This window comes from Kribbella sp. NPDC051586, from assembly GCF_044453965.1.
GTDB lineage: Bacteria > Actinomycetota > Actinomycetes > Propionibacteriales > Kribbellaceae > Kribbella.
Map to the genome: position 1 here is coordinate 110,990 of NZ_JBITDF010000002.1, position 224,904 is coordinate 335,893.

The window sequence follows — 224,904 nt, forward strand, 5'->3', positions numbered from 1 at the left end:
TCTGGGAGAGGTCGCGGGTGCCCCGGCGGACCTTGGCGTGGACGATGTCCAGCTGGTCCACCGGCGTCGCCACGCCGACGTCCACCACCCGTACATCGACTCCGTTGTTGGCTGCGAAGGCGTTCACGGCGGCGCCACCGGCGGCGAAGTTCGCGAGCATGGCGGCGGTGACTTCCTGCGGCCACGGCGAGACGTTCTGCGCGTGTACGCCGTGATCGGCCGCGAAGACCGTCACCACGGCCGGCTGCGGCACCTGCGGCGGGCAGGTCCCGGTCATCCCGGCCACCCGCACCGACAGCTCCTCGAGCACACCGAGCGACCCGGCCGGCTTGGTCAGCTGCGCGTGCCGCTCCCCGGCCGCCCGCATCGCTCCCGAATCCGCCGGCGCAATCCGCCCGAGGTACCCCTCCAGCGCGCCGTCCATCCCGCCGTCCATCCCAGCCTCCATCAGTTCCCGTCCACCGGTCCGGCCGACGGTCCCGTCGTACCGCTCCGATCTTCGCATCCCCGATCGGGTGCCCTGGGGTGGCCCGGCGGGATCTGGACAGTAATGTCGGAATCACCACACGTCGCGAGATCCCGGAGGATCACAGATGTCGCTCGATCGTCCCGTCGCACCGGACCCGTACGAACTGCTCCCGAAGGCTGGTTCGTTCACCGTCACCAGCACCGACGTCGCCGACGGCGAGCCGCTGTCCGACGACCATGCGTTCGCCGGCGGGAACACCTCGCCGCAGCTCAGCTGGTCCGGGTTCCCCGCGGAGACCAAGGCCTTCGTCGTCACCTGCTACGACCCCGACGCGCCGATCGTCTCCGGCTTCTGGCACTGGGTCCTGGTCAACCTCCCGGCGACCGTCACCGAGCTCCCGAGCGGCGCCGGCACGACCGAGCGCCTCGACAACGGCGCCTTCCACGTCCGCAACGACTTCGGCGCCAAGAGCTTCGGCGGCGCTGCCCCGCCGGCCGGCGACCAGGTCCACCGCTACTACTTCGTCGTCCACGCCATCGACGTGGAGGCCCTCGACGTCGACTCCGACGCGTCCCCGGCCGTGGTCGGCTTCAACCTGGCCTTCCACACGCTGGCGCGGGCGATCCTCACCCCGACGTACAAGATCGCGGAGTGAGGTTGTGGGAGCCGCCTCGTCGGAGGCGGCTCCCCACGGTCAGCTGAGCGGAGGCCTACGGCGCTCGGCGGCTGCGAGGTCGGCTGCCTCCTGTCCGCTCCACTGTGTTCTGCCCGCGCCGGAGAGTTCTTCGCGTACGTCGGTCCACCGGGCGGTGAGCGCGAACAGTACGACGGTGTCGAGCGCGATCATCAGCAACGACCAGACGGGGTAGGCGCCGAGCCAGGCGATCTGCGTGACCGCATGCAGGCAGACCAGCACGATGGCCGCGATCCTGGCCCACGTCTGCGCCGTGAGCAGTGCGGCGCCGACACCCATCAAGAGCAGTCCGAACACCACCAGCGTCCATCCCCAGGCGGTCACGTCGACGATGACGAGTTGTTCCCGGGCGATCGCCACGCGCTCGTCGGAGACCAGCGCGATGAATCCTTCGAAGACGTTGACCAAACCGGTCATCATGAGCAGCGCGCCGGCGAACACGACGATCCCGGTCATGGCCGCCCGGCCCCTTTCGCAGCCATCCTGCATCTCCTCTCGTGCGGCGCCGCCTGCTGAACCAGCGGCACCTGGCACCTGGATGCTGACCCAGCAGCCGCCGGTGCGCCTCCCCCGACGCGGATGAGGACGGTTCTGTCCCGTCAGAGGGCCGCGACGTAGACCCAGCGGCCGCCTTCACGCGTGAAGGTGCTGTTCTCCTGCTGGACGCCCGGCTTGCCGGCGGTGGTGTAGTGGGCGCGGAACTCGACGGTGCCCTCCGTGTGGAACGGGCTGCCGCCGGTCGTGCCGAGGATCTCCAGGCCGGTCCACTCCCGACCAGGTGGGAATTCGATACTCGCCGGTCGGGTCGTCAGGGACCACGTCTGCTGGAGGTACGGCGCGTCGTGCATGACGAATGCGGCGTACCGGGAACGCATCAGCTGCTCAGCGGTCGAGGCGGTTGCCTCGCCACGGTGGAGCGGACCGCAGCAGGCGGCGTACGGCGCATCCTGACCGCACGGACAGGTCGAGAGGGCTGGCATGGAGCGATTGTCGCCGATCGGTCGGCCGCTGGCGTGATCTACTCCGACGATGACGCTGACGGAGGCTGCGCGGTGGCGGCGGGTGATGGTGCGGCCGGTGCTCGAGTCGTTCGCTCGCGCCGACGGCGTGGACGCGGTGATGATGAGCGGATCGTCCGCCCGCGGTGACGCCGACCAATGGTCGGATGTCGAGGTCGGCGTGTTCTGGCAGCGGCCGCCTTCTGAGCGGGAGCGCCTAGCTGCTGCCGAGCTCGCAGGGGCGGTCGACGTTCGCCTGGTGTCGGACGTCGAGGCGCCGCCGCCCTGGTACGACCACCTCTACCTGCGTGAAGCCCGTCCGAATGGCCTGATGATCGAGGTCGCGCACATGCTGACCACCGACGTCGAGAGCGCGCTGGACGGCGTACTCGTGTCCGGCCGCCCCGACGATGCCGGGATGGTCCTGATCAAAGGCATCCTCGACGGGCGTGATCCGATCGGCCCGCGGGCCGAGCTCGTCGCCGAGTGGAAGGAGCGCGCAGCGGCGTACCCGCGGGACCTCGCGATCGCCGTCGTGCAGCACAACGGGAACATCGAGAAGTTCTGGCGCTTGCGGATGCTCGTCGACCGCGACAACCCGTTCCTCCTGGCCCGCGAGTTCGTCCGCATCGCCGGCCAGCTGCTCATCGTCCTGCACGCCCTCAACGGCCAGTACTGCGGAGCGCACCCCCTCTCCTTCAAACGCCTCGACACGATCGAACGCGATCTGAGCCTGGCGCCACCGTCCCTCGCGTCCCGCCTCCGCGCAGTCTTCACCGAGCCCGCCACCGAAGGCGCCCAAGTCCTGCGGGACCTCGTCGAGGAAACCTTCGACCTGGTCGAATGCCATCTGCCCGAGGTCGACGTCAACCTCCTGCGCACCACGTTCCGCAGCAGCCGCAAGCCCCTCGACTCACCGGACTGAGACCTGCGGGTCCTTCACCGGCATGCTCGCGACCTCCGCCTCCAGAGCGTCGTACTGCGTCGCGCTCAGCGACTCGGCCAGCACCACGCTGACGCGACCGCCCTTCCGTCCCCACGCGCCCGCGATCCTGCCGTCGACCAGCAAACCGTTCGGGTGGAAGGTGTCGGCGGCTGGGGTCAGCTCGCGGAGGCCGGGGGCGATGAAGCGGGCGTCGCGATCACGACCGAACAGCCGGAGGTCCGATGCAACCAGCAACCTGACCCCACGCGGCGACGGCGCCGACCGCAGGCCCTCCTCATCCGCCGCGAGGATCCACCCGGCGGCACCGTCGAAATCGACCTCGACCAGCTCGCCGGCCAGCAAGCCCCAGACCACGCGAGCGTCAGCGGGCGACAACCCCGACCACCACGAGAACGCCTTCGGCGTGGTGGGTCCGAAACAATGCACATGCCGTCGGCACAGCTCCACCCGCGCCTCGGCCAGGTCGATCGTCGGCCGCGGCACCTCCCGCGCCCACAGCGACGACGTGTCCCATCGCACCGCGATCCGCCCACTCGCACACGCCTCGCGCAGTTCGCGCCCCCATCCACCGCGCCGTTCACGACCGTCCAACATCGCGCACACCCGCTCCGCGACCACGTCGATCCGGCGTACTGCGTCCGCGTCGAGCGGCAAACGTCCCAGTGTGAACACCCCGAAATCCGTTGCCGGAAGCACGTAGACCGCGGCCCGCGGACTGTAGGTCTGGATCAGCGCGGGATGTTCCCAGTCCGACGGCACGCACTCCGACATCCGGGCGTGCAGCCCGAGCAGCGCGTCGCGGGGCGCGGTGTCCTGCAGACCGACGTACGCCGCCTCCGCGTGCGAGCCCGCCGGCAGCCGATCGACGAGGTGATTCACCTGCAGGCGGTAGGCGACGGCTTGCTCCCGCGTGATCATGACTGCGACCGTACGCGGAAAAGACGACACTTCGTGGCTTAGTTACGCCGGACCGTCGCGAGCCAGCCCGGAGCTCCGTTCGCATGCATCCGTGTCCCGATCCTGGTCGCTTCGACGTTGCCCAGCGTCCAACCGGAGTCCGCGTCGAAGGCGGTGTGCAAATCGACTTGGCTGATCGGATGCGGAACGTCGTCGGGGTCTGCGTCGCTGAAGCACAGCACGTAGAGCGTTGCGCCTGGTTTGGCGGCCGACGCCAGACTCACGACGTACTGCGCACGCTCTCCCGCATCGAAGGTGTGGAAGAGACCGCTGTCGAGAATCGTGTCGAAGGTCCGGCCCAAGTCTCCGAGTCGCAGCGCGTCCGCGGCAACGAACTCGGCCTCGACGCCACGCTCGGCCGCCTTCTCCCGGGCCCGCGCCAACGCTGTCTCGGCGACGTCGAACCCCAGCACCGGAACACCGCTCGAAGCGATGAGCACGGCGTTGTCGCCACTCCCGCAGCCCGCGTCGAGGACCGATCCCGTGAAGGCGCCGTCGGACACCAGTCGCACGACCGCCGGCTGCGGCCTGCCGAGCTCCCACGGGGCAGGACCGTTGGAGTACGACTCGTTCCACGGACGGCCCGCCATCCGCTCGTGACTGGTCGGTTGCCGCGTGCCGTACGGATCGTCGGACATCGTCGTACCCTTCGTGGCCTAGAGGTGTCCTCCCATGCTTACCGCACCTGAAGGGTTGATGCAGATGCTCCGGACCGCGCGGCTCGATCTGGTGGCGTTCGAGATGGAGCGGGATCTGGCCCCGTTGCATGCGATGTTCTCGGATCCGGAGTGGGCACGGGGCGGGTACATGACTCCGACGGCGACCGAGAGTGAGTCCCGGGAGCGCCTCGAGCGGGAGTTCGGCGGCAACGGCGGACGGACCTGGGTACTGCGGGTTCGGCCGGACGAGACCGCTGTCGGGGTGATCGGGGTGTTCTCGGACCAGGGCAGCTCGATCCGCGGGATGAGCTGGTACCTGCGGCGCGACAGGTGGGGCGCCGGGCTGATGAGCGAGGCGGCGCGTACGGTCGTCGGTCACCTGCTCGAGCAGCCGTCCATCACCGGCGTGGAGGCGTGGATCGACTCGCGGAACGTACGCTCGATCGCCGTCGCACGGCACGCGGAGCTCGACCTCGTCGGGCGGTTGCCTCGGACGCACGACGGCGAGATCGCCCAGTCGGTCGTGATGGGCCGCGCGGCGGAACCAGCGGATCCGATCACGTTCGGGATCATGCCGGTGCTGGAGGTCCGCGACCTCGCCGCCACAGTGCGCGTGCTGACCGGGTTGCTCGGCCTGCAGGTCCGCTTCGAACTCGACAACCTCGTGCATCTGGGGTTCACCGAGTGGAACGGTCAGAGCGGGTTGGAGGTACGGCGTACGGCCGGGGATGTCTCGCCCGCGACGATCGCGTTCGAGGTCGGCGTACTCGTGGATCCTTTGTACGACGCGGCGATCGCGGCCGGCCTGGCTGATTCGACGGCGCCCGCTGATATGCCGTGGTACCGGCGTACGTTCACGCTGGCGCTGCCGGAGGGGCACCGGCTGACGATCTCGGGGCCGGTCAGCGGTATGTGAACACCATGAACGCGCCGATCGCGAGAGCCAGCGCGCACAGCACCGCGCCCACCGCGGCCAACGGCTTCCCACCTCGGCTGCCGATCATGCCCGCGATGGCGAGACCCAGGCCCGGCAGCGCGAGAGGGAAGGCGGCGTACTGGCGATAGCCCGTCATGTCGACCGGCAGGAACGGCGCCACCAAGGCCATGAGGCCGAGGACGAAGGCGAGCACACCCAGCAACGCGGAGCCCTTCGGCTGGGCGGCGGCCCGAGCCTGCGCTTGTGCCTGCGCCCGCCAGGCGGGATCGTTGGGTGCCTGCGCGTAGTCCGGCCAGAGGTGCTGCGGATACCCGGGGTTTGCCTGCTGGGGGTTGGCGTTGCGGTCCGGCTGGCCGTAGTTCATGGGAACTCCGTCTTCCACAGGATGGGGTCTCCTGCGCTGACGCGGCGACCCCGCGGCCGGTTCCCTCGGCTATTCCTGTTCGCGGAGCGGGAATGCCCGGATGATCACCGCGGTCGGCGTCCCGGTATCGGCTCTGGGCTCCGAGCCGACGAAGTCGTGGAGGACGCGGTGGAGGCGGGCGCGCAACTCGGCGAGCTCCCCGTCGGCCAGCGTCACCACCTCGCTGAAGGCGAAGTCCTCGTCCTCGGACGTCTTCGCGGCCAGCCAGCTCGCGTACGCGGAGTCCTCGAGCTCGCGGTTGAGCGTCGCCTGCTCGACCCGCATCCGCCGCCAGGGCTTCACCCGTCCCGCCCCACCCGGCACCGCCTCGATCAGTCCGAGCGCCTCCAGCCGCCGCAGGTGGAACGAGCACGACCCCGTGCTCTCCCCCAACTCCCGCGCCGCGACTGTCGACGTCGTCGTACCGTCCCGGTCGATCAGCTCCAGCAACGCCTCCCGCAGCGGGTGCGCGCGGACGACGTCGCGCCGGTTCGGCGTACTGCGCTGGTCGGCCATACCTGGCATCCTAAACCGTTCGCTTTGCAAAGCAGGAACTTTGCAGACTACTATCTTTGCATGCCGACGTTCATCCAGGGTCGCCTTGCGCGCCGCCTGCCCGAGCTGACCGACGAGGTACGGCGCGGCACGGCCCGGCGGATCACGGAGTACGGCGAGGAGATCCTGCACCGCCCGTGCCGGCCGGTCACCGAGTTCGGCGCGGCGCGATGGGGTGCGCTGATCGACGACATGTTCACCACGATGTGGATCGCCGAGGGCTGCGGCCTCGCCGCGAACCAGGTCGACGTCGACGCGCAACTGTTCGTCTACGACCTCACCGACGAGTACGGCGACCGCCACCTCGGCCACGCGTTCAACCCTCGGATCGAAGCCCCGACCGCCCTCTTCGGCACCCAGCCCGGCACCGAAGGCTGCCTCTCCATCCCCGGCGCCAACGCTCCACTCCCCCGCCCCACCCGAGCCACCCTCCACGCTCAAGACGTCGAAGGCCGCCCCTTCACAGTCGACGCGTCCGGCTACCTGGCCCGCTGCCTGATCCACGAAACCCAGCACCTGTCCGGCACGCTCTACGTCGACCACCTGCCGCCACCAGCCCACACCCAAGCCCTCAACCACTCAGCCACAAACCGCCCCGAAGTCCTCACCCAACGCCAAAACCGCCAGCAACAACTCACCAACCTCGACTAACCTCCACAGCCATGGACAATCACATTGAGGGTTTTGTCCCTGAAGGCTCTGGTGGCCACGCGCTCTTCTGGGCTTGCCGTTGAGCGATCAGTGGGGTGTTGGGATGGTGACGTCCTGGCGGAGGGCTTGGAGGACTTCTAGTTCTCGGTCGACTTCGCGGCGTTTGGATTCGAGGCGTTCGACTCCTTCGGCGAGGAGCTGCTCGAGTACGCCGGTGCGCTCGGCGGGTGGTGCTTCCAGGCAAGGGAGGAGCTCGCCGATGGTCGTGCTGCCCAGGCCGGCGGCCAACAGGTGCTGGATCATCACGACACGCTCGACCATCGACGCGTCGAACTCGCGCCAGCCGCCCGCCGTACGGCTCGAGCGGATCAGCCCCTGCTCTTCGTAGTACCGCAGGGAGCGCGTGCTCACGCCGGTGGCGTCCGCGAGTTCTCCGATGCGCATGGGCCAAGTCTTGCACTTCACACCAGTGTGAAGTCTGACCCTGATGAGGCAACCGCACTGAAGGGAACCTCATGCACTGGCTCTACCTGGCCGTCGCCGTCGTCTTCGAGATCGCCGTGGCGCTCTCCGCCGGCAAGGCCCAAGGCTTCACCCACCGCGGCTGGACCGCCACGACGCTGGTCACCGGCGGCCTCGGCACGTACTTCCTCAGCCGCGCCCTGCTGACCTTCGACGTCGGCGTCGGGTACGCCCTCTGGACGTCACTCGCCGGCGTCGGCATCACACTGCTCGGCGCTCTGCTCTTCGGCCAACGCCTCACCTGGAACAAGGCGATCGGCATCGCTCTGGTCATCGCCGGCGTCGTCGGCCTCCAACTCACCGTCTGATCCCGAGGAGCACCCCGATGTCCACGCGCACCGCTTGGCTCACCTTGCTGCTCGCCGGCGCCTTCGAAATCGGCTACGCCCTCTCCGTCGCCGGCAGCCACGGCTTCACGGTCCGGACCTGGTCCGCCGTAGCCGTCGTCTTCTTCCTGCTCACCCTCTGGGCTCTCAGCCGCGCGCTCCGCACGATCGACGTCAGCACGGGGTACGCCGTCTGGGCCGGCCTCGGCGCAGTCGGAGCCGCCGTACTCGGACCGATCTTCTTCGATGAGACCCTCACCGCGGCGAAGACCGCCTGGCTCGCCGTCATCATCACCGGCGTCGTCTGGCTGAAGCTCGCCGACCGCCCTAGCACGACTCAGTAGCCCCGACGGCGTACGCCGCGCCTCGGAGGAGCCGGCAAGCGAATTCTGCCGCGTTGTTGGTAAGACGCCCGGACTGGCTGACGCTGATCAGATGGCCGAGGAACCACTTCATCGGACCTTCTTGCGTACTTCGTGGTATCCGGGACTGGAGAGAGGCACGGCTTGATGCAAAACGTGGCACCGGTGATCAACCTGGGCCGCCAGGACAGGACGCTCCGGCGCGCGTTCGTTGCTGCGGTGGTCTCCCTGGTGGCAACGTTCGCCGCGGTCGGCTCGACAATCCCCCTGTTCAACATCTACCGGGCCGAGGAGGGGTTCACCAACGCCGACATCTCGCTGACCGTCGTCGCCTACTCCGCCGCAACTCTGAGCACGCTGTTGGTGCTGGGACGACTGTCGAATCACGTAGGCCGACGATCCAGCGCGGTCGCCAGCCTAGGACTGCTCGTACTGGGTTGTCTGCTGCTCTTGAACGTCCACCACATCGGCGTCCTGATCGCAGGTCGGCTTCTCATGGGTCTTGGCGCCGGACTGGCCAGCAGCAGCCTCACCGCCTACATCGTTGATACCGCGCCGGCCAGGCCGACCTGGCTGGCCTCGGTTGCGTCCAGCCAGACAGTCATGCTCGGTCTCGCCGTGGGTGCGATCGCCTCCGGCGCCTTGGTTCAGTTCGGGCCGTGGCCGCGCGACCTTATCTACCTGGTTGCCATCGGCCTGCTCTTACTGTCTGCTGCACTCGTCGCGATAAGCCCGGAGACCGTGACGCGGACACCAGGCGGTTGGCGATCACTACGTCCTAGCGTTCGCGTACCGGTCCAAGTCAGGCATCTGCTCCCTGTCGCGGCCGGCGTGTTCCTGGCCACCTGGGCGACCGGAGCCTTCTACCAAGCCTTTGTGCCCGCACTGGTCGCAGATCAGCTTCACACCAGGAGCTCGCTGGTCATCGGACTGGTGTTCGCCGCCTACATGGGCCCCAGCGCCATCGGGGCTCCCCTTGGCGGCCGGTTCTCACCCGCGGCGGCCCAGCGCATCGGCATGACCGCCTTCCTGGCCGGATGGATCGGCCTGATCACAGCCATCTCCACCGGTGCATTGCCGTTGTTCATCGCCGCCACCATCACCGCGGGAGCCTCTCAGGGCATCGCCATCAGCGCCGCCATCCGTGGACTGCTCAGCGGCAGTACCCTGCGCGGCCGGGCACCGACATTCGCCGTGGTCTATCTCCTCAGCTACAGCGGCGCGACGATTCCCAGCCTCATCTCCGCGCAACTCACCAACACCTTCGCCTTGCCACAGATTGCCCTCGGCTACGGCGGGCTTGCTCTCATCACTACCGTGTTCACCGTCCTCGCCGCGCGCAACCCGCACACGCCTGTCTACAGTACGAAGGGATGAGCCGATGACCAGTCCGGAACAGGTGCCGCATACCGAAGTCGAGCCGAGTCGCCGCAGGCAAAGGCCCGACGGGACAGGCTTCTACCTTGCCAGCGGCGAGCTGACGGTGGCCGGCGTGTCCGACCCAACGCTCGCCGACGCTGGGCGAGTCGACTTCAGTGTCACCGCAGGACTGTTCGGCGGCGTCGACACGGATCTGGTGCTGGCGAGCTGGAACACCGCGCAGACCGCTGAGCCGGGCACTGTACGGTCCGAAGGCGGGCGCACCGTCCTGCCGTTGCAGACAGAGCCGCTGATGCTCAACTCCCTTCCGACCACCATGCGAGTGCAGCTGCGAACGGAGGCGAGCCCCCACGACGCCGAGGGCGACTGGGAGCTCGTCCTCCATTTCCGCAATCACACCGGATCGAGTCTCACCTGGCACGCCCGTCTTCCCGCCGAAGCATTCGGTGCAGGCTGGCCGGCTCCCTTGGCCGACCTACTGACCATCGACGGCATCGACGGCGTCGACGGCATCGACGGCATCGACGGCACCGACGCCGCAGACGACGAACCCGCGCCCAGCGCCGAATCCGCGTCGGCTTCTCCGGCAGTGACCGTGATCCACCACTCGGACGACGAGTACTACGAACTCCTCGTCGACGGCCGGCAAGCCGGCCTGCTCGTCTACCACGTCATCGGCTCGAACCTGTCGATCACGCACACCGTGATCGAACCGTCCTTCCGCGGCCGAGGGCTTTCGTGGGCGCTGGTCGGCCGTGCGCTCGACGACATCCGCACGAAGTCGGTGACGGTATCGAACTACTGCCCGGTCGTCAGCCGATTCGTCGAGCAGAACCCCGAGTACCGCGATCTCGTCAGCTCGTAGGGCCCCGGCGCACGGCGTGTGCTCGGACCGAGTCCATTGCCAGGTCGAGGGCGATACGCATCGGTCCGGGGTCGCGCGCCGCCTGGGCGAGCACATATCCACCCTGGACTGCGGCCATGATGCCGGTTGCCAGCGCCGCGGGATCGGCGTCCTCGGACAGCGTGTCGTTGTCCTTCATCCGCTCGAGCGCGGCGGTCAGCAGCGAGATCCAGGACGTCAGGTGTGCATCGAGATCGAGGCGTGCGGCCTCGTCCTGATCGGAGAGTTCGGTCGACAGTGAGCCCAGTTCGCAGCCCAGGGCTCCACGACGTGCTGTGACGCGCTGGAGGATGGCGCGGCACCAGCGATCGAGGCCGCTGAACGAGTCGACCCTGCGCAGGTACTGCTCCTCGCGCTCGAGCACCCGGCTGCCCCGCAGTGCGATCACCGCCTGGACCAAGGCGCTCTTGTCGCCGAAATGCCGGTAGAACTGTGACTTGCTCGTCCCACTGGCGGCTGTCACTTCGTCCAGCGTGGTGGCTGCGGCGCCCTTGAGTGACATCAGTTCGTCGGCGGAGGCGACGATCCGGGCTCTCGTGGCCGCGCCGCGGGAGGTCAGGCGGCGATCGAGCTCGTTCACTGTCTCGGGCACGCAGAGAGCTTATCGGGCCGGGCAACGATTGGAAGCAGGCTGCAGCTGAGGGTGCGGGCAGGCGTGATCTCACCCCGCGGGTAAGCACGCGTGCCGGGGCCGACACCAATTCCCGTGAGGAGCCGGCGCACCGCCGGCCCGTCGTCGGGAGGACGTATGAGCGAGGTCAGCCGAGAGTATTACGGCAGTTACAGCGTGGACGACGAGGACCAGCTCCAGTCCTCCGACACGCTCGACGGGCGAGGAGTCTCCGACCTTCTCGACGAAGGCTACTCGCCACCGGAGAAGTGGTCGGCCGGTGAGGGCTTCGGTACGACGGCGACAGAGGCGTTGCTGGGCGAGACCTTCGAGCAGCGGCTTGCCCAGGAGGAGCCGGACATCGACCCGTACGCCGTCTCGTCGGAGGAGGTCGACGGCCCGGAGATCGGCCGGGACCGCGCCGGTCGTCTGGTAGCTCCGGACGAGGGGTCGCACTTCGATCTCGACGAAGAGCTCGTCGCGACCGACGTGGGGATCGACGCAGGCGCAGCGAGCGCCGAGGAAGCTGCGATCCACGTTGTGGACGACGATCCGCTGGAGCTCGACGATGTCAACTGAACAAGGCTTTCAGAAGGAGCGCACAGCGATGAGAACCCTGATGGAGGACGCCCAGCGCAATCTGACCGTGGTCGAGAACGGCGAGTCGCGAAGGTACGAGCTGCTCGTGGCGGGGACGACGGTAGGGACCCTCGACTTCCGCCTGCTCGGCCGACGGCGGGTCCTGGGGCATACCGAGATCACCGCCGATCATCGTGGCCGCGGTCTCGCGACGGCCCTGATCAAGGCGGTCCTCGACGACCTCATTGCCGAGGAAGTCCTGATCACGAACTACTGCCCCGCGGTTGAGCGGTTCCTCCAGGGGCATCCGGAGTACTTGGTGGTTCTCGATCCGACGCACCCACCGATCCAGCCCCGCTCCAAGTCCGGTCCAGGTGACCACCCTGCCCCACTGCAGCATTTGGTTCACGCCCAGCACTCCCGGCTCAGAGAGCTCGCCGCGCGTTCTGAAGAGCCGGGCATCGACAGGTTCGACCGACGTCGCATGGCGGACCAGTTCGCGGCCGTTGCCGCTCAGCACACCGCGGCTGTCGCCGATGTCCTGCTCACGGCTTCCAGGACGTCGTCGGGTGAAGACGCCGCTGGCCTGCTCGCCAATCTCAAGGAGTTCGAGCAGGCGCTGCGGGTCCTCAAGGGCCGGGCCTACGGTGACGCACGCTTTCTCGACCTCAGCGCGGCCGAGACTTGGCGGGAGGCCGAACGGCTGCTGGCTGAGCACGAGTCGTGTGAGACGAGGATCGTGTCCGACCTCGAGCGACTCCACGGTACCGACGGCGCCACGGAGCTGGCCCGGGCATTGGCGAAACGGCAGTGGAGCTCACCCACCAGACCGCACCCCAACTCGCCGCATGCCGGCGTCGCCGGACGGATAGCGCACCAGCTGTGGCGCATCGCCGACTCGACCTGGGACGAGCTGGAAGGGCGCGGGCTTCTCACGGAGCCGGTCGAGCACGCGAATCGTCATTCCGCCTTGTCCCATTACCTGTTCGGCACCCCCGACGAGGCCGGCTCCACGGCCGAACCCGACACACACCACACCCACCAGGATCCCGGGAACCAGTAAGGCCGAGCCCCGATCTGCACACACATAAGGGAATCCGGGCCAATCGGCCCGGCCGGGATCGAGGAGAACCTTATGAGTGGATACTTCGACGGCCGCAAGCTCATCGTCGTCGGTGGGAGCAGCGGCATGGGGCGACAGACCGCGGTGGACATCGTCGGGCAAGGAGGCAAGGCGGTCATCGTCGGGCGCCAGCAGGCGAAGGTCGACGAGACGGTCGCCGAGCTCGGCGAGAAGGGCGAGGCCTGGGGAATCACCGCCGACCTGGCAGATCGCAAGCAGGTGGAGGACGTCCAGGAGCAGCTCGCAGCCGACCATGCCGATGCGACGCTGCTGGTCAACGCGGCCGGATTCTTCATCCCCAGGGGGTTTCTCGACTACAGCCAGGAGAACTACGACGCGTACCTGGAGTTGAGCCGGGCGATGTTCTTCCTGACCCAGACCGTGGTGCGGGGCATGAAGGCAGGCAGCTCTGGTGGTGCGATCGTCAACATCGGCAGCATGTGGGCACATCAGGCGGTGGCGGCTACACCGGCGACCGGTTACTCGATGGCGAAGGCCGGCTTGCATGCCCTGACCCACAACCTGGCCATGGAACTGGCGGCCGACGGCATCCGCGTCAACGCTGTGGCTCCCGCAGTGGTCGCGACGCCGCTGTACGAGGGGTTCATCCCCGCCGACCAGCTCGAGGCTGCCGTGAAGGAGTTCGACGGCTTCCACCCGTTGGGGCGGGTCGGAACGGCCCAGGACATCGCCTCCTCGATCGTCTTCCTCCTGTCGCCGGAGGCCAGCTGGATCACCGGGGCGATTCTCAACGTCGACGGAGGCGTGATGGCCGGCCGCAACTGATGATGCCGAGCGCTGCGATGACGAGATTTCGGACCGTGTCTGCCGGCGGATTGGAGGTCTTCTACCGAGAAGCCGGTCAGCCTGGCGCACCGAAACTCCTGTTGCTGGGCGGATTCCCGTCCTCGTCCCACCAGTTCCGGAACCTGATGCCGGCGCTTGCCGACAGATTCCATCTCGTCTCGATCGACTACCCGGGCTTCGGGAACACCGAGATGCCGGACCCGGCCGAGTGGGACTACACCTTCGACCACCTCGCGGAGATCGTCGACGAGGCGTTGCTCGCCATCGACTTCACCGGACCGATGGGCCTGTACATGCAGGCGTACGGAGGTTCCATCGGGAACCGGTTGATCTCGCTTCATCCGGACTGGCTCAAGTGGCAGATCATCCAGAACGCCAACGTCTACGACGAGGGGTACACCGAGACCTGGGACAAGATCCGTCACGTCCTCTGGGCCGGCCGCAACACCGAGACCGAAGCACCGCTCCAGGCATTCCTCGAGCCGGAAGCAGTGAAGGCGATGTACCTGACCGGCCACGTCGATCCGGCGAAGATCAGCCCGGACAACTGGACCATGGATCTTCACTACCTGGCCCGGCCGAACGCGCATCGGGTGCAACTGGATCTCTTCTACGACGACCGGACGAACGCGGCCCGGGGCACCGCCTGGCAGGCTCGACTGCGCCGCGACCAGCCCAAAACGCTGATCCTCTGGGGCCAGGGAGACATCTTCTTCACTCCCGCCGGCGGAGAGGCCTATCTGCGCGATCTCCCGGACGCAAAGCTGGTGCGCCTCGATTCCGGGCACTTCGCGATAGAGGACTGCCTGCAGGAGATCGTTGCCGAGATCAACAGTTTCTACGACGAGACGGTCAAGTAGCTCGACCCGTATGTCTGCCCTTGGAAGGGGCAAGCCCGGCCCAGCTGCCTGTACCGGTCAGTCGAACTCGTGGCGTTGCTCGCGTCAGGGGTCACCGTGATTGTGGTATCCCGCTTGTTCCCAGAAGCCAGGCTCGTGGTTGCAGACATCCGCTGTGCATCTGGACCTCCTCGCGGCAGATCGGACATCGGTCCGCTGCCGTCACTACGCTGCTCATGCGACCTGCTGCTCCGCGAGGTAGCCGGCGTCGATCAGAGCGGTCCGCAGCTTACGGCGGGCGTCGAACATCATCTTGTAGATCGCGTTGTGGGTTGCGCCGAGCTGATCCGCGAGTACTTCGGTGGACATCCCGTTCAGCACCAGCGCGACGAAGACCATCCGTTGCTTCGCCGTCAGCTTCTCATCGACGGCGCGGTGTACGGCGTTCATCAGATCCCAGCTTTCGGCATGGGCCTCCGGCTCGACCCCCAGCCGTGCGGGCAGGCGCTCCCAGTCCTCGTCGTCGAACGCAACACCGGCCCGCTGCCAGAAGTGCCGGTTGATCTTGGCCGCCACGTCGAAGATCACGAACTTGTACGCCCAGGTGGTGAACTTACAATCCCCGCGGAACGTCTCGACCTTGCCACTGATTGCCAGTAAAGCGTCAGCCGCGGCCTGGTGGGCGACGTCGTCCAGCTCGGGGCCGACGAGGCGCATCCTGGCCGCCCGCCGCCCGACCTCCGCTCTCGCTGCTCGCAGCAGAATCTCGTACAAGCGTCTGCTGGCAAACTCGCGCCGATCCCCACCGCTGCTGAGGTCGCGAACCCAGGCGCGGTTTTCCTGAGCCACCTCCGGAGAGACGACCCGTACCTGCGACGACAACTCGGAACCTTCGCTCTTCATGGATCTCCGGCGATCACGCAACGCGGTGATCGATCTCGGGTCCGGCACGTGTGTGTCGAACGGCGAACAACAAGATGGACGATACCGTCCATTTGCTGCTGAGTCCACTCAGCGCCGGTGGCAGCACGCGACACCAAGAGCTTGTCGCGTCCTTCGCGACGATGCACGCGTCGATCCCTGACCAGAAAGTGATTCGGAATACATCGCCCTTGCGAAACTCATGACCTGTCAGCGCCGTCCGAGCCTGCTCGCGACGGGCGTGGCTGCTCTGAGAACTGGTCTACATAGTCCCGTTTCTGAGTACAGATTCATCCCGTGGACCGCACGGCGACAGCACGGGGCGCTCTGGCGTCGGCATCGTTCCCGGACAGGAACATCACCCGCCGCCCAGCGGCGGTCACAGGTCCCGAACCGACGCGGGCACGGCGCCGAAGGCCTCCGCGACAGCTACTCGTAGCGGCCTTCGAACGTCACGCCGTCATTACGACCGGTGAACCTGAGCCCGACGATCCGCGTGTCCTCGACCATCCAGCGAAGCGCGTAGCAGGCTCGATAGGACGGCGGCCAGAACGAGCAGAACAGCCCGTTGTCGTCGACGGACCACTCGCCCGCGCTGTCACCGCCTCGTTCGGAGTACGTCGTTCGCCCGTCGATCGTGAACACCTGGGTCGCGCCGTCGGCATAGACCAGCCGGCCGGCAGTCACCGCCTTCGGGATGTCGGCAGCAGCAACCGCGCTGCCGTCCGCGGCTCGGATTCCCTGCAATCTGTCATTCATCGCGTCCAGGCCTCTCATCCCTCGACTGGTGTCCGATTCATTGGTGGCCTCCGATCCAGCGCGACTTACGGCACGCCGTACCAAGGCAGTTGCACCAAGACAATTCTCGACCTGCGTGGTAAGACGGCGAGGTGGACGGCGGCTAACCCTTGTGAACCGTGCATGCCGTGCAGGCGAAGGCTGATACAGGGAGGTGCCCGATGAGGGCGATCGTGGTGGCGGATGAGGCTGCGGGAACGGCCGGGATGACGCTGGTGGAGCGTCCTGACCCGCCGGCGGCGATCAACGACGTGGTCGTTGAGGTTCATGCGTCCGGGTGGGTCCCGACCGAGCTGGAGTGGCCCTCGACCTGGGCCGATCGTGCCAACCGTGACCGGTCGCCGTCGGTTCCTGGACACGAGCTCGCCGGGGTCGTTGCCTCACTGGGTTATGGGACGACGGGATTGTCGGTGGGTCAGCGGGTCTTCGGCCTGGCCGATTGGCATCGTGACGGGTCGCTGGCGGAGTACGTGGCGATCGAGGCGCGCAACCTTGCGCCGCTGCCGGGTGACGTCGACTTCACTGTAGGTGCGAGCCTGCCGATCTCGGGCCTGACCGCCTGGCAGGGACTGTTCGATCACGGCCGCCTGCAGGCCGGGCAGAGCGTCCTCGCGCATGGCGCGGCGGGTGCGGTCGGGACGATGGTGACCCAGCTCGCGCGCGAGGCCGGGGCCTATGTGATCGGTACCGGGCGGGCCGCGGACCGCGACAAGGCGCTCGAGTTCGGTGCGCACGAGTTCGTCGACCTCGCGAACGATTCACTGAAGGACGTCGGCGGGATCGACCTGGTGTTCGACGTCATCGGCGGCGACGTCCAGGCGACCTCCGCAGCCCTGGTCAAGACCGGCGGAACGCTGGTGTCGGTCGTGGGTCCGGTCGAGGCGCGGCCCGCCGACGGCCTGGCGATCGACTTCGTCGTCGAGGCCGACCGCGCCCAACTGACCGAGATCGTCCAACGCGTACGCGACGGCCGGCTCCGGACAAACATCGGCACCACCGCATCCCTCGACGACGCCATCACCACCCTCAACCCAACCGAACGCATCAAGGGAAAGACCATCATCCGCGTTCGTCCGTAGCCTCCCGACGCCACCTGGCAATCACCCTCCAGGTGGCTGGTCACGTCCTGCGTCGTCAATCCAGGTTGGTCTATGCAGTACATCCCATGACGTTCGCTGACCATCAGAAGGATCGTGATGGTCTTCACCCGCGGAGTCTCGAACGTCGACCCGGTCACCCTCGCGGCCTGCCACGTCAGTCGCCGTTGTAGCGCTGCTCTTTCCACGGGTCTCCGTAGTTGTGATAGCCGAACATCTCCCAGAAGCCAGGCTGATCCGTGGGCCGCAGCTCCAATCCACGGATCCACTTCGCGCTCTTCCAGAAGTACAGATGCGGTACCAGGAGTCGCGCCGGCCCACCATGCTCCGGATCAAGCGGCCGCCCGTCGTACTCGTCGACGACCCAGGCCTTTCCGCCTCGCAGGTCCGCCAGCGGAATGTTGGTGGTGTAGCCGCCGTCGGAGAACGCCAGGGCGTACGCCGCCTGGGTCCCCGCCACCTCGAGCAGGGTGTCGAGCGACACGCCGGACCAGGTCATGTCCAGCTTGGTCCACTTCGTCACGCAGTGGATGTCGACGGTGAACTTCTCCCGGGGCAACGCCTGGAACTCCGCCCACGACCACGAGACCGGCTGGTCCACAGCTCCGCGGATCGTGAAGTCCCACGCGTCCGTCCGCGTGTACGGCGTCGGGCCGGCCGACAACACCGGAAAGTCTTGCGTGACGTACTGGCCGGGCGGCACCCGCGAAGAGTCGGCGACGCGCCTGCCATGGAACCCTCGGGTGACAGGCATCAGGCCTTCTCACCAAGCTGCACACGCAACAGCCATTGCTGCTTCTCCAACATCCCAACCACCCTGATCAGCACGTCCTGCGTCACCAGATCGGCAGCACCGATCGAGCCCAGCCGCGCACGGATCCGCTCAGCCACCGCCGCAACCCGCCGACCCAGCTCCCAGACGACCGCATGATCCGCCAGCGACCGCACCACGACAGGCTCAACACCCGACCCGCTCGCCACCGCCGGACTCTGTCCATCCGGGACGAACCCCAACGTCACCGCACGCTCAGCGACGACATCCGCAAGCTCACGCCACTCCCCGACCAACTCGTCGAGAAACAGATGCACACCACGCGCGGCCGCCCCAACCACACTCCAGTGCAGCTGCTTCCCGACCAGCGACAGCCCAATCAGCTCCTGCAACACCACCTGCAACTCCGCCCCAACCGCCACCCGCTCATTCGGATTGTCCAACGGCGGCAACTGCACCGAGTTAGCAACAGATTCCATACCCATACATCCCCGGTGTCACAACCACCTCCGGATCTTTCCTCCCCACCCGCACCAATCACGGTCCAACAACCCCGCGAACGCCCCGGCAGTCGGATGCGGCCAACAAAACTGCCGCCGCGAAGCGGTGTCCTTTGGACGGTGTCCGGCGTGGCGCGGCGGGGAGCCTGGTGGACTCCCCGCCGGTTCATGGGACCCGCCGCTGCGATCGACGGGGCGCGACATGCGCGCCGCCGGAGGCGGCCGGTAGGACAGCCGCCGCGGAGCGGTGTCCCTTTTAGTCTTTGATGCCTGACTGGGTTACGCCTTGGATCAGGTAGCGCTGGAGGAAGGCGAAGATGAGGACGAGCGGGAGGATGGAGACCGCGACCGCCATGAAGAGCTCGTGGATGTTGATCGTCTGGGCCGTGATGAACGTCGACATCGCGACCTGGATAGTCCACGAGGACGAGTCCTGGCCGATGACCAGGGGCCACAGGAACGAGTTCCAGTTGCCGATGAAGGTGATCGCCGCCAGTGCCGCGAAGAACGGCAACGAGTTCGGTACGACGATGCGCCAGAACACCCCGAAGTACCCGGCCCCGTCGACCCGCGCCGCCTCCTCCAACTCCCGTGGGAAGCCGAGGAAGTACTGCCGGAACAGGAACGCCGCGAATCCGCTGAACAGCGTCGGGATGATCAGCCCTCGCAGCGACGACACCCATCCGAGCGACGACACCACGATGAACGACGGAATGAACGTCACGGCACCGGGGATCATCAACGTCGCGACGATCGCATAGAAGATCTTGTCCGCGTGCCGATAGGGAATGCGGGCCAGCCCGTACCCCGCCATAGATGCCAACAGCAACTGCCCGGCCGTACCCAGGATCCCGACGACCGCGGAGTTGTACAGCGCCCGCGCCATCGGCACCTGGGTGTCGTCGAACAGTTCCTTGATGTTGCCCCACTGCAGATGCGACGGGAACAACGTCCACGAAGGCGCCGTGATGTCGGCCTCCGTGGACAGTGCGTTGCGCAGGATCAGGTAGAACGGCAGCAGGAACAGCACGACCGCGATGAACAGCGCGATCCACCGCAGGACCGTCCCGACCCGGCCCAGCGGACTCTGGGTGAAGCCGATCGGTTGCGGCGTTCCCGTCGTACGCTCGGAGACTGCCATCAGTCGCCCGCCTTTCCGAAGCCGAAGAGCCGGCTCTGCAGCAGCGTCACGATCATGATGATGACCGCCAGGATGAGCGCGCCGGCCGAGCCGTGCCCGAGGTCCTGGATCGAGCCGAGCGAGATGCCGTACAGGTAGACCAGCGGCGGCCGGGCGTAGTTCACGTTGCCGATCAGGTTGTAGAACTCGTCGAAGGCCTGGTACGCGGCGATCAGGTTCAGGATCAGTACGGCGACCGACGTCGACCGCAGCTGCGGCAACGTGATGTACCGGAACACCTGCCAGCCGGGCTTGGCCCCGTCGACGTACGCCGCCTCGTACAACGTCGGCGAGATCCGCTGGAGACCAGCGATGAACAGGATCATGTAGAACCCGAGCTGCAACCACAACCGCACGGTGACCAGCGGGAGCCAGTACCACGGCGGCGAGACCGTCGAGAGCCACGCGATGTTGTCGACCCCGAACCAGCCGAGCACGGTGTTCGCGAGGCCGAACCGGACACCGTTGAAGATCGACAGCCGCCAGATCAGCGACGCGACGACGTACGAGCACGCGGTCGGCAGGAAGAACACCGACCGGAAGAACGCCCGCGCGATCTTGACCTGGTTGACCAGCAACGCCAGCGCGAGCGAGAGCACGAACGTCAGCGGCACGATGAACACCGCGAAGATCGTGAACGTGCCCAGGCTGGACAAGAAGTTGTGGTCGGTGAGCATGTCGATGTAGTTGCGGAGCCCGACGAACTTGGACGGCGTCGCGGTGTTGTAGGCCTCGAAGAAGCTGAGGACCAGGCTCCAGATGATCGGCAGGTACGAGAAGATCAGCAGGCCGAGCACGAACGGCCCGACGAACACCCAGAACCACAGGGTGTTGCCCGCGATCCCCTTCCGCCGACGCCGTCCACCCCGCTGCTCACCAGTGACAGCGGGGTCCGCCCGGGTTTCGGCCGGTGCGCTCATCCGAACAACCGCGACAGTTCGGCGTTGACGGTCTTCTCGGCCTTGGCAATCTCGGCGGCTGGGTCGGCTCCCTTCTTGATGACGTTGGTCAGGACATCGGTGAGCGCCGTGCCCATCTTCGGCGTCCAGGCCGGGTTGTCGGTGAACCCGTAGTCCTGGGTCAGCTTCACGGTGTCGGCCGCGACGCCGCTCTGCAGTTTCGCGGCCTTGGCGGCGAGGCTCTTGCGCGGCGGGATGTGGAAGCCGTAGTTCAGCGACCAGTCCTCCTGGTCGTCCTCCTGGTCGATCCACAGCCACTTCACGAACTTCTTGGCCGCGTCGACGTTCGGGCTCTTCGCGGAGACGAACTGCGTCCAGCCGCCGGAGTACACAGCCGGCTTGTGCTGCGCGTCGAGCGCCGGGAACGGGATCACGCCGAGGTCGTCGCCGAATGCCTTCTTCATCCCGGGCACGGCCCACATGCCGATCCACTGCATCGCCACCAGGCCCTGGTTGATCGCGCTGGGGTCCGTCCAGTCCGTCGGCGACCCCAGCAGCACCGCCTTGCTCGCGTACAGCTCGTGCAGCTTGCCGAGCGCCTTGGCCTGGTCCGCGCCGGTGAAGCCGATCTTGTTGTCCTCGGTCAGCAGGGAGCCGCCGCCGGCGTGGATCGCCGGCCCGCCGAGCGCGTTGCCGCCGTCGTTGCCGACGAAGATGCCCTTGACCTTGTTGGTGGTGAGCTCCTTGGCCGCGGAGATCAGGTCGTCGATCGTCTCCGGCGGCTTGATGCCGGCCTTGTCCAGCAGGGACTTGCGGTAGTAGATGACCTGCGGGTCGACGATCATCCGGATGCCGTAGATCTTGCCGTCCACGGTGTTCGTGGCCAGGTCACCCGGCTGGAAGTCGTCCTTGACGTCGGCCATGATGTCGTCGAGCGCAACCACCTGGTTGCTCTTCACCATGCCGATGTTGAGCTGGCTCTCGAACACGTCCGGGCCCTTGTTGGACAACAGACCTGAGGACAGCTTGCTGGCGTAGTCACCCGGAGTCCACTGCACGCTGACGTTCGCGTCGGTGTACGCCTTGGCGTACTTCGTCGCCGCCTGCTGCGTGCCGGTTTCGCCGTACTGGTGGTACCACTGCGACAGGTTGACCTTCGCCCCGCCGCCACCGTCTCCTGAGGACGGCCGGCCGGTATTCCCGCCGCAGGCCGCGGTGAACGCGGCGAATGCGGCCAATCCACCGGTCCGCTTGAGTAGATCCCGCCGGGTCAGACCGGCGTTCGGAACATGAGCAGGCATGAATTCCACCTTCCCGAGAGGGAACGTCGCAGGGGTACGACGCACGGTTCCGAGTTACTTAACGTCGTTAAGCATCTCCGAGTTTGCGCACACGCTACTACAGGTCAATCGTTGTAGAAGTGCCAGCACAATGTCTCAAAAGCGCGCCCGGCGCAAGACCGGACGCGCTGTTCTTTGTTCGAATGTGTGGAGTTTGCTTGAGTTGGTATCGGCTCGTGATCAGCTGAAGATCTTGCCGGCCGCTGCGGTCCGCAGGAGCAGGGGCGGCGGGTCGAAGCGGTCGCCGTACGCCGTCGCGAGCTCGCGGGACCGCGCTGCGAAAGCGCTTGGCCCGTAGGCGTTGACGTACTGCAGCGCACCGCCGTACAGCGGCGGGAACCCGATGCCGAAGATCGAGCCGATGTTGGCATCCGGCACCGATCGTAGTACGCCCTCGTCCAGGCACTTCACAGTTTCGAGCGCCATCGCGAACAGCATCCGCTCCTGCAGATCGATCAGCGGTACGTCGATGTCACGCGCGAAATGCTCCCACAGTCCTGGCCACAAGCGCTTCGGCCCGTCCGCCGGGTAGTCGTAGAAGCCCGCGCCGGCCGCCTTGCCGCGCCGGTCGAACTCGTTCACGAGACGATCGGCAACCGCCATCCCGGGATGTTCGTCGAAAGCACCCGCGCTGTCGCCGGCCGCGCGAGCAGCGTCGCGGATCTTCTGCGGAAGCGTCAGCGTCACCTCGTCCAGCATCGCCAGCGGCGGCGCCGGGAAGCCGGCCTGGGTCGCGGCGCGCTCGATCAGCACCGGATCGACACCCTCCGCGACCATCGCGGCGCCTTCCATCACCAGCGTGCCGAACACCCGCGACGTGAAGAACCCGCGGCTGTCGTTGACCACGATCGGCGTCTTCCTGATCTGCCGTACGACGTCGTAGGCGCGGGCAATCGCCGCATCGGACGTCTTCTCCCCCACGATCAGCTCGACCAGCGGCATCCGGTCGACCGGCGAGAAGAAGTGCATGCCGATGAAGTCGTCCGGCCGGTCGATCCCGTCGGCGAGCGAGGTGATCGGCAGCGTCGACGTGTTCGAGCAGAGCAACGCGTCCGGCTCGACCACGCCGGCGATCTCCGCGAACACCTTCTGCTTCAACGACGTGTCCTCGAACACGGCCTCGATCACCAGATCGCAGCCGGCCAGGTCGTTCGGGTCCCCGGTCGGCGTGATCCGCCCCAGGAACTCCTCGACCTCGCCGGCCGACAGACGCCCCTTCGAGACCTGCTTCGCCAGCAGCTTCTCGGAGTACGCCTTGCCCTTCGCGGCGGCGTCCGAGGACACGTCCTTCAGCACGACCTCGATCCCCGCCTTCGCGCACACGTACGCGATCCCGGCGCCCATCATCCCCGCGCCGAGCACCCCGACCTTCCGGGCGCGGTACGACGGCACGTCGGCCGGCCGCGACCCGCCGGCGTTGATCGACTGCAGGTCGAAGAAGAACGCCTGGATCATGTTCTTCGCGATCTGGCCGGTGGCGACCGAGACGAAGTACCGGGACTCGATCCGGGACGCGGTCTCGAAATCGACCTGGCTGCCCTCGACCGCGGCGCTCATGATCGCCCGTGGCGCCGGGTACGGCGCACCCTTCAGCTGCTTGCGCAGGTTCGCCGGGAAGGCCGGCAGGAACGCGGCCAGCTTCGGCGAGGACGGCGTGCCGCCCGGGATCTTGTAGCCGTCCCGGTCCCACGGTTGCTTGGCGTCACCGTCGTACGCCGCGATCCACCGGCGCGCCGCGTCCAGCAGATCGTCGGCGGGGACGACCTCGTCGACGATCCCGACCGACAAGGCGTGCGCGGGCTTCATCCGCTGACCCTGCAGCAGCACCTTCATCAGCGCGTCCTGCAGACCGAGCATCCGGACCGTGCGGGTCACTCCCCCGCCGCCCGGCAGCAGCCCGAGTGTCACCTCGGGCACGCCGAGCTCGATCCGGTTGTTGTCGGCAACGATCCGGTGGTGGCAGGCGAGCGCGATCTCCAGTCCGCCGCCGAGCGCCGAACCGTTGATCGCCGCAACGACCGGAACACCCAACGTTTCCAGGGTCCTGAGCTGCCGCTTGACCTCCTCGATCGTGTCGAACACCTCGGCGGCGTCCGACGGCTGGATCTGGGACAGCATCTGCAGGTTGCCGCCGGCAAAGAACGTCGACTTCGCGCTCGTCACGACGACGCCCTTGATCAGCGCCTTCTCGGCGGTCAGGCGCTCGACGGCGCGACCCATCGCGACGACGTACGCGTCCTTCATGGTGTTGGCGGAGGCGGAAGGGTCGTTCAGCGTCAGCGTGACAACGCCCGCATCGTTGCTCCAGTCGATCATGCCGCAAGCCTCTCGATGATCGTCGCGACGCCCATACCGCCCCCGACGCACAGGGTCGCCAGTCCGTAGCGGAGCTCGCGCCGCTCCAGCTCGTCCAGCAGGGTTCCGATCAGCATCGCGCCGGTGGCACCCAGCGGGTGACCGAGGGCGATCGCGCCACCGTTCACGTTCACCTTCTCGTGCGGTACGCCGAGATCCTTCATGAAATGCATGACCGCGGCCGCGAACGCCTCGTTCATCTCGAACAGGTCGATGTCGCTCACGTCCAGCCCGGCGCGGGCCAGGGCCTTCCGGGCGGCCGGCGCCGGGCCGGTCAGCATGATGGTCGGATCCGCGCCACTGACGCCGACGGCGACCACCCGGCCGCGGGGCGCCTGACCGAGCGCCTCGCCGGCCTTCTCGTTGCCGATGGCAACCAGCGCGGCGCCGTCGACGATCCCGGACGAGTTGCCGGCGTGGTGCACGTGCTCGATCCGCTCGACGGTCAGGTACTTCTCCAGCGCGACGGAGTCGAACCCGCCGTGCTCCCCGATCGCCGCGAAGGACAGCGGCAGCCCGGCGAGCGTCTCGACCGAAGTACCCGGCCGGACCAGCTGGTCGTGGTCGAGGATCTGCAGGCCGTTGCGATCTGTCACCGGTACGACGGAGCGGCCGAAGTACCCGTTGGCCCAGGCCTTCGCGGCGCGCGCGTGCGACTCGGCGGCGTACGCGTCGACGTCGGTCCGTGAGAAGCCGTCGAGGGTCGCGATCAGGTCCGCGCTGATGCCCTGCGGGATGAAGCCGGTCTCGAGCGCGGTCTCGGGGTCCATCGCCCACGCGCCGCCGTCGGAGCCCATCTTCACCCGCGACATCGACTCGACCCCGCCGGCGAGGATGAAGTCCTCCCAGCCGGAACGCACCCGTTGCGCCGCCTGGTTGACCGCCTCGAGCCCGGACGCACAGAAGCGGTTCAGCTGCACGCCGCCGGTCGTCTCCGGGTAGCCGGCCATCAGTACGGCGGTGCGCGCGATGTCCATGCCCTGGTCGCCGATCGGCGTCACCACCCCGAGCACGACGTCGTCGATCGCGCTCGGATCCAGGTCGGGATGCCGTGTCCGCAGCTCCTGCAGCAAGCCGGTGATCAGCTGGATCGGCTTGACCTCGTGCAGCGCGCCGGTCGGTTTGCCCTTGCCGCGAGGCGTCCGGATCGCGTCGTACAGAAAGGCTTCACTGGTCATGGTCCCGATTGTGACAGCAACGCTGTCACGATGGTCAAGTGCGGGTCGTTATGATCTCCGCCATGCCGGAAGTTGCGGGGGACGCGACCCTGACCGTCGACGAACTGTCGGCGCGGGTCGGGATGACGGTGCGTACGTTGCGGTTCTATGCGGGGCGAGGGCTGATCCCGCCGCCGATCCGGCGCGGCCGGGTCGGGTACTACGGCCCCGAGCACATCGCCCGGCTCGATCTCGTCCGCGAGTTGCAGGCGCACGGCTTCACCCTGCAGGCGATCGAGGGGTACCTGGATCGCATCCCGGCCGACGCGACCCCGGAGGACATCGCGCTGCACCGCACCCTGCTGACGCCGTGGATGCGCGACCTCCCGGAAACGCTCGACCGGGCCGCGCTGGTACGGCGTACCGGCCGGGAGCTCACCGACGACGACATCGAGATGCTGGTCGCGCTCGGCGTGGTCGAGCCGACGCCGGACGAGGACGTGTTCCAGGTCGCGACGGCGCACCTCAGCCTCGGCGTCGAGCTGCTCGACCTGGACCTCCCCGTCGAGGCGGTCCTGGACGCGGGCCGGATCTTCACCGAGCACGGCCGCGCGCTCGCCGAGGAACTCACCGAGGTCTTCCGCACCAAGGTCTGGCCGCACTACCGCGACTCCGGTGGCCCGCCCGAGCACATCCAGCACTTGGTCGAACGCTTCAAGCCGGTCACGATCCAGGGCCTCGTCCTCGCCTACGAGCGAGCCGTCGGTGAGACCCAGCGCGACACCATCCGCCGCACCCAGAACAAACCTCGTTAGGAGTTCGGGACGCGCAGGTAGGTGAGTCCGCGGAGGTCGAGGTAAGTGTCGTTGGGGGTCGTGACGACGCGGAGCAGTACGGACTCGCAGCCCGGGCAGCGGGCGACCATGCCCGGTGCGTCGACGTACAGGTGGGCCTCCGCGAAGACGGTCGTGTGACCGCAGCCGTTGCACCGCGCGATGGCCGCGGTCAGGTCGACCGCGAACAACTCGCTCAGGGAACCCGCCGCCGCATTCCCGTCCAAGTAGTTGGTCTCACTCATCCGCGTCCTCCTGTCGGTCCGAATCGTTCTGTCCGCACCCGCGCCGGATCATGGCCCGCCGCGACCAGCAGGTCCGCCACCGTCTCCACGAACGGCGTCGGCCCGCACACGTACGTCGTCGCGCCGTCCTCCGGCTTGAACGCGTACTGCGAGATCACGTCGGCATCGATCCGCCCGACCCGCGGCTCCCCCGCCGGCGCGTCCCGCGTGTACACCAGCCGTACGTCGACGTCGTCCGACGCGGCCAACTCCTTCAGGTCGCTCACGTAGATCACCGACTCCGGACGGCGAACGGAGTACAGCAACCGGACCGGCGTCGTACTCGAGGCGCCCGCGTGCGCGCGCAGCATCGCCCGCAGCGGGACGACACCCGAGCCGCCGCCGATCAGCTGCACCGGCCCGTCCTGCTCCGGCTTCCACACGAACCATCCGCCGACCGGCCCGCGGATCTCCAGCGGATCACCGACCTTCAACACCTCGACCAGGTACGGCGACACCTCGCCGTCGGGCACCTGCTCGACGGTCAGCTCGATCGTCGAGCTGTGCGACTCGGCCCACGCCGACGCGATCGAGTACGACCGCGACGCCCGGTACCCGTCATCGGCGGTCAGCCGCACGTCGAGGTGCTGCCCGGCGACATGCCCCGGCCAGTCCGGTACGTCGAGCACCAGCGTCCGCGCCGTCTCGGTCTCACGCCGCACCTCGGTGACGGTGGCGACCTGCCACGTCAGTCGCCGGCGTATCGCTGTTCTTTCCATGGGTCTCCGTACTCGTGGTAGCCGGCCGTCTCCCAGAAGCCGAGGTCCTCGGTGTCGGACAGCACCAGGCCGCGGACCCACTTGGCGCTCTTCCAGAAGTACAGATGCGGGACGAGGAGCCGGGCCGGTCCGCCGTGCTCGGGGTCCAGCGGCTCGCCGTCGTACTCGTAGGCGATCCAGGACTGCCCGTCGAGCAGGTCGTCCAGCGGCACGTTCGTCGTGTAGCCGCCGTAGCTGTGCGCCATCGCGTAGTCCGCGCCGGTCTCGACGTCCGCCAGCAGTGTGTCGAGCGAAACGCCCTTCCAGGTCGTCTCCAGCTTCGACCACCGGGTCACGCAGTGGATGTCCTTGGTGATCTCCTCGGCGGGCAACGCCAGCAGCGCGGCCCAGTCCCACTTGTACTGCTCACCTGTCTCACTGGTGACGGTGAACTCCCAGTGCTCCGGCAGCACGCGCGGCGTCGGCCCGGCCGACAGCACCGGGAAGTCCCGCGTCAGATACTGCCCCGGTGGCAACTCGGTCCCACCCCTGCGCCGACCCGTGAAACCTGGCGACACGATGTCCATGCCGACCTCCCTCGACTCGTGAAGGCAGTCAATCACGCCGTTCCCCGTTACGGCAGCGCCATCGGCCCGACATCGGACTAGACTTCTAGGATTCACGACGCTGCCCCCGGACCCTGGCTCGCGTATCGCGCTGCGCCCGGGAGGAGCACTGGTGAGCGAGTGGCACGGCGTACCGTCGGTGATCGCCGACAGGACGACCCCGAGGACCCGGCCCGAGGAAGCCACGGCGCCCGAGTCCGAGGTACTGGCGCCGCCGGACGAAGACCCCGTCGAGGAGTGAGGATCGCGAGATCGGGCACTGGCAAAGCACGGGTGGTTGCCGGGGCGACAGCTCGACCGACCTCGCTCGAGGTGACGGCAGAAAGATGCTTGGTGGCGCGCGGCGCGATGAAACAACTCATCCACGATCGTGCCGCTAGGGTGGACCATCCGCCCGGCGGCGGTTCAAGTCTGGACGGACAGGTGGATCACGACCGCAGCGCGAGGGTGTGGGGGGCGATCCGGGCCGTTGCCGACGGCGAAGGTGCTCCCCCGTCGCTGCTGCACGCCGTCTCGGCGTGCGCACAGGCGCTGTCGGCGGCCGGTGCCGGGCTCGCGATGACGGGCGCCGACGGGTTGCTGGAGCCGCTGCTCGCCACCGATCGGCAGATCGGCGAGCTGGACGAACTCCAGTCCGAGCTGGGCGAAGGACCGAGCGGCGAGGCGATCACCACCAGCACGCCGGTGCTCGAAGCGGACCTGGCCGGAGTCGCGGCCGGGCGCCGGTGGCCCGCGTTCGCCACTGCCGGCGCCGATCGAGGATTCCGCGGCGTCTTTGCCTTCCCGGTGGCTGCCGGAGCCGCCAAGGTCGGCGTCCTGACCGTGTACCGGCAGCAGCCCGGACCGCTGGACGGCGACCACGTGGCCGACGCACTGGTCTTCGCCGATGCGGTCTTCGTGCTCGCACTCGACCAGCGCCACGGCATCAGCGCGGACCTCGACGAGGTCATCGACGCGGCCTTCACCGCTCGGCGCGCCGAGGTACATCAGGCCGCGGGCCGGCTCGCGTCCCAGGAGCGGATCGGTGTCACCGACGCGCTGGCCCGCCTGCGCGCCCACGCCTACAGCAGCGGGCTGTCGTTGCAGACTGTAGCGATCGATGTGATGGCCGGCCGCCTTCAGCTCGACGGTGACGCCGACCCGCCGGACCCCACAACCGCCAAGCCGAACGCGAACGATCCCAACAACGTCGAGAAGGAACAGGAGGAGGACTGATGACCGCATCCGACCGTAGAGTACGGGAGGTGTTCATCGAACTGTCGGACACGCTCGTCGACGACTTCGACATCATCGAGTTCCTGGACCGACTCGCCGCACGTTGCAGCGAACTGCTGGGCGTCTCGGCCTGCGGCATCCTGCTCGCCGATCATCACGGCGCACTGAACCTGGTCGCGGCGTCCACCGAGCAGGCACGCCTGGTCGAACTGTCGCAGGTACAGAACCTCGAAGGACCCTGCATGGAGGCCTTCACGACCGGACAGCCGGTGCAGCATCCCGACCTGCGCAACGCCCGTGCCCGCTGGCCCCGGTTCACCGCGGCCGCGATCGACGGCGGCTACCTGTCGGTGCAGGCCTTGCCGATGCGGCTGCGCGACACAGTCCTCGGAGCGGTCAATCTGTTCAGCAAGCGCACCGGGCAACTGGACGCCGACACGATCACCCTCGGGCAGGCGCTGGCCGATGCGGCCACGATCGGCATCGTGCACCAGCGCGCTCTGGCCCGCCAGGAGATCGTCACCGAGCAACTCCAGAACGCGCTGAACAGCCGGATCCTGATCGAGCAGGCGAAGGGATTCCTCAGCCACAGCCTCAACATCGCCGTCGACGAGGCGTTCGACGTACTGCGGTCGTACGCCCGGGGCAACAACCGGCGTCTGACCGAGGTCGCCAACGAGGTGGTCGAGGGCCGGCTGACCCTCACCGCGTCACCAGGCTGAGGGTAACGAGCTGTGGTGCCCCGTCACCCGACCGGATAACGTGAGCACACCTGTTCAGGCATGCCCAAGACCTCGGCGCCGGGTGTGTCGCGCCTCCGGGAGGGGTTGGGCACGGCACACGATCGATCAGCACGGGACGCTCGCACCGCCTGGCTGATGATCAGGCGCAGGCCCCGCCGCCACGACGCCACCTGCATGCGCACCGGGCGACGGGTCACCCTGCGGCTACACACCCATCGTGCGGCCGATGATCTCCTTCATGATCTCTGTGGTGCCGCCGTAGATGGTCTGGATGCGGGTGTCCAGGTACGCCTTGGCGATCGGGTACTCGGTCATGAAGCCGTAGCCGCCGTGGAGCTGCAGGCAACGATCGACGACCTTCTTCTGCAGCTCGGTGGTCCACCATTTCGCCATCGCGGCCTCGGCCACGGTCAGCGTGCCGGCGTTGAGCTCCTGGATGCAGCGGTCGACGAAGACGCGGGCGATCTGCGTCTCGGTGGCGAGCTCGGCGAGGACGAAGCGGCTGTTCTGGAAGGAGCCGATCGGGCGGCCGAAGGCCTTGCGGTCCTTCACGTAGCGCAGCGTGTCGTCGAGCATGTTCTCGCAGGCCGCGGCCGCGACCACGGCGATGGTCAGCCGCTCCTGCGGCAACTTCTCCATCAGGTAGATGAAGCCCTTCCCCTCCTCGCCGAGCAGGTTCCCGACCGGCACGCGTACGTCGTCGAAGAACAGCTCCGCGGTGTCCTGCGCCTTGAGGCCGATCTTGTCCAGGTTCCGCCCGCGTTCGAAGCCGGGCATGCCGCGCTCGACGACGATCAGCGAGATCCCCTGCGCAGCGGCCGCCGGATCGGTCTTGGCGACCACGATCACCAGGTCGGCGAGGATGCCGTTCGAGATGAACGTCTTCTGCCCGTTCAGCACGTAGTGGTCGCCGTCGCGGCGCGCGGTGGTCTGGATGCCCTGCAGATCGCTACCGGCGCCGGGCTCGGTCATCGCGATCGCGCTGATCGTCTCCCCCGTGCAGAACGCGGGCAGCCAGCGCGCCTTCTGCTCGGGCGTCGCATAGTCGAGCAGGTACGCCGAATTGATGTCGGTGTGGATCGTGAAGCCCACCCCACTCGCCCGGACCCGGGTCAGCTCCTCGATCAGCACGGTGTTGAACCGGAAGTCCCGCGCCCCGCCGCCGCCGTACTCCTCCGGCATCATGAAGCCGAGCAGGCCCGCGTCGCCGGCGGCGGTCCACAGCTCGCGGGGAACGATGCCGGCCTCCTCCCAGCTGTCGTGGTGCGGGACGATCTCCTTCTCGCAGAACGCGCGAACGCTCTCCCGGAAGGCATCGTGATCGGCGTCGAAGAGCTGACGTTCCACGGGCGGGTTCCTCTCAGTTCTGTACGGCGGCGCCGGACTCGAGCAGGTTGTCGAGTTCGGTGATGCCCCAGTCGGTCAACGCTTCCCGGGTGTGTTGTCCCGGTCGCGCGGGCGGTCGGTCCAGGCTGGTCGGCGTACGGTCGAAGCGTGGCGCGGGCGCGGGCTGCCGGACGCCGTGGTGGTCCACAAAGGTGCCTCGGGCAACGAGATGCGGATGGTCGGCGGCGAGTGGCAGCACCGGCGCGACACACGCGTCGGAGCCGTCGAACACCTCGGTCCACTCCGCCTGTGTCCGCTGCCTGAACGCCTCGGTCAGCGCCTTGCGCAGGTCCGGCCACTGCGCGGGGTCGTTGCGATCGGGTACGTCGACGCCGAGCTTCTCGATCAGCTCCGCGTAGAACTGCGGCTCGAGCGCACCGACCGAGACGTACTTCCCGTCAGCCGTCTCGTACACGTCGTAGAACGGCGCACCGGTGTCGAGCAGGTTCGTCCCGCGGTCCTGCCGCCACGACCCGGCCGCGAGCGCTCCGAGCAGCATCGTGGTCAGGTGCGCCGACCCATCCACGATCGCCGCGTCCACAACCTGTCCCTGTCCGCTGTGCAGCGCCGCGAGGACGCCGATCACGAGATAGAGCGAACCGCCCGCGAAGTCGCCGAGCAGGTTGGCCGGCACCTGCGGCGGCCCGCCGGCCCGGCCGATCAGGTGCAGGGCGCCCGACACCGCGAGGTAGTCGATGTCGTGCCCGGCGGTCTGCGCGAGCGGACCGTCCTGCCCCCAGCCGGTCATCCGCCCGTACACCAGCCGCGGATTGATCGCGTGGCACTCCTCCGGCCCAAGCCCGAGCCGCTCGGCGACCCCGGGCCGGAACCCCTCGACGAGTACGTCGGCCTGAGCGACAAGCCGCTGGACGACGCCGACCGCGGCCGGCTGTTTCAGATCGAGGGCGGCGCTCCGGCGGCCGCGGTTCAGCAGGTCGAGCTCCGGCGGGCCGAGCGACAGGCTGCCGCCGGGGCGATCGATCCGCAGTACCTCGGCGCCGAGCTCGGCCAGCATCATGCACGCGAACGGCGCCGGGCCGATGCCGGCCAGCTCGACCACCTTCACGCCGTCGAGTGGACCCATGGGCGCTATTGTGACAGTTCTACTGTCACAGTCGTCAAGTCACCTTGCGTGTCCCAGCCAGCGCGGTGAGCGGGAGCACGACCATGAGCGCGAGAATCACCGCCAGCCCGATCGACAGTCCGCGCTCGCCGCCCTCCAGGTGGCCGAGGTGAAAGACCAGGTGCGGCCCGGCGTACGCGAGGTAGGCGACCAGCGCGATGACGGTCCAGAAGCGCTCGAACCGGATCGCGGCCGCGGTCAGCACGATGCCGAGGCCGAGACTCGCGCCGCCGAAGTCGTGGAACAGGTGATCGCTGTACGGCGGCGTCCAGTTCACCGTCGGCACGTGGTCGTAGAACGTCTTCGGGACGATGGTCAGCCAGAGCCCGAGCACCAGCTCCATCACGGCGAGGATCCACAGGACAGTACGGACGTACGTCCTCATAGGAGGTACTCCCCGAACGTGAGGTGCCCGTACGGCGGTCCGTCGACCATCGCCGCGCCGTCCGCGAACGCACGGAACGTCCGGCCGCCCAGTCGCACTGGCACAACCGGACGGCTCGACGCCCGGACCTGTTTCCACTGCCTGGCCAGCTCCGGCACGGATCGCCGTTCGGGACCACCGATGTCGGGAGCCCGACCGTTGAGTGGAGCCTGGTCGACCAGCTCGGTGAGACGTACGGCCACATCCTCGACGGCGATCGGCTGCAAGGGGATGCTCGGGGCGATCACCGCCGGGAAGAACCGCTGGGCGCTCAGGACGCGGTCGATCAGGTTGTGGAACTGGGTCGCCCGCAGGATCGTGTACGGCACGCCGGACTCGGCGACCAGGCGTTCGGCCGCCAGCTTGGAGCGGTAGTACGGCAGCGGGATGCGGTCGATCCCGGCGATCGACATCACGACGACATGCTTCATGCCGGCGGCCGCGGTGAGCAGATTGCTTGCCTGCTGGACGTCCCGGCGGCCCTGGCTGGTGGCCAGGTGCACGATCACGTCCGTCCCCTCGACGGCAGCCTGCAGGCCCGCACCGGATGTGAGGTCGGCGACGACGTGGTCGGGGCCGGGCTTGCGGCTGAGCACGCGTACCTGATGATCCGCGGCCCGGAGCCGGGTCACGGTCGGCCGTCCGAGCGTGCCGGTGCCGCCGGTGACGAGGATTGAGCTCATGTGGTGTCCCTTCGGTTCACCAGCTCAGATCCGGCAGCCCTCCGATCTGTGACAACTGCTTCGCCGCGAACGCGAGCTTGTCCGGATTCATCACGAACCGCAGGTCGCTCACGCCGTCCGCCCCGACCTCGACGAAGCACACCGCCATCAGCCCGTCGGCACCCTCGGCGACCAGCACCGGCTCGCCGTTCGCCTCCCCGACGCGCATGACGATGCCCGCGCCGAACTTCTGCAGCGTCCCGATCAGGTAGCGCGCCACCTGGGTCCTGCCGGCGACCGGCCTGCGGGCCGCGACCACCTTGCCGCCGCCATCCGCGGTGGAGACGACGTCCTCGGCCAGCAGACGCTCCAACTGCTCGATCTCGCCGGCCTGGGCCGCCGCCAGGAACCGGTCGACGAGCTCCCGCCAGCCGCCCCGGTCGACCGGCTGCCTGCGTGGGGCGTCGGTCGCGACCCGCTTGCGGGCTCGCGACAGCAGTTGCCTGGCGTTGGCGTCCGTCGTCCCGATCAGCTCCGCCACCTCGCGATGGCTGTACCCGAACGCTTCGTGCAGGACGTACGCCGCGCGCTCGGCCGGAGTCAGCCGCTCCAGCAACAGCAGCAGTGCGAAGGACACCGATTCCCGCTCGGCGACCACCTCGAGCGCGTCGAACTCGGCCCGTCCCGTCAGAACCGGCTCCGGCAGCCACTCGCCGACGTACATCTCCCGCCGCGCCCGCGCCGACGTCAGCTGCTTGATGGACAAGTTGGTGACGACCTTCGCCAGGTACGCGTCAGCGTCCCGCACCGCCGTACGATCCACGTCCTGCCACCGAAGCCACGCATCCTGCAGAATCTCCTCGGCATCGGCCGCCGTCCCCGTCATCCGATACGCAATCCCGAACAGCCGTCCCCGCAGCCGCTCGAACTCGGTCTTCACGGGGCTCCTGGTGGGATGAACGGGGCGGGCGGGGCGCCGTTCTCGATCTGGTGCATCAGCGCGGCGGTGTCGGCGTACTCCTCGATCATGTCGGCCAGGCGATCGAGCCGATCCGCGCGGAGGCCGGCGAACGAGACCGAACCGTCCGGCGCGGGCTTGCCGGTCAGCTCCGCGACCTCCGTCAGGAAGGCATGCCGCGCGGCGTCGTCGTCGAGCAGACCGTGCCAGATCGTGCCCCACGTGTTGCCGCTGCGGCAGCCGCCCGGGAACGGCGACGCGTCACCCGTCACGGTCACCACCCCGTGATGGATCTCGTACGCCGTCGCGGTCGGCCTCGCCAGGACCTTCTCCCGCGCAAACACAGTTGCAACCGGCAACAAATTCAGTCCGGAGTGATCACCGGCGGATTCGACTGCGTCCGGATCGGAGACGACCGATCCGAGAGCCTGGTACCCGCCACAAATCCCGAGGACCGGCCGGCGGTCGGCCACGCGGGCAGCGATGGCGTCGGCCAGGCCCTGGTCGCGCAGCCAAGCCAGGTCGGCGACTGTCGCCCGGGAGCCGGGTAGGACGACCAGGTCGGCGTCGCGGACCTCGGCGGGACTGGTCGTGAAGAAGACGCTGTTGGTCGGCTCGACCGCCAGCGCGTCGAGGTCGGTGAAGTTGCTGATCCGCGGGAAGCGCACCACCGCGATGGTCAGCAGGTCGCCCGGCGAGGTACGCCGTAGCGGGATGTCGAGCGCGTCCTCGGAGTCCAGCCACAGCTCGGGCAGCCACGGCAGCACGCCGTACGTCGGCCGGCCGGTGACCGAGGCCAGCATGTCGATGCCCGGCTGCAGGAGCGAGACGTCGCCGCGGAACTTGTTCACCAGGAATCCGCTGATCAGCGCCTGATCGGCGGCGTCGAGCAACGCGACCGTGCCGAACATCGACGCGAACACTCCCCCGCGATCGATGTCGCCGACGACAACGACCGGCGCTCTGGTGTGCTGCGCGAGACCCAGGTTCACGTAGTCGGACTGCCGCAGGTTGATCTCGGTCGGGCTGCCCGCGCCCTCGCTGATCACCACGTCGTACCTCGACGCGAGGTCGTCGTACGCCGCGAACGCCGCCTTCGCCAGCTCGGCCCGCTCGGTCAGGAAGCCACGCGAGGTCAGCTCCCCCCACGGCTGCCCCATCAGCACCACGTGGCTGCGCCGGTCGCTGCCGGGCTTGAGTAGCACCGGGTTCATCGCCGCCTCAGGTTCGGCGCCCGCGGCAACGGCCTGGATCCACTGGGCCCGGCCGATCTCGGTGCCGTCGGCGCAGACCATCGAGTTGTTCGACATGTTCTGCGCCTTGTACGGCGCGACCCGCACGCCCTGACGCGCCAGCCAGCGACAGATGCCGGTGACTACGGTCGTCTTGCCGGCATCCGACGTCGTACCAGCGATCAGCAGCGAACCCACGCCGCCATCTTAGGGTTCGGGGCGTTCCGTCCGTGGCAGCCGCGGGGTCGCCCCCTGGAACCGGGTCGCGCCGCCCGTCGCCGACAGCGGCTTGGCGATGTTCTCCAGCGACTTGCCTTCCGCGTCCACGCCGAACACCCACGCGATGATCCCGCCGGCCAGCATCACTGCCGCGCCGACGATGTAACCGACCGTCAGCGGCCCGCGCGCCGGGTTGTCGCCCGAGCCGATCAGCGACGCGAACAGGTACGGCGCGATCACACCACCGGTCAGCTGCGAGATCGCGAAGAAGAACGAGATCGCCTGGCCGCGCAGCTCGATCGGGAAGATCTCGCTCACCGTCAGGTACGCCGACGAGGCGCCGGCCGATGCGAAGAAGAACACCACGCACCACAGCCCGGTCAGCGAGGCCGCGTTCAGGCTGCCTGCGTTGAACAGCAGCGCGGTGACGAACAGCACGATCGCGGCCAGCGTGTAGGTCCCGAAGATCATCTTGCGCCGGCCGATGGTGTCGAACAGACGGCCGAGCAGCAGCGGACCGGCCAGGTTGCCGATCGCGAACGGGAAGAAGTACAGCGCCACGCTGGAGTCGTTCAGGCCGAAGTACGACTTGAGCACCAGCGCGTAGGTGAAGAAGATCGCGTTGTAGAGGAACGCCTGGGTGACCATCATCGAGAACCCGAGGAACGAGCGGCTGCGGTAGTCGCGCAGCATCACCCGGGCGATCTCGCGGTACGTCACCGGCGGATAGTCGACCAGCTCGATCGCCTCGTCGTCGCTGACCTCGCGCAGCTCGCCGCCCTGCCGCCGTACCGTCTCCTCGATGTCGTCGACGGTGCGTTCAGCCTCCTCGACCCGCCCGTGCGTCATCAGCCAGCGCGGGCTCTCCGGGATGTGCCGGCGCAGGTAGATGATGATCAGACCCATCACCGGGCCGACCAGGAAGCACAGCCGCCAGCCCCACTCGATCGGCACGATGTCCTCGTTCAGGAACACCAGGCCGACCGCGGAGCCGATCAGCGCGCCGGCCCAGTAGGTGCCGTTCACGCCGATGTCGACGCGGCCGCGGAACCGCGACGGGATCAGCTCGTCGATCGCGGAGTTGATCGCGGCGTACTCACCGCCGATGCCCATCCCGGCGACGAACCGGAAGATCAGCAGCGAGGTGAGGTCCCAGGACAGACCGGCGAGGCCGGACGCGAGCAGGTAGACGAGCAGCGTGACGATGAACAGACTTCGCCGGCCGAGCCGGTCGGTCAACCGGCCGAAGACCAATGCTCCGACCACCTCACCGCCCAGATAGACCGACGCCATCAGGCCGACCTGAGATGTGCTCAGGTGCAGCGTCTCCGGCTCCTTCAGCACGTTCCCGACCAGGGACACCAGCTGGATCTCGAGACCGTCCAAGATCCAGGAGACGCCCAGACCGACGACGATCATCCAGTGGAACCGGGTCCAGGGCAGCCGGTCCATCCTGGCCGGCACGAGACTCGGTATCGCTTGTCCGTGCTCCAATGCGTGCTCGCTCATCCCTGCTCCTCCCGGGCCCGTGGTTCGAACACCACTTGCGCCGGTACCCCAGTAGTGACAGAACCCAAACGGTCAGTCACTGCGCGATGGGGATGGCTAGAGTTGCGGGCATGGAGAAAGAGATCAACATCGTGGACGCCAAGGACCACAGTCGGTACGAGGCGCACGACGCGGACGGCACCCTGATGGGCTTCGTCGACTACAAGCTGCACCCGGGCGTGATCGCCTTCCTGCACGCCGAGACGCTGCCGGAGTTTCGCGGCCGCGGGGTGGCCGGACGGATCGCGACGAAGTCGCTCGACGACGCACGCGCGCTCGGCCTGCGGGTGAAGCCGGCCTGCCCGTTCTACCAGGACTTCCTCTCCGAGCACCCGGAGTACGCCGACCTCGCGAAGCTGCCGGAGGCGAAGTGACAGAGCCGGTGATGGGCAAACTCGACTGGCGTCCCGCGGGCGAGGTGCCCGAGCTGCTGGCCGCGCCGGTCCGCCATGCGCTCAAGGACGTCACCGCCTACGCGGCCGCGATCGACGCGGAGCTCGCCGACACCGCCGCCTTCTGCGCGGAGTACGACGTGCCGATGGCCGCCTCGGCGAACTGCGTGATCGTGCTCGGCAAGCGCGCCGGCGAGGAGACGTACGCCGCCGTCCTCGTGCTGGCGACCGACCGCGCCGACGTGAACGGCGTGATCCGCAAGCACCTCGGCGTGCGGAAGATCTCCTTCGCGTCGCAGCACGACGCGGTCAGCACGACGGGCATGGAGTACGGCGGGATCACGCCGATCGGGCTGCCGGCGGACTGGCCGGTCCTGGTCGACGAGGCGGTCGTGCACGCCGGGCAGGTCGTCATCGGCAGCGGGATCCGGGGGTCGAAGCTGCTGCTCGACGGCGCCGGCCTGGCGAAGTTGCCGACAGCAACAGTGCTCGACCTGGCGCAGCACTAGCAGGACGCCGGATGGAGCAGCGCGACTGGCCCGCGGAGTACGCCGAACTGACGGCGGCGGACCGGCGCGCTCCCCTGCCGCCCGCCCAGCTCGATCGGCTCGCGGTCGCCGCGTTCGTGCTCGGCCATGACGCCGAGGTCGCGGCGTACCGCGAGCGGGCGGTCGAGGCGCATCTCGCCGCCGGCGACACCGACGCGGCGATCCGGAGCGGGTTCTGGCTCGGGTTTCATCTGCAGCAGCACGGAGACCTGTCCCAGGCGGCTGGGTGGCAGGCGCGGATCACGCGCCTGGTGCCCGAAGGGAATGCCGAGCTCGCCGGTCGGCTCGTGATGGCCGACGCCGCGCTGAAGATGAACTCCGGGGACCCGGCCGCCGCCTTGCCGCTGTTCGAGCAGAACCTGCAGTGGGCGACAGAGCCCGACACGATGGTGCTCGCCGCGCTCGGTCGTGGGAACTGCCTGGCCATGCTCGGCCGCGGCGCCGAGGCGCTCCTCGCCCTCGATGAGGCGATGGTGCACGTGACCGGCGGCCAAGTCGGTCCCGAGGTCACCGGCATGGCGTACTGCTCGGTGATCGCGCTCTGCCTGAACATGTACGACATCTGCCGCGCACAGGAGTGGACACGCGCTCTCACCGGTTGGTGCGACTCGCAGCCCGGCCTGGTCCCGTACCGCGGTGCCTGCCTGGTGCACCGCGCCCAGATCCTGCAGTTCCGCGGCGCGTGGAGCGAGGCCGCCGACGCAGCCGAGGACGCCTGCCGCCGATTGTCCGCGGGCACCGTCGGGTCGGCCTGGTACCGGCTCGCGGAGGTCGAGCGCCAGCGCGGGCGGTTCGACGCAGCGGAACGCGCGTACCTCACGGCGGCCGCGGACGGAATGGACGTGCAGCCCGGTCTCGCCCGGCTGCGCTCTGCTCAGGGCCGCGTCGACGTGGCGATCGCCGGTCTCGAACGAGCGCTGGCCGAGGACCCGTTCTCACCGCACCGTCCGATGCTGCTCGCCGCCCGGGTCGAGCTGGCCATCGAGTGCGGCGACCGCGAGACGGCTCGCAAGTCGGCCGCGGAGTTGAACGAGCTCGCCCGCGCGGACTCGCCGTACCTGCAGGCGTTCGCGGCGTACTCCGAAGGGGCGGTGCGGATCGCCTGCGGTGATCCGCAGGGTGCGATCCCGGCGTTGCGACGGGCCTGGTCGTTGTGGCAGCGGTTGGAGATGCCGTACGAGGGCGCCCGTACGCGGCTACTGGTTGGGCAGGCGTGCCGAGCGCTGGGTGATGTCGACGCGGAGCAGATGGAGATCGACAGTGCGCGCGCCGTCTTCGAGCGGCTGGGCGCGGTGGTCGAGCTCGCGGCGTTGGACTCCGACCGTGCCGTCGGGCTCAGTCCGCGAGAGCTCGAAGTACTTCGCCTGCTCGCAACGGGAGCGACGAACCGGGCAATTGCCGAGCAGCTGTTCTTGAGCGAGCGGACCGTTGCGCGGCATGTCAGCAACATCTTCGGGAAGCTCGGGGTGAACAGCCGGTCGGCTGCGACGGCGTACGCGTACGAACACGGCCTGACTGGGTAGAAATGACCACTCGCCACCGGGCCGAGTTGGCGTGATTGGTGGATGTGCGTGGTGGCTGGGCCGACCTACCGTGAGTTCATGGACAGGGTCGGGGTTGTGGTGATCGGGGCAGGGCAGGCGGGGCTGGCGCTGGGCTACTACCTGCGACGGCGGGGTGAGGACTTCGTCATGCTCGAGGGGAACGAGCGCGTGGGCGACTGCTGGCGCAAGCGGTACGACTCGTTGCGGCTGTTCAGTCTGCCGCGGTACGCGAGTCTTCCGGGCTTGCGGATCCGCACCAGCGACTGCCCGACCCGGGACGAGATGGCCGACTACCTCGAGCGGTACGCCGTGCACCACGAGCTGCCGGTGCGGACCGGCGTACGCGTGACGCGGTTGTCGCGGGACGGCGACGGGTTCTTGGTGGAGACGAACGCCGGGGACTGGCGGGCCGACCAGGTAGTAGTTGCGGCCGGCATGCACAGCACGCCGCGGTGGCCGTCGTTCGCCGGTGAACTCGATCCGTCGATCCGGCAGCTGCACTCGATGGAGTACCGCAACCCGGCACAGCTCGCCGACGGGACCGTGCTGATCGTTGGCGCGGCCAACTCTGGCACCGACGTCGCCCTGGAGGCCGTCAAGACGCATCGGACGCTCCTGGCGGGACGCCATCCGGGACAGGTGCCGGTCGACATCGACTCGACCATCGGACACGTCTTCACCCCGGTGGTGATGTTCCTGTTCAAGTACGTGCTCACCCGCCGTACGCCGATGGGCCGCAAGGCGATCGCCAACGCGATCAAGAACGGGCTGCCGCTCACCCGGAACAAGCTCGACCACCTCGACGCGGCCGGCATCCAGCGGCTCCCGCGGATCGAGAGCATCCGCGACGGCCGGCCGGTAACCGCCGACGGCGACGTACTCGACGACGTCGCGACCGTGGTGTGGTGCACCGGCTCCGATCCCGACCACAGCTGGATCGACCTGCCCGCGTTCGGCGACGACGGACGGCCGCGGCACGAGCGGGGCGTCGCGGCCGACGTACCCGGGCTGTCCTTCCTCGGGCTCGATTTCCAGTACGCGATCGCCTCGGCCAGCATCCAGGGTGTGGACCGGGATGCTCGCTTCCTTGTCAAGCATCTGGCCCAACACGCCGCGCGTCTCGGTCGGCGGAGCGCCGATCGGACGATACCCGTGGACAGGCGGTAGCATCACGGGCTGAAATGGGTGCGTGGCTGGGCGTGGGTCAGGGTGAGTGATCAGGTGTCGGTGAGCGGCGGCGACGGTGGGCCGACCGCCCTTCGCATCATGCTGGGTGGGCAGCTGCGGCGGATGCGTGAAGCCGCCGGGATCAGTCGCGCCGACGCGGGCTGGCAGATCCGGGCCTCGGAGTCCAAGGTCAGCCGGATGGAGCTCGGCCGGGTCGGGTTCAAGGAACGCGACGTCAGCGACCTGCTCGAGCTGTACGGGCTGGCCGACGAGGACGAGCGGTTCCGGCTGATGGAGCTGGCCCGGGCCGCGAACAACCCGGGCTGGTGGTCGCGGTACGGCGATGTGATGCCGAGCTGGTTCACCAACTACGTCGGCCTCGAGGTCGCCGCGGCGCTGATCCGGACCTACGAGGTGATGTTCGTCCCCGGCCTGCTGCAGACCGAGGAGTACGCGCGGGCGATGGTCCAGCTCGGCAAGTCGTCGTTCCTGCCGCACCAGGAGGTCGACCAGCGGGTGGAGCTCCGGGTAACCCGGCAGCAGATCCTCACCCGGGCGAACCCGGCCCGCCTCTGGGTGGTCATCGACGAGTCGGTGCTGCACCGGCCGGTCGGTGGCGAGAAGGTCCTACGGGCGCAGATCGAGCACCTGATGATGTGGTCCCAGCAGCCGAACATCACCTTGCAGGTGATGCCGTTCAGCAGTGTCGGGTACGCCGGTGCGGGTGGCGCGTTCAGCCTGCTGCGGTTCCCGGAGGGCGATCTGCCGGACATCGTCTACATCGAGCACGCGGCCAGCGCGCTGTACCTCGACAAGCTCGAAGAGGTCGACGAGTACGTCGCGATCATGGAGGGCCTGACCATCTCGGCAGCCCCGGTCTCCGCAACCGAGGGCCTCCTCAAAGAGGCCCTCACGCGGCTCTAGCCCGCACCCCCGTCTCAGGGGCCAACCCCTCGGCTTATGGGTTGCGGGGTTGCATGCGTGGTGCCAACCCACCAGCTGCGGGGCCGGCCCCTGAGACGGGGCAGCGGATCAGGCGACCTGGAGGTCGACCTTGATGTTGCCGCGGGTGGCGTTGGAGTACGGGCAGACCTCGTGCGCCTTGGCGACCAGGTCCTCGGCGACCGCGCGCCCGACACCCGGCAGGCTCACCACGAGCTCGACCTGCAGGCCGTAGCCGGCGCCGCCGTTGATCGGGCCGATGCCCACCTCGGCGGTGACGGTGGAGCCGTCTGTGTCGATATGGTCCTGGCGGGCCTTGCGCGCGACCAGCTTCAGCGCGCTGTGGAAGCAGGCTGCGTACCCGGCTGCGAACAGCTGCTCCGGGTTCGTGCCGTTGCCGTTGCCACCCATCTCGACCGGCGGCGCGACCGTGACGGCGAGCTTGCCGTCGTCGGTCGACACCTTGCCGTCGCGGCCGCCGTCCGCGGTGGCGCGGGCCGTGTACAGAACCTTCTCAACAGCGATCGTCATATCTGGCTTCTCCTATGAAGTGAGGTCTAGCGGGTGGGGTCGAGCAGGAGCTTGCCCACGGTCTTGCGCGCACGCATGTCTTCGTGAGCGGTGGCGGCATCGGAGAGCGCGTACTCCCCGCCGACGATCGGGCGGAGCTTGCCGCTCGCGGTCAACTCGAACAGCTCGGTCAGCGCGGCGCCGAAGCGCTGCGGGTCGCGGAGGCAGTCGACCAGCCAGAAGCCGGCGATCGTCTTCGAGCCCTTCATCAGCCGGACGGCCTCGATCGGCTTGGCGGCCTCGCGGCCGGCCGACCCGAAGGTGACCAGGCGGCCGAACGGCGCCAGCGCGGCGAACGACTCGTCGAACGTCGGGCCGCCGACCATTTCCAGCACGATGTCGACCGGCTTGCCGCCGTTCGCCTCGAGAATGCGGTCCTTGAGGCCTTCCGGCGTACCGTCGATGGCGACGTCGGCGCCGAGCTCGAGGGTCTGCTGCCGCTTCTCCGCCGACGACGCGGTCGCGATCACCCGGCCGGCGCCCCACAGCTTGGCGAGCTGGATCGACAGGTGGCCGACGCCGCCGGCACCCGCGTGGACCAGGACCGACTCACCGGCCTGCAGGTGCGACGAGTGCTTCAGCATGTACCACGCGGTGGTGCCCTGCACGATGAGCGCGAGCGCCTGACCGTCGGTGACGCCTTCCGGCACGTCCCAGGCCCGCATCGGGTGGATCAGCGCCTTCTCCGCGTACCCACCGGACCCGGTGAGCGCCACCACGCGACGGCCGTCCGGAGTACGGCCGACCACCTCGCCGCCGGGGATCATCGGGAGCTCCGCCTTGGAGAGGTAACTGTTCTCGACCTGGTGCGTGTCGGCGTAGTTGATACCCGCGCGGTCGACCGTGATCAGGACCTGCCCGTCGCCGGCGACCGGCTCCGCGACATCGCTGATCTTCAGGACCTCGGGTCCACCGAACTCGGTGATCTGAATGGCTCGCATACACCGTACTATACACTGTACGTTAGGAGGATCGAAGGGAGTTGGGTCACATGGCCAGGACGCCGCGGAACACCCTCAGTGCCGACCTGATCGTGCGGACGGCGCTGGAGCTGATGGAGGCCAAGGGCGCCGACGCGTTCAGCCTGCGCGGGGTCGCCGCCGAGCTCGGCGTCGGGCCGATGGCGCTCTACACCTACTTCCGCAACAAGGACGATCTGTACGACGCCGTTCGCGATCACCTGATGGGTCTGCTCCCCGCCGTACCGGTCGATGCGGAATGGCCGGACCAGGTGCGGGCCGTGTGCCGTTCGTTGCGGCTGCTGATGCTGCAGCATCCTTGCCTCGCGCAACTACTCGCCGGGCGGCCGCTGAGCGGGCACGAGACGGCGCGGGTGGCCGAGGGGTTGCTCGGCGTACTGCGGGCGGCCGGGTTCGAACCGGAGACGGCGGCGCGGACGCACACGACCTTGTTCACCTACGTGCTCGGATCGACCTCGTGGGAGATCCAGATGGCGGCCGAGCGCCGCGATCCCGAGGCATGGCGACGGCTGCGAGCGTCGATGGAGTCGCTGTCGGCGCGGGACTTCCCGTCGGTGGTCGAGCTGGCGCCGGAGCTCGCCCGGACGACGGGCGGCGACGAGCAGTTCGACTACGGCCTCGATCTACTGCTGGCCGGTCTGCAGCTCAGAACACCAGCGTGACGACCACATCCTCCCCTTCTCTTTCTCTTTCCTTCAGAACACCAACGTCACGATGGCCAGGACGCCTATGCAGACGATCAGGGCGCGGAGTGCGATCGGCGGCAGCTTGCGGCCGTAGCGCGCGCCGACGAATCCGCCGATCGTCGAGCCGACCGCGATCAGGCCGGCCGCGAGCCAGTCGATGTCGTGCACGATGATGAACAGGATCGCCGCGACGCTGTTCACGACCGTGGCCAGAACGTTCTTGAGGCCGTTCATCCGCTGCAGGTTCGAGTCCAGGCCGAGACCGAGGATCGCCATCAGCAGGACGCCTTGCGCGGCGCCGAAGTACCCGCCGTACACACCGGTGGCGAAGACGGCCGGGATCACCCACCAGGCGCCGCGGTGCAGGTGCGACGGAGCACTGATCCACTTCGACAGCCAGGGCTGGAACGCGACCAGCAGACAGCCGAGCAGGATCAGCACCGGCACGACGGCGTGGAACGCGGAATCGGGCAGGGTGAGCAACAGCACTCCCCCGACGATGCCGCCGGCCAGCGACGCCGGGATCAGACGCAGCATGCGGCCGCGCTGCCCCTCGAGCTCGCGGCGGTAGCCGATCGCGCCGGCCGCGGTACCGGGCGCCAGACCGACGGTGTTGCTGACGTTCGCCAGCACCGGAGGGATGCCGACGGCAAGCAACGCGGGGAAGGTGAGCAATGTGCCCGACCCCACCACCGCGTTGATCGTTCCCGCGCCCATCCCCGCCAGCAGGACGAACACCGCCTCGTACCAAGTCATCGATGACAGACTTTACGCACCTGACTGCCCCCGCGCAGATCTGTCCGACGACTGAACAGTAAGAGGGCCTTTCCGGATTGCTCCGGAAAGGCCCTCTTCCACTGTCTTTCAGCGCTGCGGCGGCTCCGCGGCCGGCGGCTCCTGGGAAGGAGCAGGCGGCGGGATCGACGGGGTGCTGGGCGCGGCCTGGCTGCGGGTGCTGACCGCCGCGGACTCAGCAGCCGCGATGGCCTCGCGGACCGCATTGTCGGCCTCGGCAACCGCTGCCGGCGCGGCCGCGGACGAGTCGAGCTCCGGCACCTCGCCGTTGGAGAGCTCCGGCGCGTGCCACTCGCCCTCGGCCTTCTGCGTGATGCCGGCCACCTGGCCGACCGCACTGCCGAGACCCTTGAGCGCGTCCCCGATCTCGCTCGGGACGATCCACAGCTTGTTCGCGTCGCCCTGGGCGATCGACGGCAGCATCTGCAGGTACTGGTACGCGAGCAGACCCTGGTCGGGCTTACCGGCGTGGATCGCATTGAAGACCGTGGTGATGGCCTGCGCCTCACCCTGTGCCTTCAGGATCCGGGCCTGCCGCTCGGCCTCGGCGCGCAGGATGCGGGACTGCTTGTCACCTTCGGCGGTGAGGATCGCGGACTGCTTCTGACCCTCGGCGGACAGGACGGCCGACTGCCGCATACCTTCCGCGGTGAGGATCGCGGCGCGCTTGTCGCGGTCGGCGCGCATCTGCTTCTCCATCGAGTCCTGGATCGAGGGCGGCGGGTCGATCGAGCGCAGCTCGACCCGGTTGACCCGGATCCCCCACTTGCCGGTGGCCTCGTCCAGCACGTACCGGAGCTTCTCGTTGATCTCCTCACGCGAGGTCAGCGTCTGCTCCAGGTCCATGCCACCGATGATGTTTCGCAGCGTGGTCATGGTCAGCTGCTCGATGGCCTGGATGTAGTTCGAGATCTCGTACGTCGCCCGGACCGGGTCGTTCACCTGGAAGTAGATGACGGAGTCGATCGACACCATCAGGTTGTCCTCGGTGATGACACCCTGCGGCGGGAACGCGACCACCTGCTCGCGCATGTCGATGGTGTAGCGGACCTTGTCGACGAACGGGGTCAACAGGTTCAGGCCCGGCTGCAGGCCGGTCTTGAACTTCCCGAACCGCTCGACGATCCCGACAGTCTGCTGCTGCACCACCCGGACGGATTTGACCAAGGTCACGATCACCACTAAGGCGACCAGTGCCAGGACTATGAGGAACGCGGTCACTTGACCCTCCACTCGGCAGAACGCTAAACGCACGGACAGTCTTTCGTATCGACGGGCCATCCGGCCTGCCGGTTCCCCGGCGCGTCGGCTGCCTGATCGAACAGCTACTTCAACCGTCCTGCACTTTCGACACTACTGCGCGGAGGGGCCCACTCAACCGTTCAGCTCTGGGGCGGGTCCGACGGCTTGGGATCCTGGGTCGGTTCGGGCAGGTCCAGCTGGTGGTGCAACGGTTCGCCGACCGGGTACACGACCGCGGTCGCGCCGTCGATGTGCATCACCTCGACCCGCGTTCCCGGGGCGATCGTCGAGATCTCGTCGTACGGCTTGGCGGTCCAGAGCTCGCCGTTCAGCCGGATCGAGCCGCCGCCGTCGGGGTGGATCTCCTTCACCACGGTCCCGGACCGGCCGATGATGTGCGCCGAGCCGGTCTTCAGCTCGGTACCGTGATGGATCTTGCGGACGATCATCGGCCGGATCGCACCGAGCATCGCGGCCGCGGTGATCAACCCGACGACGATCTGCAGCCACAGCAGTCCCGGGAAGAACGCCGCGACGCCCGCGGCGGTGAGCGCGCCGGCGGCCAGCATCAGCAGGGTGAAGTCGAGCGAGGCCAGCTCAGCCAGGCCGAGGACGGCGGCGATCGTCAGCCATGCCGCCCACATGTTGTCCCGCAGCCAATCCATCATTTCCCAAGCCTATCCACGTTGGGGCCCGCAAGCAGATGTTTGGACGCACATCCCGGTCCCCCCGCTCCCGTCCGCCCCCTCTAGCTCCCCGCCCCCTCCCCCTCGCCCGCCCCGGCCCTTCCCCGTCGCGCGCCCCCACCCTCGCCAACGCCCGCCCCGACCCTTCCCCGTCTTAGGGGCCGACCCCGGAGTTGGTGGGTTGCGGACCCAGATTCTCCCTCCGCATCCCATCAACTAAGGGGTTGGCCCCTGAGACGGGGATCCGCCGCGGCGGCGGCGGGCGGCGGCGGGCGGCAGGCGGGCGGCAGGCGGGCCGCAGGTAGGCGGCAGGTGGGCCGCGGGTGGATGGGCGGCAGGTGGGCGCGGGTGGGTAGGCGGCAGGTGGGCCGCGGGTGGGCGGGCGGCAGGTGGGCCGCGGGTGGGTGGGCGGCAGGTGGGTGGCGGTGGGTGGGTTAGAGGGCGCGGGCGGTGTAGCGGCCGTCTTCCTGTTTGAGGGTCAGGGCCAGGTCGAAGGTGTCGCTGAGGGTTTCGGCGGTGAGGGCCTCGTCCATCGGGCCGGCGGCGACGACGCGGCCCTGTTTGAGGAGCAGGGCGTGGGTGAAGCCGGGCGGGATCTCCTCGACGTGGTGGGTGACCAGGACCATCGCGGGGGCGCCGACGGCGGTCGCGATCGCGCTGAGCGAGCGGACCAGCTGTTCGCGACCCGTAAGGTCCAGGCCGGCCGCGGGCTCGTCCATCAGCATCAGTTCGGGGTCGGTCATCAGCGCGCGGGCGATCTGCACCCGCTTCCGCTCCCCCTCGGACAGCGTCCCGAACGTGCGGTCCGCGAGGTGCCCGATCCCGAGCTCGGCCAGCAGTGCGCCGGCGCGTTGGTGGTCCAGGTCGTCGTACTGCTCGATCCATCGGCCGAGGACGGCGTACGACGCGGAGACGACCACGTCGGAGACCCGCTCGCTCTTGGGCAGCCGGTCGGCCAACGCGGCACTGGTGAGTCCGATCCGCGGCCGGAGCTCGAAGACGTCGACGGCGCCCAGTACTTCGCCGAGCAGGCCGGCGACACCGGACGTCGGGTGCAGCTGCGCGGCGAGGATCTGCAGCAGGGTCGTCTTGCCCGCGCCGTTCGGCCCGATCACCACCCAGCGGTCGGCCTCGTCGATCGTCCAGTCGATCCCGTCGAGCAGCCGCGCTCCACCACGGACGATCGTCACCCCGGCCAGCTCCACCACTGCAGTCATGCTCAAAACCTAAGGGGTCGTCGTTGGGGGCGTGTGGTCGGGTGGTGAGAGACTTGCGGGCGTGCTGACGACCTCCGCCTCGGTACGGTTCACGGTCTGGACGAACGCGATGCTGACCGGCGCCTGCGATCCCGACACCGCTGCCCAGAAGATCCTCGGCGATGACGTCGGTCATCACGTCGCGGGCTTCGCCAACCATCCGGAGCCGGCCACTCTCCCGGTCGCGTTGAATCTGTTGCGCGCGGCGGGTACGACGCAGGCGCACCTGGCGCTGCCCGTGCCGGGCGACCCGATCGGACTGGCCGGACCGCCCTCGTTCAACGAGGCCGCCCTGGAGACCGGCGAGGCCGTCGTACTCACGGGGCCCGAGCTCGGACTGGTTCCGTCGTACGTCGGACCGGCCGTGCAGTGGTCCGTGCTGCCGGCGGCGAGCCCGGCGCCCGCGGACTTCGGCGAGGCGGACCGTGGTCTGCGGCTGGCGCTGATCGACGCGGCCGAGTCGCTGGCCGCGCTGGATGTCGCGCGCTGGAAGCCCGAGGTCGCGGATGCGCTGATCGACATCCGCAAGATCGGTCGTGGCCGCGGTGACGATCTCGCTCCGGGCTACGAGCCACGCGCGGTGAAGGCCGCCGCGACCGCCCGGCGCTGTCTGGCGATCGCCGACGCCGCGCTGGAGGACGACGGATCCGCGGTCACCGGAGCCGAGGCCGACGCGCGCCGGCGCGCTCTCCTCGACCTCGCCGCCGCGGCCCGCCGCGCCTTGGTCGCGGCCTGCGCGCCGCCGGTTCATGCTTGAGATCTGGACCGGCCATCGGACGGTCATCTCATATCGGTAGCGTTCGGGGTGCGATGACTGATCCCAGTGAGGTTGAGGCTGACACCGCGGCGGCCGAGCGGCCGACGCTTCTGGTGACGTTGACAGGGTCGGACCGGCCGGGGCTGACGTCGGCCGTCCTGTCCACGCTGGCGACGCGCGGGCTCGAGGTGATCGACGCCGAGCAGGTCGTGCTGCGAGGGCGCCTGGTGCTCGGCGTACTGCTGTCGGCGCCGCGTGACCACAAGGACGTGAAGGAAGAGCTGAAGGCGCTCGCCACCCTGCTCGACGTCGACATCTCGGTGAAGAAAGGTATCGGCGACAACGAGCCGCGGCGCAAGGGCCGCAGTCAGGTGACCGTGATCGGGCACCCGCTGTCTGCCGCCGGACTCGCCGCCGTCGCCGGCCGGATCGCCGACACCGGCGCGAACATCGACCGGATCAGCCGCATGGCGCGGTACCCGGTCACCGCGATGGAGATCGCCGTATCCGGCGTCCACCCGGAGACGCTGCGCACGGTTCTCGCGCTGGAGGGCGTCCGGCAAGGGCTGGATATCGCGGTCCAGGACGGCGGGCTGTACCGGCGGGCCAAGCGGCTGATCGTGATGGACGTCGACTCGACCCTCATCCAGGGTGAGGTGATCGAGATGCTCGCCGCGCACGCCGGCCGGCTGGAGGAAGTTGCCGCCGTCACCGAGAAGGCGATGCGCGGCGAACTCGACTTCGCCGAGTCCCTGCGGCACCGGGTCGCGGCGCTCCAGGGCCTGCCGATGTCCGCGCTCGACGAGGTGTACGCCGCGATCGAGCTCGCGCCGGGCGCCCGCACCCTGGTCCGCACGTTGAAGCGACTCGGCTACCAGTTCGCGATCGTCAGCGGCGGCTTCAGCCAGATCACCGGGAAGCTCGCGGCCGAGCTGGGCATCGACTACGCCAAGGCGAACGAGCTCGAGATCGTGGACGGCGTACTCACCGGCCGCGTCGTCGGCGAGATCGTCGACCGGCCGGGCAAAGCGACCGCGCTGCGCGAGTTCGCCAAACGCTCGGGTACGCCGCTCACGCAGACCGTTGCCATCGGCGACGGCGCCAACGACCTCGACATGCTCGCCGTCGCCGGCCTGGGCGTCGCGTTCAACGCCAAGCCGGTCGTCCGTGCGGCCGCCGACACCCACCTCAGCGTCCCCTACCTGGACACGATCCTGTATCTGCTCGGCATCACCCGCGAGGAAGTAGAGGCCGCGGACGCCGAGACCCCGGCCTGATCGCAACAAGCTGCAACAGGTCGCAGCCGGTCGGCCGGGATGCGGCAGGATCGGGTCATGGAGTTCCAGACCCGACCCGCGACCTTCGACGACGCACCGGCGATCCACGCGATCATCGCCGCCAACGAACAAGCCTGGCACGGCCAGGTCCACTCGCTTCAGGACGCGATCGCCGCGGACCTGCGCCGCCCGATGATCACGCTCGACCTCGACACCCGGGTCGTCGAGGCGCCCGACGGAATCGCCGCCTGGGCATGGGTCCACGGCGGGCGTCGCTCGCAGGTCGACGTCCATCCGTCGTACGTCGACCGCGGCCTCGGGAGCGAGCTGGTCGACTGGGCCGAAGGACGTGCCCGCGAACACGAGAGCCCCTGGCTCGCGCAGACGGTCGACGACGCGGACCTGGGCGGCGCGAAGCTGCTTCGCGGTCGTGGGTACGAGGTACTCGCGACGAACTGGTTGCTTGAGCGCCCGGTCGACGGGGCTGAGCCGCTGGTGCCCGAAGGCGTGACGCTGCGGCCGTTCGCGCCGGACGACGCGCGGGTGGTGCACCAGGTGGTGCAGGACGCGTTCGACGACTGGCAGCCGCGGCGGCACGAGTACGACGAATGGGCCGGCACGAGCATCGAGCGCGACAGCTTCGACGCCGAGCTGTCCCCGGTCGCGGTCGCCGGTGACGAGATCGTCGGCGCGGTGATCAGCCTGGAGCTCCCCGATTCCCCCGACGGGTACGTCGACCAGCTCGCCGTCCGGCGCGACTTCCGCGGCCGCGGCATGGCCCGCGCGCTGCTGACCGAGGCGGCGCTGGGAGCCGGCCGCCGCGGCAAGGAGACGCTGACGCTCTGGACGCATTCCGGGACGGGCGCGCTGGCGATGTACGAACGCCTCGGCATGCGGGTGCGACGCAGTACGACGGTCTACCGGAAGCAGCTGTGACGAGCTGTTGACACTGCTCCATGAGAGCGCTCTCATAGGTTCATGCGTACCCGCCCCTTAGTACTTGCGCTGCTGGCGCCTCTGCTGGCCGTCGTCCCGCTCGCGCATGCGAGTGTCCCGCCGCCTACCGACGGCTGGACGACGGTGTGGAGTGACGACTTCGACGGGTCGAGCGGCAGTCTGCCGTCCGGCTCCAACTGGATCATCGACACCGGGCACGGTTACCCGGGCGGCCCCGGGAACTGGGGTACCGGCGAGATCCAGAACTACACCAACAGTCCGGACAACCTCTCCCTCGACGGCACCGGGAACCTGAAGATCACCCCGCGCCGCGACGCCGCCGGGAACTGGACCTCGGCGCGGATCGAGAGCCAGCGGAGCAACTTCAAGCCACCGTCGGGTGGTGTGCTGGCGATCGAGAGCCGGATCCAGATGCCCAACGTCACCGGCGACGCGGCGCTCGGCTACTGGCCGGCGTTCTGGGCGCTCGGCTCGCCGTACCGCGGGAATTACTGGAACTGGCCGGGGATCGGCGAGTTCGACATCATGGAGAACGTCAACGGGATCAACTCGGTCTGGGGCGTGCTGCACTGCGGCGTGAGCCCGGGCGGCCCGTGCAACGAGACCACCGGGATCGGCGCGAACCGCGCGTGCCCGGGCTCGACCTGCCAGTCCGGGTTCCACACGTACCGGTTCGAGTGGGACACGTCGGTGTCGCCGAACCAGTTGCGGTGGTACGTCGACGGGCAGCAGTTCCACTCGGTCAGCCAAGAGCAGTTGCCGGCTGACACCTGGGCGAACATGACGTCGCATGCCGGGTACTTCGTGCTGCTCAACCTCGCGATCGGCGGCGCGTTCCCGGACGCGCTCAACGGTCCCACCCCGCGCGCTTCGACTGTGCCGGACCACCCGATGGTCGTCGACTACGTGGCCGTGTCGACCAAGGGCGGCGGCACCACTCCGCCACCGACGACTCCCCCGCCGGGCGGCTCGTCGGCGTACAACACGCTGCAGGCCGAGTCGTACACGCAGCAGTCCGGGATGGGGTCGGAGACCACGACGGACAGCGGCGGCGGCCAGAACCTGATGCAGATCGGCAACGGCGACTGGGCACAGTACAACGGCATCGACTTCGGCAGCACCCCTGCAACGCAATTCGTGGCCCGAGTCGCGTCAGGCGCCGCGGGCGGGGTCAGCGGCCTCGTCGAAGTACGCCTGGACAGCCGCACCAGCACCCCGATCGGCAGCTTCGCCGTAGGCAACACCGGCGGCTGGCAATCGTGGCGCACAATCCCCGCCAACATGTCCGCAGTCACCGGCACCCACACCGTCTACATAACCTTCACCAGCGGCCAACCCTCCGACTACGTCAACCTCAACTGGTTCACCTTCGGCCACTGACCGCCGTACGGTCGAAGAGTGCTGGCTCTTACCAGGAAGGGAACCTCCGTCGCGCTGACGGAGGTTCCCAACCCTGTGCCGCTGTCGCACGAGGCGATCGTCCGGGTGAAGAGGTTCTGCCTGAACCGGCGCGAACTGCTGGACCTCGCGCAGCCTCCCCATCGCTTGGACCCCGACCCGCTCCGCGACGGCTCCGTGCTGGGCTGGGACTTCGCCGGCGAGCTCGAGCAGTCGCCGGCCGTCATCAATCCGACGGCCAAGGCCACTCCCGTTCCAGGTGCGCGGGTGTTCGGCACGGTACGACGGGGCGCGTGGGCCCAATGGGTGGCCGTCCCGTTCACGAGGCTTGCTCTGACGCCCGACAACGTCGCCGACGTACAAGCATCCGCACTTCCAACGCCTGGGCTCGCGGCGCTGCGCGCGCTGGAGCTCGGCGGGTTCCTGGTCGGCAAACGGGTGATGGTGATCGGAGCACGGGGTGCAGTCGGGCGGCTCACGTGTCAACTGGCGAACCTGTCGGGTGCTGACGTGAGAGCTGTCGTGCGACCTGGCCAGACAGCGCCCGGTAGCCACCGCCCACTCGACGGGATTCCCGGTGCGCACCATGTGACCGACAGTGTCCGGTACCTGCCTGACCTGACCATCGACACCGTCGGCGGCGCAGTTCTCGGCGAGGCCATCGAGTCGCTGGAGCCGGAGGGCCTACTGGTAGTGGTGGCAACCCCTGACCGGGACGAACAGGTGAATTTCCGCATCCGGAGGCGGCATCGCTCCGCGGGTGGTCGGATCCAGTTCCTCGGCGACCTCGACGAGGTGACTGCGCAGGACACCATCCATACCGATCTGAAGCGGTTGATCGACCTGGTCGCGGCTTTCAAGCTCGATGTCGGTGTCGAGGTCGAAGAGTCCTGGCGGAACGCGGTCGACGTGGTCGAGGCCGTGCTGGACCGGCGGATCAAGGGGCGGGCTGTGCTGCAGGCTCGGTGACCGGATTGCGGCCGAATCGGGGGTGAGCACCTATCCTTCGCCTATGTCTGAACTGCAGGGTGGGCCTGGTGCCCTGTTTGCGATCGGTGGGGCCGAGGACAAGCTGAAGAAGCGGACGGTGCTGCAGGAGTTCGTGGAGGCGGCTGGTGGGGCCAAGGCGCGGATCGTGGTGGTGCCTACCGCGTCGGCGCTCGGGCCCGATGTCATCGACGTGTACCGGGCGCTGTTCGCGGCGCTCGGGGCCGAGAGCGTGGTCGGTGTTCGCCCGGAGAATCGGGAGGACGCCGACGACCCGGCCTTCATCGCCCCGCTGAACGACGCGACCGGCGTCTTCATGACCGGCGGCAACCAGCTCAAGCTCGCCGGCGTCGTCACCGGTACGGCGTTCGGCCGGGCGGTCACGGCCGCCCACGCGCGTGGCGCCGCCGTCGGTGGTACTTCGGCCGGCGCGAGCATCCTGGCCGAGCACATGATCGCGTTCGGCCGGTCCGGCGCCACCCCGCGGCAGCGGATGAGCCAGCTGTCGGGCGGCCTCGGCCTGGTCCAGGGCGCGATCGTCGACCAGCACTTCGCCCAGCGGAACCGGTACGGCCGCCTCCTGTCGCTGGTCGCCCAGTCCCCCGGCCTGCTCGGAATCGGCGTCGACGAAGACACCGCCGCCGTTTTCCGCGGCTCGCACCTGGAGGTCGTCGGCCGCGGCGCGGTGACGATCTTCGACGGCAGCCGGATCAAGTCCAACGGACACTACGCCGGCCGGTCCGAGCCGCTGCTCGCGTCCGGCGTCGTGCTGCACGTGCTGCCGGCGACCGCGACGTTCGACCTGCAGAACCGCGTCCTGCTGTCCTTCGGCAAGCAGCCGCCGGCGACCGAGCTCGCCGAGATGCAGGCGGCCGAGGCGGATCTGCGCAAGCTGGCCCAGGAGATCGCGGCCGAGGGCGTCTCACCCAAGTACTACGCGGACCGCAAGAAACGGGCGGGACGCCGTACGTCGAAGAAGTCAGCCACTGCGATAGGGGCCGGGGAGTCCAGACCGGAGGCGACCGAGCCGATCACGGCCGGCGCCGACTCCGAACTCCCCGACCGCACGCAACCAGAACAGTGATGCCCGCATGACCGAGACCAGCAGTACAGTCGCCCCCTCCCCAGCCCCTTCCCCCGACCTGAAGATCATCGAGACCCGCGTCTACCGCGGCCCGAACGTCTGGAGCTACGACCCCGCGATCCAACTGGTCGTCGACCTCGGCTCGCTGGAGAACTTCCCGTCGAACACCATTCCCGGGTTCACCGAGCGACTCCTGGCCGACCTCCCCCGGCTCGACCAGCACCACTGCTCCCGCGGCCGCCGGGGCGGATTCATCGAGCGGCTGCACGAAGGCACGTGGCTCGGGCACATCGCCGAGCACGTCGCGCTCCAGCTCCAGCAGGAGGCCGGCCACGACATGCGCCGCGGCAAGACCCGGCAGGTGAAGGGTTCACCCGGCATCTACAACATCACCTACGCGTACGCCGACGAGGCGGTCGGCCTCGCGGCGGGCGAACTCGCCGTACGGTTCGTGAACAACCTGGTCCAGCCCCAAATGAAGAATGGACAGCCGGCGTTCGACTTCACCACCGAGCTGGAGAAGTTCATCAAGCAGGCCGAGCGGACCGCGTTCGGCCCGTCGACGCAGGCGATCGTGGACGAGGCCGTGTCCCGGGACATCCCGTGGATCCGGCTGAACAAGGCCAGCCTGGTGCAGCTCGGCCAGGGCGTGCACGCGAAGCGGATCCGGGCCACGATGACGTCCGAGACCGGCTCGATCGCGGTCGACGTCGCCAGCGACAAGGACCTCACCACCCGGCTGCTCGCGTCCGCCGGCCTGCCGGTACCGCGGTCGGAATCGATCCGCACGGTCGACGAGGCCGTCACGGTCGCGAACAAGATCGGCTACCCGGTCGTGTGCAAGCCGCTCGACGGCAACCACGGACGCGGCGTCTGCCTGAACCTGCAGGACGCCGACGCGGTCCGGGACGCGTTCCCGATCGCGGCCGAGCAGTCCCGGCGCGGGTCGGTGATCGTGGAGAACTTCGTCACCGGCAAGGACTACCGCTGCCTGATCATCAACGGCCGGATGGAGGCGATCGCCGAACGCGTGCCCGCGCACGTCGTCGGCGACGGCGTCCACACCGTCGCCGAGCTGGTCGACATCACCAACGCCGACCCGCGCCGCGGCGTCGGCCACGAGAAGATCCTCACCCGGATCACGATCAACGCCGCCGCCCGGCAGCTCGTCCGCGACCAGGGCTTCGAGCTGGACGACGTACCGCCGGAGGACGTGATGGTGAAGCTGACGCTCACCGGCAACATGTCCACCGGCGGCATCTCGATCGACCGGACCTGGGAGGCGCACCCGGAGAACGTCGAGATCGCCGAGGAGGCGGCCCGGATGATCGGGCTCGACATCGCCGGCATCGACTTCATCTGCCCCGACATCACCCAGCCGGTGCGCGAGACCGGCGGCGCGATCTGCGAGGTGAACGCGGCACCCGGGTTCCGGATGCACACCAACCCGACGATCGGCGAGCCGCAGTACATCGCGAAGCCGGTGGTGGACATGCTGTTCCCGCCGGGCGCGACCAGCCGGATCCCGATCGTCGCGGTGACCGGGACGAACGGCAAGACCACCACCGCGCGGATGATCAGCCACGTCTTCAAGGGACTCGGCCGCAAGGTGGGGATGACCTCGACCGACGGCATCGTGATCGACGAGCGACTGGTGATCCGCCAGGACGCGTCCGGGCCGAAGTCGGCGCGGATGGTGCTGCAGAACCCGCGGGTCGACTTCGCCGTGTTCGAGGTGGCGCGCGGCGGGATCCTGCGGGAGGGCCTCGGGTACGAGCGCAACGACGTCGCCGTGGTGCTGAACATCCAGCCCGATCACCTCGGCATGCGGGGCATCGAGACGCTCGAGCAGCTCGCCGACGTGAAGGCCGTCCTGGTCGAGGCGGTGCCGCGGACGGGGTACGCCGTACTCAACGCCGACGACCCGCTGGTGCGGAAGATGCGCCGGAAGTGCTCGGGCCAGGTGGTGTGGTTCAGCATGGCCGAGCCGGGCAGCGAGGTCCGCGACTACATCGAGGGGCACTGCCGGCGCGGTGGTCGCGCGGTGGTGCTGGAGCGGTCCGATCTGGGCGACATGATCGTGGTGAAGCACGGTCGCCGCTCGATGCAGCTCGCGTGGACTCACTTGCTCCCGGCAACGTTCGGCGGGCGCGCGATGATGAACGTGCAGAACGCGATGGCGGCGGCCGCGGCGGCGTTCGCGGCGGGTGCGTCGCTGCACGACATCCGGCAGGGCCTGCGGACGTTCAGTACGTCGTACTACCTGTCGCCCGGGCGGTTGAACGAGATCGACGTCGACGGGCGGACCGTGATCGTCGACTACTGCCACAACGCGCCGGCGATGCGGATGCTCGGCGACTTCGTGGATCGTCTCGGCGAGAGCCTGACCGCGTCGTCGGAGCTGGGGCGGCCGTCGCGGATCGGCGTGATCGCGACCGCGGGCGACCGCCGCGACGACGACATCCGCGAACTGGGCGAGGTCGCGGCACAGCACTTCGACGTGGTCGTCGTCCGCGAGGATGCGCGGCTGCGCGGACGCAAGCGCGGTGAGTCGGCGGCGCTGGTCGAGGTCGGCGTGCGGGCCGCGATGGAGCAGGGCGCACGCTGCCGGCAGCTCGACACCGTCCTGGAGGAGCTGGACGCGGTCAAGCACGCCCTCAGCCGGTCCAACCCGGGCGACCTCGTCGTGCTCTGCGTCGACCAGCACCAGTCGGTCCTCGCCGAGCTCGAGTCCGTCTCCCACCTCGCCCAGGCCGGCGCCCACTCGGGCGACGAGGCCGGCGACCCGGACTTCGTCCGGCCGGACGACGAACCCGCGGAATCTGAACGAGAACTGGCGTGACCTGTCACCCTGCGACGCTGTTCATCGCGTTGTAGGGGTGTGCGGATGACAGCCGAGGATGACTTCGACGAGTTCGTGCGGGCGCGGTGGACCGCGACCGCGCGGTTCGCGTACGCCCTGACCCTGGACCACCAGAAGGCCGAGGATCTGGCGCAGGAGGCGTTCACCAAGCTCTGGTTCCACTGGCGGAAGGTGCACGACGGGAACCCGGAGGCGTACCTGCGCAAGATCGTCGCCAGCGCCTTCCTGTCTGCCCGTCGCCGTCGCTGGCGGGGTGAACGCCCCACGGAGACACCACCGGAGACCGTCGTCGATCCGGCCACGGTCCAGGTGGACGAACGCCTCGCGATCCACCAGGCGATGGCTCGCCTCAGCCCACGGCAGCGCGCCGCCGTCTACCTCCGGTACGCCGAGGACCTGTCCGAGCGCACCGTCGCGGACCTCCTCGGCTGCTCGGTCGGCGCCGTGAAACAGCACACCCGCCGTGGTCTGGAGGCGCTCCGCACCGACGTCACGTTCGCCACCCCGGACGAACTGGCCGACCTCACCGAAAGGGGGATCTGATGACTGACGATCTGGGAGCCAAGCTCGCGCTGCTCACCGACGAGCGGCCCGAACCAGCCGATCCCGCGGCGCCGATCCGGTCGCGGATCAAGAGTCGCCAGCTGCGTCGGCGGACGGCAGCCGCGGTGTGCGCGGCGGCCGCAGCGATCGCCGTCGTTGTGGCGGGCTCGGTCATCGGCTCGATCAAGTCGGCGGAGCCCGGCGTCGCGAGGCCCTCGCCGAGTCCGTCGCAGGGGTCGCAGAACCTCGACTTCAGGTACACGCCGCTTCCTCAGCCGTGGTCCGACGAGCCGGCGTTCACGACACAGCAGTCTGACGCGCTCAAATACGCGCCGGCCTTCTACGTCACCGACGGCAGCATCCCCAATGAGCACTGGGCGGTCGCGTCGTACTACAGCGACGGCTGTCTCGTCATCACCGACGAGGGTCCGGCGAAGAGCTTCGGCGGCGCCCAAGGCTGCTTCTACGAGAACTGGCAGCCCGACCAGCGTTCGCAGTACAAGACCGTCCCGGCCGTGATCCCGAACCTGGGCTCCCCCCTGAACCTCACGATGGTCATGGGTGCGGTGTCGGCGGAGGCGCGCAAGGTGCGCATCACCGCAGGCGGCAAGACCTACGACACCGATGCGATCGGTACGCCGAACAGCAGCCGCTTCAGGTTCTTCGCGGTGGTGGTCAACGCGGCCGAGTCCCAGGTCACCGCAGTCACGCCGCTGGATGCGGCCGGGAAGGTAGCCCCGAGCCCGCGGTGAGGAGCTAGTTCACCGGCTGGCGGCGGGGCAGGAGACGGCGTGGGGCTTCCTGCTCGTCGATCCAGTCGAGGTCGTCGGACAGTACTGCGTCGTTCGACCGGTCGGCGTACGGGTCCGGAGGCGGCGGTGGCGGTGGAAGGGCGCGGAGCTTCAGGGCGACCATCGGGACCGCGAGCAGTACGCCGACCACCATCCACGGCCAGTACTCGCGCAGCAGCGGCTCGAACGACTGGAAGAACGCCTCGGTCGACGCATCCCCGACCGCGTCCATCGGCTTCCCGTTGGAGCGGGCAACCACCTGCACGGCCTCGACGGCGCCGTTGCAGACGAGATAGAACCCTGCCAGTGGAATCCAGGAGCCGACCGATCGCCAGCCCCGCTTCCAGCAGGCGAAGTACAGCAGCAGTGCGAGACCGGCCCCGACCAGCAGACCGTTGAGCTGCCACAGCCAGCGCCAGTCGGCCAGCTGCTCGGCCGGCCGCTGCGCGTACCACGCCACCGGGAGTGCGAGCGCGAACGCCGCGACCACCGAGCTTCTGGTGCCCACGGCACCGAAGAACGCACCGACAGCGCTTGCCGCCAGCAACGTGATCAGCATGTCGCGGTCGGAGAACGAGTTCCCGGTCAGCCACCACATGCCGGCGGCAACGACCAGCACCACCGGTACGGCGGCACGCACCCGGCCGATCAGCAAGCCGGCCAGCACGCCGCCCGCGAACCCACCCAGCACCACGAGATCGATCCGCGGCGGCACGAAGTACGTCGCACCGTCCGGAAGCCCCTTCAGGTACGTCGCGGAGAAGCCGCCCACGAACCAGGCGACCACCGCGGCCGGAATCGACCACAGGTAGCGCATACAAACCCCGTTCCACCCCGACCTCGGGCGGCTGGGGCTCTCAGTGCTGAGCTCTCTCGACCTTGGTCTTCAAGGTCTCCGGTGTGTCGACAGTAGCTCCCTCGGACCGCAACCAGCTGTCAAGACTCGCCCGATCCTGCAGAGACATCACCGCGACCACGTCGCCGGCCCGCGCCTCGGCGACCAGCGCCTGCGCCGCCTCCAGCTCGGTCGGGTACGCCGGTACGTCGTCGACGCCGACCGACGCGGCTCCCTCGCGGAACACCGCCTCGAGCTCCGCCGGCGGCCGTCCGCGCAGGTAGTCGCTCTTGTGGCCGATCGCCACCCGATCGGTCGCGCGCGCTCCCATCGCGCCGAGCGCCGCGACCATGTCGTCGGCCCGGTCACCCGGTGAGCCCAGCGCGAGCATCAGCCGGCCGTCCTCGGGCTTCACGCCGTTCATGATCTCGATCAGCGCCTCCAGCCCGGCCTCGTTGTGGGCGAGGTCGATGACGACGGTGAAGTCGCGCAGCGAGTACATGTTCATCCGGCCGGGGTTGTTCTCGTTCGGCGCGAACGTGCTCAGCCCTTCGATCACGGCCGCCCGCGGCATCCCGAGCCCCAGCGCCGCCGAGGCGGCGGCCAGCGTGTTCTCCACGTTGTAGTGGGACAGCCCCGACAGCGTCATCGGTACGTCGACGACCTTCAGCAGCGGCTCCGGATCGCGGGACTGGTCCAGGACCGTGACGAATCCGTCCAGCACGGTCGTCGCGCGGCCGCCCTCGTCGAGCACGGTCCGGATCGACGGCGAGTCGGGATCGCGCGAGAACACCCAGCACTTAGCCGGCGAACCGAGCCGCATCGCGAACGTCCGCGGGTCGTCGCCGTTCACCACACACCAGCCGCGCGGACGGGTGATCTGGGTGATGACCGCCTTCACCTCGGCGAGCTGGTCGACGGTGTCGATCCCGCCCAGGCCGAGGTGGTCGGCGCTGACATTGGTGACGACGGACACGTCGTTGTACGCGATGCCGACCCCGCGGCGCAGGATCCCGCCGCGCGCGGTCTCCACCACCGCGAGCTGGATCCCGGGCTGGGACAGCACCTGCGCGGCGCCGCTCGGCCCGGAGAAGTCGCCGTACTTGATCAGTTCGCCGTCGAAGTACACGCCGTCGGTGCTCGACCAGCCGACGTGCAACCCGGCGGCGCGACCGATGTGCGCGATCATCCGCGAGGTCGTGGTCTTGCCGTTCGTCCCGGTCACCGCGACCACCGGGACCTTGGGCCGCAGCGTCGGCGGCGGGTTACCCGGCGGCTCGTCCCGCACCCGTTCCCCCACGGCCGCGATCAGCTCGCTCAAATCCTCGGCCCCGAACGCGTCCAGCACCTCGACGATCGCGGCCCCGAGCGCCCGCGCCCGGGCCTCGTGCGCCCACGGGAACGCCACCACCAACCGCCGTACGTCGGTCTCCGGGCGGACCCGTACGCCGATCCGCCCGATCCCGGCCTCCCGCGCGATCCGGCGGACGACGTGACCCGCGACCCGGATCGCGAACCGCTGCCGGAACCCCGACCCGATCCGGCCCGGCCGGGTGGCGCCGATGCCGATGGCCTGCGCGTAGGTCTTGGCCGCCGGAGCCGGCGCGTCCACGAGCGCCGACACGTCGAGCGTCAGCTTGACCGCGGCACGACTGAAGTAGAGGTTGGCTCCGTCCAGCACCCGGAGCTCAACCAGCGATGTGGCCACCTATCACGCACCCATCGCGTGGTAACCGCCGTCGACGTGGACGATCTCGCCGGTGGTCGCGGGGAAGAAGTCGCTGAGCAGGCCGACGATGGTGCGGCCGGTCGGCTCCAGGTCGGACGGGTCCCAGCCCAGCGGGGCGCGGTCCAGCCACGGCTCCTCGAACTTCTCGAAGCCCGGGATCGCCTTCGCGGCCAGCGTCTTCAGCGGACCGGCCGAGACCAGGTTGCAGCGGATGCCCTGGGCGCCCAGATCGCGGGCCAGGTACCGGTTCGTGGACTCGAGGGCGGCCTTCGCCACCCCCATCCAGTCGTACCCGGGCCAGGCGACCGTCGCGTCGAAGGTCAGCCCGACAACGCTGCCGCCGCGGCTCATCAACGGCGCACAGGTCACCGCGAGCGCCTTGAGGCTGTACGCCGAGACGTGCACCGCCCGGGCGACGTCGTCCCACGGCCCGTCGAGGAACTTCCCGCCGAGGATCGTCTCCGGGTTGCCGTACGCGATCGAATGCACGACGCCGTCCAGCCCGTCGACGTGCTCGCGCACGGCGTCCGGCAGCGCGGCGAGGTGCTCGGCGTCGGTGACGTCGAGCTCGAGCACGGGCGGCTCGGTCGGTAGGCGCTTCGCGATCCGCTTGGTGATGCTCAGCGCGCGGCCGAAGTTCGAGATCAGCACGGTGGCGCCCTGTTCCTGCGCCACCTTGGCCGTGGCGAAGCCGATCGACGAGTCGAGGGTGACTCCGGCGACCAGGATCCGCTTGCCGTCGAGGATGCCCACCGGCATGCCCTTTCTAGAATGAATGAGGTGGAAGTTAGTTGCCCATGCCGATGCCGCCGTCGACCGGGATCACCGCGCCCGTGATGTAGCCGGCCTCCGCGGAGGCGAGCCAGCGGACCGCGTTCGCGATCTCCTCGGTCAGACCGAACCGGCCCAGCGGGATCTGGCTCAGGTACTGCTTCTGGGTCTCCTCCGGCAGGACCGCGGTCATGTCGGTCTCGACGAAGCCCGGGGCGACCACGTTCGCGGTGATGCCGCGGCTGCCGAGCTCGCGGGCGATCGAGCGGGCCATGCCGATCAGGCCGGACTTGCTGGCCGCGTAGTTCACCTGGCCGGGCGAGCCGAGCAGGCCGACCACGGAGGAGATGAACACGATGCGGCCCTTCCGCAGCCGCAGCATGCCCTTGGCGGCCCGGCGGGCGACCCGGAACGAGCCGGTGAGGTTGGTGTCGAGAACGGAGTCCCAGTCGTCGTCGGACATCCGCAGCAGCAGCGTGTCGCGGGTGATGCCGGCGTTGGCCACCAGCACCTCGACCGGACCGTGCTGCTCCGCGATCGTGTCGAACGCGGCGTCGACCTGCTCCTGGTCGGTGATGTCGCACTTCACCCCGAGGAAGCCCTCCGGCGGCGGACTCGTGTTGTACGTCACGGCGACCTGGTCGCCGGCCTCCTTGAAGGCAGTCGCGATCGCCAGCCCGATCCCCCGGCTACCACCGGTCACCAACACAGACCTGCTCACAAGCCCTCCTCACGTCACCGAACTCAGCCGCACGAACGCTATCGCGACCCGGCCCACCCCCGTACGACGGGTTATCCCCTCCAGTTGCCCCTTCTCCGCCCGTGTGAAGGGGGGAGAAGGGGCGACACGCGGGGATGACCCAACCGGTGTGCGGCGCCGGGCGGAGGTCAGGAGTCTTCGAGGCGGAAGCCGACCTTCATACCGACCTGGTAGTGGTCGATCTGGTTGTCGACGACATGGCCGCGGATCTCGGTGACCTCGAACCAGTCGAGGTGGCGCAGGGTCTCGCCGGCCCGGGCGATGCCGTTGGTGATCGCCTGGTTGATGCCTTCCTTGGAGGTGCCAACGATCTCCGTGACGCGGTAGGTGCGATCGGTCATGCGACATTCCTCTCCATCCTGGCTGCGCGGGGGCGGGCGGCGCGGCGTACCGTTGTTCTTGCTGAGGAGGATAGATGTCGCGACACCGTGAACGGACCGGCGAAACCGTCATTTCGGTGACGAGTGCGCAGCCGGGCCGATCCGAGGACCTGGACAGCCGCATCGTGCGCTACGCGTGGATGATGTCGATCCGGATCGTCTGCTTCGTGCTGGCGGTGGTGACGCCGTCGCCGTGGCGCTGGTTGTTCGTCGTCGGCGCGATCGCGCTGCCGTACTTCGCGGTGGTACTGGCGAACGCTCACCGGTCCTCGACGCAGCCCCCGGCGGAGGCCTACATCGCCCCTTCGCGACCCTCGATCGGGCCGCGTCCGACGGTCGTCGTACCCCAGGACGAGGACCCGCATCAGGACCCCCGGACCGACACCGAAAAGTGATCTCGGCCGGGACTGGAAAACTTGTACTGATCCGTGTCAGAATCTCCCGCGTGCTCTGAAGTTCATGAGTGAAATTCAGGGACTTGATGCGGCGTCGGACGGCTCCCCCCGTGGCTGTCCGACGTCGCTTCATTTTGTCCAGCTATTGATTATTGAGGCATCAGGAATGCAGAGGAATGGCGCCCGCACATGAGTGAAGAAGGCGCACCGGCGGTCTGCTCCGCCAAGGGATGCGGCCGGCCCGCGACCTGGGCGCTGCTGTGGAACAACCCGAAGATCCACACGCCCGACCGGCGCAAGACCTGGCTCGCCTGTGACGAACACAAGGAGAGCTTGTCCGACTTCCTCGCCCGGAGGTCATTCCTGCGCGAGGTCGAGCCATTCACCGGGTGAATGTCGCCTAGCGAAAAACTACATTTCCGGATTGGGCCGGTATGGCGTCATCCGCCGATCGCGGACATCGGCCGCGACGGCTGCAGGAAGCTCGGGTCGTTGATGCCGTGGCCGGGGAGTTTGTTGCGCATCGCGCGCCGCCAGCGGTCGGCCAGCTCGGCGTCGTCCGCACCGTCGCGCAGCGCGGTCCGCAGGTCGGACTCGGTGCGGGCGAAAAGACAGTCCCGGATCTGCCCGTCGGCGGTCAGCCGGACCCGGTCGCAGTCCCCGCAGAACGGCCGGGTGACGGACGCGATGATGCCGACCGTCTGCGGCCCGCCCTCGACGAGGAACGACTCGGCCGGCGCACTCCCCCGCTTCGAGGTGTCGTCAGGCGTCAGGTCGAAGCGGCCGGAAAGCAGCTCGAGAATCTCGTCCGCGGTGATCATGGTCGCCCGGTCCCAGCCGTGCTGCGCGTCGAGCGGCATCTGCTCGATGAACCGCAGTTCGTAACCGTGCTCGAGGCAGAACTCCAGCAATTCCGGCGCTTGCCGGTCATTTGCGCCGCGCATGAGGACCGCGTTCACCTTGACGGGCCTGAGTCCGGCCTCGTGGGCCGCCGCGAGACCCGCGACGACGTCCTTCAGCCGGTCGCGGCGGGTGATCTGCTGGAAGGTGTCGGGCCGAACAGTGTCGAGGCTCACATTCACCCGGTCCAGGCCGGCGTCCTTCAATGCCTGCGCCTGCCGGGCGAGGCCGATCCCATTGGTGGTCAGCGACACCTCGGGACGTGGTGTGAGTTGCGTCGTACGGGCGACGATGCCGACCAGTCCGCGACGCAGCAGTGGTTCGCCGCCGGTGAAGCGGATCTCGTTGACGCCCAGGTGGGTCACGGCGACCGAAACCAGGCGGACAACCTCGTCGTCGGTGAGCAGTTCGGGCTTGGCGAGCCAGTCCAGACCCTCTTCCGGCATGCAGTACGTGCAGCGCAGATTGCAGCGGTCCGTGAGCGACACGCGCAGGTCGGTGGCAAGCCGGCCGTACCGGTCCGCCAGGCCTGTCTGAGTCGCCTCCTGGATCGCCGTCATTACACCAGCGTACGTGCCGCGCGTCGGCGATTTCAGGGCATGGCTTAAGTTCGAGACGTGGGTCGCTTGATGAACGTCCGCTGGATCGCCGCCGCGCTGGGCGTCCTCGTGCTCGCCTTCGTGTGCGTGCAGCTCGGTCGGTGGCAGTTCCATCGCCTCGACGAACGCAAGGCGCGCAACGAGGTGACCCGGAGCAACCTGGCCGCGGCGCCGGCGCCGATCGACCAGATCCTCGGGCCGCCGGGCGTCGTCGGCGACCAGCACGCCTGGCGCACCGCCGTCGTCACCGGGCGGTACGACGCCGCCAAGCAGATCGTTCTCAAGTACCGCAACGTCGACGACCGGCCGGGCTTCGAGATCGTCACCCCGCTGATCCTCGCCGACGGGAAGTCGGTCCTGGTCGACCGCGGGTTCCTGCCGAGGCAGAGCTCGGAGCTGATGCCGCTGAAGGTTCCCCCGGCGCCCGCGGGCGAGGTGACGGTCACCGGCCGCCTGCAGCGCAGCGAACGCGGCGGCCACACGAGCGGCGGCATCCCCGACGACGGCACGGCGCGGCTCATCAACGGGCCCGACTTCGCGAAGGTGCTCGGCCTGAACCTGTACGACGGCTACCTCATGGTGACCAAGCAGGAGCCGGCCAACGATCCGGCGTTCAACGGGTTCCCGGGTCCGGAGATCGACGACGGGCCACACTTCTTCTACGGCCTCCAGTGGTGGTTCTTCGCCCTGCTGGCCGTCGGCGGACTCGTCTACTTCTCCCGACAGGAGGTCCGCGGTGCCAAGAAGCCCGCGCCGAAGCAGCCCGAGGTCGTCGAGCGGCCCGAAGCCCATGCCGGAGCGCCGGATTGAGGACTATGCGCTGATCGGTGACCTGCAGACCGCCGCACTGGTGTCGAAGCAGGGGTCGATCGACTGGTTGTGCTTCCCGCGGTTCGACTCGCCGGCCTGTTTCGCGGCGATGCTCGGGACCGAGGACAACGGGCACTGGCGGATCGCGCCGCAGGACGCGGAGGCGATCAGCAGCCGGCACTACCGCGGCGACACGCTCGTCCTGGAGACCGAGTGGTCGACCTCCAGCGGCACGGTCCGGGTGATCGACTTCATGCCGCCACGGGACCAGGCCCCCGACGTCGTACGCATCGTCGAAGGCGTCAGCGGATCCGTGGAGATGCAGTCCGAGCTGAAGCTGCGGTTCGACTACGGCCACGTCATTCCCTGGGTGCGACGGTCCGACGGGCAGATCGACGCGATCGCCGGACCGGATGCGGTGTCGCTGCGGTCCGATGTCCATCAGTACGGGCGCGACCTCACGACGTACGCGGATTTCCGGATCTCGGAGAACGACCGGGCCTGGTTCGTGCTGACCTGGCATCCGTCGCACCACCCGGTCCCGAAGCCGACCGACGCGCTCGGATCGCTGGAGCCGACCGAGACGTTCTGGACCGAATGGATCGGCCGGAGCCAGAGCTCGACCGACTTCGGCGAGGAGGTCACCCGGTCGGTGCTGACGCTGAAGGCGCTGACCTACGCGCCGTCCGGCGGCATCGTCGCGGCGCCGACCACGTCGCTGCCGGAGACGCTCGGCGGCCGGCGCAACTGGGACTACCGGTACTGCTGGTTGCGCGATGCAACGATGACGCTGGCCGCGATGCTGCGGGCGGGCTACACCGACGAGGCGGAGTCCTGGCGGAACTGGCTGCTGCGCGCGATCGCGGGATCGCCGTCGGACCTGCAGATCATGTACGGCGTGACCGGCGAACGGCGACTGACCGAGTTCGAGGCCGGCTGGCTGCCGGGGTTCGCGGAGTCGGCGCCGGTGCGGATCGGGAACGCGGCCGCCGAGCAGCTGCAGATCGACGTGTTCGGCGAGGTGATGGACGTTCTGGCGCTGGCCCGCGAGCACCAGATCGGGGCGACGGACGAGGCGTGGCAGGTGCAGCGCGGGCTGATGGCTCATCTGGACACCGTGTGGGACCAGCCGGACGAGGGGATCTGGGAGGTCCGCGGCGGCCGGCAGCACTTCACGTACTCGAAGGTGATGGCGTGGGTCGCGTTCGACCGGGCCGCCCGGGCGGTGCAGCGGTTCGGGCTGAAGGGGCCGGCGAAGGAGTGGCGGGCGCGGGCGGACGAGATCCACCGGGCCGTCTGCGAGCAGGCCTTCGATGCGGACCGGAACACGTTCACCCAGGCGTACGGGAGCAAGGCGCTGGATGCCGCCGTACTGCTGATCCCGCAGGTCGGGTTCCTGCCGGCCGACGACCCGCGGGTGGTCGGGACGGTGGAGGCCGTGCAGCGGGAGCTGGCGTCGGAGGGGTTCGTCCGGCGGTACCTGACCGAGCACACCGACGACGGGCTGAACGACGACGAGGGCACGTTCCTGATCTGCTCGTTCTGGCTCGCGGACGCGCTGGCGATGATCGGCCGGGTCGGCGAGGCCAGGGACCTGTACGAACGACTTGTTGCCCTGCGCAACGACGTCGGCCTGCTGGCGGAGGAGTACGACGTCAGCTCGGGCCGGATGCTCGGGAACTTCCCGCAGGCGTTCTCCCATCTCGGCCTGGTCAACACCGCCTGGCATCTGACCACGGCGGAATCGCCGGTGCGGAAGTCGGCGTACTAGTTCCGGCCGAAGTTCTTGCCGGGGGCCACGAACTGTCGAGGTGCGCGACGGAGTGCGGTGGGGCAGGATGGTGATGTGGACCTCGGACTGCGCGATCGCACCTACATCGTCACCGGCGCCAGCGCCGGACTCGGCTTCGCCACGGCGAAAGCCCTTGCTGCCGACGGCGCGCGGCTGGTCATCTCCAGCCGCAACGAGGAGTCGATCTCTCGGGCCGCGGCCGAACTCGGCGAGAACGTCGTCGGGATCCCGGTCGACAACGCCGATCCGGAGAGCGCCGAGCGGCTCGCCGCGACCGCGGTCGCCAAGTGGGGTGCGCTGCACGGCGCCCTGATCAGCGTCGGCGGGCCGAGGCCCGGGACGGCGCTCGACAGCGAAGAGGACGACTGGCGGTCCGCGTTCGAGAGCGTCTTCCTCGGTGGGCTGCGGATCGCTCGCGCCGTCGCCCGGGCCGGTGCGGAGGACACCTCGATCGCCTTCGTGCTGTCGTCGTCGGTGAAGTCCCCGATCAACGGGCTCGCGATCTCGAACGGTCTCCGCCCCGGCCTGGCGATGGTCGCCAAGACCCTGGCCGACGAGCTCGGCCCGAACGGCACCCGGGTCAACGGCCTGATGCCCGGCCGCATCTCCACCGACCGCCTGAAGGAGCTCGACGCCAAGGGCGGCGACCCCGAGGCAACCCGCCGGGCGTCGGAGAAGACGATCCCCCTGCGCCGCTACGGCACGCCCGAGGAGTTCGGCCGGGTCGCCGCCTTCGTCCTCTCCCCCGCCGCCTCCTACCTGACCGGCACCATCATCCCGATCGACGGCGGCGCCCTGCGGACCATCTAGACCATGTAACGACTTCTCCCGTGCCTGCGATGTGGCAGGCACGGGAAAAGCACCGTGCAGGGGGATGAGATGCAGGCAGAGACCAGTTCCGTCGAGGTGGACTTCCACAGCTTCGCCAAGCCAGGCACAGACGTCGCACAACTCGCGTACGAAGTGATCCACCACACCGGGTGGCGGATCCAGATCTTCGGCGACCAACAGGCGGGGCCTCAGGCTCGGCTCAGCCTCCCGCAGGATGATCTGTTGGCGAATGTCAGTCATCTGGTTGCACTGCTGGCGCTCGCAGGTGACGTATCTCCCCAAACAGTGCTCGGCGAGATCCGGACGAAGGTCAGTGCGCTCGGATACGACGTGAAACGCCAACCCAGCAAATGGCGCTGAGGCTGCCGACCTACACTCCTGCGATCAGCCCCACTGGCCCGGGACGTAGTCGCCGGCGGGCTGTTGGGTCATGACGTTCAGGCGGTTCCAGGTGTTGATGCCGGCGATGGCGCCGACGAGTGCGGCCAGCTGGTTCTCGTCGTAGTACTTGGTCGCGTTCAGCCAGACGTCGTCGGGGACGCCGCCGGCGGCGTCGGCGATCCGGGTGCCGGCCTCGGTCAGCGCCAGCGCGGCACGCTCCGCATCGGTGTAGACGGTGGCCTCGCGCCACGTCGCGACCAGATTGATCCGGACCGCGGTCTCGCCGTGGTGTGCGGCGTCCTTCGAGTGCATGTCGACGCAGACGGCGCAGCCGTTGATCTGGCTGGCGCGCAACTCGACCAGCTCGAGTGTCGTCAGCGGCACACCGGCGTCCAGCGCGACCCGGGCGGCCGCATTGAGGTGCTTGATGAACTTGCCGAGCACCGGGTTGGTGAACAGGTTCAGACGGGCGTCCATAGTGGTGTTTCTCCTTACGGATGAACTCTTTGACACCACCACGACGAGACAGCCCCACCAAGTGTCAGTCCGGGGCGATCCGGTTGCCCTGCTCGTCCCAGTGCTCGGCGACCTTCTTGCTCGGCTGGACGCGCGGCGGCTCCCCCGGCATCTTCGGGTAGTCGGGCGGGAAGTTCAGCTCTCCGCCGGGCAGCTCCTCCCACAGGCGCAGCAGCGGATCCAGCGCGTACGCCGTGTCGTCCATGTCCGCCCACGGATCACCGTCGGTCAGGTACTCCGGAACCGTGTGCAGGTTGAACGCCCGCGGATCGTCGACCTCGGCCAGCCGCTCCCAGGTCATCGGCGTGCTGACCGGGGCACCGGGCCGCGGCCGCAGCGACCAGGCGCCCGCGACCGTGCGGTCCCGGAGGTTCTGGTTGAAGTCCAGGAAGATCGCGTCCTCGCGGCGCTGCTCCTTCCACCAGGCCGTGGTCACACCGTCGTCGCGGCGCTCGAGCTCGCGGCCGAGGCCGATGGCGGCGTGCCGGACCTCGTCGAAGGTCCACTCCGGCCGGATCCGCACGTAGATGTGGATCCCCCGGTTGCCGCTGGTCTTCGGATACCCGCGAAGGCCCAGCTCCTCGAGGAGTTCACGGGCGACGCCGGCCACGCGCCGGGCATCGGTGAAGGTCGCGCCGGGCTGCGGATCGAGGTCGATGCGCAGCTCGTCGGGGTGGTCCAGGTCGGTCTTGCGGACCGCCCACGGATGGAAGACCAGCGTGCCCATCTGGGCGGCCCACACCGCGGCGGCCGGCTCGGTCAGGCACAGCTCGTCGATCGGGCGGTCGTTCGGCGTCAGCACCCGGCAGGTCTCGAGCCAGTCGGGGGCGCCCTTCGGGAGGCGCTTCGAGTAGAAGCCGTCGCCCGTCTGCCGACCGACCGCGTCCACCGACAGCGTCATACCTTCGCGCCACCCACCCGGCCAGCGCTCCAGCGCGACCGGACGGTCGCCCGAGGCTCGCATGAACGCCGGAGCCACCTCGATGAAGTATTCGCAGACCTGGAGCTTGGTGACCTCCGCAGCCCACTCGGTCGCCTCGTAGACCACCCGCTCGGGGCTGGAAACCCGGACCTCACGGTCTCCCACGGTGACCATCACCGGTGTGCTCTTCGCCATGCGGTGACGCTATCGCCCCACACCGACCAAAACCCGGAATTCCCCATCAGCTTGCGGGAAAGCCAACTTTTCCCGACCTCTGGCCACGGTAGGTGACCGAGCGGTAACGTTCCTGCACCTCGTTCCTGGGGCGTGAGGCCCCCGGGACACCTGACAAGGAGCGCGAGGATGAACAGATCCGCCCTGTTCGCCGCTGCCACCGCAGTGGTGACCACGACCGCCCTCGGACTGACCAGCGCCACCGCGGCAACGGGTATGGCAGCCGGCGCACCGAAGGCTCCCCCTGTCCCCACCCCCGCCGCGGCCGTCGCCGACGCCAAGGCAGCGATCGCCGGCAACCTGACCGCGCTGCGGGCCACCACGGCCGACGCGTTCGTGGTCAAGGACGTCATCGTCGACCCCGACGGCTCCAGCCACGTCCGGATGGACCGCACGATCGGCGGCCTCCCGGTGCTCGGCGGCGACGTCGTCGTACACCAGACCAAGGACGGCGCCTTCAAGGGCGCCAGCCTGACGCTGAGCAGGAGCGCGAACGTCGGCCGTACGCCGAAGGTCAGCATCGCCGCCGCGACGGCGAAGGCACTCACCAAGGGCCTGAAGGCCGAGGGCAGACCCAGCCTGGTGATCGAGGCCCGCAAGGGCGCGCCGCGGCTGGCCTACCTCGTCATCACCGGCGGCACCCAGGCTGACGGTACGCCGAGCCGCATCACCACGACGGTCGACGCCCTGACCGGCGCGAAGCTGATCAGCGAGCAGCACATCGAGACGGCGACCGGTGACGGCAAGAGCCTGTACTCCGGGACCGTGCCGTTGCAGACCACCGCGGTCACCGGCGGCTTCACACTGACCGACGCGACCCGTGGCAACGGATTCACCGCCGACGCGAACAACAAGACCGACTCGATCCTCTGCCAGATCCTCCAGCTCGGTTGCCCGACGCCGACGAAGTTCACCGACGCCGACAACCACTGGGGCACCGGCACCAACGCCGACCGGGCGTCGGCCGCCGTCGACGCGCACTACGGCGCCGCGACCACGTTCGACTACTACAAGAACGTGCACGGCCGGAACGGCATCTTCGGCGACGGCAAGGGCGTCCCGAGCCGCGTGCACTACGGCACCAGCTACGTCAACGCGTTCTGGGACGGCAAGCAGATGACGTACGGCGACGGCGACAACGTGGCCGCGGGGCCGCTGGTCTCGATCGACGTGGCCGGCCACGAGATGTCCCACGGTGTCACCGAGCACACCGCGGCGCTGACGTACTCCGGTGAGTCCGGCGGCCTGAACGAGGCGACCAGCGACATCTTCGGCACCCTGGTCGAGTTCTACTCCAACAACACCTCCGACCCCGGTGACTACTACATCGGCGAGGAGATCATGAAGGACCGCCCGGCCCTGCGGTACATGGACAAGCCGAGCCGGGACGGCACGTCGCCGGACTGCTACACCTCCGACGTCGGCAACCTGGACGTGCACTACTCGTCGGCGATCGCGAACCACTTCGCCTACCTGCTCGCCGAGGGCACGGGCGCCAAGACGATCGGCGGTCTGCCGCACAACTCGCCGACCTGCAACGGTTCGACGATCACGGGTCTCGGCCACGACAAGCTCGGCAAGATCTGGTACCGCGCGCTGACGACGTACATGACCAGCGGAACGACGTACGCCCAGGCCCGGACCGCAACGCTGAACGCGGCCACCGACCTGTACGGCGCCAGCAGCAACGAACGCGCCACCGTCGCCGCGGCCTGGTCCGCGGTCGCCGTCAACTGATCGCCTGAGTTTCGCCGGTCCCTGTCCCACTGGGGCGGACAGGGACCGGCGAACAAACGCTTTACGCATTGCCACCCGGTTTGGGCGGACCTACCGTCACAGCATGGGTGGGGAACCCGGGGGAGAGTACGGACGGCGTGAGGCCAAACTACGTGCGGCCAGGCCGTTACTGCTCGTCGTCGACGCTGACCCGGAGCGTCTGGAGCGATGTGAAGCCGAGCTGCAGCGAGGCTTCGGATCCGACTACCGAGTGCGCGGCGAGCTCACCACGGCGGCCGCGCTGAACTGTCTGCAGATCGCGCACGACCTGCAGCACCGCGTCGCCGTCGTGATGGTCGACCGCGCCCTGCCCGACGACGAGCGCAGCCAGATCCTGGCCGCGGCGCGGACACAGCATCCGGACGCGCGGCGCGCGCTGCTGATCGAGTGGGGTGCCTGGCGGGACCGGAGTACGGCGTCGGCGATCCTGTCCGCGATGTCGGTCGGCGACATCAACTACTACGTACTCAAGCCGTGGACCACCCAGGACGAGCTGTTCCACCGCACGATCGCCGAGTTCATCCAGGAGTGGTCGCGGTTCGAGGTGACGAACCTGCGCGAGGTGGTCGTACTCGCGTCCGAGCGCTCGGTCCGCGCCCAGGAGATCCGCAGCATGCTGACGCGGAACGGGATCCCGAACGCGTTCCGGGCGACCGCCTCGGTGCAGGCCGACGCCGTACTCGAATGGCTCGGTGAACCGGATCCGGGCGACGGCGTACTCGTGTGGATGTCGGCCGTCGGTGGTGCTCTGCTGCGCGATCCGACCGATGTGGAGATCGCCGAGGCATGGGGCGTGTCCACGTCGCTGGCCGACGAGGACACGGCGTTCGACCTGCTCGTGATCGGCGCCGGACCGGGCGGTCTGGCGGCCGCGGTGTACGCGTCCTCCGAGGGACTCCGCACGCTTGTCGTGGAGCGGGAGGCGATCGGCGGCCAGGCGGGCACGAGCTCGCTGATCCGCAACTATCTGGGCTTCTCGCGCGGGGTCCGGGGCTCGGAGCTGGCTCAGCGCGGGTACCAGCAGGCGTGGGTCTTCGGTGCGCACTTCACGCTGATGCGATCGGTCGTCCGGCTGGAGAAGCAGGATGGTCACTTCGTCGCCGAGATCGGTGACGTGGGCGAGGTGACAGCGCGTGCTGTGGTGCTCGCGAGCGGCGTGGCCTACCGCCGGCTCGGCGTACCGGCGCTGGAAGAGCTGATGGGGCGAGGGGTGTACTACGGCGCGAGCGTGTCCGAGGCGCACGGCTTGATGGACCGCGACGCGGTAGTGGTCGGCGGCGGGAACTCGGCCGGGCAGGCTGTGCTGCACCTGGCTCGGTACTGCCGGCTCGTCACGCTGGTGATCCGGGGCAAGGACCTGTCCGCAACCATGTCGCAGTACTTGATCGACGCCATCGATGCCGCCCCCAACGTGACGCTGCAGACGTCCCGGGAGGTCGTCGACGGCGGCGGCGACGGGCAGCTGCAATGGATCACGTTGCGCGAGCGCACAACGGACGCCGAGGAGCGGCTGAACGCAGACGGGCTGTTCGTGATGATCGGCGCCGTACCGGGGACGGAGTGGCTGCCGGACATCGTCGCCCGGGAGCAGCATGGCTTCGTACTGACCGGGTCGGACGCGGCGGCTGACCCGGCGTGGACGGAGGACCGGCCGCCGCAACCGTACGAGACGACCCTGCCGGGGCTCTTCGCGATCGGGGACGTTCGCAGCGGTTCGGTGAAGCGGGTGGCCTCCGCGGTGGGCGAAGGGTCGGTGGTGGTTTCGCAGATCCACGCCCATCTCAAGGTTTCATCGGATGCTTGAACGCAAGTTCGTCTACACGCCTGCGATGGTCGGCCTGACCTCGCTGGTGCTGCTGGTACCGCTTGTGGGCTTGGTCCTGCTGCTGCGCGAACCGCAACTCGACGTGCACTGGGAGCACCATCCCACCCACTTCTGGCTCGTACTGCTCACGGCCACGCTGAGCGCCGTACTCGCGTACTCGACCGGCGCGGCGGCCATACGGCGAGGTGACGCGCGCGTCCTGTTCGTCTCACTGGCGTTTCTCTCCGCGGCGGGCTTCCTCGGATTGCACGCCTTGGCGACGCCCAAGGTCATGCTGGACACGCCGAACGCCGGATTCACCCTCGCGACACCGGTCGGGGTCGCATTGGCATCGGTGTTCGCGTTCCTGTCCAGCCTGACGGTTTCCGGCATCGCGTGGGGACGGAGGTTGCGGGTCGCTCTGCTCGCGCTGATGGCCCTGTGGGCTCTAGCCTCCGTGCTCAAGCTGCCGCCGTTGCACATGACGTCCGTACCGGAGTCCGCCGACGGCATCCTGACCCTGCTCGCCGTACCGGCCGTGCTGCTGTACGGCGTCGCGGCGGGCCGCTACCTGCGGACGTGGTGGGCCCGGCCGTCGTTGATGCTGCTGTCGATCATCTGCGCGTTCGTGCTGCTCGGCGAGGCGATGATCGCGCTGGTGTTCGCGCGGAACTGGGCGCTGTCGTGGTGGGAGTGGCACGCGCTGATGCTGGCCGCGTTCGTGCTCGTCGTGGCCGGCGTGCGGATCCAGTGGTACGAGGAGCGGTTCGCCGACCTCTACCAGGCCGACACCGTCTCGGGGCGGCGCGAACTGAGCGTGCTCTTCGCGGATCTCGAAGGGTTCACGACGTTCTCCGAGAAGCACGATCCGGCCGAGGTCACGACGATGCTCAACACGTACTTCGAGGTCGTCGTACCGCAGGTGGTACGACGGCACGGTGGCGTCGTCGACCGGATCATCGGGGACGCGCTGATGGTCACGTTCAACAAGCGCGGTGACCAGCCGGACCACGCCCGCCTGGCCGCCGCGGCGGGGCTGGCGCTGCAGGCGGCCGCGACCGCTGTCCAGGCCTCCCACCCGAACTGGCCGAAGTTCCGGGTCGGGATCAACACCGGCATCGCATCGGTGAGCCTGCTGGGCACCGAGGGCGGCCGGACGCACACGGTGATCGGCGACACGGTGAACGTCGCGTCGAGGATCGAGGGCAAGGCGCCGAGCGGGACCGTCGCGATCGGGCCGGCGACGAAGGCGCTGCTGCCGCGGGCGCGTACCGAGTCGCTCGGGCTGCTGAGCCTGAAGGGCAAGGACGAGCCGGTGGAGGTCTACCGGCTGGTCGCACTGGGCGAATGATCACCCGTGTGTTCGGGGTACGCACCGGGAGTTCACGTGTTGGACCTTGGAACGCACACGTGCCGGTGTGAGAATCCGGGCCATGTCTGCCCTGAAACCCCGATCGCGACGCCGCCTGGGCGCCCTCGCGGTCACGACCAGTCTTCTCGCCTCCGGGCTGGCGGTGGCGATCGTCGCCGCGCCCGCGCAGGCCGCTTCGACCGATGTGGTCGTCACCGAGGTCTACGGCGGCGGCGGCAACAGCGGCGCGCCGTACACGAACGACTTCGTCGAGCTGACCAACAACGGCGCGGCCGCGATCGACGTCAGCGGCTGGTCGGTCCAGTACGCCTCGGCGACCGGTAGCTCGTGGCAGGTCACCAAGCTGACGGGCAGCATCACCCCGGGAGCGGCGTACCTGGTCCAGGAGGGCGGCGGAGCGAACGGTCAGCCGATGCCGACTCCGAACGTGACCGGCACGATTCCGATGTCCGCGACGGCCGGCAAGGTCGCACTGGTCACCAACCAGACCGCGCTGGCCTGCGGGGCGACCTGCCACGCGGACGCGAGCGTGAAGGACTACGTCGGCTACGGCACCGCGGGCGACTCCGAGACGGCGCCCGCGCCAGGCTTGTCGAACACCACCTCCGCGTCGCGGGTCGACCCGAAGCAGGACACCGACAACAATAGCGCCGACTTCACCGCGGGCAACCCGTCGCCGGGCACACTGACCGGTGGGCCGGCCGAGCCGCCGGTGGACGCCAAGATCCACGACATCCAGGGCGCCGCGCACCGCTCGCCGCTGGAGGGCAAGCGGGTCAGCAACGTCACCGGCGTGGTCACCGCCAAGGGCACCAACGGGTTCTGGTTCCAGGACCCGCAGCCGGACGACAACCCGGCCACCAGCGAAGGTGTGTTCGTCTTCACCAGCTCCGCGCCGACCGTTTCCGTCGGTGACGCCTTGACGGTCGAGGCCTCGGTCGCCGAGTTCCGCCCGGGCGGCTCCGGCGGTACGACCAACCTGACCACGACCGAGCTGACCAACGCGAAGATCACCGTCACCGGGACGGCCGCCGTGCCGGCGCCGACGATCGTCGGTCCGGGCGGGCGCGTGCCGCCGTCGACCGTGATCGACGACGACTCGGCCGGCGACGTGGAGACGACGAGTACGGCGTTCGACCCGGCCAACGACGGCCTGGACTTCTGGGAGTCCATGGAGGGCATGTGGCTGGGCATCAACCAGCCGCAGGTCACCGGTCCGACCAGCTCGTTCCGCGAGCTGTCCGTCGTACCGGCCGGATCCGGCGTGCGGACCGTCCGCGGCGGGATCCTGCTGCAGAAGACGGACAGCAACCCGGAGCGGGTGCTGCTGGACGACGTACTGGCACCGATCCCGGACGCGAAGACCGGTGACAAGCTGGCCGGGGTCGTGACGGGTGTTCTGGACTACTCGTTCGGCAACTTCAAGTTCCAGCCGACCGTCACGCCGACCGTGATCGACGGTGGCGTCAAGCGTGAGGTCACGCAGAAGTCCTCGCCGCTGCAGGTGTCGGTGGCGACGTTCAACGTGGAGAACCTGGACCCGTCCGACGGCCCGGCCAAGTTCGACGGGCTGGCGCAGGCGGTCGTGCACAACCTCGCCTCGCCGGACATCCTCGGGCTCGAGGAGGTCCAGGACAACGACGGCGCGGTCAACTCGGGTACGACGGCGGCCGATGTCACCCTGAACACCCTGGCCGCGGCGATCGTGAACGCGGGCGGACCGAAGTACACCTGGCGCGAGATCGACCCGGTCAACAACGCCGAGGGCGGCGAGCCGGGCGGCAACATCCGGGTCGCCTTCATGTACCGGGCGGACAAGCCGGTCAAGTTCGTCGACCGCGCGGGCGGCGGCTCGACGGTGGCGACGACGATCACCACCGACCGGTTCGGCCGCCCGCACCTGAGTTCGTCGCCGGGCCGCGTCGACCCGGCCAACCCGGCCTGGGCCGACACCCGGGTCCCGCTGGCCGGCGAGTTCACCTGGCACGGGCAGTCGCTGTTCGTGGTGGTCAACCACTTCAGCTCCAAGGGCGGCGACGACCCGCTCTGGGGCCGGTTCCAGCCGCCGGTGCAGTCCAGCGCGCCGAAGCGTCACCAGCAGGCCGAGGCGGTGCGCGGGTTCGTCGACCAGATCCTGGCCAAGGACAAGGGCGCGAACGTGGTCGTGCTCGGTGACCTGAACGACTTCGACTGGTCGCAGACCGCGGACATCCTGGTCGGCGCGGGCAAGACCGCGCTGGTCGACCTGCCGCGGACGCTGCCGCTGAAGGAGCGGTACAGCTACGTGTTCGAGGGCAACAGCCAGATCCTGGACCAGATCCTGATCTCGCAGAACCTGCGCCCGGCCTCGTCGTACGACGTGATCCACATGAACGCGGAGTTCCCGGACCAGATCTCCGACCACGATCCGCAGGTCGTGAAGCTGATCCCGCTGCCGTCCTGGGTGCGGTAACCCTGGGTTTCGGCAGTCTTACGCCGGTCGCCCGGGCGGGGTTTTCTGGCCCGGGCGACCGATACTGGTGTCGTGACAGATTCAACCAAGCAGTACGCCGTCCAGAAGTCCGACGCGGAGTGGAAGGCGCAGCTCTCCCCCGCCGAGTTCCAGGTGCTGCGCAAGGCCGGCACCGAGCGGCCGTTCGTCGGTGAGTACACCGACACCAAGACCGTGGGCGTGTACAAGTGCCGCGCCTGCGACGCCGAACTGTTCCGCAGCGAGACGAAGTTCGACTCGCACTGCGGCTGGCCCTCGTTCTTCGCGCCGCTGGCCGAGGACCGGGTCGAGTACATCGAGGACCACGACCTCGGCATGAAGCGCGTCGAGGTCCGCTGCGCCAACTGCGGCTCCCACCTGGGCCACGTCTTCGAGGGCGAGGGCTACGGCACCCCGACCGATCTCCGCTACTGCATCAACAGCATCAGCCTCACCCTCACCCCGGCCTGAGCCTGCGATCCGGTCACCCGGTCTAGCTCTAGACTGGGTCGGCTGGTGGCTCCTGGGGAAGGAAATTGGTGGCAGACGAGATCCGCAGACCGCGAGTTCTGGATGTGCTGGCGGCGGAGGAGCCGTGGGAGGTGCCGGCCGAGTGGACGGCCCGGGTTCGGGCTCAACTGCGGGCCTGGGCCGACGACCCCGAGGCACTGCGGCCGCTGCGGGCGGAGGCGTTCCCCGACTTCATCAAGGGCACTCCGGCAGCCGTCTGGTTCACCCACGAGGTGGCGCCCCTGCTGACCGGGTGGATCCCGGTCCTGCACGGTGAGTACGCCGATCTCGGCACCGAGCTCACGCACGACTTCTACCGGCCGTCGTCCCGGCTCGGCGGTGCCGGGCACGTCGTCTACGTGGGACCGACCGACTGGCACCTGCAGGCGATCGCCGGGGCCCGCGGCTTCCGCGAGCACGGCCGCCGGCAGGCGCTGCGGCTGTCCCGGGACGTCGTCAGCCTGTTCCTCGACGCACCCCCGATGGCGGCCCGCGCCCAGGCGCTGACGGCCGCCTTCGACCGCGTGCTGGCCGACCGCGAAGCCACCCACCTGCACGTCACGGGCGAGTACGACGACATCGCGCAGTACTGGCGCAACGACGCGCTCAAGGACAGCGAGCGCGCCGTACTCCCCGAGCTCGGCGGCCCGACCGCGGCCCTGCGTTACTCGCTCAACTCGATCCGCGACACCCACGCCCGGCTGCTGATGACCAGCCCGGACGAGTACGCCGGCGACTACGCCCAGCTGATGGCCGAGCTGATCCTGGCCACCGGTCTGCGCGGCATCCCGCAGGCCGTCGCCAGGGCCGTCGGCAGCGCCACCCAGGACCTGGAGAAGGCGCTCACCGAGATCCACCAGACGTTCAACCGGCAGACCTGGCTGGCGCACGTCAACCAGTGGCTCGCCCGCGCGATCCGCAACGACCAGGCGCCGATCGCAAGGGCCTGGGCCGCCGCGGCGACCCGTGCCGCGATCCATCTGTCCGGCGTGCTCACCAAGGCACCGTGGCCGGAGCCCGAGATCCCGGATCTGACCTCGCTGTTCCACGTCCTCGACCGGGAGCGCTGGAGCGCGCTCGAGGCCACCGCGGCCGCAGAGAACGAGGCGAACTCGCTCTCGTCCGCCTGGAACACGGTGCGCGAGGACGCCGACGCTTCCGCCGGCGACGGCAACCTCGACGAGCCGCTGCCGAAGCCGCTGGACTTCAGCGACGACCCGCTCGCCGAGCTGGACGCGCTGATCGGCCTGGAGTCGGTCAAGGACGCGGTCCGCAAGATGGTCGCCGAGGTGAAGACCAACCTGCGCCGGACCGAGCTCGGCCTGCCGAGCCACGAGCGGGCCCGGCACATGGTCTTCGTCGGCAAGCCCGGTACGGCGAAGACGACGATCGCGCGACTGCTCAGCCGGATCTACCACCAGCTCGGCGTCCTCGAGAAGGGCCACGTGGTCGAGGTCGACCGCTCCGACCTGGTCGGCCCCAGTGTCGGCTCGACGGCGCCGATGACCGCGGGCAAGTTCCGCGAGGCGCTCGGCGGCGTGCTGTTCATCGACGAGGCGTACAGCCTGACCCCGGAGAGCACGCCGGGCGACTACGGCCTCGAAGCGGTCGCCACCATCCTGAAGCTGATGGAGGACCACCGGAACGACTGCATCGTGATCGTGGCCGGGTACCACCGCGAGATGCAGCGGTTCATGGAGTCGAACACCGGTCTGGCGTCACGCTTCCCGAAGCTGCTGTCGTTCAGCGAGTACGACACCGACCAGCTGGTCGCGATCTTCGAGCTGCAGGCGCGGCAGAAGGGGATGATCTACGGCGAGGACGTGCTGGACAAGGTCCGCACCGTCATCCCGCCCGCGCCCCGTGGTCACAGCTTCGGCAACGGCCGGTTCATCCGGAACGTGCTCGAGGAGGCCATCTCCAACCAGGCCACCCGGCTGTCCGCCCGCGACCCGGACAGCCTGACCGAGCGCGACCTGCGCGAGCTCATCCCGGCCGACGTCCGGCCGCCGACGTCGATGCGCGCCGAGGACTACCTGCTGCAGAAGCCCGGCACCTAGATCGGGGTTGCCAGCGCCACCGGATTGCCCTCGGGGTCGGCGAGGTACGCCTGCCGCTCGCCCCAGGGCATGGTCGCGGGCTCCTGCAGCACCCGGTGGCCCGCGGCACGGAAGACTTCCACCTCGGCCTCGACGTCGTCGACGTACACGAACAGCTCGAAGCGCGGAGCGGTGCCGACAGTGATGCCCAGCTGCGCCTCGGGCCAGCTGACGTCGGACAGGCCGAGCGACGAGTCGCCGCGCTCGAGACCGACGTAGTGCGGATCGCCCTCCAGCGGGAACTGGTACGTCTGTTCGTAGCCGAGCAGCGCGTAGAACTCCACCGACCGGCTCACGTTCGTGACGTACAGAACTGGGAAGGCCTTGCGATGCAGCTGCGCCATCTCGAAACCCGCCCCTCCGCCCCAGTCAGGCCAGGTTAGCGATCAGGTCCGCCACGCCGGTGCGCTTGCCGGTGTAGAACGGGATCTCCTCGCGCACGTGCCGGCGGGCCGTCGACGCACGCAGGTCGCGCATCAGGTCGACCATCCGGTGCAGCTCGTCGGCCTCGAAGGCGAGGATCCACTCGTAGTCGCCGAGCGCGAACGACGCGACCGTGTTGGCCCGCACGTCCGGGTAGGTGCGCGCCATCTTGCCGTGTTCGGCGAGCATGAAGCGGCGCTCCTCGTCCGGCAGCAGGTACCACTCGTAGGACCGGACGAACGGGTACACGCAGATGTAGCCCCGCGGCTCCTCGTCGGCCAGGAACGCCGGGATGTGGCTCTTGTTGAACTCGGCCGGCCGGTGCAGCGCGAACTGCGACCAGACCGGGACCAGGTGCCGGCCCAGCCGCGAGCGGCGCAGCGCGTGGAAGGCCTGCTGCAGCGCGTCGGACGTCGGCGCGTGCCACCAGATCATGAAGTCGGCGTCGGCCCGGAATCCCTCGAGGTCGTAGATCCCGCGGATCACCACGTCATCGGCCGCGAGCTTGCCGACCAACTCCTCCAGCTCGGCGGTCAGCTCGTCCCGGTCCGCGTCGCCGAGCGGCGTCTCGACCTTGAAGACCGACCACAAGGTGTAGCGGATGACATCGTTGAGCTCACGGGCTTTCGGCTTACCAGTCACTTCGCCATTGTCTCCAATGCGTTGAGATGCTCCTGCACCCGGGTGGCTGCCTTGCCGCCGGACGCGATGCACGCCGGGATCCCGACACCCCGGTACGTCGCTCCGCACACCGCCAGCCCCGGTACGCCGGCCACCGCGGCCTCGACCCGGTCGACGCGGTCCAGGTGCCCCACGGCGTACTGCGGAAGGCCGCCGCCCCACCGCGTCACCAGCGACCCGACGACCTCGGCGTGCAGGCCGATCGCCTTCCGCAGGTCTGCGGCCGCCAGGGCGACCAGCTCCTCGTCGGACCGCTGCAGCACGTACTCCTCACCGAGCCGGCCGACCGAGGCCCGCAGTACCGCCAGCTCTCCCCCGGCCTCCGCGGACCAGGCCCACTTGGCGTGCGAGTACGTCGACGCTTTGATCGTGCGCTCCTCCACGGACGGCACGAGGAACCCGGACCCGGTGGCGTCGGACGGCCAGTCACGCTTGCGGACGGCCAGCGTCACGATCGCCATGCTGGCGTACTCGATCGTTGCCAGCTCGGTCGATGCCGCCGGCACCAGCTCGGTCAGCATCCGCGCCGCCGGAGCCGCGGGTACGGCGATGACGACCGCGTCGGCGGTCAGCAGCGTCGGTGCGGGCACCGGCCCGGCCTCCAGAGCGAAGCCGTCCGGCGTGCGCGAGATCCGCCGTACCGTCAGCTTGCGGCGGATCTCCACGCCACGAGCCGTCAGGTCCTGCTCCAGTGCGGTGATGATGCGGTTGACGCCCCCGACGATGCCTGCGAACACCGGTTGGCCGGCGCGCTTCTGGCCCAGCTCGCGCAGCTCAGCCGTCGCGGCGAGCAGGCTCGGCGCGGTCCGCAGCTTGGCGTACAGGTCCGGCACGGCGGCCGCGAAGGAGATCTCCTCGGCCTTCCCGGCGTACACGCCGCCGAGCAGTGGGTCGACCAGCTTGTCGGTCACCGCGGCACCCATACGCTCGGCCACGAACCGTCCGATCGCCACGTCCTCGGTGAGCGCGGGCGCCGCGAGATCGGCCTCGTGCGCGACCTGCTCGGCGGCCGCCGGCCCGAGCACGTCGGCCGTCGCGGACGGATCGACCGGGACGCCCATCACGGTCGGCGGGATCGCGCGGATCCGGTCGCCGACCCACAGACCGGCGGAGGTCGTCGCCGGGTGGACCACGTCGTCACCGAGCCCGACGGCCCGAATCAGCTCCACACCTTCGGGCCGGCGCGCCAGCACCGACTCGGCGCCCAGATCGACCGGCACCCCTTCGACCTCGGCGCCGGCCAGCTTCCCACCGAGCCGCGGCGACCCTTCGAGCACGGTGATCTGCGGCGGATTCGGCCCGGTTGCCAGCGCATGCGCGGCGGCCAGCCCACTGATCCCGCCTCCGACGACAACGACCCGGCTCACACGCCCTCCAGGACCAGCTCGTACTTCTTTCCCGGCCCGAGGTCGGTGCTCGAGGTGCCGACCTGCCGGAATCCGGCCCGCGTCAGCACCGCCTGCGACGCACCGTTGTGGTCCGAGGCCCCGGCCGACAGGGTCGACAGGCCGTACGCCGTGGCGGCGAGACCGATGATCGCCCGCACCGCGGCCGTCGCGAGACCCTGTCCGGCCCACTTCTCCGCGATCCGGTAGCCGAGCTCGGCCGACCCGTTCTCGAGGTCGACCAGGTTCACCCGGCCGGCGACCGCACCGGACTCGTCCACCAGCACGTGGAAGCGGCAGATCCCGGCCGCCTGCTCGGCGAGCAGCGAGGCGTGTTTGGCCGCGAAGTTCGCGAAGTAGTCGTCGCCGCGGTCCCAGATCCAGGAGGCGAAGTACGCCCGGTTCTCCAGCTCGAAGGCGAGGACGGCGTCGGCGTGCTCGGCGGTCAGGAGCTCCAGCGTCACCGGGTGGTCCGGCAGACGGATCACCGCGCGCTCCGGTCCTGGACATACTTCGCGACGCGCTCCAGCACCTCAGGATCCGCGTTCGGCGGGACGCCGTGGCCGAGGTTGAAGATGTGGCCCGGAGCCGCCTTGCCCTCTTCGAGGATGCGGTCGATCTCGGGCTCGATCGCCTCCCAGCCCGCGAACAGCAGCGCCGGGTCGAGGTTGCCCTGGACCGGCTTCGGAGTGCCGATCCGCCGTACGGCCTCGTCCAGCGGGACGCGCCAGTCGACGCCGACCACGTCTGCCCCGGCCGCGCTCATCAGGCCGAGCAGCTCGCCGGTGTTCACGCCGAAGTGCACCCGCGGTACGCCGTACGGCTCGAGCGCCTCGAAGACCTTCGCCGAGTGCGGCATCACGAACCGCTCGTAGTCCCGGGGTGACAGCCCGCCGGCCCACGAGTCGAACAGCTGGATCGCCGACGCGCCCGCCTCGACCTGGACGGTCAGGTACGCGATCGCGACGTCGGCGAGCCGGTCCGCGAGCGCGTGCCAGAGGTCCGGGTCGCCGTGCATCATCGCCTTCGTCTTCGCGAAGTCCTTGCTCGGCCCACCCTCGACCAGGTACGACGCGACGGTGAACGGGGCGCCCGCGAAACCGATCAGCGGCGTACCGCCGAGCTCGGAGACGAGCTGCTGCACGGCCTCGGTCGTGTACGGCACGTCCGCCGGAGTGACCGGCCGGACCCTTCGGACCCCCTCCGCGTCCCGGATCGGCTCCGCCACCACCGGGCCGACGCCGGGCTTGATGTCGACGTCGAAACCGGCGGACTTCAGCGGGGCCACGATGTCGGAGTAGAAGACCGCCGCGTCGACGCCGTAACGGCGGACCGGCTGCAGCGTTATCTCGACGACGAGGTCGGGCCGCGTGAGGGACTCCAGCATCGAGATTCCCTCCCGGACCTTGCGGTACTCGGGCAGCGCGCGTCCGGCCTGGCGCTGGAACCACACCGGAGTGTGCGGGACCGGCTCGCCCCGGGCGGCCAGCAGGTACGGGGAACGATCCAGCGACGTCGAAGACACACAGCGATGATCCCACGCGGTCCGCGGCGACTTGTCAGCACCGTCGCGGCCAGTTACCGGCGCGTCTAAACAAGCGTCGGTGAGTAATCGGTCGTAGGCTGCCAAGCATGGGTGCCCGCAAGCAGGTCGACGCGCCACCCGCGGAGTTCGCCGAGGCAGTCTCGCAGTTACGAGGTGCCCGGTTCCGGCCCGAGGTTTTCGTCGAGGAGATGCCCGCGCCGCAGCGGATCGCACCGCACGCGGCCGCGGTCAGCGCCGACGTGACGGTTGACGGCGACGATGTCGCCACCGGCCGGCTCGTCATCCTCTACGACCCGGCCGGGAACGACGCCTGGCAGTCGACCTTCCGCTGTGTCGCGTACGTGCGTGCCGCCGTCGAACCGGAGATGGTGACCGACGCGCTGCTCGGCGGCGTGGGCTGGACCTGGCTGATGGAGGCGCTGGCCGACCGGGGGGCCGACTTCCTGGCCCCGAGCGGTACCGTCACCAGAGTGGTATCGGAAAGCTTCGGCGGCATGGCCGACGACGACGCGACGGCGGAGATCGAGATCCGCGCGTCCTGGAGTCCCGTGCCCGGACCAGGCGGACTGGTGGACGTGACCAAGCATGCCGAGGCGTGGGGCGAGGTGCTCTGCACGGCTGCCGGCCTGCCGCCGGTTCCGCCGGGGGTGGTCGCGATGCCGACCCGGCGCGGACAGCGGGGCCGATGAGCCCAGCCGAGACGCAGCAGCCGTCCACTCCGGACGACCCCATCGTGAGCCTGCCCCTGCTGGAACTGCGGGACGGGCTCTCGGACGTGGTCGAAGACGAAGCCGCGCTGACCGAGACGGTCGAGGCGTTCCGGGCCGGCACCGGCCCGGTGGCCGTCGACGCCGAGCGCGCCTCCGGCTACCGCTACTCCCACCGCGCGTACCTGGTCCAGCTGCGCCGTGAAGGCTCCGGCTCCGCGCTCGTCGACCCGATCCCGTTCGGCGACCTGTCCGCGCTCGGCGACGCGATCGTCGACACCGAGTGGATCATCCACGCCGCCAACCAGGACCTGGCCTGCCTGGCCGAGGTCGGGATGGTGCCGCGCCAGGTGTTCGACACCGAGCTGGCCGGCCGTCTGCTCGGCTACCCGAAGGTCGGCCTTGCCTCGCTCGTGAGCGAAGTGCTCGGCTATCGGATGCGCAAGGAGCACTCCGCCGCCGACTGGTCCACCCGTCCGCTCCCGGCGCCCTGGCTCGTGTACGCCGCCTTGGACGTCGAGATGCTGATCGAACTGCGGAACGCGATCGAGCAGGAGCTGCGCCGCGAAGGCAAATGGGAGTGGGCCGAACAGGAGTTCGCCGCCATCCTCGACGCTCCCCCGCGCGAACCGAAGCCGGACCCGTGGCGCCGTACGTCGGGCATGCACCGGGTGCGCAACCGCCGCAGCCTGGCCGTCGTCCGCGCGCTGTGGGAGGCGCGGGACCAGATCGCCGAGTCCGCCGACATCTCCCCCGGCCGCGTGCTGCCGGACGCCGCGATCGTCGAGGCAGCGTCAGCGATGCCGGCCGATCGGGAGACGCTGCAGAAGCTCACCGCGTTCAAGGGCCGTGGCGCGCACCGGCACATGCGGACCTGGTGGGAGGCGGTCGACCACGCCCGCCGGCTCCCCGACTCCGAGCTCCCCAAGCAAGGACCGCGGTACGACGGTCCGCCGCCGGCCCGCGCCTGGGCCGATCGCGACCCCGACGCCGCCGCGCGCCTCTCGGCCGCCCGTACGGCGGTGGCCGAGATCGCGGAGGCCCACCGCCTTCCGACGGAGAACCTGCTGGCGCCGGACACGATCCGCCGCCTTGCCTGGTCGCCGCCCCGCGACGTCAGCCTCGAGGTCGTCACGACGTTCCTCCGCGAGCACCACGCCCGCCCGTGGCAGATCGGCCTGACCGCCGACGTACTCACCGACGCGATGACGTCGGAGGCACCGGCCAAACCGCTCGACTAGAGCAGGTCGGGCTCGGATGCCGGTTCTGTTGCGACCGGCTGCGGGCGGAGTTGATCGCGCAGGGTGAGGGCGATCTGGAGTGCGCCGAGCACGATCACCGTCGCGATGATCGCGAAGATCTGGCGGTAGCTCAGCAGGCTGACGAGCAGGCTGCCGAGGGCGAGAGAGATCGCTTGCGGGGTGGACAGCAGGACCTCGACCGCGGTCGACACCCGGCCGATCAGATACCCCGGCGAGCGGCGCTGCATCAAGGTCGTGAAGGAAACGAACGTCCACGGCAGACCCAGACCGCAGATGGCCGCGCCGACCAGCACGACGGCGATGGTGGGCGCGACGATGCAGACGACGGTGGAGATCGCCAGGACGATCAGACCGAGGGTACAGACGGCGACCTCACCCAGCCGGCGGACGGCCCGGGCCGCGGTGAGGCCGCCGATGATCGCGCCCACGCCCTGGCACGTCACGAAGGCGCCGGCGAAGGTCGCCTGCTTGCCGAAGGCGTCGAGCAGCGCGTAGATCGACGATTCGAAGAAGCCGATGACGAGGATCGAGATCCCGAGCCCGGCCAGGACGTGGCGGAGCACACGGTCGCCGACCAGGAAATGGATCCCACCCAGCACCTCCTCCCGGAAGGCGTGCTCCACCGGGGCCGGAGTCTCGGTGACCTTGATCGTCGCGATCAACAGGCCGGCCACCAGGAAGGTGGCCGCGTCGACGACCGCCACCAGCCAGCCGCCGACGCTCGCGAAGATCGCCGCCCCGACCAGCGGCCCGAACAGCCGGAAGCCCTCCTTGATCGTGGCCAGGCTGGAGTTCGCGTCGACGAGCAACTCGTCCGGCAACAGCTCCTTGAGCAGGCCGTTGAGCGCGGCGGGCAGCACGACGAACGAGACGCCGTACAGGAAGGCGACTACCCAGATCAGCCAGACGTCGCTCTCGTCCCGGACGAGGACCAGCGGGAGCACGGCGGCGGCGCTGGCGAAGTTGCCCCAGACCAGGATCGCTTTGCGGGGCAGGCGGTCCACCCAGACACCGAGCAGCGGGGCGCCGAGCGCCGGCAGCACCATGAAGAAGAACGTCAGACCGGCCATCGCATTGGAGCCGGTGAGCGTCTTCACCCACATGCTCAGCACCAGCAACATCACCGAGTCGCCGAGCATCGACGTACTCAACCCGCCGAACAGGCGCGGGAACCCGGGCTGGGCGAACAGCTTCCTCATGCCGGCTCAACTCCCGGGAAGTACGTCGGGACGCCCCACGCCACGAACTCGCACAACCGTGAGCCGGCCGGCCGCTGGGTGGGATCGGTCAGCCGCTCGACGTGGCGATCGAGCACCGCGTTGATCGCGTCGTTCATCTCCTTGAGCTCGTCCGCCGTCAGCCAGGCGACCATCTCGGAGTTGTAGTGCGCCGCACGCCATTCGTCGGATTCCTCCGGCAAGCGCTGCTGCGCCTCCCGCAACCGGTCCATCGCGCGGCCCATCACCACCTCGGACAGCGCCTGCGCGCCTCGCCGCTCGTCGACCGAGCCCGACGCGTGCTCGTCGTCCCAGCGGAACCCGAGCCCGGGCACCTGCCACGGCCGCTGCCGGCCCTTCCCGCCCTCGGCCTCCTCGACGAACCCGTGCTGCGCGAGCTTGCGCAGATGCCACGAGCAGTTCGCGGGCGTCTCGTCGAGCCGGTCGGCCAACTCCGTCGCGGTGAGCGGCCCGCTGATCGACAGCAGCTCGACGATCGCCATCCGCACCGGATGGGCCAGCGCGTTCAGCTCACGGGGGTCGCTCAGGCGGCGATGCGGGTTCGGCATGCATCGAAAGTACTCTTTCGAAAGAGGTGTTGCAATACCTCGCAAAGGAATCGCCCGCCGCGGTTGCGACGGGCGATCCGGCCTGCGGCTACTACTTCAGGAGCTGGGCCTCGATTGCCGCGATGACCTCGTCGGACTCCGGCTCGGTGCGCGGGCGGAAGCGGGCCGCGACGGTGCCCTCGGGGCTGAGCAGGAACTTCTCGAAGTTCCACTGGATGTCACCGGCCTCGCCGTCGGCGTCCGGAGTCAGCGTCAGCTCGGCGTACAGCGGGTGCCGGCCGTCGCCGTTCACGTCGAGCTTGTCGAGCATCGGAAACGTGACGCCGTACGTCGTCGAGCAGAAGGTCTCGATGTCCTCGGCCGTCCCCGGCTCCTGGCCGCCGAACTGGTTGCACGGAGCGCCGAGCACGGTGAACCCGCGGGACTCGTACTTCTTCTGCAGGTTCTCCAGGCCTTCGTACTGCGGCGTCAGACCGCACTTCGACGCGACGTTGACGACGAGGACGGCCTTGCCCTTGTAGTCGCCGAGCGACGTCGATGCGCCGGAGAGGGTGGTCAGCGGGATGTCGTACAGGCTCATGCTCATCCTTGGGAGGTTGGGAGGTGACGGGCGAGGAAGGCTTCGGTACGGCGCCACGCCAGCGCGGAGGCGTCGGCGTTGTGGAACATCGGCAGCGGGTTGTCGAACGCGTGGCCGGCGCCGTCGTACCGGTGGATCTCGGCATCGCCCAGCGCGGGGACGATTGTGTCCACGTCCAGGTACATGTCGGTGTTGCCGAAGTGGTGCAGGCTCGGCGCGGTCACCTGTGGGCTCAGCTCCAGAAGGTCCTTGAGTGCGGAGCCGTAGTAGCTCACGAGCACATCCGGGCGCGACACGGCGGCGACGTTGAAGGCCAGTCCGCCGCCGAAGCAGAAGCCGACCAGGCCTGCGCCCTTGCCGCGCACCTGCAGGTAGTGCAGCGCCACAAGGGCGTCCTTCACCGCGAGATCCCAGTCCAGGCGCCCGACGATGCCCATCGCGCGTTGCAGCAGCTCCGGCGAGGACTCGTCCAGCTCGGTGTCGTCAAGGCGCCAGTAGATCTCCGGCGCGATCACGTAGTACCCGAGGGCGTGCAGGTCCGCCGCACGCTGCTTGATGTAGTCGGAGACTCCGAAGATCTCCTGCAGGAGCAGGATTCCCGGCGCGTCGGCGTCGGCCGATCCCCACTCGTGGACTGGTAATCCGTCGTCGAGCTCCAAGGTCACACGGTGAAGCGTACGACCTCCGGCGTAACCGGCGCGGGCGCGGGTGCGGGCATCCACAGCTTCGTCTCGGCGATCGCGTCGACCAGCAGCTTGTACAGCCGGTCGTCAGGATCGGGCACGCATGCCTGCGAAATGCCTTCGACCGCACACGACACCGCGCGCGGGGCCGTCCGCCGGGCGAAGTCCGGCGTACCCCGGCGGGAGCGCGCGGTGAACGAGCGGGCCCACTTCGTCGCCGACGGGACCGCCTGCAGCACGGCCAGCGAGTCCGGCTCGATGTCGTCGAGCGGCCGCCCGTCGAGCGCGGCCAGCTGCTTCTCCCCCACCAGCAACGCGACGGCCAGGATGTACTGCCGCTCCTGCGAGACGACCGGCAACGCGTGCTGGATGCAGCGTGCCGTCACCCGCGGTACGACGTGCGGGTCGTCAGGCGTCAGCCCGATCACCGACGGGATCATCGGCGCGAGACGGGACCGCCCGGCGTCCGTCGTACAGTCGTTGACGTCCCTCGCGACTCCGGCCAGCAACGCATGCGTGCAGGCGGGATGGTCGGACCACGGCTCGCCGGCCAAGTAGGAGGCGAACTCCATGAAGCAGGCGCCCTTGCGTGGGTTGCGGTGCTTGCCCCGGCTCAGGACCGGTACGGCGAGATCAAGGTTGTTCATAGAACGGCTCCCCATAGCTACCTGCCCCCAGCATGCGCCGATTCCAGGCGGTTTGCCACGGGTAACGTCCGAGTGAGCACACCGTTGTGGCCCGTGTGTGTTGTGTGAGCAGCCGCACAGCGGGGGGTGGTTGGGCACTTCTGTTACCGACGGGTAGCATCGTGGTAGCGTTCCCGACCCCCAGAGGAGGGCCCTCGTGCCCCGTGAGATCCGCGATGTCGTGTTCGTCGACGGCGTTCGCACCCCGTTCGGCAAGGCCAAGGGCCAGTACGCCGAAACCCGCGCCGACGACCTGGTGATCAAGTGCATCCGGGAGCTGCTGCGGCGGAACCCGGGTCTGCCGCCGGAACGCGTGGACGAGGTCGCGATCGCGGCCACCACCCAGATCGGCGACCAGGGCCTGACCATCGGCCGGACCGCGGCCCTGCTGGCCGGCCTGCCGAACACCACGCCCGGGTACGCCATCGACCGGATGTGCGCCGGCGCGATGACCGCCGTCACCACCACCGCGGCCGGCGTCGCGTTCGGTGCGTACGACGTGGTCATCGCCGGCGGTGTCGAGCACATGGGCCGGCACCCGATGGGCGAGGGCGTGGACCCGAACCCGCGGATCATCGCCGAGAAGCTGGTCGACACCTCCGCCCTGGTGATGGGCTCCACCGCCGAGAACCTGCACGACCGATTCCCGGGCATCACCAAGGAGCGCGCCGACGCGTACGCCGCGGCGTCGCAGGAGAAGGCCGCGAAGGCCTACGCCAACGACCTGATCCAGCCGGACCTCGTGCCGGTCGCGACCCGGTCGGCCGAGCAGGGCTGGGGCTACGCGTCCACCGACGAGCCGATGCGGCCGGGCACCACGGTCGAGGACCTGGCGGCGTTGAAGACGCCGTTCCGTCCGCACGGCCGGGTCACCGCGGGCAACTCGGCGGGCATCAACGACGGCGCGACCGCTTGTGTGCTGACGTCTGCTTCCGCGGCCGAGGAGCTGGGTCTGAAGCCGAAGATGAAGCTGGTCTCGTACGCCTTCGCCGGTGTCGAGCCCGAGGTGATGGGTGTCGGGCCGATCCCGGCGACCGAGAAGGCGCTGAGGCTGGCCGGGCTGACGATCGACGACATCGAGGCCTTCGAGGTGAACGAGGCGTTCGCCGTCCAGGTGATCGCGTTCCTGGAGCACTACGGCATCGCCGACGACGACCCGCGGGTCAACCCGTACGGCGGTGCGATCGCGTACGGCCACCCGCTGGCGTCGTCCGGGGTCCGGCTGATGAACCAGCTGGCCAAGCAGTTCGAGCAGCGCCCCGAGGTCCGCTACGGCCTCACCACCATGTGCGTCGGCCTCGGCATGGGCGGCACTGTCATCTGGGAGAACCCGAACTGGGAAGGTGCGGCCGCATGAGCCTGCAGGAACTGATCGAGTCGGCGTCTGCCTTGTCGACCGACGAGGTCGTCACCCTCGCGCACTCGCGGGACGTCGTGCTGCCGGGCAAGGCCGGCACGATGGCGCTGATCACGCTGGACAACGGGCACGACCACACCAAGCCGAACACGTTCGGGCCGAAGGGTCTCGGGTCGCTCAACGAGGCTCTGGATGCGGCGCTGGCCCGCGACGAGATCGTCGCGATCGGTGTCACCGGCAAGCCGTTCATCCTGGCCGCCGGCGCCGACCTGACCGGCGTACCGAAGCTGGCCGACCGGGAGCAGGCACTGGCGCTCGGCAAGATCGGGCACGGCGTGATGCGGAAGCTGGTCGACGGCGGCAAGCCGTCGTTCGCGTTCGTGAACGGTGTGGCGCTCGGCGGCGGCCTCGAGGTCGCGCTGCACGCTTCCTACCGCACCGTCTCGGTGGCGGCCGGGATGCTCGCGACGCCGGAGGTCTTCCTCGGGCTGATCCCGGGCTGGGGCGGCAACTTCCTGCTGCCGAACCTGATCGGCGCCGACAACGCGGTCAAGGTGGTCGTCGAGAACGCCCTGAACCAGAACAGGATGCTCAGCGGGCCGGAGGCGGTGAAGTTCGGCATCGGCGACGTACTGCTCGAGTCGGTCGACTTCCTCGAGCAGTCGCTGCTCTGGGCTTCGAAGGTGCTGACGGGCGCCGTCGTGGTCGAGCGGCCTTCGGTTGACCGGGGCGAGGCGTGGGACGCGGCCGTTGCCCGGGGCAAGGCTTTCGCCGACCTGAAGGTCAGCGGGGCGGCGCCGGCGCCGTACCGGGCTTTGGATCTGATCGCGGCGGCTCGCGACAACGATCGGGATCGTGGGTTCGCGGCTGAGGACGAGGCGCTTGCCGATCTGATCATGAGCGAGGAGCTGCGGAGCGGGCTCTACGCGTTCGACCTCGTGAACAAGCGGGCCAAGCGGCCGGCCGGTGCGCCGGACAAGTCGCTGGCGCGGCCGGTGACGAAGGTCGGTGTGGTCGGCGCGGGTCTGATGGCCGGGCAGCTGGCGCTGCTGTTCGCGCGGCGGCTCGAGGTTCCCGTCGTGCTGACGGACCTCGACCAGGAGCGGGTGGACCGTGGCGTCGGGTACGTACACGGAGAGATCGACAAGCTGCTCGCGAAGGGCCGGGTGCGTCCCGACAAGGCGAACCAGTTGAAGGCGCTCGTCACCGGGTCGGTCGACAAGGGTGTGTTCGCGGACGCCGACTTCGTGATCGAGGCCGTGTTCGAGGAACTGCAGCTGAAGAAGGCGATCTTCGCCGACCTGGAGAAGATCATCCGGCCGGACGCCGTGCTCGCGACGAACACCTCGTCGTTGTCGGTGACCGAGATGGCGGCCGACCTGGAGCACCCGGAGCGGGTCGTCGGGTTCCACTTCTTCAACCCGGTCGCGGTGCTGCCGCTGCTGGAGATCATCCGCGCGGACCGGACCGACGACGCGTCGCTGGCGACTGCGTTCGCGGTCGGCAAGACGCTGAAGAAGTCGTGTGTGCTGGTGAAGGACGCGCCGGCGTTCGTGGTGAACCGGCTGCTGACGCGGTTCCTCGGCGAGGTCAGCGCGGCGGTCGACGAAGGTACGCCGATCCCCGACGCCGATCGCGCCCTCTCCGCGCTGGGCCTTCCGATGCCGCCGTTCGTGCTGCTGCAGCTGGTCGGGCTGCCGGTCGCGCTGCACGTCGCGGAGACGATGAACCGGGCGTACCCGGAGCGGTTCGCGGTATCGGAGAACCTCGCGAAGGTTGTTGCCGCAGGCAAGGGCTCGTTCTACCTGTGGCCGGAGGGCAAGCCGGTCGTGGACCCGGAGGTCGAGGCGCTGGTGACGGTCGGCGACAAGCCGTCCACCCCCGACGAACTCCGCAACCGCGTGCTGACCGCCCTCGCCGAGGAAATCAAGATCATGCTCGACGAAGGCGTGGTCGCCGAGGCCCAGGACATCGACCTCTGCCTCCTCCTCGGCGCCGGCTGGCCCTTCCACCTGGGCGGCATCACGCCGTACCTCGACCGCACCGGCATCGCCGAGAAGGTCAACGGCACCCGCTTCCTCCCCCGCGGCGTCGCCGGCCTCACCTGATACCGCTGGGGGTCGGTCCGGAGCCGGAAGCCCGGTCCGGCCCCCAGCAACCAGCTTGCCGGAACATAATCGCCACTGAGCGCAAACTTCTTTCCGGAAAGCGGGCCGGCCTGCCGCTCTTAGCCCTTGAATTTCTTGGCGCCGGCTACTACCTGGGCGGGGGTCAGGCCGGTGTCCTTCTTCAGAAAGGTTTCGCCGTGTTGGGACATGTCGGTGTACAACGCGGCCAGCTTTTTCTCGCCTAGTTTGTCGGCCAGGTATTCGACGATCCACCAGCTGCTGCCATAGGCGCGGTCCGCGTCGGCGTCGAAGACGTCGGTGCCGGGGAGCTTGGTCAGCTTCGGGAGGTACGCCGATTTGACGCGCTTGCGGTACGGGTCGACCGACCAGTGCGGGTCGTCCTCGATCGAGCGGCACCGCACGTACTCCGCCATGCCCTCGACCATCCAGATCGGTGCGGCCATGCCGAGCGTCGACGTCGCCACATGCGTCATCTCGTGCACGAGCAGGTCCTTGTCGAGCCGTTTGCGCAGCGCCGGGTTCACCACGATCCGGCTGCCGATCGGACGCCCGATCGGCTTGCCCAACTGCTCCCCCTCGAACAACGTCACCGCCTTGGCCGCGATCGTCCAGCCGTCCCCGGTCCCGGCCGTCCAGATCGTCGACATGACCCGGTCCTGCGGCATCGCGACGACCAGTACCGCGCCGTTCCACGGCCGGGCCCAGTGCTTGCGGACCGACGTCACCGCCTTCTGGGCGACCTGCGCGACCTTCGTACCGAGGCTGGCTTCCCGTTTGTCCACGACCACGACGACCTTGCCGCGCCGTACCACCTGGACCTCGTTGAAGTCCCACGGCTGCCGATGCCCGTCGCCGCTGAGGTTCTCGTCGGTCCCCGTGTCGTCGACCAGAACCCACGCACCGCGCCGCTGGACGAACGTGTACCCGAGGTCGGTCTGCACCGGCTGCGGATCCAGCCCCACCAACTGGTACCGCATCATCACCCGCGTGGAGAACGTCGTCGCCCCGAACTTCGCGACCAACCCAGGCACCGGACGAAACGCGTCGGCGGTGAAGTACTTCAACGAGCTGAATCCGAACTTCCGAAGGTTCACGAACAGCAGCCGCTGCCGTGCGACCAGGTCAGCCTGCTTGACGTCGACCGGGGCCAGGAACCCCTTCAGATCGCCTTTCAGTACGGCGGCCGCCCGTCGGGCCAGCACCGCATCGATCGCCTGCTTGCGCGCCAACTCGCCGGCGGCGCTGAGCTCCCCCGGCGTCGGCGACGTACTCGTGGGGGCCGCTGCGGCGACCGCGCTGGCCCCAGGTGCTGATTCGCCGCTTCGGACCCGTACGGCGACAACCGCGCCGGACGCGGCCAGCGCCAGCACGGCAACGCCTGCGAACAGGCGTTTGGGGTGGTTCATCGGTGATCCCCCTCGGATGGTCGGCTGATCCTAGCCGACCATCCGAGGGTCCGATCACGCCTTCTGCGCCTCGCCGGTGCGCTCCTCCACGCCGACCCGGCTGCGCCGGTAGCCGTACAGGGCGTAGATGGCGAAGCCGATCACCATCCAGATCAGGAACCGGATCCAGGTCTCCAGCGACAGGTTCAGCATCAGGTAGATGCAGATGACTGCGGCCGCGATCGGGATCACCGGGCTCCACGGCACCCGGAACGACCGCTCGATGTCCGGCCGGCTCTTGCGCAGCAGCGGTACGGCGATCGACACCAGGGTGAACGCGGCCAGCGTGCCGATGTTCACCATCTCCTCCAGCTTCCCGATCGGGGTGACACCGGCGATGATCGCGACGACCACGCCGATCCCGATGGTCAGGCGGTACGGCGTACCCCACTTCGGGTGCGTCTTCCCGAGCTGACGGGGCATCAGGTGGTCGCGGCTCATCGCGAACACGACCCGCGCCGCACCGATCATCAGCGTCAGGACGACGGTGGTCAGACCGGCCACCGCACCCGCGGAGATCAGCGTCGCGAAACCGCCACGGCCGACCGACCGGAACGCCTCCGCCAGCGCGGCCTCGCCGTTGATGTCGGTGTACTTCACCATGCCGGTGATGACGATGCAGACCAGCACGTACAGCACGGTGCAGATCGCCAGCGAGCCGATGATGCCGCGGGGCAGGTCGCGCTGCGGATTCTTCGCCTCCTCGGCGGTGGTCGCGACCACGTCGAACCCGATGAACGCGAAGAACACCAGCGACGCACCGGACACCAGACCCATCACCCCGAACGTCGACGGGGCGCCGAAGACCGCCTGGATCAGCGGAGTGGTGAGGTCGACGTGCGCGTTCGGAGACGGGACGCCCGGCGGGATGAACGGCGACAGGTTCGAGCCCTTGATGTAGAACAGGCCGGCGATGATCACGAACAGCACCACGAACAGCTTGATGCCGACCAGCACCAGGTTGACCCGCAGCGACTCCTTGATCCCGATCGTCGCCAGCGTGGCCAGGACGAGCACGAGCAGCATCGCCAGCACGTTCACATGGCTGTCCGGCCCGATCGAGGACGGCCAGCCCAAACCGATCTGATCGAGGAACAACGCGGCGTACGTCGACCAGCCCTGCGACACGACGCTTGCCCCGAGCATCAACTCGAGCAGCAGGTCCCAGCCGATGATCCAGGCGAAGATCTCGCCGAGGGAGAAGTACGAGAACGTGTACGCCGATCCCGACACCGGCACGGTGGACGAGAACTCGGCGTAGCACAACGCGGCCAGCGCACAGCAGAACGCGGCCAGGACGAAGGACAGTGCGATGCCGGGGCCGGCGTACAGCTTGGCGGCACGGCCGGTCAGGGTGAAGATACCGGCACCGATGATGACACCGATGCCGAAGACGGTCAGGTCTATCGCGGTGAGGCGTTTCTTGAGCTGATAGTCCGGCTCGTCCGTGTCGGCGATCGACTGCTCGATCGTCTTCTTCCGCACAAGACTCATCTGCGCCTCCTCGACGGCGTCTTCCAAAAGACAGGACGGAACCCTTCGAGGTTGCCTCTCTGACAGCGCGAGGTCAAACCGCCACTCAGCGTTGTGGCGTGTATGTTGCCAGCGACGTCCACAGGGTGGCTTCGGTGAGACCGCTCCGCTCCATCAGGATCCGGTCCCGGGCGGCCTGGTCGGTCCCGTTCATTGCCATGTCCTCGTACAGGTCCTCGACCTTGCCGAGTCCGATCCGCTGTACGAGGTACCGCACCGCGAGCCAGCTCACGCCGTACACGTCGGCGGAGTTCTGGTAGAAGCCGGCGTCGCTCGGCAGCGAGGACAGTTGCGGCATCGCGTCGTCGATGACCTCCTGCTCCCACTTGCCGACCTCGGCGGGTCCGCTGATCGCCTCGATGCCACGCCAGGACACGTACTCCGCGGAGCCTTCGGCCAGCCAGAGCGGTTCGTACCCGCCGAGGTCAGCGGTGGCGACGTGGGTGATCTCGTGCGACAGCAGGATCTCGTCGACGCGGTCGCGCTCGTTCGGGTTGATCACGATGTACCCGCCGGCGACCGTACCGTCAGCGGTGTCCTGACCCGGTAGCGAGGAGAACGTCGAGCCGGTGCTCGCCGCCGACTCGATGTCCTCGTCGGCGAACCGCGCATCGCGTACGTCGGTCTCGTCGAGCGCGATGACGAACACCGAGCCGTTCCACTTGCGCGGCCAGTACGCCGTCACCTCGTCGAGGCCCTCGGTCGCCGCGGCGACGATCGCCCGCCCGCGTTTGGTGTCGCCCTTCTCGACCACCACCAGCACGCGCGGCCCGCGCTGCACTTCGATCCGGCCCAGGTCCCAGGCCTCGCGATGCGCGCCCGGGCCGAGGTCGGCATCCAGGTCGTTGTCGTCGGTCAGCAGCCAGTGGCCGGCCCGGGAGATGAACGTGTAGCCGAGCTCGGTCGTCACCGGCGTGAGATCGACCTTCGGGATCTGGTATCGCATCAGCACCCGGACGAGGTACGTCGTACTCCCGTGGGCACGCACCACCGCCGGATTGAACCGCTCCTCGGCCTGGCTGTACCCGACCTCTTCGAAGCCGATCTCCTCCAGGTTCGCGAACAGGATCTTCTGCTCGGCACGCAGCGTCTTGTTGGCCGGGTCGACGTCGGCCAGGAACAACGCCTCGTTACCGGTCTGCACCGCCTGCGCGCGCCGGAGCAGGATCGTGTCGATGGCGACCCGGCGCGCGGTGATCTGGGCAGCGATCCGCGACGGCTTGGTCGCCTTCGGCGGGGTCGGTGTGGCGGTCCGGACGGCCGTCGGGTGGTTGCGGACGTCCTGCTCACGCTGTTCAACGGTGTAGACGACGCCGCCCGCCACCAGGGCCACGGCCAGAACCAGCCCCAGCCAGCGGCGGGGGCCGGTGGGCGGCGGCCCGGAAACAGGCGTCGTTGCACTCACTTCGGGTGGTTCCCCTCCGAGTACCCGATGGTCGCAGACGGGCTACCCTAACCGACACTCCGCGCTTTACGCTGCCGCGGCAGCCTTCAGGGCGGCGAAAAGTCCCGTCTCGGTCATGCCGAGGTGCTCGAGCATGATCCGGTCGCGTTCCTTCTGGGTCGACCCCATCGACGCCATCTCGCGGTACAGCGTGCCGACCTCGGTCCCGCCGTACCGCGTGAACAGGTAGTCGAGCGCGAGCCAGGACAGCGGGTACGAGCTGTCGGCCTGCTCGAAGAACGTCGCGTCGACGGGCAGGCTCTTCGCCTTCGCGAGGTGCTTCGTGCGCACGTCCTGCCGGTACTGCGAGATCGCCAGCTTGGTCTGCCCGGCCATCGGCAGGAACTCGACGTACGTCGCGGCGCCCTCCACCAGCCAGCGCGGGGCGTACGGACCGTACGGCGCGGTCGCGACGTGGGTGAACTCGTGGGCGAGCGTGCGCGCGTCGACCTTGGTGCGGTTGTTCGGGTTGATGACGACGTAGGAGTCGGCCCGCTCCCCCGCGCCGGTGACCTCGCCGGGCAGCGTGCGGTACACCCAGGTCGCCATCGCGATCGCGTCCTCGGCGTTCATCGGCTGGGTGTAGTCGGCGCCGCGAACGATCTTGTCGTCGAGCGCGATCACCACGCCGGAGCCCTTCCAGCCGCCGGGCCAGCTCTTGGTCACGGCCTGCACGGCGCTGGCCGACATCGTGACCAGCTTGGCCGCGAGCGCGTCCTGGCCCTTCTCGACGACCACGAGCACACGTGGCGCCCGCTTGACCAGGACCGGGCCGGTGTCCCACGCCTCCTGGTGCGAACCACGCGGGAGGCGCTTGTCGAGGTCGGAGTCGGACACGAGCATCCAGGCGCCGTTCGAACGCTGGGTGAATGTGTAGCCGAGCATCGCGCGGACCGGGACCAGGTCGATGCCGCGGATCTGGTACGTCATCGCGACGGCGACCAGGTACGTCGACGGGCCGTCCTTCCGCACGATGCGGTCGTCGTACTGCTGCGCCAGCTGCTGGTACGCGAGCTTGGCGAAGCCGAACTGGCGGAGGTTCGTGAACAGGGTCTTCTGGCTCGCGACCAGCCGGGTGTTGGCGGGGTCGACGTCGGCGACGAAGTCCTTCTCGCTGCCGGCCAGAACGGCCTGTGCGCGCCGCTTCAGCACCACGTCGACGGCTGCGCTCCGGGCAGCGAGGTCGACGTTCGCCGTGCTGGCCACGCCGTCCGCGGCGCCGTCGGCGCGCTGGCTCGAGCGGTGCAGTGCAAGACCGCCCGCAACCGCGGCGGCGATCAGAGCCAATGACAGCAGGATCGGCCAGACCCGTGTGGACCGTCGCGCTTTCGCGCGGCGGCTGTGCCGCCCTGCCTCAACCACGGTCCGGCGTCCTGGTCCTGGTCGGTGAGGTGCCTAGGCGTTGCCCGGGCGGTCGGCCGCCGGGTCCGGCTCGGTGAGGGCATCGCCGTGGTGCTCCGACAGCAGCTCGGTGATCTCGCGCGCCAGCTCCTGCCCGGTCAGCCCGATCTCTTGCAGTACCGCGGGACGTTTGGCGTGCGGCAGGAACTCCTGCGGGATGCCGAAATCACGGACCGGCGTCTCGATGCCGGCGTCTCGGACGGCCTGCGCGATCATCGCACCGCAGCCACCGGCGCGGCCGTTGTCCTCGATCGTGGCGACCAGCCTGAAGCTCTCGGCCAGCTCGACGAGCTCGGGCGCGACCGGCTTCACCCAGCGCGGGTCGACGACGGTGACACCGAAGCCGTGCGCTTCCAGACGCTGCGCGACGTCCATCGCGGTCGCCGCCATCGCGCCGATGCCGACCAGCAACACGTCATGGCCGGATCGCTTCAGCACGTCGACCTGACCGACCCGGTCGATCGCCTCGATGTCCGGGCACACCTCGCCCTTCGAGTACCGCAGTACGGTCGGGGCGTCGTCCACCTCGACGGCCTCGTTGAGGAGCTCCTGCACGCGCTTGCCGTCGCGCGGCGCGGCCAGCCGGAGGCCAGGGACGACCTGCAGGATCGACATGTCCCACATGCCGTTGTGGCTCGGGCCGTCGTCACCGGTCACGCCCGCGCGGTCGAGCGCGAAGGTGACGCCGCACTTGTGCAGCGCGACGTCCATCAGGACCTGGTCGAAGGCGCGGTTGAGGAACGTCGCGTAGATGGCGACGACCGGGTGCAGGCCGCCCATCGCGAGACCGGCCGCGCTCGTCACCGCGTGCTGCTCCGCGATCCCGACGTCGAACGTGCGGTCCGGGAACTCGTCGGCGAAGTTGGCCAGACCGGTCGGGTGCAACATCGCCGCCGTGACCGCGACCACGTCCGGGCGGCGGTGGCCGATCTTGACCAGCTCGTCGGAGAAGACATCCGTCCAGCCGCGCGGCTTGTTGGCCGGGCGGATCTGGTGGAAGTTGTCCTCCTCGTCCTGCTCGGCGGCCGCGTAGCCGAAGCCCTTCTTGGTGACGGCGTGCACGATCACCGGTCCGCCGAACGCCTTCGCGCTGCGGAGCGCGTCCTCCATGGCCTCGCGGTCGTGGCCGGCCACCGGTCCGACGTACTTGAGGCCGAGGTCCTCGAACATGCCCTGCGGGGCGAGCATGTCCTTCAGGCCCTTCTTGATCCCGTGCAGCACCTCGTACATCGGCGGGCCGACGTACGGCGTCCGGCCGAGGTTCTTCTTGATCAGGTCGAGGACCTTCTCGTAGCGCGGGTTGGTGCGCAGGGTGGTCAGGTGGGTAGCCAGGCCGCCGACCGTGTCGCTGTACGACCGGCCGTTGTCGTTGACGATGATGACCAGCTTGAGGTCCTTGGCGGCGGCGATGTTGTTCAGCGCCTCCCAGGCCATGCCGCCGGTCAGGCCGCCGTCGCCGATCAGCGCGACGACGTGGCGGTCCTCGTCGCGCAGGCGGTACGCCTTGGCGAGGCCGTCGGCGTACGACAGGGCGGTCGAGGCGTGGCTGTTCTCGATGATGTCGTGCTCGGACTCGGCGTGGCTCGGGTACCCGGACAGGCCGTCCTGCTGACGGAGCGTGTCGAACCTCGGAGCGCGGCCGGTGATCAGTTTGTGCACGTAGGCCTGGTGGCCGACGTCGAAGAGCAGGCGGTCGCGGGGCGAGTCGAAGACGCGGTGCATCGCCAGGGTGATCTCGACCATCCCCAGGTTCGGACCGAGGTGGCCCCCGGTCCGGGACACGGTCTCGACCAGCACGTCGCGGATCTCCGCCGCGAGATCGGTGAGCTGCTGACCAGTCAGCTTCTTGAGGTCCGCCGGACCTCCTACCGTCTCCAGCACGCGCATCGAGCTCCTCCCGCAGGTCTTCCTCGAATGCTTGAGTCTATGCTCGCGTCCCCCGGAATCCGAACTCGGTAACGGGCCGCTGGGCGGGGTCCGGGCAGATGTTGGGCAATCTCACACTCCAAGACGCTTCCCGGGAGTCGCTGGTTCGGCGTGGTGTGCGTCTCACTTAGAGTCATCGCTATGGACCTGGTGAGGACCCTGTTCCAGAAGTACGACGGACAGCCGCATCGCCTGGTCGAGGCGATCCGCCTCGGCGAGGACGAGTACGGCCTGTGGGTCGGCTCCCTCCCCGGCACCCAGGGCCAGCGCGCCGACGGCAGCTGGAAGACCATCGACCATCACCGGGTCCGGCTGTTTCCTCGCGGGCAGTGGTGGAGTGCCTTGTTCAACGACGAGCCGCACCAGACCGCCATCTACTGCGACATCACCATGCCGGCCGAGTTCGGCGTCGACTCCGTCACCCTGGTCGACCTGGACCTCGACATCCGGTTGCTGCGGGACGGCACCGTCCACGTCATGGACGAAGACGAATTCCACGCCCACCAGGTCCGCTACAACTACCCACCCCAGGTAATAGCGACCGCCCAGGCCACCTGCAACCACCTGGCCGCCACCATCACCACCACAGAACCCTTCACCGCCGCCTACAAGCCCTACCTGGAACTCATCCGCAGCATGTAGTTCTGCGCGGTGCTGTGCGCCTTCCCCGCCCGCCTCGAACGGCCCCGAGGCAGCAACCGGCCCCCGTCGGCTAGGAGCCCCCCTGAGCCGACAAGGGCCGATCACGCGCGCCGGGCTTCGGCCGGCACCACACCATGCTCGGTCGCATTACGCGACCGGTCCACTCCCCACCGCAAAGTTGCATAAACCTGCAAGCGCCATCCGACGAGCCACGCGACGAGGAAGACTGACCCGACGCCGACGTGCGAGTCCGGCGGCGGTGGCTCTTGGTGCGGCGGGGTGGCGCACCTCTCGGCCGATAGGTTGGGGTTATGCGTGATGTCCGGGTGGTGTACCGCAAGTACGACGAGAAGCTGCACTGGCATCAGTGGATGCGGTATTTGGGCGAGGACGAGTACGGCGTGTGGCTGGGGGCGCCGGCCGGGTCGGTGTCGCAGCGGGGGGATGAGCCGGTGGTGACGCAGGAGCAGGCTCATGTGCAGCTGTTTCCGCGAGACAAGTGGTTCACGGCGATCTTCAACGACGAGCCGCGGTACACCGAGATCTATGCGGACATCACCACGCCGGTGGAGTTCTCCGATGACGTGCTGACGATGATCGATCTCGATCTGGACGTGATCAAGCGCCGGGACGGGACCGTGTTCATCGACGACGAGGACGAGTTCGCCGAGCACCAGGTGCAGTACGGGTATCCGGCCGACGTGATTGCCACCGCGCGCGAGACCTGCGACTGGCTGGCGCAAGCGGTGTCCACCGACGAGCCGTTCCTGACCGTCTACAAGACGTACCTCGACAAGATTCGCTAGCCGAAGGCCCAGGCCGCCATCAGCGGGAGTTCCCGGCGCCAGAAGTCATCGCCGTGCGATCCGGCCCGCTCGGTCAGTACGACGTCCGCCTTGGCGTCACGGAGCGCGTCCGCCCAGCGGGCCGCGTTCTCGAGGAACCACTCCTCCTCGGTGCCGCCCACGAAGTACGCGCGTGGCAGCAAGCTCCCCATGTCGCCGGGCGGCTGGTAGCCCCCGCCGGGCGACGCGCAGAAGATCGCGCCGTAGACATCCGGGTGGCGGAGCCCGACAGCGAGCGCAAGCTCCGCACTCGCCGAGACGCCGAAGACCGCCGTACGTTCCGAGGGCAGCGCGACCTCGAAGCGCTCCCGCACCCACGACCGGACATCCTCCACGAAGAATTCCTCGTGCGCGGCGAACCGCTCCGGCTCGAACCCAGGCGAATACTCGTGGAGGCGCTCCATCTCGTCGTCCACGCGATGCGTCGCGACGAGCAGTGTCGGCGGTACATCGGGAGCCGCGTTGAGGAACTCGCCCCACTGCGAGATCAGTTGGCCGTCGCCCGCGTACACGACCGCCTGGGGTGGATCGGCCGGGACGTACGCCGTGACTTGCCGACCGCCGCCGTACTCGAACGTCTCGGTGACTGTTGACATCCCCTCACCGTATCGAGTGCAGGGTCAGCGTGCCGTCCTTGAGCATCATCACCCCCGGCAGCGGCCCGCGCTGCCCGGCGTACATGTCGGCGACCGGCGCGACGGTGAGGTACAGGTTCTGACCGGCCGGTACGTCGACCGCGATCGCCGGCAGCTCGATCGTGCGCGACACTCCCCGCGCCGGGTGCTTCTCACGCAGCGGCATCGTGTTGTTCTGCACGATCTTCGCGGTCAACGGGCTCTTGCCGACACTCAGCGCGAAGTACGCCGCGGACTGCGGGATCACCGTGTAGACACGAGCGGTCAACGCCGGCGTACCCGCCACGGTCAGCGGCCCCTTCGCGATCGGCAGGTTCACCGGCAGGCCGACGCCGGTGGGGACGACGATCTTGCCGAGCCGGTAGCTCTTGTTCGGCGTCAGGCTCCGTTGCGTGAGGCAACGACCGTCGGCGGTCGACAGGTGGTACGTACCGAAGCCGGTCAGACCGGTCGACTTGTGCAACAGCTGCAGCTGCATGAAGCGGATCGAGAGCGCGGCGAAGTTCGGTGATCCCAGGGCGATCGAGCAGGCGTCGCCGGCGGTCGCATACCCGGGCGGTACGACGCTCGGCAGCGTATGACCGCCGTTGTAGCCGACGAAGATCGAGCGCGCCCGTGCTCGAGCCGTGAGCGCGTGGTCGAAGTTCGCGAGCCCCTGGTTCAGGTTGAAGAGGTTGTCGGAGATGCCCTGACCGAACAGGACCGGGAGGTCGAGCTCGCGGCCTTGCTGGACGTGCCAGGCGGGTCCGTTGTGCGCGAAGAACGCGTCGAGGTCGCGGCCGGCCTTCCCCGCCGGCCAGGCGCCGGTCGCGATCAGCGCTACGAAGGCGGCCGACACCGCCGGCGGCAGATGGCTGCCGCCACCTACGAACAGGATCGACAGCCACATGGTCCGAGCCGCCTCCTGCGGCGCGAGGCTCTGCTTGAGGTCCCACCAGGTGATCTCCGGAGCGAGCGCGTCGAACCGGGTCCGGCCGCTGTCGCGGAGCTCGGTGAACGCACCGGCGAACTGGTACCCGCCGCCGTACGACCCGCCGATCGCCCCGATCAGCGGATCGCCCGGTCGTTGCTTCGTCACCCAGTCGAGGCCGGCGACCAGGTCGACGAGCTTCACGACGTCGCGGCCCTCGTAGTCCGGGTTCATCACGTGCGCGACGCCCGTACTCTCGCCGAAGCTGCGCTGGTCGAAGCTCAGTACGCCGAAGCCCGCGTCGAGCCAGTCCTTGAACGCTGCGGGATCCGTCGTCCGGCTCCCGCCCCACCCGTGACTGTGGAAGATCAACGGCACGGTGTGCTGCGCGGAGGCAGTCGCGGGTCTGAAGAGCGAGTAGCAGATCCGCACCGGCGTCGTCGTACCCGGCTCTGGCACCGAGGCGACGCACCCGTTGGTCACAGTGGTGGATGCCGCGGCCGGGACCACGGGCGACAACAGCAGAGCAATCACACCCGCCAAAGCAAGAACACGACGACGCATCAGTGACTCCTGGTGATCGGCTGCTCACACGCTAGAGGACCGTCTCCCAACAGACCAGACCCCGCGCTCAGCCGTGCGCGAACCGATGGGCGGAAACGCTCGTCCGCTGCGACACTGTGCGCGTGCATATCGCGATCGAGGTCGTAGCCCTCGTCGCCGTCGTCGCGGCCGGTGCCGCGCTGGCGCGGCGGATAGGGATCTCGGCTCCCCTGCTGTTGGTGGTCATCGGGATCGCCGTCTCGTACCTGCCGTTCATCCCCCGGATCGAACTCTCGCCCGAGGTCGTCCTGGTCGGCTTCCTGCCGCCGCTGCTCTACTCGGCCGCGATCAAGACCAGCCTGGTCGACTTCACCAAGCACCGGCGGTCCATCGGTCTGCTGTCGGTCGGTCTGGTCGCGTTCACCACACTCGGCGTCGGTCTGGTCGCGTGGTGCCTGCTCGGTCAGGTCGCGGAGTCGATCGGTCAGAAGCCGCTGCCGTTGTGGGCCGCGTTCGCGATCGGCGCGGTCGTGGCGCCACCCGACGCGGTCGCCGCGACCGCGATCGCCAAACGGGTCGGCCTCCCCCGCCGCGTCGTCACGATCCTCGAGGGCGAGAGCCTGATGAACGACGCGACCGCGCTGGTCTGCCTGCGTACGGCGGTCGGCGCGGCGATCGTGGCGCCGACCGTCCTGCCCGTCAGCCTGGACTTCCTCCGCGCGGCCGGCGGTGGTGTGGTCATCGGCCTCGCGGTGGCGTTCGTCCTGGCGAAGATCCGCCGCCGGTTCACCGATCCGGTCCTCGACACCACCCTCAGCCTGACCGCGCCGTTCATCGCCTACATCGCGGCCGAGAACCACACCGTGCAAGCGTCGGGAGTCCTCTCGGTCGTCGTCACCGGGCTGCTGCTCGGCCACAAGGCGCCGATCATCCAGTCGGCCAAGTCGCGGATGTCGGAGCGGACCAACTGGCGCACGTTCCAGTTCCTGCTCGAGAACACGGTGTTCCTGCTGATCGGTCTGCAGACGCGGTGGATCCTCGACGACCTGAGCGCGAGCCCGCTGCCGGCGTGGTTGATCGCGACATCGACGATCGCGGTGTTCCTCGCCGTGGTGCTGCTGCGGCCGATCTGGATCATCCCGACGACCGTGCTGTCCCGGCGCTTCCTCGGTCCGTCGCGCCCCGGCCCTGTTTCGCGGGGCGCGCTGATCGTGGTGTCGTGGGCCGGGATGCGGGGTGTGGTCACGCTGGCGGCCGTCTTCACGCTGCCCGAGAACACCCGGCATCGCGAAGTCCTCGTCTTCATCGCCCTGACCGTCACCGCCGGCACGCTGCTCGTCCAAGGGTCGACCCTGCCCTGGCTGGTACGGCGGTTGCGGTTGCCCGGACCGGATCCGGCGGAGGACGCGCTGCAGGAGGCCGCCGTACTGCAGGGGGCGCACCGGGCCGCGATCGAGAAGCTCGAGGAGGTCTCGACGCCGTCCGACCCGCCGGCCGTGCTCGACGTACTGCGGCAGCGGGGCGAGGCCCGAGCCCAGGCCGCGTGGGAGCGGCTCGGGCGGCCGGAGACGGAGTACGAGACGCCGAGCGAGGCCTACCGGCGGTTGCGGATCGCGATGCTCGAGGCCGAACGCACCCACATCCTGAAGGTCCGCGACGCGGGTCTGGTCGCCGACGAGGTGCTGCAGCGGGCTCAGAACGCGCTAGACATCGAGGAGTCGATCCTGGACCGCGACGAGGACGACGATGTCGGCGGTCGCTCGGAGGACCTCCGGCCGAAGGTGATGCCGGGTGGAGCGTGCGAGCACCTCGACGAGGCGCCGCTGGTCGTCACGCCGAACACCCCGGACGGCTGCGAGGAGTGCCTGGCCGACGGCGGGACGTGGGTCCACCTGCGGCTGTGTCTCGGCTGCGGTCATGTCGGGTGCTGCGACTCGTCGGTGATGAAGCACGCCAGCAAGCACAACGCCGACACGAAGCACCCGGTGATGCGCAGCTTCGAGCCGGGCGAGACGTGGCGCTGGTGCTTCGTCGACGAGAAGCTAGGTTGACGGTATGGCGGACTGTCTCTTCTGTTCCATCATTGCCGGTACGACGCCTGCGCAGCTCGTCCTGGACACGCCGGAGGTCGTCGGGTTCCTGGACATCCGGCCGGTGTTCAAGGGCCACACGCTGATCGTGCCGCGCGCCCATGTCCCGACGATGGTCGAGATGTCGGACGAGGTGATGATGCCGCTGTTCGGTGCGGCCCGATCGGTAGCCGACGCCGTCCGTACGGCATTCGACGCGCAGGGCTCGTTCGTTGCCGTCAACAACGTCGTGTCCCAGTCGGTGCCGCACCTGCACGTCCACGTCGTACCTCGAACGAAGGGTGACGGACTGCGTGGCTTCTTCTGGCCGCGGACGAAGTACGCCGACGATGCCGAGGCCGAGGAGTACGCCGGGAAGCTACGCGCTGCCCTCGCCGGTTAGCTCGTACTCCACCTGTGGCAGTGGGTTGCCGTCGCCGAAGTCGCGGGTCTGGGTGGCGCCGGTCTCCGTGAAGCCGCACTTGGTGTAGAAGCGACGTGACTGTGGGGTGTCTCGCAGCGTCCAGAGGTGGACTCGGTCAAAGCCGTCGGCGCGTAGTTGGCGCAAGGTGGCCTGCATGAGAGCGATCGAGACGCCGCTCCCCCAGCCGTCGGGGTGGGTGTAGAAGCTGTGGATCTCCGCCAGGCCGGCGCGGGTCTCCGACGGCTCCGACCAGGAAAAAGCCAGCGGGCGGTCGCCGACGAGCCCGAGCATGATCAGCCCATTGCCCTCCGCGATCCGCGCATGCCAACGGGTCAGCCGGCTCTCGATCCCCTCCCGGGCGACCTCCGCCGGAAACAGCGGCGCGTACGCGGCACCCCACGAGGCGGCGTGAACCTCGCCAACCGACGCGCCGTCGTCCGGCGTCGCGCGCCGCGCAGAGATCCGGCCAACAGCATGAGCCGCGCGATCGGCATCGTTGGCATCGTCGGCATGGTCGGCGTGATCGGCTCGGTCGGTGCGCTCAGCGGACGGGTCGGTCAAGGCGGGCCTCCAGCTTTTCGAGCGCACGCTCGACGGCGGCGCGCACGGTGTGGTCAGGGTCGTCGGCCAACGGCCGGATGGCGTCCGCGTGCTCGAACTCCCCCGCCGCCCCGACCGCTCGGACGGCGGCCGCCCGCACGCGCGGCAACTCGTGCTCGAGCATCGGGAGCAGCGCGTCGACGAGCTGGCCGAGCTCACGCTGCGCCGTGATCCGGGCGACGTGCTCGCGGACCCGCCACGCGGGATCGACCGCAGCGACCCGCAACGCGTCGACCACGTCGTCGCGCCACACGTACAGAAACACCCGGGCCGCCCAGACCCGGATCCAGTAGTAGTTCACCGGATCAACAGGCTGCTTCCACCCACCCGGATTGTCCGACCCGGTGATCGCGACCAACTTCGGCAACTCAGCCCCGTACGCCGCCTCGCCCGAGACCTCCCCCGTCAGAAACGCGACGCACCAGTCGATCACGGCGTCCTCGCCGTACTCCGCACAAGCGGCCCGCACAACCTCTCGCGGCGCATCCCTAGTCATAACCCCATACAACCCCGCAGCTCCGACAATTCCGGAGCCTGCTCGTCGAGTCGTGGAATCCGGCTCTGAAAAATCGCCTCGATCCACGACTCGCGCTTCCAAGCCCCAGCCCTTCGCCACGACTCGGCGACCAGGACAAACGGGTCCAGCAGCCGCCGGGGGGTGCTGGGGCAGTCGACGACGCCCCAGCCCCCGTCGACGGCCGTCAGCTCGCGATCAGGGAACGCAGCACGTACTGCAGGATGCCGCCGTTGCGGTAGTAGTCGGCCTCACCTGGCGTGTCGATCCGGACGACCGCGTCGAACTCCTTCTTCGACCCGTCCGCACCCGTCACCGTCACCTGCACGGTCTGCGGGATGTCGCCGTCGTTCAGCGCGGTCACGCCCGTGATGTCGAACGTCTCCTCGCCGGTCAGGCCGAGCGACTCCGCGGTCTCGCCCTCCGGGTACTGCAGCGGCAGCACGCCCATGCCGATCAGGTTCGACCGGTGGATGCGCTCGAAGGACTCCGTGATGACGGCCTTCGCACCGAGCAGCGCTGTACCCTTGGCGGCCCAGTCACGCGACGAGCCAGAGCCGTACTCCTTGCCGGCCAGGATCACCAGCGGGGTCCCGGCCTCGGCGTACGCCTGGGCGGCGTCGTAGATCGTGGTGACCGGCGCGTCGTCCTTGGTGAAGTCGCGGGTGAAGCCGCCCTCGGTGCCCGGTGCGATCTGGTTGCGCAGCCGGATGTTCGCGAACGTGCCGCGGATCATCACCTCGTGGTTGCCGCGACGCGAACCGTAGGAGTTGAAGTCCTTGCGGTCGACCCCGTGGTCGGCCAGGTACGAACCCGCGGGGCTGTCGGCCTTGATCGAGCCGGCCGGGGAGATGTGGTCGGTGGTGACCGAGTCGCCCAGCTTGGCCAGCACGCGGGCGCCCGCGATGTCGGCGACCGGCGACGGGTCCTTCGCCATGCCCTCGAAGTACGGAGGCTTCCGCACGTACGTCGACTCGGCGTCCCACGCGAACGTCTTGCCCTCCGGCGTCGGCAGCGACTGCCAGCGCTCGTCGCCGGCGAACACGTCGGCGTAGTCCTTGGCGAACATCTCCTTGTTGATCGAGCTCGCGATCGTCCGCTCGACCTCGTCCGCGGCCGGCCAGATGTCGCGCAGGAACACGTCGTTCCCGTCCTGGTCCTTGCCCAGGGCATCGGTCTCGAAGTCGAAGTCCATCGTGCCGGCCAGCGCGTACGCGATCACCAGCGGCGGGCTCGCCAGGTAGTTCATCTTCACGTCCGGGTTGATCCGGCCCTCGAAGTTCCGGTTGCCGGACAGCACCGAGACGACGGCCAGGTCGGCCTCCTGCACGCCGGCCGAGATCGGCTCGGGCAGCGGGCCCGAGTTGCCGATGCACGTCGTGCAGCCGTAGCCGACCAGGTGGAAGCCGAGCTTCTCCAGGTACGGCGTGACGCCGGCCTTGTCGTAGTAGTCGGTCACGACCTTCGACCCGGGCGCCAGCGAGGTCTTCACCCACGGCTTCGACGCGAGGCCCTTGTCGACCGCGTTCTTCGCCAGCAGCGCGGCGGCCAGCATGACCGACGGGTTCGACGTGTTGGTGCAGGAGGTGATGCTCGCGATCACGACGTGGCCGTGGTCGAGCTCGATCTCCTGGCCTTCGAGCGAGACCTTGGTCTTCTTCGAGGGGCGGTCCGTGCCGGCGTGGACCTCGTGCGGGTTGTCGTCGACGTCGCCGTGTCCGTTCGGCGCGTCGCTGGCCGGGAAGCTCCCGGTCTCCGACGGGTCGACGTCCTTCTCCTCGGTCGCGTAGTCGGGCAGCACGCCGCGGAACGACTCCTTGGCCTTGCTCAGCTCGATCCGGTCCTGCGGCCGCTTCGGGCCGGCGATCGACGGCACGACCGTCGACAGGTCCAGCTCGAGGTACTCCGAGAAGCGCGGCTCGACCGACTGGTCGTGCCACAGGCCCTGCTCCTTGGCATACGCCTCGACCAGCGCGACGTCCTGGTCGCTGCGGCCGGTCAGCCGCAGGTACTCCAGGGTGACGTCGTCGATCGGGAAGATCGCGCAGGTGGAGCCGAACTCCGGGCTCATGTTGCCGATCGTGGCGCGGTTCGCCAGCGGCACGGCCGCGACGCCCTCGCCGTAGAACTCGACGAACTTGCCGACCACGCCGTGCTTGCGCAGCTGCTGGGTGATGGTGAGCACCACGTCGGTCGCGGTGGCGCCGGCCGGGACCGAGCCGGTCAGCTTGAAGCCGACGACCTTCGGGATCAGCATCGAGACGGGCTGGCCGAGCATGGCCGCCTCGGCCTCGATCCCGCCGACGCCCCAGCCGAGCACGCCGAGCCCGTTCACCATCGTGGTGTGGCTGTCGGTGCCGACACAGGTGTCGGGGTAGGCGACGCCGTCACGCACCATGACGGTGCGGGCGAGGTGCTCGATGTTCACCTGGTGCACAATGCCGGTGCCCGGTGGGACGACCTTGAAGTCGTCGAACGCGGTCTGGCCCCAGCGGAGGAACTGGTACCGCTCGCCGTTGCGCTGGTACTCGAACTCGACGTTGCGCTCGAACGCGTCCGCGCGGCCGAAGACATCGGTGATGACCGAGTGGTCGATGACCAGCTCGGCCGGCGCCAGCGGGTTGATCTTGCTCGGGTCGCCGCCGAGCTCGCCGACCGCCTCGCGCATCGTGGCCAGGTCGACGATGCACGGGACTCCGGTGAAGTCCTGCATGATCACCCGGGCCGGGGTGAACTGGATCTCGGTGTCCGGGGCCGCGTTCTGGTCCCAGTTGCCGAGCTTGCCGATGTGCTCGGCGGTGATGTTCGCGCCGTCCTCGGTGCGCAGCAGGTTCTCCAGCAGGACCTTCAAGGAGTACGGCAGCGTGTCCGCACCCTCGATACCCGCCAACCTGAAGATCTCGTACGACTGCCCGTTGACCTCGAGTGCCCCCTTGGCACCGAAGCTGTCGACGCTCGCCATCAACCCGCTCCTCTGTCAGTCCTTGTTCGCTCAGGCCCATCCTGCCCAGCGCGCCGCCCGGACGCGAGGTCAGGTCGCCCTAACCTCGGTCCAGAAACTCTCTCGACATCAAGATACACGACATCGAGCCAATTCCGTGAGGCCCTACGAAACCTGTGGAAGAACCTCGGCTGCGATCAGATCCAGGTGATCCAGGTCGTGCAGATCCATGATCTGCACGTACTGGCGTTGCGAGCCGACAGCCGCGAACTGGCCCAGCCGGTCGACCACCTCGGCCGGCGTACCGGCGATGCTGTTCGCCTTCAGGTCGTCGACGTCGCGGCCGATGGCGTCGGCGCGCTTCTTCACCTCGGCGTCGTCCTTGCCGACCACAACGGTGTGCGCCGTGGACAGGGCAAGCGTCTTCGCGTCGCGGCCGACCTCGTCGCACGCAGCCTGGACGCGCTTGTACAGCTCGCCAGCGGCTTCGACCGAGCAGAAGTTGGCGTTGAACTCGGCGGCGTACTTCGCGGCGAGGGCCGGCGTGCGCTTCTTGCCGCTGCCGCCGATGATGATCGGCGGGTGCTGCTGGACCGGCTTCGGCAGGGCCGGCGAGTCGGTGATCTGGTAGTGCTTGCCGGCGAACTCGTACTTGTCCCCCACCGGCGTGTCCCACAGGCCGGTGATCAGCTCGAGCTGCTCGGACAGGATGTCGAAGCGGTCCTTCATCGCCGGGAAGGTCAGGCCGTACGCCTTGTGCTCTGCCTCGAACCAGCCGGCGCCGAGGCCCAGCTCGGCACGGCCGCCGCTCATCTGGTCGACCTGCGCGACCGAGATCGCCAACACGCCGGGGTTGCGGAACGTCGCGGAGCTGACGAGCGTGCCGAGCTTGATGGTGCTGGTCTCGCGGGCGAGGCCGGCGAGAGTGATCCAGGAGTCGGTCGGCCCGGGGAGGCCGTCGCGGTCGCCCATGGCGAGGTAGTGGTCGGAGCGGAAGAACGCGTCGAACCCGTTCTCCTCGGTCTTGCGGGCGACCGCCAGGAGGTCGTCGTACGAGGCGCCTTGCTGCGGTTCGGTGAAGATCCTGAGAAGCATGGCGCCAACGCTATCTCGCGCTGGTGTACAGCTTTTCCAGGTACGACGGCTGCCATTCGGGGCCGCGGCTGTACAGGCGGCGTACCAGCCCGTTGACGTCGAGCCGGGGCTCGATCGGGTTGTCCCACCAGTCGGGCACCTGGTCGTACCAACGGTCGATCCGCAGCGTCCGCCCGGCGGCGTCGATCCGCGCGAACAGCCAGCCGCCCTGCTCGCTCTGCTGCTCGGTCAGCCACAGGTCGCCGAGCAGACCGCTCAGCTTGTCCGCGGCGTACTCCGGGTCGTCGACGTCCGGCGGCTCGAGATCGAACCGGTACGACGGGGCGGCCGGGTCGAGCACCTGCACCTGGATCGTGAACCCCGACGGCACGATCGCCGTCCGCGCCCGGCACCAGGCCCGCAACGCCGATACCGCCTCCGACTCCTCCGGCCGAGGCCGAGGCCGCTCCGCCTCAGCCCGCATAGCCTCCTCGATAGACCCCGCCGCCGGCACAACCCGAGGACCACCGCCACCGACCAACCCCAGCCCCGGAATAGACATCCGAGCCACAACAGAAGCCGCGTCCGCCCCATCACTCCCCGCGGCACCGAACCGCTCCCCGCCCCCAGCCCGTGCGGCAGCCTCCCCATGAGCCACGCCATTCGCGCCGTTGACAGCCGCCACGCCGTCCGCGCCAGCTGCGCGTGTCGCGGCATCGACACCACCCGCGTATGCCCCACCATCCGCACGTGCCGCAGCGCTCACACCATCCGCGCGTGCCCCGCCATCCGCACCGGCCGCGCCATCGGCGCGTGCCTCGCCATCGGCGCGTGCCTCGGCATCGGCGCGTGCCTCGGCATCGAGGCCGTTGACGCGCCGCATGCCATTCGCGCCGTTCAGCCCGCCTGACCACGCCGCGGCAGCTCCGGCGGCCACGCCCCAATCGCCATAGTCAGCCTCGTCGGACTCGTCGGACCTAGCCGCATGTGCCGCGCCGTCCGCGCTGCCCGACCAGCCCGCCGCAGCCGCCTCGCCTCGGCTGCCAGGGTTTGTCTGCTCCGGATCGTGACCGTTCGGCCAAGCACCGCGCGCCCGGTCCGCCTCGTCCAGCCGACCAGCCGCATCGGCGCCGTACGCCTCGTCCGAGTCCGGAGGCAGGTCGGCAAAGCCAACCGCCTGCATCTCCCCGGTCGGCTCGTCGTCCTCGACAACCGGCACGACCCCGGTAGGCCAGTCATCCTCCGGGTCAACGAAGTCAGCTCGACCCTCAGGCCCTGCGGCGGTGTCCTCCGGCGTATGCGCGGAGCGGTCGCCGTACATATCCCAGCCACCCTCGAGCCGAGCCACCTGCGTCTGCTCGGCAGGCGAATCCGCCCAGGCATCCGAGCCAGACTGGGATGCCTGGTGAGAGTCGGCGTCCGGGTACGCCCCAGTCCTCGCCATGGGCTCCGGGTCGGAGTGTTGCGCAGCCCACGGCTGACGCGTTGTCGCCGGCGCCGGATAGTTCTCTGGATCCGGGAACGGCTCTGAGTCGGGTTGCGGCTCAGGTTGGGGTTGCGCCTCAGGTTCGGGCTGAGGCTCCGGTTGGGGTTGCGGGTCTGATTCGGGCTGCGGCTCAGGTTCGGGCTGCGGCTGAGGCTCCGGTTCTGGGAGCGGCTCGGGCGCGGGCTCAGGCTCGGGGTTCGGGAACGGCTCAGGCCGCGGTTCCGGCGCAGGCTGAGGCTCGGGATCGGGGAACGGCTCCGGCAACGGCTCAGGCCCCGGGAACGGATCCGGCGTAGGCGTCGGCTCCGGACCAGGGAACGGCTCAGGGCGGGGGCCGGGACCCGGCACGGGCTCAGGGTGCGGCTCCGGACCCGGGACGGGCTCGGGGCGGGGCCCTGGACCTGGGAACGGGCCAGGCTCCGGCGCGGGGCCGGGGATCGGTCCCGGGAAAGGCTCCGGATGCGGCGTGGGCTCCGGACCGGGCCGCGGCTCAGGTCCACGGCCGGGGTCAGGCTCGGGTCCAGGGCCCGGGCGCGGAGCGGGCTCCGGGTTCGGCGGGGTGGGCTCGGGCCAGGGGGCCGGGTGAGGCTCTGGCTGGGGCCACGGTTCCGGTCGGGGCCCGGGCTGAGGCCAGGTCTGAGCGTGAGGGTCTACTTGAGCTTGACGCTCACCGGCCCGCGCCTCGACGTCGCGTACCGGCGCAGGTCCGCCATAGATCTCGTCCTCATCCTCGTCCACGCCCCGGGCGTCGAACCGTGCCGCGGGCCGCCCGTACTCGGCTCCAGCTTCTACCGAGCCGTGTTCGGCACCTTCACCAGATCCCGTCAGTACCTCGTGCGCCTGCTCGGGGGCCTCGTCGACCACCGCAGGGATCTCAGCAGTCTGGTCATCCGCATCCAAGCCACCGGACAAGTCGTCATGCTCACTCGCGTGCAGTCGCCCCGACTGCCCGAGGTCAGACTCCCCCAAGCCAGCCTGCAGGTCGGCCCGCCTCGCGCCACCAGAAGGCGCGTCGTACGTCCCGCTCGTCCCGTGCGAATCCTCATGCGCCGCGCCGCGCTCGCCGTCGGACTCCTCGCGGAGCGCGGATCGGTCACCGTACGCCGCCCACTGCTCAGCGTGGAGCTCCTCGCGCGCCGCAGGCCGGTCGGCGTAGGACGCGTGCCGCTCGTCGCCAGGGCCGGGCCGGTCGGGGTGCAGCGCATGCTGCTCTCCGGACGGTGCAGGCCAGTCGGCGTACGGCGCCTGGCGCTCGGCGCCGGACTTCCCGTACGGCGCGGGCCGGTCGGGGTACGGCGCGTGCTGCTCGGCGAGGGACTCCTCGCGCGGTTCAGGCTGGTCGGAGTACGGCGCCTGCCGCTCGCCGTGGGGCTCCCCGGACGACACAGGCCCGACCGCGTACGGCGCCTGCGGCTCGGTGACGGACTCCTCGGACGACACAGGCCTGCCGGCGTACGGCGCCTGCGGCTCGGTGACCGACTCCTCGGACGACACAGGCCTGCCGGCGTACGGCGCCTGCGGCTCGGTGACCGACTCCCCGGACGACACAGACCGGCCGGCATCCGGCGCCTGCGGCTCGGTGACCGACTCCCCGGACGACACAGACCGGCCGGCATCCGGCGCCTGCGGCTCGGTGACGGACTCCTCGTAGGGCGCGGGGCGGTCGGTGTGGGGTGGGGTGTTGGGCGGCTGGTTGTAGTCGCTTGCCGGGTGGTGGGCCGCGGGGGTGTCAGGTGACGAGGGGTGGAGTGATGGGTGGTTGCCTACCGGGTGCTGCCTGACTTCCTGCGCGGTGGGGTGCTGGTGTTCGCGTGGTGAGCCGTGGGGGTGATCGGTGTGTGGGTGCTGGGGGCTCGCGACCTGGGAGGCGGCCTTGGGTTGCGCCGACGGCTCGGGTTGTGGGGCGAATGGGGAGGGGCCGGTGAAGGAGGCCGGCTCGTCCTCTTCGTCGGCTGCTGCGGGGGGCGGATCCAGGACTGCGTCGATCTCTGCGGTTGGCGCGTCGTCGTCCTCGGGAGACGGTGCGTACGACGGGCCTGCCGCGCCGACGTCGGTGGCCTGAGATGGCGCGAACGGCGAGTCGGGTGGCGCGATGTCTGGCGCGAACGGGGAGTTTGCGGGGGCAGCGTCTGCTGGACGGATGGATGGCTGTCCGGCGGTGGGCTGGGTGGGGCGGCCGAGGGTTGCACCTGGATGGGCAGATGCGGCGGGGTGATGGGCCGCAGACTGGCCGCCGGTGGGTTGGTCAGCGGTGGGTTGACCGGCAGGGCGGTCGGGGTCGGGCTGGCCGGCGGCAGGCTGACCAGCGGTGTGACCGACTGCAGGCTGACCCGCGGGCTCGCCGGGGCCGCGCTGAGCGGTGCCCGCCTGACCCGCAGGCTGAGCGGTGCCCGCCTGACCCGTGGGCTGACCAGAGGTGGGCTGACCGGGGGTCGGGTGGGTGGTGGGGTCTTCTACCCATTGGCCGTTGATCCAGGCGGGGCCGGTCCAGGCGGGGGTGCCGGTGGTGTCGTCGGTGAAGGGGGTGTACTCGCTGGTGGGCTCCTGGGTGGACCAGGAGGGTTGCTCGGCCGTTTCCCAGTCCTGCTCGTCTGCGAGTGGGGCTGTGGCGGCGGGGGCGTCGGCGAAGAGGCTGTTGTAGAAGTCGTCGCCTTCGTACTGGCCGCCGCCTACGCGTGGCGGTTCGGCGGACGGGAGGGCCGGGTCGTACGTCGGGGTGGGGAGGCCAGCGCTCTGGATGTCGGTGGGCAGGTACGTGCCTGGGACGGGGCCCGACTGAGCCTGGTGTTGCTCCGGCTGCGGCTCGGTGACGGGGACGGACCCGGTGTCGTGCTTGCGCCGGCGTAGCCAGCCCTGCTTTTTGCCTGTGACCCCGTAGTCGTCGTGCGCAGGGGCCTCGCCGGCGGCAGCACCTTGCCCGGCGGCACCGCGCTCCGGCTCATGAGGAGCGGCGGGGGCGTCGTCGTACGGCGGGGCGTCGTGGGGCGGGGAGTCGATTGGTTGGCCGGTGAAGGGGCTGATGCCGGGTGGGACGACGAACGACTCCTCGTCCTCGACCGCAGAAGAGGGCGTGGGCCGGCTGTCGGGTGCTCCAATCACGACATCCTCAACGACCGACACCTCGGCTGTGTCAGGGTCGTCGCCGAAACTTGCCGGTACTGCAAAGTTTCGGGTGAAGTCCTCCGCCGCGACGAGCCCCGCGGCGAGGTCGGGCTGCAGCGGTGAGCGCGGGTCGATCCGGAAGTGCGAGAAGAACGTCTCCAGCGCCTCGGCGGTGATCCCCGGGCCGAGGGCGGTGCGGATCAGCTCGACGCCGTACGGACGCAGTTCGTCGAGGCCGCCGAGGTAGTCGGCCCACTCCGCGACCCACTCGATCATCTCGTCGGCCGTGGCCTCGTCGGAGGTGATCCAGCCGCCGATCTGCGTGAACCCGTCGTCGACCGGCTGCCACGGGTCTCCGGGGTACGACGCGCGCGCCCATGTCCCGTTGAAGGCGCCGTACACGAACCCGAGCTCGCCCGCCGACTGCCGCTGCCGCACCTCGGGCTGCCCGATCCAGTCCGGCGACCCGGCCAGCAGATCGTGGCCGGCAGTCGCGCTGTGCTGCGTGTGGAACCCCCACAGCACCACCCGCCCGTCACTGAGCCGGGCCAGCCGCAGCACCGACGCGGTCTCGTCCTGGTGGTGGTACCCGTCAGCGTCTGCGTACCACCGCCGGTCGAAGCCCGTGGCATGGGCGACCGCCGCGAGTGCGGTCCAGCGGGACCGCAACTCCTCAGGGTCGTCCAGGTCAACGAGCGGCATCAGGTCTCCAGCGCATTGGAATCCAGCCCCAGACGCTACCCGAGGGTTCCCCCACTCACCAGTTCCGTGTCAGGGGGCCTCCCGGCCTGGACTGAGGAGCGCAGGGAGCGAAGCGACCGGAGCGACGAGGGAAGGCCGGGAGTCACAGCCCCATGACCCGCCGCGACGGAGTCGCGGCATCAGTAGAGTCCACACGCTCCAGGATGGCTACGCACTCGATGTGGTGGGTCATGCCGAAGAGGTCGAAGGCCCGGAGCGACGCGATTCCGTATCCGAGTCGCCCGAAGGTCTTCAGGTCCCGCGCCAGCGCCGCCGGGTCGCACGCGACGTACGCGATCCGTCGCGGACCGAGCGCCGCGACCCGCCGTACGACGTCCTTGCCGGCGCCCGTCCGCGGTGGATCGAGTACGACGAGGTCCACGTGCTCCAGACCCTGCCCGGCCGCTGCGTTCAGCACCCGGTCGACGTCGCCGTTCTCCAGCGTCACGTCCTTCAGGTCGTGCAGGTTCCGCCGGGCGTTCCGGACTGCTTCCTTGTCCCCCTCGATGGCCAGCACGGCACAACCGGCCTCGGCTAGGAACGCCGCGAACAGCCCCACACCGGAGTACAGGTCCAGCGCGGTCTCCCCCGTCGCAGGCTCCAGTCCGCTCAGTACGGCGTCCAGGAGCGTCTCCGGCGCCGCCGGGTGGACCTGCCAGAACCCACCTGCCTCCACCAGGAACCGCCGCTCCCGCACCACCTCGACCAGCCGCTCCCCTGCCTCGGCGTCGGTCTGTACGGCGGTCTTCCCCTCCGACGACACCACGGCCTGCACAGACGACACACCGGGCCAGCGCGACGACAGCACGTCCGGAGTCCCCGGATGAGCGATCAGGCACCGGTCGATCGGCACAAGGTCGTGCGAGCGGTGCGCGTACATGCCGGGCCGGCCGTCCACGACGGCGTACCGCATCCGCGTCCGCCAGCCGAGCCCGTCGTCGCCCGGCGACTCCATCACGACGGTCCGCTCGATCCCGCCGATCCGCCGGAGCGTGTCCGACACCACGGTCGCCTTCAGCCGGCGCTGCTCGACGATGTTCGCGTGCTGGAAGTCACACCCGCCGCAGAGCCCCGGACCGGCGTACGGGCAGGGCGGCTCGATCCGCTGCGGGGACGGCGTCAGCACGGACACGGCGTCCGCGCGCAGGTACTTCGCGGTCTGCTCGGTGATCCGGGCGTGGACCAACTCCCCCGGCAACGCGTGCCGGACGAACACCACCTGTCCCTCGTGCCGGGCGACACAGTGTCCCCCGTGCGCGACCGGCCCCACCTCCAGCTCGACTACCGCCCCAACCAGACTGTTGTCGCCCTCGTCTGTCACCGATCTCCTGACGCCTTGCGGGCCCCGCGCCGTACCTGGCCGGCGACCCGTTCCACCCGGTCCTGCCGCTCCTCGGCCCCCTGCGACGAGAGCAACTGGTAAGGAACGGACGTAACCATCACACCAGGTGTGAACAAGAGCCGCCCCTTGAGCCGGAGTGCGCTCTGGTTGTGCAGGATGTGTTCCCACCAGTGCCCGACGACGTACTCCGGGATGTAGACCATCACGACATCCCGCGGCGACTGCCGCCGGATGTCCCGGACATACTGCAGGATCGGCCGGGTGATCTCGCGGTACGGCGAGGCGAGGCGCTTCAGCGGCATCGGGATGCCCCGCGCCTCCCAATCGGCCTGCAGCGCGTCCGCCTCCTCCCGGTCGACGTCCACGGTGACGGCCTCGAGCGTGTACGGCCGGGCCGCCTTCGCGAAGGCCAGCGCCCGCAGGGTCGGCCGGTGCAGCTTCGAGACCAGCACGATCGAATGCACCCGCGACGGCAGCATCAGCGGCTCGTCGCCTTCGGCCGTCATCTGCTTGCGGACCGTCTCGTAGTGCCGGTGGATGCCCTTCATCAGCAGGAACAGGAAGCCCATCGCGATGATCGCGATGTACGCGCCATGGGTGAACTTGGTCAGCAGGACGATGATCAGCACGACCCCGGTCATCGTCAGGCCGATCGCGTTGATCACCCGGGACCGGTACATCTGCCGCCGTTTGGCTGCGTCCGTCTCGGTCTTCAGGTGCCGCGTCCAGTGCCGGATCATCCCGAACTGGCTGAGCGTGAAGCTGACGAACACGCCGACGATGTACAACTGGATCAGCTTGGTGACCTGGGCGTCGAACGCGATGATCAGGCCCATCGCGCACAGTGCCAGCAGGACGATGCCGTTGCTGTAGGCCAGCCGGTCGCCGCGGGTGTGCAGCTGACGGGGCAGGTACCCGTCCCGGGCCAGGATCGAGCCGAGCACCGGGAACCCGTTGAACGCGGTGTTCGCGGCCAGCACCAGGATCAGCATGGTCGCGCCGATGACCAGGTAGAAGGCGGGCTGGAAGTTCGAGAACACCGAGTCGCCGATCTGGCCGATGACGGTCTTCTGGGTGTAGCTGTCCCCCACCGGCCGGCCGTCGCGGTACAGCTGCGTGGCGGGATCCTCGGCGTACCGGAGCTTGATCTTGCTGGCCAGGAACAAGATGCTCATCAGCATCGTCACGGCGATCGTGCCGAGCAGCAGCAGCGTGGTCGCCGCGTTCTTGCTCTTCGGCTTGCGGAACGCCGGCACGCCGTTGCTGATGGCCTCGACACCGGTCAGCGCCGCACACCCGGACGAGAACGCCCGAGCCAGCAGGAAGACCGCGGCCAGTCCGGTGAAGACCTCGTGGCCGGATTCGGCGTGTACTTCGAAGTTCGCGCTCTCCGCGAGCGGCAGGTTGCCGGAGACGAGCCGGATCAGGCCCCAGATCGCCATGCCGATGATCGAGAACATGAAGATGTACGTCGGGACCGCGAACACCGCCCCGGACTCACGCACCCCGCGCAGGTTCATCGCGGTCAGCAGCAGCACCAGGCCGACCGCCAGCGGTACCTCGTGGCCCTCCAGGAACGGCAGCGCCGACTTCGCGTTCTGCACGCCGGACGAGATCGACACCGCGACGGTCAGCACGTAGTCGACCATCAGCGCGCTGGCCACGGTCAGCCCGGCCGTCGGGCCGATGTTCACCGTCGCGACCTCGTAGTCACCTCCGCCGGACGGGTACGCGTGCACGTTCTGCCGGTACGACGCGACCACGACGAGCATCACGAACGCGACCAGCAGGCCGATCTTCCACGAATAGCTGTACGCCGCCAGCCCGGCGATCGACAGCGTCAGGAAGACCTCGTCGGGGGCGTACGCGACCGACGACAGCGCGTCGCTGGCGAACACCGGGAGGGCGATGCGCTTGGGCAGCAGCGTCTCACCCAACTGGGTGCTGCGCAGTTTGCGACCGAGCAGCAGCCGTTTGCCGATGTCACCTAGAGCGGGAGTCACACCGGTGATGTTAGAGGGCACAAGGTCGGGTCTGGCACTCCCCCGTCGTAGCGAGCAGGTGCTCGGTGCGGTGCATCGGCGCGCGGGGGCGAAGGGGTCGATGCGGAGCATCGTTCCCATTGCACCCGTGCGGCGAGGTGCCGTGCCGAGTGCCGCGCAGTAGACGGGGGAGTGCCAGACCCGACCTCGGGTCCGGTGTAGCGTCTATCCCTGCCGAACCGAGACAGCGGCCCCTGATGGGGCAAGGAGTGATCACTCAGTGCACGTCGTCATCATGGGCTGCGGCCGTGTCGGGTCGATGCTCGCGCGGGGTCTGGAGCGGCGCGGCCACACGGTCGCGATCATCGACCAGTCGGCCGACGCGTTCCGCCGGCTCAGTCCCAACTTCACCGGCCGGACCATCGTCGGGATGGGCTTCGACCGGGAGGTGCTGATCGAGGCCGGGACCGAGGACGCCGAGGCGTTCGCGGCGGTCTCCAACGGCGACAACTCGAACATCCTGGCGGCGCGGGTCGCCCGCGAGACCTTCGGCATCTCCAACGTGGTCGCGCGGATCTACGACCCCGGACGCGCCGAGGTGTACCAGCGGCTCGGCATCCCCACCGTCGGCACGGTCCGCTGGACGGTCGACCAGATGATGCGCCGGCTGCTGCCCGAAGGCTCCGAGCCGGAGTGGCGGGACCCGTCCGGCACGATCCGGCTGGCCGAGGTGCATGTCCACGCCCAGTGGATCGGCCGGCTCGCGTTCGACATCGAGAAGGCCACCGGCGCGCGGGTCGCGTTCCTGACCCGGCTCGGCGAGGGAATGCTGCCCCGGGCCGACACGGTCATCCAGGAGGGTGACCTGGTCCACGTCGTGATGCCGGAGCGGGACGCCTCGTCGATCGAGTCCCAGCTCGGCGAGAAGCCTGAGGAGCTGTGATGCGGGTAGCCATCGCCGGTGCCGGGAACGTCGGACGTTCGATCGCGGGCGAGCTGCTGGAGAACGGCCACGAGGTGCTGCTGATCGACAAGGACCCGCGGGCGATCAAGGCCGAGTCGGTGCCGCGCGCCGAATGGTTGCTGGCCGACGCGTGCGAGCTGTCCTCGCTGGAGGAGGCGGCACTGCAGCGTTGCCAGGTGGCGATCGCGAGCACCGGCGACGACAAGGTCAACCTGGTCGTCTCGCTGCTGGCCAAGACCGAGTTCGGCGTACCCCGGACCGTTGCCCGGGTCAACCATCCGCGCAACGAGTGGATGTTCAACGAGGCCTGGGGTGTGGACGTCTCGGTGTCGACGCCGCGGATCATGTCCGCGCTGGTCGAGGAGGCGGTGTCGGTCGGCGACCTGGTCCGGCTGTTCACCTTCCGCCAGGGCGACGCGAACCTGGTCGAGCTGACGCTGCCCGAGGACTCGCCGATGATCGGTCAGCGGGTCGGCGACATCGACTGGCCGCTGGACACCGCGCTGGTCGTCATCCTCCGCGAGGGCCGGGTACTGCGCCCCGACCCCGAAGGCACCCTCGAACTCAACGACGAACTCCTCTTCGTCGCCGCCGACGAGACCGAGGAACAACTCGAGGACATGCTCTCCCCCCACCACCGCAAGGCGGAGTAACAGCAGAGACAAAGGACACCGCTCCGCGGCGACTACGTTCAGCCGCCGCGGAGCGGTGTCCCTTTACTTCTTGTTGCCGCGGAGGAGGTGGGTGATGTGGTCGCGGGCCTCGTCCCACTTCTCCGGGGGAAGTGAGCCGCGCAGTACGGCGTACGCGAGCCAGATGGCCAGCGCGTAGAACGGCAGGCCCAGACCGATCTTGGCGATGCCGAGGGCATTCAGGCTGCCGGTGAAGTACAGCGGGACCTGGACGATCAGGCGGATCGCGAACAGGCCGACGAACACCAGCGTCGCGCGCGAGAAACCCTTCAGCATCGCGGGATCGCGGCGCCAGGCGGTGCCGGTCTGGGTGATCACGCCGTACAGGACGCCGAACAGCGGCCAGCGGATCAGCACAGTAATGAGGTACAGAGCGCCGTACCCGAGGTTGGTGAGCAGGCCGGGGACGTAGAAGTCCTTGGCGTTGCCGGTGCGGTTCGCGACCCAGGCCGAGATCAGCACGCCGACGAAGCCGCCGACCACGTTGCGCAGTTGCTGGCGGCGGATCAGACGCACCACGGCGATCACGGCTGCGATGCCGACCGCGATGATCAGCGACAGCTGCAGCTTGTGGTCGGTGACGGCGTACGCGACCAGGAACGCGATCCAGGGCAGGCCGATGTCGAGCAGCGCGCCCCAACCACCGAGCGCCTGGAAGAAGTCCTTGTCGGTCGACCTCGCGGGCTTTTCGGGCTCCTCGTCGGCCGGTGGCATGGTCGCCGCCGCTTCGACCTCGGGCTTGAGGATCTCGACGAGCTTCTCCTCGAGGTTGTCCTCGACCTGGTCGCGGCGTGACGTCGGCTCAGCCATGCGCGGCCGTCGGTCGCAGCTCGTAGCGCGGGTTGAACATCACCCGGTCGCCGTCGACGACGCCGATCCGGCCGGAGGCGATGAGCTCCGAGCCGGCGTGGATGCCGCCGATCTTGCGTCGGCCGAGCCAGATCAGCTTGACCGTGCCGGTGCCGTCGTACAACTCACCCTCCAGTGCTGGTACGCCGCCGCGCGGGCTGAACGTGATCGTGCGCAACGTGCCGTACAGCGTGACGAGTTCCCGGTCGTGACAGCCGGTGATGGAACGCGCGCCGCAGTCCTGCGCGAAGTCCTGAAGGACCTCCGCGTCCTGCTGATCGCGGTCCCCGGCCAGGCCGCGGAAGGCACGCTTCCACAACCCCGCGGGTTTGCTGCTACCCATGACGTCGAGTGTAGTCCGCTATGCCTCTTCGGTCGGCGTCGGCTGGGCGCCCGGCGGGAGCCGCAACGGCAGCGACTCGCGGACGGCCATCGGCTCGTCACCGCGGACCACGACGACGTTGCGAATCGTCTCCTCCATCGGCAGCGCCGCGTCCGGCTCGACCGCCGCGCGGCCCAGGACGGTGGCGCGGAGCAGCCAGCGCGGACCGTCCACTCCGATGACGCGGGAGGTCTGGCTGAAGATCTGCCCCTCCGGGTCCTCGACCGGCACGACCAGCACCAGCTCTGTGCCGAACTGGCCGTCGTTCTCGGTCGCCGTACCGCCCATCCGGCTGGCCTCGGCGGCGATCTCCCGCCGGACCTCGTCCCAGATGCCGCTCGACCGCGGCGCCGCGAAGGCGCGCAGCTCGAGCGCGGAGTCCTCGAGCATCAGCAGAACCGCCTGGACCACACCGCTCTGCTCGTCGACCTGAAGGCCCAGCTCCATCCCGGGCATGCCGTTGACCACCAGCGCGCCCAGGTCGATCCGGTCCTCCGCTTCCAGCACGTCGGCGTCGACCTCGGTCGAGTCGAACGGACCCTCCGCACGAACGTCGGCCGGACCGGACTCCTCGGTCGCAGCGTCGTTCGTCGCGGGATCGTCGTTCTTGCCCTTGCGGCGGAAGATCACAGCTCTCTTGCCTACTTCCTTGGTATTTGTACAACCTCTGTACGGCCGCCGTAGTCTCGCGCATCCGTCAGGTCAACGGACGCACCTGCTCAGCGTGTCACATCGCCGAAGCCGCCGGTGGACCCGTGCCCCTGGTCTCCGCGCGCGGAGCCCGGCAGCGAGGTCACCTCGACGAACCGGGCCTTCTCCACCTGCTGGATGACGAGTTGCGCGATCCGGTCGCCGCGGCGCACCGTCACCTCGGCATGCGGGTCGAGGTTGATCAGGCAGACCTTGATCTCGCCGCGGTAGCCGGCGTCGACGGTGCCGGGCGCGTTCACGATCGAGACGCCGTGCTTCGCGGCCAGCCCGGAGCGTGGATGCACGAACGCGGCGTACCCGTCCTGCAGGGCGATGGCGATGCCGGTGCCGACCAGGCCGCGCTCCCCCGGCTTGAGGGTCAGGTCGGCGGCCGCCACCAGGTCCGCGCCGGCGTCGCCGGGATGCGCGTACGAAGGGAGCGGGAGTTCGGGGTCGATGCGCTGGATCAGTACCTCGGTCACGAGAGGCGACCCTATCGACCACGCCGGCACGCGCACATGCCAGGCTGGGTCCGTGGGTAGCTATCGTGAGAGTCTACGCGTGCCGGTGTCGTGGTGGATCATCGCCGCCGCCGCTGTGATCACGCTGTTCGTCATCACCGCGGTGCCGGCCGGGCTGATCGCCGGCGTGGTCGTCGGCGGGCTCGCGGCGGTGGTGCTGGTGTCGTTGTTCGTCCGGTACGGCGGTGCGCGGGTCGAGGTCGACGACCAGCGGCTGCGGGCCGGGCGGGCCGAGATCGACCGGACGTACCTGGGCACGGTCGAGGCGTTGACGGGCGAGGACGCGCGGCGGGCGTTCGGGCGCGACTGCGACCCGAAGGCCTATCTGGTACTGCGCAGCTACCTGCCGGGCGCCGTACGGGTGCAGATCACCGACCCGGGCGACCCTGCGCCGTACTGGCTGATCGCCACGCGGCACCCGGACCGATTGGCTGCCGCCCTGAGCGGGCACAGCGTGGGAAGATCCTGACTGTCAGCTGTCGCGTTAGGGAGAGTGCAGTGGTCGGAGCGAAGATCGGCTGGAAGCTGGTGCAGGCCGCGTTCACGATCGTGGTCGGCCTGGCCGCGAGCAAGGCGGTCACCACGGCCTGGAAGCTGGGATCCGGCGGGAAGCCGCCGAAGGACGGCCAGGGTGAGTACCTCGAGGTCATGACCTGGGCTGCCGCCAGCGCGGCTGCCGCTGCGGCCGCGAAGCTGTTCGCGGAGCGGCGGGCGGCCGCTTACTACCTGAGGTCGACGGGGCACGCCCCGCCCGGCTACGTCCAGGACGCCAAGGCCCGGATCATCCGCGGCACCGACACCGGCCTGGTCAAGAAGGACGACTGAGAGCCCTCACATACTCCACCTAGCAACAGCGGGACCGTTTCCAGGCGTCTGGAAACGGTCCCGCTGGTTGTTACGGCGAAGAAGGGCGCTGGCGTCAGGCTGCGCAGTCGCGGCAGATCAGCTGCCCGTTCTTCGTTTCGGCGAGCTGGCTGCGGTGGTGAACCAGGAAGCAGCTCGAACAGGTGAACTCGTCGGCCTGACGCGGAAGGACCCGGACCGCGAGCTCCTCGTGACTCAGGTCCGCGCCGGGCAGCTCGAAGCTCTCCGCGGCCTCGGCCTCGTCCTCGTCGACCTTGCCGGAGTTCTTGTCGTGGCGGCGAGTCTTGAGCTCCTCGATCGACTCTTCGGAAGCGTCCTCGTCCGTCTTGCGCGGGGCGTCGTAATCAGTCGCCATGGTGTTTCCCTGCCCTCTTCGTACCCGTGGTGTTGCCTGCTGAGCCCTTGAACGGGTAGAGCGGCCGAGAAATTCCGCGTCGGCGCACCGCGCTGAATCTTCGTCCCCCGAAACCCTTGACAGCCAGGCCGGGATCGGCAATCACCTCTCCCGAGGACGGGATTGTGCCCTATAAACCGCCCGGATGCACGACTGGGTCCATGCTGTGACCCGCGTGTCGCAACAAATGTCAGGACCGAACATCATAATGCTCGTTAGTGCGCGATACTGCGCAGAAACGAGCACTCCCTGACGTTCAGGCGCGCAACGGGTCCGCAGCGGCCAACAAGTCGTGGAACGGCGAGAACAGCGCCGGACTCGCCGCGATCGACATCTCCGGGGACACCGGGGCCCCGTTCAGCCCGCCGACGGCCGCCCCGGCCTCGGCCGCGATCAGCGCGCCGGCGCCGTAGTCCCACGGGTTCAGGCCGCGTTCGTAGACCACGTCGAGCCGGCCGCAGGCGACGTAGCAGAGGTCGATCGCGCCGACCCCGATCCGGCGGATGTCGCGGACCTTGGTGATCAGGTGCTGGATCACCTCGGCCTGCACCTGCCGCCGTGCCGGGTCGTACCCGAAGCCGGTCCCGACCAGGGCCCGGCTCAGGTCGGTCGCGCCCGACACCTGGATCGGCTTGCCGTCCGCGAACGCGCCGCCGCCCTTGGTCGCGGTGAACACCTCGCCCTTCGGCGCGTCGACGACCACGCCGGCGACCGTCTGCCCGGCGTACTCGACCGCGATCGAGACGGCGTACGTCGGGAGGTCGTAGAGGTAGTTGACGGTGCCGTCGATCGGATCGACCACCCAGCGCACCCCGCTGGTGCCGTCCACGTCGTCACCCTCCTCACCGAGGAACGAGTCGTCCGGGCGGGCCTGCAGCACCCGCGCCCGGATCAGCTCCTCGGACTCGCGGTCGACGGCGGTCACCACGTCGGTGATGGTGCTCTTGGTGTCGGCGACCGTGATCGTGCCGCGGCGGCGTTCGACGATCAGCCCGGCCGCCTCCTCCGCCACCTCCACCGCGAGCTTGAGGAGGTCTTGCGGGCTTTCCGAGGACGACGTCATACGGCTTCCTTCTGGGGGGTAGGTCGGCGAAGCGGCGGGCAGCAGTCGTGGCGGCAGTCGTCCCAGGCCGGGCCGAGCTTGCCGACGCAGGGCCGGGCCGGCTGCTCGCCGCGCTCGGCCGCGGCCCGCTCGACGACCAGGTCGCGGAGCATCGTGACGAACTTCTCGTCCGTCCCCGGGGTCGCGGCCCGCGCCATCGGCAGTCCGAGCTTCTCGGCCGTCTTCGCGGCCTCGGTGTCGAGGTCGTAGATGACCTCCATGTGGTCACTCACGAACCCGATCGGCACGACGGCCACCCCCGGCACGCCCTCGGCGGCCAGAGCCTCCAGGTGGTCGTTGACGTCGGGCTCGAGCCACGGCACCTGTGGCGGCCCGGACCGCGAGCAGTAGACGAGGTCGGTACGCCGGGTCCGCCCGGTGCGCCGCTCCAGCTCGGCCGTGATCTCCGCGGCGACGTCCAGGTGCCAGTCGAGGTACCCGTTGCCGTCCGGTCCGCTGGTCGCGTTCATCGCGGTGGGGATCGAGTGCGTCACGTAGGCGATCGCACTGCCCTCGGGCAGCCGGTCCAGCGCCTCGGCGGTCGACCCGACGAACGAGCCGACGAAGCCGGGGTGGTTCGCGTAGTGGCGGAGCTTGTCGATCTGCGGCGCGTCCGGGACCTCACGGGCGGCGTCCTCGAGGTTCTCGCGGTACTGCCGGCAGCCGGAGTACGACGGGTAGGCGGACGTCACGATCACCACCGCACGGCGTACGCCGTCGGCGGCCATCTCGCGCATCGTGTCGGTCAGGTACGGGGCCCAGTTGCGGTTGCCCCAGTAGATCGGCAGGTCCAGGCCGATCTCGTCGAACGACGCCCGCAGCGCCGTCAGCAGCTCGCGGTTCTGGTCGTTGATCGGGCTCTTGCCGCCGAACGCGTAGTAGTGCTCCCCGACCTCCTTCAGCCGCTCGTCCGGGATCCCCCGGCCGCGGGTCACGTTCTGGAGGAAGGGCAGCACGTCTTCCGGCTTCTCGGGGCCCCCGAAGGAGAGCAGCAGGACGGCGTCGTACGGGGGTGCAGCTGGCGACATATCCCAAGCTTCTCAGACGGCTGAAGGTTAAGGTGTTCCCGGTCTCTCATGCTCAAGCCTTACGCACACCTCATGCGCCGTCCCGGTGCCGGCGCTTTCTTCGCCGCCGGGATCCTCGGGCGTATGCCGATCTCGATGATCGGCCTCGGCATCGTCATCCTGATCGCCCGCGAGAGCGGCTCGTACGGCCTGGCCGGCGCGGTCTCCGGGGTCGCGGTCATCGCGGGTGCGTTGACCGGGCCGGTACAGGGCCGGCTGGTCGACCGCTTCGGTCAGCGGTTGCTGTTGCTGATCGGCTCGGTCCTCTGCACGGTCGCACTCGGCGGTCTGCTCGTCGCGGTGCGTGCCAACGCCGCCACCTGGATCCTGTACGCGCTGTCGTTCGTTGCCGGTGGCACCCGTCCGCAGGTCGGTTCGTTCGTCCGTGCCCGGTGGACCCACTTACTAGGGCGTGGTCGTGCGCTGCAGACCGCCTTCGCGCTGGAGGCGGTCGGCGACGAGGTCGTCTTCATCGTCGGCCCCGTCCTGGTCACCGCGCTGGCGACGCAGTGGAGTCCGTACGCCGCTCTGACGGCCGCCGGCGTACTGGGACTGGCCGGCGGCATCTGGCTGGCCACACTGCGCGCCTCCGACCCACCCGGCCGCGGCAAGGCGGACGGATCGGAGCAGGCACGGATGCCCTGGCTGTCGATCACGCTGCTCAGCCTCATCGGCCTCGGCCTCGGCGCGACTCTCGGTGCCGCAGAGGTGGTCACGGTCGCGTTCACCACCGAGAAGGGCCAGGCGGGCCTGGCGGGTGTCGTCCTGGCGATCTGGGCGTTCGGCAGCCTGCTGGCCGGGCTCTGGTACGGATCGGTCCACTGGCGTGCTGCCGTCGAGCGCCGGCTGCTCATCGGCACGATCGCCCTCGCCGTCACCCTCGCACCGCTCCCCTGGGTCAACAGCGTGCTGCTGCTCGGTGTGGTGCTGTTCTGCTGCGGTATGACGATCGCTCCGACGATGGTCGCGGTCACCGCCTGCGTCGAGGAGTGGGTGCCGCCGGAGCGGCTGACCGAGGCGATCACCTGGACCGTCACCGGCATCCTGCTCGGCGTTGCACCAGGCAACGCGGCCGCCGGGCACGCTGTCGACGTCTGGGGGCCGTCGAACGCCTATTGGGTCCCGTTCGGTGTCGGCATCGCGTGTGCGATCGTCGCCGCCGTGTCCATCGCCTTCGCCCGCCCGAAGGAACGCTTCGCCCACAACTAGGCTTGTATCTCCTCCTAGGGGAGATGTGAGGGTGTTGGGCATGGACCACTCGATCGGTGCGGTCGCGCGGCTCGCCGGCGTCTCGGTGAAGACCGTGCGGCACTACTCCGACCTCGGGCTGCTCACGTCACGTCGTACGACGGCCGGCCATCGGCGGTACGACGCGACCGCGGTCGCGCGGGTGGAGCTGATCCGCACGCTGCGTGCACTGGGCCTCGATCTGGAGACGGTGCGGGCTGTGCTGGAGCGGGAACGGACGCTGGCCGACGTACTCGCGGCGCATGCCGACGCACTCGCCGTACAGATCCGGACGCTGCAAGCGCAGCACGCCGTCGTATCGGTGGCCAATCATTCGACTCCCGAGGAGCTCATCCACATGACTGCACATTTCGAGGAAGCGCGCCGGATGCTGATCGCCGACTTCCTGACCGACACACTCGGCAACGACCCGGCGCTCGCCGCTGCTCGCCAGAACCTCACACCCGTCCTAGCTCCAGACGCGGAGCCCCGGCAGGTCGAGGCCTGGCTCGAGCTGGCCGAACTGGCCTCAGCAGAAGACTTCCGTGCCTCGGTACGACGACTCGCGGCCGGCTGGCGAGTTCTCGCCGGGGACGATCCGCTGCGGGTGGCTCCGGAATTGCGCGCGCAGCTGATCGAGCTGCGCCGTACTGCGGATCCGCGCTGGCACAGATACGTCGAGTTGGTTGCCGTGGTCAACGGCTGGGCGCCGCCGTCACGGGTTGCGGGGTAGCGGCGCGTTCCAGCCGCGGCGGATCGCGACCAGCCGGATCGTGAAGCAGGTCAGCGCGGCGGCGATCGGGACCCAGAGCGCGTGGTACTCCAGCGCTGCCGCGACGACCACGATGCCGGCGCCGAGCAGGGCCGGCGTGGCGTAGATCTCCGAGCGCAGCACGACCGGGACGCGCCCGCTGAGGACGTCGCGGATCACGCCGCCACCGATGCCGGACAGCGTGCCGAGCAACGCGGCCGAGAACGGGGACAGGCCGAACTCGATCGCCTTCAGCGCGCCCGTCACGCAGAACAGCGCGAGCCCGGCCGCGTCGAAGATGTTCACCAGCCGTTCGAGCCGGCCGATGCCCGGGTGCAAGAAGAACGTCAGCAGCCCGGCGACGATCGGTACCACCAGATAACGCCAGTCGCGCAGCGCGGCCGGCGGTGTCTGGCCGATCAGCACGTCCCGGATGAACCCGCCGCCGAGCCCGGTCACGAGCGCCAGCACCTGGATCCCGAACATGTCCAGCTTCTTCCGTACGCCAACCAGCGCGCCGGTGATCCCGAACACGAAGATCCCGACCAGATCGAGCACCTGCAGCACCATGCGCCGACGGTAAACCACGAGCGCCGAGGTTCCGTCCCTTCTATCGTTGGTCGGCATGAGCCGTGTCCCGGACGTCGACTACTCCGCCACCTCGCTGCGTCCGGACTGGAGCTCGGTGCCGGCGGACCTTCAGGAGGCACTGGCCGTTGCCCTAGGCACCCAGATCGACTCGGTGGACCGTCCGGTCAGCTCGGGGTTCACCGGAGGCTTTGCCGCCCGGGCCCAGTTGGCCGACGGCCGTGAGGTGTTCATCAAGGCCGCTCACGGCACTACCCACGCCTACGAGGCTTACCAGCGCGAGGCGGAGGTCGTTCCTCGACTGCCTGCGACGGTGCGGGTGCCGGCGATCGTCGCCACCGCGCGTACGAGCGACTGGTTCGCGGTCGTGTCCGAGTGGGTTTCGGGGCGGATGCCAGGCACGCCGTGGACGGAGGTCGACTTCGAGCTGGTGACTGCCACGTGTGAGGGGATGGCGGAGGCGCTGCGGCCCAGCCCGTTGAGGGAGCTTGAGTCCTTCGGCGAGTTGGTCGGGACCGACGTCGCTGTGCCCGCGCAGATTCTGGCGGGTGAGCGACAGATGCCGGTGGGGTTGCAGCCGTGGTTGCCGCAGGTCCTGCAGGAGTTGGCTGAGCTGGCGGCCGCGGGACCGGAGGTGCTGGTCGGCGACACCGCGATGCACTCCGATCTGCGTCCCGACAACCTGCTGATCGACGAGAGCGGCACCTGCTGGACGGTGGACTGGAACTGGCTGACGCTCGGACCGCGGTGGGTCGATTGGGCCGGGCTGCTGCCGATCGCGCAGCATCAGGGCATCGACACGCTCGCCGCGATCAAGCGCAGTCCGCTGACGGCCGACGTACCGCCTGAGCACCTCGACGCCTTCGTGGCTGTGATCGCGGCCTACATGCTGAAGAACACCGACGCGCCTCCGCCGCCGGGGTGTACGCCGGCTCTGCGACAGCACCAAAGGTTCTACGCGTGGACATACCTCGACTGGCTCGCCGTACGCCGCGGCTGGTGAGCGCCTACTGTTGAAGTATGAACAAAGGGCCGGCGACGCGATTCAAGGTCGAGGTGCTCGACGGTGAGCGGACGTCGCGGCGGGAGGACGTCGTCACCACCGAGGAGCCGCTGGAGCTGCGGCTGGAGTGGCCGGGACGACCGCCCGAGCCGCTCGTCGTCACCATGCGCACGCCCGGCTCCGACTTCGAGCTCGCCGCCGGCTTCTGCCTCGGTGAGGGGTTCGCCGTTCGGCCGGACGCGATCCGGACCGTTGCCTACTGCACCGACGTCGCGCTGACCCGCGAGCAGCAGTTCAACACCGTCACGGTCACCTTCGACGGTCCCCCTGACCGCGAACCACCCCAGCGGTACGGCGTCACCTCGGCCGCGTGTGGCGTATGCGGCCAGCAGAGCCTCGACGAGCTCGCCGACCGCCAGTACGACCCGGTGGACCCGGTGGAGGTCCCGGTCGACGTCGTACGCCGCCTGCCCGATCTCCTCCGCGAGGCGCAAACGACCTTCAATCGCACCGGCGGCCTGCACGCGGCGGGCCTCTTCACCGCCGACGGCCGCAAGATCGTCGTCAAGGAAGACGTCGGCCGCCACAACGCCGTCGACAAGGTCGTCGGCTGGACCGTCCTCAACCACCACAGCCGCAAGGGTCTCGTCCTAGCAGTCAGCGGCCGAGCCGGCTACGAGATCGTCCAAAAAGCCGCAGCCGCCGGCATCGGCATGATCGTCGCCGTCAGCGCCCCCTCGAGCCTCGCCGTAGACCTCGCCCGCCAGTCCAACATCACCCTGACCGGCTTCACCCGAGGCGACCGCTGCGTCGTCTACTCAGCCCCGGAGCGCATCACACGTCCAGCTTGATGACTGCCGCTCACGCGGCAACGTTGACGAGGTCGTGCACTGCCGCGGCGAAGGCGAGGACGCGGGCAGTCGCACCGTCCGCACGCCACATCAGGCGCCAGTGCACCGGCGGTGCATCGCGGAAGGGGACGTAGGCGACATCGGGGCGCATGTAGTAGCGCCGGATGTGGGCGCTGATCGGGAAGACTCCGCGGCCGGCGCCGACGAGGGTCAGTACCTCCTGGAAGGACGCGGCCACCGAACCGGGATCGACCGGCCGTTCGGTCGGCATCTGTCGCGGCCGCTCAAAGCCGGGCAGGTCATCGGGCGTCCGCAGCAGGGTGAGCCCGGCGAGATCCTCGACCGAGACGGACTGCCTGTCCGCGAAAGGGTGTCCGGACGGCACTGCGAGCATGCGCGCCTCGGTCACCAGCGCGGGTCCGGTGATGAGTTCGTCGCGGTCGCTGGGGAAGCAGGTCAGCAGCACCTCCACCTCACCGCCGAGCAGCCACGGCACAGCGTCCACGAGCTGCACCTCACGAACCGTGACTTCGCAGCCGGGCCGGCGGGCCTGCAGCAGCTCGGCGCCGTCCAGGAGCAGTTGTCCCCCGGCCGCACTGACGAAGCCGACCTGCAGGGTGCCGGTGATGCCGCGACCCGACCTGACCGCCTGCTCGAGCCCCGCCACGATCAGCTGCCACGCGGGCCGCAGGTCGTCGTACAGCCTCTGTCCGATCGGAGTCAGCTCCACGTGGCGACTGGTGCGATTGAACAACGGCGCACCGACACGACGCTCCAGCTTCTTGATCGTCTGGCTGACGCGGGCCGTGGAAACATGCGTCCGTTCTGCGGTTCGACCGAAGTGCAGCTCCTCGGCGAGCGTCAGGAACGTCTCCAGTTCGTAGCGCTCCAGCATTTGCCGATCCCCCTTCGTTAAGTCACACTTCACGAGCGTTGCACAGGTTCACGTTGATCGACAGGGCCGCTCGCCAGAGGGTGAAGGGAGTCCGAGCTTCGTACGACGTGGCAGGAGAACTCATGCCGAACACCCGTGATCAGCTCTCGCCGCTGCCGCTGATGCAGCTCTCCATCGGCTTCTGGTCGTTCAAAGCGCTCGCGACTGCCTACGAGCTGGACCTCTTCGCCCGGCTGTCCAACACCGACGGTCACACCGTCGACGAACTTGCCGAACTGCTGGGCGTCGCCCGGCGGCCCGCCGAGCTGCTGGTCACCGCCTGCGCGTCCATCGGGTTGCTCGAGCGCAAGGACGGGCGCTACATCAACAGCGCGCTGGCCGAGGAGTTCCTCGTCCCCGGCAAGGCTCACCACTTCGGCGGCTGGGTGCAGATGCTCGACCGCAGGCTCTACCCGGCCTGGGGCCGGCTGACCGAGGCGGTGCGAACCAACCGGCCGACGAGCTGGAATCCGGACGAGCAGGCGCACTTGTTCGCGAGCGAGGACCCTGAACTACTGGCCCTGTTCTGGGAGGCGATGCACTCGCTGTCGACGCTGACCGCCCGCGACCTCGGCGCACACGTCGACCTGTCCGCCTGCACTGCGCTGCTCGACATCGGCGGGGGCTCCGGTGCCTACGACATCGAGCTGTGCCGACGCTACTCGAACCTGCGGGCAACGGTGTTCGATCTACCGCCGGTCTGCGAGATCGCCTCGAAGAAGCTCGCCGCAGCAGGCTACGAGGACCGCATCGCGGTCATCCCGGGCGACTTCCTGACCGACCCCGAACTACCGGCGGGCCACGACGTCGTCCTGCTGTCGATGATCTTGCACGACTGGACACCGGAGCAGGATCTGGCGATCCTGCGCAAGTGCTTCGCGGCCTTGCCTCCCGGCGGCCGGATCGTGATCAGCGAGTTGCTGGTCAACGACGAGAAGACGGGACCACCCGCCGCCGCCTTGATGAGCTTGAACATGCTGGTGGAGACGGTCGGGCGCAACTACACCGCGGCGGAGTACGAGCAGTGGTTGCACGCCACCGGGTTCGTGGACGTCCACACCGTCGCGTTCGAGGCTCCCGGCGCGAACGGTGCGGTCCTCGCGCGCAAACCGTGAGGCTCAGGCGTCCAGTTTGATGAAGGTTGCTTTGGGGACGTATTCGTAGCGGTCGGGCATGCAGGTGAGGATGATGATCTGGCCGTGGTCGCCGGCTCGGCCCAGCAGGGCGCCCATGTCGCGGAGGCGGGCCTTGTCGGACCAGCCGAGGGCATCGTCGAAGATGACCGGGACGCTGCCTTCGCCGGTGCTGACCAGGTGGCTGATCGCCAGCCGCGTGATGATCGCCAGCTGTTCCTGAGCGCCGGTGGACAACGCGTCGACGCGCAGTCGTACGCCGTCCAGCTCCCGCTCCGCGACCGCGAGATCGTCGTCGAGCCAGACCCGGAAGGACGGCCCGTACACGCTGCGTCCCAGCGACTCGATCCGGGTCTGCAGCGGCTCGGAGTACTTCGTCTGCGCCTCGGCGCGATGCCGGCTCAGGGTCTCGTACACGCGCCGCGCCGCCTCAGCCCGCCGCGCCAGGCTGTCATGCTCGGCGCGTACTGCGGCGAGCTCCAGGTCGGCCAGATCGCGTCGCGTCGCGAGCCCGTCCCGCCCGGACTGCTCCAGCCGGCCCTCCGTCGTACGCAACGCGTCGCGAAGCGTGTCCCGTTCCCCCTGCAGCCGCGTCGCCACCGCCAACGCATGCGTCAGCTCGCCCGCGACCTGATCGGCTCCAGCCTCGTCGGCCTGCCCCTGTACGACGGTCAGCTCATCGAGCACGGTCTCGACCTCAGCCATCGCCTCGGTCTCCGCCGCGGACACGCCGTCGTCATCGAGCACCGCCCGCGCAGTCTCCAGCGCCTCGGCCGCCGCAGCCAACCGCTCCCCCGCCAGCTCGGAACGGGCCCGCGCGTTCTGCGCTTCGGATCGATCCTCATCAGCAGCCTTCCGGGCCTGCGCGACCGCGAACTCCGCGTCCGACAGCAACCGCTCGGCCTCAGCGAGCGCCTCCCGGGCTGAGTCCAACGTTCGTTGGGCACCAGCGAGATCGTCCGCCTCCGGCTCCGGCATTTCGAAGTCGTCGAACAGCGTGTCGTGCGGTGAGGCGAACTCCTCGAACAGCGACATCTGCCCTGGCACGCCCTCGACCGCCGCCTGCTTGCCGCCCGCGTCGTCCGTCTCCTCGTCAGCACCGAGCCGGGCCGTCAGTACAGCGATCCGCTCCCCCGGATCGCCGCCGGCCGTCAGCGACTTCTCGGTCCGGCGGGCCTCGTTCAGCTCGGCGGTCGCGGTGTCCGCCTTCCGCAGCAGCTCCCGCGCCGCGGCGACGTCCTTCACGCCGGCCTTCTTCAGCAGGTCCTTCTCGCGCCGTACGGCGTCGTCGACCCGCGAGCGCAGCGTCGCCGCTTCACCGCCCGCCCGCACGGTCACCTCGAGCTGACCCGGCACGCCGATCACCAGCTCGCCCGACACGAGCACCTCGGCCGCCTCGTCGAAGCCGAGCTCCGACGGCACCTCGCCATCCAGACCGGTCCCCGACAGCTCCACGGGCTCGGCGCCAAGACGCCGTACCGACACCTCGGGTACGCCGGCCGCGAGCGCCGCGCGGGCCTCGACCACCGCCGCCCGCGCGTCCTCCAACGCCGCGACGATCGCGTCGTCGACCTTGATCCGGTCCAGGATCGTCCCGGCCGCGGCGATCCGCGCGCGGACGTCGACCAGCTCGGTCTGCTGTACGAGCAACCGGTCCAGCTCGGCGCGGTCCATCAGGTCGGAGACCCGCCGCTCGGCCGCCTGCACATCGGTACGCCGCAGGTCCTTGAGCTCGACGACCTCGGCCAGCGCCGCCTCCGCCGCCTGCACCATCTCGGCAGCGGTCTTGGCGACCAGGTCCGCGTCGGCGCGACGGGCCGCCAGCTCGGCCTCGAACTTGGTGAACCGCTCGACCTCGTCCAGCAGCCGCTCGCGGTCGAGCCTCGTCCGGGTGTGGTTCTCCAGCCGGGCCCGCGCGGTCTCCGCCCGCGAGCGGACCGAGTCGCGGCGGAGCAGAATCTCGTCGGTCGCCTTCTTGCGCTCGCGCAGCTCCTCGACCGACTTCAGGTGATCGGACAGCCGGGTGTCGACATCGGAGAGGTCGAGGTTGAGCCGCTCCGCCCGCCGGATGTCGGACTGGACCTCCTCCATCGCCTGCAACGCCTGCGCCGCGGCCAGCTCGGCCGCCGATACCGCCTTCGCGGACCTCGCGTAGTCGCCGGTCGGCTTGCCGCGCGGCGTCCAGTACCGCAGGTACTCGTGCTCGACCGCCGTCACCAACGGCATCGAGGCGCCGTCGACCGGCGTACCCGACTCGGCCGTCACCGCGGTGATCAACGGCTCCGCGTCGGCCGGCGTTGGCAGCACCAACGACTGGCCCTGGCTCACCATCAGCGTCTGCCACAGCACCGGGTCCACGTTCTCGTGGAACAGCCGCTCGGCCTCGTTGTGCGCCTCGCGACCGGTCCAGGACTGCCGCCGGCCGTCGGGCTCGACGATGGTCAGCTCGGTCGACCGGTTCTTCAGCCAGCGCTTGGAGTACGTCAGCTCGCGACCGCCGAGGCTCAGCTCGGCCGTGACCTCCGGGCCGACGTCCTGGCCGACCGGCTGGATGTCGCGGATCCGCGTCGATTTCGAGTCGTCCGGCAGCTCGAAGACCAGCCCGAACGCCTCGACCAGGCTGGACTTCCCGACCTCGTTGTCGCCGACCACCACGGTCGTACCGAGCGCGCGGAACCGGACAATGCGGTCTTTGACGCCACGGAAGTCCCGTAGCGCCAAGCTGTGCAATCTCATCCCGCGTCCCGCGCCAATCGGTGCATCAGGGACAACGCCGCACCCGCGCCCTCGTCGCCGCCGGCCAATGCCTGCCGTAGCTCCTCCATCGCGGCGCGGGCCGGACCGCTCAGCTGCAACGACTCGAGGTCGGCCGCGTCCGGGGCGGGCCGGACGGTCCAGAACTTGGCCCATCGCTCCACGCTGGCGAACACTTCACCCTGCGCGTCGATCATCGCGTCCAGCCGGCTCAGCAACGGCAGCGGCAACGAGCCGTCGCCGGCCAGCCGCACGTACGTACGCTCCTTGTCGGGAAGCTCCGCGAACCAGTCCTCGAGCGCCTTGATCGACTCCTCGTCGAACAGCTCGACCCGGTGGTCGACCATGTGCCACGCGCCGACGCGCACGGGCTCGACCTCGATGTCAGGTGTGCCTTGGCCGATGGTCACCTTGAGTACGTTGCCCGGAGCGTCCTCCTCCGGCGAGGTGACCTCCTGCGTCCCGGAGAACCAGATCCGCTCTGTCACCTTCGTCGTCGAGTGCCGGTCGCCGAGTCCGACGTACTGCAGCCGGCCGTCCGCGACCGCGGCCTCGAGCGCCGTCTGGTCGATGGTCGGTACGTCGGACATGCCGCCGGACAGACTCGTCAGCTGACCGTGCGCGAGCAGGATGCGGATCGTCCCGGGCGCGGGCGTGAGGTCGGCGTGCCCGGGTGCGGCGGGATCCGAGAGCGGGCGGCGCGAACGCCACGGCGCGCCGACGATCTCGACCCCGGGCAGGATCCGGAAAGGCGTCGTTTCGGTCAGGACCGTGACGTGCTCCGGCGCGTGCGCCTGCCACTGGCCCGACGTCCACAGCGAGCCGGGCTCGAGCGCGTCGTGGTTGCCCGGCAGGAGCACGACGGGCACGGGGATCCGCTTGAGCGCTTCACAAGCGCGCAGGATCGTCTGCCGCTCGACCTGGTTGTGCTCGAACACGTCCCCGGTGACGACGACGAACGCCGCCCCGGTCCGCTCCGCGACCTCGCCGATCCGTGCGACAGCATCCAGCCGCGCCTGACCCCACCGGGCCTGGCCGTCCGGCCCCAGGAACCGGCGCATCATCCCCAGCTGCCAGTCCGAGCTGTGCAGAAACGTGATCGACTCGTCCATCGCGTTGAGAACGCTAACCCGCCCCACCGACAACCGCCCAACCCAACACACCCCCGACCCCCACCCGCCCACACTCCGGACACCCGGTCCTTGGGCACGGGTCAACCGTTTCGCTGATGCGAAAACGGTTGGTGGGTGCCCAAGGAACCCGGGTTACGAGGGGAAGTCGGCGCTGCGGGAGAGGTCCGACCAGGTGACGAGCTCGGTTTGCGCGCCGGCGTACACGCCAGCGAGCGCCTCGACCGCGTCCGACCCCAGAGGCAGGCGCAGCGGCGGCTCGGGGCTGGCGACGGCGGTGAGGATGGCCTGCGCGGCGCGGGTCGGGTCGCCTGGCTGGGCGCCGTTCCCGTCCGAGAGCGCGTCACGTACGGCGCCTACCGGGCCCTCGTAGACCTCGCTGATCTCGGTCACGTGCAGCGCGCTCGGCTCGTTGAACGACGTACGGAACGCGCCCGGCTCCACGATCACCACGCGGATACCGAACTGCTTGGTCTCGGCCGCGAGTGCCTCCGACCAGCCCTCCAGCGCGAACTTCGACCCGCTGTACGCACTGATCCCGGCGAACGCGAACCGTCCACCCTGACTCGTCAGCTGTACGACGGTCCCGCTCTTCCGCTCCCGCATCCCCGGCAGCACGGCCTTCGTCAACCCGACCGGCCCGAAGAAGTGCAGCTCCATCAACCCACGCAGCTCCTCGTCGGTCGTGTCCTCCGCAGCCCCGACCATCCCGCGCCCGGCGTTGTTGACCAGTACGTCGATCTGCCCGTGCTTCGCTAGCACGTCCGCGACGACCACCGGGATCGCGGCGGCGTCCGTCACGTCGAGCTTCACCACCGACAACCGCTCGTGCTCCAACCCCATGGCCTCCGGCCGCCGCACCGCCGCGACCACCGTGTGGCCGGCCGCCAGCGCCTCCTCCGTCATCGCCCGTCCGAATCCCGCGCTAGCACCTGTAATCAACCAGACCTGAGACATGCGAACAGCCTACGATCCGGTGGTGCCCACCTACCTGGAAACCGAGCGGCTGACGCTGAGCCGGTTCACCCCGGCGGACGCCGGCCTGCTGGTCGAGTTGGACTCCGACCCCGAGGTGATGCGGTTCCTGACCGGTCAGCCGACACCGCGTGACGAGATCGAGAACGTCGTACTGCCCGAGATCCTGAAGGTGTACGCCGAGCATCCGCAGCTCGGGACGTTCAAGGCCGAGGCCGCAGAAGGTTTCGTCGGATGGTTCGGTCTGCAACCGACCTCCGACGCCACAGTGGCCGGCGTCGGCTACCGGCTGAACCGGGCCGCGTGGGGCAACGGGTACGCGACCGAGGGCACGAAGGCGCTGATCGCGCACGCGTTCAGCCTCGGCATGGAGCAGGTGGTGGCGGACACGATGGCGGTCAACCATCGCTCGCGAGCGGTGATGCGGCGCTCGGGGCTGCGATTCCTGAAGATCTACCACGAGCACTTCGACGATCCCCTGCCCGGAACCGAGTTCGGCGAGGTGCTGTACGGGCTCGACCGCGCGACCTGGGAAGCTGGTCGGCATGGATGAGCGACCGTACGCCGTACTCGACATCGACGCGACGCTGTCCGACACCAGCAAGCGGATCCATTTCATCGAGCGGAGGCCGAAGGACTGGGACTCGTTCTTCGCGCACGCCAAGGAAGACGCGGTCCTGGACGAGGGCCTCGCGGTCGCGACGACGCTGGCGGCCGAGCACGAGATCGTCTACCTGACCGGGCGCCCGGAGCGGCTGCGGCGGGACACGGTGAAGTGGCTCAAGGACAACGGCTTCCCCGAGGGCAAGCTGTACATGCGCGGCAACACCGACCGCCGCCCGTCGATGCTGATGAAGCTCGGCCGGCTGCAACGCCTCGCCGAGCAGCGCCCGGTCGCCGTACTGGTCGACGACGACGCCAAGGTGATCGCAGCCGCGGAGAAGGCCGGCTACACGGTGATGAGGGCCGACTGGGGACTCGATGCCGAGACCCAGCCGACCCTCTTCGAAGCCCAGGAGAACGAGGGCCGGACCTAGTTACTTGCTCAGGCCGACGATCAGCTGGTTCGGGTACGGCGGGTAGGCCGACAGGTAGAAGTTCTGCACCTTCGACCCGTGCAGGAACGCGTTCCGGGCGTAGACCAGCGGCACGACCGGCGCGTCGGCCAGGATCTGCTTGTCCAGCGCGCCCCACATGCCCGCCGCCTTGGCCCGGTCGGTCTCGGCCGTCGCCGCGGCGATCGCCGAGTCCACCGCGGGGTTGGAGTAGCGGGAGATGTTGTACCCGCCGTTGCCGATCTCCGAGCTCGCGAACAGCGGCTGGATGTTGCCGATCGCGGACGGGAAGTCCGGCAGCCAGCTCGACACGGTCAGATCGAAGTCCGGCTTGTTCCCGGTGATCAGGTCGGTGAGGGGCTCGGAGTCGAGCGGCTTGATGGTGACCGTGATGCCGGCCCGCTTGAGGCCCTGCTGGATCGCCTGCGCCACCCCGAGACCGGTCGTGTTGTCGGCGGCCAGCACCAGGTTGAGCTTGCTGACACCCGCGGCCGCCAGCATCTGCTTGGCCTTGTCCGGGTCGCCGGCCGGCGGCGCCTGGTACGTGTCGAACTTGTTGTAGCCGTCGATGCCCGGCGTGATCAGCGTCGACGCGATGTCACCGCCGTACTCCGGACCGCCCTCGGCGACCTGGACGGCCTGCTTGTCGACGGCGTACTCGATCGCCTTGCGTACCTCGACGTTCTTGAGCGCCGGGCGCTCGGTGTTCATCGCCAGGTACTCCAGCGCGCCGGACGGCGACGTCGCCACCCGGGCCTTGACCGCCGGGTTGCCGTTGACCGTCGGGATCAGCGCGGCCGGCACCGACGTACCGGTGGTCGCGGCGAACTTGTCGTCGCCGGCGTCCGCGATCAGCCGCTGGTTCACCACGTCGGGCTGCAGCCCCATCTCGAGCACGATCGCGTCCGGCAGACCGGTCCGGGCCTGGTCGGTCGACTTGTCCCAGTTCGGGTTGCGCTCCAGCTCGAGCTTGGAGCCCGGGGCGTACGACTTCACCTGGTACGGGCCGCTGGCGACCGGCTTCTCACCGTAGTGCGCCGGGTCGGTGTCGGCCTTCTTCGGGACCGGCGAGAAGGCCGGCATGCTGACGATCCAGGGCCAGTCGCCGTACGGCTTGTTCAGCTTGAAGACGATCGTGGTGTCGTCCGGCGTCTCGACCGAGGCCAGCTCGCCGCCCTTGTACGGGCCCTGGTACTTGTCGCCGCCGACGAGCAGCGACTTGTGGTACCCGAGTCCGCCGGACAGCTCCGGGGCGAACGACCGCTCCACGCCGTACTTGATGTCGGCGGCAACGATCGGCGAACCGTCGCCGTACTTCAGGCCGGACTTGAGCTTGTACGTCCAGGTCTTGCCGCCGTCGCTGACCTGGCCGGTGTCGGTGGCCAGGTCCGGCACCAGCTCGGCCGCCTTGCCCTCCGTGGTCTTCCAGGACGTCAGGCCGCGCAGCACCAGGTGGATCGTGCTGATCCCCAGGTTCTGGCTCTTGGCCGGGTCGAGGCTGATCTCCTTGCTCGTGGTGAGCACGTGCCAGGTGCCACCCTGCTCGGCGGCCGCGGTGCTGCCGCCGGTGGCGGTCTTGTCATTGGCGTTGCAGGCGGCCGCCGCCAACACCAGTGCGGCCGCTACCGCGACGGCTCGGGTTAGGTGTTTCATCATGTCCTCTCAGGAGGGTGGGGGCTCAGGGAAGTAGCAGGCGGCCCGGTGCTCTGTATTCCCTGCCACGGGTTCGAGCACTGGTCGTTGTGTCGCGCACACGTCCTGTGCTTTGTAACAGCGGGTCCGGAACGGGCATCCGGACGGCGGGTCGATGGGCGTGGGCACGTCGCCGGTCAGCACGATCCGATCGCGGACCACGCCCGGCTCGGGCACCGGCACGGCGGACAGCAGCGCCTTGGTGTAGGGATGCGCCGGCGACTCGTAGACCTCTCCGGCGGGCCCTTCCTCGACGATCGTGCCGAGGTACATCACGGCGATCCGGTCGGCGACCTGCCGGACGACGGCCAGGTCGTGGGCGACCAGCACGTACGACAGGCCGAGGTCGTCGCGCAGGTCGGCGAGCAGGTTCAGCACCTGGGCCTGGACGGACACGTCGAGCGCGGACACGGGCTCGTCGCAGACCAGGAGATCCGGCTTGACCGACAGCGCCCGCGCGATCCCGATGCGCTGTCGTTGACCGCCGGAGAACTCGTGCGGGTACCGGTCCAGGTACTGCTCGGCGAGCCCGACCTGTTCGAGCAGCTCGACGAGCTGGGCGCGGCTGGGACGGATCCCCTGCGCGCGATACGGCGTACTGAGGATCGTGCCGACCGACTGCCGCGGATTCAGTGAGGCCTGCGGATCCTGGAAGACCATCTGGATCTTGCGGCGGATCGGCCGGAGCCGGCGGCCTCTGATGGTGGTGACGTCCTTGCCACCGATCTCCACCCGGCCCTGGGTCGGGTCGAGCAGCCTGGTGGCGACCCGGGCCAGCGTCGACTTGCCGGAGCCGGACTCGCCGACCAGGCCGACCGTTTCGCCCGTGCGGACAACGAGGTTCACACCGTCCACCGCCCGGACGGCCTGTGCCTTACGCCAGGGGGCGCCGCGCAGACCGAAGTACTTCTTGACGTCTTTGAGGTTCAGCAGCTCTTCGCTCACAGGAGCACCTCCGGCCGTCGGCCGAGGTGGCAGGCCGCCTCGTGGTCGCCCTGGCCGGGGCGCGGCGTGAGCTCCGGGCGCTCGGTGACGCAGCGCTCACCGACCAGATGGGCGTACGCGCACCGCGGCTGGAACGGGCAGCCGGTCGTGATCGACCCTGGCGTAGGCGGAGTCCCGGGAATCGTGGTCAGCCGCTGCTTCGGCGGTACGTCGACCCGCGGCATCGCGCCGAGGAGACCGAGCGCATACGGGTGGGCCGCCCGGAAGAAGATGTCCCGGACCGTACCGCGCTCCGCCGCGCGCCCGGCGTACATGACCAGGACGTCGTCCGCGACCTCGGCGACGACACCGAGATCGTGCGAGATCAGGACCAGCGCCGTTCCGAACTCCGCCTGGACGTCGTCCAGCAGGCGCATGATCTGCGCCTGCACGGTGACATCGAGTGCGGTCGTCGGCTCGTCCGCGATCAGCACTCTCGGGTCATTCACCAAAGCCATAGCGATCACGACCCGCTGCCGCATTCCCCCGGAGAACTCGTGCGGGTAACTGTCGGCCCGGCGGGCCGCGTCCGGGATGCCGACCTTGTCGAGCATCTCGATCGCCCGCTGGTGCGCCTTCTTCTTCGAGACGTCGTGGTGCAGCCGGTACGCCTCGGCGACCTGCCAGCCGACGCTGTAGTACGGGTTCAGGGCGGAGAGCGCGTCCTGGAAGACCATCGCGATGTCGTTGCCGCGGATCTTGCGGAGGTCGTCGTTCGGCAGGCCGATCAGCTCCCGGCCGTCGAGCAGCACCTCACCGGTGACCTCGGCGTTCGAAGGCAGCAGGCCCATCACGGCGGCCGAGCTGACGCTCTTGCCGGACCCGGACTCGCCGACGATCGCGAGCGTCTCGCCCGGCGTGACGGCGAAGTCGATGCCGTCGACCGCGGGTACCAGGCCGCCCTCGGTGGTGAACGTCACCCGCAGGTCGTGAACTTCCAGCACTGGTTCAGCCATGGCTCACCCTCGGGTCGAGCACACCGTGCACTATGTCCACCACCAGGTTCGCGAGGATGATCAGGAACGCCGAGAACAACGTCACGCCGACGACGACGGCCACGTCGAGCGAGCCGACCGCGCTGATCAGCAGGTCGCCGAGGCCCTGCATGCTGAAGACCTTCTCGGTCAGGATCGCACCACCGAGCAGACCGCCGAGATCCAGGCCGAACAACGTCACGACCGGCACGAGTACGCCGCGGAGGCCGTGCGTCAGGACCACCCGCAGCTCGCCGGCGCCCTTCGCCCGGGCGGTGGTGATGTAGTCGAGGTTCAGCTCCTCGAGCATCTGCGAACGGGTCAGCCGGATGTACGACGCCGCCTGCAGGATCGCGAGCACGATCCACGGCGTGATCAGGTGCCAGGCCCAGTCGACCGGGCTCTCGGTGAGCGGGACGTAGCCGCTGACCGGGACCATGTTCAGCCAGAACCCGAACACCAGGATCGCCAGCAGACCGAGCAGGAACGACGGCGTCGACACCCCCACCAAGGCGACGCCGATCGCCAGCCGGTCCAGGATGCGGCCGCGGTTGAGGGCGGCGATCACGCCGAGCGAGACTCCGAGGAGCAGCCACAGGACGGCGGCGCCGATCGCGATCGATGCGGTGATCGGCAGCCGGTCCAGGATCAGCGTGGTGACCGGGCGGGCAAGCGGGAACGAGTACCCGAAGCAGGGGGCGTTGCAGTGCACCGCCGCCGTACCCTCGCCGAACGTGCGACCGGCGAAGATGCCCTTCAGGAAGCTCAGGTACTGCTGCAGGGTGCTCTGGTCGAGCTGCATGAAGTGCCGGGCCTGCTCGAGGCGGTCCGGCGTACAGGGCTTGCCGCACGCCAGGTGGGCCGGGTCGGCAGGGATCGCGTAGAAGACCAGGTAGACGGCAAGGCTCAGCGCGAGCATCACGAGCAGGGCCGCGAACAGCCGCCGCATCACGAACCAGGCGAGGTCGGGCATCAGCTCGTCCTCCGCAACCGGACGTCGAACGCGTCCCGCACCCCGTCGCCGAGGAGCGTGAAGCCGAGTACGGCGAGGAACAGCATCGCGCCGGGGAAGAGCAGGAACCACGGGTCGGCGCCGGTGTACACCCAGGCGATCGAGTCCGAGATCGACCGGCCGAGGCTCGGTGTCGGTGGTGGCACGCCGACGCCGAGGAACGACAGCGCCGCCTCGGCGCTGATGTACCCGGGGATGGCGAGCGTGGCGATCACCAGGACCGGACCGAGCAGGTTGGGCAGGAGCTCGCGGGTGATGACCATCCAGCCCGTCGAACCGACGCTGCGGGCCGCCTCGACGAACTCGCGGGCGACCAGCGAGCGAGCCTGGTTGCGGATCAGCCGGGCCAGACCGGCCCAGCCGAAGAAGCTCAGCACCAGGATCAGCAGCAGCCAGCGCGGGAACCTGGCCGGGACGACGATGCCGAGGGCAATCATGAACACGAGTTGCGGGAAGCCGAAGAGGAAGTCGAGCAGGCGGGACATGATCGCGTCGAACCAGCCGCCGAAGTACGCCGCGCTGATGCCGGCGAGCGTGCCGACGACGGTGGTGATCGCGGTGACGACGATCGCGATGGTCAGCGACGTACGCAGACCGAGGACGACGATCGAGAACAGGTCCCGGCCGGTCAACGGCTCGACGCCGAACCAGTGACTGCCGCTGATCCCACCGAGCGCGCCCGCCGGCGCGTTCCCGCGGTTCGGATCGAGCAGATCGATGTGGTACGTCGTCGCGTCCTGGCCGGCCAGCCGCACCAGCAACGGCGCTGCCGCCGCGATCAGGATCAGCAGAGCGACCAGTACGACGCCGAGGCGCGCACTGCGGTCACGCCGTAACCGGCGCAACGCCTGCCGGGTGGGCGATACGGTCCCGGCGACCGAGGAACTCACAAGCACTCCCGACTGGTTGAATTCTTACAGCCGACAAAACCTAGGCCGCATCCTTCCACCACCGCGGTTGCATCTCGAATTCCGAGAATCTCGGGTTGGTAACTCTGCAATCGGTTAGCCGTTGTCGGGTGGTTACGCTGCGCTGGTGGACAGCATGGTGCGGATCGGTGACCGGATGGTTCTCTACAGCGTCCATGGGGCTGACGACGGCCTGCCGGCGCTGTCGTTCGGAGGGACGCCTTCGACACGCTGGAAGCGGCCTGACGCCTTGGCTGCCATCGAGTCGTCCGGTCTGCGTGTCGCCACCCCGGACCGCCCTGGCTACGGGGGGTCAACCCGCCAGCCAGGACGCACTGTGTCGTCCGTGGTCGAAGACGCGGTCGCAGTCGCCGACGCATTGGGCTGGACGCAGTTCGCGGTCACAGGTGGCTCCGGTGGCGGGCCGCATGCACTCGCGTGTGCCGCGCTGTTGCCCGACCGGGTGACGAGGTGCGCGGTGATCGGCAGCAACGCGCCGTCGATCGTCGACGGGCCGGAGCCGACCGAGGAGGAGGAACGGGACGACCCACGCCGCAACCGGACCTCCTGGCTCGCAGTGCACGGCGACCTCCGGCCCGGGCTCGAGGAGACCGCCCGGACCATCCTGACCGCGGTCGAAGAAGGTGGTCCGGAGATCCCACCGTCCCCCGGCTCCCCACCAGGACCGCCTGCGCGTGAGGACGCCGCGGCGATGGCACGTCTGACCGCCACCTTCGTCACCAGCCACGACGGCTGGATCGACGACCACGTCGCCTTCGCCAACCCGTGGGGGTTCGAGCTCGGCGACATCCGGGTCCCCGTCAGCCTCTGGCACGGCTCGGCCGACGAACGCGCCGGCAAGTGCGCCGACATCCTGGCCGCCGCGATACCGCACGCGGAACGCAAGTACTACGTGGGCGGTCACATCCCGCCAACAAATGCGTACCGCGAACTGCTCCGCTGGCTGACACTGTCCTGATGGACCTGGCACTCCAACTCGTACAGGAGCTGTATCCGGATGCCCGAGCCGCTTGGCTCGGCGGCAGTGTGGCGCGCGGCGATGCGACCAGTACGTCCGATCTGGACATCACGGTGCTGCTGGACGGGCCTCCGGCGCCGATCCGGAAGTCGCTGGAGTACGCCGACTGGCCGGTCGAGCTGTTCGTGCACACCGAGAAGTCGCTGCGCTATTTCGCCGACAAGGACCAGGCGCGACGCCAGCCGACAATGATGCGGCTCGTCGGGGAGTCCGTCGTACTGCTGGACACGGACGGGTCCGGGGCGCGGTTGCAGCAGGAGTACTTGGCGGAGGTGGTTGCTGGGCCGAAGCCCTTGTCCGGCGACGAGCTGGGTCTGCTGCGCTACACGATCACCAATCTGCTTGACGACCTGTCGGATGCGTCCGGTGACGTGCGGCTGGCGATCGCAGCGGTGCTATGGCAGGAGGCGGCTCGGCTGTTGCTGACCGGTGCTGGGCGTTGGTCCGGCACTGGCAAGGGCCTGCTACGTGAGGTGGCGGCGTACGACAAGGCACAGGCTGCCGCCTTGATGGACGGTGTACGCGCGGAGGACGACCGCCTGGTCGTTGCCGTGGACCACATCCTCGACGGCTACGGTGGACGGCTGTTTGCGGGCTTCGAACTCGCCGCGACGATCTAGTCGATCAGCTCCCAGCGGCGCTTCGGGAAGAGGCGGACGGCAACGACTGCGGCTGCTGCGCCGATGAGGACGCCCGGGATGATCCAGCGCCAACCGGTGAAGACGTTCGTGGTCGCTGCCTGGGTCGCCGCCTGTGCCGGTGCTGGGGTCGGTTCGGGTGTCGTGACGGGTGTCGACGGGTCGGCCGTGTAGCCGTCGTCGAGGGTGGGACCGCCGTCGAACTTGCCGTCGAGGAGGTTGAACGTTCCGAGCACCTGTAGCAAGCGTGACGGGTCTGCGGCGCGGTGCCAGGTCGGCTTGGCCGGCTTGGTACCGGTCATGAACTCCTCCGTGGAGATCCACGGGCCACCGGGCGCGTCCGGGTAGATGATGTCGATCCGCCAGACGCTCATATCGTGGATGAGCCAGGTCGCACGGACGAATTTGCCGACGCTGTGAACGCCGCTCCCGGGGTCGGCCTTCGACGGGGCCTGGATCAGGTTCTGCAGGTCGTAGTACCGCTCGTCGTCGTAGCCGACGGCGGCCACGTGCGGCGGTGCACTGAGCAGCACGCTGGTCGGACCTCCTGCGTGAGCTGGAAGTGCGGTGAAGGCAAACAACGCGGCTGCCAGGGCGAGAGTACGACGGATCATGGCGGCTCTCCTTTCACTGGTGGATACACCGCCGGTGATCAGGAGGTTCCGCTCGCCAGCTCTATTGCCCGTGCTTTGTCGACGCCTTCGAGGCGGAACGTCACGCCGTCGCGCTCCCAGACCAGCGTGGGTCCGGCGATCCGTACGATGCGCTTGTCGACCAGCACGAGGTCGTGCGGCGTCTTGAACCAGAACGCGTTGATGCGATCCACGTACTCGAGCGTGCCGTAGTACTGCTTGATGTACATCGGCTCGATGCCGGACTGGAACTGCTCCAACCGCACACCGCTCCAGCTGGTCGCGATGAATCCCTTGGACGCCTCGACTCCGGTCGGTGCGCCGAGGTCCTTCGGAAGCCTCGGTGTGAAGCCTGCGACGCTCGCGGCCTGCTCCAGCGACAGATGCCCGGCGACGGTTGGCACCGGGGGCGCAGTGCTCGGGCCGGTGCCGACTGGCTGCGCCTGGACTCCGCCGATCCGGAGCCATTCTGCGACGGTCGCGCGTACTGGTGGGGTGAGTGCGAGGCCGGCGAGCAGTATCAGGAAGCCGGCCAGGAACGCACGCCACCTGTCGCGCAGGCGCTTCCGCACCGGGATGTCAGCGACGCGTGTGAGCACCGCGGCGGTCAGGGCGTCGTCCAGCGGAGGTACGACGGCAGACCGCCCGACGGCCCGCAGTTCGTCTTCGAGGCTCATCGTTGCACCTCCTTGTCGGGTAGGGCGTCACGGAGTCTCCCCAGCGCGCGGTGCAGGCGGGACTTGACCGTCCCGCGGGGCCAGCCGAGTACCACGGCGGTCTCCTGCTCATCCAGATCCAGCAGGTACCTGCACGTCACCACGAGCCGCATCGGCTCCGGGAGCGTTCGTACGGCGTTCAGCAGCTCGGTCCGACGTTCCAGTGAGACCGCCGCGTCGGCCGGGTCCAGCACCACATCCATCGGTGCCGCCAGCTCCTCCCGCCGCGCCCGCCGCCCCCGTGCCCGCACTGCGTTCCGGGTCTCGTTGGCCACGATCCGCAGCAGCCAGGGCCTGAAGGCAGCTCCCTCGCGAAACCCGCCCAGCCCTTTGTAAGCCTTGACGAACGCCTCCTGCACCACGTCGTCCGCGTCGGCGCCCGCCCCCAGGAAAACCGCCGTCCGCTTCGCGATCCGGGCATGCCGATCCACCAACTCGCCGTACGCGGCACTCTCCCCACCCCGCACCCGAGCCAGAACCGCACCCTCATCGCCGTCGTCGATCACGCCTCCCGTCCACCAAACCCACCCTCACCCCTCCCGTCGAGAGGAGGGAGGCGGTTTCTTGTCATTGTGACTACACCGCCGGGCTTTGTCGGGTTCCGTGTATAAGGTCGACACCGTGCCCGAAGTCGACGCGAGCTTCCTCGCCCTCCCCCGTCATGAACTCGCCCAGGCGGCGCTCCAACGCGCCCGCGACCTCGGCGCGACGTACGCCGAGTTCCGCCTGGAGCGGATCCGATCCGAGTCCATCTCCCTGCGCGACAGCGTGCTGGAGAGCGCGAAGGACGACGAGGACCTCGGCATCGCGGTCCGCGTCATCCACGACGGCACCTGGGGTTTCGCCGCCGGCGTCGCTCTCACCGAGGACGAGGCCGTCCGCGTCGCCGAGCAGGCGGTGAACATGGCGCAGGTCTCCCGCCCGATCAACGCCGAGACGATCGAGCTGGCCGACGAGCCCGTGTACGACGACGTCACCTGGACCTCGTCGTACGAGATCGACCCCTTCACCGTCCCGCGCGCCGACAAGGTCGCCCTGCTCACCGACTACAGCGACCGCCTCCTCAAGGCCGACGGCGTCGCCCACGTGAGCGTCCGCGTCGCCACGATCCACGAGTGCAAGTTCTACGCGAACACGGCCGGCACGTCGTACACCCAGCAACGCGTCCGCATCGGCCCCGACATCACCGCCCACGCCGTCGCGGAGGACCGCTTCGACTCGATGTCGACCTGCGCCCCGCCGGCCGGCCGCGGCTGGGAGTACATGACGGGCACCGGGTGGAACTGGGACGACGAGCTCGCCCAGATCCCCGGCTGGCTCGCCGAGAAGCTGGCCGCCCCGACCGTCGACGCTGGTGAGTACGACCTGGTCATCGACCCCACGAACCTCTGGCTGACCATCCACGAGTCGATCGGCCACGCCACTGAGCTGGACCGCGCCCTCGGCTACGAGGCGAACTACGCCGGCACCAGCTTCGCCACCACGGACAAGCTCGGCACGCTGAAGTACGGCTCCCCCGTCATGCACGTCACGGGCGACCGCACCGCCGAGCACGGCCTGTCCACCGTCGGGTACGACGACGAGGGCGTGGCCGGCCAGCAGTGGGACCTGGTCAAGGACGGCATCCTGGTCGGGTACCAGGTCGACCGCCGGATGGCGAAGAAGAACGAGGACCTGCTCGGCACGCCACGCTCCAACGGTTGTGCGTACGCCGACTCGTCCGGCCACATCCCGATCCAGCGGATGGCCAACGTCTCGCTGCAGCCCGCCGAGGGCGGCCCGTCCACCGAGGAGCTGATCAGCCGGGTGAAGAACGGGATCTACATCGTCGGCGACAAGTCCTGGTCGATCGACATGCAGCGGTACAACTTCCAGTTCACCGGTCAGCGGTTCTACAAGATCACCGACGGCAAGCTCGACGGCCAGCTCCGCGACGTCGCGTACCAAGCCACCACGACCGACTTCTGGGGCTCGATGGAGGCCGTCGGCGGCCCGCAGACGTACCTCCTCGGCGGCGCGCTGAACTGCGGCAAGGCCGAGCCGTCGCAGTCCGGCGCGGTCACCCACGGCTGCCCGTCCGCCCTGTTCCGCGGAGTCCGCATTCTCAACACCACGCAGGAGGCCGGCCGGTGACCGCCGTACAACTCACTCCGCAGGACACCGTCGAGCGGGGCCTTGCCCTGGCCGCGGCCGAGGGCGCGGACGGCTGCGTCGTACTCGTCGCCGAGACCTCCAGCACCAACCTGCGCTGGGCCAACAACACCCTGACCACGAACGGCGCGATGCGCGGCTCGAGCGTGACGGTCATCGCGACGGTCGGATCCGGCGAGGGTACGGCGGCCGGCGTCATCGGCCGCTCGTCCGTCACCGAGGACTCGCTGCACGAGATCGTGTCCGCCGCGATCGCGACGGCCCGCGCCGCCGGACCGGCCGAGGACGCCCGTCCGCTCGTCGACGGTTCGGTCGGCGCCGACTGGGACCTCGAGGCCGAGGAGACCACGGTCGGCGTCTACGAGAAGTTCGCGCCGTCACTCGGCGAGTCGCTCAAGCGCGCCGGTCTGGAGCGACGCCGGCTCTACGGCTTCGCGAACCACGAGGTCGTCACGCTGTACGTCGGTTCGTCGACCGGACTGCGCCTGCGCCAGGCCCTCCCGCGTGGCTACGTTTCCTCGACCGGCAAGAACGCCGACCTCAGCCACTCGGCGTGGGTCGGCACGGCCACCCGTGACTTCACCGACGTCGACGCGCTCGCGCTGGATGCCGAGCTGAGCCGCCGGCTCGGCTGGGCGACGCGGACGGTCTCGGTCGATGCCGGCCGGCACCCGACGATCCTGCCGCCGGCCGCGGTCGCGGACCTGATGACGTACCTGTTCTGGCAGCTCGACGGCCGCGACGCCTTCGACGGGCAGACCGTCTTCTCGAAGTCCGGCGGCGGCACCCGCATCGGCGACACCTTGTCCCCGCGGCCGGTCAATCTGCACTCCGACCCGGCTCTCGCGGGGCTCGAGGCGTTCGCGTTCGCGGTGGCCCGGTCGTCCGGCGGATCGTCGAGCGTGTTCGACAACGGGCTGACCTTGCAGGCGACGGACTGGATCCGCGGCGGCAGGCTCGAGCACCTGATGACGAGCCGCCATACCGCCGAGCTCATCGGCGCGCCGACGGCGACGCCCGACATCGCGAACTACGTCGTGTCCGTCGACGGCGGCACCGGGGCGACCGACGACCTGGTCGCTGGACTCGACAACGGCCTGCTCGTGACCTGCCTCTGGTACATCCGGATGGTCGACCCGCAGACGCTGCTCCTCACCGGCCTGACCCGCGACGGCGTCTACCTGGTCGAGGGCGGCGAGGTGACCGGAGCGGTCAACAACTTCCGGTTCAACGAGAGCCCGGTCGATCTGCTGGCCCGGTTCACCAGCGCCGGCGCCACGGTTCCGTCGTACTCGCGGGAATGGGGCGACTACTTCTCGCGGACCGCGACGCCTCCGCTGCTCGTGCCCGACTTCAACATGTCGAGCGTGAGCCAGGCCAACTGAAACAGGAGAACGCCCCCGCGAACTGCTTCGCGGGGGCGTTCTGCCGTGGCTGGGATCAGACGGTCGGGTAACCCGGCTCGGCCGGTCCCGCCTGGCCCGGGCCGCCGAACCGCTCGGCCGCCTTCGGGTCCGGACCGTACGCGTTGTCGCCGGCGTTGCCCTCCTGGGCGGCCAGGACGATGAACCAGATGAAACCGACGCAGGGGATCAGGTTGATCAGGATCCACCAGCCGGAACGCCCGGTGTCGTGCATACGCCGGATGGCCACACCGATCGACGGCAGCAGCACCGCCAGGCTGTAGATCGTCGACAGCCAGCCGGACGAGCTGCGCGAGCCGAAGTCGAGTCCGAGGATCCTGTCCAGGATCGACAGGATGATCGAAGCGATCACGTTGAAGAGCACGAACATCCAGTACTCTTTGCGGCGGGCCCGGCCGTCGAACACGGCGTACTTCTTCAGAACGTCGATGTACCACTGCATTGCTGTATCTCCGATGGTCGAAGGTGTGACGCGGACCGAGCCTGTCGGAACCGGTCGGGTTCGTCAATGCAACTTTTCGCTTTGGTGACCACACCGCAATCTGGCACGCCGGTACCGCCGGCAACTTCACCAGTTCGGAACCAGAACACCTAGAGCCGGCTTCAGCTTTCGGGTGCGGGTTTGGTCATGGTGACCCGCCACATCCGCCGTCGACCTTCGTCGTACGGCGTCGTGTCGTCGAGCCGCCACTGCTCGGCCAGCTCGGTCACCAGGGGCTCGTCGAAGAAGCGCCCGACGAAGCCGTCGTGCATGGACAGCCCATCCTCCCGTCGGCGCCAGTACTGCGAACACGAGTCGTCCGTCGACCACACGGCGTACACGAAAAGCCCGCCAGGGCAGAGAACGCGGTGGATCTCGGCAACGAGTGATCGCAGCTCGGACGGCGAGAAAGCCATGTTCAGCAGGAGGTTGGCGAACACGGCGTTGACCGTCGCGTCGGCCGGCGGCAGCGGATCCCGTACGTCGTGCAACGCGGCCGTCACGCGATCGTCGAGTCCCTCCCGCTGCGCCTCGTGCCGCAACTGGTCGAGCGCCGCCTCGCTGAAGTCGGTCGCGTGCACGCTGAATCCCTGCCTGGCCAGGAAGAACGCGTCCCGACCGTGGCCGGCGCCAAGCTCCAGCACATCATCGATGCCTGCGGCACCGAATGCCTCGGCCGCCCACTCCGCGGCGGCCGAAGGCTCCGCCCCGTGCAACTGCGGGCGGCGCGAATACGCCGACTCCCACCGCTCCTGCTGAGCTCTCGCAAGCTCGACATGTCCAGTATTCATGTTGCTCCCCGTGTTCGTCCCACCGATCTGGACGATCGACAGACCGCAGCAGCCTACGTCAGAACTTTGAGTAGACGTACTCAAGCGGCGGACCGTTCCCTCTCGGGACAGTGGATCCAACCCGAGGAGGACTCGATGCCCACCGCCACAATCGCCTGTCCCACCTGCAGCACCGCCCTGCAAGTCACGGTCCTCCCCGCCCCTTATCCACAGCCTTACCCACAGCCGCCGGTCTCCGTATACACAGCCCCACCGCCTTCGCCGGAGTTTGTTCCTCCGGCTCAGCCCACTCCTGTCGTTCAGCCGGCTGCTCCGGCTCGGCCGGCTTCCGGCACGCGCCCGCACTACCAGTCCCGCTTCGGCGAACCCCAGCCGCTGCCTCAGCCGCCGACCAAACCCAGCCGCCCCTCACGGCTCCGCCGGTTGAGTCCCCAGGCCACCCTCCTGACGCTCGGCGTACTGCTCCTGCTCGCAGCCGGCGTCACCTTCCTCGCCGTCACCTGGGACAGCCTTCCCGTCCCTGCCCAGGCCGGCATCATCGCGACCCTCGCCGCCCTCGCCCTCGTCTGCTCCGTCCCCGCATCCCGCCGTACCCTCACCGGGACCGCCGAAGCGCTAGCCATCCTCGGCACCGGCCTCCTCACCGTCGACCTGTACGGCGCCCGCGCGCTGGGCCTGACCCCACCCATCGGGGCCGCCACCTACAGCGCCATCGTCTTCGCCACGCTCGCCGTACTCACGCTTCTGATGACCCGCCTTGCCCCCAAGGTCACCACGTACGGCGTCATCACAGTCATCGCCGCCCAACTACCGCTCCCATTGACCCTGCTCAACCGCACGAGCCTCCCGGTCATCCTCGCCACCCTCCTGGCCCAGGTCGTAGCGACCCTCGCCCTGACCACCAAGGGAACTCCCATCGTCCGCCGCACCGGCGCCGTCACCGCAGCCGTCGTCTTCTGCACGATCCTCATCACCGGCCTGACCTACACGCTCCTCGGCCTGTTGACGCACACCGACCTCCACAAAACAGTCGCCACCACCGCCGTCGTCTGCCTCACGGCAGTCACAGGCCTGGCAATCCTCCGCAAACGCCCACTCCCCGCATCCTTCCCAGCGGGTGCGGGCGAAGCCATCTGCGCCGCATCAGGAGCCTTCACCCTCGCCACCTGCCTCCCCCAACTCCCCGGCCCCAGCCGCTGGCTCACCACAGCCTTGGCTGCCACCCTGGCCCTCACAGCACTCCTTCTGACCCGCAGCCCAGCGCGCCGTGGTGCATTCGTCCTGCACATCACAACGATCACGCTCGCCGCTGTCGACGTCGTACTCTGCGCGGCCTTCAACGACATCCGCCAACTCGGCTACATCGCCGCAATCCTCGCCGTACTGTCCGTCCTGGCCGCCATCCGCAATGTCGTAAGCCCCATCGCCGCCGCCCCCGCAGCCAGCCTCAGCGCCCAGCTCGCCATCATCCTGTTCGCCGTCGACGGCTACATCACCCTCTGGCCCGTCACCATCACCCTCGCCCTGGTAGGCGCCATCGGCACCTCAATAGCCTGCCGCCACATCGCCCGTCCCCTGGAACGAGTCCTGATCCCCACCACCATCTGCGCCACCGCCCTGGCCGAGATCACCGCCACCCTCGTCTCCCCCACCACCGCCACCGCCGTAGTCCTCACCATCACCGCCGCCCCACTAGTTGCCTACGGCATCAACCCCCGCCGCCGCCCCGCCCTCCTCCTGGCCGCCCTCTTCCTGATCATCGCCAACACCGCCTTCATGCTCGGCGCCGACACCACCACCCTCGAGTGGTACACCGTCCCACCCGCCCTCGTCCTCCTAGCCGCCGGATTCCTTGCCTACCGCAACCAGTCCACCTGGATCTCCCTAGCCCCCTGCCTCCTCATCGGCCTACTCCCTTCCACCCTCGTCCCAGCCGACAACTGGCTCCGCACAACCCTCGTAGTAGCCGCCGCCCTCGCCATCGTCCTGATCGCCACCCGCCACTCCCTCCAAGCCCCCTTCCTCATCGGCGCCGCGGTCCTAGCCAAAACCGCCATCTGGCAATTCCTGGACCTGGCCCCCCAAATCCCCCGCTGGATCACCCTCGCCACCGCCGGCCTACTCCTCCTCCTGGTAGGCGCCACCTACGAACGCCGCCTAACCCAAGCCAAACAAGCCACCCGCTGGATAGCCTCCCTCCGCTGAAATCAAGTACTCGTCCCACTGCACGACACTCGGCGATCGGTCACAGCGTCGCCAATTGGCGGATACTGAAATCTCAGACGAACGCGCGTCGCCGGGGGAACAATGTCTGGGGAGCTCTACTCGCCATCCGAGGCCAAGTCATTGGTCCGTGATGTCATCGCGCTTCGGAGAAGCTGGGAGCTCGAGCGAGGCAGGCTGACTGCGGACCGCGCCTGCGGACTGCGCATGCTTTCGCCGCCAGGCAGACATGGCTAACGTACCTTCCTTGCCTATTTGCATTAGCGCATAATGACCTCAAGTGATGGATCGGGGACGGAGACGAGTGGCTGAGCTGAGCCGGGGATGGGAACCGCCCAGCGCGCTGGTGCTGACTCATGCGCTTGAAAAACTGCGGGCCCGTGACGGCCTTTCGCTCGTCAAGATGGGAGACGACAGAGGGCAGGCAGGGCCTCTGCTCGAGCTCCACGCCACCCAGCGATTTGCCAGCGTTCACCGGGTCGAACTGGCCGACGCAGCCGTGGGCGTGGTGAAGCAATGCGTCCTCGAAACGATCGACGGGACTCATCGGATCGTCGCAGACGCGACGCTCGCCCTTGGCCTGTTCGTCGACCAGTACGCGCGTTCCGGCATCCACGCAAAGGTTGTCAAAGCCCTGGCGGCCGATTCCCTCGGAGTGCGGCGGGCTGCCCTTCTCTCCAACTGGCCGCAACTGCACGCGGCCCTCGGCCTGGACGCCGACACGCCGCCAAGCGACCGAACGCTTCGTGGTACGACGGAGCACGACGTACTACGCGAACTCGCCCGCCAGTTGATCCGATGGGAAGTCAGCTCGGTCGGAGTGAGGAACTTCGTCAAACCTGAAGCCGGCGCACCATCACAGACCAACAGCCGGCCGAAGGGCCGGATCATCGTCGTCGGTGGCGCGGTCATGGATGCGACGTTCCGCACGAAAGACCTACCGCAGAACGAAACCTCCTCCGAGGCCTACAGCTTCGATCTCTCGCCCGGCGGCAAAGGCTTGTCGCAGGCCGTCGCGGCGGCTCGATTGGGACTCGACGTCTCGCTGATCGCCGCGATCGCCGACGATCGATTCGGTCACGAGATCATCAACTACCTCCATGACGAGGGCGTCAATACATCTCTGCTGAAGCTCATTCCGCGGGCGCGGACACCTTTCACCGGCATCATCGAAAAAGAGCTCGGAGACAGCGTCGCCGTCAATTGGCGCAATCAGATGGAAGTCCATCTCGGCACCAGCGACATCGAGGACGTCTCGCACAAGCTGGTCGACTGCGATGCGGTCCTGGTGACCTTCGAGATTCCTGTCGAGACGATGCAGCGGACGCTTGCGCTGGCGCACACGGCCGGCCAGCACCGTCCACTGGTGATCGTCACACCGGGCCAGCCGTATGCCGATGACGGGATCTCCGCGCAATCACTGGCACAAATCGACTACATGGTGGCGCACGCCTGGGAACTAGGACGCTTCGCGCCACCGGGTCAGGCGTACTTCGATCCAGACCCGGTGGCGCGCCACCTGCTTGCCTACGGAGTGGAAACTCTGTGCGTGCCCTCGAGCGGCGGATGCACGATCTATTCCAGCACCAAGCTGGAGACCTTCACAGTTCCCAGCTTCCCGTCGATCTACAAAGAGTCGTCCGCGGCACGCGACGCGTTCTGCGCGGCCCTGGCAGCCCAACTGATCGACCACGATCGCGCCTTCACCGAAGAACAAGCCTTGTGGGCCACCGCCGCAATGGCCTGCGCAACCGCAGACTTCCCGCTCTCGAACTCGATGCCTACCCGTCAGCGGGTCGAAGCGCTCTTGGGTCGCTCCCGCTTCGCGGTGTCCCCCCAGCCGGCCAAGACAGCGGGTCGTCCTTGATCCCTCAGCGATACAGCCTTCGCTGCCGATCCGGCGATACGTACTCGGTCGAACCCTTGATGCGGTTGAAGAAGATCATGGAGTCCATCAGGTTGACCGAGCTGACCTCGAAACGCCTGCGATAGGTGCTCTGCAGTAGCGCCACGTTCGTCGTGCCGAATCGTGTGCGTAACTGGCGCGGAGTGACATAGCCTCCGTCGAAGTACATGTACGGCCTGGCCTTGATCGTCATCCAACGATGCCAGTTGGCCGCCAGGTAACTCGTGCCGGTAAATCCCAGATTGGGATCCACTGCCGTCGACAGAAGCTGCACCTCAGGCGACGTCTTCCGAATGTGATTACGCACCCGCGACAACAGGTAGGAGATCGCGTTCGGCGGCGCCGAATTGAACGAGTAGACCCGGGAAATATCCCGCACAGCTTCCATCGGCACATCGAACTGCTTGGTGATCTGCTTACCTACGCGCATCCACTCCAAGGGCGACACACTGCAGAGTGTGACCGGCCGTCCTGCGCTGTCGACCAGGGCGTAATTGACCGCGCCGGCTCGGGAATTTCGCAGGTAGTGCAGGCGGTCGAAGATCTCCGCCGACGCCGATTTCTCACCGGCAACGAACGTCACCTCGTCGAGTTCGAGGTCCTCAGTGGGCACCCAGTGCCGAACATTTTCCTGATCCTTCAACAACTGCCGGGCGCTTCGCCGTAGCTCCGCATCCACCTGGCGTCGGGTCAGCACGCCTGCGGAGCCTGCCACCCGTGGCAGGTGCAAGAGTGTGCGGACAATCAGCGCGCGGGAGTCGAAGTCGTCAGCAACTTCGCCTGCCCGCTTCGAGACTCGGTCTACCAGGTCCAAGAAATCCTGCCGATGTGTCCGGCAGGCCTCCAACGGGATGCGACCATTCGCCGAGGGCAGGTCGCCTTCGACCTCCAGCAAGGTCAGCTGATCCTCCAAGCGGGTCGCGCTGACCTCTCGACAGCGGGAATCATCCGTCACGGAGGCTGGAGCACCCTCCATCGACCGCTCCCGAACAGCTGCCGTCCATGCCTCGGTGCTGCCAGGACGGGACTCCGTCACCGCAACACTTGGACACTCCATCACATCGCCAGTCACACACGCCGCCCATTCATCAGATACTCAACCGACGCTGCTGCCGCGGTACTGCTCGCGGCATGGGACGCCAGTTTGGCAAGCCCGTGCGATAGCGGCGCTCGAGCCTGCCGACAAGCTAGCGCCTCAAACCTGCGCCTCACAAACTTTGGCTAACGATCCTTCCGGCGTGTCGCCACAACTCGCCATCTGGCTGCCAATTGGCAACCGGGCGTCCCAAGTGGAACGCCCGTCCGCCAGGACGGCCGCCCGGCCCGGCCTAAGAGGCAACCTATTTCACAACTTGGCAACCCAATCGCTTCCAATATTCCAGATTGACACCCTTTTGACGGAGCTTCTACTGGAATAGACAGAAACACGAGCGGGGCACCGGCCAAATCTAACCCCATAGCCGGTGAAAGACAAAGGAAGTGAACCGAAGTAGAGAGGAAATCATCATGCCTCCCACACAAATCGTCGCAACCCTGGTAGCTCTCGCCGGCGCGGTTCTGGTCACGTCGCTGTGGAAGCAGCTGCTGACTCTGATTCTGGTAGGCGCAGTGCTTGTCTTCTTCTTCGGTGTCTACAACATCGCCACCGCACTGGCCCACTGATCCACCAGCCGGCCAACTTGATGCCCGTCCGAGATCCTCTCGGACGGGCATCATCACTTCTACGGCAGTAAACGACGATGCCCGCCCCGGGGTTCCCGGGGCGGGCGTCGTGTATCTGCCGCCTTGATGGCCGGAGTCAACTGGCCTGGCTGAACCACCTGGACATGCCGGTGGCGAGGACCTGGGTGCGGCACCAGACCGGGTCGTGTTTGAGTTCCCGGGCGGAGAGGTGGACGAGGGCCTTGTATTCGATTGCGAGGGCGGCGAGCGTGCTGTGGCGGTCACAGACGAAGGCTCTGTCGGCGAGGAGCTCGTACTGGTCGCAGGTCAGGTCGATGACCCAGCGGTCCGGGCAGGCCGGGTGGCCGATCTCGATCCAGCAGTGGAACTGCAGCGTTTGATTGCCGACCAGGATGTCCCCGACGCAGTACCGCGACCGTGCGCGCAACAGCAGAGGCAGTTCGTGCAGCAGCCACGCCGAGCTGACGCCGCACTGGCCCGTCGAGGCAGGTAGCCCTGGGCCCTGCACGAAGTCGGGGTGAATCGTGGATTCGGACCACTCTTCGGAGAGGGCGGCCCGGTATGCGTAGAGCCGACGACGAAGGCGCGCAGAGAACCAGGTGTCGGGCTGTGAAGACGGCAGCACTGCCAAGGCAGAGTTTGACATGGTGGTGCCCCCCCCAATCCCATGCTTCGAACCACTCACTCGGCATTGTGAGCGCTGCTGGATTCCGTGCGCAAGGTCAATATTGCAAGGGGATTGGGGTTGCTGTGTGCAAGGGGTTGGGGATGGTGCCGGTTGTCGGGATGGGTGGGCGGGTGTCCAGGTCGGTGTAGCCGAGGGTCAGGCGGTAGCCGTTGAGGGGGTAGCGGGAGAAGGTTTTTGCAGTCAGGGCGGTGGCCGTTAGACGGTCGGTGTATTCGGGGTGGTTCTGGGTGTAGCGGTGTACCTCGGCTAGAGCGATACCCCAGAAGATGTCTTCTGGGATTAGGGATTTGGCGGACAGGGGGTTGAGGACGCCGAGGAGGAGGGCGTCTACGACGTACTGGCGGAGGATGGGCCAGGGTTTGCGTGGGAGTACTCGGGCATGGGAGTCGGGTTCGATGCCTCGGGCAACTATTGGGGTGGTGGAGACGTTGATGTCGTCGACCAGGTCCTTGATCACCAGGCGGGCGGGGACACCGGCGGGCGAGCAGATGACGGCGAGGTTTTCACCGTGGGGGTTGACGGTTATGCCGTAGTGGTGGAGGAGGTGGAGCAGGGGGCGGAGGAGGGTAGAGAGGAGGTGGGTGAGCCAGGTCTGGGGGTCGGTTCCGGAGCGGGAGATTAGTTCTTCTGCGAGTCCGGGATGTAAGACGGCGGCCAGGGGCCAGACGGTTTCGGCGTCGTGGAGGCGGGGGTCGACGGGGTCTCGCCAGATGACGCCGAGGGTTTCGGTCCATTGATACGGGATGCCGGCGTGGGTTGAGAGCTCTGGGTGAGGGACGGTGACGGAGGCGACTTCGCCCAGGAGTTCGGTGCCCAACTGTTGGAAGACGTCGTCGCGGGACCAGAGGCCGCGGAGCCACTGGGTGAGCATGGGGGCGGCCAGGGTGCAGTGCTCGGGGATGCCTCGGTAGACGCTGGTGTTGAGGATCTTCAGGGGGAGCTTTACCTGGTAGCGCGTCGGGTTGGAGATGTTGACCATGGTGCGGATCGACTGGGTGGGGAGGTAGTCGTCGGGGCCCTCCCCGAGTACGACGATTTCGCCGGTGGCTAGTTCGCGGGCCCATTGCGTGCGGATCACGTGGTCGAGTTGCCAGGGGTGGCATGGGAGCCAGACGTAGGCGTCGGGGTCGTCCAAGCGCCCTCGGAATGCTTCCACCGCCGCCGAGTCCAGTTCGCGGGCGATGACGGCGTGTTCCGAGAGGTCCGGCGTACCGCGGAACTCGGCCAGACCTCGGCGTACGGCGAGCCACACCAAGCGGATCGGCGTGCGGGCTTCAGGGGCGTAGCGCTCGCTGTCGGCAGCGGAGAAGCCCAGGCGGCCGTTGTTGGCTACCAGGAGCGGGTGGCCGGTCAGGTGGCCTTCGAGATGCGTGTGCGGGAGGTCGAGCAGTTCAGCAGGCGGCAGTGCGGTGGATGCCATGCGTACGTCGGCTGCCAGCGTGCTGGTGAGTTCGGCGACGTAGCCGGCGATGGTTGAGCCGTCCAAGCCCAGTACGTCGGAAGCCTCGACGAAGAACTGGATCGGGTCGGTGGCGACTTCGCTCTCGTCGTTGCCGAGGATCCCGGCGGTGGTACGGCGGATGGTGGCGGGGTCGACGCGCCAACTCCCGAAGCCGCCGCGGGTCGCGGCGAACGTGTACGAGATCGAGCCGAAGTCGAGTCTGTAGTCGTCTGATGCGGAGGCGACGGGTTCGAGTAGGCCTTCGGTGGAGAACTGGGAGAGTAGTTTGGCCAGCAGTTCCGAGGAGCAGTGGGTCCAGAGGTCGTTCATCCGGGGATCGCGAACGTGGTGAAGGCGGTCGACTTCGGTAGGCGGAAGACCTCACGGCCGGCCACGCTGTTGAGGATGGTGGCGTTGCGGATGGCGCCGATGCCCAAGTCGGGGGCTGCGACACCGTGCGAGTGCAGGTCGGCATTGGCGACGAAGAGGCGGCCAGACAGAGCGTCGGACGATGAGACGCTGTGGTCTCGGTTGATGATCCAGCGTCCGGCGGCGTCGTGCTGGATCTGGGGCTGTAGGGACTCCATGAACGGCAGAGGCCGGTTGCGGTAGCCAGTGGCGGCTACGACTGCGCCGGTGGTGTGCTGGAAGGTCTTGCCGCTGTCGGCGTGCAGCATGGTCAGCTCTAGACCGTCCGCGCGAGCAACCGCGGCTACAACGCCGACGCCGACCTGCAGCTCGGCGGGCGCAGCACTCAGGTCTCGCGCGTAGAGGACGTCATGGATGTCCTCCAGAGTCTCCGACGAGATGCCCTTGTAGTGCCTCCACTGGTCTTTCACCAGCTTGTCGCGCACAGGCTCGTCCAGTGCGTGGAAGTAGTCCACGTACGACGGCGTGGTCATCTCCAGCACGAGCTTCGAGTAGTCCAGCGGCGTGAACGCCCCGGTACGAGTCAGCCACGACACTGCCGGACCGTCGGCGCGCAGCAGGTCCAAGAAGCACTCAGCGCCGGACTGCCCCGAGCCGACAACGGTCACGTGGCCGAACGCCAGAAGATCTGGGCGACGGAAGAGGTAGTCCCCTGAGTGCAGGAAGCGCTCCGAAGGCAGCCCGGACAAAGCCGCCGGCACAAACGGCTCAGTGCCGACCCCGACCACCAGATGCCGAGCCTCGAAGTGCTCCACAGACTCCCCGCGCTCGACGGTCAACGAGAACGCCGCCCCGTCCCAGACCACGTCGCGCACGTGGTGACCGAAGTGCAGTGAGTCCAGCTGCGCTGCACACCACCGCAGGTACGTCTCGTACTCGCGCCGCGTCGGGTGGAACTTCTCCCGTACGTAGAACTGGTAGAGCCGGTCAGTCGCACGAAGGAACGACAGAAACGACAGGTGGTGCGCCGGCTCGACCAACGACACCAGGTCAGCCAGGAACGACACCTGCAGCATCGCGTCCTCGAACATCAGCCCGCGGTGCCAGGTGAACTCCGGCCTGCTGTCCAGCACCGCAACGTCGAGGTCGTCCACCTCGGAGGCCAGTGCGGCGAGTCCGAGATTGAACGGCCCACAGCCGATCGCGATCACGTCGTACATGTCATGCCTCCAGATACGGCCCGGCTGCGGACCATCAGTGCTGCGGTCTTGTCGGGCAGCTGTAGCTCCCCCTGCTGAACGAATCCCGCCGCGACGAACGCGCGTACGGACGGCGTGTTCTGTACGTCGGGCTCGGCCACGACTCGCCCACACGCTGGATCGGCACGCAGCAACGCGTCGGCAATCGCTCGGATCAGTCCACGCCCGAGCCCGCGACCGATTCGGGTGACGTCGCCGATGGCGAGGTGGACGCCCCAGTCGTGCTCGTCACTCACGTAGTACTCCGCCAGGTGGTCGTGCCGCACGCGGTACAGCTCGACGTACCCGAACTCCTCCGCGTCGGCGGACGCGACACACGGGATCGAGTGCTCCCCCGAGGCCTGTCGAGTGATCTCCTGGGCCCAGCGCTCGACGGACCAGTCCTGGTGCCACCACCGCTGGATGTGCGGCTGTGCCATCCACAGTGCGATCCGGGGAGCGTCGGAGGGGTCGGCCGGTCGTAGGTCGAAGCCGTTGTCCAGGTGGAGCATCGGCCGGATGTCGCACCTCACCGGAGCCGCAACGGGTTCGGTACGTCGAGATAAACCGACTGTGCGTCCAGCGGGGCGACCACTTCGTCGATACCGCGTAGCCGGGTCATCATGTTCGCCTTGCACGGCAGCGTGTCCGCCTCGAGCCATCGCCGCGCCAGCCGATCCCCAGAGGGTCCGGCAGCCTTCAGCAACGGCAGTGCGTGGGTCAGCCGATCCCGCACGACACCGAGTTGCTCAGCCTCGTCCGCGATCCCATCGGCCGCCAGGCACCCCACGACAGCCAGCGCCTGGTTGTGCAGCAGGTAGTAGGTCAGTCGATCGTCGACAATCGGATCGTCAACTACCGCCAGTGTCGAGTCACGCAGTCCGGTCACCGCCAACAGACCACGCAGGTACGACGACGCGAGGTAGTACCCCTGGTTGTCGCGATACGCACCGCCCCTGATCCGCCCGGCCCCGTCCAGCCGCACCAGAGTGTTCTGCTGATGCGCCTCCAGCCCGATGCCCGTCTCGGCGTACAGGTGCAGCATCGGAACCAGCACGTTGTCGATGTACTCCGCCACCCAGCCGGCCGGGTCCTCCGCGGCGTACACACTCAGCCGACTGATGCCGCCGGGACGCGGCGCGACGAGACCCGCCAGACACGCATAGCTGTTGACGTCTGCCGGCACCTCTCGCACAGCAACGTCAAGACCGGTCAGTGTCGGCCCGCCTTCGTCAAGAGCGACCCAGGCCGGGTCCCTGACGATGCTGAACCGCGGATGCGCGGTCGCCGTACCCGCGTTGTACGCCGCGTCGAGCAGCCGATTGATCTCCAGCCCACGCCGCAGCTCGGTCGGCGTCGACTCGCGCCGCGAGTTGGTGATCCGCAGACCGAGCGACAGCTTGAGCATCACCGGTAGGTCCGGGTGGAAGACGGTCCGCAGCGAAGACGTCGGATACCACTGCGCGCCCTGCGGCCCCAGCGCCTTGACGCGCCCCGACGCGATCAACGAGGCGACCCGCGGTCGCGAGAGCACAGACGCGGCCTGCCACGGATGAGCCGGGATCAGCACCCGACCAGACGACGGGGTGATACCAGCCAGCGCACCCATCAGCTGCACAGCGTCCAGTCCCTGCAGCGAGGGCGCGCCGGCCACCTGGTCCGACGACACCAGCTCGGCATCGGCTTCGAACCAGTGCACTGCGAAACGGCCACCGAGCTCCGGCGAGTACGCCGTCAGCTCCGCGCCGCTCAGTCCGTCCCGGCTCTTCGGCGCCGGGTGATTCAGATGCCCGAACAGCAACGCCTGCTCGAACTCCAGGAAGCGCCCAGGTCCACGCTCTCCATCAGCCTCGTCCACAAACCGTGCGACGTTGCGGACCGATTCCGCCGTACGCGCCGCCAGGTCATCGATCTCCGCCGGGTCGGCGTCCACGGACAACAGCCGCACCAGGTCCTCGGGCACAGCCGGTACGCCGTCCACCAGCACGTCGGTGAACTGGTGCAAACCTGTCCGCGACGCATGTGCCACCCGCGCGGTGATCGTCGCCCCACCCACGGACAACGTCAGCGGCCCGAGCGCAACTGGTACGGACGACTCGCGGGTGTAGCACCTCAGGATCGCGTTCAAGTGCGCTGCAACAGCAATGCTCACGCCGCTCCTTCACCGGTCAGAACGTCGAGCCGGGTGGCCACGACCTGGTCGAGCAGGTCCTCGATGTCCGTCGCGGTGGCGTTCGGGTTCAGCAGCGTCAACTTCAACGCGACCGCTGCCGGTCGGCCGCCGCGGGCCGGGAGCTTGGTCCGGCCGATCAGCACCCGTCCGGACGTCAGCAACCGGCGCCGGACCTCGCCCTGGAGGGCGTCCACGGTGGCTGCCTCCAGGCCCTGCCCGGCGACCCGGAACAACACCGTGGTCAGGGTCACCGGCGCCAGCAACTCAAGGTTGCTGTCGGCAACGACCCGGGCCGCGGCGGCATGCGCGAGCTCGTGGCAGGTGTCGAGCATTGTGCCCAGTCCGGAGCGCCCGTATGCCGTCAGCGTGGTGGCAACCTTGACCGCATCCGGACGGCGGGTGGTCTGCAGGCTGCGCCCGAGCAGGCCGTCCAGCCCGGAGTCGATGTCGTCGGCCGGGTTCAGGTAGTCCACCGACCGGTCGAACGCGGAGAACCGGGTCCGGTCGGCCACCAGCAGCACGCTGGTCGCGGCCGGTTGCCAGCCGATCTTGTGCAGGTCGAGCGTCACCGAGTCCGCCAACGGCAGCCCGGCGAGCAGCGGAGCGAGTCGCTCGGAGAACAGCGCGCCGAACCCGTACGCCGCATCCACGTGCATCCAGACCCCGTGTGCACGGGCCAACGCGGCGATGTCCGCGATCGGGTCGATCGATCCGAAGTCCGTCGTACCGGCCGTCGCGACCACGGCGACCGGCGTACGACCGGGCTTGGCGAGCTCGTCGCGCAGTACGTCGGTCCGCATCCGGAAGTTGTCGTCGGACGGAATCGTGATCGCGGCCGACTCACCGAGCCCGAGGGCGGCGCAGGCTCGCTGGACGGAGAAGTGGGCCAGCTCGGAGCAGAACACGACCGGCCGGTCGAGGCCATGCAGACCGTTCCGCCGTACGTCGACTCCCGTGGCGGCGGCCGCGCTGTCACGGGCGATCAGCACCGCGAGCAGGTTCGAGATCGAGCCGCCCGGCGTCAGTACGCCGTCCGCCTCCGGACCGAATCCGGCCAGGCCGGCCAGCGCCTTCACGACCCACTGCTCGATCGCGAGCGTCGCCGGGCCGGAGTCGTACGTGTCCATCGAGGCGTTCGACGCCGACGCCAGCGCATCCGCGTCGACCGCGACCTGGAGCACCGGCGGCTGCAGGTGGGCCGCCGCGTGCGGGTGGCTCAGGTCGATGCCGTTCTGGTCGAGCAGGCCCGCGATCAGGTCGAGCGCCGCCGACTCCCCCACCCCGGTCGACGGGACGCGCGGCTCACCCAGCACCTCGGCAGCGCGCCGCAATACCACTCCCGGCGAGCCGTGCGGCAACGGTCCACGCTCCCGATCCGCTACCGTCGAGGCCAGCGGCCACCGGCCGGTGAACGGATCGCGGACGGGTGTTGGCAGCGCGGTCAGACGCGCGGGCTGCGACATCCAGATCTCCCGGGAAGTTGTCGAGTAAGGCAACCCTTACTAAGGCAGGCCTAACTTTTGCCCGCCTCACCGACCGTGTCAACTCAACCACCCAAGACGTGAACATCCTCACGGGGCCGGGCGTGCCAGCCAATGCGGCCCGGCGCTCCAGCCGAGCAGCCGACGGCCACCGCGAGCCGTCCGGCCCTCCGCGTTGAAGCGGTCCCCAGCAGCCAGGTGCCGCAGACCCGCAACAGCCGGCGCGAACCGCGGTCCCAGTACGCCGGACCGCTCCCCCAGCTTCTCCAGCACCTCGCCTTGTGCGGCCTCGTCGCAGAAGCTCAGGTAGAAGATCGCCTGCCGCCACGCGTACGCCGTGTTCTTGATCCCCTGCAGCTCACTGATCCAGGTCGGCGGCGGCTGAGTCTGGCGTTGCACCGCCCAGGCGAACGCACGATCGGACAGGTCGGGCGCGACCTCCCGCAGCCAGTCCGTCAGCTGTAGCGCGTCGACCAGGACAGCCAGGTTGTGGGTGGTCAGGATCTGGCTCTGCTCCAGCACGGTGCCGTTCTGAGCGACGGATCCGCCGCTGCTCTGCGCGCTCCGTGCCTCACGAGCGCGCCGGCCGCACACCTCCGCGAAGTCGTCCGCGGTCGCCTTGCCCCATCGCAGGTACCGGCGCTGCTCCAGAGCAGGCCACGCGGCAGGCAGGGCGTAGTACTGCGCGTACAGCGTCCCTGACAGCACTCGACTCGTCACGGCAGCCGCAGCACGCCACTTCTGGGTGAACGTCCCCATGAAGATGTCAGCCGCGACCTCCTCGACCAGAGGCACCTTCAGGTCTGCCTGCGAGGCCAGCGCGCCGAGCTCCCGTACGAGCGGATTCGGCAGGATCGTCTGCGGGAACGCAGTCAGAGCCAACATCGTCGTCTCGCGCAGCGACTGGGCCGCGGCCCGCGTCGCCTGCGCGCGCTGATCGCGGTACGGCGTCACCGCAGAGGTCCACGGAAGCTCGTCGAAGCGCACCTGGTGCTCGAGGTTGAGCAGCAGCAGGCTCCGCCGACGACGAAAGGCCGCGTAGGTCTGGGCGTAAACGCCGGCCAGCGACGGGTCCTCGATATTCGCGGCGAGCAACTGGGACGTGATCTGCGGCAGTACCCGGGCGAGGACCTCGCCCGAGCTGATGACGCCGCGATCGACCAGCTCGCCGATCGGCGCCTCGAGCGCGCGCGCCGCCTTCGCGAGCAGGTGGGACGGCATCTCCGAGCCGGCCGCCGCCGGAACCTCCTCACCGGTCACCTCGCCCGCGATCGCGTCGAGCGTCGGCAGCCCGCCGTCGTCCGGGAAACGGTCCATGCGGCAGCTCAACACGTGCGCCAGGGTCGCGTACGTCGGCTGCGCGGCGACCACACTCTGCGTCGTCCGCAGCGCCGCGCGGACCTCCGAACCGGGCGCACCGTGCGCCTGGATCGTGTTGGCCAGCGCACGGCGGATCCAGCCGACCTCGCGACCGCTCAGCGCCGAACTGTCTGACGGACACCGCTCGAGCGCCGCCTGCAGCCGGGCAAAGTTGCTCTTCGGCTGCCGCTGGGACAACTGATGGACCTCAGCGGCGGCGCGGAACTCGTCCAGCCATTGCTGACGCCGCTCCACCCAGTCGTCCGGCCAGACCCGGCAAGGCCACCCACCGGCAACCGCGCCGTCGGCGGTCAGCTCAGGCAGCTCGTCGTCGACCGTGTCGCACCACAGCGCCACCAGACGGTCGTAGAGCGGGTTCCAGACCCGCAGAGTCTCCAGCATGGCGGCGATCCGGGGCCGCACCGTTGCCTGCCGCAACGTACTGCGAACCTCACCGACCGGCTGCAGCCGCACCACCGCACCGGACGGAGCCGACGACGGGCTGAACGTCGGCGTGAACCGGAGCCGGTGCATCAGCGGACGCAGCTCCGACGTGAGGTCGAGCGCCGCGGCGTACTGCTCGTGCTCGAGCAGCCAGGCGACGACCAGCAGCGCCGACTCTTCCGGGACGTCGATCCGGTAGTTGCCGGTCCGTAGAGCCTGGCCGAGCTCAGCGAGCCCGTCGTCGCCGAGGAACCACAGGTTGAGCCGCTCCCGGTCGGTCTCCCCCGGAGCGTCCTCGGGCAGTCGTGCGAGCTCGTCCTCGCGCAGCGGCGCCTCCGCCAGATACCGCCCGGTCGCGAACCCGCCGTGCGCCACCTCGAGCGTCACCCAGGCGGGCGTGTCCGCGACCGGGGTCCGCGATCCGATCGCGAGTCGCCCCGAGGCCATGCCGTCCAGCACGTTGCGCCACGTGTCGACCCGGGCGGCCGCACGTCGCCGTACCGCGAGGTCGTCGGCGGTCAGCGCACGCTCGAGGGCCCGCTCCAGCCGACCCATCGCGTAGCCGGCCGAGGCCGTCGCCCGTGCTTCGTCCGACATAGGCCCCCCCGTTTCCATGCCCGGTCATACAGAGACATGGAGGCAGGACTCGAACCTGCGCCCTCCCGGTAAGCAGCCGGGCGATCTACCCCTGATCTACTCCATGCAGTCACCTACAGCCTAGCGACCGTACGGTGCTCTGGTGAGGATGAATGTGGCGATGTTGAGGTGGGTGATGGTGTCGGCGTCGCGGATGACGTGGAGTTTTTCGCCGGCCAGGTAGCCGTCTCGGCCCAGGTAGAGGTCGGGGGCGAGCGGGGAGAGGCGGGTGGTGAGGCCGCCGGTGAGTTGGAGGATGCCGGCTGAGACGGAGATCGTCAGCGGCGTGTTGCCCCAGTACCAGTGGCCGAGCAGGTCGGTGCCTTGGGCAAGCGTCGGCTCGGGGACCCACTCCTGGGTGACGGGCGGCTCGTAGGCCGTCAGTGTGCGGATCAGGTCAGGGGCCAGAGAGGCGACCCGACCGTACGTCGCGTTGCCGAGGGTGACGGCGCCGACGCGGCGTACCCGGTCGACGAACAGGCCCGCGAGGAAACCGGGCATCGAACCGGTGTGGCCGATCAGGAGGTGCGGGTCGTCCGCGATCAGCCGGAGCCCGAGGCCGTACGACGCGGTCAGCCCCTCGCGCGGATCCGAGGCCACCGGCGCCGCCATCTCCTCGACCGTCTCCCGGCTCAGCACCTCGTGCACCGGATCGATCCAGAACGTCGCGTACCGGGCCAGGTCCTCGATCGTGCTCCACAACTGCCCGGCCGGCGCCATCGCACCGGAGTCGTACGACGGCTCCGGCACGAGCTGGCCGCTGAACGGGTGCACCGAGAACCCCTCAGCAGAAGGGCCTGACGGGAAGTACGTCGTACGCCGCATCTCGAGCGGATCGAGGATCCGCCTCTGCGCCAGCTCCAGCCACGACGATCCGCGCAGCCGGGCGACGATCTCGCCGAGCAGGCCGTACCCGAGGTTGGAGTAGTGGTGCCGCCGATCCGCGGGGCCGACCGCGTGCGAGTCGTCCATCGCGGCGGTCAACTCGTCGAAGGTGACGCCCGGATTCCGCTCCCACCAAGGGCCTTCAGGCTCAGCGTTCATCCCGCCGCCGTGGGCGAGCAGGTGCCGGATCGTCCGGTCCCCGAACGCGATCCCCGGCAGATGCTTGCCCACAGCATCGTTCAGTGACAGCAGCCCGTCATCACGGCACTGCATCACCAGGATCGCCGTCAACGTCTTGGTGATCGACCCGACCCGATACTGCACATCCACTCCGGGCAGCCCACCGTCCGCCGTCGCGAACCGCCCCCGGACCCCCGTCCACACCAACTCCCCGTCCCGAACCACCCCCGCATTGACCGAAGGCAACCGCGACTCCCCCTGAGCCCCCGCAACCTCAGCAAACAGAGCAGCAGCAGTATCAGGACGCACAGAAGTCACCCAACACCTCCACAACAAACAGACCCACAACGTCCTGACATACTAGATGTCCGCGCGGCGGCCAGCAGGACACCCTCAGCTCACGCCTTCTCCACCACCACCTCTTCCACGCCCCGGCATCATCGAGTCTGCGTTCGAGGAACTCCGTCGGGCGGAGATTCGCGACCACGACCCGATAGTCGCGAACCGGAAAGAGCAGTTGCCTCATGCAGCAGCCGATCCGATCCGGTGGGTAACGAGTCCTCCGGGCTATCTTTGAGGGTATCCAGAACCGGCGCGGCGGCCGCTTTTCGGTAAGAAGTTCGCGCTCAGTGGCAATTATGTTCCGGTAGGCTGCTGCGGCCCGCCGGCCAAATACAGCCAAACCTCCGGCCGACCACCGCAGCCAGCCATCACTCTGTAATCCTTCTCCCGCGAGCAGGGTGCCGTCGGTAGCGGCGGCGAGCCGCATGTACGGCAGCACCATCACCACCTGCCGGTACAAGCCCAGCGCCGGCGGCCCGGTGGGGTCGATCTGCGTCTATGACACGCTGGCCGCACGCGAGAAATTTCCGCCCGATCATTGGAGCCCGGCCACCACTCTTCTTCAATCTGTTCTCAGAAGGCTCAGTCAAGACTTCTGAACAGTCTCCTTTGTTAACTTCTCTTGTTCTTGTTTTTTCTTTCCCTTGCCTTCTACTCGAAGGCTTCTGGGGAGGGGCAGGAGCAGATTAGGTTGCGGTCGCCGTAGGCGCCGTCGATTCGGCGGACCGGGGGCCAGTACTTCGAGGCGCGGTCGACGGAGCGGGGGAAGGCGGCGTCTTCGCGGGTGTAGGCGTGTTCCCACTTGTCGTTGATGACGGATTCGGCGGTGTGGGGCGCGTTCACCAGCGGGTTGTCGGCGGCGGGCCATTCGCCGGCGGCGACGCGGTCGATCTCGTGGCGGATGGCGATCATCGCGTCGCAGAAGCGGTCGAGTTCGCCCAGGTCCTCGGACTCCGTCGGCTCGACCATCAGCGTGCCCGCGACCGGGAACGACATCGTCGGCGCGTGGAAGCCGTAGTCGATCAGCCGCTTGGCGACGTCGTCGACCGAGATCCCGGTCTCCTTCGTCATCGGCCGCAGATCGAGGATGCACTCGTGCGCGACCAGACCGTTCTCCCCCGTGTACAGCACCGGGAACGCGCCCTCGAGCCGCTTCGCCACGTAGTTCGCGCTCAGTACGGCGGTCTTGGTCGCCTCGGTCAGTCCGGAGGCGCCCATCATCCGGATGTACGCCCACGAGATCGCCAGTACGCCCGCGGACCCGAACGGCGCCGCGCTGATCGGCCCGACACCCGACTCGGGGCCGGCCTGATCGAGCAGCGGGTGGTTCGGCAGGTACGGCGCCAGGTGCGCGGCGACCGCGACCGGGCCGACCCCCGGACCGCCACCGCCGTGCGGGATGCAGAACGTCTTGTGCAGGTTCAGGTGGCTGACGTCGCCGCCGAATTCACCCGGCTTGGCCAGCCCGAGCAGGGCGTTCAGGTTCGCGCCGTCGACGTACACCTGCCCGCCGTGCTCGTGGACGATCGAGCAGACCTCGCGCACGCTCTCCTCGTAGACACCGTGCGTCGACGGGTACGTGATCATGATCGCCGCGAGCCGCGCGGCGTGCTCGGAGGCCTTGGCACGCAGGTCGTCGAGGTCGATCGTGCCGTCGTCGTTGCCCTTGACAACAACCACCTTCATGCCGGCCATCACCGCGGAGGCGGCGTTGGTGCCGTGTGCCGAGGCCGGGATCAGGCAGACGTTCCGGTCCTGGTCGCCGCGCCCGTGGTGGTACCCGCGGATCGCGAGCAGACCGGCGAGCTCACCCTGCGAGCCGGCGTTCGGCTGGATCGAGACCTTCGCGTAGCCGGTGACCTCCGCCAGCCAGCGCTCCAGCTGACCGATCAGCGTCACGTACCCGGCGGCGTCCTCGACCGGCGCGAACGGGTGCAGGTCGGCGAACTCCGGCCAGGTGACCGGCTCCATCTCGGTGGTCGCGTTCAGCTTCATCGTGCAGGACCCGAGCGGGATCATCCCGCGGTCGAGCGCGTAGTCCTTGTCGGACAGCTTGCGCAGGTACCGCAGCATCGCCGTCTCGGACCGGTGCGTGTTGAAGACCGGGTGCGTCAGGTACTCCGTCGTCCGCGGTACCGCGATGTCGGAAGCGGTCAGCCCGTCGTCGTACTGCGCACCGAAGGACTGGCAGACCCGCGTCAGCGTGGCGACGTCGGTCTTCTCGTCGCAGGAGACGCCGACGTGGTCCGCGTCGACGAGCCGCAGCCAGATGCCGTTCTGCCGGGCGGCGTCGACCACGTCGGCGGCCTGACCCGGCACGCGGGCGAGCACGGTGTCGAAGAAGTCGTCGTGCACGACCTCGACCCCACCCGCGCGCAGCGACGCGGCCAGCTTGCCGGCGTAGTGGTGCACGCGCTCGGCGATCACACGAAGGCCGTCCGGCCCGTGGTAGACGGCGTACATCGACGCGACCACGGCCAGCAGGACCTGCGCCGTGCAGATGTTGGAGGTCGCCTTCTCGCGGCGGATGTGCTGCTCGCGGGTCTGCAGCGCCAGCCGGTACGCCGGGGAGCCGTCCGCGTCGACCGAAACGCCGACGAGGCGACCGGGTAACGACCGCTCGAGGCCGGACCGCACGGACATGAAGCCGGCGTGCGGGCCGCCGTAGAACAGCGGTACGCCGAAGCGCTGCGACGAGCCGATGACGATGTCGGCGCCGGCCTCACCCGGTGCCTCGAGCAACGTCAGCGCGAGCAGATCGGAGGCCACGGCAACCAACGTGTCGCGCCCGTGCGCTGCCTCGATCAGCGGCTTGAGGTCGCGGACGGCGCCGTTGGAGCCCGGGTACTGCACGAGGAGACCGAAGAAGTCGCCCTCCGGCAGGCCCTCAGTAGTGTCGGCGACGACGACCTCGATGCCGAGCGCCTCGGCCCGGGTCTGTACAACGGCGATGGTCTGGGCGAAGCAGTCGGCGTCGACCAGGAAGCGGTCGGAAGTGCTCTTCTTGTTCGAGCGATGAGCCAGCGTCATCCCCTCGGCGGCCGCCGTGCCCTCGTCGAGCAGCGACGCGTTCGCGGTCGGCAGACCGGTCAGGTCGGACACGACCGTCTGGAAGTTCAGCAGCGCCTCGAGGCGGCCCTGGGAGATCTCCGGCTGGTACGGCGTGTACGCGGTGTACCAGGCCGGGTTCTCGACCAGGCGGCGGACGATGACGGAGGGCGTGAAGGTGCCGTAGTACCCCTGGCCGATCATCGAGGTGGCGACGTTGTTGCGGGCCGCGAGCTGGCGGAGCTCGGTCAGCGCGTCGACCTCCGACGCGGGCTCAGGCAGCCGGAGCGGCTCGGCCGACCGGATCGAGTCCGGTACGGCGGCATCGACCAGCGCGTCGACGTCGGCGTACCCGAGAAGCTGCACCATGCGCGCGACCTCGTCCGGGCGTGGCCCGATGTGGCGGTCGGCGAAGATTGCGGACAGTTCGGTCATCAGAGGCTCCGTTGCTGGCTGTGCTTCGTAGCCTCCCCCTCTGTCACGCCACTGACCGCGCTCCAGAGTCGCCTGTGGCACTCGGTCCATGGGCCTGAGAGGTTCCGGGGAGGAATTGCCCCTTCGGCGCCCGATGACACGGGTCTCTCCCGAGTGCTGTGTACGGCTGAAACGAGGCTACCAGGAATCCTCGAACAGTTCGGGCAGCAGCCGGCGGGCGACCGGCCGCGCGGCGTCGACCTGCTCCGCGGTGGCCGACTGCATCGGCCAGCGGACGCGGGTGCCGACGTCGGCCCAGTCACCGACCGCGGCGAGGAACTTGTCCAGCGCCGGGTTCGACAGGCCGATCGTCTGGAGTGGTACGACGTGAGCGGCGAAGAACTCCGCGATCCGCCGCTCGACGTCCAGATCGTGCGCGGTCCGTACGGCGCCGGTGGGCGACAGGGCGGCGACGTTCGAGTAGCTGCCGTGCGCACCGAGTGACGACATACTCGCCAGCAAGTGGCCGGGTACGAAGATCGCCAGCCCGGACCGAGTCGCCTCGTCGAACCAGGCCTTGTCCCCACCGGCAGTCTTCAACCCGATCAAACTCGGCACTGCCTCGGCCAGCTCGCACAGCTGCCGCGGCGCAACAGCCGTCTTCGCGTGCGGCGGGTTGTACAGGACGAGCGGCACCTCCCCTGCCACGTCTGCCACCCGTTGGAGGAAGGCCGGCACCTCACGCGCATTCAGCGGAAGCCAGTCCGGGACGATCACCTGGATCGCACCAGGCGCCAGCTTCGCCGCCCGCTCGACCCGCGACAGCTGGACCTGCGCCGACGGATGACTCGCGCCGATCTGGAACGGTTTGCTGGACCCCGCGAGCAAGGAGTTGATCCGGTCGAACTCGTCCTCGGTCAGCGTCTGGAACTCCCCCGCCGTCCCGTGCGCATACAGCCCGTCCAGCTCGCTGGCTTCGAGCACGGCGAGTTGGGACTCGAGACGGCCGAAGTCGATCGAGTCGTCCACGTTCAGGGGCAGCAACAAAGTCGCCCACACACCGCGGAGCGAGTCAGCAGTGAGTGGGCGCACAGGGGTAAATCTACGGGCAGAGCTAGGTCAGCCGGTCATCCGGGCGCGACGGCGGGCGGCGAGCTCGTCGCCGGCGTGGCCGTCGGAGTCCCCTTCGTCGTGACCGTCAGCACGCTCCGTGGGCAGCTCGGACAGCGAACCCTCGACCTCGCGCCAGACGCCGCCGAGCGCGATACCGAACACGCCCTGGCCGCCGGCCAGCAGATCGATCACCTCGTCGGGCGAGGAGCACATGTACACCGAAGCGCCGTCGCTCATCAGCGTGATCTGGGTCAGGTCGTCGAAGCCGCGCTTGCTGAGGTGCGCGATCGCGGTCCGGATCTGCTGCAGCGAGATCCCGGCGTCGAGCAGCCGCTTGATCACCTTCAGCAACAAGACATCACGGAAACCGTACAACCGCTGCGTCCCGGAGCCGGTCGCCGGGCGAACCGACGGCGAGACCAGACCGGTCCGTGCCCAGTAGTCGAGCTGCCGGTAGGTGATCCCGGCCGCGGCGCAGGCCGTCGGTCCCCGGAACCCGACGTCCTCCGGCATCGGCCGCAGGTCGTCGTCGAACAGCAGACCCTGGACGCCGGCGGTGGCCGTAGCAGCTGCCACAGCCTCGGCGTGCGCGTCGGACGTCGACTGCGCCGTCAGATCCGTGTCGCCGGTGCGTGTCACGCCTGAGCCTCCCTGGATACCGACTGGAACGAGCCATCTCCGTGGAGTGACAGCACCCCACGACTCCTTCACGGTAAGCCGCCGCCCCAACCGGGTCAACGACAACCGCATCGAGCCGGGAGCGTGTCGCGACCGCCGTACGAATCGTTACCAAGCCGCTCTTGTACCACCCGGGGCCAAAACTCCGGGCGTCAACTCTTGTCGAAGTCCTCCGGAGTCACCTGGTCGAGGAACTCCCGGAACCGCTCGACCTCCTCTTCCTCCACCACCTCGTCGGTGTCGTCGGTCTCACTCTCCGGAACCGGGATGCCGGCCTCGGCCAGGATCTCCTCGGCGCAGAACACCGGGGTGCCGGTGCGCAGCGCGAGCGCGATCGAGTCCGACGGGCGGGCAGAGATCTCGGTCTTGTCGTCGAAGACCAGGATGGCCTCGAACACACCGTCGTTCAGGTTCACGATCCGGACCTGGCTGAGCGTGTGCCCGAGCACCCGGATGGTCTCGGCGAACAGATCGTGGGTCAGCGGCCGGGGCGGCTCCATGCCCTGCTGGGCGAAAGCGATCGCACTTGCCTCAGCGGCACCGATCCAGATCGGCAGGTACCGCTCCCCGCCGACCTCTTTCAGCAGCACGATCGGCTGACTCGAGGGCATCTCCACCCGGACTCCGACCACGTCGACTTCGCGCACACCTTCAGCCTACTCCGCAGGGAAGCCCCGAGTAGGCCCGCGGGGTTGCCTATGGACGCGGCAGGCGGGATCGGACCAGCGCGGTATGCAGGCGGACGGTCAGGGCGGCCAGTTCCTCGGTCTGTTCGGTACGCCGAGGACCGGTGACCTGCTCGATCAGGCCGACCTCGCGATCGGCCGCCGTACGGAAAGCGCGCAGGTGCCGGGGCTCGAGGCCGTAGCCGGCCAGCTCCGCGGCGACCTGGGCGATGACGATCGCGTCGCCGCCGTAGTGGTTGCCGCTGGCCACCACCAGCCCGTGGCTCTCCAGCTCGGCGAGCAGCTCGGCCGGTACGCCGGCCGCGGCCCGCAGCTCGTCCCGGGTCAGCCGCAGCTCGGTGCCCGCGGCACCGAAGTCGTCCGCGACCGGCTGACCGGGGGTCTGCGGCAACGAGGCCGGCGCGACCGGTGGGCCGGCGGCGGCGGGACGCAGCCCGCGGTCGATCGCGCCGAGATGCTCCTTGATCACCTTCAGCGGCAGGTACTGGTCGCGTTGCGCGGCCAGCACGTACCTCAGCCGCTCGACGTCCGCGGGGCTGAACTTGCGGTACCCCGACGCGGTCCGGGCCGGGGTCACCAGCCCCTCGGCCTCGAGGAACCGGATCTTGGAGATCGTGACATCGGCGAACTCGGCCTGCAGCAGCTGCAGCACCTGGCCGATGCCGCGGCCGTCCGCAGGCCTGTCGGCGGTGGGATCAGGCTTGGCCACTGGCGTAGTACACCAGCCGGTACTTGCCGATCTGAACCTCGTCGCCGTTGTTCAGCTGGACCTCGTCGATCCGGTCGCGGTTCACGTAGGTGCCGTTGAGGCTGCCGACGTCGCGGACCTTCACGCCGTAGGAGTCGCGACGGAACTCCGCGTGCCGGCGGGACACGGTCACGTCGTCGAGGAAGATGTCGCTGTCCGGGTGGCGGCCGGCGGTGACCACGTCGACGTCGAGCAGGAAGCGGCTGCCCGCGTTCGGCCCGCGCTGGACGATCAGCAGGGCGGATCCGGCCGGCAGTGCGCCGACGGCGGCCTCGTCGTCGGCCGAGAGCGGCTCACCGGTCTGCTCCGGCTCCGGCTCCGCGCCGATCGGCGTCAGCATCGCGGTGTCGGTGACTCCCGGCGTCGGCTGAGGGGTCGCCGGGGCTGCCGCCGGGCGGTCCGCGCCAGGCAGCATCGCTCCGCACTGCGAGCAGAACCTGCTGCCCTCGGAGTTCTCGTGCCCGCACTGGTTGCAGAACGGCATGCTGTGATCCTCCCGATCGCCGGGTGTCCGGCGACGTTTTCGATAGACCCCGTATGAACAGTGTGACGTGCTGGAACAAGATGAGGGGACCTCAACCCTCGACCAGCAGTTGAGGTCCCAAAACCTATCAGTTCTGGTCGAGCTGTCCCTGATAGGCATCGGCATCCATCAGCGCCGCGACCTCGGCCGCGTCCTCGACCTCGATGTCCAGCAGCCAGCCCTCGCCGTACGGGTCGCTGTTCACCAGGTCGGGCTGGTCGGCGAGTGCCTCGTTCACCGCGGTCACGGTGCCGTTCACCGGGGCGAACAGGTCGCTCACGCTCTTGGTCGACTCCAGCTCGCCACACGCGTCGCCGGCCCGCACGGTGCTGCCGACGTCGGGCAGTTGCACGTACACGATGTCGCCGAGCTGGTCCTGCGCGAAGTCGGTGATGCCGACCCGCACCGGTCCGTCGCTACCGGCCTTCAGCCACTCGTGCTCGGCCGTGTACTTCAGGTCTTCGGGGTACACCTTCGGTCCTCTTTCACTCAAGGAGAACAGCTACTTGGTCGGGCTGGGCGCCGGGCGAGCGTAACGATGCTCCTCCGACGCGTGCAAGGCGGACACGAGGACGGTCGGCAGCTCGTTCACCTCGGCCGTGCCGCCGATCTGCGGACCGGTCACCTCGCTGACCAGCCCGCCGGGGAAGTTGGCGGCCTCGGCCAGGTTGTGCGAGTCCCCGATCGCCTCGATGACGTACGGCGAGTTGACCTTCCGGCCGTCGATCTGGATCCCCGGCGGATCGTCCACGAAGTCGGTGCTCGCGACCACCCGGACCAACCCGTTGATCTGGATCGCCTCGGCGCCCGCGTCACGCAGCTCCTCGATCGCGTCCAGCAGGTTGCTCGAGGTCATCTTGCCCTGCGGGTCGTTCAGCGTGATCCGGACACCGGGACCTGTCGCGGGCAGCGTACCGGCCAGGATGCCGAGGGTGCGGACCTGGGCCTCGGCCTGCTCACGGGCGGTCTGCGCCTTGTCAGCGCTGGAGGACAGCGAGTTCTTCCGCTCCTCGAGGTCGGCGATCTCGCTCTCCAGCCGGCGGGTGTTCTGGCCGAGGCCGTCCAGGATCGCGATCAGGTCCTCGCGGCGGGCGTTCTGGTAGCCGTCGTCGGCGCGGTTCACCCGGACCTGGACCACGGCGACGCAGGCGACCAGCGCCAGTACGACGGCCACGATCGCCTGTCCGCGGGACGGTTTGAACCCGGCCTTGAGCCGCCGCAACGCCAGGTTGGGCGTCTTCGGCTTCGGCATCGGCGTCGGCGTCCGGGGCTGCGGCGGCTCGACCGGCTCCGCGGCCTTGTCTGCCTTGTCTGCCTTGTCCGGGTTGTCCGGCGTCGCCGGCTTCTCGTCGCTCATGGTCAGGCCCGGAAGATGTGGCGACGGATGGCCGCCATGTTGGTGAAGATCCGGATGCCGAGCACGACGACCACGCCGGTGGACAGCTGCGACCCGACGCCGAGCTGGTCACCGAGGTAGACGATCAGGGCCGCGATCAGCACGTTGGAGACGAAGGACACGACGAACACCTTGTCGTCGAAGATCCCGTCCAGGAACGCCCGGAGCGCCCCGAACACCGCGTCGAGCGCGGCCACGACCGCGATCGGCAGGTAGGGCTGGGCCCAGTCCGGCACGTCGGGCGCGACCAGCAGACCGATCACGACGCCGATCACCAGTCCGAGTACGGCGATCATCTCGAGCTCACTTTCGCGTAGCGCAACGCGATGGTCGCATCGGCCGGCACCAGCAAGGAGTCCTCCGTCGTGATCGTCATCCGGACATCGAAGTTGCTGACCAGGTACTGCACCCATCGACCGCCCGAGCTCTGCGCGAACCGGGCCGGCATGGTCGCGGTGTCCCCGATCGCGAGCACCGTGTACGGCGGGGTCAGCGAGCTGTAGTCGACCGTGATCGCGCTGCCCGCGCCGCGGATCGCGGTCAGCGACGTGATCCGGTGACCGTTCACCGAGATCGCCTCCGCGCCGGACGTCCACAGGCCGTTGACCAGTTGCTGCAGGTCGACGTCGAGCAGCCGGCCCTCTTTGGCGTCGGCGTTCTTCGCGTCATCGATGACCGCCTTGAGCCCGGGACCGGTGACCGAGATCGCCCCGGTCTGCAGCTCGAGGTCGTCGAGCTTCTGCTGCAGGGCGGCGCCGGTGCTGTCGTTGCTCAGTCCGCTCGCCTGCAACCGGCGCACCTCGTCGGCGAGCTCGGACTGGTGATTGCGCAGGCCCGTCAGCCGGCTGTCGGCCTGGTTGATGCGGTCGATCAGCTCGTTGCGCTGCTTCTCCGCCTCGGGCGCGCCGCGGTAGTTCTGCGAGGCGGCGATCGCGAGCAGGAAGCCGAGCACGAGCGTGGCCGCGACGAGCATCACCCGGTGCCGGGATCGGAGCGTCTTGCCGCCGTCCTTCGGGCGGGTCCGGGCCGCGACGGCGTACCCCTCGTCGATCGGGTGCGCCATCAGGTTGTTCAGCAGCGACATCGACGCGTCGACGCGCCGAGGCTTCTGCGCCGGCTGTAGGGGGGCTTGCTGTGTCACGGGTCTACCCGGCCGCGTCCTTGATCGGCTTCACCGTCTGGACGAGGTGCCGCAGCTGGGCGAAGTACAGCGCGCCGGCCCAGTAGTACAGCCCGGTCCCCCAGATCGCGAACGCCCAGCCGAAGACGCGGGCGAGCAGATTGAGGGTGGTGTCGCCGTCGCCGAGCAGGAGCAGCGGGAACGCGTACAGCAGGCAGAACGTGGCCGACTTGCCGAGGAAGTGCACCGGCAGCGCGTTGAAGCCGCGGCGGTGCAGGGCCGGCAGGGTCAGCGTCAGCAGGACGTCCCGCAGCGGCAGCGCGATCGCCAGCCACCACGGGATGATGTCGCGCAACGCCAGGCCGATGACGGTCGCGAAGATGTACAGCCGGTCGGCGACCGGGTCGAGCATCTGGCCGAGCCGGCTGGTCTGGTTCATCCGGCGGGCGATCTGGCCGTCGGCCCAGTCGGTGAAGCCGGAGACGGCCAGCACGAGCAGGGCCCAGCCGTCCTCCTTCGGGCCGAGCACCAGCCACAGGAACAGCGGCACACCCAGCAACCGGAGGAAGCTGAGCGCGTTCGGGATCGTCCAAACCCGGTCGGACACTTCCAAGTCCGGCACGCGACCCCTCCCTCTCTCACCCTGATACCCGTCGTAACTCTACTGGGGCACCCCGACAGGTTTACGCCCGGCCATGCCGGGGCATGCCCCGACTTTCCCCTGATACCAGAACGCGCCCACCGGCGGCCCGCTATGCCTGCTGCGAACCGGTGACCCGATCGATACCCGAGAGTGATCCTTGGAACGGGAGGGCTGATCATGAAGTTCTTGGTGCTGATCTACGGGAACCCGGAGTCACGGGCGGTCTGGGACTCGCTGTCCGACGAGCAGAAGAAGGAAGGCATGGCCGGGTACGCCGGCCTGCACGAGGCGCTCGCAGTGCGCGGGGAGCTCGTGGCGTCGGAGTCGCTGGACGACCCGGGGCTGACGAAGCAGGTGCTGGTCCGCGACGGCAAGCCGATGACGACGGACGGGCCGTTCGCCGAGGTGAAGGAGCAGTTGGCCGGGTTCTACCTGCTCGACTGTGACTCCATGGACCGCGCGGTGGAGATCGTCGCGCAGATCCCGGAGGCGCCGTTCAGCGTCGTGGAGGTCCGGCCGGTGCGTGATCTCGGCGCCTTCACGTGATCGAGGAGCTGCTGCGGGAGCAGGCGCCGCAGGTGCTGGCCGCGCTGGTCCGGCGGTACGGCGACTTCGACGCGTGCGAGGACGCCGTACAGGAGGCGCTGCTTGCCGCATCGCTGCAGTGGCCGGGCGAAGGTGTTCCGGCCAATCCGCGGAGCTGGCTGATCACGGTCGCGTCGCGGCGGCGGATCGAAGTACTGCGGAGTGAGGCGGCGCGGACGCGGCGGGAGGAGGCCATCGCCGTCGCGCCGGACCCGGAGCCCGCATCGTCGGTCGACGACTCGCTGACGCTGCTGATGCTGTGCTGTCACCCGGCGCTCACGCCGCAGTCGCAGGTCGCGCTCACGCTGCGGGCGGTCGGCGGCCTGACCACGGGTGAGATCGCGCGGGCGTTTCTGGTGCCGGAGGCAACGATCGGGCAGCGGATCAGCCGGGCGAAGGCGAAGCTCCAGGGTGCGCGATTCGTGATGCCGCCGGCGTCGGAGCAGCCCGAGCGGCTGGCCGCCGTACTGCATGTGCTGTATCTGATCTTCAACGAGGGCTACACAGCGTCGTCCGGTACGTCGCTGCACCGGGTCGAGCTGAGCACGGAGGCGATCCGGCTGACCCGGCAGTTGCGGGCGCTGCTGCCGGCGGAGGGTGAAGTGGCCGGACTGCTGGCGTTGATGTTGCTGACGGATGCTCGGCGGCCGGCCCGGACGACCGCGGACGGGGCGTTGGTGCCGTTGCCGGAGCAGGACCGGGCCTTGTGGGATGCCAAGGCGATTGCCGAGGGCACCGAGCTGATCACGTCCACCTTGCAGTCGGCGCCGGTCGGGCTCTACCAGCTGCAGGCGGCGATCGCCGCGGTCCACGACTCGGCCGCGCGCGCCGAGGACACGGACTGGCGCGAGATCCTGATGCTGTACGAACTCCTCGAATCGACCGCGCCGGGTCCGATGGTGACGCTGAACCGGATCGTCGCGGTCGCGATGGTGCACGGCCCGGCTGCCGGGCTGGCGCAGCTCGACGATGTGGACGCCGCGTTGCAGGGTCACCATCGGTTGGCAGCGGTGCGCGCTCATCTGCTGGAGCTGTCAGGCGATACGGCTGCCGCGCTCTCGGCGTACGAGCTTGCCGCGCGGCTCACGCAGAGTCTTCCCGAGCAGCGCTACCTGCAGGCGCGCGCTTCTAAGCTCTCGGCCGGCCCCAGCTGAGCTCGGCCTCGATCTTCAGCTCGAGTACGCCGTCCCTCGCGTACGGCCGGACCGCTTCCTCGACGGTCGCGTCGAAGTCGGCGGCCTCCTCGGGCGTCATCAGGTCCCGCGCCAGGCTCGACGTCGAGTGGAACTGTTCGACGTAGTCGGCGACCTTCTGGCGGTAGGTGACGGGCGCGGTTCGTGCCGTACCGGTGAGCTCGAGGAGGCCGCGGTCCCGGATCGCGTCGACAACGCTGTACTTCGGGTCGTGGTCCTTCTTGTGTGAGTGCCGCTGAATGGCTTTTATGACGCCGTCCCACCACGGCATGTCGATGGGGCCGTGCTCGATGACGACGAGCTGGGCATTCGGGGTCAGCTGCGGCACGATCCGCGCGAACGTCTCCTCCCACGGCATCCAGTGGATGCTCGCGCCGGCCGTCACCAATGCGTACGGGCCGTCGAGGTCGGCGGTCTCGATCGCGCTGACCTGCCAACTGATGTTCGGGTGGTCGCCGCCGGGGCGCTGCTTGCCGGCCTCGACCATCGGTGCGGAGAAGTCGATGGCGTCGACGTGCTCGACCCGTGGCGCGAGTGGCCGGGCGAGCGCGCCTTCACCGGCGCCGATGTCGAGGACACGTCGTGGTTCGTCGGTGATCAGGGCTTCGAGGCGGTCGAAGACCTCGTCCGGGTACGGCGGCCGATGCTGATAGGCCTCCGCTACCGCCTCCTGCTGGAACGTCGCCGCAAGCTCAGTCATGTCTCGGAGCCTAGCCCCGGCATCACGTGCCCCACGGCCGATTCTGCTGCCGGCCTAGCGCGGAACTACGGCATCGGCGGGGTCGTTGTCGGTGGGGTCGTTGTTCGTCAGCCAGCCGCGGAGCTGGTGCTGGGCCGGGCGACCCCTCCGGCCTCGGCTGTTCGGAAAACGGCGCCTGCAATGCCGCGAACGCCTTCTCCCGTTGCGGTTACTGCAGCGCCCGGCCGGATCTGGTCAGATCGTTGAGGACCTCCGGGTACTTCTCGACGTACTCGTCCCAGGACCTGTCCGCACTCGCCCAGAAGTCGAGGAACGCGGGCACCAGGCCCCGCACCGTGACGGTCATTCGCTCCCCCAGACCGTTGCATGCTGCTCGAAGTACTCCGGATCGCTGTGCATCGGGATGACGCAGAACAGATGGCCGCCCGGGGCTTTGAGGGTGTGGCAACCCTGCCAGCTGGCGACCTCCACCGCGCCGAGCTCGGTCAGCCGGGCGACCTCGGCGACGACGTCGTCGGTCTCGATGTCGAGGTGGTACCGGGGCTCGTCGTCGACGGACTGGATCGCGGCGACGTAACCCGGAATGGCGTTGTGCAAGCTGATGAACTGCGGTTCGCCCTCCGGCGACGACGTCCGTACGCCGAGGGCCGCGGACCAGAACGCCGCGGCGCCGTCCACCTCGTCCCGCCGTACGTCGATCAGAAACGTGGACACTCGGCTGCGATGCATGCGGATCAATCTAGTTCCGGACGCGGGTCGTCCGGAACAAGGACTAGCGTGCTCACCATGCAGGCGATCGAAGAGACGCAGGTGACCGTCGTACCGGCGAACGAAGCGCCGTGGGGAGACCTTCAGACCATCTTCGGTACGACGGACGCGGGGCTGTGCCAGTGTCAGCGGTTCAAGATCCGCGGGTGGATCTGGCGGGACTCGACGCTGGACGAGCGGATGACGCGACTCCAGGACCAGACCGCCTGCGGTACGCCGGACGCGAAGTCGACAGCCGGGCTGATCGCGTACGTCGACGGTGAGCCGGCCGGCTGGGTCGCCGTCGAGCCGCGGACGGCGTACCCGAAGCTGCGGACGTCGCGCGTGCCGTGGACGGACCGCTCCGAGGACAAGGACGACGAGAGCGTCTGGGCCGTCACCTGCATGACGGTCCGCAAAGGCTTCCGCGGCCGCGGCCTCACGTATCACCTCGCCCGCGCCGCGATCCCGCACGCCCGCACCCGCGGCGCCCGCGCGCTGGAGGCCTACCCGATGTTCACCCAGCCCGGCAAAACCATCACCTGGGGCGAACTCCACGTCGGCCCCCACCAAGCCTTCGAAGAAGCCGGCTTCCACCAGATAACCCACCCGACGCTCCGCCGCACGGTGATGCGCATCGACTTCGTCTGATCAGTCGTAGGTGGCTTGGGCTTGCCAGGTGGTTCGGTGGAGGGTGAAGAGCCAGGCGCGGGTGTCGGCGGTCTGGAACTGGAAGCGGGCCTGGCGGGACTCGGTGCTGGGATCCCACCAGCGTTCGGTGCTGAGCCATGGGCCGGCCCAGGCGACGATCGGGTGGATCTTGTTGCTGTCGGCAACTTGGACACCTGCGCCGGGGCCGGGGGCGGCGGGCAGCAGGGAGAACGCGGTGGGGACGCCGGACAGTTCACCGCGGGCGGTGACTGCTATCTGGGTGCCGTCGGCGGCGAAGACCTTGGCGGGGAGCGGGTCCGGGAAGATCGTGGTCGGGGCCGGCGTGGGCCAGCGCTCGGCGCCGGTGATCGCGCCTGGCCACGGCTGGTCCGGGGGTCGTGCCGGCACCGGCGGATCGCCCCACGGGATCAACGTCTGCCGCTCCGCGAACCCTCGCCCGCCACCGATCACCACCGACACGACCGCACCGTGACCGAGCATGCTCTGCACCCGCGACAACGCCCGGTGGATCCGCTCGTCCGGCCCACCGCCCCACAACCCGTCGACATGCGCGCCGACCGGATCCGCCTGACCCGGGATCAATCGGATCCGGACGACAGGTGACGTCAGCTCGCTGGTCGCCGTGCCGCTCCCCTGCAACTGCCAGCGCACCCGGTCCACCACGTCCGCCGCGGTGAACCAGCGCGGGTGCAGCCACTCCCGCTCGTGGATCCGCCCGGACTCTGTGCCGACCTCGATCCGCAGCGTCGTACACACCAGGCCGAGCTCGGTCAGCCGGGCGATCAGCTCGTCGGCGATCGCCCGGACCGCGAACGCGACCTGGTCGACGCGGTCCACGGACGGCTCGAAGTCGAGCGCCCGGGTCAGCTCCGGCGGCACCTCCCGGCCGGTCACCGGGCGATCGTCGGACCCGCCGGCCAGCCGATGGGCGAAGGCACCTCCGGGCCCGAACCTGGTCAGCACCTCGGTCCCCGACAGCTGCGCGAACGCGCCCAACGACCGCAGCCCCAACCGGCGCAACAGATCCGTGAGCTCCGGCTGCTCGAGCAGGTCGACCGACAACGGCGCGAGGAACTCCGGCGATCCGCCCGGCGGCACCACCTGCACCCGGGTCCGCGCCGAGCTCGCCCGCGCCGCCTGCTCCGCGGCGAACGGGCCGTCGGCGATCCCGACCCGGCTGCCCGGCACGTCGAACGTCTCCAACCGGTCGAGCAGCTTCTCCGCCGCCGCCTCCTCGCTGCCGTAGAACCGGGCCGGACCGCGCGCCTTCAACGCGCACATGCCCGGGCGGATCACCTGCACGCCCGGAGTGATCGCCTCCAGGCACGCGATCACCGGGTCGAACGCGCGCGCGTCGATCACCGGGTCGTACTTCAGCACGACCAGCTCCGGGCACCGCGACTGCGCGTCCCGGGCCCGCTGCCCGCGCCGCACCCCTTCGGCCCGCGCGGCGGCGGAGGTGGCGAGCACCTTCCCCTTCTCCAGCACGACGATCGGCTCCTCCGGCGACCGCCCGGTCGCCACCGCGGCCGCCGTCACCGGCCAGTCGGGCACCCAGATCACCATCGTGCGGGTGAGTCCACGGCCGCCCATCAGCCCACCGCGCCGATCTCTTCCACCCACTCCTCCTGCCAGCCGGGGGCCTGCTCGCGAGCCGGCTCGGCGGACCGGATGGCGCCGTCGGGGGCAGGAAGCCAGAGCTCATGACGACGAGCGCGGACGGCGGCGCGCCGACCGGTCACCGCGACCGTGGCCCGGCGGGCGGTGAGCAGGCCCTCGCCGTCACCGAGACCGGTCCAGGTGTTGCTCTCGATCTCGAACCTGGCCTCACTGCCGGGCCAGGAGCCGTACGCGATCAGCATGGCCCCGCGGGTCCGGAGCCGCGCCGCGAGCCGGGACGCCTCCCCCGGTGTCACCTCACCGGGCGGCCGGACGACCACCACTGTCAGCGCGTCCACCAGCGCGGCGACAACGCTGAGCCACTCGCGGCCGGGATCCGGGACCAGCACGAGCCGCTCCAGGTCGACCCCGAGCCCGCGCGCCGCCTCGGCCCCGAACGAGGGCACCCCGACGACTCCGCACCAGGCGCCCTCGGCGGACGGGCCGGCCATCAGCGCCATCACCAGAGCGGCACTGCCACGCACGGAGTACACCGAGCCGCCGCGCAGACTCGCCCCCGCCAGCAACTCACTCACCGCCGGATGTGTCGGCAGCTCCCGATCCACCCCTGCCGTATCCAGCGCCTGCTGCACCCGCACCACCGACGGCACCCGCGTCACCCCACCCCCGACCGAGGCAAGCCGCACACCAGGCTCGTCGCGAACCCGCTCCGGATCGGGACGGGTGGACTCGAGGTAGACATCAGGGTCGAAGCCGGTGACCGTCGCCAACCGGGCAGGATCCGGGAGGCCGGAATCCAGGTAGGAGGAGTCCGGGCGGGAGGAGTCGGGATGGCCAGGATCCGGCAGGCCGGGTGAGGCGAGGAGGTGGTCCTCGGCTGCCGCCTTCTGCGCTTTGGCCTGGGCCAGGAGCAGGCGTGCCTGGTCGAGTGCCGTGACCCGGCTCGTCGCTGCCTTGCTCCCCGTCATGAATCCATGTTCGAACACCTGTTCGAACATGTCAATGTGGTCGTCCACAGGCCGGTGATCTGGTTAGAGTCCGAGACATGCGACGCGTCGAACACCCTCGGTTCACCACCGCGCTGGCACAGATCGAGGACAGTATCGACGCCGCCTGGGACAGTTTCTGCGCCGGTTCGGGCGTCGGCCGGGGTACGGCGGAGGCGCGCGAACTGGCCGAGGTCGTGCTCCAGGACACCTCGGAGTTCGACTGGCGGGTCGTGGACGGAGCGCTCAACCAGCTGACCTGCCCGGACTGCGGTTCCACCCTCGGCGCCGGCGACGAGGGCTGCGCAAGCTGCGACCGGGCGAACGGCTTCCGCTTCGCGGCACAGGAGACAGACCGTCCCGGCGTACCTCCGGGCAACGAGCATGCGATCCGCGTGTCCTCAGCCGTGGCCCGGACCCGGAACCGCTACACCCCACGCGCCCGCGCCGGCTACGAGCTCCTCCTCCCCGACCTGCTGTCCGGCGTGCTTCCGGCGACCGCCCAGGCACAGCGCCTGAAGCACCTCATCAACCAGCGCACCGACGACGAGCTGGAACACCTCCTCACCCCGTCGGACCTCCAGCCGGACGCATAGGGTGGGCAGCATGCCGAGGACTATTGCTACCAACACCAAGGTCGACCTGGACGGGCTGCTGGAGTTCGTGCGGCCTCGTCATCACATGCTGCTGATCGCGTACCGCGCGGACGGAACGGCGCAGGCATCGCCTGTGTCCGGTGGTGTCGACGGCGAGGGCCGGATCGTCATCTCGTCGTACCCGGAGCGGGCCAAGGCCACCAACGTGAAGCGGTCCGGCAAGGCCGGCGTGGTCGTGCTGTCGGACGAGTGGAACGGCGCCTGGGTGCAGGTGGACGGCAGCGGTGAGGTGATCGAGCTGCCGGACGCGGTCGAGCCGCTGGTCGACTACTACCGTGCGATCTCCGGCGAACACCCGGACTGGGACGAGTACCGCGAGGCGATGGTGAAGCAGGGCAAGTGCCTGATCCGCATCACCCCTGAGCGCTGGAGCCCGATCGCCACCGGCGGCTTCCCGGCCCACCTGGCTGACTGATGCCTACGGCGCTCGTCGTCCACGCACACCCGGACGACGAGGTGTTCGCGACCGGCGCCGCCACCTCCGTCCTGAGCGAGCAGGGCTGGTACGTCGTACTGCGCGTCGCCACCGCCGGGATGCACGGAGCGGCGGACCACCTCACCAACTCGTGTGCGCTGCTCGGGATCGACGAGTGGGGCTGGCTCGGCGCAGCGGACCAGTGGATCGACGACGGCGGCCACAACGGCCCACGGACGCTGGCCGCGGCGTCACCGGCCGACCTAGCCGCGGAGGTCGAGAGAGCGGTCCGCGAGCTCGAGCCAGAGCTCATCCTCACTGTGGGCCAAGACGGACTCACCGGTCACCCGGACCACATCGCCATCTCACAAGCGGTCCAGCGAGCACTCCAGCACGGCCATTGCCGCACGCTGGGTGCCCGCGTCAGAGCGCACGACGTCCGTGCGGGTGAGGCGCTGGTCCAGCGACTCGCACCAGGTCAGCAGATCGGGTCGGGACACGTCACTGGATGCGACGTACCGCTCGAGGAGATCAGCGGAGGATCCGAGCAGCGCAGGCGGCAGGCACTTGACGAGTACTACGACGGGTTGGGCAGCAAACCGCTCGAAGAGCTGATCGGCGTGCACCGGGCCGGCAGCGACGGCCTGTTACTCCGAGCGGTCTTCGACGCAACGGGCTGGCGGCAAGACCGGTTCGAAGAGCTCACGGCTTGGCCGAGCGACGCTCCATCGTCTCGGTGATGCGCTGCATCGCACCTTCCAGGTGTTCGCGCAGCGCGGCCTCCGCGCCCTCCTCGTCGTGCGCGACGCACGCGTCGAGGATCGCCTGGTGCTCCCGACGGGTCTGCTCGATGCGGGCCTTGGTCTGCCGGGAGCCGAACCGGTAGCGCTCGCTGTTCTGCCAGACCGGCTCGATCGCTCGCGGCAGCCACCGTGAACCGCCGGCCCGGTAGATGGCGAAGTGGAACTCGGTGTGCGCCTGCCGGGACGCGATGTTGTCACCCAGCTTCGACAACCGGACATGCTCGGCCAGTGCGTCCCGTGCGGTCGACGCGTCGGTATCGGAGAACCGCGTCGCGGCCGCCCGCACGGCCAGCGACTCCAATGCCAGCCGGGTCGCGTGGGTGTCGCGCAGGTCCTCTATCGACAGCTCGCGGACCCAGGCGCCCTTGTGCGGGACGATCTCGACCAGTCCGAGCGCGGCCATCCGGCGCAGCCCTTCCCGGATCGGCATCTGGCTCATGTCCAGCCGTTTGGCGAGCTCCTCGAGCCGCAGCGCGGTACCGCTCGGAAGCTCACCGGACAGGATGAGCTCGTGCAGCTCGGCGGCAGCTTCCTCGGCGAGCGTACGACGGCCGGTCGGCCCCCCAGGCGTGAGCTCGAGTCGTCGGATCATCAGTAGCGGGCTGCCTCTCTCCTATTCAGCTCTGGAGGTACCGTAGCCGCCGAGCGGGTTTCTGAGGGCCTTCGACGACGGATTGCTCAGCTGAACCCCAACAAATACGAGTGGTCTAGGCCAGCCGCAACGCGGTCAGGTCCAGCAACGCTCGCCCGGCTTGCCGATCCAGCGCCTCACCGATCCGGTCCGCGGGCACCACGTCGTACTCCGCTCGCCACGACGCCGCTGCGATATCGGCGAGTGCCTGTCCGACCGCATCCGGTGTCAGAGCAGTCCGCTGCAGGTTCACCGGCAGCACCCGCAGGTCACGGCCGATCAGCTGATGCAGATCGATCGTGGTGAACTCACCGGCCTTGTAACCGAGGACTGCGATCCGGCCGCCCGGAGCGATATGCCCCAGCACTCCACCGGTCACCGGACCGCCCATGGTGTCGATCGCAGCGTCACACCACTGCAGCTCCCGACCAACCTGTCCCAAACCGTCTACCCGGACGATCTGGTCAACCAGCGCCGTTGCGGCATCGACAGCCGCCTCCATGGACACCAGTCCGATCACCCTCGACGCACCAGCCGACCGTGCGATCGCAGCGCACATCCGCCCGAGCAGATTGTTCACTCCGGTGACCACCACGGTCTCGCCGGGCAGTACGCCGGCAACGCGTCGTACTGCGGTGTGTGCGGTCAACGCCTGCGTCAGCAGCGTCAGCGCAGTTCCCGGCTCAAGCGACGACGGCAGCCGATGTACGGCGGCATCCGGCACGACGGCGTACCGACCCCAGACGCCAGGCCTCGTCACGCCGACACCTTCGCCCCGGACGACGACAACCGTTCCGGCTTCGACGGCGTCTGAGCTGAGGACCACGCCGGCCCCTTCAGAGCCCGGCACGAACGGCGCCGACGGCTGCTTACCGGCCAGTGTCGACCGGTCCTGCGGAGTCACCGCAGCCAGCCGCATCTCCACCAACGTCTCACCCGGACCGGCGGACAGCTCGACCTCTTCGGCCTTCAGCTGTTCACCCGGCCCGTGACTGTACAAGACAGTCCCCCGTGTACTCACGCCTCATCCCCGTTCACGATTTGATATCTGATCACACCCTCGACCAGACAGAACACCCGTCTCACCACGCGGCGACCTCCTTCGCCAGCGGCCGCGTCAACGCCTCGACCGTCGCGGACCGCGCGGCGGACACCCCGTCGCTGCCCATCGGGAACGGCCAGTCACTCCCGGCCAGCACCCGCTCGGGCCCGAACGTCTCGTTCAGCAATTCCAGTACGGCGTCGTCGTGCACCAGATCGTCGACGTAGAACCGGCGCAGCGCGTCGATCACCGGCAACGACACCGGCTCGATCCCGGGCCGGTCCGTGTCGATCCCGCGCTGCCACCGTCCGGCGACGGCTGCCGTCACACCACCCCCATGGCACAAACAGAACCGGATCCCCGGGAAGCGGCCCGGCACGTCCGCGAAGACGAGCGAAGCCGCGGCCACTCCGGTCTCGTACGGATTCCCCAACAGGTTCGACAGGTAGAACGAATCAAGCCGCTTGTCGTCACTGCTGCTGGGATGAATCAGTGTGAACGCGTCCAGCCCGTCGAGCACCTTCCAGACCGGATCCAGCCCGGCGTAGCTCGGCGTACCCAGTGCGAACCCGCTGAAGACGCCCTCGCCGGCCAGACCGGCGGCCACCGACGGCGCGGCCGGGTCCAGCAGCGGCAGGTGCGCCAGTACGCGCAGTTGGGGTGTGGCGAGCTCGCGAAGCCCCTGATTCACCAGCTCGGCCCACTCGACTCCGGCGTCGTACCGGAAGAGGGGCGGTGGGACGGAGACCACGGCGCCGTCCAACGACTGCTCGGCGATCCAGTACAGCAGGGCGGCCGGGTCGGCGAGCCGACTCATCGGCAGACGCTGCCCGTCGACCACCAGCGAACCGTTGTCGACGGACAGGCCGAACTCACCCCGGTGCGCCGCCGACAGCACGGTCGGCGGGATCAGGTGGGTGTGGACGTCCCAACCGGCCATGTCAGCGGGCGTCCTCGTCGTTGTCGTAGAAGTCCGGCCGCTCCGGGTAGTGCGGCCCGTCGTACACCTCCAGCAGCACGGAGGTCTCCTCGGCCCGCGTCGGGCCGTGCACGACACCCTTGGGGTTCCAGTAGAAGCTGCCCTTGGTCAGCGTCGTCCCGGTCGGCAGGTACACGTACCGGCCGGACAGGCAGAACATGAACTGGTTCGACGCGTGCTTGTGCTCGGACGGGATACCCGAGCCCTGCTCGAAGCGCACGAGAGCGATCGAGGCCTCGGTCTCCGGGTCCCGCCACAGCATCTTGTGGGACAAGCCGTCCAGCGACTTCTCCACCCACTCCAGGTCGTCGGTCTGCAGCAGGATCTCCCGCAGCGGCTGGTCAAAACCGGTCATGGCACCTCCCGACCAGTGATGCGGCTGTAGAGCTCCTCCGCAACACCAGTACCCATCGGGGCCACCGCAGCCACATGTCCGTCCGGACGGAGCAGAACCACGGTCTCCGGCGGTACGCCGTACCGCTTGGTGGCAACGCTGCCGGGATCGAACAGCGCACGGTCCCGCAGGCCGGAGTCGTGCGGCGCGTCCCACCGGGACACCGCATAGTGCTGCAGCGCAGGCGATTCGTTCACCGGGATCTCGGGGCGCCGGCGGACGTCGGTGAAGTACAGGGCGACGAACGAGTCCCGGCACAGGTCGTGGATCGTCACGCGACCGGTCGGGCTCTGCAGCACCAGGTCCGGGGCCCGGTCGCCGGCACGCACGGCAGGCGGCTCGGCCGAGGTGGCAACCATCGACCAGTCACCGGAGCCGTCCACGTCCAGCCGCACGCTGAGCAGCGTTCGCGTGTACGCCGTTGCCCAGTCGCTCGTTCCCGCGGTGACAGCACCCTGCTGGAACGACATGTACTTCCGCGCCGCCTCGGCCATCTCGCCCGAGCCCTCGATCGCCACCGGCCGCTGCTCCTGCTCGTACCCGTCCAGCAAGGACGGGTCGGCCCAGCCACGCAGTACCCAGGCCAGCCGCCACGGCAGGTTGGACGCGTCCAGCGCACCGGTGTTCAGGCCGAGTGCCCACATCGGCGTGATGAGGTGGGCCGCATCGCCCATCAGGAACACCTTGCGGTCCTTGGTCCACTGCTCGGCGACCCGGTGGTGGACGTTGTAGACGACCGAGCCCATCAGTTCGATGCGATCCACCTCGCCGATGAACTGCTTCACCTTCACCAGCAGGTCCTCGTCGTCCGGCGCGTCGGCGCCGGGCGCCAGCGGGAACAGGAACCGCCAGTTGTCGGGCTGCCGGATCAGCACCATCCACTCGGACTTGTCGGCGAAGTACGCGAGGTACGGGTAGTCCCTGGCGTTGTCGACGTCCAGGTCCACCACGACGTCGATCAGCATGTACCGCTCGGGCAGCGTCTCCCCGACCACCTTCACCCCGAGCGCATCGCGGATCCGCGAACGCCCGCCGTCACAGGCCAGCAGGTACGACGCCTCCAGCTCCTGCGGACCGTCCGGTGTCTCCAACTGCAGCACGACGCGGTCGTCACATACTTCGAACGAGGTCAGCCGGCGCTGCGTCAGCACCGGCTCTGGCAGCGCCGCGGCCAGTAGCGGCTCCATCTTCTGCTGCGGCAGGTTGATGACGAAGGGGAACTGCGTGTCGTTCGCCAGCTCGGACAGCTGCACCGAGGCGCGCGGGGTGTTCGTCGCGCGGTCGATGTCACCGATCTCGTCGATGCGCAGCGCGGCGCCGAGGATGCGGTCGACCGCGCCGTACCGGTTCCAGATCTCCAGCGTGCGGCTGAGCGTCGTGCCGGCTTTGGTGTCGGACGACAGGACGGCGTCCTCCTCCAGCAGCACGTACGGGATGCCGTAATGCGCGAGACCGAGCGCGGTGGTCAGACCGATCGGTCCGGCACCCACCACGGCAACAGGCAGTTGGTTCACTCGTTCACTCCGGGCAGCTAGATAAAGCTTGTGAGCTTGGCAAAGGCACGTTCCCGGGTCAGCACCGACCCGGTCATCGCGGCCGCGTCGGACAACAGGAACAGCAGCGGCCCGACCACGTCGTCGGGGTCGCCGATACCTATGGTGTCGTGCCAGTGGTCCCGCTCGGCACCGGCGTTCGCACTGCGGAACTGCTCGGTGTCGATCACCCCTGGCGCGACCACGTTCACCCGGACCCGGTCGCCGGCCACCTCCACCGCCAACGACTTCGCGAACGCCACCAGCGCCGCCTTGCTCGACGTGTACGCCGCCGCGCCCGCGTGCCCCGTCGATGCCATCCCAGACGTGAACACGACCACCGAACCGGACTGGCGCCCGACCATGTGCGGCACGACGGCCTGACACGCCCAGACCACGCCGTCGAGGTTCACCTGCAGCGTGCGCGTCCACTCGGCCCGGTCCATCTCCAGTACCGTCGACCGCGGCTGCACAGCCGCACCGGCGACCAGTCCGTCGATCTGCCCGTACCGCTCCAGTACGCCGGCGACAGCGGCGTGGACCGCGGACCGGTCCGCTACGTCCACCTCGACGTACTCGACACCGTCAGCAGGCGGCGTGACGTCGAAGACGACCGCAGTACCACCGGCGGCGTTGACTGCATGAGCCAGCGCCGCACCGATGCCCCGCGCTCCACCTGTGATGACGACGACCTCACCGGTCGCGTCGAAGCTCACCTTCATGACGTCTCCTTCTGCTTCGACGTCATCGTCTCGGTGATCCGCTGGAACGCACCGGCCAGGTGGCTGCGCAACGCCCGCTCGGCCGCGTCCGGGTCCTGCGCGACGCACGCATCCAGGATCGCCTGATGCTCCTGCCGGCTCTTCTCGATCAGGTACGCCGTCGGCCGGCTCCCGAACCGGTAGCGCTCGCTGTTCTGCCAGACCGGCTCGATAGCCCGCGGCAACCACTGTGAACCGCTGGCCCGATAGATCGCGAAGTGGAACTCCGCATGGGCGTCGCGGGCGCCCGCAGACTCCTCTGCCCGCGACAGACGCAGATGCTCGGCCAAAGCGGCGGCTGCCTTCGTAAGGTCGTCCTCGGTGAACCGTGCCGCAGCCGCCCGTACTGCGAGACTCTCCAGCGCCAGTCTGGTCTCGTGCGTGTCCCGCAGATCCGACAAGGACAGGTCTCGCACCCATGCGCCGCGGTGCGGGATGATCTCGACCAGCCCGAGCGCCTCGAGCCGCCGGAGTCCTTCACGCACCGGCATCTGGCTCATCTCGAGCCGCCCGGCCAGCTCCACCAGCCGCAGCGGCGTACCGCTCGGCAGCTCGCCGGACAGGATCAGTTGGTGCAACTCCGCGGCCGCGTGCTCGGCGAGGGTACGACGTCCACCCTTGCCGCCACCCGGCAGCAATTCCAGCGGCCCGCTCATGCTCGCGTCACTGTGTTGCGCAGCTCGCCGAGGCTGTCGGAGCGCGTGACGACCACGCCAGGCATCTCGCGCCCGACGTGGTCCACCATCGCGTACTTCATCTCAGGTCCACTCGACGCCACGCATGAAGTTCACCCCTCACTCGTCCACGTCCTCGCTGCGCTCGATCATGGGATCACGGCGATCGCGTTGATCTCGATCAGGTAGTCGGGATGTGCGAGCTTGCTGACCTCGACCATGGTCGACGCCGGCAGCGGCTCGGTGAAGTACTGCGCCCGGATCTCGTGGATCTTGGCGAAGTCCTCCATGTTGCGCACGTACACATCCACCCGGCAGACGTCCGCGAGCGTGCCGCCGGCCGCCTCGACCGCCGCCTTCACGTTCTCGCACACCTGCCTGGTCTGTGCCCGGACGTCCCCGACTCCGACGATGCCGCCGTCCGGCTCCCGGGCGGTCATCCCGGACACGAACACCAGCCGCCCGGTCGCCTCGATCGTCGTGGCCTGCGAGAACACCCCGTTCGGGCTGCGCAGCGCCTCGGTCGAAACCTGTGTCTTCCCCATCAGCTCAACACCCCTCCCGCCGGTACGACGGCGCCTACCGCACGTGCCGCCTCCAGCAGCCCGTCCAGTCCCGACCGCTCGATCAGCACACCGTGCCGGCGCTGGTGCGCCGCACGCTCGGCCTCGATCTCGCCCGGCAGATGCAGCCGGTTCACGCCCGGAGCCGTCGCGCTCCCGCGGACCCGCGCCGCCAGGCCGGACGAGCGCAGGCGGAAACTCTCCACGCCGCCCATCAGCTCCGGGTCGATCGCCAGGAACAGGTGGGCGCAGTCGTTCGGCCGGTCCGGCTCCCGGTACAGCGGGCGGACCTGGTCGCCCCACCCGCCGCCGCTCAGTACGCCGGTGAGCACGTCGATCATCAACGCCAGCCCGAAGCCCTTGTGCCCGGCGGCCGGCAGCAGCATGCCGAGCACGGCCTCCTCCGGGTCCGTGGTCGGTGTGCCCGACGCGTCGGTGGCCCAGGTGTCGGGGATCGGCCGCCCGGCCGAGGCCGCCAGCCGGATCTTGCCGAGGGCAACCGCCGAGAGCGCCATGTCCAGCACGATCTCCACGCCGGCCTTGGTCGGTACCGCGATCGCCAGCGGGTTGTTGCCGACGATCCGCTCGGCGCCGCCCGGCGCCGGCATCAGCGGGGTGGTGTTCGACATCGCGATACCGATACACCCCGCCTGGCCGGCCTGCATGGCCCAGCGGCTGGCCGCGCCGAAGTGGTGCGCGTTGCGGACCGAGACCAGGCCGATGCCGTACCGGCCGGCGCGCTCGATCGCGTGCCCCATCGCCTGCGGGCTGGACAGCTGCCCCATCCCGCCACGGGCGTCCGCGACCATCGCGGCGCCGGCGTCGTACAGGATGTCGAGCTCGTTGTCCCGGGTCACCCCGCCGGCGTTCAGGCGTTCGACGTACATCGGGACCAGCATCACGCCGTGCGAGCTGACTCCGCGCAGGTCCGCCTCGACCAGCGCCGCGGCGATCTTGTCCGCGTCCTCCGGCTCGAACCCGACCGCCGTGAAGACAGCCGAAACCGTCGCCTGCAACCAGTCCGGCCGAACCAGCACGCGTCTGTCCGCGTCGGAAGCCTGTGCGGTCATCGGGCCTCCCGTCCTGGACCGAGGAGCGGAGGGAGCGAAGCGACCGGAGCGACGAGGGAAGGACGGGAGCAGAAGCCCGATGACTCGCCGCGCCCGAGGCGTGGCATCAGTAGAGTCACCGCTTCTCCTGGGCCCAAGGGAGCAGCAGGTGCTCGAGTAGCACCAAGCCGTAGAACAAGAGGATGCTCATCACGCTGAGGAGCATGATCGCGGCGAACGCCAGCGTGGTGTCGGCGCTCGCGCCGGACTGCTGGATCACGTACCCGAGTCCCTTGGTGGCGCCAACGAACTCGGAGATCACCGAACCGATCACCGCCAGCGAGATCGCCACCTTGAGCCCGGTGAAGATCTGCGGCATCGCGTACCGCAGCCGGAGCTTGAAGAACTCCTGCGGCCGGCTCGCGTCCAGCGACCGCATCAGCTCGACCAGCTCGGTCGGCGTCGACTTCATCCCCTGCGCGGTCGAGATGACGATCGGGAAGAAGCACATCAGCAGCACCATCACGACCTTCGGCCACTGACCGAAGCCCATCCACACCACCAGCAGCGGCGCGACCGCGACCTTCGGGATCGAGTTCACCATCAGCAGCAGCGGGTACACCAGCCGCTCGAGGACCACCGACCGGACGATCACCACCGCGATCGGCACCCCGATCACGATCGCGAGCAGGAAACCCTCGATCGTCTCCAGCAGCGACGTCCCGGTCTCCGACAGCAGGATGCCCGGCTGGTCGAAGAACTTGACCACCACGTCCCACGGACTCGGCAGCAGGTACGGTGCGATCGAGAACGCGACGGTCGCGCCCCACCACAGCCCGATCGTCGCCGCCAGACCGATGACCGGCAGCAGTACGGCGGCCGCGGTGGAGTTGGTCAGCCAGGATCGCTTGGTCATCGCCGTACCTCGTCCACCGGCCGCGCCTCGACCTTCTCGGCCAGCAGCGCGTGCAGCCGGGCGCTGATCGAGGCGACCTCGGTGATGTGCGCGTTCTGGCCGAGGCTGCGCGGCCTCGGGATGTCGATGTCGACGACCTCCCGCATCCGGCCCGGCCGGGGGGTCAGCACGACCACCCGGTCGGCGAGCACGACGGCCTCCTCGATCGAGTGCGTGACGAACACGATCGTGGTGGACAACTCCATCTTGATCCGCTGCAGCTCCTCGGACAGCTCGGTCCGGGTGAGCGCGTCGAGCGCGGAGAACGGCTCGTCCATCAGCATCACCTGCGGGTCGCGGATCAGCGACCGGCACAGCGACACCCGCTGCTGCATGCCACCGGACAGTTCGTGCGGCAGCCGCCCCTCGAACCCCTGCAGCCCGACCAGCTCCAGCAACTCGTGGGCGCGGTCCCGGTACGCCGCCTTGCCGCGGCCGGCACCCTTGTCGATCTCCACCGGAAGCATCACGTTCGACAGCACCGACCGCCACGGCAGCAGGGCCGGCCGCTGGAACATGAAGGAGACGTCGCGGCGCGGTCCGGTGACGGGATCCCCCGCCACCTCGACCGTGCCGGAGGTCGGCGGCAAGAGTCCCGCGATCAGCCGGAGCAGAGTGGACTTGCCACATCCGGACCGGCCGATCAGCGTGACGAACTCACCGCCGCGGACGTGCAGGTCGATCTTGTCGAGGGCCGTCACCCGGCCCTCGCGTCCGTCGAAGACCTGCCCTACGCCGTCCAGGCGAATCATCAGTGGTCAGACACCCCTAGCTCTTCGGAGCCAGGCTCATGGTGACGACGTCCTCGGGCTTGACCGAACCGACCGGCATCGCCTTCGACTGCTCCAGCAGCCCGATGACCTTCTGCACCCGCTCGAGCGTGACCTCGCCCAGCGGCCCGTCGAAGCCGACCGGCTTGATGTACTTCTGCATGATCGTCAGCTCTTTGGTGGCGACGTCGAGGTCGGTGCCCGGCACGTACTTCTTCAGGATCGCGGCCGCGGCGGCCGGGTTGTCGTAGGTGTCCTGCAGACCCTTGAGCAGCGCGCCGGTGAACTTCTTCACCTGGTCCGGGTGGTCCTTGGCCAGGTCCGACCGGGTGATGATCGCGTTGCCGTACAGCTCCGGCAGCACGTCGCCGTACGGCAGCGTGATGACCTTGCGCTGCTTCTTGTCGGCCTTCGCGATCAGCGGCTCACCGACCACGAACTGGCCGATGCCCTGGACCTTGCCCGAGGCCAGCAGGTTCGGCAGCGCCGGCGGCGGCGACGGGAGGAACGTGACCGACTTCGGGTCGATGTGCACCGCGTTCGCGTAGACCGGGAACATGACGGTGTTGGTCGAGCCCGGCTGGTCGCCGATGGTCTTGCCGACCAGGTCCGTCGGCTTGTTGATGCCCAGACCGTCGAGCGACATGATCGCGGCCATCGAACGCTGGTGGATCATGCCGACCGTGGTGACCGGCAGCTTCTGCTTGCCGAGGGTGATCACGGTCGCGGTGAAGTCGCCGATGCCGTAGTCGGCCTGACCGCCGGCCACCAGCTTCATCACGTCGACGGTGCCCGACCCGGGGGTGATCTTGACGTCGAAGCCGGCGTCCTTGAAGTATCCCTTGTCCAGCGCGACGTACGCGTACGCCTCGCGGCCGAAGGTGTTGAACGACGTCAGGTAGTTGACCTTCTGCAGCCCGTTGTCGGCCTGCTTGCCACCGCTGTCGTCACCATTGCACGCACTGACCAGGGCGAGCCCCAGGACCGCCATCAGCGCGATGACGGAACGCCTCAACCTCATATCGACCTCTCTCGTCCGATATTTGATCAAACATCAAATATGGAAAGGTGGTCAATTCGCCCGCGGGGTCTTCACGGCGAATTGACGTCCGCCGTGCCGGGTCCTCGCAGAGCATGCTGGCCACCCGTCCTGGAGCCGTTCCCCATACCTGTCCGTAGCCGGGCAGGCACCCGCCCCGACCACAGACCGTACCTGTCCGAGCACCAGATCGCGACGCCCTCGGGGCCAGAACCCGGCCGCGCACCGTCAAATTTGCGTAAACCTCAACTTCTTGGTGACCCAGCCCACTCCCCCGGGGCCGGACGCAGGGGTTTCCCCGCACTCACTCCACCGAGGGAGGTAAGGCTCGCCCGGCTTTGACACGATGTGACGGTGAAAGCAGTGGCACGACGGCTGTGGCCGGCGATCGGGAGCCTGTGGCGTACGTCGACGTACCTGCGCTGGGTCTACCTGCTGCTCGGCTCGGCGCTGGTGCTCGCGTTCATCCTGGTGGACAGCGCGCTCGGCGCGGTGATCGCCGACCTCGGCCTGCCGAAAGTTGCCACCGGCATCCTCTGGGTGCTGCTGGGACTGGTGCCGCCGGTCGTGCTCGGCCTGCTGCCGGCCGTCCGGGAGGTGGAGGGCATCGCGGTCGAGTCGCTGCTCGCGGTGCGGTTCGACGAGCGTCCGCTCGGCCCGGCGCGGACCTGGCCGCAGCGCCGCCGCACCGTGGCCTGGTTCTGCCTGCACCTGGTCGCCGGCGGCGTGGTCGGGATCATCAGCACGATCGTCTTCGGCGTCGGCGCGATCTGGCTGGCGGCGCCGTTCCGCTCGGCCGGCTCCCGCGACATCGTGCCGGGGCTGTCGTACGACATCCGGGGCAACTGGACCGACCTTTGGATGCCTGCGGCCACTATCGGCGGTCTCGCAGGGCTGTTCCTGCTCTCCGCGTCGGTCGGTGCGTTGCTCGCGTACCTCGCACCGCGCGTCCTCGGTCCGACCGCGGCGGAGCGGATCGAGCTGCTCGAGCAACAGACCGCAACGCTTGCCGAGCGCAACCGTCTGGCCCGGGAGCTGCACGACAGCGTCGGGCACGCGCTCAGCCTGGTCACCATCCAGGCGGCGGCCGCGCGCCGGGTGCTGTCCAGCGACCCGGACTTCGCCGAGACCGCGCTGGCCGCGATGGAGACGTCCGCCCGGGCAGCGCTCGCCGATCTCGACCATGTGCTCGGCCTGCTCCGCGACGACCGTCGGCCGGGCTCCCGCACCACACCGCAGGCCACGCTCGGCGGTCTGGACCGGCTGGTCGAGGCAACCCGGGCCGGCGGGATCACGATCGAGGTCGAGCGGTCGGGCGATCTGGACCAGCTGCCGGCAGCTGTCTCCCGGGAGGCGTACCGGATCGTCCAGGAGGGTCTGACCAACGCGATCCGGCACGCCGGACGCCCGGCCGGTGAGCTGGCGGTGGACCTGTCGATCCGGCTGGACACCTCGGGGCTGCGGCTGGCCGTCACCAACCCGGTCAGCAATCCCCTCAGCGGCAAGTCAGATCAGTCGGGTGGCGGCCGCGGTCTGGCCGGGATCCGTGAAAGGGTCGCCGTACTGCGCGGCACGGTGGACGCGGGTCCGGTCGCGGAGGACGACGGGCAGGCCTGGCGCCTGGCCGTCCGCCTGCCCGTCAGCATGACGACGAAGGGGTGACATGAATCTGTCGGTGGTCGTGGTCGACGACGAGCCGCTGATCCGGAGCGGGCTGCGGGCCATCATCAATGCCGAGCCCGACCTCACGGTCGTCGGCGAAGCCGGTGACGGCGCGGAGGTGCTCCCGCTGGTTCGTCGTACCGGCGCCGACGTCGTACTGATGGATGTCCGGATGCCCGCGGTGGACGGCATCCAGGCGACCCGGCTGCTGCTGGAGCACCTCGACCCGGCGCCGCGCGTGCTGGTCGTCACGACGTTCGAGAACGACGACTACGTGTACGACGCGCTGCGCGCCGGCGCGTCCGGGTTCCTGCTGAAGCGGACCCCGCCGGACGACATCGTCGCGGCGATCCGCACTGTCGCGCGGAGCGAGTCGCTGCTGTTCCCGGAGGCGATCCGGGCGTTGGCGATCGCCCACGTAGGACCGCAAGCGCCGAGCGGCCTGGAGGAGTACCAGCTGACCGAGCGGGAGCAGGAGGTCCTTCGGTTGATGGCGCGCGGTCTGTCGAACGCCGAGATCGCCGCGGAGCTCATCCTCGGTCTGCAGACGGTCAAGACCCACGTCGCCAACGTGCTCTCCAAGCTCAACGCACGCGACCGCACCCAGGCGGTCATCCGCGCTTACGAGTCAGGCTTCGTGCCGCTGCACTAGCTGGCGGACCCTAGGTGCTGGCGGGGTCGTCCGTTTCGGCCAGAGCGCACGCGTTGTGCAGCGGGTCGATCGCGTTGGCCTTCATCGCCACGCGCTGCAGGAGCATCCGGAAGCTGGCGCGCTCGGACTCGTCCAAGGTGCCCAGCACCTCCTCCTCGGTGCTGCGCAGGCGTCGCTCCAGGTCGCACAGGGCCTCGACGCCCTGGTCGGTCGGCGCGATCAGCCGCGCGCGACGATCCGCCGGGTCTGGCCGGCGCTGCACGAGGCCCGCCTGCTCCAGGTCGTCGAGCAGATAGGTCATCACGGTCCGGTCGACGCCGAGCTGCGCGGCCAGGTCGAGCTGCCGCTTCGGGCCCTCGGAGCTCGTCGTCGCGAGCACCTGGTACCCCCGCGGGCCGCCGGGCAGGCCCTCGAGGGCCGCCGCGGACGCCTTCGCGTACCGCCGGAAGACGACGCCCAGCGCCCAGCCGAGGTCGGCCTCCACCGGCGCGCCACTGGCGACCGACGGCTCGACCCCACGGGCGGCCCGGGTCGCTACCTCAGGCGAAGTGCTGGACATGTCCCCATCGTACGTGGTGTACGCCACCCGGAATACGATCTGACTTGAATATGTTCTGCTCAACAGATTATCTTCGAGACAGCTCAACATGAGCACGCCCCCTCAACTCGATGGAGACAGAACTGATGAGCACCCTGCTACGCGTCGACGCCAGCATCCGGCTGGACGGTTCGGTGTCCCGCGCCCTGGCGGACAGCGCGGAGGCCGCCTGGAAGGCGGAGCACCCGGACGGTGTGGTGGTACGGCGGGACCTCGGCCAGCACCCGCTTCCTGCGACCGTGTGGCCGACCCTCGCCGCGGCCCAGGTGGGCCAGGAGCCGGTCGCCGATGCCGACCGGATGCCGCTCGCCGACGCCCAGGCGATCGCCGCCGAGCTGGCCGCCGAGGCTCGCAACGCCGACGCGATCCTGCTCGCCGTACCGCTGTACAACTACGGCATCGCCCAGAACGTGAAGACCTGGATCGACCTGCTGCTGATGGACCGGGACCTCGCCTTCGGCTCCCGTCCGCTCGTCGGCCGGCCGGCGATCTTCGCGATCGCCCGTGGCGGCGGCTACGCCCCGGGTACGCCGAAGCACGGCTGGGACCACGCCACGCCGTACCTGGAGCGGGTCTTCGCCGACATCTTCGGGATGAACATCCGGACCGCCGCCGCCGAGCTCACCCTGGCCCCGGTCACCCCGGGCATGGAGGAGCTGATCGACGCCTCCAAGGTCTCGGAGTCCGAGGCGCATGTGGAGGCCGAGAACCACGGCACCGTTGTCGGCCGCGAACTGGTTGGCAAGGCCGCCTGACCGCCAGCACTCACTAACGGCCGCCTGGTGGCCCGCTGCAAGCGACGCTGAGCGTGCGCCGTCTGCGCGACGGGTGGTTAGTGAGTGGTGAGCGTCCGCCACGTCGAGAGCGTGACGGACAGCGTGACGATCACGGGCTCCGGGAGCATCGCGAGCTGCTGCAGCAGCTCGCGGTAGTTCACGTGCCGCGCGCTCGGCGTCATCAGCACCAACTGCTCCACAGCCGTCCGGTCGAGCGGCATCGTCTCCTCGACGACCTCGCTGCCGATCCGCTCGAACTCACCCGCAAGCGACTCCTGCAGCCGCCGTTCCTTCTCCTCGTCGACGGTTACCAGCCCTAGTACGCCGACCAGCTCGGCGAGATGCTGCTGGTTCGGGGTGACGACGAGCAGGCGACCGGTGGGGGCGAGGACCCGGGCCATCTCCGCGGCGTTGCGCGGGGCGAACACGTTCAGCAGCAGCTGGGCCGATCCGTCGAGCAGCGGCAGCTCCTGCCAGGCGTCGCACACCACGGAAGCGATCCGCGGATCGACCTTCGCCGCACGGCGGGCGGCGAACTTCGACACGTCCAGGGCGATCCCACGTCGCTGCGGAGCCAGGCCGAGGACGCCCGACAAGTAGTAGCCGGTGCCAGCGCCGACCTCCACGACCAGGTCGTCCTCGCCGAGGCCGGCGGCGAGGATCAGCGCGTCGCGGATCGGCGCGTAGTGCCCGGTGCCGAGGAAGACCGTGCGGGCGCCGACCATCGCGGCCGAGTCGCCTTCGATGCCGTTCGAGGCCGCGGGCAACAGATTCAGGTAGCCCTGCTTGGCCAGGTCGTACGCGTGCCCGCGCGGACAGCGCGCAGCACGGCCGTCCAGAGTCAGCCCGTCGGCACAGACCGGGCAGCGCAGGGCAGTGACGAGATCGGCTCTCACTCGGCCTAGTGTCCCGTACGCGTCACTAAGTTATGTCGCGGCTCGTGATCCGGGCCCACGCGGCGGTGTAGAACACGGCGACGTAACCGGCCTGGAGGAGCAGGTTGCGGCCGATGTCGTGCCAGTACGGCGGGTCGCGGAGCACGTCGGCGAACGACTGCCAGCGGTACATCAGCAGCCACGGATGGATCGCGTGCAGCTGCGGGATCGCGGTCATGATGCCGAGCACGATGAACGTGCCGAACGTCGCCGCCATCGCCGCCAGCGGGGTCGAGGTCAGCGACGAGACGAACAGGCCGATCGCGGCCAGCCCGAGCAGTGACAGCGAGATCACCAGGGCGATCGCGAGTGCCCGGAGCAGCCCCTCGCCGAGGGAGACGGTCGAGCCGGAGAGCAGGAGTACGTCGCCGACCGGGAACAGGATGAAGCCGACGATCAGCCCGGACACCCAGATCGTCATCGTCGCGACCAGGCAGAAGACCGTGAGCGAGACCATCTTGGCCGCGAGCAGCCGGGATCGGCCGGCCGGTGCCGTCAGCAGGTTACGCAGTGTGCCGAGACTGGCCTCGCCGGCCAGCGACTCCCCCGAGATGACGGTGACCGCGGTCGGCAGGAAGAACGGCAGCGACAGGCCGAGGCTGGCGACGATCAGGAACAGTCCGTTGCCGGCGACCTGGCCGATGAACCCCTCGGTACCCCCGTCGTTCCCGGAGAGCCTGATCGCGATCCCGATCAGCAGCGGGACGGCGGCCAGTACCCCGAGCCCCACCTGCGTCCGCGCACGTCCGAACACCAGCCTGAGCTCGGACAGGAACAGCGCCACGGTGTGCCGCCCGGCACTCGGCCTGGTGGCGGCGACCTCTGTGACCTCCGGGGTCGCTTCACTCGGCGACATCGAAGCCCTCCCCGGTGAGTGCCACGAACGTGTCCTCCAGGCTCGGACGCTCCAGTCCGAAGCCGTGGATGCGTACGTCGGCCGCGACCAGCGCAGCCGCGAACTTCTCGATCGGCAGCTCGCCAGGATCGCCCTCGACGGTCTCCTCGGTCGTCTTCAGCTCGGTCACGCCCAGGCCTTGCAGCGTGTCGGCCGCCGCTCCGAGGTCCGGCGTACGCACGACCAGTCGTGGGCGGAGCTCGGCCCGGAGATCCGCGACCGTGGACTGCCTGAGCAGGTTGCCGCGGTTCATGATCGCGGCGTGCGTGCAGACCTGCTCGACCTCGGCGAGCAGGTGGGTCGAGGTGAAGACCGTCGTCCCGTCACTGGCCAGGTCGCGGATCAGGTGCCGCACCTCGCGGGTGCCCTGCGGGTCGAGGCCGTTGGTCGGCTCGTCCAGCACGAGCAGCTCGCGCCGTTGCATCAGAGCGACCGCGATCGCGAGCCGCTGGCGCATACCCAACGAGTAGGCGCGGACCTTCTTGCCGGCCGCGTTCGAGAGGCCGACGCGCTCCAGCGCCTCTCCGGCGCGGGCCTTGCGGGTCGTCGGGTCGGCGGTGCGGTCGGCGGCGTCGAAGCGGAGCAGATTCGCCTGGCCGGTCCAGAACGGGTAGAACGCCGGTCCCTCGACCAGCGCTCCGACCCGCGGAAGGACCCGCAGGTGTGCCTTCGGCATCGGCTCGCCGAGCAGCTCGACCTCACCGGACGTCGGCGCGATCAGGCCGAGCAGCATCCGGATCGTCGTGGTCTTCCCCGACCCGTTCGGGCCGAGGAAGCCGTACACACTCCCGGCCGGCACCTCGAGGTCGACCGCGTCCACCGCCACCTGCCCGCCGTGGAAACGTTTGGTCAGCCCTCGGGTGACGACCGGAGCGCTCACGGTCAGCGGGGGGCCTTCGCTGCGGCGGCCTGCAGGGTGTCCGGGGTGACCAGGCCGACGAAGACCCTGCCGTCGTCGGTGATCAGTGCGCTCACCATCTTTGTCGTCAGCACCTTGCCCTTGCCCCACGAGCCCTGCACGGTGGGCGCCTTCGCCAGCAGTTGGGCGAGCGGACCGGCCGACGGGCTCGACGCCAGGCCGGCGGTGTTGGCTCCGCGAATCATCGCGACGCTGTCCCAGCCCGTGCCGATGACGGTCGGCTTCTTGTCCGCCTGCGCCGCACCGGGCTTGGTCGGCTTGACCAGCTGCGGCGGCACGCTGTGCGGACGCTCGCGGGTGGCCGGCACCTTCTGGTCGGTGACCTTCACGCCCTTCGGCGGGGTGAAGGTGAAGGAGCTCGCCGACGGTACGTCGAACGACACCGACGTGAAGCCCAGCTCGACCGCCGGGTCGTTGCCGGTGCGCGGCATCACGGTCACGTCCAGCGGGACCCAGGTCTTGGAGTCGATCGCCAGGGTCACCGAGCCAACGGTCGTCTTCTCGGTCTTCGGCACCAGGCGCAGCTTGTACGCGTCCCGGCCGGCGACCTTCTCGGTGCCGCTGACCTGGACCGTGGTGGTCGGGTCGATCGCGTCGAGGAACTGCTTGGCGACCGACTGCGGGTCATACGACTCGGGCAGGGCCTTCTCCGGCTTGGCGGTCTTGTGCGCCGGCAGGGTCAGCTTCGTGGCCTCACGCTTGGACGAGTCGTACGCCCACGCCGACGTACCGTCGGTGGTCCAGAGCTGCTCGGCCTGATTGTCGATCAGCGAGACCCGGGCCTTGTCCGGGGTAGCGAACGCGACTCGCGCGGTGTGCTGTCCGCTCAGCAGGTCGGTCAGCTCCCGGCTGCCGGGGGCCATGCCGGGGATCGCGGGCAGGCCGAGGTCCGCGTCCGCGCGGACCGTGCCACTCAGGCCGTCCACCTTCGCGGTCTGCACCTTGGCGAGCAGATCCTGCGCGGTGATGCTCGGCAGCTTCGGTGAGGCATCCGCGACCACTGGCCCGAGTGCCCCCACACCTGCCACCACCGCGACTGTCGTGACCGGAACCAACCACCGTCGACTGCGCTGCGCTACACCCATGAGTACAGCGTCGCACCGCACGCGGACGGAACCAAGTGCCCTCAGGGTAGGTTCACCCGAAAGAGTGAGTCCGGCGTACGACCCTGGTCGTACGCCGCGGACTCAGACAGGACTCAGCGTGACTGCAGAGCGTCGAGCGCCACGGTCATCGCGGCGGCGACGCGGAAGTCCAGGCGCTGGTCCTGGACGGTGATCCGGTAGCGGTCCCGGACCGACATCTTCCGCTCCACCGACAGCACCGGCCGGCCGGAGTTCGCCTCGGTGAAGTCGAAATGGAAGATGAACGGCAGCGGGACCTCGCCGATGAACGGCACGAAGTCCCAGACCCGGCGCAGGATCGCGATGGTCGGGTTGCGTTCGGTGCCGCTCGCGTCCACGCCAGGCGCGCTGAGCTGCCAGCTGGACCGCAGCAGGCTCTTCCCGAACTCCTTCTTGAACCAGCCGATCGCCTGGCCGTCGGCGTCGGTCACGTCGTACCCCGAACCGAGGTCGATCGTCTTGCGCGCCTTGAACGAGAAGACCGGCCGGGTCTTGGTGTCGTCGGCGTAGAACGTCACCTGCTCCTTGAACGCCATCCGCTTCTGCTGCGCGAACGCGAGCAGCGGTCCATCGCTCCCGTCCGGGTTGGTGGCGATCAACTCGTACTTGTTCGCCATCAGAGTCACCCGCTGCTTCATCGCGAACGCAGGCACATACATGGGCGGTTCGGCTGTCATGCGGAGGAGTGTGTCAGACCACAGGCCGACGCACCGACCTTCAGTCCGCGGGCCAGTGCCTCGGCGCGCTCCGAGGGTTCTTCGACCTGTACGACGAGCTGGCCGACGCCTTGCAGCGCAAGGTCGCGGGCGATCTCGACGCCGAACTCGACGGCCTCGACCGGCGTACGCGCGGGCCGCCACAGCACCCCGAAGCCGGCTCTTGGCTTGTCCTCCCGCAGATCCACAACGAGCGCATCCGCTTCCTGTAGATCTGTCGCGTCACCGCCGACGATCAGTCGGACACGCTGACCGGCGGCCGGTACTGCGTTCTGCCCGGCCTGGATCGCGTCGTCGACGATCGACGCGTCGCGCCGGCCCCATTCCTCGTGGTGGATCGCCCACTCCAGCGGCCTGCGCTTGGCCCAGCCGGAACGCACCAGCTCCGGCGCCGCGGCGAACTCCTCGACGTACCCGACGCAGAGGTATCCGACCAGCTCGATGTGTGCGGGGAGGTCGAGGACGTTCGCGACTTCGGCCGGCTCGAAGAAAGAGACCCAGCCGACGCCGAGCCCTTCGGCCCGCGCGGCGAGCCAGAGGTTCTGGATCGCGATCGCGGCGGAGAACCAGGTCGTCCGCGGATCCGCGTGCCGGCCGAGGACGTGCCGCCCGCCGCGGCCGGGGTCGCACGTCACCGCGATGTTCAGCGGGGTGTCGAGGATCGCCTCGATCTTCAATCCGTCGAACTTCGCCCGGCGGTCGTCCGGGAGAGATGCCGCGAACGCGTCCCGCTGCGCGGTCGCGAGGTCGTGCACCTTCCGGCGGGTCGCGAGGTCGCGGATCACGAGGAAGTCCCACGGCTGGCTCAAGCCAACGCTCGGGGCTCGATGGGCCGCTTCCAGGACTCTGGTGAGGAGTTCGTTGTCGATCGGGAGGTCGAGGAAACCGCGTCGTACGTCGCGTCGCTCGGCGATCACGCGGTGCACGACGTCGCGGTCCGCCTGTTCGTAGCCGGGTGCGGGGAGCCGGCCGACGGCCGCGGTCGCGTTGGCGGAGCGGCGTTTGCGGACGATGAGCTCGGCGCCGGCGGCGAGGACGGCTGCTTCGGCGACGCTCGGAGTACCTGTCAGGTGCTCGACCTGCGGGCTGGGGTTGGGCGCCGGGTGTTCTGCCAACTCAGCGGCCGGGAGGGCTCGGAGATCGGCATTGAGGTCGGCGGCAAGACGGATTAGGGCCGGCTCGGCTTCGCGGCTGGTGACGGTGAGGACCAGTTGCACCTTGCCTGGGCCGGCTTCTTCCAGTGCGTCGTCGACCAGGGCGCGGAGCTCGCCGTACGACGTGTTGGCGCGGAGGCCGACTCCCACGACGAGGCTCATGGTCGGTGGTTCCGGGCCGCGGCGACGAGGCGGGCCGGTACGTCGGGGGTGGCGGTCCAGTGCAGGTGCAGGTACGACGCGTGCACGTGCGGCAGCGCGACGCCTTCTGTGCCGCTCGGGAGGTGCCAGGCGGGAGGTACGTCGGCGTCGAGGTCGAGCGTGGTGCGGTGGAACTCGTGGCCGTGGACCCGTCGCCCTTCGTCGAAGAACGCAGTGGTGGTCGCGGCGATCGCGGTGCGGTAGCCGAGGGTCAGGCGGCTGGTCATGCGGCCGGTGGCCGGGAGTACGCCGGTCATCGGGTGGCCGTCGAGTTCCCGGCAAAGGTAGAGCAGACCGGCACACTCGGCGATCACCGGCAGACCGGCGGCTATTTCGGCGGCGACCTGTTCGCGGAGCTTGGTGTTGGCAGACAGGGCCTCCGCATGCAACTCCGGGAAGCCCCCGCCGAGGTACACCGCGGAAGTTGCCTCAGGCAACGTGTCTGCCAGTGGGTCGAAGATCGCAACGTCCGCGCCTGCGGCCGTGAGCAGCTCTGTGGTCTCCGTGTAGCGGAAGGAGAAGACGGGCCCACCCGCGACCGCAACCACTGGTCGCCGGACCTGAGGCACCTCTCCGGCCGCTCCGGAGCGGCGCGACGCGGCGCTCGGCGCCTCGAGGCCGGCGAGCTCCTCGTTCGGGTCCCAAGCGGTGGCCGGATGGCGCACAGCGGCTCGGGCTGCGGCTACGAAGGCTGCCAGGTCTACGCCTTGGTGGACCAGTTCGGCGGCGGCGTCAACGGCGTTTTCGGCTTGGTCGCGTTGTTCGTTGGCGGGGACGAGGCCGAGGTGGCGGCTGGGGACGGTCAGGCGGGGGTCGCGGCGGAGGACGCCGAGGACCGGTACGCCGGTGGGGGCGATGCCTGCGCGGACCTCGGTCTCGTGGCGATCGGAGCCGACCTTGTTGAGGATCACCCCGACGATGCGGACCTCGGTGTCGAAGGCAACGAAACCTTGGACCACGGCGCCGACGCTGCGGCCGGCCGCGGATGCGTCCACCACGAGCACGACCGGCGCCTTCAGCAGCTTCGCGACGTGCGCCGTCGACGAGAACCCTTCCGTGCCGAGCGCACCGTCGTACAGGCCCATCACACCCTCGATCACGGCGAGGTCGGCCCCCGCGGAACCGTGTGCGAACAACGGCCCGACCCGCTCCTCCCCCGACAGCATCGGATCGAGGTTGCGCCCCGGCCGCCCGGTGGCGACCGCGTGGAACCCGGGGTCGATGTAGTCCGGCCCGACCTTGAACCCGGCGACCACCTGCCCGGCCCGGCGCAATGCCGCCATCAGCCCGACCGCGACCGTCGTCTTCCCCGCCCCGGAGGACGGCGCCGCAACCACTACCCGCGGAATCACCACTCGATGCCCTTCTGGCCCTTCTGGCCGGCGTCCATCGGGTGCTTCAGCTTGGTCATCTCGGCGGCGAGGTCGGCAGCCTCGAGAAGCTTCGGATGGGCGTCGCGACCGGTGATCACGACGTACTGATGCCCAGGGCGGTCGACGAGCGTGTCGACCACCTCGTCGATGTCGACCCAGCCCCATTTCATCGGGTAGGTGAACTCGTCCAGGACGTACAGATCATGCGTCTCGGCGGACAGCCGGCGCTGGATCTCGCGCCACCCCTCGAGCGCGTCGGCGGCGTGGTCCTCCTCGGTGCCGGCCTTGCGCGACCAGCTCCAGCCCTCGCCCATCTTGTGCCACTCCACCGGGCCGCCCTGACCAGTTGCCTCGTGCAACTGACCGAGCGCCTTGAACGCACCCTCCTCGCCGACCTTCCACTTAGCGCTCTTCACGAACTGGAAGACCCCGAGATTCCAGCCCTGGTTCCAGGCCCGCAGCGCCATCCCGAACGCGGCCGTCGACTTGCCCTTCATCTCGCCGGTGTGCACCATCAGCAGCGGCCGGTTGCGCCGCTGGCGGGTGGTGAGGCCGTCCTCCGGTACGGCGACCGGCTGCCCCTTCGGCATCTCAGGCCGCCTTCCGCTCGGTGACCGTACGGACCAGGTTGCCCGCGGCAACGTCACCGAGATCGAGGTACTCCGCGCCGAGGTCGCCCGCGAGCTCCGCCGCCAGACCGAGGCGGACGCCCCGGTGCGGCTCGCAGTCCACGACGACGGTGGCGATCCCACGCTGGGCGAGCCAGCCCGCGGACCGGCGGGCGCGGGCGAACGCGTTGTCGCCGTGGGTGGCGCGGCCGTCGGTCACCAGCACGAGGAGCGGCCGGCGGCGCGGGTCCCGGATCGCGGCGATCCGCAGTACCTCGGCTGCTTGCAGGAGACCTTCGGCGAGCGGGGTGCGTCCGCCGGTCGGGAGGGATTCGAGCCGTCGTACGGCGGTCTCGACGCTACCCGTCGGCGGGAGCGCGACCGTGGCGGCGGCGCCGGCGAAGGTGACGAGGCCGACGGTGTCGCGGCGCTGGTACGCGTCGAGCAGCAGCGACACGATCGCGGTCTTCACCTCGCCCATCCGCTTCTTCGTCCCCATCGAGCCCGACGCGTCGACGCAGAAGAGGACGAGATTCCCTTCGCGGCCTTCGTGTACGGCGAGGCGCACGTCCGACGCCCGGACGGCGAGCCCCGGGCCGGTCCGTCCACGCGCGTGCTGGTACGGCGCGGCGCTCCGCATCGTCCCGAGCAGGTGCACCCGCCCCGACTCCCGCCCGACCCGAGCCCGGTCTCCCACCACCCGACCAACCTCGGTAATAGCCCGAGACCGCCGCCCAGCCACCCCGACCCCGGCCGCCTCCACCCTCAACAACCGAGCCTTGTACGGCTCCGAACTCCCAACAACCTCACCGACCGGCGCCGAGCCGGCCTGGCCGCTCGGCTCTGCATGGTCCGTGTCGGCTGCGGGCGGGTTCTCGTCCACGTCAGGCGAGTTGTCCGCTTCAGCATTCGTGCGATCTGCCCCTCCACCTGGACCATCCGGATCGTCGTCGGGGTCGACCGGCGGAGGTGTGCTGTTGTTGATTGCCTCTTCCAGTTGCTGGTCGTCGAGGCCCGGGGCGTCGAAGGGGTTTCGGCGGCGGCGGTGCGGCAGGGCGAGTTTGGCGGCGGCCCGTACGTCGTCGACCTCGACGACGGTGCGGCCGGACCAGGCCGCGTGGGCGACCGCCGTACGTGCGGTGACCAGGTCGGCGCGCATCCCGTCCACGTCGAACGACGCGCAGATCTCCGCGATCTGCCGCAGCGCCGCGTCGGTGAGGATCACCTCGGAGAGCAGGTCGCGCGCCTTCACGATGCGTTCGGCGAGCTCGCGCTGCGGACCGTCGTACCGCTCGACGAAACCAGCAGGATCCGCCTCGTAGGCGAGCCGCGCGCGCATCACCTCGACCCGCACCGCAGGATCCCGGCTGGCCACCACATCCACCGTCAGGCCGAACCGGTCGAGCAACTGCGGCCGGAGCTCGCCCTCCTCCGGGTTCATCGTCCCGACCAGCACGAACCGCGCCGGATGCGTGACCGACACCCCGTCCCGCTCGACCGTCGCCCGCCCCATCGCGGCGGCATCGAGCAGTACGTCGACCAGGTGGTCGTGCAGGAGATTGACCTCGTCGACGTACAGCAACCCACGGTGTGCCGCCGCCAGCAGACCAGGCTCGTACGCCGTGACGCCCTCCGCGAGCGCCTTCTCCAGATGCAGCGAACCGAGCACACGATCCTCGGTCGCCCCGACCGGCAACTCCACCAACCGCGCCGCCCGCACCGAACGCCCATCCGCGTGCGGCCCGTCAGGACACGACGCGTCCGGCTCGTCGGGGTCGCACGAGAAGCGGCAGCCGGGTACGACGTCCACCGACGGCAGGATCTCCGTCAGCGCGCGGACCGCGGTCGACTTCGCCGTACCCTTCTCGCCCCGGATCAGCACCCCGCCGATCGCCGGCGAGATCGCCGCCAGGATCAGCGCGAGCTGGAGGTCCTCCATGCCGACCACGGCAGTGAACGGAAACCCGGTGGAAGCTGCAGCAGGCCGCATCGGCGGTGGATCCCTTCGTCGAGCGGGTATCCACGCCCGCCACGCCTGGTACGCCGACCCGCAGCGCGACCCGGCGGACGACCGCGGATGTCCTGGCTCCCGGGCGCCAGTTGACTTCTCTGGCACCCGGTCACAGTGGCGGGACCGCCCCGGACTCCCGGCCAACGCCGGTCACCGGTGTTCCTCCACACTCGTCGCGCCGATCATGGCACACACATCCCGATCGGCCAGCGACCAGGCTCACAGTCGCCGGCCGATCCGCAGGGATCACCGCGGGCGGGTTGCGTTCCAGAGATAGGTGTCGCGGCCGGAGGTGCCGCCGCCGGGGGCGAGTTGTCTGTCGTCGGAGTCGAAGGCGACGTGCCGGCCGTCGGCGGAGATGGCCGGGCCGACGCTACCGATCCGGCCGCCGAACGGGTCTGTCTGGTCCTGCGCCTTGGTGATCCAGACCAGCGCGCCGGTCTTGCGGTCGAGGCGGAACACGTCGCTGAGGTCCCCGGTGTCCGAGGCGGTCAGGCGTGCGGGCGTTCCGAAGGCGACGTACCTGCCGTTGGCGGAGATGCCGCTGCGGAAGACCGGACCGAGGGCCGTCGACGGCCGGCCTTGGGCGTCGGCGGAGATCAGCTCCAGCTTGTTGGTCCGCAGGTCACGCAACCAGACGTTCGGTATCGAGTCGAAGCCGATCCCGAGCCAGCTGACCAGCGTGAAGGACAGGTACCGGCCGTCGCTGGAGAAGGTGGGATAGATGCTCTCGACGCTGAAGGCGCGCGGGTCGGACGGCACACCCAGCGAAACCCCGCGTGTCGTCTTCGAGTTGCGGTCACGGACGTAGAGCAGGGTGTCGGCGTGCGGCGACGGAGACGGCGCCGGCTCCAGCTGGTCCGGGGTCACGAACGCGACCCGGCGTCCGTCACCGGAGATCGCCGGCGCGCTCGAGTACACGTCGAGCTGCTGCCCGTCGGACGTCACGGAGACGCGCTCGGTCCGGCGGGTGACGAGGTCGCGGACGAAGACGTCCTGGGTGTTGTTGGTGTCGCCAACGATGAGGTCGGTCGCACTCGAGGTGAACGCCACGTGCCGTCCGTCGGCGGAGATCTCGGGCTCCCACGAGTCCAGGTCCGCCGGGCCGTTCAGCCCGACCGACACCAGCGTCGTACGCCCGGTCCTCAGATCACGGCGGAAGACGTCGCCGGCGCCGTTCGTGTCACCGGGCAGCAGGTTCGACGCGAACGAGTTGAAGACGACGTACCGACCGTCGGCCGAGATCGACGGCTCCCGGCTCTCACCGTTCCCCGGTACGCCGCCGGGGCCGGCCGAGACCAGCGTCGTCCGCCCGGTGACCACGTCCCGGACGAACACGTCCCGCTGACCGTTGGTGTCACCCGCGACCAGGTCGTCGGCGTACGACGAGAACACGACGTACCGCCCGTTCGCCGAAACCCCGAGCCCTTTCGCGGTCCCCGCGGCCGACTCACCGTCACCGCCGATCCCGGCCGCCGTGACCGACACCAGCTGGATGGATTCGCTGCGTTGGGCAACCGCCGGCGCACTGACCGCTCCCCCCGAAACCGCAGCCACCACCAGGCCTGCGAGTACGCCCCGAACAGGCTTCCGGACGTGCAGAAGAGATTTCATCTTGGCCCCCTTTCGGACAACCAGCTTGATGCCCGGGGAACCGGCGAAGTTGCGGTCGAACGCTTGATCTGCTCAGCTCGAGGAGAGGCGCTTCGCGACGGCGGTGGCAGCCGCGTCGTCCTTGACCTCGCGGATGCCGACGATCGGGGTCATGGTGACGAAGCCGGCCGCGAGGAGCGCCTCGTCGGAGCCGGCGATCGGGTTGGCGAGCGGGGGTTCGAGTTCGATCATCGGCTCGCCGTTCGGCGCGGTCGTGCCGACGATGCGCGAGCGCTTGATCGGGGCCAGGGAGGCGTGCCGGACGCCGGCGAGCCGGTCGAGCGGGAGGTCGGGGACGTTGATCGTCAGCACCGTTCCGGCCGGCTCCGCGGCGATCCAGCCGAGGGCCTCGGCGGCGACGGTCGCCGCGGTCGGCCAGTGCCCGGGGTCCTCGGAGTCGATGCTGACAGCAACCGCCGACGTGTCCTGGCCGGCCGCGGTCAGCGCGGCCGCGACGGTGCCGGAGTGGAAGATCGGGACGCCGATGTTGTGCCCGCGGTTGATACCCGACAGCACCAGGTCCGGCGCACGTCCGAACGCCCCGACGTTCGCCAGCGTCACCGCGAGCGCCGGCGTCCCCTCGATCCCGGTGTAGGTGACCCCGTTCTCCTCCTCGGACACGGTCCGGATCGGGCGGCCGACCATGCCGGCCCGGGCGGATCCGACGCCGCTCTCGTCGAGCATCGGCGCGACCACGAGTACGTCGTACCCGAGCTCGGCGATGGCCGGCGCGAGCGCCCGGATACCCGGTGCGCGATAGCCGTCGTCGTTGGTGATCAGGACACGAAGCTGCTCAGGCGGCATGCCTCCACCCAATCAGGCACGGTCCTCGATGTCACCCTCCGTCTCAAGTACTGCGTTGCGCAGCGTCTCCAGCGCCTGGTCCGACGGCTCCGCCCACAGCCCGCGCTGGGCCGCCTCCAGCAGGCGTTCCGCGATCCCGTGCCGCGCCCATGGGTTGGACTTGCGGAAGAACTCGGCCATCTCGGGATCCGCCACGTACTCCGTCGTCAGCGTCTCGTACATCCAGTCGTCGACCACGCCCGCGGTCGCGTCGTACCCGAAGAGGTAGTCGACCGTCGCCGCCATCTCGAAGGCGCCCTTGTACCCGTGCCGCCGCATCGCGGCCATCCAGCGCGGGTTCACCACCCGGGCGCGGAAGACCCGCTTCGCCTCCTCGTCCAGCGTCCGGGTCTTCACCTGGGCGGGTACGGCGGAGTCGCCGACGTACGCCTTCGGGTTGGCGCCGGTCAGGTGCCGGACCATCGCGATCATGCCGCCGTGGTACTGGAAGTAGTCGTCGGAGTCCATGATGTCGTGCTCGCGGGTGTCCGCGTTCTTCGCCGCGACCTGGATCCGGGCGTACGCGCGCTCCATCGAGCCGCGGGCCTCCGCGCCGTCGAGGTCCTTGCCGTACGCGTACCCGCCCCAGACGGCGTACACCTCGGCGAGCTCGGCGTCGGTGCGCCAGTTGCGAGCGTCGACGAGCGGGAGCAGGCCGGCGCCGTACGAACCCGGCTTCGAGCCGAAGACCCGGGCCGTCGCCTGCCGTGCGTCGTTGCCCGCGGCAATGTCCTCGTCGACGTGCGCGCGCAGATAGTTGTCGGTGGCATCCTCGTCCAGCGCGGCCACCGTCCGGACCGCCTCGTCGAGGAGGGCGACCACGTGCGGGAACGCGTCCCGGAAGAAGCCGGAGATCCGGATCGTCACGTCGATCCGCGGCCGGCCGAGTTCCTCCAGGCCGACGACCTCGAAGCTGGTCACACGTCGCGACGCCTCGTCCCAGACCGGGCGGCAGCCGAGCAGCCACAGCACTTCGGCCAGGTCGTCACCCTGCGTGCGCATGGCCGACGTACCCCAGATCGTCAGCCCGACCGACCGCGGGTACTCCCCCGTCTCGGCCTGGTGCCGAGCCAGCAGCGAGTCGGCGAGCGCGACGCCGACGTCCCAGGCGTTGCGGCTCGGGATCGCCTTCGGGTCGACGGCGTAGAAGTTCCGCCCCGTCGGCAGCACGTTCACGAGCCCGCGCGTCGGCGATCCCGACGGCCCGGCTTCGATGAACCGCCCGTCGAGCGCCCGCACCACGTTGGCCAGCTCGTCCCCTGTCCGAGCCAGCCGCGGCACAACCTCCTCAGCGGCGAACGTCAGCGACTGCACTACCTCCGCGGAGTCCCGGCCCAACACCTCGGCAACCACGACCGGGACCTTCGTCGCGTCCCAGCTCATCGTCTCCATCCCGACGACCAGCTTCCGCGCCACCGCCTCCAGGATGTCGACGCCGTCGGCGGCAGTCACGGCCGGAAGATCGGCGAGGGTCGCGAGGTCGGCAAGCTCCGGCACGGCACGACCGGGATCCGCGAGGAGGGCCGCTTCGTCCACCCCGAAGGCCGAGCCCAGCGCCGTCCGCAGCCCCGGGATCGAGTACGCGCCACCCCACAGCTGGCGCGCGCGCAGTACGGCGAGCACCAGGTTGACCCGTGCCTCGCCCGCCGGCGCGCCGCCGAGGATGTGCAGGCCGTCCCGGATCTGCACGTCCTTGATCTCGCACAGATACCCGTCGAGGTGCAGCACGAACTCGTCGAACTCGTCGTCCGAAGGCTTGTCCGACGTGTGCAGATCGTGGTGCAGCTGGGCCGCCTGGATCAGCGTCCAGATCTGCGCCCGCAGCGTCGGCACCTTCTCCGGATCGAGCGCGGACACGGTCGCGTACTCGTCGAGCAGGTACTCCAGCTTCGCCATGTCGCCGTACGTCTCGGCCCGCGCCATCGGCGGCACCAGATGGTCGACGACCGTCGCGTGCGCCCGCCGCTTCGCCTGCGTGCCCTCGCCTGGGTCGTTGACGATGAACGGGTAGACCATCGGCAGGTTCCCGAGCACCGCGTCCGGCGCGCAGCCGGCCGCCATCCCGATCCCCTTGCCCGGCAGCCATTCCAGCGTCCCGTGCTTCCCGAGGTGGACGACCGCGTGCGCGCCGAACCCGCCCTCGTCCGTGGACGCTTCGAGCCAGCGGTACGCCGCGAGGTAGTGGTGCGACGGCGCCATGTCCGGGTCGTGGTAGATCGCGACCGGGTTCTCGCCGAAACCGCGGGGCGGCTGGATCATCAGCACGACGTTCCCGAACCGGAGCGCGGCCAGCGCGATCGCGGGCTCGTCACCCGACGTGTCGACGTACAGCTCGCCGGGCGCCTCGCCCCACGCCTCGATCATTGCCGTCTGCAACGACTCGGGTGTGCGACCGAACCAGATGGCGTAGGTGGAGAGCGGGACCTTGGCGACGGCGTTCGCCAGCTGCTCGTCGGTCAGCCAGTCGACGTCGTGCCCACCGGCCGCGATCAGGCGGTGGATCAGCCCGTCGGCGCCGTCGGCGCCCTGAAGCTCACTGAGGTCGAGCCCACCGAGGTCGTACCCGGCCGCTTCCAGCTGTCCGAGCAGGACGACGGCCGACGCCGGTGTGTCCAGACCGACCGCGTTCCCGATCCGCGCATGCTTCGTCGGGTACGACGACAGCACCAAGGCGATCCGCTTCTCGGCCGGCGGCACGTGCCGCAACCGGGCATGTGCCACCGCGATGCCGGCCAGCCGCGCGCACCGCTCGGCGTCCGGCGCGTACCGGGCCAGGCCGTCGGCGTCGTACGACTTGAACGAGAACGGGATCGTGATCAGCCGCCCGTCGAACTCCGGGATCGCGACCTGCGTCGCCGCGTCCAGCGGACTGATCGCCGCGTCGCTCTCGACCCACTGCTCACGCGTCGAGGTCAGCGCGAGCCCCTGGATCAGCGGGATGTCCAGTGACGCCAGCGCACCGGCGTCCCACGCATCATCCGCTCCCCCCGCGCTGGCGTTCGCCGCCACCGATCCACCGGCCGCGAGGAGGGTCGTCACCAGTACGTCGCATTTCCGCAGCAGATCGAACAGCCCGACATTCTCGGCCGGGTCGAGCCCGCGCAGCGTGCCGCAGTACACCGGGAGAGGTTGGGCCCCGGCCGCGGCGACCGCGTTGGCGAGGGCGTCGACGAACGCCGTGTTGCCGGAGATCTCGTGCGCTCGGTAGTACACGATGCCGACCACGGGACGCTCGTCATCGACGTACGTGCCCCGAAGGCCGTACGCCGGGAGCGCCCGCGGCGGCTCGAACTCGTCACCGGTCAGCAGCAGCGTGTCCCGCAGGAAGCCGGCCAGGTTGCGGAGGTTGTCCGCGCCGCCCTCGCGCAGGTACGCGAGCGCCTCGGTGACCGCACCGGCCGGCACGGTCGACAGCGACATCAGCTCGGCGTCCGGCGCGGCCTCGCCACTGACCACCACCGCCGGCCTGCCGGACGCGATGACCGCGTCGAGTCCTACTTCCCAGGCCCGGCGACCGCCGAGCAGCCGCACGACCACCACGTCCGCGGCGTCCAGGAGCGGTCCGAGCTCGGCGAGCTCGAGGCGGGCAGGGTTCGCGACCTTCCAGCCGGCGTTCGCCTCGGCGGCCGCGAGCAGATCGGTGTCAGCGGTGGAGAGCAAAAGGAGCACGCGAGCGTTCCTTCCCCGGGGTGTCCACGCCCCGAACGGAGGTACGACGGCGGCAGTTCCTGACTCCCCATTTCGGGTCACAGTGGCGGGACCGTCCCGGACTCACACCGGGTTCCTGCTGTTGCCGTCGATGACTTGGCTGACTCTAGCCGTGCATAGCGTAGTGGGCGGACAGGAGGTCGGTGCCCCAGTCGTTGCGGAAGTCTCGCCAGACTGAGTGGATGTGGTTGGCGTCGTCCTGCGTGTTGTCGTACTCGGCGAGGAAGCTCGGGCCGGCGATCGAGTAGTAGTGCCGGTGGCCGACGCCGGGCTCGGTCTCGCCGGCCCACGCGAAGGTCAGGCGCTCGATGCCGCGCTCGGTGATGTCCTGCCAGGTCTGCAGCCCGATCGGCCCGGCGGCTCGGCCGACGTACTGGCCGATGAGGAGGCTGAGGAGCTGACGCTGGTCCTCGTTCATGTCGCCGTACCCGAGGCCGCGATGCAGCAGCGACGCGTCCGCGACCGGGTCGTCGCGGGTCAGGATGTCGTCCGGCGCCGCGTCGGACACCACGGCGACCTCGAGCTGTCCGGGCTCGAGGGCGTGCAGCAGCTGGAAGCCCAGGTCCTGCTCGGCGGCCAGGAACCGTCGGCCGGCCTGCGGACCGGTACGGATCTCGGCCGGATTCGAGCCGAGGAACTGCGGAGTGAACGCGATCGCGCCGTCCACCAGCGTCACGTGCAGCGCGAGGTGGTGCCCGTTCAGCCGCCAGGCCCACGGATCGGTCCCGTTCGGATCACCGAGCACCCGCAGGAAGTACCGGTCACCGACGACCGAGCCCTCCCACTCCCCCGACGGCGGCAGGTCGGGCAGACCGCGGACGACGACCTCGGCGTCGAGGACCGCCCACACATCCGCCGTACCCCGGTCGCTGCACCCCGTCGCCACCAGCCGCTCGACGAGCTTCTGCTGCGTCGGCGTGAGCTCGGTCAACGCCAGCCCCGGCACATGCCCGGGCAGGTACGTCCACTTGCGATGGTCCGGAATGTCGAACGGAGCCCGGATCTTCTCGAGCTGGGCCGGCGTCAGGCTCGCCAGCAGTTCGAGGACCGTGTCCCGCGTCTGCGCTACAACCATGCCGATCGCTCCCGTTCCGTCGGTTCGTAAGGCGTCCATTGCTCGAACGGCCGGTCCAGCTTGTACCGGAAATCGGGTTGCCGCAGCAGGACGCGTGTTTCCGCGTTGCCCGGGTTGCGCAGCGACTCGAAGAACCGGACCGACCAGTGGAACCACCGGGTGCAGAACAGCCGCATGGTCAGCCCGTGCGACACGAGCAGCACGTTCGCCGGCGCGTCCGGATGCTCGAAGTCGCGATGCATCGTCTCCAGGAACGTCGAGACCCGGTCGTACACGTCCGCGCCCGACTCACCGTGGGTGAACCGGTAGAAGAAGTGCCCGAACGAGTCGCGGAGCTGCTCCTGACGCTCGATGTCCTCGGTGTCCTGGAGGTTCGCCCAGTCCTGCTCACGCAGCCGCGGCTCCTCGCGAGGACTGCCGATCAGGTCGTCCAGCCCGAGCGAGTCCAGCGTCTGGCGGGCCCGCAGGTACGGCGAGACGTACACGCGTACGGGCTCGTTCTCGAACAGTTCCCGCAGGTCCTTGCCCGCCTTGGCGGCCTGGTCGTGCCCGCGTGCCGTCAGCGGTACGTCGTGGTCGGGGATGCGCTCGTAGATCGTCTTGTCCAGGTTCGCCTCGGACTCGCCGTGCCGGATCAGCACGATCCGCAGCGGCCGATGACTCAGCCCCATCGTTCCCCCTTCACGGCGATCAAGGCGGCGACTCCGGCGGCCGCCATCCCGACCCGCCTGGCGAGGTGCGCCGTACGCCGGACGTCGGCGACTGTCGGCGCCGGACCGTCACCGAGCGTGCCGCGGTCCTCCTGGTAGCTCCCGTAGCTGTTCGTCCCGCCCAGTGTGAGGCCGAGCGCGCCGGCGAACGCTGCTTCGACCGGGCCGGCATTCGGACTCGGATGCTTCGGCGCATCTCGTCGCCAGGCCGCCGTCGCCTCACGCGTTCGTCCAGCTGTGAGACCGGTCAGCAGCGCGCAGAGCCGTGCCGGGACGAGGTTCACCACGTCGTCCAGGCGCGCTGACGCCCAGCCGAAGTTCTCGTACTTCGGCGACCTGTAGCCGACCATCGCGTCGAGTGTGTTCGCCGCTCGGTAGCCAAACAGCCCGGGGATGCCGAACACGCCACCCCAGAGCAGCGGTGCGACGCATGCATCCGAGGTGTTCTCGGCGATGGACTCGACCGTCGCGCGGGCAAGCTCGTCGGCCTCCAACTCGGTGGCGTCACGCGCACACAGGTGGCTGAGGCGGTCGCGAGCGGCTGGGATGTCCTTCTCCTCGAGCAGCTCGGCCATCGCCTCGGCTTCACGCTCGAGGCTGCGGGCGCCCAGAACGGTCCAGGTCGCGGCCGCGGTCAGTGCGGTGTGGAGGATCGGATGCCTGCGGGTCAGTCGCTCGGCCGCAAGGCCCAGCCCCGCGGTGGTCCCGACGAGGATCGCGGTGTACGCCGTTCCGGCCCGCTTCGAGTCGGCGTACACGGCCCGCTCCAGGCGAGCAGCGGTCTGACCGAACCCGGCGACGGGGTGGAGGCGGCGTGGATCACCAAGCACACGATCGGCGGCATAGCCGAGAAGGAGACCGATTGCCCGGGACACCCTGGGAAGTCTGCCAGGTGTTGTCTTGTGATTGGGTGACGGCATGGGAATCGCGGAGCTGCTCCAGGAGGTCGACGGGAGCGGGGAGTTCGGGGTGTGGCTCGGCCGGCTGGACGGCGTGGCGGTGTTCGAGCACGCCGCGGAGCGGCCGCACTACTCGGCCAGCACGATGAAGCTGCCGGTGGCGATGGCGATGATGCGCAAGGTCGAGGCGGGTGAGCTCGCGCTCGACCAGCCGGTGACCGTGCACAACGACTTCGCGTCCGCGGGCAGCGGCCGGTTCGCGGTGGACGCGGACGAGGACGAAGCGCCGGCGACCTGGACGAAGCTCGGTACGCCGGTGCCGCTCGGCTGGCTCGCGACAGAGATGATCACCCGCTCCAGCAACCTCGCCACCGACCTCGTCCTCGAGCAGGTCGGGATCCTCGCGGCTCACGCCGCCCTGAGCGAGGCAACGCTGCCCAGCTCGCCGTCCCCCGCGTCGAAGATCCAGCGCGGCATCGACGACGGTCCGGCCCAGCGCGCCGGCATCAGCAACCTGATGAGCCCGGCCGGGCTCGCCGGCGTACTCGTTGCGGTCGGCAATCAGAAAGGTGCCTCCGGCGACTACCTGCGCGATCTGCTGGCCGGCAACCAGTGGAACGGCGAGATCCCGGCGCTGCTGCCAACCGGTACGCGGGTCGAGCACAAGAACGGCTGGGACACCCGGATCCGGCACGACGGCGGGATCGTCCGGCCGCCCGACGCGGATCCGTTCGTGCTGGTGGTGTGTACGACGTCCGACCTGCCGGACGCCGAGGCGCAGAAGCTCATCGCGTCCATCGCACTGGAAGCCTGGAACAACCGGCACGACCTCGGGGCCGTGCGGTGAAGATCACGACCCATCGGGTGTCCGCGCCGCTGCACACCCCGTTCGTCACCGCGTTGCGGACGGCAACCCACGTCGAGTCGCTCCTGGTCGAGGTCAGCGACGGCGAGCTGAGCGGCTGGGGCGAGGCT

General features: G+C 69.0%; 222 protein-coding genes, 1 tRNA gene and 3 riboswitches (2 of these 226 only partly in view). Of the genes, 81 read left to right on the plus strand and 142 right to left on the minus strand.

What is annotated here, in order from left to right:
• Positions 1–505: the beginning of a nicotinate-nucleotide--dimethylbenzimidazole phosphoribosyltransferase gene (cobT, locus tag ACIA58_RS10945; protein WP_396403443.1), read on the minus strand. 629 nt of this gene lie to the left of the window's left edge; 505 of the gene's 1,134 nt are visible here — the first part of the coding sequence; the start codon lies at positions 503–505; its stop codon lies off the left edge, out of view.
• An 88-nt stretch (positions 506–593) separates the two neighbouring features.
• Between cobT and ACIA58_RS10950 the strand changes: the two genes are divergently transcribed.
• Positions 594–1,124, plus strand: a complete 531-nt coding sequence (locus tag ACIA58_RS10950; protein WP_396403444.1) for a YbhB/YbcL family Raf kinase inhibitor-like protein — start codon at positions 594–596, stop codon at positions 1,122–1,124.
• Positions 1,125–1,163: 39 nt separating this feature from the next.
• On the opposite strand, the gene ACIA58_RS10955 is transcribed toward ACIA58_RS10950, so the two are convergent.
• Together ACIA58_RS10955 and ACIA58_RS10960 are read right to left on the minus strand one after the other, a co-directional pair.
• Complete coding sequence (locus ACIA58_RS10955; RefSeq protein ID WP_396403445.1) at positions 1,164–1,619, minus strand: hypothetical protein; 456 nt, start codon at positions 1,617–1,619, stop codon at positions 1,164–1,166.
• A gap of 143 nt (positions 1,620–1,762) precedes the next feature.
• Complete coding sequence (locus ACIA58_RS10960; RefSeq protein WP_396404966.1) at positions 1,763–2,011, minus strand: YchJ family protein; 249 nt, start codon at positions 2,009–2,011, stop codon at positions 1,763–1,765.
• A gap of 181 nt (positions 2,012–2,192) precedes the next feature.
• Between ACIA58_RS10960 and ACIA58_RS10965 the strand changes: the two genes are divergently transcribed.
• Entirely contained in the window at positions 2,193–3,086 is an 894-nt protein-coding gene (locus tag ACIA58_RS10965) for a hypothetical protein (protein WP_396403446.1), read from the plus strand.
• Here the strand turns inward: ACIA58_RS10965 and ACIA58_RS10970 are convergent.
• Positions 3,075–4,025, minus strand: coding sequence for a DNA glycosylase AlkZ-like family protein (locus ACIA58_RS10970; RefSeq protein WP_396403447.1), 951 nt, complete (start codon positions 4,023–4,025; stop codon positions 3,075–3,077). The two genes, ACIA58_RS10965 and ACIA58_RS10970, sit on opposite strands and share 12 nt — an antisense overlap.
• 38 nt (positions 4,026–4,063) lie before the next feature.
• Positions 4,064–4,702, minus strand: a complete 639-nt coding sequence (locus tag ACIA58_RS10975; RefSeq protein WP_396403448.1) for a class I SAM-dependent methyltransferase — start codon at positions 4,700–4,702, stop codon at positions 4,064–4,066.
• A 34-nt stretch (positions 4,703–4,736) separates the two neighbouring features.
• Between ACIA58_RS10975 and ACIA58_RS10980 the strand changes: the two genes are divergently transcribed.
• Positions 4,737–5,639 (plus strand): GNAT family N-acetyltransferase, encoded by a 903-nt coding sequence (locus tag ACIA58_RS10980; protein WP_396403449.1) that lies wholly within the window; start codon positions 4,737–4,739, stop codon positions 5,637–5,639.
• Here the strand turns inward: ACIA58_RS10980 and ACIA58_RS10985 are convergent.
• On the minus strand, positions 5,626–6,024 hold the full coding sequence (locus ACIA58_RS10985) for a hypothetical protein (protein ID WP_396403450.1): 399 nt from the start codon (positions 6,022–6,024) through the stop codon (positions 5,626–5,628). The genes ACIA58_RS10980 and ACIA58_RS10985 overlap by 14 nt on opposite strands.
• 69 nt (positions 6,025–6,093) lie before the next feature.
• Complete coding sequence (locus ACIA58_RS10990) at positions 6,094–6,579, minus strand: winged helix-turn-helix domain-containing protein (protein ID WP_396403451.1); 486 nt, start codon at positions 6,577–6,579, stop codon at positions 6,094–6,096.
• A 60-nt stretch (positions 6,580–6,639) separates the two neighbouring features.
• Between ACIA58_RS10990 and def the strand changes: the two genes are divergently transcribed.
• Entirely contained in the window at positions 6,640–7,269 is a 630-nt protein-coding gene (gene def, locus ACIA58_RS10995) for a peptide deformylase (RefSeq protein WP_396403452.1), read from the plus strand.
• An 87-nt stretch (positions 7,270–7,356) separates the two neighbouring features.
• Here the strand turns inward: def and ACIA58_RS11000 are convergent, their stop codons facing one another.
• Entirely contained in the window at positions 7,357–7,713 is a 357-nt protein-coding gene (locus ACIA58_RS11000; protein ID WP_396403453.1) for a MerR family transcriptional regulator, read from the minus strand.
• A gap of 71 nt (positions 7,714–7,784) precedes the next feature.
• On the opposite strand from ACIA58_RS11000, the gene ACIA58_RS11005 reads away from it, so the two are divergent.
• The 4 genes from ACIA58_RS11005 (at position 7,785) to ACIA58_RS11020 (ending at position 10,724) form a co-directional block, all read left to right on the plus strand.
• Positions 7,785–8,099 carry a DMT family transporter gene (locus ACIA58_RS11005; protein ID WP_396403454.1) on the plus strand — a complete coding sequence of 105 codons (315 nt, stop codon included), beginning with the start codon at positions 7,785–7,787 and terminating at the stop codon, positions 8,097–8,099.
• A 17-nt stretch (positions 8,100–8,116) separates the two neighbouring features.
• A complete protein-coding gene (locus ACIA58_RS11010) occupies positions 8,117–8,461 on the plus strand; it encodes a DMT family transporter (RefSeq protein WP_396403455.1) in 345 nt (114 codons plus the stop codon).
• Between the two features lie 183 nt (positions 8,462–8,644).
• A complete protein-coding gene (locus tag ACIA58_RS11015) occupies positions 8,645–9,856 on the plus strand; it encodes an MFS transporter (RefSeq protein WP_396403456.1) in 1,212 nt (403 codons plus the stop codon).
• Between the two features lie 4 nt (positions 9,857–9,860).
• Complete coding sequence (locus tag ACIA58_RS11020; RefSeq protein WP_396403457.1) at positions 9,861–10,724, plus strand: GNAT family N-acetyltransferase; 864 nt, start codon at positions 9,861–9,863, stop codon at positions 10,722–10,724.
• Here ACIA58_RS11020 and ACIA58_RS11025 read toward each other — a convergent pair.
• The gene (locus ACIA58_RS11025; protein WP_396403458.1) at positions 10,714–11,355 is read right to left on the minus strand and encodes a TetR/AcrR family transcriptional regulator; all 642 of its coding nucleotides are present in this window, start codon (positions 11,353–11,355) and stop codon (positions 10,714–10,716) included. The genes ACIA58_RS11020 and ACIA58_RS11025 overlap by 11 nt on opposite strands.
• Positions 11,356–11,511: 156 nt before the next feature.
• Here ACIA58_RS11025 and ACIA58_RS11030 point away from each other — a divergent pair, with 156 nt between their 5' ends.
• The 4 genes from ACIA58_RS11030 to ACIA58_RS11045 all read left to right on the plus strand — a co-directional run bounded on the left by ACIA58_RS11030 (position 11,512) and on the right by ACIA58_RS11045 (position 14,742).
• Positions 11,512–11,952, plus strand: coding sequence for a DUF5709 domain-containing protein (locus ACIA58_RS11030; protein WP_396403459.1), 441 nt, complete (start codon positions 11,512–11,514; stop codon positions 11,950–11,952).
• A 28-nt stretch (positions 11,953–11,980) separates the two neighbouring features.
• Complete coding sequence (locus ACIA58_RS11035; protein WP_396403460.1) at positions 11,981–13,015, plus strand: GNAT family N-acetyltransferase; 1,035 nt, start codon at positions 11,981–11,983, stop codon at positions 13,013–13,015.
• A gap of 72 nt (positions 13,016–13,087) precedes the next feature.
• A complete protein-coding gene (locus ACIA58_RS11040; protein WP_396403461.1) occupies positions 13,088–13,861 on the plus strand; it encodes an SDR family NAD(P)-dependent oxidoreductase in 774 nt (257 codons plus the stop codon).
• Between the two features lie 17 nt (positions 13,862–13,878).
• The gene (locus tag ACIA58_RS11045) at positions 13,879–14,742 is read left to right on the plus strand and encodes an alpha/beta fold hydrolase (protein ID WP_396403462.1); all 864 of its coding nucleotides are present in this window, start codon (positions 13,879–13,881) and stop codon (positions 14,740–14,742) included.
• Between the two features lie 213 nt (positions 14,743–14,955).
• On the opposite strand, the gene ACIA58_RS11050 is transcribed toward ACIA58_RS11045, so the two are convergent.
• Both ACIA58_RS11050 and ACIA58_RS11055 read right to left on the minus strand, forming a co-directional pair.
• Positions 14,956–15,624 (minus strand): sigma-70 family RNA polymerase sigma factor, encoded by a 669-nt coding sequence (locus ACIA58_RS11050; RefSeq protein WP_396403463.1) that lies wholly within the window; start codon positions 15,622–15,624, stop codon positions 14,956–14,958.
• A 447-nt stretch (positions 15,625–16,071) separates the two neighbouring features.
• Entirely contained in the window at positions 16,072–16,401 is a 330-nt protein-coding gene (locus ACIA58_RS11055) for a hypothetical protein (protein ID WP_396403464.1), read from the minus strand.
• Positions 16,402–16,601: 200 nt separating this feature from the next.
• Between ACIA58_RS11055 and ACIA58_RS11060 the strand changes: the two genes are divergently transcribed.
• A complete protein-coding gene (locus ACIA58_RS11060) occupies positions 16,602–17,519 on the plus strand; it encodes an NADP-dependent oxidoreductase (RefSeq protein WP_396403465.1) in 918 nt (305 codons plus the stop codon).
• Positions 17,520–17,694: 175 nt separating this feature from the next.
• Here the strand turns inward: ACIA58_RS11060 and ACIA58_RS11065 are convergent, their stop codons facing one another.
• From ACIA58_RS11065 to ACIA58_RS11095, 7 genes are all read right to left on the minus strand, one after another.
• Positions 17,695–18,291, minus strand: a complete 597-nt coding sequence (locus tag ACIA58_RS11065) for a sulfite oxidase-like oxidoreductase (RefSeq protein ID WP_396403466.1) — start codon at positions 18,289–18,291, stop codon at positions 17,695–17,697.
• Positions 18,291–18,767: a Dps family protein gene (locus tag ACIA58_RS11070; protein WP_396403467.1), complete on the minus strand. Its 477-nt coding sequence runs from the start codon at positions 18,765–18,767 to the stop codon at positions 18,291–18,293. Before ACIA58_RS11070 ends, ACIA58_RS11065 begins: the two co-directional genes overlap by 1 nt.
• A 298-nt stretch (positions 18,768–19,065) precedes the next feature.
• The gene (locus tag ACIA58_RS11075; RefSeq protein ID WP_396403468.1) at positions 19,066–19,950 is read right to left on the minus strand and encodes a carbohydrate ABC transporter permease; all 885 of its coding nucleotides are present in this window, start codon (positions 19,948–19,950) and stop codon (positions 19,066–19,068) included.
• On the minus strand, positions 19,950–20,909 hold the full coding sequence (locus tag ACIA58_RS11080; RefSeq protein ID WP_396403469.1) for a carbohydrate ABC transporter permease: 960 nt from the start codon (positions 20,907–20,909) through the stop codon (positions 19,950–19,952). The genes ACIA58_RS11075 and ACIA58_RS11080 overlap by 1 nt, the downstream gene beginning before the upstream one ends.
• Positions 20,906–22,189, minus strand: a complete 1,284-nt coding sequence (locus ACIA58_RS11085; RefSeq protein WP_396403470.1) for an ABC transporter substrate-binding protein — start codon at positions 22,187–22,189, stop codon at positions 20,906–20,908. The genes ACIA58_RS11080 and ACIA58_RS11085 overlap by 4 nt, the downstream gene beginning before the upstream one ends.
• Before the next feature lie 219 nt (positions 22,190–22,408).
• Positions 22,409–24,544: a 3-hydroxyacyl-CoA dehydrogenase NAD-binding domain-containing protein gene (locus tag ACIA58_RS11090; RefSeq protein ID WP_396403471.1), complete on the minus strand. Its 2,136-nt coding sequence runs from the start codon at positions 24,542–24,544 to the stop codon at positions 22,409–22,411.
• Entirely contained in the window at positions 24,541–25,761 is a 1,221-nt protein-coding gene (locus tag ACIA58_RS11095; RefSeq protein WP_396403472.1) for an acetyl-CoA C-acetyltransferase, read from the minus strand. The genes ACIA58_RS11090 and ACIA58_RS11095 overlap by 4 nt, the downstream gene beginning before the upstream one ends.
• A 62-nt stretch (positions 25,762–25,823) precedes the next feature.
• Between ACIA58_RS11095 and ACIA58_RS11100 the strand changes: the two genes are divergently transcribed.
• Positions 25,824–26,555, plus strand: a complete 732-nt coding sequence (locus tag ACIA58_RS11100; protein ID WP_396403473.1) for a MerR family transcriptional regulator — start codon at positions 25,824–25,826, stop codon at positions 26,553–26,555.
• On the opposite strand, the gene ACIA58_RS11105 is transcribed toward ACIA58_RS11100, so the two are convergent.
• The 3 genes from ACIA58_RS11105 to ACIA58_RS11115 are packed head-to-tail and all read right to left on the minus strand — an operon-like array spanning position 26,552 to position 28,142.
• Positions 26,552–26,818, minus strand: coding sequence for a DUF6510 family protein (locus tag ACIA58_RS11105; RefSeq protein ID WP_396403474.1), 267 nt, complete (start codon positions 26,816–26,818; stop codon positions 26,552–26,554). The two genes, ACIA58_RS11100 and ACIA58_RS11105, sit on opposite strands and share 4 nt — an antisense overlap.
• Entirely contained in the window at positions 26,815–27,576 is a 762-nt protein-coding gene (locus tag ACIA58_RS11110; protein ID WP_396403475.1) for a ferredoxin reductase, read from the minus strand. The genes ACIA58_RS11105 and ACIA58_RS11110 overlap by 4 nt, the downstream gene beginning before the upstream one ends.
• Positions 27,546–28,142 (minus strand): sulfite oxidase-like oxidoreductase, encoded by a 597-nt coding sequence (locus ACIA58_RS11115; protein WP_396403476.1) that lies wholly within the window; start codon positions 28,140–28,142, stop codon positions 27,546–27,548. The genes ACIA58_RS11110 and ACIA58_RS11115 overlap by 31 nt, the downstream gene beginning before the upstream one ends.
• Positions 28,143–28,293: 151 nt before the next feature.
• Between ACIA58_RS11115 and ACIA58_RS11120 the strand changes: the two genes are divergently transcribed.
• The 3 genes from ACIA58_RS11120 to ACIA58_RS11130 all read left to right on the plus strand — a co-directional run bounded on the left by ACIA58_RS11120 (position 28,294) and on the right by ACIA58_RS11130 (position 30,118).
• Positions 28,294–28,422: a hypothetical protein gene (locus ACIA58_RS11120; RefSeq protein ID WP_396403477.1), complete on the plus strand. Its 129-nt coding sequence runs from the start codon at positions 28,294–28,296 to the stop codon at positions 28,420–28,422.
• A 182-nt stretch (positions 28,423–28,604) separates the two neighbouring features.
• Entirely contained in the window at positions 28,605–29,396 is a 792-nt protein-coding gene (locus ACIA58_RS11125) for a GAF and ANTAR domain-containing protein (RefSeq protein ID WP_396403478.1), read from the plus strand.
• Positions 29,397–29,425: 29 nt separating this feature from the next.
• Positions 29,426–30,118 (plus strand): GAF domain-containing protein, encoded by a 693-nt coding sequence (locus ACIA58_RS11130; RefSeq protein WP_396403479.1) that lies wholly within the window; start codon positions 29,426–29,428, stop codon positions 30,116–30,118.
• 225 nt (positions 30,119–30,343) lie between these two features.
• Here the strand turns inward: ACIA58_RS11130 and ACIA58_RS11135 are convergent, their stop codons facing one another.
• The 7 genes from ACIA58_RS11135 to ACIA58_RS11165 are packed head-to-tail and all read right to left on the minus strand — an operon-like array spanning position 30,344 to position 37,652.
• Complete coding sequence (locus tag ACIA58_RS11135) at positions 30,344–31,486, minus strand: acyl-CoA dehydrogenase family protein (protein ID WP_396403480.1); 1,143 nt, start codon at positions 31,484–31,486, stop codon at positions 30,344–30,346.
• 13 nt (positions 31,487–31,499) lie between these two features.
• Positions 31,500–32,609: a CaiB/BaiF CoA transferase family protein gene (locus ACIA58_RS11140; RefSeq protein ID WP_396403481.1), complete on the minus strand. Its 1,110-nt coding sequence runs from the start codon at positions 32,607–32,609 to the stop codon at positions 31,500–31,502.
• Between the two features lie 34 nt (positions 32,610–32,643).
• On the minus strand, positions 32,644–33,033 hold the full coding sequence (locus ACIA58_RS11145) for a hypothetical protein (RefSeq protein ID WP_396403482.1): 390 nt from the start codon (positions 33,031–33,033) through the stop codon (positions 32,644–32,646).
• Positions 33,030–33,755, minus strand: coding sequence for an SDR family oxidoreductase (locus tag ACIA58_RS11150; RefSeq protein ID WP_396403483.1), 726 nt, complete (start codon positions 33,753–33,755; stop codon positions 33,030–33,032). The genes ACIA58_RS11145 and ACIA58_RS11150 overlap by 4 nt, the downstream gene beginning before the upstream one ends.
• A 16-nt stretch (positions 33,756–33,771) precedes the next feature.
• Positions 33,772–34,674 (minus strand): RNA polymerase sigma-70 factor, encoded by a 903-nt coding sequence (locus tag ACIA58_RS11155; RefSeq protein WP_396403484.1) that lies wholly within the window; start codon positions 34,672–34,674, stop codon positions 33,772–33,774.
• Complete coding sequence (locus ACIA58_RS11160; protein ID WP_396403485.1) at positions 34,671–36,122, minus strand: cobyric acid synthase; 1,452 nt, start codon at positions 36,120–36,122, stop codon at positions 34,671–34,673. Before ACIA58_RS11160 ends, ACIA58_RS11155 begins: the two co-directional genes overlap by 4 nt.
• A 9-nt stretch (positions 36,123–36,131) precedes the next feature.
• On the minus strand, positions 36,132–37,652 hold the full coding sequence (locus ACIA58_RS11165) for an MFS transporter (RefSeq protein ID WP_396403486.1): 1,521 nt from the start codon (positions 37,650–37,652) through the stop codon (positions 36,132–36,134).
• Positions 37,653–37,762: 110 nt separating this feature from the next.
• Here ACIA58_RS11165 and ACIA58_RS11170 point away from each other — a divergent pair, with 110 nt between their 5' ends.
• From ACIA58_RS11170 to ACIA58_RS11190, 5 genes are all read left to right on the plus strand, one after another.
• Entirely contained in the window at positions 37,763–38,065 is a 303-nt protein-coding gene (locus ACIA58_RS11170; protein WP_396403487.1) for a GNAT family N-acetyltransferase, read from the plus strand.
• Positions 38,062–38,592 (plus strand): YbaK/EbsC family protein, encoded by a 531-nt coding sequence (locus tag ACIA58_RS11175; protein WP_396403488.1) that lies wholly within the window; start codon positions 38,062–38,064, stop codon positions 38,590–38,592. The genes ACIA58_RS11170 and ACIA58_RS11175 overlap by 4 nt, the downstream gene beginning before the upstream one ends.
• Before the next feature lie 11 nt (positions 38,593–38,603).
• Positions 38,604–40,154, plus strand: coding sequence for a LuxR C-terminal-related transcriptional regulator (locus ACIA58_RS11180; protein ID WP_396403489.1), 1,551 nt, complete (start codon positions 38,604–38,606; stop codon positions 40,152–40,154).
• 78 nt (positions 40,155–40,232) lie between these two features.
• Complete coding sequence (locus ACIA58_RS11185) at positions 40,233–41,342, plus strand: flavin-containing monooxygenase (protein WP_396403490.1); 1,110 nt, start codon at positions 40,233–40,235, stop codon at positions 41,340–41,342.
• A 99-nt stretch (positions 41,343–41,441) separates the two neighbouring features.
• Entirely contained in the window at positions 41,442–42,266 is an 825-nt protein-coding gene (locus ACIA58_RS11190) for a helix-turn-helix domain-containing protein (RefSeq protein ID WP_396404967.1), read from the plus strand.
• Between the two features lie 108 nt (positions 42,267–42,374).
• Here ACIA58_RS11190 and ACIA58_RS11195 read toward each other — a convergent pair whose 3' ends face one another.
• Together ACIA58_RS11195 and ACIA58_RS11200 are read right to left on the minus strand one after the other, a co-directional pair.
• On the minus strand, positions 42,375–42,815 hold the full coding sequence (locus tag ACIA58_RS11195; protein WP_396403491.1) for an organic hydroperoxide resistance protein: 441 nt from the start codon (positions 42,813–42,815) through the stop codon (positions 42,375–42,377).
• Positions 42,816–42,841: 26 nt separating this feature from the next.
• Entirely contained in the window at positions 42,842–43,795 is a 954-nt protein-coding gene (locus ACIA58_RS11200) for a zinc-binding alcohol dehydrogenase family protein (protein WP_396403492.1), read from the minus strand.
• Positions 43,796–43,845: 50 nt separating this feature from the next.
• On the opposite strand from ACIA58_RS11200, the gene ACIA58_RS11205 reads away from it, so the two are divergent.
• Positions 43,846–44,496, plus strand: a complete 651-nt coding sequence (locus ACIA58_RS11205) for a TetR/AcrR family transcriptional regulator (RefSeq protein ID WP_396403493.1) — start codon at positions 43,846–43,848, stop codon at positions 44,494–44,496.
• Between the two features lie 33 nt (positions 44,497–44,529).
• Here ACIA58_RS11205 and ACIA58_RS11210 read toward each other — a convergent pair whose 3' ends face one another.
• The 4 genes from ACIA58_RS11210 to ACIA58_RS11225 form a co-directional block, all read right to left on the minus strand.
• Positions 44,530–45,276 (minus strand): sulfite exporter TauE/SafE family protein, encoded by a 747-nt coding sequence (locus tag ACIA58_RS11210; RefSeq protein ID WP_396403494.1) that lies wholly within the window; start codon positions 45,274–45,276, stop codon positions 44,530–44,532.
• Positions 45,277–45,384: 108 nt separating this feature from the next.
• Positions 45,385–46,536 (minus strand): SPFH domain-containing protein, encoded by a 1,152-nt coding sequence (locus tag ACIA58_RS11215; RefSeq protein WP_396403495.1) that lies wholly within the window; start codon positions 46,534–46,536, stop codon positions 45,385–45,387.
• Between the two features lie 161 nt (positions 46,537–46,697).
• Positions 46,698–47,225 (minus strand): NfeD family protein, encoded by a 528-nt coding sequence (locus ACIA58_RS11220; protein ID WP_396403496.1) that lies wholly within the window; start codon positions 47,223–47,225, stop codon positions 46,698–46,700.
• 452 nt (positions 47,226–47,677) lie between these two features.
• Entirely contained in the window at positions 47,678–48,460 is a 783-nt protein-coding gene (locus tag ACIA58_RS11225; RefSeq protein WP_396403497.1) for an ABC transporter ATP-binding protein, read from the minus strand.
• A 61-nt stretch (positions 48,461–48,521) separates the two neighbouring features.
• On the opposite strand from ACIA58_RS11225, the gene ACIA58_RS11230 reads away from it, so the two are divergent.
• From ACIA58_RS11230 to ACIA58_RS11270, 9 genes are all read left to right on the plus strand, one after another.
• Positions 48,522–49,256 carry a hypothetical protein gene (locus ACIA58_RS11230; protein WP_396403498.1) on the plus strand — a complete coding sequence of 245 codons (735 nt, stop codon included), beginning with the start codon at positions 48,522–48,524 and terminating at the stop codon, positions 49,254–49,256.
• Positions 49,257–49,309: 53 nt separating this feature from the next.
• Positions 49,310–50,533, plus strand: a complete 1,224-nt coding sequence (gene serB / locus ACIA58_RS11235; RefSeq protein ID WP_396403499.1) for a phosphoserine phosphatase SerB — start codon at positions 49,310–49,312, stop codon at positions 50,531–50,533.
• A gap of 57 nt (positions 50,534–50,590) precedes the next feature.
• Entirely contained in the window at positions 50,591–51,469 is an 879-nt protein-coding gene (locus tag ACIA58_RS11240) for a GNAT family N-acetyltransferase (protein ID WP_396403500.1), read from the plus strand.
• A 42-nt stretch (positions 51,470–51,511) separates the two neighbouring features.
• Complete coding sequence (locus ACIA58_RS11245) at positions 51,512–52,870, plus strand: glycoside hydrolase family 16 protein (protein WP_396403501.1); 1,359 nt, start codon at positions 51,512–51,514, stop codon at positions 52,868–52,870.
• A gap of 75 nt (positions 52,871–52,945) precedes the next feature.
• Entirely contained in the window at positions 52,946–53,857 is a 912-nt protein-coding gene (locus ACIA58_RS11250; RefSeq protein WP_396403502.1) for a hypothetical protein, read from the plus strand.
• A gap of 43 nt (positions 53,858–53,900) precedes the next feature.
• The gene (locus tag ACIA58_RS11255; protein ID WP_396403503.1) at positions 53,901–54,959 is read left to right on the plus strand and encodes a cyanophycinase; all 1,059 of its coding nucleotides are present in this window, start codon (positions 53,901–53,903) and stop codon (positions 54,957–54,959) included.
• Positions 54,960–54,966: 7 nt separating this feature from the next.
• Complete coding sequence (cphA, locus tag ACIA58_RS11260) at positions 54,967–57,801, plus strand: cyanophycin synthetase (protein WP_396403504.1); 2,835 nt, start codon at positions 54,967–54,969, stop codon at positions 57,799–57,801.
• Positions 57,802–57,846: 45 nt separating this feature from the next.
• Positions 57,847–58,365, plus strand: coding sequence for a SigE family RNA polymerase sigma factor (locus ACIA58_RS11265; RefSeq protein ID WP_396403505.1), 519 nt, complete (start codon positions 57,847–57,849; stop codon positions 58,363–58,365).
• The gene (locus ACIA58_RS11270) at positions 58,365–59,117 is read left to right on the plus strand and encodes a hypothetical protein (RefSeq protein ID WP_396403506.1); all 753 of its coding nucleotides are present in this window, start codon (positions 58,365–58,367) and stop codon (positions 59,115–59,117) included. The genes ACIA58_RS11265 and ACIA58_RS11270 overlap by 1 nt, the downstream gene beginning before the upstream one ends.
• Before the next feature lie 4 nt (positions 59,118–59,121).
• Here ACIA58_RS11270 and ACIA58_RS11275 read toward each other — a convergent pair whose 3' ends face one another.
• The 5 genes from ACIA58_RS11275 to ACIA58_RS11295 all read right to left on the minus strand — a co-directional run bounded on the left by ACIA58_RS11275 (position 59,122) and on the right by ACIA58_RS11295 (position 63,592).
• Positions 59,122–59,973, minus strand: a complete 852-nt coding sequence (locus ACIA58_RS11275) for a hypothetical protein (RefSeq protein ID WP_396403507.1) — start codon at positions 59,971–59,973, stop codon at positions 59,122–59,124.
• A gap of 40 nt (positions 59,974–60,013) precedes the next feature.
• The gene (locus ACIA58_RS11280) at positions 60,014–61,699 is read right to left on the minus strand and encodes a Mur ligase family protein (protein ID WP_396403508.1); all 1,686 of its coding nucleotides are present in this window, start codon (positions 61,697–61,699) and stop codon (positions 60,014–60,016) included.
• Between the two features lie 3 nt (positions 61,700–61,702).
• Positions 61,703–62,479, minus strand: coding sequence for an enoyl-ACP reductase FabI (gene fabI, locus ACIA58_RS11285; protein ID WP_396403509.1), 777 nt, complete (start codon positions 62,477–62,479; stop codon positions 61,703–61,705).
• A gap of 28 nt (positions 62,480–62,507) precedes the next feature.
• Entirely contained in the window at positions 62,508–63,212 is a 705-nt protein-coding gene (gene fabG, locus ACIA58_RS11290) for a 3-oxoacyl-[acyl-carrier-protein] reductase (protein WP_396403510.1), read from the minus strand.
• A 167-nt stretch (positions 63,213–63,379) separates the two neighbouring features.
• A complete protein-coding gene (locus tag ACIA58_RS11295) occupies positions 63,380–63,592 on the minus strand; it encodes a dodecin (protein WP_130450393.1) in 213 nt (70 codons plus the stop codon).
• Positions 63,593–63,666: 74 nt separating this feature from the next.
• Between ACIA58_RS11295 and ACIA58_RS11300 the strand changes: the two genes are divergently transcribed.
• Together ACIA58_RS11300 and ACIA58_RS11305 are read left to right on the plus strand one after the other, a co-directional pair.
• Positions 63,667–64,026, plus strand: a complete 360-nt coding sequence (locus ACIA58_RS11300) for a DUF3099 domain-containing protein (RefSeq protein ID WP_396403511.1) — start codon at positions 63,667–63,669, stop codon at positions 64,024–64,026.
• 189 nt (positions 64,027–64,215) lie between these two features.
• Positions 64,216–64,419: a hypothetical protein gene (locus ACIA58_RS11305; RefSeq protein WP_396403512.1), complete on the plus strand. Its 204-nt coding sequence runs from the start codon at positions 64,216–64,218 to the stop codon at positions 64,417–64,419.
• A 47-nt stretch (positions 64,420–64,466) separates the two neighbouring features.
• On the opposite strand, the gene moaA is transcribed toward ACIA58_RS11305, so the two are convergent.
• Positions 64,467–65,486 carry a GTP 3',8-cyclase MoaA gene (gene moaA / locus ACIA58_RS11310; RefSeq protein ID WP_396403513.1) on the minus strand — a complete coding sequence of 340 codons (1,020 nt, stop codon included), beginning with the start codon at positions 65,484–65,486 and terminating at the stop codon, positions 64,467–64,469.
• A 57-nt stretch (positions 65,487–65,543) separates the two neighbouring features.
• On the opposite strand from moaA, the gene ACIA58_RS11315 reads away from it, so the two are divergent.
• The 4 genes from ACIA58_RS11315 to ACIA58_RS11330 all read left to right on the plus strand — a co-directional run bounded on the left by ACIA58_RS11315 (position 65,544) and on the right by ACIA58_RS11330 (position 69,318).
• Entirely contained in the window at positions 65,544–66,335 is a 792-nt protein-coding gene (locus ACIA58_RS11315) for an SURF1 family protein (RefSeq protein ID WP_396403514.1), read from the plus strand.
• Positions 66,316–68,106, plus strand: a complete 1,791-nt coding sequence (locus ACIA58_RS11320) for a glycoside hydrolase family 15 protein (protein WP_396403515.1) — start codon at positions 66,316–66,318, stop codon at positions 68,104–68,106. The genes ACIA58_RS11315 and ACIA58_RS11320 overlap by 20 nt, the downstream gene beginning before the upstream one ends.
• Before the next feature lie 75 nt (positions 68,107–68,181).
• Positions 68,182–68,937 carry an SDR family oxidoreductase gene (locus ACIA58_RS11325; protein ID WP_396403516.1) on the plus strand — a complete coding sequence of 252 codons (756 nt, stop codon included), beginning with the start codon at positions 68,182–68,184 and terminating at the stop codon, positions 68,935–68,937.
• A gap of 69 nt (positions 68,938–69,006) precedes the next feature.
• Complete coding sequence (locus ACIA58_RS11330; protein WP_396403517.1) at positions 69,007–69,318, plus strand: hypothetical protein; 312 nt, start codon at positions 69,007–69,009, stop codon at positions 69,316–69,318.
• Positions 69,319–69,342: 24 nt separating this feature from the next.
• Here the strand turns inward: ACIA58_RS11330 and ACIA58_RS11335 are convergent, their stop codons facing one another.
• Positions 69,343–69,816, minus strand: a complete 474-nt coding sequence (locus tag ACIA58_RS11335; RefSeq protein WP_130450403.1) for a carboxymuconolactone decarboxylase family protein — start codon at positions 69,814–69,816, stop codon at positions 69,343–69,345.
• Between the two features lie 64 nt (positions 69,817–69,880).
• Positions 69,881–70,972 (minus strand): DNA polymerase domain-containing protein, encoded by a 1,092-nt coding sequence (locus ACIA58_RS11340; RefSeq protein ID WP_396403518.1) that lies wholly within the window; start codon positions 70,970–70,972, stop codon positions 69,881–69,883.
• Positions 70,973–71,140: 168 nt separating this feature from the next.
• Here ACIA58_RS11340 and ACIA58_RS11345 point away from each other — a divergent pair, with 168 nt between their 5' ends.
• From ACIA58_RS11345 to ACIA58_RS11370, 6 genes are all read left to right on the plus strand, one after another.
• Positions 71,141–72,748, plus strand: coding sequence for a M4 family metallopeptidase (locus tag ACIA58_RS11345; RefSeq protein ID WP_396403519.1), 1,608 nt, complete (start codon positions 71,141–71,143; stop codon positions 72,746–72,748).
• A gap of 103 nt (positions 72,749–72,851) precedes the next feature.
• Positions 72,852–74,591 (plus strand): FAD-dependent oxidoreductase, encoded by a 1,740-nt coding sequence (locus ACIA58_RS11350; RefSeq protein ID WP_396403520.1) that lies wholly within the window; start codon positions 72,852–72,854, stop codon positions 74,589–74,591.
• The gene (locus tag ACIA58_RS11355; RefSeq protein WP_396403521.1) at positions 74,584–75,942 is read left to right on the plus strand and encodes an adenylate/guanylate cyclase domain-containing protein; all 1,359 of its coding nucleotides are present in this window, start codon (positions 74,584–74,586) and stop codon (positions 75,940–75,942) included. The genes ACIA58_RS11350 and ACIA58_RS11355 overlap by 8 nt, the downstream gene beginning before the upstream one ends.
• Before the next feature lie 82 nt (positions 75,943–76,024).
• A complete protein-coding gene (locus tag ACIA58_RS11360; RefSeq protein ID WP_396403522.1) occupies positions 76,025–78,415 on the plus strand; it encodes a lamin tail domain-containing protein in 2,391 nt (796 codons plus the stop codon).
• 72 nt (positions 78,416–78,487) lie between these two features.
• Entirely contained in the window at positions 78,488–78,904 is a 417-nt protein-coding gene (msrB, locus tag ACIA58_RS11365; protein ID WP_396403523.1) for a peptide-methionine (R)-S-oxide reductase MsrB, read from the plus strand.
• Between the two features lie 68 nt (positions 78,905–78,972).
• Positions 78,973–81,003, plus strand: coding sequence for an AAA family ATPase (locus tag ACIA58_RS11370; protein ID WP_396403524.1), 2,031 nt, complete (start codon positions 78,973–78,975; stop codon positions 81,001–81,003).
• On the opposite strand, the gene ACIA58_RS11375 is transcribed toward ACIA58_RS11370, so the two are convergent.
• The 5 genes from ACIA58_RS11375 to hemE are packed head-to-tail and all read right to left on the minus strand — an operon-like array spanning position 81,000 to position 85,056.
• Entirely contained in the window at positions 81,000–81,386 is a 387-nt protein-coding gene (locus ACIA58_RS11375) for a VOC family protein (protein WP_396403525.1), read from the minus strand. The genes ACIA58_RS11370 and ACIA58_RS11375 overlap by 4 nt on opposite strands.
• A 25-nt stretch (positions 81,387–81,411) precedes the next feature.
• Positions 81,412–82,107, minus strand: a complete 696-nt coding sequence (gene hemQ, locus ACIA58_RS11380; protein WP_396403526.1) for a hydrogen peroxide-dependent heme synthase — start codon at positions 82,105–82,107, stop codon at positions 81,412–81,414.
• Positions 82,104–83,513, minus strand: coding sequence for a protoporphyrinogen oxidase (gene hemG, locus ACIA58_RS11385; protein WP_396403527.1), 1,410 nt, complete (start codon positions 83,511–83,513; stop codon positions 82,104–82,106). The genes hemQ and hemG overlap by 4 nt, the downstream gene beginning before the upstream one ends.
• On the minus strand, positions 83,510–84,019 hold the full coding sequence (locus tag ACIA58_RS11390; RefSeq protein ID WP_396403528.1) for a GNAT family N-acetyltransferase: 510 nt from the start codon (positions 84,017–84,019) through the stop codon (positions 83,510–83,512). Before ACIA58_RS11390 ends, hemG begins: the two co-directional genes overlap by 4 nt.
• Positions 84,016–85,056, minus strand: coding sequence for a uroporphyrinogen decarboxylase (gene hemE / locus ACIA58_RS11395; protein WP_396403529.1), 1,041 nt, complete (start codon positions 85,054–85,056; stop codon positions 84,016–84,018). Before hemE ends, ACIA58_RS11390 begins: the two co-directional genes overlap by 4 nt.
• A 107-nt stretch (positions 85,057–85,163) precedes the next feature.
• Here hemE and ACIA58_RS11400 point away from each other — a divergent pair, with 107 nt between their 5' ends.
• Together ACIA58_RS11400 and ACIA58_RS11405 are read left to right on the plus strand one after the other, a co-directional pair.
• On the plus strand, positions 85,164–85,766 hold the full coding sequence (locus ACIA58_RS11400) for a DUF3000 domain-containing protein (protein WP_396403530.1): 603 nt from the start codon (positions 85,164–85,166) through the stop codon (positions 85,764–85,766).
• The gene (locus ACIA58_RS11405; protein WP_396403531.1) at positions 85,763–87,025 is read left to right on the plus strand and encodes a ribonuclease D; all 1,263 of its coding nucleotides are present in this window, start codon (positions 85,763–85,765) and stop codon (positions 87,023–87,025) included. The genes ACIA58_RS11400 and ACIA58_RS11405 overlap by 4 nt, the downstream gene beginning before the upstream one ends.
• On the opposite strand, the gene ACIA58_RS11410 is transcribed toward ACIA58_RS11405, so the two are convergent.
• From ACIA58_RS11410 to ACIA58_RS11430, 5 genes are all read right to left on the minus strand, one after another.
• Complete coding sequence (locus tag ACIA58_RS11410; RefSeq protein ID WP_396403532.1) at positions 87,022–88,245, minus strand: MFS transporter; 1,224 nt, start codon at positions 88,243–88,245, stop codon at positions 87,022–87,024. The two genes, ACIA58_RS11405 and ACIA58_RS11410, sit on opposite strands and share 4 nt — an antisense overlap.
• Positions 88,242–88,832, minus strand: coding sequence for a winged helix-turn-helix domain-containing protein (locus ACIA58_RS11415; protein ID WP_396403533.1), 591 nt, complete (start codon positions 88,830–88,832; stop codon positions 88,242–88,244). Before ACIA58_RS11415 ends, ACIA58_RS11410 begins: the two co-directional genes overlap by 4 nt.
• Positions 88,833–88,923: 91 nt before the next feature.
• The gene (locus tag ACIA58_RS11420; protein WP_396404968.1) at positions 88,924–89,412 is read right to left on the minus strand and encodes a glutathione peroxidase; all 489 of its coding nucleotides are present in this window, start codon (positions 89,410–89,412) and stop codon (positions 88,924–88,926) included.
• Between the two features lie 2 nt (positions 89,413–89,414).
• Positions 89,415–90,077, minus strand: coding sequence for a dienelactone hydrolase family protein (locus ACIA58_RS11425; RefSeq protein ID WP_396403534.1), 663 nt, complete (start codon positions 90,075–90,077; stop codon positions 89,415–89,417).
• Entirely contained in the window at positions 90,074–90,742 is a 669-nt protein-coding gene (locus ACIA58_RS11430; protein ID WP_396403535.1) for a hypothetical protein, read from the minus strand. The genes ACIA58_RS11425 and ACIA58_RS11430 overlap by 4 nt, the downstream gene beginning before the upstream one ends.
• Before the next feature lie 196 nt (positions 90,743–90,938).
• On the opposite strand from ACIA58_RS11430, the gene ACIA58_RS11435 reads away from it, so the two are divergent.
• Positions 90,939–92,138: a thiolase family protein gene (locus ACIA58_RS11435; RefSeq protein WP_396403536.1), complete on the plus strand. Its 1,200-nt coding sequence runs from the start codon at positions 90,939–90,941 to the stop codon at positions 92,136–92,138.
• Positions 92,135–94,246 (plus strand): 3-hydroxyacyl-CoA dehydrogenase NAD-binding domain-containing protein, encoded by a 2,112-nt coding sequence (locus ACIA58_RS11440; protein WP_396403537.1) that lies wholly within the window; start codon positions 92,135–92,137, stop codon positions 94,244–94,246. Before ACIA58_RS11435 ends, ACIA58_RS11440 begins: the two co-directional genes overlap by 4 nt.
• Positions 94,247–94,365: 119 nt before the next feature.
• Here ACIA58_RS11440 and ACIA58_RS11445 read toward each other — a convergent pair whose 3' ends face one another.
• The 5 genes from ACIA58_RS11445 to dxs all read right to left on the minus strand — a co-directional run bounded on the left by ACIA58_RS11445 (position 94,366) and on the right by dxs (position 101,977).
• On the minus strand, positions 94,366–95,673 hold the full coding sequence (locus tag ACIA58_RS11445; RefSeq protein ID WP_396403538.1) for a basic secretory protein-like protein: 1,308 nt from the start codon (positions 95,671–95,673) through the stop codon (positions 94,366–94,368).
• Between the two features lie 54 nt (positions 95,674–95,727).
• Entirely contained in the window at positions 95,728–97,206 is a 1,479-nt protein-coding gene (locus ACIA58_RS11450) for an APC family permease (protein ID WP_396403539.1), read from the minus strand.
• Positions 97,207–97,291: 85 nt separating this feature from the next.
• Positions 97,292–98,650: a hypothetical protein gene (locus tag ACIA58_RS11455; RefSeq protein WP_396403540.1), complete on the minus strand. Its 1,359-nt coding sequence runs from the start codon at positions 98,648–98,650 to the stop codon at positions 97,292–97,294.
• Between the two features lie 66 nt (positions 98,651–98,716).
• On the minus strand, positions 98,717–100,051 hold the full coding sequence (locus tag ACIA58_RS11460; RefSeq protein ID WP_396403541.1) for a hypothetical protein: 1,335 nt from the start codon (positions 100,049–100,051) through the stop codon (positions 98,717–98,719).
• A 33-nt stretch (positions 100,052–100,084) separates the two neighbouring features.
• The gene (gene dxs / locus ACIA58_RS11465; RefSeq protein ID WP_396403542.1) at positions 100,085–101,977 is read right to left on the minus strand and encodes a 1-deoxy-D-xylulose-5-phosphate synthase; all 1,893 of its coding nucleotides are present in this window, start codon (positions 101,975–101,977) and stop codon (positions 100,085–100,087) included.
• Positions 101,978–102,157: 180 nt separating this feature from the next.
• Here dxs and ACIA58_RS11470 point away from each other — a divergent pair, with 180 nt between their 5' ends.
• Both ACIA58_RS11470 and ACIA58_RS11475 read left to right on the plus strand, forming a co-directional pair.
• Entirely contained in the window at positions 102,158–102,658 is a 501-nt protein-coding gene (locus ACIA58_RS11470; protein WP_396403543.1) for a DUF402 domain-containing protein, read from the plus strand.
• 311 nt (positions 102,659–102,969) lie between these two features.
• Entirely contained in the window at positions 102,970–103,464 is a 495-nt protein-coding gene (locus ACIA58_RS11475; RefSeq protein WP_396403544.1) for a DUF402 domain-containing protein, read from the plus strand.
• Here ACIA58_RS11475 and ACIA58_RS11480 read toward each other — a convergent pair.
• Together ACIA58_RS11480 and ACIA58_RS11485 are read right to left on the minus strand one after the other, a co-directional pair.
• Complete coding sequence (locus ACIA58_RS11480) at positions 103,461–104,099, minus strand: alpha/beta hydrolase (RefSeq protein ID WP_396403545.1); 639 nt, start codon at positions 104,097–104,099, stop codon at positions 103,461–103,463. The genes ACIA58_RS11475 and ACIA58_RS11480 overlap by 4 nt on opposite strands.
• A 4-nt stretch (positions 104,100–104,103) precedes the next feature.
• A complete protein-coding gene (locus ACIA58_RS11485; protein WP_396403546.1) occupies positions 104,104–105,612 on the minus strand; it encodes a CocE/NonD family hydrolase in 1,509 nt (502 codons plus the stop codon).
• Positions 105,613–105,734: 122 nt separating this feature from the next.
• Here ACIA58_RS11485 and ACIA58_RS11490 point away from each other — a divergent pair, with 122 nt between their 5' ends.
• The gene (locus ACIA58_RS11490; RefSeq protein ID WP_396403547.1) at positions 105,735–107,642 is read left to right on the plus strand and encodes a Na+/H+ antiporter; all 1,908 of its coding nucleotides are present in this window, start codon (positions 105,735–105,737) and stop codon (positions 107,640–107,642) included.
• 4 nt (positions 107,643–107,646) lie between these two features.
• Positions 107,647–108,063, plus strand: a complete 417-nt coding sequence (locus ACIA58_RS11495) for an HIT family protein (protein WP_396403548.1) — start codon at positions 107,647–107,649, stop codon at positions 108,061–108,063.
• Here the strand turns inward: ACIA58_RS11495 and ACIA58_RS11500 are convergent.
• The 7 genes from ACIA58_RS11500 to ACIA58_RS11530 all read right to left on the minus strand — a co-directional run bounded on the left by ACIA58_RS11500 (position 108,040) and on the right by ACIA58_RS11530 (position 121,887).
• Entirely contained in the window at positions 108,040–108,645 is a 606-nt protein-coding gene (locus tag ACIA58_RS11500) for a GNAT family N-acetyltransferase (RefSeq protein ID WP_396403549.1), read from the minus strand. The two genes, ACIA58_RS11495 and ACIA58_RS11500, sit on opposite strands and share 24 nt — an antisense overlap.
• Positions 108,626–109,180, minus strand: coding sequence for a HEAT repeat domain-containing protein (locus tag ACIA58_RS11505; protein ID WP_396403550.1), 555 nt, complete (start codon positions 109,178–109,180; stop codon positions 108,626–108,628). Before ACIA58_RS11505 ends, ACIA58_RS11500 begins: the two co-directional genes overlap by 20 nt.
• Positions 109,181–109,385: 205 nt before the next feature.
• The gene (gene acnA, locus ACIA58_RS11510; RefSeq protein WP_396403551.1) at positions 109,386–112,160 is read right to left on the minus strand and encodes an aconitate hydratase AcnA; all 2,775 of its coding nucleotides are present in this window, start codon (positions 112,158–112,160) and stop codon (positions 109,386–109,388) included.
• Between the two features lie 144 nt (positions 112,161–112,304).
• Positions 112,305–113,234 (minus strand): LLM class F420-dependent oxidoreductase, encoded by a 930-nt coding sequence (locus tag ACIA58_RS11515; RefSeq protein ID WP_396403552.1) that lies wholly within the window; start codon positions 113,232–113,234, stop codon positions 112,305–112,307.
• Between the two features lie 10 nt (positions 113,235–113,244).
• On the minus strand, positions 113,245–118,503 hold the full coding sequence (locus ACIA58_RS11520) for a hypothetical protein (protein ID WP_396403553.1): 5,259 nt from the start codon (positions 118,501–118,503) through the stop codon (positions 113,245–113,247).
• Positions 118,504–118,645: 142 nt separating this feature from the next.
• A complete protein-coding gene (locus ACIA58_RS11525) occupies positions 118,646–119,863 on the minus strand; it encodes a class I SAM-dependent RNA methyltransferase (protein WP_396403554.1) in 1,218 nt (405 codons plus the stop codon).
• Entirely contained in the window at positions 119,860–121,887 is a 2,028-nt protein-coding gene (locus tag ACIA58_RS11530; RefSeq protein ID WP_396403555.1) for an APC family permease, read from the minus strand. Before ACIA58_RS11530 ends, ACIA58_RS11525 begins: the two co-directional genes overlap by 4 nt.
• A gap of 259 nt (positions 121,888–122,146) precedes the next feature.
• On the opposite strand from ACIA58_RS11530, the gene ACIA58_RS11535 reads away from it, so the two are divergent.
• Positions 122,147–122,809, plus strand: a complete 663-nt coding sequence (locus ACIA58_RS11535) for a potassium channel family protein (RefSeq protein WP_396403556.1) — start codon at positions 122,147–122,149, stop codon at positions 122,807–122,809.
• Positions 122,809–123,483, plus strand: coding sequence for a potassium channel family protein (locus tag ACIA58_RS11540; protein ID WP_396403557.1), 675 nt, complete (start codon positions 122,809–122,811; stop codon positions 123,481–123,483). The genes ACIA58_RS11535 and ACIA58_RS11540 overlap by 1 nt, the downstream gene beginning before the upstream one ends.
• Before the next feature lie 63 nt (positions 123,484–123,546).
• Here ACIA58_RS11540 and ACIA58_RS11545 read toward each other — a convergent pair whose 3' ends face one another.
• From ACIA58_RS11545 to dut, 4 genes are all read right to left on the minus strand, one after another.
• The gene (locus ACIA58_RS11545) at positions 123,547–124,332 is read right to left on the minus strand and encodes a DUF3159 domain-containing protein (RefSeq protein ID WP_396403558.1); all 786 of its coding nucleotides are present in this window, start codon (positions 124,330–124,332) and stop codon (positions 123,547–123,549) included.
• Positions 124,325–124,714 (minus strand): OB-fold nucleic acid binding domain-containing protein, encoded by a 390-nt coding sequence (locus ACIA58_RS11550; RefSeq protein ID WP_134098895.1) that lies wholly within the window; start codon positions 124,712–124,714, stop codon positions 124,325–124,327. The genes ACIA58_RS11545 and ACIA58_RS11550 overlap by 8 nt, the downstream gene beginning before the upstream one ends.
• Positions 124,715–124,732: 18 nt before the next feature.
• Complete coding sequence (locus tag ACIA58_RS11555; RefSeq protein WP_396403559.1) at positions 124,733–125,383, minus strand: DUF3710 domain-containing protein; 651 nt, start codon at positions 125,381–125,383, stop codon at positions 124,733–124,735.
• A gap of 89 nt (positions 125,384–125,472) precedes the next feature.
• On the minus strand, positions 125,473–125,925 hold the full coding sequence (dut, locus tag ACIA58_RS11560; RefSeq protein ID WP_371401799.1) for a dUTP diphosphatase: 453 nt from the start codon (positions 125,923–125,925) through the stop codon (positions 125,473–125,475).
• A 79-nt stretch (positions 125,926–126,004) separates the two neighbouring features.
• Here dut and ACIA58_RS11565 point away from each other — a divergent pair, with 79 nt between their 5' ends.
• Together ACIA58_RS11565 and ACIA58_RS11570 are read left to right on the plus strand one after the other, a co-directional pair.
• Entirely contained in the window at positions 126,005–126,433 is a 429-nt protein-coding gene (locus ACIA58_RS11565) for a DUF3093 domain-containing protein (protein WP_396403560.1), read from the plus strand.
• A gap of 29 nt (positions 126,434–126,462) precedes the next feature.
• The gene (locus ACIA58_RS11570; RefSeq protein ID WP_396403561.1) at positions 126,463–126,789 is read left to right on the plus strand and encodes a DUF4235 domain-containing protein; all 327 of its coding nucleotides are present in this window, start codon (positions 126,463–126,465) and stop codon (positions 126,787–126,789) included.
• A gap of 94 nt (positions 126,790–126,883) precedes the next feature.
• Here the strand turns inward: ACIA58_RS11570 and ACIA58_RS11575 are convergent, their stop codons facing one another.
• From ACIA58_RS11575 to ACIA58_RS11585, 3 genes are all read right to left on the minus strand, one after another.
• Positions 126,884–127,183: a DUF4193 domain-containing protein gene (locus ACIA58_RS11575; RefSeq protein WP_130379292.1), complete on the minus strand. Its 300-nt coding sequence runs from the start codon at positions 127,181–127,183 to the stop codon at positions 126,884–126,886.
• A gap of 295 nt (positions 127,184–127,478) precedes the next feature.
• Positions 127,479–128,285 (minus strand): inositol monophosphatase family protein, encoded by an 807-nt coding sequence (locus tag ACIA58_RS11580; RefSeq protein ID WP_396403562.1) that lies wholly within the window; start codon positions 128,283–128,285, stop codon positions 127,479–127,481.
• Positions 128,282–129,352, minus strand: coding sequence for a ferrochelatase (locus tag ACIA58_RS11585; protein WP_396403563.1), 1,071 nt, complete (start codon positions 129,350–129,352; stop codon positions 128,282–128,284). The genes ACIA58_RS11580 and ACIA58_RS11585 overlap by 4 nt, the downstream gene beginning before the upstream one ends.
• Before the next feature lie 72 nt (positions 129,353–129,424).
• Here ACIA58_RS11585 and ACIA58_RS11590 point away from each other — a divergent pair, with 72 nt between their 5' ends.
• The gene (locus tag ACIA58_RS11590; protein WP_396403564.1) at positions 129,425–130,600 is read left to right on the plus strand and encodes an MFS transporter; all 1,176 of its coding nucleotides are present in this window, start codon (positions 129,425–129,427) and stop codon (positions 130,598–130,600) included.
• A 40-nt stretch (positions 130,601–130,640) separates the two neighbouring features.
• The gene (locus ACIA58_RS11595) at positions 130,641–131,351 is read left to right on the plus strand and encodes a MerR family transcriptional regulator (protein ID WP_396403565.1); all 711 of its coding nucleotides are present in this window, start codon (positions 130,641–130,643) and stop codon (positions 131,349–131,351) included.
• Here the strand turns inward: ACIA58_RS11595 and ACIA58_RS11600 are convergent.
• On the minus strand, positions 131,334–131,939 hold the full coding sequence (locus ACIA58_RS11600; protein WP_396403566.1) for a trimeric intracellular cation channel family protein: 606 nt from the start codon (positions 131,937–131,939) through the stop codon (positions 131,334–131,336). The two genes, ACIA58_RS11595 and ACIA58_RS11600, sit on opposite strands and share 18 nt — an antisense overlap.
• Before the next feature lie 55 nt (positions 131,940–131,994).
• On the opposite strand from ACIA58_RS11600, the gene ACIA58_RS11605 reads away from it, so the two are divergent.
• The gene (locus tag ACIA58_RS11605; RefSeq protein ID WP_396403567.1) at positions 131,995–132,960 is read left to right on the plus strand and encodes a phosphotransferase family protein; all 966 of its coding nucleotides are present in this window, start codon (positions 131,995–131,997) and stop codon (positions 132,958–132,960) included.
• Between the two features lie 17 nt (positions 132,961–132,977).
• Positions 132,978–133,811 carry a formate dehydrogenase accessory sulfurtransferase FdhD gene (gene fdhD, locus ACIA58_RS11610; protein WP_396403568.1) on the plus strand — a complete coding sequence of 278 codons (834 nt, stop codon included), beginning with the start codon at positions 132,978–132,980 and terminating at the stop codon, positions 133,809–133,811.
• Positions 133,812–133,821: 10 nt separating this feature from the next.
• Here the strand turns inward: fdhD and ACIA58_RS11615 are convergent, their stop codons facing one another.
• Positions 133,822–134,706 carry a LysR family transcriptional regulator gene (locus ACIA58_RS11615; protein ID WP_396403569.1) on the minus strand — a complete coding sequence of 295 codons (885 nt, stop codon included), beginning with the start codon at positions 134,704–134,706 and terminating at the stop codon, positions 133,822–133,824.
• Positions 134,707–134,828: 122 nt separating this feature from the next.
• Here ACIA58_RS11615 and ACIA58_RS11620 point away from each other — a divergent pair, with 122 nt between their 5' ends.
• A complete protein-coding gene (locus ACIA58_RS11620) occupies positions 134,829–135,860 on the plus strand; it encodes a methyltransferase (RefSeq protein WP_396403570.1) in 1,032 nt (343 codons plus the stop codon).
• Between the two features lie 3 nt (positions 135,861–135,863).
• Here the strand turns inward: ACIA58_RS11620 and ACIA58_RS11625 are convergent, their stop codons facing one another.
• The 3 genes from ACIA58_RS11625 to ACIA58_RS11635 all read right to left on the minus strand — a co-directional run bounded on the left by ACIA58_RS11625 (position 135,864) and on the right by ACIA58_RS11635 (position 140,719).
• A complete protein-coding gene (locus tag ACIA58_RS11625; RefSeq protein ID WP_396403571.1) occupies positions 135,864–138,614 on the minus strand; it encodes an AAA family ATPase in 2,751 nt (916 codons plus the stop codon).
• A complete protein-coding gene (locus ACIA58_RS11630) occupies positions 138,611–139,744 on the minus strand; it encodes an exonuclease SbcCD subunit D (protein WP_396403572.1) in 1,134 nt (377 codons plus the stop codon). The genes ACIA58_RS11625 and ACIA58_RS11630 overlap by 4 nt, the downstream gene beginning before the upstream one ends.
• A gap of 153 nt (positions 139,745–139,897) precedes the next feature.
• Complete coding sequence (locus tag ACIA58_RS11635) at positions 139,898–140,719, minus strand: oxidoreductase (protein ID WP_396403573.1); 822 nt, start codon at positions 140,717–140,719, stop codon at positions 139,898–139,900.
• Between ACIA58_RS11635 and ACIA58_RS11640 the strand changes: the two genes are divergently transcribed.
• Together ACIA58_RS11640 and ACIA58_RS11645 are read left to right on the plus strand one after the other, a co-directional pair.
• Complete coding sequence (locus tag ACIA58_RS11640; protein ID WP_396403574.1) at positions 140,718–141,290, plus strand: GNAT family N-acetyltransferase; 573 nt, start codon at positions 140,718–140,720, stop codon at positions 141,288–141,290. The two genes, ACIA58_RS11635 and ACIA58_RS11640, sit on opposite strands and share 2 nt — an antisense overlap.
• A complete protein-coding gene (locus tag ACIA58_RS11645) occupies positions 141,283–141,774 on the plus strand; it encodes an HAD family acid phosphatase (protein ID WP_396403575.1) in 492 nt (163 codons plus the stop codon). Before ACIA58_RS11640 ends, ACIA58_RS11645 begins: the two co-directional genes overlap by 8 nt.
• Here ACIA58_RS11645 and ACIA58_RS11650 read toward each other — a convergent pair whose 3' ends face one another.
• From ACIA58_RS11650 to ACIA58_RS11670, 5 genes are read right to left on the minus strand one after another with little or no spacing between them, the layout of a single operon-like run.
• On the minus strand, positions 141,775–143,445 hold the full coding sequence (locus ACIA58_RS11650) for an ABC transporter substrate-binding protein (RefSeq protein ID WP_396403576.1): 1,671 nt from the start codon (positions 143,443–143,445) through the stop codon (positions 141,775–141,777).
• Positions 143,446–143,454: 9 nt separating this feature from the next.
• Entirely contained in the window at positions 143,455–144,429 is a 975-nt protein-coding gene (locus tag ACIA58_RS11655) for an ABC transporter ATP-binding protein (RefSeq protein ID WP_396403577.1), read from the minus strand.
• Positions 144,426–145,424 carry an ABC transporter ATP-binding protein gene (locus ACIA58_RS11660; protein ID WP_396403578.1) on the minus strand — a complete coding sequence of 333 codons (999 nt, stop codon included), beginning with the start codon at positions 145,422–145,424 and terminating at the stop codon, positions 144,426–144,428. The genes ACIA58_RS11655 and ACIA58_RS11660 overlap by 4 nt, the downstream gene beginning before the upstream one ends.
• Positions 145,417–146,415 carry an ABC transporter permease gene (locus ACIA58_RS11665; RefSeq protein ID WP_396403579.1) on the minus strand — a complete coding sequence of 333 codons (999 nt, stop codon included), beginning with the start codon at positions 146,413–146,415 and terminating at the stop codon, positions 145,417–145,419. The genes ACIA58_RS11660 and ACIA58_RS11665 overlap by 8 nt, the downstream gene beginning before the upstream one ends.
• Entirely contained in the window at positions 146,415–147,344 is a 930-nt protein-coding gene (locus ACIA58_RS11670) for an ABC transporter permease (RefSeq protein WP_396403580.1), read from the minus strand. Before ACIA58_RS11670 ends, ACIA58_RS11665 begins: the two co-directional genes overlap by 1 nt.
• A gap of 154 nt (positions 147,345–147,498) precedes the next feature.
• On the opposite strand from ACIA58_RS11670, the gene ACIA58_RS11675 reads away from it, so the two are divergent.
• Positions 147,499–148,341 (plus strand): alpha/beta hydrolase, encoded by an 843-nt coding sequence (locus tag ACIA58_RS11675; RefSeq protein ID WP_396404969.1) that lies wholly within the window; start codon positions 147,499–147,501, stop codon positions 148,339–148,341.
• A complete protein-coding gene (locus ACIA58_RS11680) occupies positions 148,341–149,021 on the plus strand; it encodes a nucleotidyltransferase domain-containing protein (protein ID WP_396403581.1) in 681 nt (226 codons plus the stop codon). Before ACIA58_RS11675 ends, ACIA58_RS11680 begins: the two co-directional genes overlap by 1 nt.
• Here the strand turns inward: ACIA58_RS11680 and ACIA58_RS11685 are convergent.
• From ACIA58_RS11685 to ACIA58_RS11695, 3 genes are read right to left on the minus strand one after another with little or no spacing between them, the layout of a single operon-like run.
• On the minus strand, positions 149,018–149,653 hold the full coding sequence (locus tag ACIA58_RS11685; RefSeq protein WP_396403582.1) for a hypothetical protein: 636 nt from the start codon (positions 149,651–149,653) through the stop codon (positions 149,018–149,020). The genes ACIA58_RS11680 and ACIA58_RS11685 overlap by 4 nt on opposite strands.
• A gap of 38 nt (positions 149,654–149,691) precedes the next feature.
• Positions 149,692–150,348 (minus strand): hypothetical protein, encoded by a 657-nt coding sequence (locus ACIA58_RS11690; RefSeq protein ID WP_396403583.1) that lies wholly within the window; start codon positions 150,346–150,348, stop codon positions 149,692–149,694.
• Positions 150,345–150,893: an RNA polymerase sigma factor gene (locus tag ACIA58_RS11695; protein WP_396403584.1), complete on the minus strand. Its 549-nt coding sequence runs from the start codon at positions 150,891–150,893 to the stop codon at positions 150,345–150,347. Before ACIA58_RS11695 ends, ACIA58_RS11690 begins: the two co-directional genes overlap by 4 nt.
• 115 nt (positions 150,894–151,008) lie before the next feature.
• Here ACIA58_RS11695 and ACIA58_RS11700 point away from each other — a divergent pair, with 115 nt between their 5' ends.
• Positions 151,009–152,520, plus strand: a complete 1,512-nt coding sequence (locus tag ACIA58_RS11700) for a TldD/PmbA family protein (RefSeq protein WP_396403585.1) — start codon at positions 151,009–151,011, stop codon at positions 152,518–152,520.
• Complete coding sequence (locus tag ACIA58_RS11705) at positions 152,517–153,923, plus strand: metallopeptidase TldD-related protein (RefSeq protein WP_396403586.1); 1,407 nt, start codon at positions 152,517–152,519, stop codon at positions 153,921–153,923. The genes ACIA58_RS11700 and ACIA58_RS11705 overlap by 4 nt, the downstream gene beginning before the upstream one ends.
• 55 nt (positions 153,924–153,978) lie before the next feature.
• Here the strand turns inward: ACIA58_RS11705 and ACIA58_RS11710 are convergent, their stop codons facing one another.
• The gene (locus ACIA58_RS11710; RefSeq protein ID WP_396403587.1) at positions 153,979–154,404 is read right to left on the minus strand and encodes a DUF805 domain-containing protein; all 426 of its coding nucleotides are present in this window, start codon (positions 154,402–154,404) and stop codon (positions 153,979–153,981) included.
• Between the two features lie 161 nt (positions 154,405–154,565).
• A complete protein-coding gene (locus tag ACIA58_RS11715) occupies positions 154,566–155,234 on the minus strand; it encodes a class I SAM-dependent methyltransferase (RefSeq protein WP_396403588.1) in 669 nt (222 codons plus the stop codon).
• 423 nt (positions 155,235–155,657) lie between these two features.
• Between ACIA58_RS11715 and ACIA58_RS11720 the strand changes: the two genes are divergently transcribed.
• Both ACIA58_RS11720 and ACIA58_RS11725 read left to right on the plus strand, forming a co-directional pair.
• Positions 155,658–157,439 carry an SCO7613 C-terminal domain-containing membrane protein gene (locus ACIA58_RS11720; RefSeq protein WP_396403589.1) on the plus strand — a complete coding sequence of 594 codons (1,782 nt, stop codon included), beginning with the start codon at positions 155,658–155,660 and terminating at the stop codon, positions 157,437–157,439.
• A gap of 322 nt (positions 157,440–157,761) precedes the next feature.
• Complete coding sequence (locus tag ACIA58_RS11725) at positions 157,762–159,324, plus strand: PfkB family carbohydrate kinase (protein WP_396403590.1); 1,563 nt, start codon at positions 157,762–157,764, stop codon at positions 159,322–159,324.
• A gap of 4 nt (positions 159,325–159,328) precedes the next feature.
• Here ACIA58_RS11725 and ACIA58_RS11730 read toward each other — a convergent pair whose 3' ends face one another.
• Complete coding sequence (locus ACIA58_RS11730) at positions 159,329–160,318, minus strand: hypothetical protein (protein ID WP_396403591.1); 990 nt, start codon at positions 160,316–160,318, stop codon at positions 159,329–159,331.
• Between the two features lie 551 nt (positions 160,319–160,869).
• On the opposite strand from ACIA58_RS11730, the gene ACIA58_RS11735 reads away from it, so the two are divergent.
• On the plus strand, positions 160,870–161,025 hold the full coding sequence (locus ACIA58_RS11735) for a hypothetical protein (protein WP_396403592.1): 156 nt from the start codon (positions 160,870–160,872) through the stop codon (positions 161,023–161,025).
• Between the two features lie 136 nt (positions 161,026–161,161).
• Here the strand turns inward: ACIA58_RS11735 and ACIA58_RS11740 are convergent, their stop codons facing one another.
• The 20 genes from ACIA58_RS11740 to ACIA58_RS11835 form a co-directional block, all read right to left on the minus strand.
• On the minus strand, positions 161,162–161,692 hold the full coding sequence (locus tag ACIA58_RS11740) for a hypothetical protein (protein WP_396403593.1): 531 nt from the start codon (positions 161,690–161,692) through the stop codon (positions 161,162–161,164).
• A 76-nt stretch (positions 161,693–161,768) separates the two neighbouring features.
• Positions 161,769–163,505, minus strand: coding sequence for an IucA/IucC family protein (locus ACIA58_RS11745; protein ID WP_396403594.1), 1,737 nt, complete (start codon positions 163,503–163,505; stop codon positions 161,769–161,771).
• The gene (locus ACIA58_RS11750; RefSeq protein WP_396403595.1) at positions 163,502–164,764 is read right to left on the minus strand and encodes a lysine N(6)-hydroxylase/L-ornithine N(5)-oxygenase family protein; all 1,263 of its coding nucleotides are present in this window, start codon (positions 164,762–164,764) and stop codon (positions 163,502–163,504) included. The genes ACIA58_RS11745 and ACIA58_RS11750 overlap by 4 nt, the downstream gene beginning before the upstream one ends.
• Positions 164,752–165,294 carry a GNAT family N-acetyltransferase gene (locus ACIA58_RS11755; protein WP_396403596.1) on the minus strand — a complete coding sequence of 181 codons (543 nt, stop codon included), beginning with the start codon at positions 165,292–165,294 and terminating at the stop codon, positions 164,752–164,754. Before ACIA58_RS11755 ends, ACIA58_RS11750 begins: the two co-directional genes overlap by 13 nt.
• A 17-nt stretch (positions 165,295–165,311) precedes the next feature.
• Positions 165,312–166,934, minus strand: coding sequence for an IucA/IucC family protein (locus tag ACIA58_RS11760; protein WP_396403597.1), 1,623 nt, complete (start codon positions 166,932–166,934; stop codon positions 165,312–165,314).
• Positions 166,931–168,418, minus strand: a complete 1,488-nt coding sequence (locus tag ACIA58_RS11765) for a pyridoxal phosphate-dependent decarboxylase family protein (protein ID WP_396403598.1) — start codon at positions 168,416–168,418, stop codon at positions 166,931–166,933. The genes ACIA58_RS11760 and ACIA58_RS11765 overlap by 4 nt, the downstream gene beginning before the upstream one ends.
• Before the next feature lie 108 nt (positions 168,419–168,526).
• Positions 168,527–170,836 (minus strand): hypothetical protein, encoded by a 2,310-nt coding sequence (locus ACIA58_RS11770; RefSeq protein ID WP_396403599.1) that lies wholly within the window; start codon positions 170,834–170,836, stop codon positions 168,527–168,529.
• A 34-nt stretch (positions 170,837–170,870) separates the two neighbouring features.
• Positions 170,871–170,942 (minus strand) — tRNA-Ser (locus ACIA58_RS11775).
• A 14-nt stretch (positions 170,943–170,956) separates the two neighbouring features.
• Entirely contained in the window at positions 170,957–172,258 is a 1,302-nt protein-coding gene (locus ACIA58_RS11780; protein ID WP_396403600.1) for a serine hydrolase domain-containing protein, read from the minus strand.
• A gap of 675 nt (positions 172,259–172,933) precedes the next feature.
• Positions 172,934–175,765 (minus strand): aminomethyl-transferring glycine dehydrogenase, encoded by a 2,832-nt coding sequence (gene gcvP / locus ACIA58_RS11785; RefSeq protein WP_396403601.1) that lies wholly within the window; start codon positions 175,763–175,765, stop codon positions 172,934–172,936.
• Positions 175,766–175,837: 72 nt separating this feature from the next.
• A riboswitch (glycine riboswitch) is annotated at positions 175,838–175,927 on the minus strand.
• A gap of 15 nt (positions 175,928–175,942) precedes the next feature.
• Entirely contained in the window at positions 175,943–176,836 is an 894-nt protein-coding gene (locus ACIA58_RS11790; RefSeq protein WP_396403602.1) for a dihydrodipicolinate synthase family protein, read from the minus strand.
• 27 nt (positions 176,837–176,863) lie between these two features.
• Entirely contained in the window at positions 176,864–177,370 is a 507-nt protein-coding gene (locus ACIA58_RS11795; protein WP_233714804.1) for a MerR family transcriptional regulator, read from the minus strand.
• Between the two features lie 317 nt (positions 177,371–177,687).
• On the minus strand, positions 177,688–178,182 hold the full coding sequence (locus ACIA58_RS11800; RefSeq protein ID WP_396403603.1) for a bifunctional nuclease family protein: 495 nt from the start codon (positions 178,180–178,182) through the stop codon (positions 177,688–177,690).
• A 49-nt stretch (positions 178,183–178,231) separates the two neighbouring features.
• Positions 178,232–178,930, minus strand: coding sequence for a MerR family transcriptional regulator (locus ACIA58_RS11805; RefSeq protein WP_396403604.1), 699 nt, complete (start codon positions 178,928–178,930; stop codon positions 178,232–178,234).
• The gene (locus ACIA58_RS11810) at positions 178,917–179,453 is read right to left on the minus strand and encodes an FHA domain-containing protein (RefSeq protein WP_396403605.1); all 537 of its coding nucleotides are present in this window, start codon (positions 179,451–179,453) and stop codon (positions 178,917–178,919) included. Before ACIA58_RS11810 ends, ACIA58_RS11805 begins: the two co-directional genes overlap by 14 nt.
• A 127-nt stretch (positions 179,454–179,580) precedes the next feature.
• A complete protein-coding gene (gene gcvH, locus ACIA58_RS11815) occupies positions 179,581–179,964 on the minus strand; it encodes a glycine cleavage system protein GcvH (RefSeq protein WP_396403606.1) in 384 nt (127 codons plus the stop codon).
• A gap of 30 nt (positions 179,965–179,994) precedes the next feature.
• A complete protein-coding gene (locus ACIA58_RS11820; RefSeq protein WP_396403607.1) occupies positions 179,995–180,849 on the minus strand; it encodes a DUF881 domain-containing protein in 855 nt (284 codons plus the stop codon).
• A gap of 2 nt (positions 180,850–180,851) precedes the next feature.
• Positions 180,852–181,184, minus strand: coding sequence for a small basic family protein (locus ACIA58_RS11825; protein ID WP_012920789.1), 333 nt, complete (start codon positions 181,182–181,184; stop codon positions 180,852–180,854).
• A complete protein-coding gene (locus tag ACIA58_RS11830; protein ID WP_396403608.1) occupies positions 181,181–182,029 on the minus strand; it encodes a DUF881 domain-containing protein in 849 nt (282 codons plus the stop codon). Before ACIA58_RS11830 ends, ACIA58_RS11825 begins: the two co-directional genes overlap by 4 nt.
• Before the next feature lie 4 nt (positions 182,030–182,033).
• A complete protein-coding gene (locus tag ACIA58_RS11835; protein ID WP_396403609.1) occupies positions 182,034–182,630 on the minus strand; it encodes a CDP-alcohol phosphatidyltransferase family protein in 597 nt (198 codons plus the stop codon).
• A 198-nt stretch (positions 182,631–182,828) separates the two neighbouring features.
• Here ACIA58_RS11835 and ACIA58_RS11840 point away from each other — a divergent pair, with 198 nt between their 5' ends.
• Both ACIA58_RS11840 and ACIA58_RS11845 read left to right on the plus strand, forming a co-directional pair.
• Positions 182,829–183,197 (plus strand): YciI family protein, encoded by a 369-nt coding sequence (locus tag ACIA58_RS11840; RefSeq protein WP_396403610.1) that lies wholly within the window; start codon positions 182,829–182,831, stop codon positions 183,195–183,197.
• Positions 183,194–184,390 carry an RNA polymerase sigma factor gene (locus ACIA58_RS11845; protein ID WP_396403611.1) on the plus strand — a complete coding sequence of 399 codons (1,197 nt, stop codon included), beginning with the start codon at positions 183,194–183,196 and terminating at the stop codon, positions 184,388–184,390. Before ACIA58_RS11840 ends, ACIA58_RS11845 begins: the two co-directional genes overlap by 4 nt.
• Here ACIA58_RS11845 and ACIA58_RS11850 read toward each other — a convergent pair.
• The 3 genes from ACIA58_RS11850 to ACIA58_RS11860 form a co-directional block, all read right to left on the minus strand.
• Positions 184,365–185,129 carry a class I SAM-dependent methyltransferase gene (locus tag ACIA58_RS11850; RefSeq protein WP_396403612.1) on the minus strand — a complete coding sequence of 255 codons (765 nt, stop codon included), beginning with the start codon at positions 185,127–185,129 and terminating at the stop codon, positions 184,365–184,367. The two genes, ACIA58_RS11845 and ACIA58_RS11850, sit on opposite strands and share 26 nt — an antisense overlap.
• Positions 185,130–185,337: 208 nt before the next feature.
• Entirely contained in the window at positions 185,338–185,475 is a 138-nt protein-coding gene (locus ACIA58_RS11855) for a hypothetical protein (protein WP_396403613.1), read from the minus strand.
• Positions 185,472–185,858, minus strand: coding sequence for a VOC family protein (locus tag ACIA58_RS11860; protein WP_396403614.1), 387 nt, complete (start codon positions 185,856–185,858; stop codon positions 185,472–185,474). The genes ACIA58_RS11855 and ACIA58_RS11860 overlap by 4 nt, the downstream gene beginning before the upstream one ends.
• 57 nt (positions 185,859–185,915) lie before the next feature.
• Between ACIA58_RS11860 and ACIA58_RS11865 the strand changes: the two genes are divergently transcribed.
• Positions 185,916–186,527 carry a GNAT family N-acetyltransferase gene (locus ACIA58_RS11865; protein WP_396403615.1) on the plus strand — a complete coding sequence of 204 codons (612 nt, stop codon included), beginning with the start codon at positions 185,916–185,918 and terminating at the stop codon, positions 186,525–186,527.
• On the opposite strand, the gene ACIA58_RS11870 is transcribed toward ACIA58_RS11865, so the two are convergent.
• Together ACIA58_RS11870 and ACIA58_RS11875 are read right to left on the minus strand one after the other, a co-directional pair.
• Positions 186,528–188,141 (minus strand): DNA polymerase Y family protein, encoded by a 1,614-nt coding sequence (locus ACIA58_RS11870; protein WP_396403616.1) that lies wholly within the window; start codon positions 188,139–188,141, stop codon positions 186,528–186,530.
• On the minus strand, positions 188,141–189,136 hold the full coding sequence (locus tag ACIA58_RS11875) for a hypothetical protein (RefSeq protein WP_396403617.1): 996 nt from the start codon (positions 189,134–189,136) through the stop codon (positions 188,141–188,143). Before ACIA58_RS11875 ends, ACIA58_RS11870 begins: the two co-directional genes overlap by 1 nt.
• A gap of 77 nt (positions 189,137–189,213) precedes the next feature.
• On the opposite strand from ACIA58_RS11875, the gene ACIA58_RS11880 reads away from it, so the two are divergent.
• From ACIA58_RS11880 to ACIA58_RS11890, 3 genes are read left to right on the plus strand one after another with little or no spacing between them, the layout of a single operon-like run.
• Complete coding sequence (locus ACIA58_RS11880; protein ID WP_396403618.1) at positions 189,214–189,750, plus strand: hypothetical protein; 537 nt, start codon at positions 189,214–189,216, stop codon at positions 189,748–189,750.
• A gap of 10 nt (positions 189,751–189,760) precedes the next feature.
• Positions 189,761–190,225 (plus strand): PPOX class F420-dependent oxidoreductase, encoded by a 465-nt coding sequence (locus ACIA58_RS11885; protein WP_396403619.1) that lies wholly within the window; start codon positions 189,761–189,763, stop codon positions 190,223–190,225.
• On the plus strand, positions 190,225–190,965 hold the full coding sequence (locus tag ACIA58_RS11890; RefSeq protein WP_396403620.1) for a PIG-L family deacetylase: 741 nt from the start codon (positions 190,225–190,227) through the stop codon (positions 190,963–190,965). The genes ACIA58_RS11885 and ACIA58_RS11890 overlap by 1 nt, the downstream gene beginning before the upstream one ends.
• Here ACIA58_RS11890 and ACIA58_RS11895 read toward each other — a convergent pair.
• The 12 genes from ACIA58_RS11895 to ACIA58_RS11950 all read right to left on the minus strand — a co-directional run bounded on the left by ACIA58_RS11895 (position 190,928) and on the right by ACIA58_RS11950 (position 201,399).
• On the minus strand, positions 190,928–191,620 hold the full coding sequence (locus ACIA58_RS11895; RefSeq protein ID WP_396403621.1) for a GntR family transcriptional regulator: 693 nt from the start codon (positions 191,618–191,620) through the stop codon (positions 190,928–190,930). The genes ACIA58_RS11890 and ACIA58_RS11895 overlap by 38 nt on opposite strands.
• A gap of 115 nt (positions 191,621–191,735) precedes the next feature.
• The gene (locus tag ACIA58_RS11900; protein ID WP_396403622.1) at positions 191,736–192,680 is read right to left on the minus strand and encodes a zinc-binding alcohol dehydrogenase family protein; all 945 of its coding nucleotides are present in this window, start codon (positions 192,678–192,680) and stop codon (positions 191,736–191,738) included.
• 61 nt (positions 192,681–192,741) lie between these two features.
• Positions 192,742–193,641 (minus strand): amidohydrolase family protein, encoded by a 900-nt coding sequence (locus ACIA58_RS11905; RefSeq protein WP_396403623.1) that lies wholly within the window; start codon positions 193,639–193,641, stop codon positions 192,742–192,744.
• Between the two features lies 1 nt (position 193,642).
• Positions 193,643–194,035: a cupin domain-containing protein gene (locus ACIA58_RS11910; protein WP_396403624.1), complete on the minus strand. Its 393-nt coding sequence runs from the start codon at positions 194,033–194,035 to the stop codon at positions 193,643–193,645.
• Positions 194,032–195,588 (minus strand): FAD-dependent monooxygenase, encoded by a 1,557-nt coding sequence (locus ACIA58_RS11915; protein ID WP_396403625.1) that lies wholly within the window; start codon positions 195,586–195,588, stop codon positions 194,032–194,034. Before ACIA58_RS11915 ends, ACIA58_RS11910 begins: the two co-directional genes overlap by 4 nt.
• A gap of 17 nt (positions 195,589–195,605) precedes the next feature.
• Positions 195,606–196,328, minus strand: coding sequence for an SDR family NAD(P)-dependent oxidoreductase (locus tag ACIA58_RS11920; protein ID WP_396403626.1), 723 nt, complete (start codon positions 196,326–196,328; stop codon positions 195,606–195,608).
• Complete coding sequence (locus ACIA58_RS11925; protein WP_396403627.1) at positions 196,325–197,023, minus strand: GntR family transcriptional regulator; 699 nt, start codon at positions 197,021–197,023, stop codon at positions 196,325–196,327. The genes ACIA58_RS11920 and ACIA58_RS11925 overlap by 4 nt, the downstream gene beginning before the upstream one ends.
• A gap of 167 nt (positions 197,024–197,190) precedes the next feature.
• On the minus strand, positions 197,191–197,586 hold the full coding sequence (locus tag ACIA58_RS11930) for a RidA family protein (RefSeq protein ID WP_396403628.1): 396 nt from the start codon (positions 197,584–197,586) through the stop codon (positions 197,191–197,193).
• On the minus strand, positions 197,586–198,674 hold the full coding sequence (locus ACIA58_RS11935) for an Ldh family oxidoreductase (RefSeq protein ID WP_396403629.1): 1,089 nt from the start codon (positions 198,672–198,674) through the stop codon (positions 197,586–197,588). Before ACIA58_RS11935 ends, ACIA58_RS11930 begins: the two co-directional genes overlap by 1 nt.
• Positions 198,675–198,789: 115 nt before the next feature.
• Entirely contained in the window at positions 198,790–199,569 is a 780-nt protein-coding gene (locus tag ACIA58_RS11940; RefSeq protein WP_396403630.1) for an ABC transporter permease, read from the minus strand.
• Positions 199,566–200,360 carry an ABC transporter ATP-binding protein gene (locus ACIA58_RS11945; RefSeq protein WP_396403631.1) on the minus strand — a complete coding sequence of 265 codons (795 nt, stop codon included), beginning with the start codon at positions 200,358–200,360 and terminating at the stop codon, positions 199,566–199,568. The genes ACIA58_RS11940 and ACIA58_RS11945 overlap by 4 nt, the downstream gene beginning before the upstream one ends.
• A gap of 16 nt (positions 200,361–200,376) precedes the next feature.
• Positions 200,377–201,399, minus strand: a complete 1,023-nt coding sequence (locus tag ACIA58_RS11950; protein ID WP_396403632.1) for an ABC transporter substrate-binding protein — start codon at positions 201,397–201,399, stop codon at positions 200,377–200,379.
• Between the two features lie 372 nt (positions 201,400–201,771).
• Here ACIA58_RS11950 and ACIA58_RS11955 point away from each other — a divergent pair, with 372 nt between their 5' ends.
• Positions 201,772–203,079 carry a sensor histidine kinase gene (locus ACIA58_RS11955; RefSeq protein WP_396403633.1) on the plus strand — a complete coding sequence of 436 codons (1,308 nt, stop codon included), beginning with the start codon at positions 201,772–201,774 and terminating at the stop codon, positions 203,077–203,079.
• A 1-nt stretch (position 203,080) separates the two neighbouring features.
• Positions 203,081–203,731 (plus strand): response regulator, encoded by a 651-nt coding sequence (locus ACIA58_RS11960; protein WP_396403634.1) that lies wholly within the window; start codon positions 203,081–203,083, stop codon positions 203,729–203,731.
• A 10-nt stretch (positions 203,732–203,741) separates the two neighbouring features.
• On the opposite strand, the gene ACIA58_RS11965 is transcribed toward ACIA58_RS11960, so the two are convergent.
• On the minus strand, positions 203,742–204,290 hold the full coding sequence (locus ACIA58_RS11965) for a MarR family winged helix-turn-helix transcriptional regulator (protein WP_396403635.1): 549 nt from the start codon (positions 204,288–204,290) through the stop codon (positions 203,742–203,744).
• A 125-nt stretch (positions 204,291–204,415) separates the two neighbouring features.
• Between ACIA58_RS11965 and ACIA58_RS11970 the strand changes: the two genes are divergently transcribed.
• On the plus strand, positions 204,416–205,084 hold the full coding sequence (locus ACIA58_RS11970) for an FMN-dependent NADH-azoreductase (RefSeq protein ID WP_396403636.1): 669 nt from the start codon (positions 204,416–204,418) through the stop codon (positions 205,082–205,084).
• A 77-nt stretch (positions 205,085–205,161) separates the two neighbouring features.
• Here ACIA58_RS11970 and ACIA58_RS11975 read toward each other — a convergent pair whose 3' ends face one another.
• The 15 genes from ACIA58_RS11975 to ACIA58_RS12045 form a co-directional block, all read right to left on the minus strand.
• Positions 205,162–206,001 carry a putative RNA methyltransferase gene (locus ACIA58_RS11975; protein WP_396403637.1) on the minus strand — a complete coding sequence of 280 codons (840 nt, stop codon included), beginning with the start codon at positions 205,999–206,001 and terminating at the stop codon, positions 205,162–205,164.
• 25 nt (positions 206,002–206,026) lie between these two features.
• On the minus strand, positions 206,027–206,896 hold the full coding sequence (locus tag ACIA58_RS11980; RefSeq protein ID WP_396403638.1) for an ABC transporter permease: 870 nt from the start codon (positions 206,894–206,896) through the stop codon (positions 206,027–206,029).
• A complete protein-coding gene (locus tag ACIA58_RS11985; RefSeq protein WP_396403639.1) occupies positions 206,883–207,815 on the minus strand; it encodes an ATP-binding cassette domain-containing protein in 933 nt (310 codons plus the stop codon). The genes ACIA58_RS11980 and ACIA58_RS11985 overlap by 14 nt, the downstream gene beginning before the upstream one ends.
• 2 nt (positions 207,816–207,817) lie before the next feature.
• Positions 207,818–208,939 (minus strand): outer membrane lipoprotein carrier protein LolA, encoded by a 1,122-nt coding sequence (locus ACIA58_RS11990; RefSeq protein ID WP_396403640.1) that lies wholly within the window; start codon positions 208,937–208,939, stop codon positions 207,818–207,820.
• Positions 208,940–209,052: 113 nt separating this feature from the next.
• Positions 209,053–209,655 (minus strand): hypothetical protein, encoded by a 603-nt coding sequence (locus ACIA58_RS11995; protein ID WP_396403641.1) that lies wholly within the window; start codon positions 209,653–209,655, stop codon positions 209,053–209,055.
• A complete protein-coding gene (gene bluB / locus ACIA58_RS12000) occupies positions 209,652–211,010 on the minus strand; it encodes a 5,6-dimethylbenzimidazole synthase (RefSeq protein WP_396403642.1) in 1,359 nt (452 codons plus the stop codon). Before bluB ends, ACIA58_RS11995 begins: the two co-directional genes overlap by 4 nt.
• Positions 211,007–212,401, minus strand: coding sequence for a cobyrinate a,c-diamide synthase (locus ACIA58_RS12005; protein WP_396403643.1), 1,395 nt, complete (start codon positions 212,399–212,401; stop codon positions 211,007–211,009). The genes bluB and ACIA58_RS12005 overlap by 4 nt, the downstream gene beginning before the upstream one ends.
• Positions 212,398–213,012 carry a cob(I)yrinic acid a,c-diamide adenosyltransferase gene (gene cobO, locus ACIA58_RS12010; RefSeq protein ID WP_396403644.1) on the minus strand — a complete coding sequence of 205 codons (615 nt, stop codon included), beginning with the start codon at positions 213,010–213,012 and terminating at the stop codon, positions 212,398–212,400. Before cobO ends, ACIA58_RS12005 begins: the two co-directional genes overlap by 4 nt.
• Before the next feature lies 1 nt (position 213,013).
• Positions 213,014–215,020 carry a putative cobaltochelatase gene (locus tag ACIA58_RS12015; protein WP_396403645.1) on the minus strand — a complete coding sequence of 669 codons (2,007 nt, stop codon included), beginning with the start codon at positions 215,018–215,020 and terminating at the stop codon, positions 213,014–213,016.
• Positions 215,021–215,108: 88 nt separating this feature from the next.
• Positions 215,109–215,203, minus strand: a riboswitch (cobalamin riboswitch).
• A gap of 84 nt (positions 215,204–215,287) precedes the next feature.
• Positions 215,288–216,655, minus strand: a complete 1,368-nt coding sequence (locus ACIA58_RS12020) for a TolB family protein (RefSeq protein ID WP_396403646.1) — start codon at positions 216,653–216,655, stop codon at positions 215,288–215,290.
• A gap of 72 nt (positions 216,656–216,727) precedes the next feature.
• Complete coding sequence (gene surE / locus ACIA58_RS12025; RefSeq protein ID WP_396403647.1) at positions 216,728–217,498, minus strand: 5'/3'-nucleotidase SurE; 771 nt, start codon at positions 217,496–217,498, stop codon at positions 216,728–216,730.
• Between the two features lie 12 nt (positions 217,499–217,510).
• Positions 217,511–221,206, minus strand: a complete 3,696-nt coding sequence (gene cobN, locus ACIA58_RS12030; protein WP_396403648.1) for a cobaltochelatase subunit CobN — start codon at positions 221,204–221,206, stop codon at positions 217,511–217,513.
• A gap of 32 nt (positions 221,207–221,238) precedes the next feature.
• Positions 221,239–221,351: riboswitch (cobalamin riboswitch) on the minus strand.
• Positions 221,352–222,320: a DUF3500 domain-containing protein gene (locus ACIA58_RS12035; protein WP_396403649.1), complete on the minus strand. Its 969-nt coding sequence runs from the start codon at positions 222,318–222,320 to the stop codon at positions 221,352–221,354. It abuts the riboswitch before it with no gap.
• Positions 222,311–222,991 (minus strand): phosphoglycerate mutase family protein, encoded by a 681-nt coding sequence (locus ACIA58_RS12040; RefSeq protein ID WP_396403650.1) that lies wholly within the window; start codon positions 222,989–222,991, stop codon positions 222,311–222,313. The genes ACIA58_RS12035 and ACIA58_RS12040 overlap by 10 nt, the downstream gene beginning before the upstream one ends.
• Positions 222,982–223,905: a cobalamin biosynthesis protein gene (locus tag ACIA58_RS12045; RefSeq protein ID WP_396403651.1), complete on the minus strand. Its 924-nt coding sequence runs from the start codon at positions 223,903–223,905 to the stop codon at positions 222,982–222,984. Before ACIA58_RS12045 ends, ACIA58_RS12040 begins: the two co-directional genes overlap by 10 nt.
• A 43-nt stretch (positions 223,906–223,948) precedes the next feature.
• Here ACIA58_RS12045 and ACIA58_RS12050 point away from each other — a divergent pair, with 43 nt between their 5' ends.
• Both ACIA58_RS12050 and ACIA58_RS12055 read left to right on the plus strand, forming a co-directional pair.
• Positions 223,949–224,776 carry a serine hydrolase gene (locus ACIA58_RS12050; protein ID WP_396403652.1) on the plus strand — a complete coding sequence of 276 codons (828 nt, stop codon included), beginning with the start codon at positions 223,949–223,951 and terminating at the stop codon, positions 224,774–224,776.
• Positions 224,773–224,904: the 5' portion of a mandelate racemase/muconate lactonizing enzyme family protein gene (locus ACIA58_RS12055; RefSeq protein ID WP_396403653.1), read on the plus strand. Its footprint extends 933 nt past the window's final position; only the first 132 of its 1,065 coding nucleotides appear in the window; it begins with the start codon at positions 224,773–224,775; the stop codon falls past the right edge of the window. The genes ACIA58_RS12050 and ACIA58_RS12055 overlap by 4 nt, the downstream gene beginning before the upstream one ends.

Excerpts from the sequence above, each read along its gene's own strand:
- fabI (WP_396403509.1), bottom strand. The coding sequence starts at position 62,479 with ATGCCGGTGGGCATCCTCGACGGCAAGCGGATCCTGGTCGCCGGAGTC.
- ACIA58_RS11150 (WP_396403483.1), bottom strand. The coding sequence starts at position 33,755 with ATGAGCTCAATCCTCGTCACCGGCGGCACCGGCACGCTCGGACGGCCG.
- ACIA58_RS11100 (WP_396403473.1), top strand. The coding sequence starts at position 25,824 with ATGCCGGAAGTTGCGGGGGACGCGACCCTGACCGTCGACGAACTGTCG.
- ACIA58_RS11085 (WP_396403470.1), bottom strand. The coding sequence starts at position 22,189 with ATGCCTGCTCATGTTCCGAACGCCGGTCTGACCCGGCGGGATCTACTC.
- ACIA58_RS11950 (WP_396403632.1), bottom strand. The coding sequence starts at position 201,399 with ATGAGGTTGAGGCGTTCCGTCATCGCGCTGATGGCGGTCCTGGGGCTC.
- ACIA58_RS11855 (WP_396403613.1), bottom strand. The coding sequence starts at position 185,475 with ATGACCGTCACGGTGCGGGGCCTGGTGCCCGCGTTCCTCGACTTCTGG.
- ACIA58_RS11650 (WP_396403576.1), bottom strand. The coding sequence starts at position 143,445 with ATGAAACACCTAACCCGAGCCGTCGCGGTAGCGGCCGCACTGGTGTTG.
- ACIA58_RS11940 (WP_396403630.1), bottom strand. The coding sequence starts at position 199,569 with ATGACCAAGCGATCCTGGCTGACCAACTCCACCGCGGCCGCCGTACTG.
- ACIA58_RS11010 (WP_396403455.1), top strand. The coding sequence starts at position 8,117 with ATGTCCACGCGCACCGCTTGGCTCACCTTGCTGCTCGCCGGCGCCTTC.
- ACIA58_RS11340 (WP_396403518.1), bottom strand. The coding sequence starts at position 70,972 with ATGGCGAAGAGCACACCGGTGATGGTCACCGTGGGAGACCGTGAGGTC.
- ACIA58_RS11945 (WP_396403631.1), bottom strand. The coding sequence starts at position 200,360 with ATGATTCGCCTGGACGGCGTAGGGCAGGTCTTCGACGGACGCGAGGGC.
- ACIA58_RS10975 (WP_396403448.1), bottom strand. The coding sequence starts at position 4,702 with ATGTCCGACGATCCGTACGGCACGCGGCAACCGACCAGTCACGAGCGG.
- cphA (WP_396403504.1), top strand. The coding sequence starts at position 54,967 with ATGACCGAGACCAGCAGTACAGTCGCCCCCTCCCCAGCCCCTTCCCCC.
- ACIA58_RS11360 (WP_396403522.1), top strand. The coding sequence starts at position 76,025 with ATGTCTGCCCTGAAACCCCGATCGCGACGCCGCCTGGGCGCCCTCGCG.
- ACIA58_RS11255 (WP_396403503.1), top strand. The coding sequence starts at position 53,901 with ATGTCTGAACTGCAGGGTGGGCCTGGTGCCCTGTTTGCGATCGGTGGG.
- ACIA58_RS11190 (WP_396404967.1), top strand. The coding sequence starts at position 41,442 with ATGCTGGGTGGGCAGCTGCGGCGGATGCGTGAAGCCGCCGGGATCAGT.
- ACIA58_RS11445 (WP_396403538.1), bottom strand. The coding sequence starts at position 95,673 with ATGAACCACCCCAAACGCCTGTTCGCAGGCGTTGCCGTGCTGGCGCTG.
- ACIA58_RS11930 (WP_396403628.1), bottom strand. The coding sequence starts at position 197,586 with ATGGGGAAGACACAGGTTTCGACCGAGGCGCTGCGCAGCCCGAACGGG.
- def (WP_396403452.1), top strand. The coding sequence starts at position 6,640 with ATGCCGACGTTCATCCAGGGTCGCCTTGCGCGCCGCCTGCCCGAGCTG.
- ACIA58_RS11810 (WP_396403605.1), bottom strand. The coding sequence starts at position 179,453 with ATGCCGTTCTGCAACCAGTGCGGGCACGAGAACTCCGAGGGCAGCAGG.
- ACIA58_RS11595 (WP_396403565.1), top strand. The coding sequence starts at position 130,641 with ATGGACCACTCGATCGGTGCGGTCGCGCGGCTCGCCGGCGTCTCGGTG.
- ACIA58_RS11055 (WP_396403464.1), bottom strand. The coding sequence starts at position 16,401 with ATGAATGACAGATTGCAGGGAATCCGAGCCGCGGACGGCAGCGCGGTT.
- ACIA58_RS11335 (WP_130450403.1), bottom strand. The coding sequence starts at position 69,816 with ATGGACGCCCGTCTGAACCTGTTCACCAACCCGGTGCTCGGCAAGTTC.
- ACIA58_RS11195 (WP_396403491.1), bottom strand. The coding sequence starts at position 42,815 with ATGACGATCGCTGTTGAGAAGGTTCTGTACACGGCCCGCGCCACCGCG.
- ACIA58_RS11170 (WP_396403487.1), top strand. The coding sequence starts at position 37,763 with ATGGAGAAAGAGATCAACATCGTGGACGCCAAGGACCACAGTCGGTAC.
- ACIA58_RS11910 (WP_396403624.1), bottom strand. The coding sequence starts at position 194,035 with ATGACCGGTTTTGACCAGCCGCTGCGGGAGATCCTGCTGCAGACCGAC.
- ACIA58_RS11485 (WP_396403546.1), bottom strand. The coding sequence starts at position 105,612 with ATGCGTCGTCGTGTTCTTGCTTTGGCGGGTGTGATTGCTCTGCTGTTG.
- ACIA58_RS11735 (WP_396403592.1), top strand. The coding sequence starts at position 160,870 with ATGCCTCCCACACAAATCGTCGCAACCCTGGTAGCTCTCGCCGGCGCG.
- moaA (WP_396403513.1), bottom strand. The coding sequence starts at position 65,486 with ATGACGGCGATCCAGGAGGCGACTCAGACAGGCCTGGCGGACCGGTAC.
- serB (WP_396403499.1), top strand. The coding sequence starts at position 49,310 with ATGACTGATCCCAGTGAGGTTGAGGCTGACACCGCGGCGGCCGAGCGG.
- ACIA58_RS11605 (WP_396403567.1), top strand. The coding sequence starts at position 131,995 with ATGAGCCGTGTCCCGGACGTCGACTACTCCGCCACCTCGCTGCGTCCG.
- ACIA58_RS11185 (WP_396403490.1), top strand. The coding sequence starts at position 40,233 with ATGGACAGGGTCGGGGTTGTGGTGATCGGGGCAGGGCAGGCGGGGCTG.
- ACIA58_RS11905 (WP_396403623.1), bottom strand. The coding sequence starts at position 193,641 with ATGGCCGGTTGGGACGTCCACACCCACCTGATCCCGCCGACCGTGCTG.
- ACIA58_RS11935 (WP_396403629.1), bottom strand. The coding sequence starts at position 198,674 with ATGACCGCACAGGCTTCCGACGCGGACAGACGCGTGCTGGTTCGGCCG.
- ACIA58_RS11885 (WP_396403619.1), top strand. The coding sequence starts at position 189,761 with ATGCCGAGGACTATTGCTACCAACACCAAGGTCGACCTGGACGGGCTG.
- ACIA58_RS11020 (WP_396403457.1), top strand. The coding sequence starts at position 9,861 with ATGACCAGTCCGGAACAGGTGCCGCATACCGAAGTCGAGCCGAGTCGC.
- ACIA58_RS12035 (WP_396403649.1), bottom strand. The coding sequence starts at position 222,320 with ATGGTTGTAGCGCAGACGCGGGACACGGTCCTCGAACTGCTGGCGAGC.
- ACIA58_RS11825 (WP_012920789.1), bottom strand. The coding sequence starts at position 181,184 with ATGATCGCCGTACTCGGACTGGTGATCGGCGTCGTGATCGGTCTGCTG.
- ACIA58_RS11475 (WP_396403544.1), top strand. The coding sequence starts at position 102,970 with ATGCGTGATGTCCGGGTGGTGTACCGCAAGTACGACGAGAAGCTGCAC.
- ACIA58_RS11140 (WP_396403481.1), bottom strand. The coding sequence starts at position 32,609 with ATGGGTCCACTCGACGGCGTGAAGGTGGTCGAGCTGGCCGGCATCGGC.
- ACIA58_RS10990 (WP_396403451.1), bottom strand. The coding sequence starts at position 6,579 with ATGGCCGACCAGCGCAGTACGCCGAACCGGCGCGACGTCGTCCGCGCG.
- ACIA58_RS12040 (WP_396403650.1), bottom strand. The coding sequence starts at position 222,991 with ATGGGGCTGAGTCATCGGCCGCTGCGGATCGTGCTGATCCGGCACGGC.
- ACIA58_RS11540 (WP_396403557.1), top strand. The coding sequence starts at position 122,809 with ATGCGGGTAGCCATCGCCGGTGCCGGGAACGTCGGACGTTCGATCGCG.
- ACIA58_RS11600 (WP_396403566.1), bottom strand. The coding sequence starts at position 131,939 with ATGGTGCTGCAGGTGCTCGATCTGGTCGGGATCTTCGTGTTCGGGATC.
- ACIA58_RS11515 (WP_396403552.1), bottom strand. The coding sequence starts at position 113,234 with ATGCTTCTCAGGATCTTCACCGAACCGCAGCAAGGCGCCTCGTACGAC.
- ACIA58_RS11890 (WP_396403620.1), top strand. The coding sequence starts at position 190,225 with ATGCCTACGGCGCTCGTCGTCCACGCACACCCGGACGACGAGGTGTTC.
- gcvP (WP_396403601.1), bottom strand. The coding sequence starts at position 175,765 with ATGACCGAACTGTCCGCAATCTTCGCCGACCGCCACATCGGGCCACGC.
- ACIA58_RS10970 (WP_396403447.1), bottom strand. The coding sequence starts at position 4,025 with ATGATCACGCGGGAGCAAGCCGTCGCCTACCGCCTGCAGGTGAATCAC.
- ACIA58_RS11400 (WP_396403530.1), top strand. The coding sequence starts at position 85,164 with ATGGGTGCCCGCAAGCAGGTCGACGCGCCACCCGCGGAGTTCGCCGAG.
- ACIA58_RS11145 (WP_396403482.1), bottom strand. The coding sequence starts at position 33,033 with ATGAGGACGTACGTCCGTACTGTCCTGTGGATCCTCGCCGTGATGGAG.
- ACIA58_RS11110 (WP_396403475.1), bottom strand. The coding sequence starts at position 27,576 with ATGGAAAGAACAGCGATACGCCGGCGACTGACGTGGCAGGTCGCCACC.
- ACIA58_RS11770 (WP_396403599.1), bottom strand. The coding sequence starts at position 170,836 with ATGTCGGACGAAGCACGGGCGACGGCCTCGGCCGGCTACGCGATGGGT.
- ACIA58_RS11575 (WP_130379292.1), bottom strand. The coding sequence starts at position 127,183 with ATGGCGACTGATTACGACGCCCCGCGCAAGACGGACGAGGACGCTTCC.
- ACIA58_RS11050 (WP_396403463.1), bottom strand. The coding sequence starts at position 15,624 with ATGAAGAGCGAAGGTTCCGAGTTGTCGTCGCAGGTACGGGTCGTCTCT.
- ACIA58_RS11065 (WP_396403466.1), bottom strand. The coding sequence starts at position 18,291 with ATGCCTGTCACCCGAGGGTTCCATGGCAGGCGCGTCGCCGACTCTTCG.
- ACIA58_RS11060 (WP_396403465.1), top strand. The coding sequence starts at position 16,602 with ATGAGGGCGATCGTGGTGGCGGATGAGGCTGCGGGAACGGCCGGGATG.
- ACIA58_RS12020 (WP_396403646.1), bottom strand. The coding sequence starts at position 216,655 with ATGAAATCTCTTCTGCACGTCCGGAAGCCTGTTCGGGGCGTACTCGCA.
- ACIA58_RS11715 (WP_396403588.1), bottom strand. The coding sequence starts at position 155,234 with ATGAATACTGGACATGTCGAGCTTGCGAGAGCTCAGCAGGAGCGGTGG.
- ACIA58_RS11305 (WP_396403512.1), top strand. The coding sequence starts at position 64,216 with ATGAGTGAAGAAGGCGCACCGGCGGTCTGCTCCGCCAAGGGATGCGGC.
- ACIA58_RS11205 (WP_396403493.1), top strand. The coding sequence starts at position 43,846 with ATGGCCAGGACGCCGCGGAACACCCTCAGTGCCGACCTGATCGTGCGG.
- ACIA58_RS11870 (WP_396403616.1), bottom strand. The coding sequence starts at position 188,141 with ATGGGCGGCCGTGGACTCACCCGCACGATGGTGATCTGGGTGCCCGAC.
- ACIA58_RS11295 (WP_130450393.1), bottom strand. The coding sequence starts at position 63,592 with ATGACCGATCGCACCTACCGCGTCACGGAGATCGTTGGCACCTCCAAG.
- ACIA58_RS11965 (WP_396403635.1), bottom strand. The coding sequence starts at position 204,290 with ATGTCCAGCACTTCGCCTGAGGTAGCGACCCGGGCCGCCCGTGGGGTC.
- ACIA58_RS11750 (WP_396403595.1), bottom strand. The coding sequence starts at position 164,764 with ATGTACGACGTGATCGCGATCGGCTGTGGGCCGTTCAATCTCGGACTC.
- ACIA58_RS11740 (WP_396403593.1), bottom strand. The coding sequence starts at position 161,692 with ATGTCAAACTCTGCCTTGGCAGTGCTGCCGTCTTCACAGCCCGACACC.
- ACIA58_RS11080 (WP_396403469.1), bottom strand. The coding sequence starts at position 20,909 with ATGAGCGCACCGGCCGAAACCCGGGCGGACCCCGCTGTCACTGGTGAG.
- ACIA58_RS11630 (WP_396403572.1), bottom strand. The coding sequence starts at position 139,744 with ATGGACGAGTCGATCACGTTTCTGCACAGCTCGGACTGGCAGCTGGGG.
- ACIA58_RS10965 (WP_396403446.1), top strand. The coding sequence starts at position 2,193 with ATGACGCTGACGGAGGCTGCGCGGTGGCGGCGGGTGATGGTGCGGCCG.
- ACIA58_RS11820 (WP_396403607.1), bottom strand. The coding sequence starts at position 180,849 with ATGAGCGACGAGAAGCCGGCGACGCCGGACAACCCGGACAAGGCAGAC.
- ACIA58_RS11095 (WP_396403472.1), bottom strand. The coding sequence starts at position 25,761 with ATGACCAGTGAAGCCTTTCTGTACGACGCGATCCGGACGCCTCGCGGC.
- ACIA58_RS10985 (WP_396403450.1), bottom strand. The coding sequence starts at position 6,024 with ATGAACTACGGCCAGCCGGACCGCAACGCCAACCCCCAGCAGGCAAAC.
- ACIA58_RS11960 (WP_396403634.1), top strand. The coding sequence starts at position 203,081 with ATGAATCTGTCGGTGGTCGTGGTCGACGACGAGCCGCTGATCCGGAGC.
- ACIA58_RS11865 (WP_396403615.1), top strand. The coding sequence starts at position 185,916 with ATGCAGGCGATCGAAGAGACGCAGGTGACCGTCGTACCGGCGAACGAA.
- ACIA58_RS11355 (WP_396403521.1), top strand. The coding sequence starts at position 74,584 with ATGCTTGAACGCAAGTTCGTCTACACGCCTGCGATGGTCGGCCTGACC.
- ACIA58_RS11045 (WP_396403462.1), top strand. The coding sequence starts at position 13,879 with ATGACGAGATTTCGGACCGTGTCTGCCGGCGGATTGGAGGTCTTCTAC.
- ACIA58_RS11075 (WP_396403468.1), bottom strand. The coding sequence starts at position 19,950 with ATGGCAGTCTCCGAGCGTACGACGGGAACGCCGCAACCGATCGGCTTC.
- ACIA58_RS11030 (WP_396403459.1), top strand. The coding sequence starts at position 11,512 with ATGAGCGAGGTCAGCCGAGAGTATTACGGCAGTTACAGCGTGGACGAC.
- ACIA58_RS11795 (WP_233714804.1), bottom strand. The coding sequence starts at position 177,370 with ATGCCGGAGGACGTCGGGTTCCGGGGACCGACGGCCTGCGCCGCGGCC.
- ACIA58_RS11995 (WP_396403641.1), bottom strand. The coding sequence starts at position 209,655 with ATGACAGCCGAACCGCCCATGTATGTGCCTGCGTTCGCGATGAAGCAG.
- ACIA58_RS11990 (WP_396403640.1), bottom strand. The coding sequence starts at position 208,939 with ATGGGTGTAGCGCAGCGCAGTCGACGGTGGTTGGTTCCGGTCACGACA.
- ACIA58_RS11755 (WP_396403596.1), bottom strand. The coding sequence starts at position 165,294 with ATGCTCCACCTGGACAACGGCTTCGACCTACGACCGGCCGACCCCTCC.
- ACIA58_RS11440 (WP_396403537.1), top strand. The coding sequence starts at position 92,135 with ATGAGCCTGCAGGAACTGATCGAGTCGGCGTCTGCCTTGTCGACCGAC.
- ACIA58_RS11840 (WP_396403610.1), top strand. The coding sequence starts at position 182,829 with ATGAAGTTCTTGGTGCTGATCTACGGGAACCCGGAGTCACGGGCGGTC.
- ACIA58_RS11300 (WP_396403511.1), top strand. The coding sequence starts at position 63,667 with ATGTCGCGACACCGTGAACGGACCGGCGAAACCGTCATTTCGGTGACG.
- ACIA58_RS11980 (WP_396403638.1), bottom strand. The coding sequence starts at position 206,896 with ATGTCGCCGAGTGAAGCGACCCCGGAGGTCACAGAGGTCGCCGCCACC.
- ACIA58_RS11320 (WP_396403515.1), top strand. The coding sequence starts at position 66,316 with ATGCCGGAGCGCCGGATTGAGGACTATGCGCTGATCGGTGACCTGCAG.
- ACIA58_RS10950 (WP_396403444.1), top strand. The coding sequence starts at position 594 with ATGTCGCTCGATCGTCCCGTCGCACCGGACCCGTACGAACTGCTCCCG.
- ACIA58_RS11685 (WP_396403582.1), bottom strand. The coding sequence starts at position 149,653 with ATGATCCGTCGTACTCTCGCCCTGGCAGCCGCGTTGTTTGCCTTCACC.
- ACIA58_RS11925 (WP_396403627.1), bottom strand. The coding sequence starts at position 197,023 with ATGAGCGGGCCGCTGGAATTGCTGCCGGGTGGCGGCAAGGGTGGACGT.
- ACIA58_RS11765 (WP_396403598.1), bottom strand. The coding sequence starts at position 168,418 with ATGTCGCAGCCCGCGCGTCTGACCGCGCTGCCAACACCCGTCCGCGAT.
- ACIA58_RS11035 (WP_396403460.1), top strand. The coding sequence starts at position 11,981 with ATGAGAACCCTGATGGAGGACGCCCAGCGCAATCTGACCGTGGTCGAG.
- ACIA58_RS11415 (WP_396403533.1), bottom strand. The coding sequence starts at position 88,832 with ATGCCGAACCCGCATCGCCGCCTGAGCGACCCCCGTGAGCTGAACGCG.
- fdhD (WP_396403568.1), top strand. The coding sequence starts at position 132,978 with ATGAACAAAGGGCCGGCGACGCGATTCAAGGTCGAGGTGCTCGACGGT.
- ACIA58_RS11450 (WP_396403539.1), bottom strand. The coding sequence starts at position 97,206 with ATGAGTCTTGTGCGGAAGAAGACGATCGAGCAGTCGATCGCCGACACG.
- ACIA58_RS11875 (WP_396403617.1), bottom strand. The coding sequence starts at position 189,136 with ATGACGGGGAGCAAGGCAGCGACGAGCCGGGTCACGGCACTCGACCAG.
- ACIA58_RS11345 (WP_396403519.1), top strand. The coding sequence starts at position 71,141 with ATGAACAGATCCGCCCTGTTCGCCGCTGCCACCGCAGTGGTGACCACG.
- ACIA58_RS11430 (WP_396403535.1), bottom strand. The coding sequence starts at position 90,742 with ATGAACAACCTTGATCTCGCCGTACCGGTCCTGAGCCGGGGCAAGCAC.
- ACIA58_RS11920 (WP_396403626.1), bottom strand. The coding sequence starts at position 196,328 with ATGAAGGTGAGCTTCGACGCGACCGGTGAGGTCGTCGTCATCACAGGT.
- ACIA58_RS11625 (WP_396403571.1), bottom strand. The coding sequence starts at position 138,614 with ATGAGATTGCACAGCTTGGCGCTACGGGACTTCCGTGGCGTCAAAGAC.
- ACIA58_RS11375 (WP_396403525.1), bottom strand. The coding sequence starts at position 81,386 with ATGGCGCAGCTGCATCGCAAGGCCTTCCCAGTTCTGTACGTCACGAAC.
- ACIA58_RS11850 (WP_396403612.1), bottom strand. The coding sequence starts at position 185,129 with ATGACTGAGCTTGCGGCGACGTTCCAGCAGGAGGCGGTAGCGGAGGCC.
- ACIA58_RS11330 (WP_396403517.1), top strand. The coding sequence starts at position 69,007 with ATGCAGGCAGAGACCAGTTCCGTCGAGGTGGACTTCCACAGCTTCGCC.
- ACIA58_RS12050 (WP_396403652.1), top strand. The coding sequence starts at position 223,949 with ATGGGAATCGCGGAGCTGCTCCAGGAGGTCGACGGGAGCGGGGAGTTC.
- ACIA58_RS11550 (WP_134098895.1), bottom strand. The coding sequence starts at position 124,714 with ATGGGTAGCAGCAAACCCGCGGGGTTGTGGAAGCGTGCCTTCCGCGGC.
- ACIA58_RS11165 (WP_396403486.1), bottom strand. The coding sequence starts at position 37,652 with ATGAGCGAGCACGCATTGGAGCACGGACAAGCGATACCGAGTCTCGTG.
- ACIA58_RS11645 (WP_396403575.1), top strand. The coding sequence starts at position 141,283 with ATGGATGAGCGACCGTACGCCGTACTCGACATCGACGCGACGCTGTCC.
- ACIA58_RS11480 (WP_396403545.1), bottom strand. The coding sequence starts at position 104,099 with ATGTCAACAGTCACCGAGACGTTCGAGTACGGCGGCGGTCGGCAAGTC.
- ACIA58_RS11745 (WP_396403594.1), bottom strand. The coding sequence starts at position 163,505 with ATGAACGACCTCTGGACCCACTGCTCCTCGGAACTGCTGGCCAAACTA.
- ACIA58_RS11470 (WP_396403543.1), top strand. The coding sequence starts at position 102,158 with ATGGACCTGGTGAGGACCCTGTTCCAGAAGTACGACGGACAGCCGCAT.
- ACIA58_RS11270 (WP_396403506.1), top strand. The coding sequence starts at position 58,365 with ATGACTGACGATCTGGGAGCCAAGCTCGCGCTGCTCACCGACGAGCGG.
- ACIA58_RS11040 (WP_396403461.1), top strand. The coding sequence starts at position 13,088 with ATGAGTGGATACTTCGACGGCCGCAAGCTCATCGTCGTCGGTGGGAGC.
- ACIA58_RS11585 (WP_396403563.1), bottom strand. The coding sequence starts at position 129,352 with ATGTCGCCAGCTGCACCCCCGTACGACGCCGTCCTGCTGCTCTCCTTC.
- ACIA58_RS11895 (WP_396403621.1), bottom strand. The coding sequence starts at position 191,620 with ATGATCCGACGACTCGAGCTCACGCCTGGGGGGCCGACCGGCCGTCGT.
- ACIA58_RS11620 (WP_396403570.1), top strand. The coding sequence starts at position 134,829 with ATGCCGAACACCCGTGATCAGCTCTCGCCGCTGCCGCTGATGCAGCTC.
- ACIA58_RS11105 (WP_396403474.1), bottom strand. The coding sequence starts at position 26,818 with ATGAGTGAGACCAACTACTTGGACGGGAATGCGGCGGCGGGTTCCCTG.
- ACIA58_RS11210 (WP_396403494.1), bottom strand. The coding sequence starts at position 45,276 with ATGACTTGGTACGAGGCGGTGTTCGTCCTGCTGGCGGGGATGGGCGCG.
- dxs (WP_396403542.1), bottom strand. The coding sequence starts at position 101,977 with ATGCGCGTGCTGGAGACGGTAGGAGGTCCGGCGGACCTCAAGAAGCTG.
- ACIA58_RS10955 (WP_396403445.1), bottom strand. The coding sequence starts at position 1,619 with ATGACCGGGATCGTCGTGTTCGCCGGCGCGCTGCTCATGATGACCGGT.
- ACIA58_RS11350 (WP_396403520.1), top strand. The coding sequence starts at position 72,852 with ATGGGTGGGGAACCCGGGGGAGAGTACGGACGGCGTGAGGCCAAACTA.
- cobO (WP_396403644.1), bottom strand. The coding sequence starts at position 213,012 with ATGCCGAAGGGGCAGCCGGTCGCCGTACCGGAGGACGGCCTCACCACC.
- ACIA58_RS11505 (WP_396403550.1), bottom strand. The coding sequence starts at position 109,180 with ATGACTAGGGATGCGCCGCGAGAGGTTGTGCGGGCCGCTTGTGCGGAG.
- ACIA58_RS11200 (WP_396403492.1), bottom strand. The coding sequence starts at position 43,795 with ATGCGAGCCATTCAGATCACCGAGTTCGGTGGACCCGAGGTCCTGAAG.
- ACIA58_RS11520 (WP_396403553.1), bottom strand. The coding sequence starts at position 118,503 with ATGCCGCTCGTTGACCTGGACGACCCTGAGGAGTTGCGGTCCCGCTGG.
- ACIA58_RS11640 (WP_396403574.1), top strand. The coding sequence starts at position 140,718 with ATGCGAACAGCCTACGATCCGGTGGTGCCCACCTACCTGGAAACCGAG.
- ACIA58_RS11690 (WP_396403583.1), bottom strand. The coding sequence starts at position 150,348 with ATGAGCCTCGAAGACGAACTGCGGGCCGTCGGGCGGTCTGCCGTCGTA.
- ACIA58_RS11860 (WP_396403614.1), bottom strand. The coding sequence starts at position 185,858 with ATGCATCGCAGCCGAGTGTCCACGTTTCTGATCGACGTACGGCGGGAC.
- acnA (WP_396403551.1), bottom strand. The coding sequence starts at position 112,160 with ATGGCGAGCGTCGACAGCTTCGGTGCCAAGGGGGCACTCGAGGTCAAC.
- ACIA58_RS11405 (WP_396403531.1), top strand. The coding sequence starts at position 85,763 with ATGAGCCCAGCCGAGACGCAGCAGCCGTCCACTCCGGACGACCCCATC.
- ACIA58_RS11000 (WP_396403453.1), bottom strand. The coding sequence starts at position 7,713 with ATGCGCATCGGAGAACTCGCGGACGCCACCGGCGTGAGCACGCGCTCC.
- ACIA58_RS10960 (WP_396404966.1), bottom strand. The coding sequence starts at position 2,011 with ATGCACGACGCGCCGTACCTCCAGCAGACGTGGTCCCTGACGACCCGA.
- ACIA58_RS11970 (WP_396403636.1), top strand. The coding sequence starts at position 204,416 with ATGAGCACCCTGCTACGCGTCGACGCCAGCATCCGGCTGGACGGTTCG.
- ACIA58_RS12015 (WP_396403645.1), bottom strand. The coding sequence starts at position 215,020 with ATGCGGCCTGCTGCAGCTTCCACCGGGTTTCCGTTCACTGCCGTGGTC.
- ACIA58_RS11880 (WP_396403618.1), top strand. The coding sequence starts at position 189,214 with ATGCGACGCGTCGAACACCCTCGGTTCACCACCGCGCTGGCACAGATC.
- bluB (WP_396403642.1), bottom strand. The coding sequence starts at position 211,010 with ATGAGCCTCGTCGTGGGAGTCGGCCTCCGCGCCAACACGTCGTACGGC.
- surE (WP_396403647.1), bottom strand. The coding sequence starts at position 217,498 with ATGCCGCCTGAGCAGCTTCGTGTCCTGATCACCAACGACGACGGCTAT.
- ACIA58_RS11220 (WP_396403496.1), bottom strand. The coding sequence starts at position 47,225 with ATGATGGATTGGCTGCGGGACAACATGTGGGCGGCATGGCTGACGATC.
- ACIA58_RS11245 (WP_396403501.1), top strand. The coding sequence starts at position 51,512 with ATGCGTACCCGCCCCTTAGTACTTGCGCTGCTGGCGCCTCTGCTGGCC.
- ACIA58_RS11545 (WP_396403558.1), bottom strand. The coding sequence starts at position 124,332 with ATGGCTGAGCCGACGTCACGCCGCGACCAGGTCGAGGACAACCTCGAG.
- ACIA58_RS11660 (WP_396403578.1), bottom strand. The coding sequence starts at position 145,424 with ATGGCTGAACCAGTGCTGGAAGTTCACGACCTGCGGGTGACGTTCACC.
- ACIA58_RS11635 (WP_396403573.1), bottom strand. The coding sequence starts at position 140,719 with ATGTCTCAGGTCTGGTTGATTACAGGTGCTAGCGCGGGATTCGGACGG.
- ACIA58_RS11710 (WP_396403587.1), bottom strand. The coding sequence starts at position 154,404 with ATGCAGTGGTACATCGACGTTCTGAAGAAGTACGCCGTGTTCGACGGC.
- ACIA58_RS11665 (WP_396403579.1), bottom strand. The coding sequence starts at position 146,415 with ATGCCCGACCTCGCCTGGTTCGTGATGCGGCGGCTGTTCGCGGCCCTG.
- ACIA58_RS11580 (WP_396403562.1), bottom strand. The coding sequence starts at position 128,285 with ATGACGTCGTCCTCGGAAAGCCCGCAAGACCTCCTCAAGCTCGCGGTG.
- ACIA58_RS11265 (WP_396403505.1), top strand. The coding sequence starts at position 57,847 with ATGACAGCCGAGGATGACTTCGACGAGTTCGTGCGGGCGCGGTGGACC.
- ACIA58_RS11090 (WP_396403471.1), bottom strand. The coding sequence starts at position 24,544 with ATGATCGACTGGAGCAACGATGCGGGCGTTGTCACGCTGACGCTGAAC.
- ACIA58_RS11615 (WP_396403569.1), bottom strand. The coding sequence starts at position 134,706 with ATGCTGGAGCGCTACGAACTGGAGACGTTCCTGACGCTCGCCGAGGAG.
- ACIA58_RS11225 (WP_396403497.1), bottom strand. The coding sequence starts at position 48,460 with ATGACTGCAGTGGTGGAGCTGGCCGGGGTGACGATCGTCCGTGGTGGA.
- ACIA58_RS11495 (WP_396403548.1), top strand. The coding sequence starts at position 107,647 with ATGGCGGACTGTCTCTTCTGTTCCATCATTGCCGGTACGACGCCTGCG.
- ACIA58_RS11180 (WP_396403489.1), top strand. The coding sequence starts at position 38,604 with ATGGAGCAGCGCGACTGGCCCGCGGAGTACGCCGAACTGACGGCGGCG.
- ACIA58_RS11675 (WP_396404969.1), top strand. The coding sequence starts at position 147,499 with ATGGTGCGGATCGGTGACCGGATGGTTCTCTACAGCGTCCATGGGGCT.
- ACIA58_RS11115 (WP_396403476.1), bottom strand. The coding sequence starts at position 28,142 with ATGGACATCGTGTCGCCAGGTTTCACGGGTCGGCGCAGGGGTGGGACC.
- ACIA58_RS11005 (WP_396403454.1), top strand. The coding sequence starts at position 7,785 with ATGCACTGGCTCTACCTGGCCGTCGCCGTCGTCTTCGAGATCGCCGTG.
- ACIA58_RS11680 (WP_396403581.1), top strand. The coding sequence starts at position 148,341 with ATGGACCTGGCACTCCAACTCGTACAGGAGCTGTATCCGGATGCCCGA.
- ACIA58_RS11410 (WP_396403532.1), bottom strand. The coding sequence starts at position 88,245 with ATGAGGAAGCTGTTCGCCCAGCCCGGGTTCCCGCGCCTGTTCGGCGGG.
- ACIA58_RS10980 (WP_396403449.1), top strand. The coding sequence starts at position 4,737 with ATGCTTACCGCACCTGAAGGGTTGATGCAGATGCTCCGGACCGCGCGG.
- ACIA58_RS11420 (WP_396404968.1), bottom strand. The coding sequence starts at position 89,412 with ATGAGCCTGTACGACATCCCGCTGACCACCCTCTCCGGCGCATCGACG.
- ACIA58_RS11240 (WP_396403500.1), top strand. The coding sequence starts at position 50,591 with ATGGAGTTCCAGACCCGACCCGCGACCTTCGACGACGCACCGGCGATC.
- ACIA58_RS11275 (WP_396403507.1), bottom strand. The coding sequence starts at position 59,973 with ATGCGCTACCTGTGGTCGATTCCGGCCGCGGTGGTCGCCTGGTTCGTG.
- ACIA58_RS11590 (WP_396403564.1), top strand. The coding sequence starts at position 129,425 with ATGCGCCGTCCCGGTGCCGGCGCTTTCTTCGCCGCCGGGATCCTCGGG.